The 194756-nt window shown below is 69.7% G+C and carries 190 protein-coding genes, 3 tRNA genes and 3 pseudogenes (1 of these 196 cut by a window edge); 117 read left to right on the top strand and 79 right to left on the bottom strand.

What is annotated here, in order from left to right; all coding sequences use genetic code 11:
- The first annotated feature begins 257 nt into the window (after positions 1 to 257).
- The gene (locus H7I87_RS02680; protein ID WP_033727211.1) at positions 258 to 983 is read left to right on the top strand and encodes a class I SAM-dependent methyltransferase; all 726 of its coding nucleotides are present in this window, start codon (positions 258 to 260) and stop codon (positions 981 to 983) included.
- Between the two features lie 4 nt (positions 984 to 987).
- On the opposite strand, the gene H7I87_RS02675 is transcribed toward H7I87_RS02680, so the two are convergent.
- Genes H7I87_RS02675 through H7I87_RS02665 form a run of 3 tightly spaced genes read right to left on the bottom strand, consistent with a single transcriptional unit; the run spans position 988 to position 3381 of the window.
- Positions 988 to 2154: a glycosyltransferase gene (locus tag H7I87_RS02675; RefSeq protein ID WP_023861021.1), complete on the bottom strand. Its 1167-nt coding sequence runs from the start codon at positions 2152 to 2154 to the stop codon at positions 988 to 990.
- 10 nt (positions 2155 to 2164) lie between these two features.
- The gene (locus tag H7I87_RS02670) at positions 2165 to 2671 is read right to left on the bottom strand and encodes a DUF2505 domain-containing protein (RefSeq protein ID WP_011725800.1); all 507 of its coding nucleotides are present in this window, start codon (positions 2669 to 2671) and stop codon (positions 2165 to 2167) included.
- Positions 2672 to 2697: 26 nt separating this feature from the next.
- Positions 2698 to 3381 (bottom strand): M15 family metallopeptidase, encoded by a 684-nt coding sequence (locus H7I87_RS02665; RefSeq protein ID WP_023861022.1) that lies wholly within the window; start codon positions 3379 to 3381, stop codon positions 2698 to 2700.
- Between the two features lie 19 nt (positions 3382 to 3400).
- Here H7I87_RS02665 and H7I87_RS02660 point away from each other — a divergent pair, with 19 nt between their 5' ends.
- On the top strand, positions 3401 to 4894 hold the full coding sequence (locus H7I87_RS02660) for a serine hydrolase domain-containing protein (protein WP_033727210.1): 1494 nt from the start codon (positions 3401 to 3403) through the stop codon (positions 4892 to 4894).
- A gap of 17 nt (positions 4895 to 4911) precedes the next feature.
- On the opposite strand, the gene H7I87_RS02655 is transcribed toward H7I87_RS02660, so the two are convergent.
- A complete protein-coding gene (locus H7I87_RS02655; protein WP_009978405.1) occupies positions 4912 to 5775 on the bottom strand; it encodes a phytanoyl-CoA dioxygenase family protein in 864 nt (287 codons plus the stop codon).
- A gap of 79 nt (positions 5776 to 5854) precedes the next feature.
- The gene (locus tag H7I87_RS02650) at positions 5855 to 7300 is read right to left on the bottom strand and encodes a phospholipase D-like domain-containing protein (RefSeq protein WP_033727209.1); all 1446 of its coding nucleotides are present in this window, start codon (positions 7298 to 7300) and stop codon (positions 5855 to 5857) included.
- A gap of 69 nt (positions 7301 to 7369) precedes the next feature.
- Here H7I87_RS02650 and H7I87_RS02645 point away from each other — a divergent pair, with 69 nt between their 5' ends.
- A complete protein-coding gene (locus tag H7I87_RS02645) occupies positions 7370 to 7702 on the top strand; it encodes a DUF732 domain-containing protein (protein WP_033715299.1) in 333 nt (110 codons plus the stop codon).
- A gap of 9 nt (positions 7703 to 7711) precedes the next feature.
- On the opposite strand, the gene H7I87_RS02640 is transcribed toward H7I87_RS02645, so the two are convergent.
- Positions 7712 to 8716, bottom strand: coding sequence for an oxygenase MpaB family protein (locus tag H7I87_RS02640; RefSeq protein WP_019684413.1), 1005 nt, complete (start codon positions 8714 to 8716; stop codon positions 7712 to 7714).
- Between the two features lie 97 nt (positions 8717 to 8813).
- Between H7I87_RS02640 and H7I87_RS02635 the strand changes: the two genes are divergently transcribed.
- From H7I87_RS02635 to H7I87_RS02625, 3 genes are read left to right on the top strand one after another with little or no spacing between them, the layout of a single operon-like run.
- Positions 8814 to 9410: a TetR/AcrR family transcriptional regulator gene (locus tag H7I87_RS02635; RefSeq protein WP_009978399.1), complete on the top strand. Its 597-nt coding sequence runs from the start codon at positions 8814 to 8816 to the stop codon at positions 9408 to 9410.
- Positions 9411 to 9424: 14 nt separating this feature from the next.
- Positions 9425 to 9697 (top strand): hypothetical protein, encoded by a 273-nt coding sequence (locus H7I87_RS02630; protein WP_003874869.1) that lies wholly within the window; start codon positions 9425 to 9427, stop codon positions 9695 to 9697.
- Between the two features lie 58 nt (positions 9698 to 9755).
- On the top strand, positions 9756 to 10163 hold the full coding sequence (locus tag H7I87_RS02625; RefSeq protein WP_023881364.1) for a DUF4267 domain-containing protein: 408 nt from the start codon (positions 9756 to 9758) through the stop codon (positions 10161 to 10163).
- A 7-nt stretch (positions 10164 to 10170) separates the two neighbouring features.
- Here the strand turns inward: H7I87_RS02625 and H7I87_RS02620 are convergent, their stop codons facing one another.
- Both H7I87_RS02620 and H7I87_RS02615 read right to left on the bottom strand, forming a co-directional pair.
- Positions 10171 to 11646, bottom strand: a complete 1476-nt coding sequence (locus H7I87_RS02620) for a protein adenylyltransferase SelO (protein WP_011725793.1) — start codon at positions 11644 to 11646, stop codon at positions 10171 to 10173.
- A gap of 35 nt (positions 11647 to 11681) precedes the next feature.
- The gene (locus H7I87_RS02615) at positions 11682 to 12245 is read right to left on the bottom strand and encodes a hemerythrin domain-containing protein (RefSeq protein WP_023881363.1); all 564 of its coding nucleotides are present in this window, start codon (positions 12243 to 12245) and stop codon (positions 11682 to 11684) included.
- 283 nt (positions 12246 to 12528) lie between these two features.
- On the opposite strand from H7I87_RS02615, the gene H7I87_RS02610 reads away from it, so the two are divergent.
- Complete coding sequence (locus H7I87_RS02610) at positions 12529 to 13449, top strand: HpcH/HpaI aldolase/citrate lyase family protein (RefSeq protein WP_063967051.1); 921 nt, start codon at positions 12529 to 12531, stop codon at positions 13447 to 13449.
- Between the two features lie 4 nt (positions 13450 to 13453).
- Here H7I87_RS02610 and H7I87_RS02605 read toward each other — a convergent pair whose 3' ends face one another.
- On the bottom strand, positions 13454 to 14728 hold the full coding sequence (locus tag H7I87_RS02605; RefSeq protein ID WP_063967052.1) for an HNH endonuclease: 1275 nt from the start codon (positions 14726 to 14728) through the stop codon (positions 13454 to 13456).
- A gap of 53 nt (positions 14729 to 14781) precedes the next feature.
- Between H7I87_RS02605 and H7I87_RS02600 the strand changes: the two genes are divergently transcribed.
- Positions 14782 to 15138, top strand: coding sequence for a DUF488 domain-containing protein (locus H7I87_RS02600; RefSeq protein ID WP_009978389.1), 357 nt, complete (start codon positions 14782 to 14784; stop codon positions 15136 to 15138).
- A gap of 21 nt (positions 15139 to 15159) precedes the next feature.
- A complete protein-coding gene (locus tag H7I87_RS02595) occupies positions 15160 to 15786 on the top strand; it encodes a GNAT family N-acetyltransferase (protein WP_011725790.1) in 627 nt (208 codons plus the stop codon).
- 10 nt (positions 15787 to 15796) lie between these two features.
- On the opposite strand, the gene crcB (H7I87_RS02590) is transcribed toward H7I87_RS02595, so the two are convergent.
- Together crcB (H7I87_RS02590) and crcB (H7I87_RS02585) are read right to left on the bottom strand one after the other, a co-directional pair.
- On the bottom strand, positions 15797 to 16165 hold the full coding sequence (gene crcB / locus H7I87_RS02590; protein WP_011725789.1) for a fluoride efflux transporter CrcB: 369 nt from the start codon (positions 16163 to 16165) through the stop codon (positions 15797 to 15799).
- On the bottom strand, positions 16162 to 16560 hold the full coding sequence (crcB, locus tag H7I87_RS02585; protein WP_011725788.1) for a fluoride efflux transporter CrcB: 399 nt from the start codon (positions 16558 to 16560) through the stop codon (positions 16162 to 16164). The genes crcB (H7I87_RS02590) and crcB (H7I87_RS02585) overlap by 4 nt, the downstream gene beginning before the upstream one ends.
- Positions 16561 to 16661: 101 nt before the next feature.
- Here crcB (H7I87_RS02585) and pgm point away from each other — a divergent pair, with 101 nt between their 5' ends.
- From pgm to H7I87_RS02560, 5 genes are all read left to right on the top strand, one after another.
- Positions 16662 to 18305, top strand: coding sequence for a phosphoglucomutase (alpha-D-glucose-1,6-bisphosphate-dependent) (pgm, locus tag H7I87_RS02580; protein ID WP_019732970.1), 1644 nt, complete (start codon positions 16662 to 16664; stop codon positions 18303 to 18305).
- Between the two features lie 92 nt (positions 18306 to 18397).
- A complete protein-coding gene (locus H7I87_RS02575) occupies positions 18398 to 19579 on the top strand; it encodes an MFS transporter (RefSeq protein ID WP_011725787.1) in 1182 nt (393 codons plus the stop codon).
- Positions 19580 to 19622: 43 nt separating this feature from the next.
- Positions 19623 to 19695 (top strand) — tRNA-Ala (locus tag H7I87_RS02570).
- A gap of 91 nt (positions 19696 to 19786) precedes the next feature.
- On the top strand, positions 19787 to 19993 hold the full coding sequence (locus H7I87_RS02565) for a hypothetical protein (RefSeq protein ID WP_009978381.1): 207 nt from the start codon (positions 19787 to 19789) through the stop codon (positions 19991 to 19993).
- A complete protein-coding gene (locus H7I87_RS02560) occupies positions 19990 to 20373 on the top strand; it encodes a type II toxin-antitoxin system death-on-curing family toxin (RefSeq protein ID WP_009978380.1) in 384 nt (127 codons plus the stop codon). The genes H7I87_RS02565 and H7I87_RS02560 overlap by 4 nt, the downstream gene beginning before the upstream one ends.
- A 46-nt stretch (positions 20374 to 20419) precedes the next feature.
- Here H7I87_RS02560 and H7I87_RS02555 read toward each other — a convergent pair whose 3' ends face one another.
- Complete coding sequence (locus H7I87_RS02555) at positions 20420 to 20635, bottom strand: hypothetical protein (protein ID WP_003874885.1); 216 nt, start codon at positions 20633 to 20635, stop codon at positions 20420 to 20422.
- Between the two features lie 227 nt (positions 20636 to 20862).
- Between H7I87_RS02555 and H7I87_RS02550 the strand changes: the two genes are divergently transcribed.
- The gene (locus H7I87_RS02550; protein ID WP_011725785.1) at positions 20863 to 21057 is read left to right on the top strand and encodes a hypothetical protein; all 195 of its coding nucleotides are present in this window, start codon (positions 20863 to 20865) and stop codon (positions 21055 to 21057) included.
- Here the strand turns inward: H7I87_RS02550 and H7I87_RS02545 are convergent.
- Positions 21054 to 22496 (bottom strand): aldehyde dehydrogenase, encoded by a 1443-nt coding sequence (locus tag H7I87_RS02545; protein ID WP_011725784.1) that lies wholly within the window; start codon positions 22494 to 22496, stop codon positions 21054 to 21056. The two genes, H7I87_RS02550 and H7I87_RS02545, sit on opposite strands and share 4 nt — an antisense overlap.
- A gap of 164 nt (positions 22497 to 22660) precedes the next feature.
- Between H7I87_RS02545 and H7I87_RS02540 the strand changes: the two genes are divergently transcribed.
- From H7I87_RS02540 to eno, 11 genes are all read left to right on the top strand, one after another.
- Complete coding sequence (locus tag H7I87_RS02540; RefSeq protein WP_011725783.1) at positions 22661 to 23929, top strand: aromatic ring-hydroxylating oxygenase subunit alpha; 1269 nt, start codon at positions 22661 to 22663, stop codon at positions 23927 to 23929.
- Entirely contained in the window at positions 23926 to 24261 is a 336-nt protein-coding gene (locus tag H7I87_RS02535) for a hypothetical protein (RefSeq protein WP_011725782.1), read from the top strand. Before H7I87_RS02540 ends, H7I87_RS02535 begins: the two co-directional genes overlap by 4 nt.
- Complete coding sequence (locus tag H7I87_RS02530; RefSeq protein WP_019732974.1) at positions 24258 to 25505, top strand: metal-dependent hydrolase family protein; 1248 nt, start codon at positions 24258 to 24260, stop codon at positions 25503 to 25505. Before H7I87_RS02535 ends, H7I87_RS02530 begins: the two co-directional genes overlap by 4 nt.
- A gap of 12 nt (positions 25506 to 25517) precedes the next feature.
- Complete coding sequence (locus tag H7I87_RS02525; protein ID WP_009978373.1) at positions 25518 to 25970, top strand: MarR family winged helix-turn-helix transcriptional regulator; 453 nt, start codon at positions 25518 to 25520, stop codon at positions 25968 to 25970.
- 66 nt (positions 25971 to 26036) lie between these two features.
- Positions 26037 to 26858: a flavin reductase family protein gene (locus H7I87_RS02520; protein ID WP_009978372.1), complete on the top strand. Its 822-nt coding sequence runs from the start codon at positions 26037 to 26039 to the stop codon at positions 26856 to 26858.
- Entirely contained in the window at positions 26855 to 27595 is a 741-nt protein-coding gene (locus H7I87_RS02515; protein ID WP_009978371.1) for an SDR family NAD(P)-dependent oxidoreductase, read from the top strand. Before H7I87_RS02520 ends, H7I87_RS02515 begins: the two co-directional genes overlap by 4 nt.
- 13 nt (positions 27596 to 27608) lie before the next feature.
- Positions 27609 to 28871 (top strand): aromatic ring-hydroxylating oxygenase subunit alpha, encoded by a 1263-nt coding sequence (locus H7I87_RS02510; protein ID WP_009978370.1) that lies wholly within the window; start codon positions 27609 to 27611, stop codon positions 28869 to 28871.
- The gene (locus H7I87_RS02505) at positions 28868 to 29206 is read left to right on the top strand and encodes a hypothetical protein (protein WP_009978369.1); all 339 of its coding nucleotides are present in this window, start codon (positions 28868 to 28870) and stop codon (positions 29204 to 29206) included. The genes H7I87_RS02510 and H7I87_RS02505 overlap by 4 nt, the downstream gene beginning before the upstream one ends.
- A gap of 45 nt (positions 29207 to 29251) precedes the next feature.
- Positions 29252 to 30097 carry a TauD/TfdA dioxygenase family protein gene (locus tag H7I87_RS02500; protein WP_011725780.1) on the top strand — a complete coding sequence of 282 codons (846 nt, stop codon included), beginning with the start codon at positions 29252 to 29254 and terminating at the stop codon, positions 30095 to 30097.
- Between the two features lies 1 nt (position 30098).
- Positions 30099 to 30656, top strand: coding sequence for a carboxymuconolactone decarboxylase family protein (locus H7I87_RS02495; RefSeq protein ID WP_011725779.1), 558 nt, complete (start codon positions 30099 to 30101; stop codon positions 30654 to 30656).
- 81 nt (positions 30657 to 30737) lie between these two features.
- Positions 30738 to 32021 (top strand): phosphopyruvate hydratase, encoded by a 1284-nt coding sequence (eno, locus tag H7I87_RS02490; RefSeq protein WP_023868298.1) that lies wholly within the window; start codon positions 30738 to 30740, stop codon positions 32019 to 32021.
- A gap of 8 nt (positions 32022 to 32029) precedes the next feature.
- Here the strand turns inward: eno and H7I87_RS02480 are convergent, their stop codons facing one another.
- The 7 genes from H7I87_RS02480 to H7I87_RS02450 all read right to left on the bottom strand — a co-directional run bounded on the left by H7I87_RS02480 (position 32030) and on the right by H7I87_RS02450 (position 40850).
- A complete protein-coding gene (locus H7I87_RS02480; protein ID WP_033712601.1) occupies positions 32030 to 34912 on the bottom strand; it encodes an ATP-binding cassette domain-containing protein in 2883 nt (960 codons plus the stop codon).
- Positions 34913 to 34974: 62 nt separating this feature from the next.
- Positions 34975 to 37803, bottom strand: coding sequence for an MMPL/RND family transporter (locus H7I87_RS02475; RefSeq protein ID WP_010949846.1), 2829 nt, complete (start codon positions 37801 to 37803; stop codon positions 34975 to 34977).
- Positions 37800 to 38243, bottom strand: coding sequence for an MmpS family transport accessory protein (locus tag H7I87_RS02470; RefSeq protein ID WP_023861033.1), 444 nt, complete (start codon positions 38241 to 38243; stop codon positions 37800 to 37802). Before H7I87_RS02470 ends, H7I87_RS02475 begins: the two co-directional genes overlap by 4 nt.
- Positions 38244 to 38387: 144 nt before the next feature.
- Positions 38388 to 38813, bottom strand: coding sequence for a hypothetical protein (locus tag H7I87_RS02465; protein ID WP_003878798.1), 426 nt, complete (start codon positions 38811 to 38813; stop codon positions 38388 to 38390).
- The gene (locus tag H7I87_RS02460) at positions 38806 to 38991 is read right to left on the bottom strand and encodes a hypothetical protein (protein WP_003874905.1); all 186 of its coding nucleotides are present in this window, start codon (positions 38989 to 38991) and stop codon (positions 38806 to 38808) included. The genes H7I87_RS02465 and H7I87_RS02460 overlap by 8 nt, the downstream gene beginning before the upstream one ends.
- Before the next feature lie 31 nt (positions 38992 to 39022).
- Positions 39023 to 40432, bottom strand: coding sequence for a hypothetical protein (locus H7I87_RS02455; RefSeq protein WP_031347692.1), 1410 nt, complete (start codon positions 40430 to 40432; stop codon positions 39023 to 39025).
- Positions 40433 to 40526: 94 nt separating this feature from the next.
- Positions 40527 to 40850: a DMT family transporter gene (locus H7I87_RS02450; RefSeq protein ID WP_003874907.1), complete on the bottom strand. Its 324-nt coding sequence runs from the start codon at positions 40848 to 40850 to the stop codon at positions 40527 to 40529.
- 63 nt (positions 40851 to 40913) lie between these two features.
- Between H7I87_RS02450 and H7I87_RS02445 the strand changes: the two genes are divergently transcribed.
- The 3 genes from H7I87_RS02445 to H7I87_RS02435 all read left to right on the top strand — a co-directional run bounded on the left by H7I87_RS02445 (position 40914) and on the right by H7I87_RS02435 (position 43687).
- Positions 40914 to 41831 carry an alpha/beta hydrolase gene (locus H7I87_RS02445; protein ID WP_023861037.1) on the top strand — a complete coding sequence of 306 codons (918 nt, stop codon included), beginning with the start codon at positions 40914 to 40916 and terminating at the stop codon, positions 41829 to 41831.
- 78 nt (positions 41832 to 41909) lie between these two features.
- Positions 41910 to 42716 (top strand): SDR family NAD(P)-dependent oxidoreductase, encoded by an 807-nt coding sequence (locus H7I87_RS02440; RefSeq protein ID WP_023861038.1) that lies wholly within the window; start codon positions 41910 to 41912, stop codon positions 42714 to 42716.
- Positions 42713 to 43687: a phosphotransferase family protein gene (locus H7I87_RS02435; RefSeq protein ID WP_023861039.1), complete on the top strand. Its 975-nt coding sequence runs from the start codon at positions 42713 to 42715 to the stop codon at positions 43685 to 43687. The genes H7I87_RS02440 and H7I87_RS02435 overlap by 4 nt, the downstream gene beginning before the upstream one ends.
- Before the next feature lie 3 nt (positions 43688 to 43690).
- On the opposite strand, the gene H7I87_RS02430 is transcribed toward H7I87_RS02435, so the two are convergent.
- The gene (locus H7I87_RS02430; RefSeq protein WP_003874911.1) at positions 43691 to 43936 is read right to left on the bottom strand and encodes a hypothetical protein; all 246 of its coding nucleotides are present in this window, start codon (positions 43934 to 43936) and stop codon (positions 43691 to 43693) included.
- A gap of 181 nt (positions 43937 to 44117) precedes the next feature.
- Here H7I87_RS02430 and H7I87_RS02425 point away from each other — a divergent pair, with 181 nt between their 5' ends.
- Entirely contained in the window at positions 44118 to 44801 is a 684-nt protein-coding gene (locus tag H7I87_RS02425; protein ID WP_003874912.1) for an MspA family porin, read from the top strand.
- Here the strand turns inward: H7I87_RS02425 and H7I87_RS02420 are convergent.
- Positions 44798 to 46096, bottom strand: a complete 1299-nt coding sequence (locus tag H7I87_RS02420) for an acyl-CoA dehydrogenase family protein (RefSeq protein ID WP_023861040.1) — start codon at positions 46094 to 46096, stop codon at positions 44798 to 44800. The two genes, H7I87_RS02425 and H7I87_RS02420, sit on opposite strands and share 4 nt — an antisense overlap.
- Positions 46097 to 46120: 24 nt before the next feature.
- Positions 46121 to 46903, bottom strand: coding sequence for an enoyl-CoA hydratase/isomerase family protein (locus H7I87_RS02415; protein ID WP_009978349.1), 783 nt, complete (start codon positions 46901 to 46903; stop codon positions 46121 to 46123).
- A 229-nt stretch (positions 46904 to 47132) separates the two neighbouring features.
- Between H7I87_RS02415 and H7I87_RS02410 the strand changes: the two genes are divergently transcribed.
- The gene (locus tag H7I87_RS02410) at positions 47133 to 48089 is read left to right on the top strand and encodes an LLM class F420-dependent oxidoreductase (RefSeq protein WP_003874915.1); all 957 of its coding nucleotides are present in this window, start codon (positions 47133 to 47135) and stop codon (positions 48087 to 48089) included.
- A 10-nt stretch (positions 48090 to 48099) separates the two neighbouring features.
- Here the strand turns inward: H7I87_RS02410 and H7I87_RS02405 are convergent, their stop codons facing one another.
- Genes H7I87_RS02405 through H7I87_RS02395 form a run of 3 tightly spaced genes read right to left on the bottom strand, consistent with a single transcriptional unit; the run spans position 48100 to position 53503 of the window.
- Positions 48100 to 49617, bottom strand: coding sequence for an Hsp70 family protein (locus H7I87_RS02405; protein WP_011725767.1), 1518 nt, complete (start codon positions 49615 to 49617; stop codon positions 48100 to 48102).
- A 9-nt stretch (positions 49618 to 49626) separates the two neighbouring features.
- Complete coding sequence (locus H7I87_RS02400) at positions 49627 to 51903, bottom strand: carbon starvation CstA family protein (protein ID WP_011725766.1); 2277 nt, start codon at positions 51901 to 51903, stop codon at positions 49627 to 49629.
- A 49-nt stretch (positions 51904 to 51952) separates the two neighbouring features.
- Positions 51953 to 53503, bottom strand: a complete 1551-nt coding sequence (locus H7I87_RS02395) for an ATP-dependent DNA ligase (protein ID WP_063967056.1) — start codon at positions 53501 to 53503, stop codon at positions 51953 to 51955.
- Between the two features lie 113 nt (positions 53504 to 53616).
- Between H7I87_RS02395 and H7I87_RS02390 the strand changes: the two genes are divergently transcribed.
- On the top strand, positions 53617 to 54375 hold the full coding sequence (locus H7I87_RS02390; RefSeq protein ID WP_010949839.1) for an SDR family NAD(P)-dependent oxidoreductase: 759 nt from the start codon (positions 53617 to 53619) through the stop codon (positions 54373 to 54375).
- Positions 54376 to 54486: 111 nt separating this feature from the next.
- Complete coding sequence (locus H7I87_RS02385) at positions 54487 to 56652, top strand: acyl-CoA dehydrogenase family protein (protein WP_063967053.1); 2166 nt, start codon at positions 54487 to 54489, stop codon at positions 56650 to 56652.
- Between the two features lie 25 nt (positions 56653 to 56677).
- Here H7I87_RS02385 and H7I87_RS02380 read toward each other — a convergent pair whose 3' ends face one another.
- The gene (locus tag H7I87_RS02380) at positions 56678 to 57013 is read right to left on the bottom strand and encodes a Zn-ribbon domain-containing OB-fold protein (protein ID WP_019732092.1); all 336 of its coding nucleotides are present in this window, start codon (positions 57011 to 57013) and stop codon (positions 56678 to 56680) included.
- Between the two features lie 62 nt (positions 57014 to 57075).
- Between H7I87_RS02380 and H7I87_RS02375 the strand changes: the two genes are divergently transcribed.
- The 3 genes from H7I87_RS02375 to H7I87_RS02365 all read left to right on the top strand — a co-directional run bounded on the left by H7I87_RS02375 (position 57076) and on the right by H7I87_RS02365 (position 60827).
- Positions 57076 to 58272, top strand: coding sequence for a thiolase family protein (locus H7I87_RS02375; RefSeq protein WP_009978336.1), 1197 nt, complete (start codon positions 57076 to 57078; stop codon positions 58270 to 58272).
- A gap of 8 nt (positions 58273 to 58280) precedes the next feature.
- A complete protein-coding gene (locus tag H7I87_RS02370; protein ID WP_003874923.1) occupies positions 58281 to 59738 on the top strand; it encodes a FadR/GntR family transcriptional regulator in 1458 nt (485 codons plus the stop codon).
- Positions 59739 to 59834: 96 nt separating this feature from the next.
- Positions 59835 to 60827, top strand: a complete 993-nt coding sequence (locus H7I87_RS02365) for an anti-sigma factor RsbA family regulatory protein (protein ID WP_009978335.1) — start codon at positions 59835 to 59837, stop codon at positions 60825 to 60827.
- A gap of 52 nt (positions 60828 to 60879) precedes the next feature.
- Here H7I87_RS02365 and H7I87_RS02360 read toward each other — a convergent pair whose 3' ends face one another.
- On the bottom strand, positions 60880 to 61065 hold the full coding sequence (locus H7I87_RS02360) for a hypothetical protein (RefSeq protein ID WP_099459084.1): 186 nt from the start codon (positions 61063 to 61065) through the stop codon (positions 60880 to 60882).
- Between the two features lie 301 nt (positions 61066 to 61366).
- Here H7I87_RS02360 and H7I87_RS02355 point away from each other — a divergent pair, with 301 nt between their 5' ends.
- The gene (locus tag H7I87_RS02355) at positions 61367 to 61891 is read left to right on the top strand and encodes a 2-isopropylmalate synthase (protein ID WP_009978332.1); all 525 of its coding nucleotides are present in this window, start codon (positions 61367 to 61369) and stop codon (positions 61889 to 61891) included.
- 39 nt (positions 61892 to 61930) lie between these two features.
- Here the strand turns inward: H7I87_RS02355 and H7I87_RS02350 are convergent, their stop codons facing one another.
- Complete coding sequence (locus H7I87_RS02350) at positions 61931 to 63409, bottom strand: cytochrome P450 (protein ID WP_009978330.1); 1479 nt, start codon at positions 63407 to 63409, stop codon at positions 61931 to 61933.
- A 116-nt stretch (positions 63410 to 63525) separates the two neighbouring features.
- Between H7I87_RS02350 and H7I87_RS02345 the strand changes: the two genes are divergently transcribed.
- Positions 63526 to 64161, top strand: coding sequence for a TetR/AcrR family transcriptional regulator (locus H7I87_RS02345; protein WP_011725761.1), 636 nt, complete (start codon positions 63526 to 63528; stop codon positions 64159 to 64161).
- A 31-nt stretch (positions 64162 to 64192) separates the two neighbouring features.
- Entirely contained in the window at positions 64193 to 65125 is a 933-nt protein-coding gene (locus tag H7I87_RS02340) for an SDR family oxidoreductase (RefSeq protein ID WP_009978328.1), read from the top strand.
- Here the strand turns inward: H7I87_RS02340 and H7I87_RS02335 are convergent.
- Together H7I87_RS02335 and H7I87_RS02330 are read right to left on the bottom strand one after the other, a co-directional pair.
- Complete coding sequence (locus H7I87_RS02335) at positions 65060 to 66103, bottom strand: DNA polymerase IV (protein WP_019732093.1); 1044 nt, start codon at positions 66101 to 66103, stop codon at positions 65060 to 65062. The genes H7I87_RS02340 and H7I87_RS02335 overlap by 66 nt on opposite strands.
- A complete protein-coding gene (locus tag H7I87_RS02330; protein ID WP_011725759.1) occupies positions 66103 to 66717 on the bottom strand; it encodes a TetR/AcrR family transcriptional regulator in 615 nt (204 codons plus the stop codon). Before H7I87_RS02330 ends, H7I87_RS02335 begins: the two co-directional genes overlap by 1 nt.
- A 93-nt stretch (positions 66718 to 66810) precedes the next feature.
- Between H7I87_RS02330 and H7I87_RS02325 the strand changes: the two genes are divergently transcribed.
- The 6 genes from H7I87_RS02325 to H7I87_RS02300 all read left to right on the top strand — a co-directional run bounded on the left by H7I87_RS02325 (position 66811) and on the right by H7I87_RS02300 (position 73337).
- On the top strand, positions 66811 to 67365 hold the full coding sequence (locus H7I87_RS02325) for an NAD(P)H-dependent oxidoreductase (protein ID WP_033711901.1): 555 nt from the start codon (positions 66811 to 66813) through the stop codon (positions 67363 to 67365).
- 530 nt (positions 67366 to 67895) lie between these two features.
- Complete coding sequence (locus tag H7I87_RS02320) at positions 67896 to 68135, top strand: redoxin NrdH (RefSeq protein ID WP_003874933.1); 240 nt, start codon at positions 67896 to 67898, stop codon at positions 68133 to 68135.
- Positions 68136 to 68177: 42 nt separating this feature from the next.
- Positions 68178 to 68630, top strand: coding sequence for a class Ib ribonucleoside-diphosphate reductase assembly flavoprotein NrdI (gene nrdI / locus H7I87_RS02315; RefSeq protein ID WP_003874934.1), 453 nt, complete (start codon positions 68178 to 68180; stop codon positions 68628 to 68630).
- Positions 68600 to 70765, top strand: coding sequence for a class 1b ribonucleoside-diphosphate reductase subunit alpha (gene nrdE / locus H7I87_RS02310; RefSeq protein WP_024636978.1), 2166 nt, complete (start codon positions 68600 to 68602; stop codon positions 70763 to 70765). The genes nrdI and nrdE overlap by 31 nt, the downstream gene beginning before the upstream one ends.
- Positions 70766 to 70901: 136 nt before the next feature.
- Positions 70902 to 71642 carry a TetR/AcrR family transcriptional regulator gene (locus H7I87_RS02305; RefSeq protein ID WP_003874936.1) on the top strand — a complete coding sequence of 247 codons (741 nt, stop codon included), beginning with the start codon at positions 70902 to 70904 and terminating at the stop codon, positions 71640 to 71642.
- A 156-nt stretch (positions 71643 to 71798) separates the two neighbouring features.
- Entirely contained in the window at positions 71799 to 73337 is a 1539-nt protein-coding gene (locus H7I87_RS02300; protein WP_019732094.1) for a flavin-containing monooxygenase, read from the top strand.
- On the opposite strand, the gene H7I87_RS02295 is transcribed toward H7I87_RS02300, so the two are convergent.
- Together H7I87_RS02295 and H7I87_RS02290 are read right to left on the bottom strand one after the other, a co-directional pair.
- Complete coding sequence (locus tag H7I87_RS02295) at positions 73320 to 73865, bottom strand: TetR/AcrR family transcriptional regulator (RefSeq protein WP_019732095.1); 546 nt, start codon at positions 73863 to 73865, stop codon at positions 73320 to 73322. The two genes, H7I87_RS02300 and H7I87_RS02295, sit on opposite strands and share 18 nt — an antisense overlap.
- Positions 73849 to 74295, bottom strand: coding sequence for an SRPBCC family protein (locus H7I87_RS02290; protein ID WP_009978319.1), 447 nt, complete (start codon positions 74293 to 74295; stop codon positions 73849 to 73851). Before H7I87_RS02290 ends, H7I87_RS02295 begins: the two co-directional genes overlap by 17 nt.
- Before the next feature lie 166 nt (positions 74296 to 74461).
- Between H7I87_RS02290 and nrdF the strand changes: the two genes are divergently transcribed.
- Both nrdF and H7I87_RS02280 read left to right on the top strand, forming a co-directional pair.
- The gene (nrdF, locus tag H7I87_RS02285; RefSeq protein WP_011725752.1) at positions 74462 to 75436 is read left to right on the top strand and encodes a class 1b ribonucleoside-diphosphate reductase subunit beta; all 975 of its coding nucleotides are present in this window, start codon (positions 74462 to 74464) and stop codon (positions 75434 to 75436) included.
- Positions 75437 to 75516: 80 nt separating this feature from the next.
- Positions 75517 to 75930 (top strand): DUF3349 domain-containing protein, encoded by a 414-nt coding sequence (locus tag H7I87_RS02280; RefSeq protein WP_011725751.1) that lies wholly within the window; start codon positions 75517 to 75519, stop codon positions 75928 to 75930.
- A 10-nt stretch (positions 75931 to 75940) separates the two neighbouring features.
- Here the strand turns inward: H7I87_RS02280 and H7I87_RS02275 are convergent, their stop codons facing one another.
- Both H7I87_RS02275 and H7I87_RS02270 read right to left on the bottom strand, forming a co-directional pair.
- Positions 75941 to 76981 (bottom strand): NAD(P)-dependent alcohol dehydrogenase, encoded by a 1041-nt coding sequence (locus tag H7I87_RS02275; protein ID WP_009978314.1) that lies wholly within the window; start codon positions 76979 to 76981, stop codon positions 75941 to 75943.
- A gap of 113 nt (positions 76982 to 77094) precedes the next feature.
- Positions 77095 to 78189, bottom strand: a complete 1095-nt coding sequence (locus H7I87_RS02270) for an iron-siderophore ABC transporter substrate-binding protein (protein ID WP_023861045.1) — start codon at positions 78187 to 78189, stop codon at positions 77095 to 77097.
- 176 nt (positions 78190 to 78365) lie between these two features.
- Here H7I87_RS02270 and ctaD point away from each other — a divergent pair, with 176 nt between their 5' ends.
- The 8 genes from ctaD (at position 78366) to H7I87_RS02230 (ending at position 86781) form a co-directional block, all read left to right on the top strand.
- Positions 78366 to 80111, top strand: coding sequence for an aa3-type cytochrome oxidase subunit I (gene ctaD, locus H7I87_RS02265; protein WP_003878775.1), 1746 nt, complete (start codon positions 78366 to 78368; stop codon positions 80109 to 80111).
- 24 nt (positions 80112 to 80135) lie between these two features.
- Positions 80136 to 81371: a phosphoserine phosphatase SerB gene (gene serB, locus H7I87_RS02260; RefSeq protein ID WP_011725747.1), complete on the top strand. Its 1236-nt coding sequence runs from the start codon at positions 80136 to 80138 to the stop codon at positions 81369 to 81371.
- Between the two features lie 64 nt (positions 81372 to 81435).
- The gene (locus tag H7I87_RS02255) at positions 81436 to 82278 is read left to right on the top strand and encodes an ABC transporter ATP-binding protein (RefSeq protein WP_011725746.1); all 843 of its coding nucleotides are present in this window, start codon (positions 81436 to 81438) and stop codon (positions 82276 to 82278) included.
- The gene (locus tag H7I87_RS02250; protein ID WP_023880959.1) at positions 82275 to 83105 is read left to right on the top strand and encodes an NUDIX hydrolase; all 831 of its coding nucleotides are present in this window, start codon (positions 82275 to 82277) and stop codon (positions 83103 to 83105) included. Before H7I87_RS02255 ends, H7I87_RS02250 begins: the two co-directional genes overlap by 4 nt.
- A complete protein-coding gene (locus tag H7I87_RS02245) occupies positions 83102 to 83866 on the top strand; it encodes an enoyl-CoA hydratase (protein WP_042632829.1) in 765 nt (254 codons plus the stop codon). The genes H7I87_RS02250 and H7I87_RS02245 overlap by 4 nt, the downstream gene beginning before the upstream one ends.
- Positions 83867 to 83877: 11 nt before the next feature.
- Positions 83878 to 84849, top strand: coding sequence for a class I SAM-dependent methyltransferase (locus tag H7I87_RS02240; RefSeq protein WP_003874949.1), 972 nt, complete (start codon positions 83878 to 83880; stop codon positions 84847 to 84849).
- Entirely contained in the window at positions 84850 to 86025 is a 1176-nt protein-coding gene (locus H7I87_RS02235) for a class I SAM-dependent methyltransferase (RefSeq protein ID WP_023861047.1), read from the top strand.
- Positions 86026 to 86097: 72 nt separating this feature from the next.
- The gene (locus tag H7I87_RS02230) at positions 86098 to 86781 is read left to right on the top strand and encodes an esterase (RefSeq protein ID WP_009978305.1); all 684 of its coding nucleotides are present in this window, start codon (positions 86098 to 86100) and stop codon (positions 86779 to 86781) included.
- A gap of 5 nt (positions 86782 to 86786) precedes the next feature.
- Here the strand turns inward: H7I87_RS02230 and H7I87_RS02225 are convergent, their stop codons facing one another.
- On the bottom strand, positions 86787 to 87164 hold the full coding sequence (locus H7I87_RS02225; protein WP_009978304.1) for a DUF6264 family protein: 378 nt from the start codon (positions 87162 to 87164) through the stop codon (positions 86787 to 86789).
- Between the two features lie 18 nt (positions 87165 to 87182).
- Positions 87183 to 88454: an outer membrane protein assembly factor BamB family protein gene (locus tag H7I87_RS02220; RefSeq protein WP_009978303.1), complete on the bottom strand. Its 1272-nt coding sequence runs from the start codon at positions 88452 to 88454 to the stop codon at positions 87183 to 87185.
- 152 nt (positions 88455 to 88606) lie between these two features.
- Here H7I87_RS02220 and H7I87_RS02215 point away from each other — a divergent pair, with 152 nt between their 5' ends.
- Entirely contained in the window at positions 88607 to 89344 is a 738-nt protein-coding gene (locus H7I87_RS02215) for an acyltransferase (RefSeq protein ID WP_003874955.1), read from the top strand.
- A gap of 86 nt (positions 89345 to 89430) precedes the next feature.
- Here the strand turns inward: H7I87_RS02215 and H7I87_RS02210 are convergent, their stop codons facing one another.
- Genes H7I87_RS02210 through H7I87_RS02200 form a run of 3 tightly spaced genes read right to left on the bottom strand, consistent with a single transcriptional unit; the run spans position 89431 to position 93104 of the window.
- Complete coding sequence (locus H7I87_RS02210; protein ID WP_011725740.1) at positions 89431 to 90759, bottom strand: cryptochrome/photolyase family protein; 1329 nt, start codon at positions 90757 to 90759, stop codon at positions 89431 to 89433.
- A 12-nt stretch (positions 90760 to 90771) separates the two neighbouring features.
- Complete coding sequence (locus H7I87_RS02205) at positions 90772 to 91044, bottom strand: tryptophan-rich sensory protein (RefSeq protein WP_011725739.1); 273 nt, start codon at positions 91042 to 91044, stop codon at positions 90772 to 90774.
- Positions 91041 to 93104, bottom strand: coding sequence for an MMPL family transporter (locus H7I87_RS02200; protein ID WP_063967054.1), 2064 nt, complete (start codon positions 93102 to 93104; stop codon positions 91041 to 91043). The genes H7I87_RS02205 and H7I87_RS02200 overlap by 4 nt, the downstream gene beginning before the upstream one ends.
- A gap of 121 nt (positions 93105 to 93225) precedes the next feature.
- On the opposite strand from H7I87_RS02200, the gene fni reads away from it, so the two are divergent.
- Complete coding sequence (gene fni / locus H7I87_RS02195; RefSeq protein WP_011725737.1) at positions 93226 to 94260, top strand: type 2 isopentenyl-diphosphate Delta-isomerase; 1035 nt, start codon at positions 93226 to 93228, stop codon at positions 94258 to 94260.
- 41 nt (positions 94261 to 94301) lie between these two features.
- Here the strand turns inward: fni and H7I87_RS02190 are convergent, their stop codons facing one another.
- From H7I87_RS02190 to H7I87_RS02145, 10 genes are all read right to left on the bottom strand, one after another.
- Positions 94302 to 94868 (bottom strand): MarR family winged helix-turn-helix transcriptional regulator, encoded by a 567-nt coding sequence (locus H7I87_RS02190; RefSeq protein WP_011725736.1) that lies wholly within the window; start codon positions 94866 to 94868, stop codon positions 94302 to 94304.
- 394 nt (positions 94869 to 95262) lie between these two features.
- Positions 95263 to 96273 (bottom strand): DUF5914 domain-containing protein, encoded by a 1011-nt coding sequence (locus H7I87_RS02185; RefSeq protein ID WP_011725734.1) that lies wholly within the window; start codon positions 96271 to 96273, stop codon positions 95263 to 95265.
- Positions 96270 to 97799 (bottom strand): hydroxysqualene dehydroxylase, encoded by a 1530-nt coding sequence (locus tag H7I87_RS02180; protein ID WP_011725733.1) that lies wholly within the window; start codon positions 97797 to 97799, stop codon positions 96270 to 96272. Before H7I87_RS02180 ends, H7I87_RS02185 begins: the two co-directional genes overlap by 4 nt.
- Positions 97796 to 98521 (bottom strand): class I SAM-dependent methyltransferase, encoded by a 726-nt coding sequence (locus H7I87_RS02175; RefSeq protein WP_003874965.1) that lies wholly within the window; start codon positions 98519 to 98521, stop codon positions 97796 to 97798. The genes H7I87_RS02180 and H7I87_RS02175 overlap by 4 nt, the downstream gene beginning before the upstream one ends.
- The gene (locus tag H7I87_RS02170; protein ID WP_011725732.1) at positions 98508 to 98819 is read right to left on the bottom strand and encodes a lycopene cyclase domain-containing protein; all 312 of its coding nucleotides are present in this window, start codon (positions 98817 to 98819) and stop codon (positions 98508 to 98510) included. The genes H7I87_RS02175 and H7I87_RS02170 overlap by 14 nt, the downstream gene beginning before the upstream one ends.
- Positions 98816 to 99139, bottom strand: coding sequence for a lycopene cyclase domain-containing protein (locus tag H7I87_RS02165; RefSeq protein ID WP_023868319.1), 324 nt, complete (start codon positions 99137 to 99139; stop codon positions 98816 to 98818). Before H7I87_RS02165 ends, H7I87_RS02170 begins: the two co-directional genes overlap by 4 nt.
- The gene (locus H7I87_RS02160) at positions 99136 to 100086 is read right to left on the bottom strand and encodes a phytoene/squalene synthase family protein (RefSeq protein ID WP_011725730.1); all 951 of its coding nucleotides are present in this window, start codon (positions 100084 to 100086) and stop codon (positions 99136 to 99138) included. The genes H7I87_RS02165 and H7I87_RS02160 overlap by 4 nt, the downstream gene beginning before the upstream one ends.
- Positions 100083 to 101603: a phytoene desaturase family protein gene (gene crtI / locus H7I87_RS02155; protein WP_009978286.1), complete on the bottom strand. Its 1521-nt coding sequence runs from the start codon at positions 101601 to 101603 to the stop codon at positions 100083 to 100085. The genes H7I87_RS02160 and crtI overlap by 4 nt, the downstream gene beginning before the upstream one ends.
- 28 nt (positions 101604 to 101631) lie before the next feature.
- Entirely contained in the window at positions 101632 to 102810 is a 1179-nt protein-coding gene (locus H7I87_RS02150; protein ID WP_011725728.1) for a polyprenyl synthetase family protein, read from the bottom strand.
- Positions 102811 to 103044: 234 nt separating this feature from the next.
- Positions 103045 to 103476 carry an STAS domain-containing protein gene (locus H7I87_RS02145; protein WP_003874971.1) on the bottom strand — a complete coding sequence of 144 codons (432 nt, stop codon included), beginning with the start codon at positions 103474 to 103476 and terminating at the stop codon, positions 103045 to 103047.
- A 367-nt stretch (positions 103477 to 103843) separates the two neighbouring features.
- Here H7I87_RS02145 and H7I87_RS02140 point away from each other — a divergent pair, with 367 nt between their 5' ends.
- Together H7I87_RS02140 and H7I87_RS02135 are read left to right on the top strand one after the other, a co-directional pair.
- Positions 103844 to 104578: an Rv1815 family serine proteinase gene (locus H7I87_RS02140; RefSeq protein ID WP_023861054.1), complete on the top strand. Its 735-nt coding sequence runs from the start codon at positions 103844 to 103846 to the stop codon at positions 104576 to 104578.
- A gap of 76 nt (positions 104579 to 104654) precedes the next feature.
- Positions 104655 to 105326, top strand: coding sequence for a hypothetical protein (locus tag H7I87_RS02135; RefSeq protein ID WP_011725726.1), 672 nt, complete (start codon positions 104655 to 104657; stop codon positions 105324 to 105326).
- Between the two features lie 51 nt (positions 105327 to 105377).
- Here H7I87_RS02135 and H7I87_RS02130 read toward each other — a convergent pair whose 3' ends face one another.
- From H7I87_RS02130 to H7I87_RS02115, 4 genes are read right to left on the bottom strand one after another with little or no spacing between them, the layout of a single operon-like run.
- On the bottom strand, positions 105378 to 106733 hold the full coding sequence (locus H7I87_RS02130) for a TIGR01777 family oxidoreductase (RefSeq protein WP_023861055.1): 1356 nt from the start codon (positions 106731 to 106733) through the stop codon (positions 105378 to 105380).
- A gap of 20 nt (positions 106734 to 106753) precedes the next feature.
- The gene (locus tag H7I87_RS02125; protein WP_011725724.1) at positions 106754 to 108010 is read right to left on the bottom strand and encodes a glycosyltransferase family 4 protein; all 1257 of its coding nucleotides are present in this window, start codon (positions 108008 to 108010) and stop codon (positions 106754 to 106756) included.
- Between the two features lie 16 nt (positions 108011 to 108026).
- A complete protein-coding gene (locus H7I87_RS02120; RefSeq protein ID WP_011725723.1) occupies positions 108027 to 109631 on the bottom strand; it encodes a 1,4-alpha-glucan branching protein domain-containing protein in 1605 nt (534 codons plus the stop codon).
- Positions 109628 to 110452 carry a class I SAM-dependent methyltransferase gene (locus H7I87_RS02115; RefSeq protein ID WP_011725722.1) on the bottom strand — a complete coding sequence of 275 codons (825 nt, stop codon included), beginning with the start codon at positions 110450 to 110452 and terminating at the stop codon, positions 109628 to 109630. The genes H7I87_RS02120 and H7I87_RS02115 overlap by 4 nt, the downstream gene beginning before the upstream one ends.
- 227 nt (positions 110453 to 110679) lie before the next feature.
- Between H7I87_RS02115 and H7I87_RS02110 the strand changes: the two genes are divergently transcribed.
- From H7I87_RS02110 to mnmA, 6 genes are all read left to right on the top strand, one after another.
- Positions 110680 to 111471 (top strand): electron transfer flavoprotein subunit beta/FixA family protein, encoded by a 792-nt coding sequence (locus H7I87_RS02110; RefSeq protein ID WP_003878760.1) that lies wholly within the window; start codon positions 110680 to 110682, stop codon positions 111469 to 111471.
- Positions 111472 to 111510: 39 nt separating this feature from the next.
- Positions 111511 to 112467 (top strand): electron transfer flavoprotein subunit alpha/FixB family protein, encoded by a 957-nt coding sequence (locus H7I87_RS02105; RefSeq protein ID WP_003874979.1) that lies wholly within the window; start codon positions 111511 to 111513, stop codon positions 112465 to 112467.
- Positions 112468 to 112643: 176 nt separating this feature from the next.
- Positions 112644 to 113489 carry a GNAT family N-acetyltransferase gene (locus H7I87_RS02100; RefSeq protein ID WP_011725720.1) on the top strand — a complete coding sequence of 282 codons (846 nt, stop codon included), beginning with the start codon at positions 112644 to 112646 and terminating at the stop codon, positions 113487 to 113489.
- A complete protein-coding gene (locus tag H7I87_RS02095; protein WP_033724770.1) occupies positions 113489 to 114433 on the top strand; it encodes a lysophospholipid acyltransferase family protein in 945 nt (314 codons plus the stop codon). The genes H7I87_RS02100 and H7I87_RS02095 overlap by 1 nt, the downstream gene beginning before the upstream one ends.
- 33 nt (positions 114434 to 114466) lie before the next feature.
- Complete coding sequence (locus tag H7I87_RS02090; RefSeq protein WP_011725718.1) at positions 114467 to 115645, top strand: cysteine desulfurase family protein; 1179 nt, start codon at positions 114467 to 114469, stop codon at positions 115643 to 115645.
- A complete protein-coding gene (gene mnmA / locus H7I87_RS02085) occupies positions 115646 to 116722 on the top strand; it encodes a tRNA 2-thiouridine(34) synthase MnmA (RefSeq protein WP_023880976.1) in 1077 nt (358 codons plus the stop codon).
- A gap of 7 nt (positions 116723 to 116729) precedes the next feature.
- On the opposite strand, the gene H7I87_RS02080 is transcribed toward mnmA, so the two are convergent.
- Positions 116730 to 117374, bottom strand: coding sequence for a sensor domain-containing protein (locus H7I87_RS02080; protein ID WP_003874984.1), 645 nt, complete (start codon positions 117372 to 117374; stop codon positions 116730 to 116732).
- 98 nt (positions 117375 to 117472) lie between these two features.
- Between H7I87_RS02080 and H7I87_RS02075 the strand changes: the two genes are divergently transcribed.
- The 4 genes from H7I87_RS02075 to H7I87_RS02060 all read left to right on the top strand — a co-directional run bounded on the left by H7I87_RS02075 (position 117473) and on the right by H7I87_RS02060 (position 122430).
- Positions 117473 to 118501, top strand: coding sequence for a uroporphyrinogen decarboxylase/cobalamine-independent methonine synthase family protein (locus tag H7I87_RS02075; RefSeq protein WP_003878753.1), 1029 nt, complete (start codon positions 117473 to 117475; stop codon positions 118499 to 118501).
- A gap of 54 nt (positions 118502 to 118555) precedes the next feature.
- Entirely contained in the window at positions 118556 to 120637 is a 2082-nt protein-coding gene (gene ligA, locus H7I87_RS02070) for an NAD-dependent DNA ligase LigA (RefSeq protein WP_044544043.1), read from the top strand.
- Positions 120638 to 120641: 4 nt separating this feature from the next.
- Positions 120642 to 121754 (top strand): cystathionine gamma-lyase, encoded by a 1113-nt coding sequence (locus H7I87_RS02065; protein ID WP_019733779.1) that lies wholly within the window; start codon positions 120642 to 120644, stop codon positions 121752 to 121754.
- Between the two features lie 73 nt (positions 121755 to 121827).
- Complete coding sequence (locus H7I87_RS02060) at positions 121828 to 122430, top strand: TetR/AcrR family transcriptional regulator (RefSeq protein WP_003874988.1); 603 nt, start codon at positions 121828 to 121830, stop codon at positions 122428 to 122430.
- A 10-nt stretch (positions 122431 to 122440) separates the two neighbouring features.
- Here the strand turns inward: H7I87_RS02060 and H7I87_RS02055 are convergent, their stop codons facing one another.
- Complete coding sequence (locus H7I87_RS02055; RefSeq protein WP_009978260.1) at positions 122441 to 122959, bottom strand: pyridoxamine 5'-phosphate oxidase family protein; 519 nt, start codon at positions 122957 to 122959, stop codon at positions 122441 to 122443.
- A 203-nt stretch (positions 122960 to 123162) separates the two neighbouring features.
- Between H7I87_RS02055 and H7I87_RS02050 the strand changes: the two genes are divergently transcribed.
- The 3 genes from H7I87_RS02050 to H7I87_RS02040 are packed head-to-tail and all read left to right on the top strand — an operon-like array spanning position 123163 to position 127007.
- Positions 123163 to 123609: an MmpS family transport accessory protein gene (locus tag H7I87_RS02050; protein ID WP_011725713.1), complete on the top strand. Its 447-nt coding sequence runs from the start codon at positions 123163 to 123165 to the stop codon at positions 123607 to 123609.
- A complete protein-coding gene (locus tag H7I87_RS02045) occupies positions 123606 to 126524 on the top strand; it encodes an MMPL/RND family transporter (RefSeq protein WP_023861060.1) in 2919 nt (972 codons plus the stop codon). The genes H7I87_RS02050 and H7I87_RS02045 overlap by 4 nt, the downstream gene beginning before the upstream one ends.
- Positions 126525 to 126572: 48 nt before the next feature.
- Positions 126573 to 127007, top strand: a complete 435-nt coding sequence (locus tag H7I87_RS02040) for a hypothetical protein (RefSeq protein WP_003874993.1) — start codon at positions 126573 to 126575, stop codon at positions 127005 to 127007.
- Between the two features lie 32 nt (positions 127008 to 127039).
- Here H7I87_RS02040 and H7I87_RS02035 read toward each other — a convergent pair whose 3' ends face one another.
- Positions 127040 to 127696: an ACT domain-containing protein gene (locus H7I87_RS02035; protein ID WP_085978616.1), complete on the bottom strand. Its 657-nt coding sequence runs from the start codon at positions 127694 to 127696 to the stop codon at positions 127040 to 127042.
- A 126-nt stretch (positions 127697 to 127822) separates the two neighbouring features.
- On the opposite strand from H7I87_RS02035, the gene gatC reads away from it, so the two are divergent.
- From gatC to gatB, 5 genes are all read left to right on the top strand, one after another.
- Complete coding sequence (gene gatC, locus H7I87_RS02030; RefSeq protein WP_003874995.1) at positions 127823 to 128119, top strand: Asp-tRNA(Asn)/Glu-tRNA(Gln) amidotransferase subunit GatC; 297 nt, start codon at positions 127823 to 127825, stop codon at positions 128117 to 128119.
- Positions 128116 to 129597 carry an Asp-tRNA(Asn)/Glu-tRNA(Gln) amidotransferase subunit GatA gene (gene gatA / locus H7I87_RS02025; protein ID WP_019734175.1) on the top strand — a complete coding sequence of 494 codons (1482 nt, stop codon included), beginning with the start codon at positions 128116 to 128118 and terminating at the stop codon, positions 129595 to 129597. Before gatC ends, gatA begins: the two co-directional genes overlap by 4 nt.
- A gap of 41 nt (positions 129598 to 129638) precedes the next feature.
- Positions 129639 to 130670, top strand: a complete 1032-nt coding sequence (locus H7I87_RS02020) for an ATP-dependent 6-phosphofructokinase (protein WP_003874997.1) — start codon at positions 129639 to 129641, stop codon at positions 130668 to 130670.
- A gap of 141 nt (positions 130671 to 130811) precedes the next feature.
- Positions 130812 to 131939, top strand: a complete 1128-nt coding sequence (locus H7I87_RS02015; protein ID WP_196243710.1) for a MinD/ParA family ATP-binding protein — start codon at positions 130812 to 130814, stop codon at positions 131937 to 131939.
- A gap of 10 nt (positions 131940 to 131949) precedes the next feature.
- Positions 131950 to 133461: an Asp-tRNA(Asn)/Glu-tRNA(Gln) amidotransferase subunit GatB gene (gene gatB / locus H7I87_RS02010; RefSeq protein WP_019733034.1), complete on the top strand. Its 1512-nt coding sequence runs from the start codon at positions 131950 to 131952 to the stop codon at positions 133459 to 133461.
- Positions 133462 to 133551: 90 nt separating this feature from the next.
- Here gatB and H7I87_RS02005 read toward each other — a convergent pair whose 3' ends face one another.
- The gene (locus H7I87_RS02005; protein WP_044088370.1) at positions 133552 to 134682 is read right to left on the bottom strand and encodes a PQQ-dependent sugar dehydrogenase; all 1131 of its coding nucleotides are present in this window, start codon (positions 134680 to 134682) and stop codon (positions 133552 to 133554) included.
- A 231-nt stretch (positions 134683 to 134913) separates the two neighbouring features.
- Here H7I87_RS02005 and H7I87_RS02000 point away from each other — a divergent pair, with 231 nt between their 5' ends.
- Complete coding sequence (locus H7I87_RS02000) at positions 134914 to 135774, top strand: DoxX family protein (protein ID WP_003875001.1); 861 nt, start codon at positions 134914 to 134916, stop codon at positions 135772 to 135774.
- Positions 135775 to 135792: 18 nt separating this feature from the next.
- On the opposite strand, the gene H7I87_RS01995 is transcribed toward H7I87_RS02000, so the two are convergent.
- Positions 135793 to 136152: a PH domain-containing protein gene (locus tag H7I87_RS01995; protein WP_081256546.1), complete on the bottom strand. Its 360-nt coding sequence runs from the start codon at positions 136150 to 136152 to the stop codon at positions 135793 to 135795.
- A 314-nt stretch (positions 136153 to 136466) separates the two neighbouring features.
- Between H7I87_RS01995 and H7I87_RS01990 the strand changes: the two genes are divergently transcribed.
- The 3 genes from H7I87_RS01990 to ilvC all read left to right on the top strand — a co-directional run bounded on the left by H7I87_RS01990 (position 136467) and on the right by ilvC (position 139905).
- On the top strand, positions 136467 to 138335 hold the full coding sequence (locus H7I87_RS01990) for an acetolactate synthase large subunit (RefSeq protein WP_009978243.1): 1869 nt from the start codon (positions 136467 to 136469) through the stop codon (positions 138333 to 138335).
- Entirely contained in the window at positions 138335 to 138841 is a 507-nt protein-coding gene (gene ilvN, locus H7I87_RS01985; protein WP_003878744.1) for an acetolactate synthase small subunit, read from the top strand. The genes H7I87_RS01990 and ilvN overlap by 1 nt, the downstream gene beginning before the upstream one ends.
- 62 nt (positions 138842 to 138903) lie before the next feature.
- Positions 138904 to 139905, top strand: coding sequence for a ketol-acid reductoisomerase (gene ilvC, locus H7I87_RS01980; protein WP_019733037.1), 1002 nt, complete (start codon positions 138904 to 138906; stop codon positions 139903 to 139905).
- Between the two features lie 69 nt (positions 139906 to 139974).
- On the opposite strand, the gene wrbA is transcribed toward ilvC, so the two are convergent.
- Positions 139975 to 140574, bottom strand: a complete 600-nt coding sequence (gene wrbA / locus H7I87_RS01975) for an NAD(P)H:quinone oxidoreductase (protein WP_019733038.1) — start codon at positions 140572 to 140574, stop codon at positions 139975 to 139977.
- Positions 140571 to 141998, bottom strand: coding sequence for a phytoene desaturase family protein (locus H7I87_RS01970; RefSeq protein WP_019733039.1), 1428 nt, complete (start codon positions 141996 to 141998; stop codon positions 140571 to 140573). Before H7I87_RS01970 ends, wrbA begins: the two co-directional genes overlap by 4 nt.
- 29 nt (positions 141999 to 142027) lie before the next feature.
- Between H7I87_RS01970 and serA the strand changes: the two genes are divergently transcribed.
- Both serA and H7I87_RS01960 read left to right on the top strand, forming a co-directional pair.
- Positions 142028 to 143614: a phosphoglycerate dehydrogenase gene (gene serA, locus H7I87_RS01965; protein WP_009978240.1), complete on the top strand. Its 1587-nt coding sequence runs from the start codon at positions 142028 to 142030 to the stop codon at positions 143612 to 143614.
- Positions 143615 to 143663: 49 nt separating this feature from the next.
- The gene (locus H7I87_RS01960) at positions 143664 to 144674 is read left to right on the top strand and encodes a 3-isopropylmalate dehydrogenase (RefSeq protein ID WP_019733040.1); all 1011 of its coding nucleotides are present in this window, start codon (positions 143664 to 143666) and stop codon (positions 144672 to 144674) included.
- On the opposite strand, the gene H7I87_RS01955 is transcribed toward H7I87_RS01960, so the two are convergent.
- The gene (locus H7I87_RS01955; RefSeq protein ID WP_050483954.1) at positions 144574 to 145878 is read right to left on the bottom strand and encodes an MFS transporter; all 1305 of its coding nucleotides are present in this window, start codon (positions 145876 to 145878) and stop codon (positions 144574 to 144576) included. The genes H7I87_RS01960 and H7I87_RS01955 overlap by 101 nt on opposite strands.
- Before the next feature lie 186 nt (positions 145879 to 146064).
- Between H7I87_RS01955 and H7I87_RS01950 the strand changes: the two genes are divergently transcribed.
- From H7I87_RS01950 to H7I87_RS01935, 4 genes are all read left to right on the top strand, one after another.
- Entirely contained in the window at positions 146065 to 146871 is an 807-nt protein-coding gene (locus H7I87_RS01950) for a fumarylacetoacetate hydrolase family protein (RefSeq protein WP_003878741.1), read from the top strand.
- A complete protein-coding gene (gene gltX / locus H7I87_RS01945; protein ID WP_076220925.1) occupies positions 146868 to 148346 on the top strand; it encodes a glutamate--tRNA ligase in 1479 nt (492 codons plus the stop codon). The genes H7I87_RS01950 and gltX overlap by 4 nt, the downstream gene beginning before the upstream one ends.
- 151 nt (positions 148347 to 148497) lie before the next feature.
- Positions 148498 to 148569, top strand: a tRNA-Gln gene (locus tag H7I87_RS01940).
- 83 nt (positions 148570 to 148652) lie between these two features.
- Positions 148653 to 148725 (top strand) — tRNA-Glu (locus H7I87_RS01935).
- Positions 148726 to 148742: 17 nt separating this feature from the next.
- On the opposite strand, the gene H7I87_RS01930 is transcribed toward H7I87_RS01935, so the two are convergent.
- Together H7I87_RS01930 and H7I87_RS01925 are read right to left on the bottom strand one after the other, a co-directional pair.
- Complete coding sequence (locus H7I87_RS01930) at positions 148743 to 149255, bottom strand: pyridoxamine 5'-phosphate oxidase family protein (protein WP_033717624.1); 513 nt, start codon at positions 149253 to 149255, stop codon at positions 148743 to 148745.
- A gap of 104 nt (positions 149256 to 149359) precedes the next feature.
- A complete protein-coding gene (locus H7I87_RS01925; RefSeq protein ID WP_003875015.1) occupies positions 149360 to 150061 on the bottom strand; it encodes an IclR family transcriptional regulator in 702 nt (233 codons plus the stop codon).
- A gap of 86 nt (positions 150062 to 150147) precedes the next feature.
- Here H7I87_RS01925 and leuC point away from each other — a divergent pair, with 86 nt between their 5' ends.
- From leuC to H7I87_RS01910, 3 genes are all read left to right on the top strand, one after another.
- Positions 150148 to 151578 carry a 3-isopropylmalate dehydratase large subunit gene (leuC, locus tag H7I87_RS01920; protein ID WP_023868335.1) on the top strand — a complete coding sequence of 477 codons (1431 nt, stop codon included), beginning with the start codon at positions 150148 to 150150 and terminating at the stop codon, positions 151576 to 151578.
- A gap of 25 nt (positions 151579 to 151603) precedes the next feature.
- The gene (gene leuD / locus H7I87_RS01915; protein WP_011725707.1) at positions 151604 to 152200 is read left to right on the top strand and encodes a 3-isopropylmalate dehydratase small subunit; all 597 of its coding nucleotides are present in this window, start codon (positions 151604 to 151606) and stop codon (positions 152198 to 152200) included.
- Between the two features lie 211 nt (positions 152201 to 152411).
- Entirely contained in the window at positions 152412 to 153050 is a 639-nt protein-coding gene (locus H7I87_RS01910; RefSeq protein ID WP_009978231.1) for an HU family DNA-binding protein, read from the top strand.
- A gap of 93 nt (positions 153051 to 153143) precedes the next feature.
- Here H7I87_RS01910 and mutT1 read toward each other — a convergent pair whose 3' ends face one another.
- From mutT1 to cofC, 3 genes are all read right to left on the bottom strand, one after another.
- Complete coding sequence (gene mutT1, locus H7I87_RS01905; protein WP_033717621.1) at positions 153144 to 154091, bottom strand: 8-oxo-(d)GTP phosphatase MutT1; 948 nt, start codon at positions 154089 to 154091, stop codon at positions 153144 to 153146.
- Between the two features lie 84 nt (positions 154092 to 154175).
- Positions 154176 to 156368, bottom strand: a complete 2193-nt coding sequence (locus H7I87_RS01900) for an RNA degradosome polyphosphate kinase (RefSeq protein ID WP_023870804.1) — start codon at positions 156366 to 156368, stop codon at positions 154176 to 154178.
- A gap of 89 nt (positions 156369 to 156457) precedes the next feature.
- On the bottom strand, positions 156458 to 157120 hold the full coding sequence (cofC, locus tag H7I87_RS01895) for a 2-phospho-L-lactate guanylyltransferase (protein ID WP_023861068.1): 663 nt from the start codon (positions 157118 to 157120) through the stop codon (positions 156458 to 156460).
- Positions 157121 to 157244: 124 nt separating this feature from the next.
- Here cofC and H7I87_RS01890 point away from each other — a divergent pair, with 124 nt between their 5' ends.
- Both H7I87_RS01890 and H7I87_RS01885 read left to right on the top strand, forming a co-directional pair.
- Positions 157245 to 158300, top strand: a complete 1056-nt coding sequence (locus H7I87_RS01890) for an NAD(P)H-dependent glycerol-3-phosphate dehydrogenase (RefSeq protein WP_019733496.1) — start codon at positions 157245 to 157247, stop codon at positions 158298 to 158300.
- Between the two features lie 31 nt (positions 158301 to 158331).
- The gene (locus H7I87_RS01885) at positions 158332 to 159441 is read left to right on the top strand and encodes a D-alanine--D-alanine ligase family protein (protein ID WP_011725704.1); all 1110 of its coding nucleotides are present in this window, start codon (positions 158332 to 158334) and stop codon (positions 159439 to 159441) included.
- On the opposite strand, the gene H7I87_RS01880 is transcribed toward H7I87_RS01885, so the two are convergent.
- On the bottom strand, positions 159438 to 159953 hold the full coding sequence (locus H7I87_RS01880; protein ID WP_224111125.1) for a DUF3515 domain-containing protein: 516 nt from the start codon (positions 159951 to 159953) through the stop codon (positions 159438 to 159440). The two genes, H7I87_RS01885 and H7I87_RS01880, sit on opposite strands and share 4 nt — an antisense overlap.
- 141 nt (positions 159954 to 160094) lie before the next feature.
- On the opposite strand from H7I87_RS01880, the gene H7I87_RS01875 reads away from it, so the two are divergent.
- On the top strand, positions 160095 to 161042 hold the full coding sequence (locus H7I87_RS01875) for a thiamine-phosphate kinase (RefSeq protein WP_011725702.1): 948 nt from the start codon (positions 160095 to 160097) through the stop codon (positions 161040 to 161042).
- 52 nt (positions 161043 to 161094) lie between these two features.
- Positions 161095 to 161778: a uracil-DNA glycosylase gene (locus H7I87_RS01870; RefSeq protein WP_011725701.1), complete on the top strand. Its 684-nt coding sequence runs from the start codon at positions 161095 to 161097 to the stop codon at positions 161776 to 161778.
- Between the two features lie 128 nt (positions 161779 to 161906).
- Here H7I87_RS01870 and H7I87_RS01865 read toward each other — a convergent pair whose 3' ends face one another.
- From H7I87_RS01865 to H7I87_RS01850, 4 genes are read right to left on the bottom strand one after another with little or no spacing between them, the layout of a single operon-like run.
- On the bottom strand, positions 161907 to 162737 hold the full coding sequence (locus tag H7I87_RS01865) for an oxidoreductase (RefSeq protein WP_011725700.1): 831 nt from the start codon (positions 162735 to 162737) through the stop codon (positions 161907 to 161909).
- A gap of 2 nt (positions 162738 to 162739) precedes the next feature.
- On the bottom strand, positions 162740 to 163984 hold the full coding sequence (locus H7I87_RS01860) for a DUF1214 domain-containing protein (RefSeq protein ID WP_023880986.1): 1245 nt from the start codon (positions 163982 to 163984) through the stop codon (positions 162740 to 162742).
- Positions 163977 to 164102, bottom strand: a complete 126-nt coding sequence (locus H7I87_RS01855; RefSeq protein WP_023880987.1) for a hypothetical protein — start codon at positions 164100 to 164102, stop codon at positions 163977 to 163979. The genes H7I87_RS01860 and H7I87_RS01855 overlap by 8 nt, the downstream gene beginning before the upstream one ends.
- A gap of 4 nt (positions 164103 to 164106) precedes the next feature.
- On the bottom strand, positions 164107 to 164550 hold the full coding sequence (locus H7I87_RS01850) for a nuclear transport factor 2 family protein (RefSeq protein WP_011725699.1): 444 nt from the start codon (positions 164548 to 164550) through the stop codon (positions 164107 to 164109).
- Positions 164551 to 164634: 84 nt separating this feature from the next.
- Here H7I87_RS01850 and H7I87_RS01845 point away from each other — a divergent pair, with 84 nt between their 5' ends.
- Positions 164635 to 165525, top strand: coding sequence for an SDR family NAD(P)-dependent oxidoreductase (locus H7I87_RS01845; protein WP_011725698.1), 891 nt, complete (start codon positions 164635 to 164637; stop codon positions 165523 to 165525).
- Positions 165526 to 165536: 11 nt separating this feature from the next.
- Positions 165537 to 166358: a mycofactocin-coupled SDR family oxidoreductase gene (locus H7I87_RS01840; protein ID WP_011725697.1), complete on the top strand. Its 822-nt coding sequence runs from the start codon at positions 165537 to 165539 to the stop codon at positions 166356 to 166358.
- Between the two features lie 13 nt (positions 166359 to 166371).
- Here the strand turns inward: H7I87_RS01840 and rpmB are convergent, their stop codons facing one another.
- Entirely contained in the window at positions 166372 to 166566 is a 195-nt protein-coding gene (gene rpmB / locus H7I87_RS01835; protein ID WP_003875033.1) for a 50S ribosomal protein L28, read from the bottom strand.
- Positions 166567 to 167041: 475 nt separating this feature from the next.
- Between rpmB and H7I87_RS01830 the strand changes: the two genes are divergently transcribed.
- The 4 genes from H7I87_RS01830 to H7I87_RS01815 all read left to right on the top strand — a co-directional run bounded on the left by H7I87_RS01830 (position 167042) and on the right by H7I87_RS01815 (position 172451).
- Complete coding sequence (locus tag H7I87_RS01830) at positions 167042 to 167704, top strand: lysozyme family protein (RefSeq protein WP_003875034.1); 663 nt, start codon at positions 167042 to 167044, stop codon at positions 167702 to 167704.
- A gap of 87 nt (positions 167705 to 167791) precedes the next feature.
- A complete protein-coding gene (locus H7I87_RS01825) occupies positions 167792 to 169519 on the top strand; it encodes a DAK2 domain-containing protein (RefSeq protein WP_011725695.1) in 1728 nt (575 codons plus the stop codon).
- A gap of 2 nt (positions 169520 to 169521) precedes the next feature.
- Positions 169522 to 171738 (top strand): ATP-dependent DNA helicase RecG, encoded by a 2217-nt coding sequence (recG, locus tag H7I87_RS01820; protein WP_011725694.1) that lies wholly within the window; start codon positions 169522 to 169524, stop codon positions 171736 to 171738.
- On the top strand, positions 171735 to 172451 hold the full coding sequence (locus H7I87_RS01815; RefSeq protein WP_011725693.1) for an HNH endonuclease family protein: 717 nt from the start codon (positions 171735 to 171737) through the stop codon (positions 172449 to 172451). The genes recG and H7I87_RS01815 overlap by 4 nt, the downstream gene beginning before the upstream one ends.
- 3 nt (positions 172452 to 172454) lie before the next feature.
- Here the strand turns inward: H7I87_RS01815 and H7I87_RS01810 are convergent, their stop codons facing one another.
- Together H7I87_RS01810 and H7I87_RS28915 are read right to left on the bottom strand one after the other, a co-directional pair.
- Complete coding sequence (locus H7I87_RS01810) at positions 172455 to 173300, bottom strand: aldo/keto reductase (protein WP_162096997.1); 846 nt, start codon at positions 173298 to 173300, stop codon at positions 172455 to 172457.
- Between the two features lie 5 nt (positions 173301 to 173305).
- Positions 173306 to 173521: pseudogene (locus H7I87_RS28915) on the bottom strand (aldo/keto reductase); the annotation flags it as partial.
- 111 nt (positions 173522 to 173632) lie between these two features.
- Between H7I87_RS28915 and H7I87_RS01800 the strand changes: the two are divergent.
- The 5 genes from H7I87_RS01800 (at position 173633) to coaD (ending at position 177418) form a co-directional block, all read left to right on the top strand.
- Positions 173633 to 174754: an alpha/beta hydrolase gene (locus tag H7I87_RS01800; RefSeq protein ID WP_011725692.1), complete on the top strand. Its 1122-nt coding sequence runs from the start codon at positions 173633 to 173635 to the stop codon at positions 174752 to 174754.
- 95 nt (positions 174755 to 174849) lie between these two features.
- Entirely contained in the window at positions 174850 to 175617 is a 768-nt protein-coding gene (locus H7I87_RS01795; RefSeq protein WP_003875040.1) for a DsbA family protein, read from the top strand.
- Entirely contained in the window at positions 175614 to 176249 is a 636-nt protein-coding gene (locus tag H7I87_RS01790) for a vitamin K epoxide reductase family protein (protein WP_011725691.1), read from the top strand. Before H7I87_RS01795 ends, H7I87_RS01790 begins: the two co-directional genes overlap by 4 nt.
- Before the next feature lie 10 nt (positions 176250 to 176259).
- Complete coding sequence (gene rsmD / locus H7I87_RS01785; RefSeq protein ID WP_011725690.1) at positions 176260 to 176814, top strand: 16S rRNA (guanine(966)-N(2))-methyltransferase RsmD; 555 nt, start codon at positions 176260 to 176262, stop codon at positions 176812 to 176814.
- Between the two features lie 121 nt (positions 176815 to 176935).
- The gene (gene coaD, locus H7I87_RS01780) at positions 176936 to 177418 is read left to right on the top strand and encodes a pantetheine-phosphate adenylyltransferase (protein WP_003875043.1); all 483 of its coding nucleotides are present in this window, start codon (positions 176936 to 176938) and stop codon (positions 177416 to 177418) included.
- A gap of 60 nt (positions 177419 to 177478) precedes the next feature.
- Here coaD and H7I87_RS01775 read toward each other — a convergent pair.
- Positions 177479 to 177689 (bottom strand): annotated as a pseudogene (locus tag H7I87_RS01775) (hypothetical protein); the annotation flags it as partial.
- 85 nt (positions 177690 to 177774) lie between these two features.
- Between H7I87_RS01775 and H7I87_RS01770 the strand changes: the two are divergent.
- Positions 177775 to 179427: a transposase gene (locus H7I87_RS01770; RefSeq protein ID WP_023863179.1), complete on the top strand. Its 1653-nt coding sequence runs from the start codon at positions 177775 to 177777 to the stop codon at positions 179425 to 179427.
- A 60-nt stretch (positions 179428 to 179487) separates the two neighbouring features.
- On the opposite strand, the pseudogene H7I87_RS01765 reads toward H7I87_RS01770, so the two are convergent.
- A pseudogene (locus H7I87_RS01765) lies at positions 179488 to 180559 on the bottom strand (HNH endonuclease signature motif containing protein); the annotation flags it as partial.
- Between the two features lie 298 nt (positions 180560 to 180857).
- Here H7I87_RS01765 and H7I87_RS01760 point away from each other — a divergent pair.
- Entirely contained in the window at positions 180858 to 182567 is a 1710-nt protein-coding gene (locus tag H7I87_RS01760) for a thiamine pyrophosphate-requiring protein (protein WP_003875044.1), read from the top strand.
- 41 nt (positions 182568 to 182608) lie between these two features.
- Here the strand turns inward: H7I87_RS01760 and H7I87_RS01755 are convergent, their stop codons facing one another.
- Positions 182609 to 183772 (bottom strand): permease, encoded by a 1164-nt coding sequence (locus H7I87_RS01755; protein ID WP_023863363.1) that lies wholly within the window; start codon positions 183770 to 183772, stop codon positions 182609 to 182611.
- A gap of 97 nt (positions 183773 to 183869) precedes the next feature.
- Here H7I87_RS01755 and H7I87_RS29110 point away from each other — a divergent pair, with 97 nt between their 5' ends.
- The 6 genes from H7I87_RS29110 (at position 183870) to mutM (ending at position 188072) form a co-directional block, all read left to right on the top strand.
- Positions 183870 to 183971, top strand: coding sequence for a hypothetical protein (locus H7I87_RS29110; RefSeq protein ID WP_367281618.1), 102 nt, complete (start codon positions 183870 to 183872; stop codon positions 183969 to 183971).
- Positions 183964 to 184944, top strand: a complete 981-nt coding sequence (locus tag H7I87_RS01750; protein WP_230587359.1) for a hypothetical protein — start codon at positions 183964 to 183966, stop codon at positions 184942 to 184944. The genes H7I87_RS29110 and H7I87_RS01750 overlap by 8 nt, the downstream gene beginning before the upstream one ends.
- A gap of 152 nt (positions 184945 to 185096) precedes the next feature.
- A complete protein-coding gene (gene sepIVA / locus H7I87_RS01745) occupies positions 185097 to 185834 on the top strand; it encodes a cell division protein SepIVA (RefSeq protein WP_009978193.1) in 738 nt (245 codons plus the stop codon).
- Positions 185835 to 185896: 62 nt separating this feature from the next.
- Complete coding sequence (locus H7I87_RS01740) at positions 185897 to 186490, top strand: YceD family protein (protein WP_179143985.1); 594 nt, start codon at positions 185897 to 185899, stop codon at positions 186488 to 186490.
- Positions 186487 to 187200 (top strand): ribonuclease III, encoded by a 714-nt coding sequence (gene rnc, locus H7I87_RS01735; protein WP_009978190.1) that lies wholly within the window; start codon positions 186487 to 186489, stop codon positions 187198 to 187200. Before H7I87_RS01740 ends, rnc begins: the two co-directional genes overlap by 4 nt.
- Before the next feature lie 20 nt (positions 187201 to 187220).
- Positions 187221 to 188072, top strand: a complete 852-nt coding sequence (gene mutM, locus H7I87_RS01730; RefSeq protein ID WP_009978189.1) for a DNA-formamidopyrimidine glycosylase — start codon at positions 187221 to 187223, stop codon at positions 188070 to 188072.
- A 6-nt stretch (positions 188073 to 188078) separates the two neighbouring features.
- Here mutM and H7I87_RS01725 read toward each other — a convergent pair whose 3' ends face one another.
- Positions 188079 to 188855 carry a PIG-L deacetylase family protein gene (locus tag H7I87_RS01725; protein ID WP_033718285.1) on the bottom strand — a complete coding sequence of 259 codons (777 nt, stop codon included), beginning with the start codon at positions 188853 to 188855 and terminating at the stop codon, positions 188079 to 188081.
- A gap of 52 nt (positions 188856 to 188907) precedes the next feature.
- On the opposite strand from H7I87_RS01725, the gene H7I87_RS01720 reads away from it, so the two are divergent.
- The 4 genes from H7I87_RS01720 to ftsY form a co-directional block, all read left to right on the top strand.
- On the top strand, positions 188908 to 189333 hold the full coding sequence (locus H7I87_RS01720; protein WP_003878726.1) for an OsmC family protein: 426 nt from the start codon (positions 188908 to 188910) through the stop codon (positions 189331 to 189333).
- The gene (locus H7I87_RS01715; protein WP_033727183.1) at positions 189320 to 189613 is read left to right on the top strand and encodes an acylphosphatase; all 294 of its coding nucleotides are present in this window, start codon (positions 189320 to 189322) and stop codon (positions 189611 to 189613) included. Before H7I87_RS01720 ends, H7I87_RS01715 begins: the two co-directional genes overlap by 14 nt.
- A 199-nt stretch (positions 189614 to 189812) precedes the next feature.
- A complete protein-coding gene (smc, locus tag H7I87_RS01710; protein WP_033718030.1) occupies positions 189813 to 193403 on the top strand; it encodes a chromosome segregation protein SMC in 3591 nt (1196 codons plus the stop codon).
- Between the two features lie 69 nt (positions 193404 to 193472).
- Positions 193473 to 194756, top strand: the 5' portion of a protein-coding gene (ftsY, locus tag H7I87_RS01705; RefSeq protein WP_033718031.1) for a signal recognition particle-docking protein FtsY. It continues 75 nt past the right edge of the window; 1284 of the gene's 1359 nt are visible here — the first part of the coding sequence; its start codon is at positions 193473 to 193475; its stop codon lies off the right edge, out of view.

Genomic DNA, 194756 nt, shown 5'->3' with positions numbered 1-194756 from the left:
ATAGGCCACGCAGGCACCCTACGGCCCACCGGCTAGTGCACAAATCCGCACCAGGCCACAACCGAAGACACAGGTCACAGCCCTACACAACCGTCGGATCGCCGACAGTGATAAAAGTCAGGTCTCATCCGGAAGCTGCTGCGCACCGCACACGGTGTCCTCACGCACCACTTCCAGCCGCGGGTCGCCCGGCAAGTCGATGTCGATATGCTCGGCCTGCCGATCGCCGCGGAGGAGTTCATGCGCAGGAGCGGGTCATGACGGATCCCCTGTGGACCGCCTATGCCGAGAAGGTGGACAAGGTCGACGGCTGGTTCTTCGAGGCCGACGTCGAGCTCTTCAGTCATCTGCTCGCTCGCCAGACGGCCGAGGGGATCAGCGGCGACATGCTGGAAATCGGCACCTACCAAGGCAAGTCGGCCATCCTGATGGGCTACGGTCTCCGCGACGACGAAGAACTGGTGATCTGCGATTTGTTCGAAGCGGTGGTGGACCACACCCACGGGTCGCCGAGCCCACGCGACCAATACTCGGGCTTGGACCAACAGCAGTTCCTGGCCAACTGGGACCGCTTCCACACTCGCCGGCCGATCATCGAGGTCTGCGAATCATCGCAGCTCGACCTGGGAGAGCGCGCCGTGCGCCTGGCCCACATCGACGGCTGCCACGCCTACCCGTGCGTCGCCCATGACATCGAGCTGGCCGTGAGACACACGGCCGACCGGGGCGTGGTCGTGCTGGACGATTACCGGGGCGTCGAAACCCCCGGCGTCGCCGCGGCCGTCTGGCAGGCTGTCGGCAACGGTGTCTTGTTCCCGTTCGCGGCGACGTACATGAAGCTCTACGCCTGCGCGTCGCCGGCCGACCAGCATTACTGGTTGGAACAGGTCCGTGGTCGCGGTGACATCTGCGCCTTCCCCGACTTCGAGTTCCCCTCCTATCGGAGCATCTCCGAGGCGCAGCTTCGCCCCCTCGATCGCTGAGCGGTCAGCCGCAAGAACCTTGGCGCGCTGCGTCTTCCAAGACATCGGCCGCTGCCGACGCGCTTTCGGCGGGTGTTCTCATCCGCGCGGCCACCGCACGGGTACGGGCGACGTAACGGGGATCGAGGACCGACTGCAGATCCGCCACCAGCGAATCCGGGGTCGTCTCCGAGAAATGCCGTCCGATGCCGACTTCCAGCTGATTGATCACCGCGGCCCACAGCGGTTGGTCGACCGAGACGGCGAGCACCAGGCTGGGCACTCCCGCCCGTATCGCCGCGAATGTGGTGCCGGGACCGCCGTGGTGGACGACCGCGCGGCACGCGGGAAACACGGTCGAGTGGTTCACCGCGCTCACCGCCTTGACGTGGTCGCCGGTCGGGATCTGGGTGAGATCGCTGACGCCGCTGCAAATCAGCGCCCGCTCGCCCAGCTCGGCGCACGCGCTGGTGATCATTGCGATCACATCACCCGGCGATGCGACCCGTGCGCTGCTGCCGAAGCCGAAGTAGATCGGCGGCGACCCCGCAGCGATCCAGGACAGCACCTCGTCGTCGGCCTCGGTCGGCAACGCCAGCGTCAGCGCACCGACGAAAGGGCGTCGGACCTCGCAATGCGCCCATTCGGCCGCCAGCCCGGGAAAGAAGAATTCGTCGTAGGCCTGCAGCTCCATCGGCCGTCGCGCCGCCGGTGCGGTCGCCCCCGACAGGCCCAGCGCCCGGCGCTGGGCGGATTCGGCTTCCTGGGTCAACTGCGCGGCCCCACCGCTGGGGTAATAGTGCAGTGTGGCCGCCGGAATGTCGTAGTACTCAGCGACATTGGCGGCCAGGCCGTGCTCGCTCGTGTCGGTCAACAGCAAGTCGGCCCCATCGGCCAGCGACGTCAGCGCGGTGCCCAACGAGGGCCAGAGCCGCTTGAGATCCTCCGAAATCACCCACGCCAGAAACATCGGGTTCGGCGCAGTGCCGTATTTGCGGACGATGTCCTCGTTCTGCTTGACCTGGTCCGGGCCGTGGGGAACCGCGGAAAGCCCCGCCGACTCGACGAAGCGAATGTAGTTGGGCGGCACCGCCATCCGTACCTCGTGACCCCGACGCTGCAGCTCCCGGCCGATCGTGGCGAACGGCTCGACATCCCCGCGGGTTCCCATGGTCGCGAGCGCAAATCTCATTGCCGGGGCGTCACGCGTTCTCGTCGATCCAGGTGGTGGTGAAGCGCAGCATCTCGGGAATACCCTTGGCCAGATCGGCGCCGATGGTCTTCTCGAGTTTGCGGCCCACCAAAGGGATTTTGACCTCGACGCGCACGGCGGAACGCAATCGCGAGCCCCCGTCTTCGGCCGGCTCCAGCCAGCTTTCCGCGCGACCCGACCCCAATCCGCCGGACGCCGAGACGTCGACCTGGCCGCGCACCTGGCCGTCACCGTCTCGTCGCCACGTCTCGGTCTGCACGATCTTGACGTCACCGCGAACGAATTTGGCCACCGCGCCCGGCAACAACTGACGACCGAGGTGCTGGGTGACGCGCACCGTCACCGTGCCGTCGCCGTCGACCACCAGCGAGTCCAACGTGGTAGTGGCGGCGGCGGGAGCGATCCGTGCCAGCCAATAGTCCTCGCGACCGAACGCCGCGTGGATCTGCTCGACGCTGGCGGGCGACTCGGTCGAGACGTCAATGGAGCGCGACATATCGAACCCAGGCTACCGAGGCTGCTTCAGGGCCGCTCGAAATGCTGGTAGTCGACGGGCGCCGTCCACTGTCCACCCCAGCGCCACCCGCTGTCGGTGAAGGCGCGCACGGCCGGGTCGCCGTCGTGGAGCAGGCCCGGGTCGGTGCGGTCGCGGTCCAGAAAGTCCCCGGCGTTCTGCGGTTGGAAGGCGCCGGTGGGGTACAGGCACGGGTTGAGACGCGGGTTGAGGTCGATCGCCCGGCCGTAGGCATGCTGCGACCAGCGGTCGCTGCCCGGAATGCCCCGGCAATTGAACGCCGAGGTGTTGTCGTCCTCCATGGACAGCTCGTCGTCCGCGTCGCGGTAGTGATCGACCGTGCGGATCTTCTCGATGGGAAAGCCCAGCCGGTACAGCCGAGCGAAGATCGTGACGACCTGCGGCGCCAGGTCTTGGTGCACGATCAGCTCGCCCCGGTGGGTTTGGCCGTCGAAACCGATGTGGTCGACGTCGACCCGTCGCAGTTGCCCGGGTTCCACCGGGCAGCCCGGGTGCCAGCTCGCGCCCAGTTCGGCGGCGGTCACCGGCCGGACCGTCGGGTCGGCGGCGGCCGACGAAGCGGTGCACTGCGCCAGCATGACCGCGCCCGCCAGCACCGCCGCCCAGCGTCCGCCGGGCAGCAGCGACGGTGCGCCCGCGCGCTTGTTTCCGCCCTGTGCTGCCGCGCCCACCGCGACCTACGCTTGCCTCATGCCCGGTCACCCATCGGTGCGAAATGTCCTCGTCCTGGCAACCATCTTGCTCACCCTGGTGGCGGCTTCCTCGACCGGCCGTGTGGTGCATACCTCGCCGAGCGAGGCCCCGCCGGCGTCGATGACGCCACATGCGTCGCTGGTTCCCGAATCGACTTCTCCCGCAGAAGATTTCACAACCATCTCCAAGCCGGTGAACGACGCGATCGCCGCGCGCGGGCTGCCGGGCGCCGTGGTGATGGTCGGCCACGGCGGCAAGGTGGTCTTCCACCAGGCGTACGGGTCGCGCAAGCTCGCCGGCGAACCCGGGCTGGACGGGGCGCCCGCACCCGCGGAGCCGATGACCGAGGACACGATCTTCGACCTGGCGTCGCTGACCAAGTGCCTGGCCACCGCGGTGGCGGTGATGCAGCTTTACGAACAGGGCAAGGTCGCGTTCGACGATCCCGTGCAGAAGTATCTGCCCGACTTCAACACCACGAACGATCCCCAGCGCGCGAAGGTCACGATTCGCATGCTGCTGACGAACACCTCGGGAGAGGGCATCGACGTCAGCCTGCGGGATCCGTGGGGGCTGGCTGGACCCGACAAGGCAGAGGGCATCCATCGCGCGCTCACCACGCCGCTACAGTCGGCACCCGCCGGGGAGTTCCGCTACTCCGACATCAATTACCTGCTGCTCGGCGCGCTGCTCGAGAAGATCACCGGCGAGGACGAGGACGACTACGTGCCGCACCACGTGTTCGGGCCGCTCGGCATGCACGACACCCGGTATCTTCCGCCGGCCAAGGCGTGCGGCCCCCACATCATCCGGGGAGCCGCGATCGCCTGGGCGCCGAACGGCGAGCCGACGACGGAGTGCCCCGAATGGACTTGGCGCACAACACTTTTGCCGCGCATCGCGCCGACTGCACGTGACGAGGAAAGCAGGGACGACCCGAGCAAGAACCCGGATTACTATGCCCTGCTGCGGGGTACGGTGCACGACCCGACGGCCCGCCGGATGGGCGGCGTGGCCGGCAACGCCGGCGTGTTCTCCACGGCGCACGACGTCGGCGTCTATGCGCAGGCCCTGCTGGATCGGCTGGCCGGGCGCCCGAGTGACTTTCCACTGCAGCAGGACACTGTCGAGCTGATGACGACCCCGCAGCAACCGGGCCATGACCCCCGACAACTGGAAGCGGCCAACCGTGCCGCCCGGTCAGGCACGCCGAACTATCCGGCGATCAAGGGGCAAAACCTGTTCGGGTTCGGCTGGGACATCGACACCGGCTACTCCAGGCCGCGGGGACGCGTCTTTCCCATCGGCAGCTTCGGCAACACCGGATTCACCGGAACCACGCTGTGGATGGACCCGGGCTCGGACACCTACGTGATCCTGCTGTCCAACTCGATCCACCTGCGGGGCAGCCCGCCGATCTCGAATCTGCGCGGTGACGTGGCCACCGCCGCCGCCCGGGCCCTACACCTTTACGGCGCCGCCCCGCCGTAGCGCTGAAGACCCAAAAGCTATGCGTCCGGCTCCATTTCAAGCAGCCGCAATGGATGCAGGCCGTCGACCGCGCCGACGAACGGCGGGTGGATGCTGTAGCCCAGCATGCGGCGAATGTCGTCGGAGACCGTCCGCGCGATGTCGCGCGGCACCGACAGGGTGAAGGCCTCCATCGGCCGCAGCCACGGTTGGCAGTACTGGGCGGTGACGGCGAGGCGATCGCGGTCGGTGGTGTTGGCGCCGCCGCCGTGCCACAACGTCCCGACGAACAAGACGCACGAACCCGCGGGCATCACGACGGGTATCGCCTCGTCGTCCGGGCCCGGCCGGCGCTTGCCCCAGCGGTGGCTGCCCGGGTAGAGCACGGTGGCGCCGTTGTCGGCGGTGAACTCGTCGATCGCCCAGATGGTGGCCGCCGCCAACGGGGCCCGCGGCCGCGGAACCGGGTAGAAGCCGTCGTCGTGGTGCGCCAGCTGCGCGGCCTCGCCGGGCTGAATGTTGATGGCCTGCAACGCCGAAAGCAGATAGTTGGGCATCAGCAACCGGTCGAGCACCGCGAGCACCCGGGCATGGTCGACCAGCCGATCACACACTCGGGTGCGGCTCAGCACGCTGTAGACGCGCTGGGTGCGCCGGCCCTCGAACGAGTTGCGCCCGGTGTGCCCGAGCCAGGGCCGCACGGTCTCGCGAATCTGCGCGCACTGCTCGGTGCTGAGCAGGTTCTCCCAGATGACGTAGCCGTCGCGGTCGAGTGCGGCCATGTCGGTCCCGACGATCGCGCTGTCCACCGAACTCCCGCCGGTCGGCGTCCGCTTGTACCGTTGCGCCAGATCGCCCCTGAGGTCCTCCAGCGTGGTCACGGATTCGTCGTCGATGCTCATGTTGCTCGTCCTTAGTCCGCCGGCGCTGCTGTCCACAGTAGGCCGGGTTCGGCCCGACCCCCACCCGAATCGCCGCGGGTCAGCCCCGCCGGCCGGTGATGAGCCGCTGCACGCTGCGCGTCAGCGACCGGGGAACGTGGTCGGGGTCCATCAGCTCGCTTTCGGCCAGCGGGCCGGCCTCGTTGGCCACGGTGCGCTCGGTGAACGGCCGCAACGTCTTGCCGTCGCCGCGAAGTTCCTCGACAGCGGCCAGCAGCGACCCGCGATCGGCGATCGCCTCCTGCAGGGTGGCGACCGGTACACCGAGATGCTCGGCCACCAATTCGTTTCGCACCGAGGTGATTTCGCGCCGCACGTCGTCGTGCTGCGAGCCGCGCGCCTCGATGGCCACGTCGCATTCGCTGTCGAACCCCATCGACCGGTTGTTGAAATTCGACGAGCCGATGCGCAACAGCCGATCGTCGACCGCCAGCACCTTCGAGTGGATGTAGATCGGCGCACCGCCGTCGGTCACCGGCCAGTAGACACCGAGGCGATGGTGCTCGTCGGCGTCCCACAGCAGTCGGATCAGGCGGTGGCGTGCGCTGTCCATGGTTCCGCGTTCCAGCGGGTTGTTGCCTTTGCGCGCGAGCACGATGACGATCTGCGGGCCGTGTTCCTCGCGCAGCCGCTGCGCCAGTGCCTGGGCAATGGTTCGCGACGCCAGGTATTGGTTTTCCACATAGATGGTATCGCGGGCTGCCGCGATGGCGGCCAGGTTGAGCGCCTCGACCTGGCGCACCTCGGGCCGATCGTCGAGATCCGGCAGGGTGAGCGCGATTCCGACGTCGACGTTGCGCAGGGTCGGCCGCAGCTTGCTGGGCCACGCGCTGTGTTTGGCGGTGACCGGTGACAGCGATTGCTTGGTGGCGGTCTGCCACCGGGTGCGGGCTTGCTCGCCGAGCGCCCGTGCCGCCGCGCCGTCGACCGCCACCCCGACGTCGTGCCGCGGCCCGTAGCCGCGCCCGGCTGTGCGGCGGCGCCGGCTGGTGTGCTCGTGCGCGCGGGTGTCCCACCGGTCGAGGGTCAGATCGATACCGCCGCAGAACGCCACCGCATCGTCGACGACGACGATCTTCTGATGATGCACCGAGCCGACCGGGTGGGCGCCGTCGATGGCGAAGTGCATTCGCCTGCTGCTGATCTGGTTCAGCAGCGACACCGGGGTGAGCCCGAACCACAGGCCGTCGAGCGCCGGAAGCAGGCGCAGGTTGGACTTCAGCAGGTGGATCTGCAGGGCGGGGCGTTTGCGCACCATCCAGAAAAGGAAGGCGCCCAACTGGTTTGGGCCGGGCAGTGTCTTGTCGCCGCGTTCGAAGGTCACGCGGGAGTCGAAGTCCCAGCCGACCAGCATGATTCGATGGCGGGCGCGCAGCATCGCCGCCTTGACGTGCCGGAAGTAGTCGGCCGCGTCGATGATGGCGGCGAACCGATCGGCGCGCGCCGTGCGCCAGCACGTCTGGCCGGGGGTCAGCAGCGCGGGCATACGACTGTGTACCACACCCCAGCCGGGGGCCGGGATGCGTCGGCGGCCCGTCTGTACGAGGATGAAGCGATGCGAATGCTTGCGCTGCTCGCCGGCTTCGCCGTGCTGGCCGGGATGGCCGCGCCGGCGCACGCCGATCCGGCCGGCACCACGGGATCCGACGCCAGCTTCCTGGCCGCGCTCAACCAGGCCGGCATCACCTACCAGAACCCGGCGACCGCCATTGAAGTGGGCAAACGGGCGTGCGAGCTGATGGACCAGGGCAGCCCTCAGGTCGAGGTCATCAAGAACGTGTCGTCGAGCAATCCGGGGTTCACGGTGGACGGCGCCGCCCAGTTCACCATGATCGCGGCCAGTGCCTACTGTCCGCAGCATCTGGGGCAGCGGGTCGGGCCGGGCTAGCTGCCGGCGCTACACCGATTGGAAGCTGCGCTCGACCTCGGCGCGGCTGCGCACCTGGTCGGTGCCCAGCACGTAGCTCGGCACCGTGTGCGGGACGGTGGTGCCACCCCTGACCCGGGCCTGAGCCTGCCGGAACTCCGGGGCCGGGCCCGACGCGGCATGGATGCCGTTGATGATCGCCCACACCGCACTGCGACGGGCGGTGCGCTCGATGATGTTGCAGTCGCGGTGCTGCAACATCTGCTTGGCCCATTTCGGCATGGTGTCGCGGATGGCCCAGTCGACGGCGGCCTGCGGCATGGCCACGTTGGGGCCCGTGCCCATCGCTTTGCCATGCGTGACAGCCAGTTTCGGCAAGTAGGATTCCAGGCACTCGAGTGTCTCGGCCTTGGTGGCGGGCAGATCGGTGCCTCCCAGCGCGTGCCCGACGCGGACGAACTCGCCGTAATAGCGGTCGAGTGCCTTGCCGCGCAACGGCATTGGGTGATACAGCTCGTGCGCGGTGGCGATGCCCCAGACGACCGTCGCGTAGTTCCAGCGCAGCCATTCGGGATCGTCGGCGTCGTAGCGGGCCCCGTCCGGGCGAGTGCCCTTGATGGTGTGGTGCATCGCCCGCACGGATTTCGCCAGCCGTTCGGCGGTTTCGGTCGACCCGTAGGCGGTGCCGATGAAGAACGCCACCGAGTGGCCCAGCCGGGTCGCCGCACCCTCGGGATCGATGACCGGCACGTGGGACACCGGGTTGCCGTTGCTGTCCCGCTTGATCAGTCGCGAGTGATGCATGCCCATCCAGTAGATCGACGGGTCGAGGGTTTCCATGAAGGCCGCACACTGCAGGCCGAAGATCAAGGCCGGCAGGTGCGAATGCACCCGCCACACGGCGCTGTCCGGACCGAACCAGCCCGGATCGCCAACGGGCGCCGCGAACTCCATGCCGCGGAAGAAATACCGCCGCATGTTGTCGTCCAACTGCTTGTTGATCAGCTGCCCGATGATCTGGTGTGGCAGGAACACAGCGCACTCCCTCAAACTTTGGTCACGGCTGTGACCAGAATATGTTTCTGGCTACGGGTGTGACAAGACCGGGGCGATGTCGACTTAGGCTGTAGGGATGTCCAGCCCCAGCCGGTGGGCCGGTGTACCGCTCAAGGACCGCCGCGCCGAGCGACGTGCGCTGCTGGTCGAGGCCGCGTATCGGCTGTTCGGCAGCGAGGGAGAGGCGGCCGTCTCGGTGCGCTCGGTGTGCCGGGAGTGCGGGTTGAACACCCGGTACTTCTACGAAAGCTTCCGCGATACCGACGACCTGCTCGGCGCGGTCTACGACCGGGTCAGCGAGCAACTCGAAGAAGTGATCGCGGCCGCCATCGAGCAGGCCGGGGATTCGCTGCGCGCCCGGACCCGGGCCGGCATCGCGGCGGTGCTGGGCTTCTCCTCGGCCGATCCGCGCCGCGGCCGGGTGCTGTTCACCGATGCCCGCACCAACCCGGTGCTGGCAGCCCGGCGCCGCGCCACCCAGGACATGTTGCGCCAGGGGGTGCTGAGCGAGGGCTGGCGTCTGAATCCGCGCTCCGATCCGGTGGCCGCCGAGGTGGCCGCGGCCATGTACACCGGCGCCATGGCCGAGCTTGCCCAGCAGTGGCTGGCCGGTCATTTGGGCGGTGATCTCGACGCCGTCGTCGATTACGCTTCGAAGCTGGTGCTGCGGTAGCGGGGAGTGCGGTCATGGCGCGGATCGACAATGCGATGGACCCGGTGCGGCGCGTGCTGCGACACCAGATCAGCGTCGGCGCGCTCATCGAGTTGGCGGTGTGGCTGGCGATCCCCTACCTGTGTATCGGCTTCGCGTGGACCGTTTTTCACGCCGATCAGACCCACCGAATCCAGGCGCGGATCGAGGCGGTGTGGCCCGCCGGCGCCGACGTCGCGGCCTTCGGGGTGGCCACGGCGTTGTGGCCGGCGTCGCTGCAAATCGCCGACGCGTGCCCTACGCCGTAGCCGACTTTCGCTCCGAACACGTGCGCGACGGCACCGTTTGCTCCTAGGCTGACACACCATGTCCATCGACCGATTCGGCCTTCTTGCGGGCACCATCCGGCTGGCCTCCGGCGTCTCCTTCCTCGTCGATCCGCTGCGCGCCAACAAGTTGTGGGGCGATCCCGAGGAGCCGACGCCCACCGCGCGACTGTTGTTGCGGTCCATGGGTTATCGCGACGCGTTGATCGGTGCGCTGCTCGCCTGGTCGGCGCTGCGCGGCAAGAACACCCGCGGCTGGTTCCTGGCCTCCGCCGGCGCGGACGTGTCCGACCTGGTCGGCGGGCTGAGCGTGCACGACCAGCTGCAGGCGTCGCAGAAGATCATCGGCCTGGGCGGGGCCACCGTCGGGATCGCGACCGGGTTGTGGGGCGCGGTACGCCCGGCCAAGCGCCGGCCAGCCCGGGTCGTGGCCGAAGAAACCGGCTAACGTAACCTCAAGTGCCGCAGAAGGTTTGGTACTTCCCGAAGTCCTCGGGGGCGGGGCTGGCGTAGCGCTCGAAGCCCGGGCGTTCGGTGTAGGGCGCCGTCACCGCGGCGAGCAGCTGGTCGAGCGGGTCGAGGTCGCCGTCGGTCGCCGCGGCGAGCGCCTCCTCGACCAGATGGTTGCGCGGAATGTAGATCGGGTTGACGCGATCCATCGCGTCGGCGTCGGGACCCAGCGCCCGCCAGCGCGCCAACCACGCGTCGAAGCCGGGCAGGTCCATGAACATTTCGCGGGCCGGTTCGGCGGCCGACCTGTCGTCGCCGCGCGCCGCCCGGCCGAGCTGGCGGAAGAAGGACGTGTAGTCGACGTGGTTGGCCTTGAGCAGGGCCAGCAGTTCGTCGATCAACGCCGCCGCGAATTCCGCGTCGACCTGCGCGGGCAGGCCGAGTTTGGCCCGCATCCCGGCGGCCCACACCGCGTCATAACGGGTCTGGAAGACGCCGAACGACCGCTCGGCGAGCGCGATCGCCTCCTCGGTGTTCTCCGAGAACAGCGGCAGCAGGGTCTCGGCGAAGCGGGCGAGGTTCCATCCGGCGATGACCGGCTGGTTGCCGTAGGCGTAGCGGCCCCAGAAATCGATGGAGCTGAACACCGTGTCGGGGTCGTAGGCCTCCATGAACGCGCACGGCCCGTAGTCGATCGTTTCCCCGGAGATGGTCATGTTGTCGGTGTTCATCACGCCGTGCACGAACCCGATCAGCATCCACTGGGCGATCAGCGACGCCTGGGCCGCGACGACGGCCTCGAACAGGGCCAGGTAGGGCTGCTCGGCGTCCGCGGCGCCGGGATGGTGGCGGGCGATCGCGTGGTCGGCCAGCCGGCGCAGCAGGTCCCTGTTGCCGGTCGCGGCTGCGTATTGGAAGCTGCCCACCCGCAGGTGACTGCCGGCCACCCGGGCCAGAACCGCGCCCGGCAGCGTGGCCTCCCGGTACACCGGGCGCCCGGTGCCGACCACGGCCAGCGATCGGGTGGTCGGCACGCCCAGCGCGTGCATCGCCTCGCTGACGACGTATTCGCGCAGCATCGGGCCCACCGCGGCCAGTCCGTCGCCACCCCGGGCGAACGGCGTCGCACCGGATCCCTTGAGGTGGATGTCACGCAGCCGACCCTCGTCGTCGACCAGCTCACCGAGCAGCAGGGCGCGCCCGTCGCCGAGCCGGGGGACGAAGCCGCCGAACTGATGCCCGGCGTAGGCCTGGGCGACCGGGGCAGCGCCGGTGGGCACCAGGTTTCCGGTCAGGAACCGCAGCCCGTCGGGACCGCGCAACCAGCCGGTGTCGAGGCCAAGCTGGGTGGCCAGGGGTTCGTTGAGCGCCAGCAGCCGCAGCTCGGGGAAGGTCTCGGCCTGCCAGCGGACCGCCAGTTCCGGTAATTCGCGGAAAAACCGGTCCTGCAGGGCAACGGTGGTCTCCGGTGCGACGCTCATCTCACCGAGGGTACGGAAACTCGGGCCGCCCCGGGCTAACCGCTGGCCCGGCCGATCAGGTCGCGGGCGCGATCGAGCATCGAGGCGAACGGGCCGACCGCGAAATTCAGCGTCGCCGATTCCACACCGGGATGCGGGTGGGTCGGGGCGATCGCCTCTGCGGCGCGCACCGCGGTGCCCATCCGCTTGAGGTCGTCGCTGTCGAGGCGCTGCAGGGCCGGGAATTCCTCGTTTTCCTCCCGGGTGGCGTGCTCGAGCACGGCTTCTCGCAACTTCGTCACCTCGTCGAGGAACTGGTCCGTGGTGCTGTCCAGCTTTTCGATCGCCGACAGCAGTTCCTTGGCGCTGTGCTCTTCGTGCAAGCGGGCGTCGACGACCGCGTCGCCGGCATCGGCCTCCTTGCGTGCCCGCGGATGCACGAGCATTTCCTCGGCGGTTTCGTGCACCGCCAGCAATTGGCGCAGCGTCGCGAACGGCTCTTCGCGCGCTTTGGGATCGGTCGCGTGCAGCACCTGGTCGAACATGTCCTCGATGAGGTTGTGCTGTGCTTTCAGGAACGCGACGACTTCGTCGGGCGATTTGACAATCATGTCGGCCATCGCCGATACCTCCTGTGTCCGGCAGAGTGGGATACGCACGTTCGGGCTGCATGCGGCTGGCCCAGGCATACCCGCCGGCCGAATCGCTAAACGGTGGCGCGTATCGCGTTGGCGCACAGCCGGTTTCATCCTTGGCGGCGGTCTTGGCGGCTCGTGGTGCGCTGCCATAAGTGACCTCGAGTGGCGACTGGGCGGGGTAACTGAAACCACGGGTCCGGGATACTCGCTACGGTTAGGGACAACACGCCCGTCCGGAACACACAGAGACGACAGATCAGCCGAAATGTACGAACAGGTCAACAGCAGCGCCGCCGAGCCCGACGACATCGGCTCCCGCATCGACCCGGTCCTGGCCCGGAGTTGGCTCCTGGTCAACGGCACGCATCCCGACCGGTTCCAGTCCGCGGTGGACTCCCGCGCTGACATCGTGGTCTTCGACATCGAGGACGCCGTCGCGCCCAAGGACAAGAACGCCGCCCGCGACAACGTGGTGAGCTGGCTGCGCGCCGGCAACGTCGACTGCGTGCGCATCAACGGTTTCGGCACCCCCTGGTGGGCGGACGACCTGACCGCCCTGGCCGGCACACCGGTCGGCGGGGTCATGCTGGCGATGGTCGAATCGGTCGACCACGTCACCGAGACGGCGAAGCGGCTGCCCGACGTGCCGATCGTCGCCCTGGTCGAAACGGCCCGGGGCCTGGAGCGCATCACCGAGATCGCCGCCACCAAGGGCACCTTCCGGCTCGCCTTCGGCATCGGTGACTTCCGCCGCGACACCGGTTTCGGGGAGGACCCGGCCACGCTCGCCTACACTCGTTCCCGCTTCACCATCGCCTCCAAGGCCGCCGACCTGCCCAGTGCGATCGACGGGCCGACCATCGGCTCCAATCCGCTGAAGCTGATCGAGGCCACCGCGGTGTCCACCCAATTCGGGATGACCGGCAAGATCTGCCTGACCCCGGACCAATGTTCCGTCGTCAACGAGGGCCTGTCGCCGTCGCAGGACGAAATAGCTTGGGCGAAAGAGTTTTTCGCCGAGTTCGAGCGTGACGGGGGAGAGATCCGCAACGGCTCCGACCTGCCCCGCATCGCCCGGGCCACCAAGATCCTCGAGCTGGCTCGCGCGTACGGCATCGAGGCGCTGGACATCGACGAGGAAGAACGCGACCACTCACCCGCGCCGTCGGACACCTACCACTACTGAGGCGTCAGGCGGCATGTCGTGCGAACGCGACGGCGACGCGGACTTCGACCGTGCTCATCGTGATCGCGGGAGCCCGCGGCGGGGCCGTCGACCGGTAGGTCTGGCCGGTGGGCGTCGTGAAAAGCGCTGTGTGGGTGTGGGTTTCGTCAACGCCGGCGCTCACCGTCCAGCCGGAGGTTTCCTTGACGTAGTTGCAGTGCTCGCACAGCCCCAGGCCGTTGCCGGCGCTGGTCGCGCCACCGTCGGCCCACGGCTGTGCGTGGTCGCGGTGCCGGATCGGCGCGTCGCAGTACGGGGTGCGGCAGCGCTGATCGCGTAGCCCGATGAACCGCGCCAGCCCCTGCGGGAACAGGCGCGCCCGCGACTCCATGGCCACCAGCGCCCCGGCCCGCGGGTGCGCGTAGAGCCGGCGCAGGGTGGCCCGCGACCTCGGGTCGGCGGCCGCGTTGGCGACCATGCGGCGGGCGACCGCCGCGGGAATCGGGCCGTAGCCACTGATCTCGCCCGGCGCATCCGCACCGCCGAGCAGCGTTTCGTCGGACAGCACCAGGTTGACCGCGACCGAGGTGGGCACCGTCGCGCGGCGGCCGGTGACCCTTTCCACCAGGGTGTCGGCCATGACCTGTCCGCGCGGGCGCCCGTCGCCGCGGGTGTCGGCCTCGCGGCGCAGCGCGGCATACACCGAAACCCCTTGGGCCACGGGCAATAACGCGGTCAGGTACGTCATCGTGTCGGGCGCGGGCCGGATGGTGACCGTGCGGTCGTTCTCCGCCTTGGCCGCCCGCTCCACGACGGCATGCGGATCGAGCCGGTAGGCGATCGCCTTGGCGGCCGCGGCCACCCGCGCGTCGCCCATGCCGCTCAGGCCCGCCGGGTCGGCGCACAGCTCCGCATCCAGGGCGCGACGGTCCTCGGCGTCCAGGCAGGCGCTCTCGCGCACGATCAGTGTGGCCCGCCATTCGGAGAGCGCCCCGCACTCCAGCGCCGCCAGCGTGTGCGGCATTTCGTGCACCAGGGCCTTGGCGAAGCCCAGATGCCGACCGCCGCGCGCCGGCGAATCCCGCCGCGCCAGCGCGACCTCGCTGGCCACCCCGCGTCCGCGGCGCGCGGCGGGCACCCCGGCGGCCGCTTCGGCCGCTCGGCGCGCCGCGTCCAGTGCGGCCGCCGCCCGGGCCTGGGCCGCGGCGGCGGCGCACTTGAGCGTCTCCAGCTCGGAGATGCGCTCTATCAGCGCCGATTCGCCGGCCGCCGGGTCGACCGCCATCCGTGATTCGAACACGTGTTCGACCTTAGCAGGTTCCGCTGACGCCCGCCCGTCGCTAGCCTGGATGGATGAGCGCCGGCAGGCGGATCCAGGTGGCGCGGGTCTATGACAAGGTCGGTCCCGACGAGGGACAGCGTGTGCTGGTCGATCGGATCTGGCCGCGTGGCGTGCGCAAGGACGATCCGCGGGTGGGCATCTGGTGCAAGGACGTCGCACCGTCCAAGCAGCTGCGCGAGTGGTACCACCACGAACCGGAGCGGTTCGACGAATTCACGTCGCGATACAAGAGCGAACTGCGGGGCAACCCGGCGCTCGACGAGCTGCGCGCGCTCGCCAAGCGCGGCTCGGTCACCCTGGTCACCGCGACCCGCGACCTGGACATCAGCCAGGCGGCCGTGCTGGCCGAGCTGCTGAAAAGCGGCTGAGCGCGGGCAACGGTCGGGCGGATGAGCGGCGTCGAGCCCATTCTGCCGCGGGAGTTGACCGATCTTCCCGAGGCGATTCGCGGTGTCCCGGCGCCGCCCGTTCCGGCATTGCCGCAGCCCTACGGGTTGCGGGTCGTCGACCCCGATGCCGACGCGGAGACGGTGTGCGAGTGGATGAGCCGCCCGCATCTGGTGCAGGCCTGGGAGTCCAACTGGCCGCTGGCCCGGTGGCGGCGTTATCTGCGGGCCCAGCTGGACGGGGAGTTCTCTCGCCCGCTGATCGCCACGCTGGACGGGGTGGACCGCGCGTATCTCGAATTGTACCGGGCGGCAAAGGATTCCATCGCCACTCGATATGAGCACCACCCGCATGATCTGGGGTTGCACGTCGCGGTGGCGGATCTGGACCACATCGAGCGCGGCCATGTCAGCTATCTGCTGCCGCATCTGGTGGTCAGCCTGTTTTCGCTCGATCCGCGCTGCCGGCGGATCATGTTCGATCCCGACCACCGTAATGTGTTGGCGCGCAAGTTCTGTGAACGCAGCGGGTGCACGTTTCTCGGCGAGCATGACATGGCCAACCGGCGCATGGCGCTCTACGTGCTGCCACGGACCCCCGACGACGTGCCCCGGCGCCGCGACGCCTGACGGCGCGCGCTCACACCAACTGGGCCAGCTGCTGTCCGATGAACGCCGCCGCCCCACCGAGCACGACGCTGACCACGACGTTGGCCAGCGCCGCGCGCAGCTGACGCTCCTCGCCCAGGCGCTGCGTCTCCAGCATCCAGGTCGAAAAGGTGGTGTAGGCGCCGACGAACGCGGTGCCGGCCAACAGCGCCGCCTCCCTGCTCAGCGCCAGGCCGCCCAGGAAGCCGAGAAGCGCTGCGCCGCTGAGGTTCACGACGAGGGTGCCGAGCGGAAACGGCCGCGACACCCGGCGCGCCACCGCACCGTCGACGACGAATCGCAGCACCGATCCGACGCCGCCGATGAGCGCGACGCCGACCCAGACCGCGGCCGTCGTCATCGGCGCACCCGGACCCGGCGCACCAGTTTGGTCGCCAGGTGCACGGCCAACAACCCGGCCGCGATGCTGGTCAGGGTGTAGCCGGCCGCCAGGCCCCAGTAATGGTGTTCGAGCATGGTCAGCGTCTCGACCTGCATCGTGGAGAACGTGGTGAGTCCGCCACAGAATCCGGTGCCCAGCAGCGGGCGCCGGTAGCTCGACGTCGGCAATCGCTCCAGCAACCGGGTGGTGAAGTAACCCACCAGGAAGGCGCCGACGATGTTGACCGTGAACGTCGGCCACGGCCAGCTCGCCGGGTCGCCCGCCGCCAGCGCGCTCAGCGCGGCGCGAGCCAGCGAACCCAGCGCCCCGCCGGCGAACACCGCGGCCAACTCGCGGTAGTCGTGTTGCGCCACTGGCGTGAATTCCCTTCGTTCGCCGCTGCGCTATGCAGCGTATGGGGGCTCGCAACACCGGCGCCGCCGGGGCGACACGGAGACGGGCAGAATTGGAAATCATGGTGGCCAACTCTCGCGCCGGTCAGCCGGCCCAACCCGAAGACCTTGTCGACCTGCCCCACCTGGTGACGGCCTATTACTCGATTCAGCCCGATCCCGGCGACGTCGCCCAGCAGGTGGCGTTCGGCACGTCGGGTCATCGAGGTTCGGCGCTGGCCGGGGCGTTCAACGAGGCGCACATCCTGGCGATCACCCAGGCCATCGTCGAGTACCGCGCCGCGCACGGCATTTCCGGCCCGTTGTTCATCGGCCGGGACACGCACGGCCTGTCGGAGCCGGCCTGGGTATCGGCGCTGGAGGTGCTGGCCGCGAACGACGTCGTCGTCATGATCGACTCCCGCGACCGCTATACGCCCACCCCGGCGGTCAGCCACGCCATCCTGAGCTACAACCGCGGCCGCACCGAGGCGCTGGCCGACGGCATCGTCGTCACGCCCTCGCACAATCCGCCCTCGGATGGCGGCTTCAAATACAACCCGCCCAACGGCGGGCCCGCCGACTCGGACGTCACCAACGCAATTGCCAAGCGCGCCAACGAGATTCTGCGCGACGGCGCCGGCGTCAAGCGGGTGCCGCTGGCCCGGGCCCGGCGGGCCGCGCAACGCCACGACTACCTCGGCAACTACGTGGACGACCTGCCCAACGTGGTCGACATCGACGCCATCCGGTCGGCCGGCGTGCGGATCGGCGCCGACCCGCTGGGCGGGGCGAGCGTGGACTACTGGGGCGAGATCGCCGAGCGGCACAACCTGGACCTGACCGTGGTCAATCCGCTGGTCGACGCGACGTGGCGGTTCATGACGCTCGACCACGACGGCAAGATCCGGATGGACTGCAGCTCGCCGGATGCGATGGCGGGCCTGATCCGGACGGTGACCGCCGACCCCGGCCGCTTCCAGATCGCCACCGGCAACGACGCCGACTCCGACCGGCACGGCATCGTCACCCCCGACGGGGGCCTGCTGAACCCGAACCACTACCTGGCCGTGGCCATCGAATACCTCTACACCCAGCGGCCGTCCTGGCCGGGCGGCATCGCCGTCGGCAAGACCGCGGTGAGCTCGTCGATGATCGACCGGGTGGTGGCCGGCCTCGGCCGCAAGCTGATCGAAGTGCCCGTCGGCTTCAAGTGGTTCGTCGACGGACTGATCGGCGGCACCCTCGGATTCGGCGGCGAGGAGTCGGCCGGGGCGTCGTTCCTGCGGCGCGACGGCTCGGTGTGGACCACCGACAAGGACGGCATCATCCTGGCGTTGCTGGCCTCGGAGATCCTGGCGGTCACCGGATCGACTCCGTCCCAGCGTTATCAGCGGCTCACCGCGCAGTACGGGACGCCGTGCTACGCGCGGGTCGACGCGCCCGCCGACCGCGACCAGAAGGCCCGGTTGTCGAAGCTCTCCGCCGAGCAGGTGACCGCGACCGAGTTGGCCGGGGAGCCGATCACCGCGAAGCTGACCGCGGCGCCGGGCAATGGCGCCCCGCTGGGTGGATTGAAGGTGACGACGGCCAATGCCTGGTTTGCCGCGCGGCCGTCCGGCACCGAGGACGTCTACAAGATTTATGCCGAATCCTTCAACGGGCCGCAGCATTTGGCCGAGGTGCAGGAAACCGCGCGCGAGGTGGTTAATAAAGTCATCGGGTGACTTTTTCCCTCCGTCCTGCGCGCTTGGGGGAGCGTGCGCCGCGTCCCGGTCCGCTGCCGCGCGAAGTCTGGATCCTGAGCTGGGCGAACGTCATGGTCGCCTTGGGCTACGGGGTCATCTCGCCGGCGCTGCCGACCTTTGCGCGCAGCTTCGGGGTGAGCATCAAGGCGGTGACTTTCCTGGTCACCGTCTTTTCGTTGAGCCGGTTGTGTTTTGCGCCGATCAGCGGGCTGCTCACCGAACGATTGGGGGAGCGGCGAATCTATATCGGGGGTTTGCTGATCGTGGCGGTGTCCACCGCCGCGTGCGCCTTTTCCCAGGCGTATTGGCAGTTGATGCTGTGCCGGGTGTTCAGCGGCGTCGGGTCGACGATGTTCTACGTCTCGGCGCTGGGGCTGATGATCCACATCAGCCCTGCCGACGCGCGTGGCCGGATCGCGGGACTGTTCACCACCTCGTTCATGGTGGGCGCGGTCGGCGGTCCGGCGGTCGGCGGCCTGGCGGCGGGGTGGGGGTTGACCGCCCCGTTCGTCGTGTACGGCGTCGCGATGTTGGGTGTGGCGCTGGTGCTGTTCCTCGGCCTGCGCAATTCCGCGCTGGCCGCACCGCCACCCCCGACGCGATCGACGGTCACGATGCGCGAAGCGCTGCGGGTGCGCGCGTACCAGTCAGCGCTGCTGTCCAATTTCGCGACCGGCTGGTCGGCCTTCGGGCTGCGCATGGCACTCGTCCCGCTGTTCGTCTCCGACGTCATGGGTCGGGGTATCGGCACCATCGGCGTGGTGCTCGCCGCGTTCGCCGGCGGCAACGCGCTGGCGGTGGTGCCCAGTGGCTACCTGTCGGATCGGATGGGGCGGCGGACGTTGTTGATCGTCGGGCTGGTGACGTCCGGGGCGGCGACGGTCTGGCTGGGTTTTGTCGCGTCGCTGCCGGTGTTCCTGGTGGCGGCCGGCGTGGTCGGCGTGGTCACCGGGATCTACATGTCGCCGCTGCAGGCCGCCGTCGCCGACATCCTCGGCAACGAGGCGCGCGCCGGCCTGCCGGTGGCCACCGTGCAGATGATGTCGGACCTGGGCGCCATCGTCGGGTCCATGGCGGTGGGCTGGGCGGCCGAGCAGATCGGCTACGGCTGGGGCTTTTTCATCAGCGGGGTGGTCCTGCTGATCGCCGCCGTCGGCTGGGTGATGGCGCCGGAAACGCGGACGGCGACGGAGCTGGAGGCCGATCTGATGGCGGCGAGTCGGACGTCGAGCCGGTGTGAACAGCAACTTTGAAGGACGGTTACCGGTGGTGTAGCTTCGATGGGCACGACTTCTCGGGGCTATGGCGCAGCTGGTAGCGCACCACACTGGCAGTGTGGGGGTCAGGGGTTCGAGTCCCCTTAGCTCCACCCACTTTGATTCCGGCATTAGTTTTTTCGCATTCGTCTGTGCCGATTTTTGCGCGCCCACGGTGGTATCACTCTGGTATCATCGCTCCTCATGGGAATGACCTTGCGCCCCAGCGAGCAGCAGGCAGAAGCGCTGCGCCGGCAGGCCACGGCCGAAGGGCGCTCGATGCAGGCTGTTGCGTTATCGGCCATCGACGAATACATCGCCCGACGAGCGCACAAGACTAAGGTTGCCGCGGCGCTGCAACGGGTCGTCCGCGAGGAGGCCGGGGTTTTGGAGCGTCTTAAGGACGCGTGACCGAGTTCCTGAACCTCGAAGACTTGCTAGACATTGCCCGCGCGGCCGTCGGGACCAATGTCGTGGTCGCGGACTACGGCTTGCTTGAATCGGCTCTGGCACGGCCTCGCGCCTCGGCGTTCGGCCGGGATGCCTACCCGGATCTGCATGTGAAGGCCGCCGCACTGCTGCACTCCCTGGCCCGGAATCACGCGCTGGTGGACGGCAACAAGCGACTCGCTTGGACGGCCTGCCGGACCTTCCTGGCCATCAATGCGCACTGGATTGAAGCGCCGGAGGATGAGCGCTTCGACTTCGTGATCGGAGTCGCTACCGGTGCATTGACCAGTCTGGACGAGATCGCGGAACGACTGCGCAGGTGGAGCTACCAAGAGGACTGAGTCCGACGGCAATCTCGACGACGGCCGCGACGGAGTCAGACGACGGCTAGCAGAGGACTGCGGCCGAGAACCACCCGCCGGCCACCAGCGCGATGAGCAGCGCGGCGGTGGGTTGCCCCATGGCCGCGGCCGCGATGGCGCCCACGATTGCACTGATCAGGACCGTGACGGTCAGGAAGGCGACGAGCACGCGATGTGAATTGACAGCCGCACCGGCACGGGGGGCGATGACGGCCTTACGAGAGCGATCCACGCCAACCATGAAATCTCCTCCGGTGTGACGCCTGTAACAGAGCGCGGGCGATGTGTGACTTACATCACTATACCGCGAGACCGCCGATTAGGTTTTCACCGCGAAGAGCATTACTCTTTCCGGCGGTTCGTCCGCGACTCAGGAAAGCAGCCATGCCTGTTCAGCCCACATTGCTGCGCCGACAAGCACTGCGCAGTGCCCGCCGACAGCGGGTCGCTCCCCGCCTGAAGTGCCCGATGGTCGGCCAGTGCTTCGACATCGAAGTCACTCGTGACGCCGACGGATGGATGATCCGGATCCCCGAGTTGGGCAGGGTCGCCCGCGCCGCCAGCCGGGCCACGGTCGAGGTGGCCGCCCGGGAGTGCATCGCCACCTGGACCGGCATCCCGATCGGTTATGTCGCCGTCCACGTGGCGAGCGAGGCTCGCTAGCCGCTCGGCGCGACCGCGATCGATTTCGTGTCGAGGTAGCCGTCGAGCCCCTCGGGCCCCAGCTCGCGGCCGTAGCCGCTGGCCTTGACACCGCCGAACGGCGCGAACGGGTCCATGGTGTAGCCCTGGTTGACGCCGACGGTGCCGGTGTGAATCCGGGTGGCCAGCGCCAGCGCGCGGTCGGTGTCGTCGCTCCACACCGACCCGGCCAGGCCGTAATCGGAGTCGTTGGCGATCGCCACCGCCTCGTCGTCGTCGCGGTATGGGATGACGGTGATGACCGGACCGAAGATCTCTTCGCGTGCGATGCGCATGGCGTTGCCGGCGGCGGCGAACAGGGTGGGCCGGACATACCAGCCGCGGTCGAGCCCGTCGGGCATATCCGCACCGCCGACCACCAACCGCGCCCCCTCCTGCTGGCCGATCCGGATGTAGTCGCGGACCCGCTGCTGCTGGCGGCGCGACACCAGCGGGCCGAGGTCGGTGTCCGGGTCGGCGGGGTCGCCGACTCGCAGGCCGCCCATGTGGGCGGCGAGCGCGTCGACGTAATCGTCATGGCGCGCTTGGGGAACCAGCACTCGGGTCAGCGCATTGCAGATCTGGCCGCTGTTGGACAGGCTGGCCGCGCGCACCCCGGCGGCCACCTTGTCCGGCGGCGCATCGTCGAGCACCAGGGCGGCGGACTTGCCGCCCAGTTCCAGACTGACCTTGGTGAGGTTGGCCGCGCAGGCCGCGGCGACGGCGCGCCCGGCGGCCGTCGAGCCGGTGAAGGACACCTTGTCCACCCCGCGGTGCCCGGCGAGGTAGGCGCCCAGCGCGGCGTCGCCGGGCAGCACGCTGACCGCGCCGGGCGGCAGGTCGGCCTCGGAGATCATCTCGGCTAAAAGCAGTGCGTCCAAAGGACTTTCGGGTGCCGGCTTGAGCACGACGGTGCAGCCGGCCAGCAGGGCCGGGATGAGTTTGGTGACGATGAGGAACTGCGGCATGTTCCACGGCACGATCGCCGCGACAACGCCGACGGGTTCCCTGCGCACGTACACGTCGCTCCCGAAGAAGCCCGGCCTGGTCTCCTGCCAGGGATGGCGCTCGGCCAGGTCGCAGAACGCGCGGATCATGAAGGCGGGCAGGCCCACCTGGGCACGCCGGGCGAAGCTTATCGGGGCGCCGATCTCGGCGGTGATGGTCTCGGCCATCTCGGCGCGTCGCCGGTCGTAGATGTCGGCCAGCCGGCGGATCGCGGCGATGCGGTGTGACGGCCCGCCGCGGCTCCACGTTCCAGCGTCGAACGCCGCTCGCGCCGCGGCCACCGCCGCGTCGACGTCGGACGGTGTCGCCGCATCGACCTCGGCGACGGGCCGCTCGGTGTGCGGCGAGATGACGCGGATGACGTCGGCGCGCCGGCCGTGTCCGTCGGTTCGCACTGCGGCGTCGTGGTCCATCCGCGCCTCCCGGGCCAATATCAACTACTTGCTAATGACGGGTCGAGGATATACCGTCGCCCGTGACGGAGCTCCGCGGGACCGGTGAAACCGGTGCGCAGCTGGTTGTTTCGCGCGGGCGGCGCCCGGGGTTCCGGTGAGGTCGGACTGCTGAAGGAGCGAGCATGGCGCGATTTCCCAAACCGCCGGAGGGCAGCTGGACACAGCATTACCCCGAGCTGGGCACCGCGCCGGTGTCCTACGAGGACTCGATCAGCCCCGAGGTGTACGAGCTGGAGCGTGAGGCCATCTTCAAACGGGCCTGGCTCAATGTGGCTCGGGTGGAACAACTTCCACGCAAGGGCAGCTACCTCACCCGGGAACTGAAGGTCGTCAACACCTCAATCATCTTGGTCCGCAACGGATCCGGAGAGATCAAGGCGTTCCACAACGTGTGCCGGCACCGGGGCAACAAGCTGGTGTGGAACGACATGCCGCTGGAGGAAACGCGGGGCGTGTGCCGGCAGTTCACCTGCAAATACCATGCCTGGCGCTACGACCTGGACGGCAACCTCACCTTCGTGCAGCAGGAGGAGGAGTTCTTCGACCTGGACAAGAGCCGCTACGGGCTGGTGCCGGTGCACTGTGACGTGTGGGAGGGTTTCGTCTTCGTCAACTTCGCCAAGACACCGGAACAGTCGCTGCGGGAGTTCCTGGGGCCGATGATCACCGCCCTCGAGGGCTACCCGTTCGACAAGATGACGTCGCGCTGGTGTTACCGGTCGGAGGTCAAGGCGAACTGGAAGCTCTACATGGACGCGTTCCAGGAGTTCTATCACGCGCCCGTGCTGCACGCGAACCAGTCGCCGACCGCCTACTCGAAAGCCGCCGCCGAGGCCGGTTTCGAGGCGCCGCACTACCGGCTGGACGGTCCGCACCGGCTGGTCAGCACCTCGGGGGTGCGGGCCTGGGAGATGTCGCCGGAGATGCGCAAGCCGATCGAGGACATCTGCCGCAGCGGACTGTTCGGGCCGTGGGACAAGCCCGATCTGGGGCCGATGCCCGACGGGCTCAACCCCGCGAAATGCGATCCGTGGGGCCTGGATTCGTTCCAGCTGTTCCCCAACTTCGTCATCCTGTTCTGGGGCCAGGGTTGGTACCTGACCTACCACTACTGGCCGACGTCGTATCACAGCCACGTCTTCGAGGGCACGCTGTACTTCCCGGCGCCGCGCACCCCGCGCGAGCGGGTGGCCCAGGAACTGGCGGCGGTGTCGTTCAAGGAATACGGGCTGCAGGACGCCAACACCCTGGAGGCCACCCAGACCATGCTCGAATCGCGGGTGGTCGACAAGTTCGTGCTCAACGACCAGGAGATCCTGCTGCGTCACCTGCACAAGGAGACCGCGGCGTGGATCGACGACTATCGCCGGATGTCCACCGCGGGAGTGTGAACACGATGTCGATGCTGCCCGCCGAGTTCGCCGACCTCGAACCGTTCGCCGACTGGTGCCTGCCCAGCGAGCCCGAACGCTACGCCAAGAGGCTGGCCAGCTCCATGACGGAGATGAAGGCCTTCTACGACGCGATCACCCCGCGGGCCGAGGAGGCGCTGGCGTTCTGCGACAAGTTCTCCCTCGACGACCTGCCCGACGATGTGCTGAACCTGATGCACATGCTCTATTCGATGATCATGGTGTCCTTCCCGGTGGAGTGCTGGAAACAGCCCCGCGTCCCCGATTCGGGCGCCTCGACCCTGGACTGCGTATCCGAGCCCGTGCCATGACCACCGTGCTGCGGGCGGCCCGATGGGCGGACGTGGTGACCGGAAAGATCCACGCACCGGCGGTGATCGTGGTCGACGACGAACGCATCTCGGCGATGAACCCCGAAGGGCCGCTGCCGGATTCGGCCACCACCGTCGACCTCGGGGACACCACGCTGCTGCCCGGCCTGATGGACATGGAACTCAACCTGCTCATCGGCGGGCCGGGTGGGCCGGAGGGTCTGCCGTCGCCGATGCACGGCGTGCAGGACGACCCCGCCTACCGCACCCTGCGCGGGGCGGTCAACGCGCGCACCACCTTGGAGGCCGGGTTCACCACCGTGCGCAACCTCGGGCTGATGGTCAAGACCGGGGGATATCTGCTCGACGTCGCGCTGCAACGCGCCGTCGACGCGGGCTGGCACGCCGGGCCCCGGATCTATCCGGCCGGCCATGCCGTCACCCCGTACGGCGGGCATCTGGACCCGACGGTGTTTCAGCGGCTGGCCCCCGGGATCATGCCGCTGTCGGTGGCCGAGGGCATCGCCAACGGGGTGCCCGACGTAATCGCCTGCGTGCGTTACCAGATCCGGCACGGCGCCAAGCTGATCAAGGTGTCCGCCTCCGGCGGGGTGATGTCGCACAGCACCGCGCCCGGGGCGCAGCAGTACTCCGACGCCGAATTCGCCGCGATCGCCGACGAGGCCCACCGGGCCGGTGTCCGGGTGGCCGCACATGCGGTGGGGGACAGCGCAATCCAGGCCTGCATCCGTGCGGGCATCGACTGCATCGAACATGGCTTTCTGGCCAGCGACGAGACCATCCAGATGATGGTCGATCACGGCACGTTCCTGGTGTCGACCACCTACCTGACCGACGCCATGGCCATCGACCGCATCGCGCCGGAACTGCGCAAGAAGGCGCTCGAGGTTTTCCCGCGGGCAAAGGCCATGCTGCCCAAGGCGATCGAGGCCGGCGTCCGGATCGCCTGCGGCACCGATGCGCCGGCCATCCCGCACGGCCAGAACGCCAAGGAACTGGGCGCGCTGGTGCAGCGGGGCATGACCCCCGCCCAGGCGATCCGGGCGGCGACCGTGGTGGCCGCCGAGCTGATCGAGGCCGACGACGAGCTGGGCAGGCTGGCGCCCGGCTACCTCGCCGACATCATCGCGGTGCCCGGCAACCCGTTCGACGACATCGCCGCCACCCTCGACGTCCGCTTCGTCATGAAGAATGGACAGATCTACAAAACCCCTGCGGCCTAGCAGGAGGCAGGCATGGAACTCACCGACAACATCCTGTGGTTGCTCAAGCAGGCTTTCTACTATTCGCTGACCACCATCAACGAGGCGATGCGGGAACACGGCGTGAGCACCGCCCAGATCGGTGTGCTGCGCCAGCTGGCCAACGAGCCCGGCCTGTCCGGCGCCGAGCTGGCGCGCCGCCTGCTGATCAGCCCGCAGGGTGTCCAGCTCGCGCTCACCGCACTGGAACGCCGCGGGCTGGTGGAAAGAAAACGGGACCCCCAGCACGCGCGCATCCTGCAGGCCCACCTGACCGGAGAGGGCCGCAAGGTCGCCGAAACCGTCGTCAACGACGCGATCGCCGCGCATCAGGAGGTGTTCGGCGTGCTGACCGAGCAGGAGCAGCAGACGCTGCGCGAACTGCTGGGCCGCGTGGTCGAAAAGGGCACCGGCCATGAGTTGTTCACCGATCACGTCGACGGCTGACCGGCCGCCACCAGGGCTGTATCTAGTACTTGAGATCAATCGCAAGTAGTTGATACTCTCACGGGGATGGCCGAGCAGCGCACCGCGACGCACGACGGTCCGGCGACGGTGACCGCCCCCGAATCGGGCGGTACCGACACCGCCGGACCCGGCGGTCGGTTGTACGCCTTGCCACCGCGGGGCCGGTTCGTGCTGACCGACACCGACCGGCAGCTGGTCGCGTTCGCCGGCGGAAGCGGCATCACACCGGTGTTCTCGCTGCTGCGCACGGCACTGACGGCCGGCACCCGCCGCGCGCGGTTGTTCTACGCCAACCGAAGCCGCGACGCGGTGATCTTCGACGAGGACCTGGCGGACCTGCAACGACGACATGCCGAGCGCTTCACGCTGCACCACCATCTCGACGACCAACGCGGGTTCGCCACGCAGGAGGACATTTCGGCGTTCATCGCGACCGCGGGCGACGCCGACTTCTATGTGTGCGGGCCGAATGAGTTCATGGACACGGTGTGCACCGCGCTGCGCGACGCGGGCATCGCGGCCGAGCGGGTGCACGTCGAGCACTTCGACGTCACCGACGTCGGCGCCGCGGCGCCGGCCGAGGGTCAGGTGCAGCCCGGCGAGGTCACCATCGTGTTGGACGGGGCCACCACGACCGCCCCGTACCAAGCGGGCAACACGTTGCTGCAGACCGCCCGCATGGCGGGGCTGCGGGCGCCCTCGTCGTGCGAAATCGGTTCGTGCGGAACGTGTATGGCACGCCTGACGCAGGGGAGTGCCCGGATGATCAACAACGACGCGCTCGATCCGGAGGAGGTCGACGACGGCTGGGTGCTGACCTGTCAGGCGCTGCCCACCAGCCCGACGGTGCGGGTGGTCTACGAATGAGGGTGGCGGTGGTGACCGGCGGCGCGTCGGGCATGGGCGAGGCGACCTGCCACGAGCTGGGTCGGCGCGGCATGAAAATCGCCGTGCTCGACGTCGACGAGCATGCGGCGCAACGCGTCACCGACGACCTGCGCACCGGCGGCGCGACCGCGCTGGGGGTGGGCGCCGACGTCACCGACCGGGCCGCCGTCGAGCAGGCCTTCGCGAAGGTGCGCAGCGAGCTGGGGCCGGTGACCGTCCTGGTGACCAGCGCCGGGATGTTCGGGTTCTCGCCGTTCCTGGACATCACCGCCGAATCCTGGTCGCGGATCATCGATGTCAATCTCACCGGGACGTTTCACTGCTGTCAGGTCGCGCTGCCGGACATGGTGGCGGCGAACTGGGGGCGGATCGTGATGATCTCCTCGTCGAGTGCTCAGCGCGGGTCGCCGTTCGCCGCCCACTATGCGGCGTCCAAGGGGGCGGTGATCACGTTGACGAAATCGCTGGCCCGCGAATACGCGCCGCACGGCATCACGGTCAACAACATTCCGCCGTCGGGCATCGAGACGCCGATGCAGCATCAGGGCCAGGCGGCCGGTTACCTGCCCTCCAACGAGCAGATCGCGGCGAACATCCCGCTGGGCTACCTGGGCACCGGGGCGGATATCGCCGCGGCGGTGGGGTTTTTGACGTCTGACGAGGCGCGGTACATCACCGGCCAGGTCTTGGGTGTCAACGGCGGAGCAGTGATGTGACAGTGAGGATTCGATGACCAGATCAGGTAGACCACCGGAAGGCTCGTGGACCGAGCACTACCCCGAATTGGGAACGGGGCCGGTCTCTTTCAAGGATTCGACGTCACCGGAGTTTTACGAACTCGAGCGGGAGGCCATCTTCAAACGGGCCTGGCTCAACGTCGCCCGGGTGGAGGAGCTGCCCCGGGTGGGCAGCTACCTCACCAAGGAGATCGAGGCGGCCCGCACCTCGGTGATCGTGGTGAAGGGCAGGGACGAGCGCATCCGCGCCTTCTACAACGTGTGCCGCCACCGCGGAAACAAATTGGTGTGGAACGACTTTCCCGGTGAGGAGACCCGCGGCACCTGCCGCCAATTCACCTGCAAGTACCACGGTTGGCGGTACGACCTGACGGGTGCGCTGAAATTCGTCCAGCAGGAATCGGAATTCTTCGACCTCGATCCGGCCGAGTACGGGTTGCGGCCGGTGCACTGCGACGTGTGGAACGGCTTCGTCTTCATCAACTTCGACCCCCAACCTCGCCAGAGCCTGCGCGAGTTCCTCGGCCCGATGATCACCGGGCTGGACGGCTATCCGTTCGACAAGCTGACCGAGCGGTACGACTGGGTGGCACACAACAACAGCAACTGGAAGATCTTCGCCGACGCCTTCCAGGAGTACTACCACGTGCCCGCCCTACACTCCCAACAGGTGCCTCCCGAGGTGCGCGACAGCAACGCCGTATTCACCTGTGGGCACTTCCAACTCGACGGGCCGCACCGGCTGGTTTCCACGGCTGGGCGGCGCCGCTGGCTGATGCCACCGGAATACATGTATCCGATCGAGCGGGCCACCCGCAGCGGCCTGGTGGGGCCGTGGCGGACGCCCGACATCGGCGAGCTGCCGGCCGGGCTCAACCCGGGCCGGATCGAGCAGTGGGGCATCAGCAATTTCCAGATCTTCCCCAACCTGGAGATCCTGATCTACGGCGGCTGGTATCTGCTGTACCGGTACTGGCCCACCTCGCACAACACCCACCGGTTCGAGGCGTATACCTACTTCCACCCGGCGCGCAGCGTGCGGGAGCGCATCGAGCACGAGGTCGCCGCGGTGGTGCTCAAGGAGTTCGCGCTGCAGGACGCCGGCATGCTCGGCGGGACCCAGGCGGCGCTGGAATACGGTGTGGTCGAGGACTTTCCACTCAACGACCAGGAGATCCTGGTGCGCCATCTGCACAAGGTGGTCGTGGACTGGGTCGACGCGTATCGCCGCGAACGCGAAACGGTGGGGGTGTGACCATGGCGTCCATGCTGCCCAGCGCCTTCGCCGAGCTGGAGGGCTATGCCCAAACGTGGTGCCTGCCAACCGAAACCGAGCGGTGGAATGCCAGGGTCAACGCGTCGATGCCGCAGCTGCGCGACTTCTACGACGCGTTCTTCCCCCGCCTCGAGGAGGCGATCGACTACTGCGACAAGTTTCCCCTCGATAACCTGCCCGACGACGTCGTCAACCTGTTGCACATGATCTACTCGCTGATCATGGTGGCCATGGCGGTGGAGATCATGCATCAACCCGCCCCGGTCGACGCCGCCGACGCGGTCATGATCCGGACCGGCGGCCCGGTGCCCTGACCCGGCGGCCAAGACCGTCCAACCCTGCTGCGGAAAGGAGCGGCCATGAGTCTGCTCACCATCACCAAACTCACCGACTCGGTCGGCGCCGAAGTCACCGGCCTGGATCCGGCCGCCCTGGCACACGACGACTCGGTGGGTGAGGCGGTGCTGGATGCCTTGGAAGACAACGGAGTTCTGGTCTTCCGCGGGTTGTATCTCGACCCGGCGGCGCAGGTCGCCTTCTGCGGCCGCCTCGGCGAGGTCGACCACTCCTCCGACGGCCACCACCCGGTGCCCGGCATCTACCCGATCACGCTGGACAAGTCCAAGAACGCCTCCGCGGCCTACCTGAAGGCGACCTTCGACTGGCACATCGACGGCTGCACACCGCTGGGCGACGAGTGTCCGCAGAAGGCCACCGTGCTGTCGGCGGTCCGGGTCGCCGAGCGGGGCGGCGAAACCGAATTCGCGAATTCCTACGGTGCGTACGACGCACTGACCGACGACGAGAAACAGCGGTTCGGCGCATTGCGGGTGGTGCACTCGCTGGAGGCCTCCCAGCGCCGGGTCTATCCCGATCCGTCACCGGAACTCGTGGCGCGCTGGCGGTCTCGGCGCACGCATGAACACCCGCTGGTGTGGACGCATCGCAGCGGGCGCAAATCGCTGGTGCTGGGTGCCTCCGCGGATTACGTCGTGGGCATGGACGTCGACGAAGGACGCGCCCTGCTCGAGGAACTGCTGCAGCGCGCCACGGTGCCCGAACGGGTCTACCGCCACGGCTGGTCGATCGGCGACACCGTCATCTGGGACAACCGCGGGGTGCTGCACCGGGCGGCGCCCTACGACCCGGACTCGTCGCGAGAGATGCTGCGCACCACCGTGCTCGGTGACGAGCCGATCCAATAGCATGGCCGCGTCCGACCGGCATCCGCAGCGCCTGACACCGCTGCCCGCCGACGAGTGGGACGAGGACACCCGCGCGGCGCTGGCCTCGCTGATCCCCGCCGAGCGCGCCAATCCCGTTGGGGCGGGGAATGTTTTGTCGACCCTGGTCCGCCACCCCGACCTCACCGCGGCCTACCTGCCGTTCAACGCGTACTTGCTCACCCGGTCGACGCTGTCGCCCCGGATACGCGAAGTCGCGCTGCTTCGGGTGGTACACCGCAGCAAGTGCGGCTACCTGTGGTCACATCACCTCCCCATCGCGCGGCGCGCCGGCCTGAGCGAATCCGACATCGACGACATCCGGCGGGGCCGCTGCGCCGACCCGACCGATGCGGCCGTGGTCCGGGCCGTCGACGAGCTCACCGGTGAGAGCACCCTGAGCCGGCAGACCTGGGACCGGCTGTGCGAGCTGTTCACGCAGCGGCAGTGCATGGACCTGATCTTCACCATCGGCGGCTACCTGCTGCTGGCGCTGGCGGTCAACACCTTCGGTGTCCAGGAGGAGGAGGAGACCCGCTAGGCGGGGAGTTCTCAGCGAGCTCTCAGCGGATTCGTCTTAGGCTGGCGCTCTCGATAGGCCTCGACAGGGTCCGGGAGGTCGATGGTGCGGATCGCTTCCGTCGTCGCCCGCCAACTGCTGGACTGCAAGGCCCGGCCGCTGGTCGAGGTCGAAATCACCACCGACACCGGCCATGTCGGCCGCGGCGCGGCGCCGACCGGCACCTCGGTCGGGGCGCACGAGGCGTTCGTCCTGCGGGACGGGGAGCCCACCCGATACCGCGGGCGCAGCGTGCACCGCGCCGTCGCCGCGGTCAGAGACGAGATCGCCCCCGTGCTGACCGGCGCCGAACTCGACGACCCGCGGTCGCTGGACCGGGTCATGATCGAACTCGACGGCACGCCCGACAAACACCGGCTGGGCGGCAACGCGATCTACTCCACGTCGATCGCGCTGCTGCGGGCGGCCGCCGCGGCAGCGGGCACACCCACCTACACCTACGTCGGCGCCCTGCTCGGGCTGACACCACCGACCACCGTGCCGATGCCCAGCTTCAACATGATCAACGGCGGCCGCTACGGGGACGTCGAGCAGAGTTTCAGCGAGTTCCTCGTCGTGCCGTATCGGGCGGAGTCGATCCAGGCGGCGGTCGAGAAGGGGGTGAGCCTGTTCGAGGTGCTCGGCGAGGTGCTCGCCGAACATCTGGGCCGCACACCGCTGTTGGCGTCGTCCTACGGCTATATCGCGCCGTCCGGTGACCCGCACGCCGTCCTGGAACTGCTGGCCGAGGCGGTCGAGCGCGCCGGCTGCGCCGACGTCATGGCGTTCGCACTCGACTGCGCGTCCAGCGAGGTGTACGACAACGGTTCCGCCACTTACGCTTTCAACGGCGGCCGGGTGACCGCGGAGGCGTTGATCGACTACGCTCGCGCCCTGTCGCAGGAGTTCCCGATGCTGTTCATCGAGGATCTGCTGGACGGCGACGACTGGGCCGGGTTCACCAAAGCGGTGCAGACGGTCAACCGTTCGATCATCGTCGGGGACGATTTGATCGTGACCAACCGCGACCGGTTGCGGCGCGCCGTCGAGACGTCGGCCGTCGACGGGTTCATCCTCAAGCCCAACCAGGTCGGCACCATCGCCGAGGCGCTAGACTGCTTCGAATATGCCTCGCAGAACGGCCTTCTGGCGATTCCGTCCGGCCGGTCGGGCGGCGTCATCGACGACGTGGTGATGGATCTGGCGGTGGGGCTGGGTGCGCCGTTGCAGAAGAACGGCGCACCGCGCTCGGGCGAACGCATCGAAAAGCTCAACTTCCTGCTGCGCGCGGCCGAGGGCATCCCGGACTGCGCGCTGGCGGATGTGCCGGCGCTGGCCCGGTTCTAAAAGCGGCTCTAGTGGCCGGCCAGCAACGCCAGCTCGGCCGCCACCGCGGCCGCGCACACCGCCGACGCGATCGAAAGCGCTATCCAGTCATTGCGTTTCGGACGCGACGGGGCCGCCGAGATCTGCCCGGTGCCGCCCCGCGCGGTGATCGCGTCGCCCATCTCGTCGGCGCGCCGCAGCGTCACGGTGATGACGGCGACGACCACGTCGATCAGGTCGGTCGCCGGCCGGCGCAGGCGGGCCCAGCGGGTCTGCGCCGGCCGGCGGGGCCGTAACCGCCGAGCGGCGTAGAGCACCCGGAACTCGTCGATGAGCATCGGGAAAGTGCGCAGCGCGAGCGCCAAGGCGACCGACCAGTCGTCGACCGGGATCCGCAGGACTCGCAGCGGCCTGCCCAAAGCCGCTACGGCCGGGGCGATCTGGGCGACGTTGGTGGTCCATGACACCAGTGCGCCCAGGCCGAGCAGCACCACGGTCAGCGCGGTCGCGCGCAGGAAGTCCAGCAGCCCGCCCAGCCCGAGCGACGCCGTGCCCAGGTGAATCGTCGGGGCCCCGCCGGCCAGCGCCGCGGTGACGCCGACGACGCCCAGGAAGATCCACAGCCAGCGCGGCACCGAGGGCAGCACACCGCGCGGGATGTGGGCCAGCCGCAGTCCCGCCGCCGCCAGCGCGGTCGCCAGCCCGATGGCCACCCATCCGGGAAACACCGTGAGCAGCAACGACATGGCGAACACCACCAGCAGTTTGGTTCCGGCCCACAGCTCGTGGATGGGCGAGCTGCCCGGGACGGGGCGCAGCAGCACCACGGGCCGGCGGCGCGCCGCCGGACGTTTAGTCGGAGGGGCAACGGGCACCGGAACAGGCTGGGCTGCAACAGGATTCGCATCCAAAGAGCCGTCGCGCAGGTGCAGGATGCGCGGGCACAGCTGCTCGAGCCCGGCGAAGTCATGCGAGATGACCACCACGGTCAGCCCGGTCTCGCGGCGCCGCTCGGCCAGCAGCTCGACCAGGCCGCGTTGACTGGCGGCGTCCAGCCCCGCCAGCGGTTCGTCGAGAATCAACACCCGGGGTGACCGCGCCAGCAGACCGGCCAGCACCACGCGCCGCATCTGGCCGCCGCTGAGCTGGTCGATGCGCCGCTCGGCCAGCCCGGCATCCAGGCCGACCGTGGCCAGCGCTGCGCTGACCCGGTCGTGGTCGTCGGGCGAAAAGCCCGCTGCCGAGGCCACTTCCAGGTCGACGCGGCTGCGCATCAACTGCAGCCGGGCGGCCTGGAACTGCAGCGCCACCGCTCCGACCTGTTCGGCGGCGGGACGGCCGTCGAGCAGACAGGTCCCGGTGGTCGGCACCGTCAGTCCGGCCATGATCCACGCCAGGGTGGACTTGCCCGAGCCGTTGCCGCCGTGGATCAGCAGCCCGTCGCCCTCGTGCACGGTGAAGCTGACGTCGTGCAGCGCGGTTCGGGACCACGGCGTGCCGCTGGCATATTCGTGCCCGACGCCGGCGAGTTCGAGCACCGGCGCCCGGCCCCCCCGGCCCGCCGGGAACGTCGGCGCGGGCGCGGTCGCCGTTCGGATCAGGGCGGTATCGCCTTGCGTATCACCGAGATTGATGGTGCGGTCGGCGTATTCGGCCTCGTCGTTGTAGTGGGTGATGTGCACCAGGGCGGTGCGGTGCCGCTCGGTCAGTCCGGACAACACGGTCAGCAGCTGCTCCCGGCCCTGCCGGTCCACCATGCTGGTGACCTCGTCGGCGATCAGCAGCGCCGGCTCCCGGGCCAGCGCCGCGGCCACCGCCAGGCGCTGCAGTTCGCCGCCGGACAGGCTGCCGGTGTCGCGGTCGGCCAGGCCCGCCAGCCCGACTTCGCCGAGCAGCCGGCCCACGTCGGTGGTGGTGCCGGGCGGCAGACCCCAGACCACGTCGTCGGCGACCCGGGTGCCCAGCACCTGGCTCTCCGGATGCTGCATGACGACGGCGGTCCCGCCGAGCTCACCCAGGCCCACCGACCCGGGGCGTTCGATCGTGCCCGACGTCGGTTCGCGGCCGGCCAGGACCAGCATCAGGGTGGTTTTCCCCGCGCCGTTGGCGCCGGTCACCGCGACGTGTTCACCCGCTTGCACGTCCAGGCTGACGGCGCGCAGCGCGTCGCGGTCGGCGTGCGGGTAACGCAGCCGCACCCGGTCCAGTCGCACCGGGACGGGCCGGGTCGGGCCGTTGCGTGCCGGCGCGTCCAGCTTGTGCACATCGGGAATCCCGCGCAGCCGCTCCAGCACCCGCGACAACGCCCACCAACCGACCAGCGAGGCGCCCACGATCGCGACGAGCGCGTACCCGAGCACCAGCCACTGCCAGTGCTGCAACGCCGCGGCGAAGAACTCGGCCAACCGCACGGCGGCCGCGTGCAGCGGCGGCACCCGCGCCACCACCGACGCGGCGCCGTCCACCGCCGCGCCGATGGCATGAAAGACCAACTGGCGCAACCGGGTCAACACGGTGAGCGCGATGACCATGCCCGCGCCGACGACGCCGGCCGCCACCAATGACACCGCCAGCACGGTGGGTGTGCCGCGGCGGTGCCGTTTGACGATTCCGGCCAGCCCGCCGGTGTAGGCGCACAACGCGATCGCCGCCAAGCCGCTCAACCCGACGACCAAAAAGCCGATCACGCCGGCGGCGACCGTCGCGGTGATCAGCACCCGGATCCGGTAGCGGTAGGCGAGCAGGCCGGTGGGCACGCTGCCGAGCAGCCCCAGCCCGCCGCCGTGCGGAAGAACGACCGCGATGATGGCGATCGCCGCGCACAGCGCGCCCATCACCGAGGCCTGCGCCAGTTCGCCGGGTCGTAGCGATCCGGCCCGCTTCTGCGGCCTCGCCGCGCCCGGCGCCGTCACGCCACGATTATGCCCGCGGCCGCTGTGGGCCCGGCCGTCTCTCTCATCGGATCTTCAGGTAGCTATCGCTGGGGCAGCGGCCGGGAACGCACCAGGGTGGGCCACCAGAACCACGGCCCGAGGATCCGCAGGATGGACGGCACCACGAACGAGCGCACGATCAGCGTGTCGAGCAGCAGGCCGATACACACGGTGGAGCCGACCTGACCGATCGTTCTGAGCTCGCTGGTGAGCATGGCCAGCATGGTGAAGGCGAACACCAAGCCCGCCGACGTCACCACGCCGCCGGTGCTGCCCAGCGCGCGGATCAGGCCGGTGTGGATGCCGCCGTGCAGCTCCTCCTTGACCCTGTTGATCAGCAGCAGGTTGTAGTCCGAACCGACGGCCACCAGGATGATGAACGTCAACGGTAGCACCAGCCAGTGCAGATGCAGGCCGATGAGGTGCTGCCAGAACAGGATGGACAGGCCGAACGCCCCGGCGTAGGAGAAGGCCACGGTGCCGGGAATCACCAACGCGGCCACCAGACTTCGGGTGATGAACAACATGATCAAGAAGATCAGCACGAACGCCGCGATCGCCGCGATCAGCAGATCCGACATCGCGTACTGCTTGATGTCCTTGTCGTTGGAGCCCGAACCGCCGATGTAGATCCGGGCGCCCGCCAGCGACGTCTCTTTCAGGATCGTCTTGATCGCTTCGGGGAACTGTTCGACGTGTTCCACCCCTTCGGGACCCATCGCGTCGCCCTCGTGGGTGACGATGAAGCGGGCCGCCTTGCCGTCCGGCGACATCATCAGCTTCATGCCGGTCTTCACGTCGTCGTTGTCGAAACCCTCGTGCGGGATGTAGAAGTAGTCGTCGCTGCGGGACCGGTCGAAGTCGTTACCGACGTTGATCAGGTCGTCGTAGGTCTGATCGGTCTGGATGGACTGCAGATCCGCCGACCCGTAGCTGTTGACCAACTTCAACTGCAACGCCTCGGTGTCGTCGGCGGTGGCCTTGAGCTGGGCGATGATCTGCGGGAACGCCTTGTCCACCTCGGTGAGCGAGATCCTGGCCTGGTTGATGTCTTCGGCCAGGTGGTCGATGTGATCGATGGTGTCCCACAGCGATCGGAACGCCCAGCACAGGGGAATGTCGAAACAGTGCTTCTCCCAATAGAAGTAGCTCTTGATGGGACGGAAGAAGTCGTCGAGATTCGAAACTTCCTCGTTCATCTCGTCGCTGACCCGTTGCAGGTCCTCCACGGTGAGCACGGTCTGGTGCAGCTCGTCGGACACCTTCTGGAAAAAGCCGATCTCCTTGCGCAGCACCGCAACAGAGTGCGCCTGGATCTCGGCCTGCGCGTCGGTGTTGGAGTTCTGTTCCCGGTTGAACGGAAGCTGCTGTCCGTTGCCGCTGCCCTGCGTGGTGAACAGGTAGGGGATGCTGGCGTGCTCGAGCGCGCGGCCCAGCGGCCGGGTCATGCCCTGCACCATCGCCACCCCGTGCAGCCGGATCAGAGCCTTGGCGACCCGGTCCAGCGAGATGAAGTCGGCCGAGTTGCGCATGTCGTGATCGGTCTCGATCATCAGCATCTCGGAGAACAGCTTGCTTTTCGGGAAGTGCCGATCGGCGGCCTGAAAACCCAGATTCGCCGGGGCATTTCGCGGCTGGTACTGCCGGTCGTCGTAGTTCTGCCGGTAGGTGGGCACGAAGATCGCCCCGACCATGACGATCGCGGAACTGGCCACCAGGATGGGCACCGGCCAGCGCACCACGCTGGCCCCGATGCGCCGGTACAGACGCCCTTTGCTGTCGGTCCGCGGGTCGAACATCCCGAACAGGCTGCCGACGGTCAGCAGCGCCGGACCCAGCGTCATCGCCGCGGCGATGGTGAACAGCATGGTGATCGCCACCGCGGGCCCCATGGTGTGGAAATAGTTCAGCCGCGCGAACGTCAGGCAGTAACACGCCCCTGCGATCGTCAGCCCCGACCCGATGATGATGGGCGCCACACCCCGGTAGGCGATATAGAAGCTGTCTTCCCTGCTTTCACCGGCTTGCCGCGCCTCGTGGTAGCGGCCCATCAGGAAGATGCCGTAGTCGGTGCCGGCCCCCAGGGTCAACGCGATGACGATGTTCACCGCGAACGACGACAACTCGATGTAGCCCAGATGCCCGAGGGTGGAGGTAATCCCTTTGGCGACAAGCATTTCGATGAGGACACCGAGCAGGGGCACCAGCAGGGTGGACGGCGTGCGGTACACCAGCAGCAGCATCACCACGATGAGGATGATCGTGACGATGGTGACGTTGTTCAGGCTGGCGTTGGCGATGGACAGCGTGTCGGAGGCCAGCGGCGCCGCGCCGCTGACGTAAACCTTGAGACCCGGTGGGGGAGTGTCGTTTTTGATGATGTCGCGGACCGCGTCCACCGACTGGTTGGCCTGGATCTGGCCGATGTCGCCGGCCAGCCGCAGTAGCACGTAGGTGCACCTGCCGTCGACGCTTTGCGCCCCGGCCGCGGTGAACGGTTTGCCCCACAGGTCCATCACGTACTGCACGTGTTTGGTGTCGCGCTGCAGGCGGCGCATCAGGTCGTCGTAGTAGAGGTGGTCGGAGTCTCCCAGCGGCCGGTTGGCCTCGAACACCACCATGGTCAGGTTGGTCGAGTTGGATTCGTGGAACTTCTCGCCGATGTGCAGCAGCGAGCGCTGCGAGGGCGCATAGTGCGGGACCATCGGCCCGGCGAGCTCTTCGGCGACCCGTTCCACTTGCGGCATAAAGGTATTCGTGGTGACGGCGAGCAGTCCCCAGAAGAAGATGATCGGTATCGCGAAGGCGCGGACCATCCTGGGGATGAGGGGACGTTTGACCCGGGAGGCGCCGAGGCGATGCTCGGTCATGCCGACTTCACCCGGCACTGGACGTCGGCGTCCTGGTGGTTGCCCGACTGCTCGTCGCGGACAACGTCATTGACCAGCATCCGGCACCCCACCTGACCACCGTGGACGTGCACCGAGATGCTGCCGGAGGCCACCGACAGCGTGGTGCTCTCGGTGTGGGTCCACGGCAGCGTGGTGATGTCGACCTGGTGCGGATGGCCGTCGATGTCGACGTAGACGAGTTTCCCGCCCTGCCCGACGGAGCCGAACACCTCGTAGGTGATCCGTTTGAGGTTGAACTGCTCGGGTGCCTGCGGACCGTTGACGGTGATGACCGGCTCCGGTTCGGAGAACTGGTGCACCTTGTACATGCAGAGCAGGCCCACGCCCACCGCGACGACGGCCACCAGCGGCATCCAGATCCGCGCCAGCACAGCACGCCCGGTGGAGCGAGGGCTCATGCGATCACCTGCGACCCGGTCCGGCCATCGTGCTGCTGCCCCCCGCTCTCGCCGTCGTGCCCGTCGAATAGTAGACGCTCATGTGCCCAATTGACACATCATCGTGCAAAGGGTCCGAACACCGCAACCCGAACCCGTCCTCGGTCAGGACAGGTGCCGCAGCCGCCGCCTCAGCCGTGCACTGCGGCGAATCTGGATGGCCAGGTTCGTCGAGGTCAACATGGGGATCACGCCGAGGAAGGTGCGCTCCGAGGGAGTCGCCCCGTGCAGGTGGTAGAGGCTGCCGAAGACGAAGAAGCACCCCAGCATGAACAGGGCGCCGGGGATGCACAGGGTCATCAGCGAGCCCCGGTCGGCGACGACCTGCTTGGCGTAGTCAACCTCCGCCGGCGACATGGGTTCGCCCTTGCGGACCTTGTGCAAAACCGCCTTGGCGCTGCCGATTTCCTCGCTGATCGGTGCGGTCGCCCGGCCCTCCAGCCGGTGCACGTGCACCGCGGCGACGAGCGCCAACGTCGACGCCAGCGCCAGGGCGATGACGGTCGCCAGACCGTAGACGGCCTCACTCATCGTTCCCCGCCCGGTCCTTGATGACGTCGCGGACGACCAGCCCGAGTAGGACGATCAGCGCAACCGGCACCAGCAGCTTGAAGAGTGCCGACGCGTGGCCGTACAGCAAGCCGTAGGCGCCCGCCCCGATCGCCACCATGGCGAGCAGGATGCCGCGGTTGATCTTGTCCGTGCTCATCGAAGGAACCTAACGCCTGGGCCGGGAGAGCTCAAAAGCCGATATCGCCGCCGGAGTCGGAGCCACCCGAATCCCACCCGGCTCCCGAGTCCCAGCCGCCGTCGAAGCCGATGTCGCCGCCCGCGTCATAGCCGCCGTCGTAGTTAGCGCCGTCATAGTTAGCGGCTTCGTAGTTGGCGGCTTCGTAGTTGGCGGCAGCATTGTGACTGCCGGCGTCCGCGAAGGCCGCGTCGCGGCCGGCCTCGAAACCGCGCTCGAATCCGCCGCCCCAATGGTCGTCCAGCAGCGCGTCCATCAGCAGCACGTCGCCCAACGCCCAACCCCAGCCCGGGCCCCAGAACGGGTACGGGTAAAAGCCGGGCTGGAAGAAGATCCCGTTGTGGTAGCCGCCGCCGAAGTAGTGCGGGTAGCCGGGCTGCGCGGTGGTGCGGTAGTCGGCGTTGCTGATCGTCACCGTCTGACCGGTCTCGGGGTCGGTGGTGCGCACGCTGGCCTGCTTGCGCTCCGGCGCGGGCACAGACGAATCCGCCGCGGCCCCTTCGGGTTCGCGCTGCCCCGGGTGCAGTTTGCGGTTGGCCTTGGCCACCGTGGACTCCACCACCCGCAGGTGGGCGCGGGCCGCGCCGTAATCGCCCTTCTCGTAGGCTTTTCGGGCGTCGTGCAGGCTGGCATTGGCCTTCAGCGACTCGGCGCTCACATCGGTGTTGCCGTCGGTGAGCACTTCGTTGTCGAGGTCGCCGACGTTCGACGCGGCGGTGATCAGCTCCTGCTTGATCTGCTCGCGGTTCTCGATGTCCTTGCGGTGCTTGCGATTTCGACTCACCGCGAACCAGATCAGGCCGGCCGTCGCCAACGCGATCCCGGCAATGACGAACGCCGCCTTCAGCCAGGCCCAGTCGTCGCGCTGGTGTTGCACCAGCGGGGAGGTGGACACCGGTGCGCGGGTGGGCACGCTGACGCCCGACAGCTTGCCGACGAATTCACTGGCCGCGCCGTACGGATCGTTGCGATGATCTTGCGCCGACTGGTTCATGAATTCGTCGACGTTGTCCGCGACGACCTTGGGCACGTGGTAGGCCCGCACGTGGTAGCCGCGGGAGTCGATGACCAGGATGACCCCGCTGAACTGGGCGTCTCGTCGCAGCATGGCCTCGTGGATGGAATCGGCCGTGGTCACCCCGCTCTGGGCGGGCGCCACCGCCGCCACCCAGATCGGCGGGCCGGAACTCCACCGCCACGGGCCCGCCAGGATCTGCCGGTTCAGCCCGTCCGGGTTCTGCAGCGGTGGCCGTGCCCCCGGGTCGGCCACCACATGCGTCTGGCTGTCGAACCTCGCCACCAGCTGATCGGTGTAGCCGTCGGCCCCGGCGAACGGGGCGAACAGCATGGCCAGCGCGATGGCCACCGGCGCCAGCGCCAGGCCGGCGAATCGTGATGTCACTTCCCTCCCTGCCACGAGTTGTGCTGTCGATCCTTGCGGCGCACCGGCGAATCGTCCACTCGAGACGGCACCTTCGGCCCGGCGCCGGACCCGGTCAGTGCGCCCCGGTCAGGTTCAGCGTCACCACGCCGGCGATGATCAGCCCGACACCGACGACCTTGGTCACCGATATCGGCGAGCCAAGGAACAGCACGGCGATCAGCACGATCAGCGCCGTGCCGATGGCCGACCACAACGCGTAGGCGACGTCGGTCTGCATGCCGCGCGAAATCGACACGGCCAGCAGCGCGAAGGACACGGCGTAGCCGAGCAGACAGATCACGGTGGGCCACAGCCGGGTGAAACCTTGGGTGCTCTTGAGCAGGCTGGTCGCGACCACCTCGGCCAAAATCGCGCAGATCAAGAACAGATAGGTCAAGACGCCTCCTCGCGCACGCATGTACAGGTATGTGTGTACAGGACAGGAAAGGAAGCGCAGGTTATGGCCGCTACCGGGCACCCGGTCCGCTTCGACGTCAGCAGCGCGGTCGGGGAGCGGGCGTCGCTGGCGGCGACCTACTATCCGGCGCGCGGCGGCACGGCGGCCGCGGTGCTGGTCTGCCTGCCGGGCGGCACCTACAGCCGCGAGTACTGGGACCTCGACATCGCCGGCCATGACGGCTACAGCTTCGCCGACTTTGCCACCGGCAACGGCTACGCCGTGCTGACGGTCGATCCGTTGGGCACCGGCGAAAGTTCGCAGCCGGCATCCGATTTCGGTTTCACCGAGATCGGCGCCGCGCTGGACTGTGCGCTGCGCGCGCTGCCCGGAACCACCGGCGTGCAGGCGCCGGCGGTGGCGGTGGCGCATTCGCTGGGCGGCTACCTCGCCCTCACCCAGCAGGCGCTGTTCGGCGGTTACGCCGCCATGGCGATGCTCGGGTGCACCAACCAGCACGTCGCGCCGCTGAACCTGGACCCGGCATTCCGCGCCCGCGCGGCCACCCCGCAGGGCCGCGCCGAGCTGGCCGCCGAGATCCTCGCCGCGCTGGCGCAGCCGTATTTCGCGGGGCCGCGCGAGCACCTGCAAGGCTGGTTCCACCTTGCCGACGTGCCCGCCGACATCGTCGCGGCGGACGCGGTCACCGCGGTGTCGGTGGTGCCGCGGGTGTTCGGCACGGCGATGATCCCCGGCATCGTGGCCGAGCACGCCGCGCGCATCGACGTCCCGGTGCTGCTCGGGTACGGCGTCGTCGACGTCTCCCCGGATCCGCGCGCCGAGGCCGCCCTGTACCGCAGCAGCCCCGACATCACCATCGTGGTGCTGGCCGGCAGCGCGCACTGCCACAACATGGCCTCGAGCCGGCATCGACTGTGGCGGCGGCTGCTGGCCTGGGCGGCGACGGCGATCGACGACTAGCCGCTTTTCCCGCACCGGCGATAATGGCATTCTCTGATGCGGAGAAGCCATTTCCGACGGTCACCGAGGAGGACGACGATGAGCGGGCAGCGGTGCGACGGGATGGTGGCGCTGGTCACCGGGAGCAGCCGGGGGCTGGGCAGGGCGATCGCCGCGCGGCTGGCCGAACGCGGCGCCACCGTGGCGCTGACCGCCCGCACCCTGGACCCCGACCCGAAATATCAGGGGTCGCTGCGCCAGACCCGCGACGAGATCCAGGCCGCCGGCGGGAAAGCCGTTGCGGTGCAGGCGGACCTGTCGCAACCCGACGAACGCGAGCGGTTGTTCGCCGAGGTGGTCGACACAGTCGGCGCGCCGGACATCCTGGTCAACAACGCCGCGGTCACCTTCCTGCGGCCGCTGGACGGGTTCCCGCAACGGCGCGCCCGGCTGATGATGGAGATGCACGTGCTCGGGCCGCTGCACCTGTGCCAGCTGGCGATCCCCGCGATGCGTGAGCGCGGCCGCGGCTGGATCGTGAACCTGACCTCGGTGGGCGGCGACCTGCCGCCCGGCCCGCCGTTCTCCGAATTCGACCGGACCGCCGGCTTCGGCATCTACGGCACGGCCAAGGCCGCCCTGAACCGGTTGACGAAAAGCCTTGCGGCCGAACTGTACGACGACGGGATCGCCGTCAACGCCGCCGCCCCGTCCAACCCCGTCGCCACGCCCGGCGCCGGCACCCTCGATCTGGCCAAGACCGACACCGAGGACATCGCGCTGATCACCGAGACGGTGTTCCGGTTGTGCACCGGTGATCCGAAGACGTTGACCGGTCGCATCGCGCACACCCAACCCTTCCTCGCCGAGGTCGGCTGGCCCGGCACCGGCCCGCCGGCCACATGAGCAGCGCCGAGCCGGACCTGGATGTCCTGCGCGGCCGGCTGGCCGGCGCGGGCATCACCGCCCTCACCCCGCTGTCCGGCGGCGCGTCCGGCCTCACCTTCGCCGGCATTCGCGACGGCCGGCCGGTGGTGATCAAGGTCGCTCCGCCGGGTGTCGCACCGGTTGGGCACCGCGATGTGCTGCGTCAGGCCCGCATCATCAAAGCGCTTGCGCCGACTGATGTTCCGGTTCCCCGGGTGTGCTGGGAGGACGCCGGGCGGCCACCGTACACGCCGCCGCTGTACGTGATGTCGCGCGTCGAAGGCGACTGTGGGGAACCGTTATTCGACGGCTGGCCGGCCATGCCCGGCCTGGCCGACCGGTACCGCAACGCGTGCCGGACCATGGCCGCGCTGCACCGCATCCCACCGACCGAACTGGGGTTGGGCGGCGAACCGGTCACCGATCCGGTGGCCGAAGTCCACCGCTGGTCCGACACGTTGGGGACCGTCGACCGGGCGCTGGCCCCCGGCTGGCCGAAAGTGCGTGACGCGCTGCTGGATTGCGCGCCGCGCGCGATGCCGCCCGCCGTGGTACACGGCGACTTCCGGCTGGGCAACCTGCTGGCCGACGGCCCGCGGATCAACGCGGTCATCGACTGGGAAATCTGGTCGATCGGCGACCCGCGCATCGACGTGGGCTGGTTCCTGATCAACTGCGACCCGGACACCTACCGGCGGGTGACGCCGCCGGACGGTGCGGTTCCCTCGACCGCCGAACTCGCCGACCTCTACCTTCACGAATTGTGTTGCGATGCCGGCGATCTGGATTGGTTCAGCGCGCTGGCGTGTTTCAAGTCGGCGGCCACCTGGTCGCTGATCGTCAAGCACAATCGGCGCCGATCCTCGCCGCGAGCCGAATTAGAGTCCATGGCAACGACTTTGCCGAGGCTGTTGGATCGCGCCGGGGCGCTGCTGGCTCGGCGCCGATGAGTGTTACTGGCAGCGGACCAGCAGATTTTCGCAGATCATCCCGACGTCGCCCGAGTCGTTCACCGGCTGGCCCTCGTTGGACGGGTTGGTCCAGGTGGTCGGGAACGGGCTCCACACGTCGTCGATCCCCGGCGGCTGCGGGCGCGGATCGACGTTGGGGTCGGCATGCGCCGCCCCGGCGGCGCACCCCAGGGCAATCGCCGTCGCCGCCGCGGCGAGCAGTCCGCGACCGCAGCTGCGAAACGTCATCGCCGCCTCCTCGGTTTCCGCCCGGATCGTTGGCCTGGGAAGCTTATCGAAAATCCCAGTCTACATTTGCGTGCACATCGCATAACAGTCACGAACGCACAACGACTTCGACCGGGCGCCCAGCAAATTTCGGTACCGGAATTGCCCGGTGCGTACGGTGTCGCCCGTGAGGCCGATTGCCGTGGTCGTTCGTCGCGCCCTGGTGGCCGCCGTCTGCCTGGCGCTGTCGCTGCCCACGGCGCCCACGACGGGCGCCGACCCCGACGCCGCGCCGCCGCCTCCGGAAGCCGCGCCGGCCGCCGAGGGGGCGCTGCCCTCCAATCCGCCCGCAATCCTCAAGACTCCCGACGGCTGGACGCTCGGACTCGGCGCCCGCGACGAGCAGCAGGTCCCGGTGGCGCCGCTGACCACCGCGCTGTCCTCCCGCGAATACCTGGCCAGCGGGATCTTCGTCGGCTCCCTGTCGGGACCGACCCAGCCGCAGGGCGTGCTCGAGGTGGGCTACGAGATCGGCTGCGGCATCGACATGAGCACGTCGGACGGCGTCACGATCGGCGGTACCGCCGGCATCACCCCGGGCGTGACCGGACCGGTGACCGGGGTGCCCGGGGACGTGCTGCCGCTGGTCGTGGCGCCGATCGCGGGCGTGCTCAACGTGGGCCTCAAACCCGGTCTGGTGATCGTGGTGCCGGTGGTCAAAAAGCAATTCCGCGGCCCCAACCCGTGGGTCATGGTCAGCAATTTCCACGTCAAGATCGACGGCTGCGTGGGCCAGTCCTTCATCCGGTCCTATGCGGTGCTCAACCGGGTGACCGACGAATCCGATGTGGTGCTGTCCTACGTCGGCGTCACCAAAGCCGTCTAGCCACGGGGAATTCCCGCCAGCTTGTCGGCGAATTTCGCCTCCGCAGCCGCGCGCAGCCGCAGCAAATGCTCGGAGGGAAACAGATCCGGCGCGGGCGCACGGTCTTTGAGCAGCAGCCGGGCCAGCGTCACCTTGTGCACCTCGGTCGGGCCGTCGGCCAGGCCGAGCACGAAGGACTCCACCAGGTACTGCACGAACGGCATCTCGTGCGTGGTCCCCAGCGAGCCGTGCAGCTGCAGCGCCCGCGCCGACACGTCGTGCAGCACCCTCTGCATCATCGCCTTCACCGCCGAGATGTCGGCCCGCACCGCCCGGTAGTCGTTGAATTGGTCGATCTTCCAAGCGGTTTGCAGTGTCAGCAGCCGAAACGCCTCGATCTCCATCCAGGAGTCGGCGACCATCTCCTGCACCAGCTGCTTGTTCGCCAGCACCTCGCCCTGGGTGTAGCGCGACACCGCCCGCTCGCAGATCATGTCGAAGATCCGGCGCACCAGGCCGACGGTGCGCATGGCGTGGTGAATCCGCCCGCCGCCCAGCCGGGTTTGCGCGACGACGAACGCGCCGCCGCGCGGGCCCAGCATGTGATCGGCCGGCACCCGGACGTTTTCGTAGCGGACGTATCCTTCCCGTCCGCCGCCGCCGAGGGGCTGATAGCCCAGCCCGACGTCGCGCAGCACGGTGATGCCGGGAGTGTCGCCGGGAACGACGAACATCGAATAGCGTTGATACGGCGGCGCTTCCGGATCGGTCATCGCCATCACGATGATGAACGAAGCCATCGAGGCGAACGACGAGAACCACTTCTCGCCGTTGATCACCCAGTGGTCGCCGTCGGGCACCGCGGTGGTGCGAAACACCTTCGGGTCGGCCCCGCCCTGCGGTTCGGTCATCGAGAAGCACGACACGATGCGGTTGTCCAGCAGCGGCTCGAGGTAGCGGGCCTTGAGTTCAGGTGTGCCGTAGTGCGCCAGGATCTCGCTGTTGCCGGAATCGGGTGCCTGGGAGCCGAAGACGATCGGCGCGCATTCCGAGCGGCCCAGGATCTCGTTGAGCAGCGCGAGTTTCACCTGCCCATAGCCCGGGCCGCCCAGGTGCGGACCCAGGTGGGTGGCCCACAATCCGCGCTCCTTGACGATCTTCTGCAGCGGCGGAATCAGCGCTTGGCGCACCGGGTCATCGAGGTCGTGAGATTCCTTGACGATCAGGTCGATCGGCTCGCACTCCTCGCGCACGAAGTCCTCGACCCATTCGAGTTGCCGCGCCCACTGGGGTTCGGTGGAAAAGTCCCACGACATCTGCCGTCCTCTCCGGGTTGCGGTTCACCGCGACCACTTCTGCCGGCGCGCCGCCGCCTCGTCGGTTGCGTGCGCGATCACCTGGTTGCGGTTCTCCAGCTCCATCGCCGACGCCAGGCTCGCGGCGTCGGTGTTGACCTGCAGGGCGCGCTTGGTCAGCTGCGCGCCGAGCGGCGCGTGCCCGGCGATGAGCCGCGCCAACTCCACCGCCCGCTCGACCAGCCGGTCCGGCTCGACGACCTCGCTCACCAGCCCGCGCCGGTCGGCTTCGGCGGCCGACACGGTACGGCCGGTGAGCATCCAGTCGGCGGCGACGCCGGTCCCGACGATGCGGGGCAGGTGATAGCTCATGCCCATCTCGGCGCCGGACAGCCCGAGCAGGATGGCCGCGTTGGCGAAAGTCGCTGCCGCCGAGCAGATTCGGATGTCGGCGGCCAGACACAGGGCCAGTCCCGCGCCGACGCAGGGGCCGTTGACCGCCGCGATGACGGGTTGCGGCAGTGCCCACACCGCCTCCGCGAGGGCGGCCATCCGCTCCTGAAACCGCATCCGCTCCAGCGCCGGCGCGTCGGCCCCGACCATCGACGGCCCGAAGTCACGCATGTCGATGCCCGCGCAGAAGCCCCGCCCGGCGCCGGTCAGCACCACGGCGCGTACCGCGTGGTCGGCGGCCAAATCGTCGAGCACCAACCGCAATTCGGTCTGCATCGCCTCGTCGATGGCATTGAGCCGGTGCGGGCGATTCAGCCGCAGCACCCGCACCCCGTCGCCCGGCGCGGCCAGCTCCAGCGTGCTCGGCATCGTCACACCCGCTCGATGATGGCGGTGCCCATGCCGCCGCCGGCGATCACGTCGTCGACGGCGTCGAGAATCCAGGCGTCGATGGGGAACTCCGATCGTCAGGGACCGCTCAGGTCACCAGCGATCGTAAATCGTCTCTCGGTTATCGAGAACTATCTTCTCCCGAATTGGCCGGCCTGTTCTCGCGGGTGCTGCCTAATGCTTAAGCGACCGCCGAGCGGGTAGCCGGGGCGCCATGACCAAGATCGGATACTTTCTTTCCTGCGAGCAGTTCGGGCCGAAGGAACTCGTCGACCAGGCCAAGCGGGCGCAGGACGCCGGGTTCGAGGCGCTGTGGATCTCCGACCACTTCCATCCCTGGAACGACGAGCAGGGCCAGAGCCCGTTCGTGTGGTCGGTGATCGGCGCGCTCTCCGAGGCGACGTCGCTGCCGGTCAGCACCGCCGTCACCTGCCCGACCATCCGGATACACCCGGCGATCATCGCGCAGGCGGCGGCCACCGCGGCCGTGCAGCTGCAGGGCCGGTTCGTGCTGGGGGTGGGCAGCGGCGAGGCCCTCAACGAGCACATCCTGGGCGATCCCTGGCCGTCCGCCGGGGTCCGGCTTCAGATGCTCGAGGAGGCCGTCGAGGTCATCCGCAAGCTGCACCAGGGCGGCGAGGTGAGCCACCACGGCAAGCACTACGAGGTGCAGGAAGCCCGGATCTACACCCGGCCCGAGCAGCCGGTGCCCATCTACGTCTCGGCGTTCGGGCCGCAGGCGGTGCGGCTGGCCGCCCGGATCGGCGACGGATACAGCATCTCCATGCCCGACGGCGAGCTGGTCAAACAGTTCCGGGAGGCCGGCGGCGGCGACAAGCCGGTGCAGGGCGGCACCAAGGTGTGCTGGGACGCCGACGCCGACGCCGCGCTGAAAACCGCGCACCGGCTGTGGGGCAACGAGGGGCTGCCCGGCCAGACGTCCCAAATCCTGCCCCGCCCCAAGGATTTCGCCGCGCTGATGCCGCTGGTGCCACCGGACACCGTCGCCCAGAGCGTCGCCTGCGGGCCCGACCCCGATCGGCACATCGCCCAGTTGCGCCGCTACATCGACGCCGACATCGACGAGGTCTACGTGCAGCAGATCGGCCCGGACATGGACGGGTTCTTCGCGGCCTGGGAGCAGGCCGTGCTGCCCGCGGTCCGCAACTAGCGGCCGCGGCTCAGCTCGCCGATGCGCACCGCTCCAGCCGGAAGGTGCGTTCGAAGCCGGCCGGCTGCGTCGTCAACGTCACCTCCACCGCACCGCTGGGCGCGATCACGTAGCGCTCCTCGACGTCGGGTCCGTCCCGCCACCGGCCGACCGGCTGGCGGCCCAGGTCGTCGCGGTCGCGCAGCGCCGGGTCGAACGGAAACAGCACCGGGTCATACGGGGTGATGTCGCCGTCGGGTCGCCCGTCGACCAGCCGGCTGCACTCCACGAACCGGAAGTGCCCGATGTTGTGCGCGGCGCGGTATCGCCGCTTGACCACCAGCGGGGTCTGCCCGTCGGCCGGCAGCGACACGTCCTTGCACACGATCGGGTCGAACACGACCCCGGCGCCGGCCTCCGCCTCCCGGAACACCCCGAAATTCCGCGAAAAGCGTTCGGACAGCGCAAAACCCGATTCCTTGTCCAAGAACACCGCCAGCCCGATGGCGGTCGCGGCGAACGGGTGCGGTGAGCGCTTGACCCGCTTGTCCCCGAACCGGGCGCGCAGCATCCGGGACACCAGCGGGAAGCCGCCGGCCCCGCCGACCACGTAGATGCCGGCCACCTCCGACCAGTCCACGTCCGCGCGGCCGCGGCTCGGGTCGCGCAGCACCCGCTCCAGCAGCCGCATCGTCGGATCGACCAGCGGGGCGCACGCCGCGTACACGTCGTCGACCGGACAGGAGAACGGGGGCCGGTCGAACGGCGACAGGTCCACCAGGAAGCGGCGGGTCTGCGGCCCGACGGCCTCCTTGCGGGCGGCGCATTCCTCGGCCAGCAGCGCGCGGCCGGCGGCGTCGAGGCCGGGCAGGTCCGCACCGGCGCGCACCAGCTCGACGATCGCCCCGTCGAAGTCGTCGCCGCCGAGCCGCTGGATGCCCTCGCTGACCACCACCTCGTTGGAGTGCCCGGTCATCTTCAGCAGCGACGCGTCGAAGGTTCCGCCGCCGAGGTCGTAGACGAGCACGTATTCCCGTTTGGCGGTGATGGTGGAGCGGTACCGGTGCGCGTATTCCAGGCTCGCCGCGGACGGCTCGTTGAGCAGGGCGACGACGTGGAAACCGGCGGCCACGTAGGCGTCCAGGGTCAGCAGCCGCTGGGCGCTGGAGGCGTTGGCCGGCACGCTGATCGCGGCCTCGATGGGCTCCCCGGGGGCCACGGTGGCGTTGGAGCGCTGCTGCAGATCGGTTTTCAGCCGCGCCAGAAAGCCGGTCAGCAGTTCGGCCAGCCGGTAGTCACGGCCGGCCAGCTTGACCCGGGTCTGCGGCCCGGCGTCGTTGAGCAGACGTTTGAACGAGCGCAGCACCGACCACGACGGGTCGTGGCGCACGGCGGCCGCGTCCGCGCCGTAGCGCAGCTCCCCGGCGGCGTTGGCGGCGATGATCGACGGCCACGCGTCTGTGCCGTCGAAGGAGACGACCGGATAGTTGCCGCGGTCGACGGCGGCGACGACGGTGTGGGTTGTGCCGAAGTCGATTCCGACTCTCATCGCGCAAGTTTAGGACCGCGGCGCCGGCTTGGGCACGACCTTTCCGCCGGGCGCGTCCCATCGCCGTTGCACCTCCCGCTCGGCGGCGGTGGCGATCAGACCCGACGGCGCGAACAACGCCGACGGCACCGGCTCGTCCTCGGTCAGCGGCCGGCTCAGCCGGCTGGCCGGCCCGCGAATCGCGCCGAGCGCGGCCAGCACCCCGGCGATCACCACGACGACCACGGCCGCCGCGAACGCGATGGACAGGCTGCCCTGGATGAAGGTGTTGCGGATGACCTGGTCGAGTTGATGCGCGTTACGGGCCGACCCGAACGACGTCCGGCCGGCGCTCTTCGCGGCCAGGTATTGGAAGTGTTGGGTCCAGTAGCCGACGGCGGGGTCGGCGGAGAAGATCTTCTGCCACGACGCGCTCAGCGTCACCACCAGATCCCAGAGCAGCGGCGCCCCGGGAATCCACGCCCACTTCAGCAGCCCCTTCTTGACGACGATCACGGTGATGACGGTCAGCGCGATCGCCGCCAGCAGCTGGTTGGCGATGCCGAACAGCGGGAACAGCGTGTTGATGCCGCCCAGCGGGTCGGTCACCCCCATCAGCAGGATGCCGCCCCAGCCCGCCGCCACCGCGAGGCTGCACAGCCAGACACCGGGCCGCCAACTCGGGTTGCGCAGCCGGGCCAGCGGGCCGCCGATGTTGCCCAGGGTGTCGGAGAGCATGAACCGCGCGACCCGGGTGCCGGCGTCCACGGCGGTGAGGATGAACAGCGCCTCGAACATGATCGCGAAGTGGTACCAGAACGCCTTGAGCCCGGCGCCGCCGAACACCCGGTACAGCACCTCGGCCATGCCGACCGCCAGCGTGGGCGCCCCGCCGGTGCGCGACACGATGGACTTCTCGCCGACCGCGGCGGCGGCCCGGTTCAGCTGGTCGACAGTCGTTGGGGCGCCGGGCAATCCGAGCCCGTTGACGTAGTGCGCGGCGGTGGCCGCGGTGCCGCCGGTCTGCGCGGCCGGGGCGTTGAGGGTGAAGTAGAGATGCTGGTCGAGGACGGCCGCGCTGATCAGCGCCATGACGGCCACGAACGACTCGGTCAGCATGCCGCCGTAGCCGATCAGCCGCATCTGGCTTTCCTTCTCCAGCAGCTTGGGCGTCGTCCCCGACGAGATCAGCGCGTGGAATCCGGACAGCGCCCCGCAGGCGATGGTGATGAACAGGAACGGGAACAGCGCGCCGGAGAACACCGGCCCGTCGCCGCGGGAGGCGAAGTGCGACACCGCGGGCGCCTGCATGACCGGTCGCGCGATGCAGATGCCGACCGCCAGCAAGGCGATGGCGCCGACCTTCATGAAGGTCGACAGGTAATCGCGCGGCGCCAGCAGCAGCCACACCGGCAGCACCGACGCCACGAAGCCGTAGCCGATGATCAACCACGACACCGTCACCGGCGATAGGCTCAACCACGATGCGCCCCAAGGTGTTTCGGCGACCCAGCTGCCGGTGGCCACGGCGATCAGCAGCAGCGCGAAGCCGAGGACCGACACCTCGGCCACCCGGCCCGGCCGCAGGAAGCGCAGGTAGCAGCCCATGAACACCGCAATGGGGATGGTCATGACGATGGAGAACACGCCCCACGGGCTTTGGGCCAGTCCCCGCACCACCACCAGCGCCAGCACCGCGATGATGATCACCATGATGACGAACGCCCCGAGCAGCGCGGCCAGCCCGCCGGTGGCGCCCAGCTCGTCGCGGGCCATCTGGCCCAGCGAACGCCCGCGCCGCCGGGTGGAGATCCACAAGACCAGGTAATCCTGCACCGCCCCGGCGAACACCGCCCCGGCGACGATCCAGATGGTGCACGGCAGGTAGCCCATCTGGGCGGCCAGCACCGGGCCGACCAGCGGCCCGGCCCCGGCGATGGCGGCGAAGTGGTGGCCGAACAGCACCCGGCGGTCGGTCGGCACGTAATCGGCGCCGTCGTCCAGGATTTCGGCCGGCGTGGCGTGGTCGTCGCGCGGGTGCACGATCTTGCGTTCGATCAGCCGGGCATAGAACCGGAATCCGATCAGGTAGCTGCAGATCGCCGCGACGACGAACCACACCGCGTTGACCGGCTCACCCCGGGCGAACGCGATGACCGCCCAGGCGATCGCCCCGAGCACGGCGATGACCGCGAACACGATCCGGTGCCGGGCCGTGATCGGGGAGCGGTCGACGATGGCGACGGGTGGCAGGTTGTGGTCGGTGTGCACGTAGCTGACGCCGTCGTCGCGCTCGGTGATTGCCACGGCGGAAACCCTACGCGCGCAAGAGCACCGGCGCGCGTCGAGCGGGTGATCAGTACAGCGCGCGGACGGCGTCGATGGTGTCGGCCTCGGCGGGTCCCTTGTCGTCGCGGTAGCGCAGCACCCTGGCGAACCGCAGCGCCAGCCCGCCGGGGTAGCGCGAGGATTTCTGCACACCGTCCACCGCCACCTCGACCACCTGCTCGGGTCGCACCCGCACCACGTAGCCGTCCGTGCCGCCGACGGCCAGCTCGGTGAACCGGGCCGTCTGCCAGTCCAGCATCGCGTCGGTCATGCCCTTGAAAGTCTTTCCCACCATGACGAATTCGCCGGTGGCCGGGTCGCGGGCGCCCAGGTGGATGTTGGACAGCTTGCCGCGGCGCCGCCCCGAGCCCCACTCCACGGCGAGCACCACCAGATCCAGCGTGTGCACCGGCTTGACCTTGAGCCAGCCCGCCCCGCGCCGGCCCGCCTGATAGGGCGCGCCCGGCGCCTTGGCCATCACGCCCTCGTGCCCGGCGGCCAGCGTCGCCTCCAGGAACCGGCCCGCCGCGTCGGGGTCGGCGGTGAGCAGCTGGTCGACCCGCTGCGCGGGCGGCACCAGGGCGTCCAGCGCGGCCAGCCGGTCGGTGGTCGGCGCGTCCAGCAGGTCGACGCCGTCGCAGTGCAGGATGTCGAAGAAGAACACCGAAAGTGGTTGCGCCGCAACGGCTGCCGCGACATCTACCGAGCGGCCGAAGCGTGAGGCGGTGACCTGGAAGCGCTGCGGTGAGTTGTCCGGCCGCAGCGCGATCGCCTCACCGTCGGCGATCAGGGCCTCGACCGGCAGCGCCAGCGTCGCGGTCACCACCTCGGGCAGCCGGGCGGTGACGTCGTCGAGGCTTCGGGTGTAGACGGTGACCTGGTCGCCGGCGCGGTGGATCTGCACCCGCGCCCCGTCCAGCTTGGCCTCGAAAATCGCCTGCCCGCCGTGGCGTTCGATCGCCTCGGCCACACCCGCCGCGGTCTGGGCCAGCATCGGCGCGACCGGCCGGCCCACCCGCAGCGTGAAGGCGTCCAGCGCGGACGCCTCACCGGCCAGCGCGGACGCCTCCCCGGACAGCGCGGCCGCCGCCACCGCCGGCAGGTCACCGCCCAGCATCGCGGCGCGCTGCACCGCGGCGGCCGGTATCCCGGCGGCCCTGGCGACGGCGTCGGCCATGATCCCGGCCAGCGCGCCCTGGCGCAGTTCGCCGCCCAGCAGCCGCAGCAGAAACGTCTGCTCGGTCTCGGTGGCCGCGGCGAACAACGCGTTCAGCAGGGCCGCGCGGCGCGCCTGGGCGCCCTTGCCCGCCACGGCGCCGATCTCGGCGAAGGCGGCGTCCACCGCGACGACGGTCAGCGTGGGATGTGCGGCCGCGGGCGGGCGCGAGCGCAACGCCGCCCAGCCGACCCCGATCTGGCGCTGCCGCAACTCACCGGACAGCCACGACACGACGATCGCGACCAGGGCGGCGTTGGGTGCGGCCCGGCGCAGCAGGTCGGCGATGCGGGCGACTTTGGTCAGCCGCGACGGCGTGCCCCCGACGTCGGCCGACGCCGTCGCCACGTCGAAAAGCAGCACGGTCGCCAGCTTGGCATGGCTCGGTGACAAGCGCCTGGAGCGGACACGCTAGCGTGCCTACGTAACGTTACAAATCGCATGGATTCTGACAAGCCTGACAATGGGAGGTCCGGATGGAGATCAACGGGAAGAAAGCCGTCGTCGTCGGCGGTGCATCGGGAATGGGACGCGCCAGCGCCGAGCTGTTCGCGGCGCGCGGCGCCGACGTGGCCATCCTCGACCGCGAGAGTTCCGACGGCAAGGCGGTGGCCGAGGGCATCGGCGCCGCGTTCTACCCCGTCGACGTCACCGACTTCGCCGGCACCGAGGAGACCCTGCAGAGCGCGGTCGACAAGCTGGGCGGCCTGCACGTCATCGTCACCACCGCCGGGGGCGGCATCGCCAAACGGACCCTGACCAAGAACGGCCCGCACGACCTCGAATCCTTCCAGTCGGTGATCGACCTCAACCTCATCGCCACCTTCAACATCAGCCGGCTGGCCGCCGCGCACATGGCCAAGAACGAGCCCGAGGACGAGGAGCGCGGCGTCATCATCAACACCGCCTCCATCGCCGCCTTCGAGGGCCAGATCGGGCAGGTCGCCTACACCGCCGCCAAGGCCGCCATCGCCGGGATGTGCCTGACCATGGCGCGTGACCTCGGCTCGGTGGGGGTGCGGGTGCTGGCGATCGCCCCCAGCCTGTTCGCCACCGGGTTGACCCAGGGCATTCCCGACGAGTTCGCGACGCAGCTGACCAAGGACGCGGCCTTCCCCAAGCGCCTCGGCCGTCCCGAGGAGTACGCGAAGCTGGCCCTGGCCATCGTGGACAACCCGATGCTCAACGGCCAGTGCCTGCGGCTGGACGCCGGTCAGCGGTTCGCGCCCAAGTAGGCGCCCCCCGCCGGAACCCTCCTCGCATTAAGTACACTCTTTAGGCAGCCGCCCCGCTTCCCCTCGAAGCGGGGCAGGCACCCATCCCGGTACGGCGAGGAGGGCTCCCGCATGGGTATCGCACTGACCGACGACCATCGTGAACTCGCCGAGGTGGCCCGCGGGTTTCTGACGTCGCAGAAGGCGCGCTGGGCGGCGCGGTCGCTGCTGGATGCCACCGACGAGCCGCGGCCCGGGTTCTGGCCGAACCTGGTCGAGCTGGGCTGGCTCGGCCTGCACATCGACGAAGAGTACGGCGGCTCCGGCTTCGGGCTGCCCGAGCTGGTCGTGGTCGTCGAGGAGCTCGGCAGCGCGGTGGCGCCCGGCCCGTTCGTGCCGACCGTCATCGCGTCGGCGGTGATTGCCAAAAACGGTACGGCAGAACAGAAGTCGCGGCTGTTGCCCGGCTTGATCGACGGAACCGTCACCGCGGGCATCGGCCTGGACAGCCGGGTGCGGCTGGGCGACGGGGCGGCCGACGGCGAGGCCGGGATCGTGCTGGGCGCCGGGCTGGCCGGGCTGTTGCTGATCGCCGCGGGCGACGACGTGCTGGTGCTCGAGCGGGACCGCGACGGCGTCTCGGTCGACGTGCCGGACAACTTCGACCCGACCCGCCGGTCCGGGCGGGTGCGGCTGGACAACGTGCGGGTGTCCGACGCCGACGTGCTCGCCGGCGCGCGGCCCTCGGCGCTGGCCCGGGCCCGCACCCTGCTGGCCGCCGAGGCGGTGGGCGGGGCCTCGGACTGTGTCGACGCGGCCGTCGCCTACGCCAAGGTGCGCCAGCAGTTCGGCCGCACCATCGCCACCTTCCAGGCGGTCAAGCATCACTGCGCAAACATGTTGGTGGGCGCCGAGTCCGGGATCGCCGCGGTGTGGGACGCCGCCCGCGCGGCGGGCGAGGACGAAGACCAGTTCCACCTGATCGCCGCGGTCGCCGCGGCGCTGGCCTTCCCGGCGTATGTGCGCAACGCCGAACTCAACATCCAGGTGCACGGCGGCATCGGCTTCACCTGGGAACACGACGCGCACCTGCACCTGCGCCGGGCGGTGGTGACCGCGGCCCTGTTCGGCGGGGACGCACCGGCCGCCGACGTCTTCGAACGCACCGCCGCCGGCACCGTCCGGGACAACAGCCTCGACCTGCCGCCGGAGGCCGAGGAGTTGCGCACCAAGATCCGGGCCGACGCCGCCGCGATCGCCGCCCTGGACAAAGACGCCCAGCTCGACAAGCTCATCGAGACCGGTTACGTGATGCCGCACTGGCCCAAACCGTGGGGCCGGGCGGCCGACGCCGTCGAGCAACTGGTCATCGAGGAGGAATTCCGCGCGGCCGGCATCAAGCGGCCCGACTACGGCATCACCGGCTGGGTGATCCTGACCCTCATCCAGCACGGAACCCCTTGGCAAATAGAAAGATTCGTGGAGAAGGCGCTGCGCAAAGACGAAATCTGGTGCCAGCTGTTCTCCGAGCCGGACGCCGGCTCGGACGCGGCGTCGATCAAGACGCGCGCCACCCGGGTGGAGGGCGGCTGGAAGATCAACGGGCAGAAGGTGTGGACCAGCGGGGCGCACTACTGCGCGCGCGGGCTGGCCACCGTGCGCACCGACCCCGACGCACCCAAGCACGCCGGCATCACCACGGTGATCGTCGACATGAAGGCGCCCGAGGTCGAGGTGCGGCCGCTGCGGCAGATCACCGGCGGATCGGACTTCAACGAGGTCTTCTTCAACGACCTGTTCGTGCCCGACGAGGACGTGGTGGGAACGCCCAACTCCGGGTGGACGGTCGCCCGTGCGACGCTGGGCAACGAGCGGGTCAGCATCGGCGGCAGCGGGTCGTTCTACGAAGGCCTGGCCGACCAACTGGTGCAGCTGGCCCAGCAGCGGCCGGATCGGTTGGCAGGCGGGAAGATTCGCGTCGGCTCCTACCTCGCCGAGGAGACCGCGCTGCGGCTGCTGAACCTGCGGCGCGCCGCGCGCAGCGTCGAGGGCACGGGGCCCGGCCCGGAGGGCAACGTCACCAAGCTGAAGCTGGCCGAACACATGGTGGAGGGCGCGGCGATCATGGCGGCGCTGCTGGGCCCCGAGGTCGCGCTGACCGACGGTCCCGGTGCCCTGTCCGGCCGGCTGATGATGGGGGCCCGCGGCATGGCGATCGCCGGCGGCACCTCGGAGGTGACGCGCAATCAGATCGCCGAGCGGATCCTGGGCATGCCGCGCGACCCGCTGATCAACTAGCGACCGGGCCGCGTCGGCCCGCGGCTCAGGCCGGGGCGAACCGCGGGGCGCCGCCGCTGCCGCGCTCCGGCAGCAGCGTCACCGGCATCCCGCAGGTCACCGAATCCGGTTCGCAGTCAACGATATTGCCGGCCACCCGCAGATCGCTCTGCTCGGCGAGCTCGACGATGGCGATCACATACGGGGTAGGGATCTCCGGGTTGTAGGGGTGATGGTTGACGGTGTAGGTGAACACCGTGCCGCGCCCGCAGACCTCGCGGGCCACCAGCGCGCCGCCGCAGTCGCGGCATCGGCCGCTGGCCGGATGCACCCAGCGCGCGCAGCCGTCGCAGTACTCGATGCGCAGCGGCCCGTCCGACACGACGAATACAGTACACTCAATTGGTTCGACGCGGCGACGGTGTGGTCTGACGGGCGGTGTGCATGGCGCATTTCGAGAAGGACGCGATCCTGTCCGGCATCGGGATCTCCCGGATCGGACGCCGCACCGGCATACCGGGCCTGGAGCTGACCATGGAGGCGGTCCGGGCCGCCGTCGCCGACGCCGGCCTGGCCCCGACCGACATCGACGGCATCGCCACCCTGGGCGACACGCCCGCCGCCGACGTCAACGCCCAGCTGGGCATCGACGCCGCCGACTGCGGCTCCGGGTTCGGCACCGGCGGGTTGCTCTCCCCGGTGATGTCGGCCTGCCGCGCCGTGGCCGAACGCCGCGCCCGCCACGTGGTCGTCTACCGGACCATCCAGATGCTCGGCGGCACCGTCCCGGTCAAGCAGGAACCCAACGCGGCGGCCCCCCCGCTGGCCCGGATGTTCGAGACCCCCGAGGGCGAGCCCAAGCCCGCCGTCGGCGCGATGGACGACGTCAACGATCTGGTCGCCGCGCACGCCTACTCCGCCGCCAACTGGCTGGCGCTGAACTGCCGCCGCCACATGCAGCTGTACGGCACCCGCAAGGAACAGCTGGGCTGGGTGGCCCTCAACGGCAGGCGCAACGCCGCACTGAATCCCCTTGCGGTGTACCGCGATCCGATGACCATGGCCGACTACCTGGGTGCTCGGCCGGTGTCCACCCCGCTGGGGCTGCTGGACTGCGACGTCCCGATCGACGGCTCGATCGCCGTGGTGGTCTCGCATCTCGAGTACGCGCCCGACTGCCCGCACCGCGCGGTGCAGGTCGAGGCGATCGGCGGCTCCGACGGCGCCGGCGGCTGGTTCCACCGCGCCGACTACCCGAAGATGGCGATGTCGGACGCGGCGGCGCAGATGTGGTCGCGCACCGACCTGACGGCCGCCGACCTCGACGTCGCCCAGTTGTACGACGGGTTCACCTTTCTCACCCTGGCCTGGCTGGAAGCCCTCGGGGTCTGCGGCGACGGCGAAGCCGGACCGTTCGTGGAGGGCGGGGCGCGCATCGCCCGCGACGGCGAGCTGCCGTTGAACACCTACGGCGGTCAACTCTCCGCGGGGCGCATGCACGGCTATTGGGCGCTGCACGAGGGGTGCCTGCAGTTGCGCGGCGACGCGGGGGAGCGGCAGGTGGCGCGCCGCCCGCAGGTGGGCGTGGTGTCCGTCGGCGGCGGGCCCGTCGCGGGATGCATGCTGCTCACCTGCCGGTAGGGCGATCGATGAACGCGGAGCCCAGAACCGGTCCGGCGAAAACGCTCGCGTCGGCCCTCGCCCGGGACATCGAAGCCGAGATCGTCCGGCGCGGGTGGGCAGTCGGCGAATCGCTGGGCTCCGAACCGGCGCTGCAACAGCGCTTCGGGGTGAGCCGCTCGGTGCTGCGGGAGGCCGTTCGCCTGGTCGAACATCACCAGGTCGCCCGGATGCGCCGCGGCCCCAACGGGGGGCTGTACATCTGCGAGCCCGACGCCGGGCCGGCCACCCGCGCCGTCGTCATCTACCTCGAATACCTGGGCACCACACTGGCCGATCTGCTCAACGCGCGGCTGGTGCTCGAGCCGCTGGCGGCCTCGCTGGCCGCCGAGCGGATCGACGAGGCCGGCATCGCCCGGCTGCGCGCGGTGTTGCACGCCGAGCAGCAGTGGAGGCCCGGCCTGCCGATGCCGCGCGACGAGTTCCACATCGCGCTGGCCGAGCAATCCAAAAACCCGGTGCTGCAACTGTTCATCAAGGTCCTGATGCGGCTCACCACCCGCTACGCCCTGCAATCGCGAACGGACTCCGAGACCGAGGCCCTCGAGGCGGTCGACCACCTGCACACTCACCACTCCCGGATCGTCGCGGCGGTCACGGCCGGCGACCCGGCGCGGGCCAAGACGCTGTCCGAGCGCCACGTCGAGGCGGTGACGGCCTGGCTGCAACGGCATCACGCCGGTGACCGCAACCGCGGGCGGACGCCGCGCCGACCGCTCAATTCCGAAGTGCCGCAAGGAAAATTGGCCGAAATGCTGGCCGCCACCATCGGCGACGACATCGCCGCCGACGGCTGGCGGGTGGGCTCGGTCTTCGGCACCGAGACGGCCCTGCTGCAGCGCTACCGGGTCAGCCGCGCGGTGTTCCGCGAAGCCGTGCGCCTCCTCGAGTACCACTCGATCGCCCACATGCGGCGCGGCCCGGGCGGCGGGCTGGTGATCGCCGAGCCGGCGGCGCAGGCCAGCATCGACACCATCGCCCTGTACCTGCAATACCGCGACCCGAGCCGGGAAGACCTGCGCTGCGTCCGGGACGCCATCGAGATCGACAACGTCGCCAAGGTCGTCAAACGGCTGGCCGAGCCGCAGGTGGCGGCATTTGTGGCCAGCCGCCGCTCCGGGCTGCCCGACGACTCCCGACAAACCCCCGACGACGTGCGGCGGGCGATCGCCGAGGAGTTCGACTTCCACGTCGGGTTGGCACAACTCGCCGGCAACGCCCCGCTGGATTTGTTCCTGCGGATCATCGTCGAGCTGTTCCGCCGGCACTGGTCGAGCACCGGACAGGCGCTACCGACCTGGTCGGACGTGCGCGCCGTGCACCACGCGCACCTGCGGATCGCCGACGCGGTCGCGGCCGGCGACCTGAGCGTCGCCAGCTACCGGCTGCGCCGTCATCTGGACGCGGCCGCCTCCTGGTGGCTGTAGCGCGCAAATGTGATCTGTTGCGCCGCATAGCGCGGGCCGCTCTGGGGTACTGGAACAGGGGGCGGCGTGGGCCGGCCCAGCAGGGGGTTGGCCCAAGTGATCGAAAGCGAGAGCGCGGAAGTGACGGCAGATGACGAAACCAGACAGTACGGTTTCGTTCACGCCGCGCTGATCTACCGCTCTCAGCAGGAGTTTTTGGACGTGGTCGCCGGTTTCGTCGGCGACGGGCTGGCGGGGAACGAGGCCGTGCTGCTGGCCGTGCCGCCCGCCCTGATGGCGTTGCTGCGCGACGAACTGTACGCCGGCGGGGAGCCGCCCGCCGGCGTCCGCATGGCCGACATCACCGAGTCCGCCCGTAATCCCAGCCGGTTCATGGCGATGCAGGGCGCGTTCGTCGACGAACACCCGGACCGGCGGGTGCGCATCGTCAGCCAGCTGGCGTGGCCGGGCCGGAGTCGGGAGGAGTTCGTCGCCTGCATCGAGCACGAGGCGCTGGTCAACGAGGCGATGGACGGCTACCCGGCCACGGCCCTGTGTCTGTACGACGCGAGCACGCTCGACGACGGTGTGCTGGCCGACGCGCGCGCGACGCACCCGCTGCTGTGCAAATCCGGTGCGCTGCAACGCAGTCCGGACTACGCCCCGGGCGAGGTGCTGGAACGCTGCAACCAGCCGTTGCCCGCCAATCCCGGGGCCGTGACCTACCTGGTCCGCAGGTCGGCGGACCTGCGGCCGGCCCGCTCGTTCGCCGTCGACTACGCGGGCTGGGTCGGGCTGTCCCAGGAGAGCATCGAGGATCTGCAGTTGGTGGCCACCGAGCTGGCCACCAACAGCCTGATGTACACCGGGGGCGCCTGCCGGCTGGCGTTCTGGCAGGACGACAGGTATCTGGTGTGCGAGGCGCGCGACACCGGGCGGTTCGACGACCCGCTGGTGGGGCGGCTGGATCCGGGGCCCTGCGGTCCGGCCAGCCGCGGCCTGTACCTGGTGAACGCCATCTCCGATCTGGTGCGCACGCACACCACCTCCACCGGCACGACGATTCAGGCGTATCTGCGTTTCGAGCCGGCGGTCCGGCCGACGGGCTGACGGCAAGCGGCCCGCCGGCAAGGGGATCCGGCGGGCCGCGGGTCTTGGTTGGTCAGAGGGCCCCGAGAAGCGTGCTCACAATCCCGCCGCCGGCAGCGCCGCCGACACCACCGATGAGACCTGGGCCTCCGGCGCCACCGGCAATCGTCGTCGCGCACCCGGGTACTGCCAACACCGCGGCCACCCCGACGGCCGCGACGGCAGCTTTGAGGGTTTTCTTGGTGCTCTTCGCCTTCATGTTCGTGCCTTTCCGGTGAGGGGTAGTTGAACAGCCGTCTAATTGACTGTCGACGGCGACATACCCCCTGTTAGACACGGGTAAACCAAACTTTCAGATTCGTTTTCGATATTTTTTTGTACGGTCCGTCTGTAACCCGGTTGCGGGTGCGGCGCGCGGGCGACTAACCTCGTGTCTCGTGCGTCTTCTTGAGCGTGCCGTAGTAGCCAGCACCCGCAGCGGGGTCTGATCCGGACCGACCCCCCGCTGCGGGTCGGAAGCTACTGCGGTCGGTCGTTCCTGCTGACCGGAGAAGACCGTCATGACCATTCCCGAACGAAACCGGCTGCCGCATCCCGAGTCCGCCACCGCGTGGTTCGGTGATCGCTTCGGCGTCCCGTTGCCCCGCGGCCTGCGCGAACGGGCCGAGGCGATGAGCTGGGACGCCTTCGTCGCGACCTACGGCCGCAGCGGCGGTCCGCTGCGGTTGGGCCCCTGGGAGCGCACCGACTCCGATTGCGCCGCAACGGGACTGGGGTCGCGGGCCGGCAACTACCGGGCCGTGATCGCCGTCGGCGACCAGATCGGCACCGCGACGGCGGCCGCCGCCGGGCCGATCGCCGCCCTGACCGCGATGCTGCACGAGCGCGGGATCAACCTCGAGATCCTGAACTTCCATCAGATGCGATCGGCAACGGCCACAGCCACTTTCATCCGGGGCGGCAACGGCGGGCGCGCCGAGTGGGCGATGGGCTGGTCGCCCGATCCGACACGCTCGGCGCTGCGCGCCGTGATCGCCTGCGCCAACCGGCTTTTCGCGCCCGAGTGGCCGGACGGCTCTCGGTGATCGGTGGTCCCTACCTCGACGGCGAGCCTTCGAGGACGATCACAGCGGACGCAGCACAATCGGCATGCCGTCCATCGGGATCGGCATGCCGCCGTAGTCCCACCGCGGCTGATACCCCGGCCGGGCCAGCTCCAGGCGGTACCGGCGCAACAGCCGGTGCACCACCGTCTTGACCTCCAGCTGACCGAACACCATGCCGATGCACTTGTGCGCACCACCGCCGAACGGGGCGAAAGCATACCGGTGCTTCTTGTGCTCGGCGCGCGGCTCGGCGAACCGTTCAGGGTCGAATTTGTCTGGGTCCGTCCACAATTCGGGCAGCCGGTGATTCATGCCGGGCCAGATGGTGATGTTGGTCCCGGCCGGGATGTAGTGGCCCAGCAGCTCGGTGTCGCGCACCGCCTGGCGCATGTTGAACGGCAACGGCGTCACCATGCGCAGCGACTCGTTCATGATCAGTTCGAGCGTTTCCAGCTTCTCCAGCGCCTCGATGTCCAGCGGCCCGTCGCCGAGCCGGGTCGACTCCTCGCGCGCCCGTTCCTGCCATTCCGGATGCGCGGCCATGTTGTAGACCATCGTGGTGGTGGTCGAGGTCGAGGTGTCGTGGGCGGCCATCATCAAGAAGATCATGTGGTTGACGATGTCGTCGTCGGTGAAGCTGTTGCCGTCGTCGTCCTCGGTGTGGCACAGCACCGTGAGCATGTCGTTGCCGGTGGCGTTGCGGCGCTCCTTGACCCGCTCGCTGAAGTAGTCCTCGAGCAGCTGGCGGGCCCGCAGGCCGCGCCACCACTTGAACGGCGGGATGGGCTGGCGGATGATGGCCCCGCCGGCGCGGGTGGTCGTCGTGAACGCCTGATTGACCTTGGTGACCAGGTCGTGGTCGGTGCCCGGCTCGTGTCCCATGAACACCAGGGACGCGATGTCGAGGGTCAGCTCCTTCATCGCCGGGTGGAACAGGAACCGCGCGTCATTGGTGGGCCAGTCGGCGACGATGTCGGTGGCCACCCGGTCGATGTGCTCGACGTAGCCGGTCAGCCGGCTGCGGGTGAACGCCTCCTGCATGATGCGCCGGTGGTACATGTGCTCGTCGAAGTCGAGCATCATCAGGCCGCGGTTGAAGAACGGCCCGATCACTGGGTGCCAGCCCTTCTGCGAGTAGTCCTTGTTCCGGTTGGAGAACACCGCCTGGGTGGCGTCGGGTCCCAGCGCGGTGACCGCCGGCATGATCGGCGAATCCAGGTAGATCAGCGGGCCGTGGTTGCGGTAGAGGAACAACGCGTAGTCCGGGCCGCCGCGGAACAGCTCGATGATGTGCCCGAGGATCGGCAGCCCGGCATCGCCCAGCACCGGCTTGAGTCCGCTGCCGGCCGGCGGCTCGGCCAGCACCTTGGTCTGCCACTCGTGGGCCAGCAGGCGCTTCTCGATCGCCCCCATCCCCGGGATGGTGTTCAGCGTCGGGGTGAACCGGCGCCGCGCCTGGTCCAGCAGATACTGCGGAGTGCTGATGGTGGCGGTCATTGACGCTCCTTCGCGTGCCCTTCCGGGGTGACAGCGGTCACTGATTCCTAACCTTCTCCGAAAAACTTGACGGCTGTCAAGTTTGCTTTTTGCGTGGCGTGGTGCAAGGTCGGGGAGTGACCAGCCACCCCGCCAATCCGGAGCCGGGCGCGCGACGGCGAGGCGACAAACAACGCCAGGCGATCCTGGCCGCGGTGCGTGAACTGCTGCAGGAAAAGCCGTTCGCCGAGCTGTCGGTCAGCACCATCAGCCTGCGCGCCGGGGTGGCCCGATCCGGCTTCTACTTCTATTTCGACTCCAAGTACGCGGTGCTGGCGCAGCTGATGGCCGAGGCCACCGAGGAGCTCGAGCAGCTCACCCAGTACTTCGCCCCGCGCCAGCCGGGCGAGTCGCCCGAGCAGTTCGCCAAGCGGATGGTCGGCAGCGCCGCGGCCGTCTACGCGCACAACGACCCGGTGATGACCGCCTGCAACGAGGCCCGCCACACCGACGTCGAGATCCGCAACCTGATGGACCAGCAGTTCGAGGTGGTGCTGGCCCAGATCGTCGGCATCGTCGAGGCCGAGATGAAGGCCGGGACGGCCAGGCCGATCAGCGACGACCTGCCGACGCTGATCCGCACCCTGGCCGGCACCACCGCGCTGATGCTGACCGGCGACCCGGTGCTGACCGGGCCGGACAGCGATCGCGACCGCCGGGTGGCGGTGCTCGAGCAGTTGTGGCTGCACGCGCTGTGGGCCGGCCGTCCCTAGCGCGGGTGGTACCGCCGGTATCGTCACCGCCATGGCGCAGAAGGCATCCGGGCGGTATTACGCGGGAAAGCGGTGTTTGGTCACCGGCGCGGCCAGCGGCATCGGCCGCGCCACGGCACTGCGGCTCGCCGCCCACGGCGCCGAGCTCTATCTGACCGACCGGGACGGCGACGGCCTGCGGCTCACGGTCGAGGACGCCCGCGCCCTGGGCGCGTCGGTCCCCGAGCATCGCGCGCTCGACATCGCCGACTACGACCAGGTGGCCTCCTTCGCCGCCGACATTCATGCCGCCCACCCGCCGATGGACGTGGTGCTCAACATCGCCGGCGTGTCGGCCTGGGGCACCGTCGACCGGCTCACCCACGAACAGTGGCGCAAGATGATCGACATCAACCTGATGGGTCCGATCCACGTCATCGAGACATTCGTCCCGCCCATGGTGGCCGCCGGGCGGGGCGGGCATCTGGCCAACGTGTCCTCGGCGGCCGGGTTGGTCGCGCTGCCCTGGCACGCCGCGTACAGCGCCAGCAAGTACGGGCTGCGGGGGCTGTCGGAGGTGCTGCGCTTCGACCTGGCCCGGCACCGCATCGGGGTGTCGGTGGTGGTGCCCGGCGCGGTGAACACCCCGCTGGTGAACACGGTGGAGATCGCCGGCGTGGACCGCGACGACCCCGACGTCGCCCGCTGGGTGCGGCGGTTCGCCGGCCATGCGGTGTCGCCGGAAAAGGCCGCCGACAAGATCCTGGCCGGGGTGGCCCGGAACCGGTACCTGATCTACACCTCGCCCGACATCCGGGCGTTGTACGCGTTCAAGAGACTGGCGTGGTGGCCCTACAGCGTGGCGATGCGCCAGGTGAACGTGATCTTCACCCGCGCGCTGCGGCCCGCCCCGGCGACGCTAGTCCGGCATGACCAGCTCGAGACGCACCCCGAGCAACCGGACCGGCCGGTCGAGCTCGAATAGGTCCAGCACGCGCAGCGCCGCGGCCACGATGACGTCGCGATCGGTGCTGGGCGCGTCGAGCTTGCGAATCTTGGTGCGGGTGTAGAAGGTGGCCGTGCGCACGGTCACCGCAACCCGGGTCACCACCCGGCCCGCCGCCAGCACCTCCGCCACCGCCTGATCGGCCAAATCCGTTACCGCCGTTTCCATTTCGGCGCGATCGGTGAGGTCCCGGGGAAACGTGACGACGTGGCTGCGCGAGCGCGGCACCCACGGTTGCGCGCTGACGTGGTCGTCGCCGCCACCCTTGGCGAGCAGCAGCAGCCACAACCCGGTGCGCGGCCCGAAGGTGGCCGTCAACAGTTCCGCGTCACTGTGGGCCAGTTGCCACACCGTCGTAATCTGAAGATCCGCAAGCTTTTTCGCGGTCTTGGGCCCCACACCCCACAGCGCGTCGACCGGACGGTCGGCCATCAGCGCCATCCAGTTCGCGTCGGTGAGCACGAAGACGCCGTCGGGTTTGGCAAAGCCGGTGGCGATCTTGGCGCGCTGCTTGTTGTCGCTGATGCCGACCGAACAGGACAGGCCGGTTTCCGAGGAGATGACGCCGCGGATCTGTTCGGCGACCTCGATCGGGTCCGTCGCCGTCACCGCGAGGTAGGCCTCGTCCCAGCCCCACACCTCCACCGGATGCCCGAGGTCGCGCAGCAGCCCCATCACCTGGTCGGACGCGGCGTCGTAGGCGGCCGGGTCGGACGGCAGGAACGTCACCCCCGAGTCTGGCGGGCAGCGGCGGGCGGCGGCGCGCAGCGGCATGCCCGCGCGGACGCCGAATTCGCGTGCCTCGTAGGAGGCGCAGGTGACGACCTTGCGCGGTTCGTTCGGGTCGCCGTTGCCGCCGACGATGACGGGCAGGCCGGCCAGTTCGGGACGGCGCCGCAACTCGACCGACGCCAGGAACTGGTCGAGGTCGACGTGCAGCACCCAGCGGGGGCTCATCAGTTACCGCACAGCTTGCGCGCCAGGCTTTCCCACGCGTCGCCCAACGTCTGCAGGGTGTGGCCGTGGTCGTTGAGCTGGTGGTGCACATAGTCGGCGTCGAGCAGCGCCAGCAGCGCGTCGGCCTGGGCGTCGAGGTCGCCGGTGGTGTGCGTCGCGGCCAGCAGCACCCGCACGTGGCGGCGCAGCACGGCGGACGGCGGGCCGTAGCGGGTCCGCGGGTCGCGGTTGGCCGCCGACAACAGCGCGTGGTGGGTGTGGGCGAAGCGCAACCGCTCCCGGCCGAAGGCCACCAGCCGATCCAGCGGCGGCGCGTCGGGCCCCAGCGGCGGCGGACCGAACAGAAACGCCTGCTGGATGGCGCGTTCGTCCTCGTCCAGCAGCACCATCATCAGACCCGCCCGGCTGCCGAACCGGCGGAACAAGGTGCCCTTGCCGACGCCGGCGGCCGCGGCGACGTCGTCCATCGTGACGGCATCGGCCCCGCGCTCGGCGACGAGGCGGCGAGCCGCGTCCAGCAGGAGTGCGCGATTGCGGGCAGCGTCGCCGCGTTCCGGCGCGGGAACCCGCGGATCGCAGAACCGCAGTTGACCCCGCTGCTCGACACCGCTCACTCCTGCACTTTAACGCTGCCGGAATAAAACGGACCATAGTCCGGTTGGCCCGTGCGAGGATGGACACCAACAACCGAAGGGAACTGGCGAATCGTGGCAATCAAAATCTTGGCATTAGTGGGAAGCCTGCGCTCGGCGTCGATCAACCGCCAGATCGCGGAGCTGGCGAGCGCTGTCGCCGGCGAGGACGTCGTCGTCACCGTCTTCGAGGGGCTCGGCGAGCTGCCGTTCTACAACGAGGAGATCGACGACGCGATGACCAGCGACGCGCCGACGCTGGCCCCGGTGGCCGCGCTGCGCGCCGCGGCGGCCGACGCCGACGCCGCGCTGGTGGTCACCCCCGAGTACAACGGCAGCATCCCGGCGGTCATCAAGAATGCGATCGACTGGCTGTCCCGCCCGTTCGGCGACGGCGCACTGAAGGGCAAGCCGCTGGCCGTCATCGGGGGGTCTTTCGGCCAGTACGGGGGAGTGTGGGCGCACGACGAGACCCGCAAGTCTTTCGGGATCGCCGGGGCGCGGGTGGTCGAGTCGATCAAGCTGTCCGTGCCGTTCAAGACGCTGGCCGGCAAGGCGCCCGCCGAGCATGCCGAACTGTCGGCGAACGTGCGCGACGTGGTCGGCAAGCTGGCCGCCGAGGTCGGCTGATTGGCGGAAATCGACAACCCGGTCACCGGGCGACCAGCGAGGTTGTGAGACCGGCATGGCAGAAGCCGCCAGCTTCGGCTGGCGGCTTTGCTGGCTGCGGGTGGGCCCGGCGCGGTTCGCGGCGTGATCCGGGCCTTGTCGGTGCCCGCTGCTATACCGATGGGCAGAGACGGCGTCCCCCCGGCGTGTGATCTGCGACACGCCGGGGCGGGTGTCCGAATTTGTCCGACACAGGCCTTACGACCAGGGAATTTCAAAATTGTTATTCAGAACATCTTGTATCTCGACATCTAGTGAGCCACTAGGTGTAGTGTTTCGAGCACCGGCAGATCCCAGGACCACCGAGCCCCGCGGGCGCGGCGGAACCCCCCGAAATCGGCGGCGAGTTGTCGAAGACAGGTCTTCGGCACCCGACCGCCGCAGGACGGGAATCCGGGGGCCTGCCGGATCGCTGAAGGTAGCAAACAAGCAGTCCAAAAGTAGTTGCCAGTCCGTTGGGTTCCCCCTCTTCCGCGAAGGAGCGGCATGCGATGACCATCACCGTGTACACCAAGCCGGCATGCGTGCAGTGCAGCGCCACCTACAAGGCGCTGGACAAGCACGGCATCGCCTACGAAAAGGTCGACATCACGCTCGACCCCGAGGCGCGTGACTACGTGATGGCGCTGGGATACCTGCAGGCTCCCGTCGTGGTGGCCGGAAGCGACCACTGGTCGGGTTTCCGGCCCGATCGGATCAAGGCGCTGGCCGGGGCGGAACTGAGCGCCTAGGCAACAGAGCGGCAAGACGTCAGGTAAGGAGGTTGCGCTGCCATGGACAGCACGGGACGCAACCTGGTCTATTTCTCCTCGGTCTCGGAGAATACCCACCGCTTCGTGCAGAAGCTGGGCATCCCGGCCATCCGGATACCGCTGCACGGGCGGATCGAGGTGGACCACCCGTACGTCCTGCTGCTGCCCACCTACGGCGGCGGGCGGGCCACGCCCGACCTCAACGCCGGGGGCTATGTCCCCAAACAGGTCATCGCCTTTTTGAACAATGAGCACAACCGTTCGTTGATCCGCGGCGTCATCGCCGCGGGCAACAACAACTTCGGCGCCGAATTCGCCTACGCGGGAAACGTGGTCTCGCGCAAGTGCGGCGTTCCGTACCTCTACCGCTTCGAACTGATGGGAACCCAGGACGACGTGGACGCCGTCCGAGCGGGCTTAGCTGAATTTTGGAAGGAACAGACGTGTCACCAACCGTCGCTGCAGAGCCTGTAACCGCCGGCGCTCATGGCTTGCCCGACGAAACGGACTACCATGCGCTGAACGCGATGCTGAACCTGTACGACGCGGACGGCAAGATCCAGTTCGACAAGGACGTCCTCGCCGCGCGCCAGTACTTTCTGCAGCACGTCAACCAGAACACCGTCTTCTTCCACAATCAGGACGAGAAACTCGACTACCTGATCCGCGAAAACTATTACGAGCGTGAGGTTCTCGACCAGTACTCGCGCAACTTCGTCAAGGCGCTGCTGGACCGCGCCTACGCCAAGAAGTTCCGCTTCCCGACCTTTCTGGGCGCCTTCAAGTACTACACCTCCTACACGCTGAAGACCTTCGACGGCAAGCGCTACCTGGAGCGCTTCGAGGACCGGGTGGTGATGGTCGCGCTCACCCTGGCCGCCGGCGACACCGGGCTGGCCGAGAAGCTGGTCGACGAGATCATCGAGGGCCGTTTCCAGCCGGCCACGCCGACGTTTTTGAACTCCGGCAAGAAGCAGCGCGGCGAGCCGGTGAGCTGCTTTCTGCTGCGCATCGAGGACAACATGGAGTCCATCGGGCGTTCGATCAACTCCGCGCTGCAGCTGTCCAAGCGCGGCGGCGGAGTCGCGTTGCTGCTGACCAACATTCGCGAGCACGGCGCGCCGATCAAGAACATCGAGAACCAGTCCTCGGGCGTCATCCCCATCATGAAGCTGCTGGAGGACTCGTTCTCCTACGCCAACCAGCTCGGGGCGCGCCAGGGGGCCGGCGCGGTGTACCTGCACGCCCATCACCCCGACATCTACCGCTTCCTGGACACCAAGCGCGAGAACGCCGACGAGAAGATCCGGATCAAGACGCTGAGCCTGGGCGTGGTGATCCCCGACATCACCTTCGAGCTGGCGAAGAAGAACGAGGACATGTACCTGTTCTCGCCGTACGACGTGGAACGCGTGTACGGGCTGCCGTTCGCCGACATCTCGGTGACCGAGAAGTACTACGAGATGGTCGACGACGCCCGCATCCGCAAGACCAAGATCAAGGCGCGGGAGTTCTTCCAGACGCTGGCCGAGCTGCAGTTCGAGTCGGGCTACCCGTACATCATGTTCGAGGACACGGTGAACCGGGCCAATCCCATCGACGGCAAGATCACCCACTCCAACCTGTGCTCGGAGATCCTGCAGGTCTCCACGCCGTCGTTGTTCAACGACGACCTGTCGTATGCCAAAGTGGGCAAGGACATTTCGTGCAACCTGGGTTCGCTGAACATCGCCAAGACGATGGACTCGCCCGACTTCGCCCAGACCATCGAGGTGGCCATCCGGGCGCTGACCGCCGTCAGCGACCAGACGCACATCACCTCGGTGCCCTCAATCGAGCAGGGCAACAACGATTCTCACGCGATCGGGCTCGGGCAGATGAACCTGCACGGGTACCTGGCCCGCGAGGGCATCTTCTACGGCTCCGAAGAGGGCATCGACTTCACCAACATCTACTTCTACACGGTGCTCTATCACGCGCTGCGCGCGTCGAACCGCATCGCGATCGAACGCGGCACGCACTTCAAGGGTTTCGAGCGCTCCAAGTACGCGTCGGGGGAGTTCTTCGACAAGTACACCGAGCAGGTGTGGGAGCCCGCGACCGAGAAGGTGCGCCAGCTCTTCGCCGACGCCGGCATCCGCATCCCCACCCAGGACGACTGGAAGCGGCTGAAGGAGTCGGTGCAGGCGCACGGCATCTACAACCAGAACCTGCAGGCGGTGCCGCCGACCGGGTCGATCTCCTACATCAACCACTCGACGAGCTCGATCCACCCGATCGTGTCGAAGGTCGAGATCCGCAAGGAGGGCAAGATCGGGCGGGTCTACTACCCGGCGCCCTACATGACCAACGACAACCTGGAGTACTACCAGGACGCCTACGAGATCGGTTACGAGAAGATCATCGACACCTACGCCGCGGCCACCCAGCACGTCGACCAGGGGCTGAGCCTGACGCTGTTCTTCAAGGACACCGCCACCACCCGCGACGTCAACAAGGCGCAGATCTACGCCTGGCGCAAGGGCATCAAGACGCTCTACTACATCCGGTTGCGCCAGATGGCGCTGGAGGGAACCGAGGTCGAGGGCTGCGTGTCCTGCATGCTGTGATCCCTCCCGCCGAACGTGTAGCTGTTGCGACTTTTCGGCTCGAATTTCGCAACCAGCGCACGTTCGGCGAGGTGCGGACGCGCCGATCTGCCCAGGTCAGAAGCCGCCACCGGGTACAGTGCTTGACGTGGTGAGAATGCCCCGACCTGCCAGGCCCCACTCGGCTACCAAGCCGGGGGCCAAGGTCGACGCGCGCAGCGAACGCTGGCGCGAGCACCGCAAGAAGGTCCGCAACGAGATCGTCGACGCTGCGTTTCGCGCCATCGACCGGCTCGGACCCGAGCTGTCCGTGCGCGAGATCGCCGAAGAGGCCGGCACCGCCAAGCCCAAGATCTACCGGCATTTCCACGACAAGTCCGACCTGTTCCAGGCCATCGGCGAGCGGCTGCGCGACATGCTGTGGACGGCGATCTTCCCGTCCATCGACCTGAAGACCGACTCGGCGCGCGAGGTGATCCGGCGCAGCGTCGAGGAGTACGTCACCCTGGTCGACAAGCATCCCAATGTGCTGCGGGTGTTCATTCAGGGGCGCTCGACGGGCACCCCCCAGTCGACGGTCACCATCCTCAACGAGGGCCGCGAGATCACCCTGGCCATGGCCGACCTGTTCGACAACGAGCTGCGCGAGATGGAGCTGGACCACGCGGCCGTCGAGTTGGCCGCCCATGCCGCCTTCGGGTCGGCGGCCTCGGCCACCGAGTGGTGGCTGGGCCCCGAACCGGACAGCCCGCGGCTGATGTCGCGGGCCCAGTTCGTCGCGCACCTGAGCACCATCATGATGGCGGTGATCATCGGCACCGCGGAGACGCTGGGCATCACCATGAACCCTGACCAGCCGATTCACGACGCCGTGGTGAGAAAGCCCGCGGTGAGCTGAGCCGCCCCCCGGCGTTGACAGCGCCGGGGCATATCGATAAAACTCGTCCAAACCGATACCCTGGGTACCGGGTATCTGCGCCAGCGGGGTGGCTACGGCCGACGATGCCAGCGAGCGCCGACCTGAGACAGGCCTGGATAGAAGGACCGAACGACCGTGACCGACGTCGTGACACACACCGAAACCGCGCCCACCCCGGCGGCCAAGGCCGCCAAGCCGGTGCATACCCGCGCCGTCATCATCGGCACCGGGTTCTCCGGCCTGGGGATGGCGATCGCGCTGCAGAAACAGGGCGTGGGCTTCGTCATCCTGGAAAAGGCCGACGACATCGGCGGCACCTGGCGAGACAACAGCTATCCCGGCTGCGCCTGCGACATCCCGTCGCACCTCTACTCGTTCTCGTTCGAGCCCAAGCCCGACTGGAAGAACCCGTTCTCCTACCAGCCGGAGATCTGGGACTACCTCAAGGGCGTCACCGAGAAGTACGGCCTGCGCCGCTACATCGAGTTCAACTCGCTGGTGGATCGCGCCCACTGGGACGACGACGAGCACCGCTGGCACGTGTTCACCACCGACGGGCGCGAATACGTCGCGCAGTTTTTGATCTCGGGCGCCGGCGCGCTGCACATCCCGTCGCTGCCCGACATCGAGGGGCGCGACGAATTCGCCGGTCCCGCTTTCCATTCCGCCGAGTGGGACCACACCGTCGACCTGACCGGCAAGCGGGTCGCGGTGATCGGCACCGGCGCCAGCGCCATCCAGATCGTGCCGGAGATCGTCGGCCAGGTCGCCGAACTTCAGCTCTACCAACGCACTCCGCCGTGGGTGGTGCCGCGGTCCAACCCGGAGATCCCGCCGGCCGTGCGCGCCGCCATGGAGAACGTGCCCGGGCTGCGCGCGCTGGTGCGCCTGGCCATCTACTGGGGGCAGGAGGCCCTGGCGTTCGGCATGACCAAGCGGCCGAACCTGCTCAAGGTCATCGAGGCCTACGCGAAATACAACATTCGCCGCTCGGTCAAGGACAAGGAGTTGCGGCGCAAGCTGACTCCGCACTACCGGATCGGCTGCAAGCGAATCCTGAACTCCTCCACCTATTACAGCGCGGTCGCCGACCCCAAGACCGAACTGGTCACCGATCACATCGCGCGGATCACGCCCGACGGCATCGTCACCGCCGACGGAACGCACCGCCCGGTCGATGTCATCGTGTACGCCACCGGTTTTCACGTCACCGACTCCTACACCTACGTCCAGATCAAGGGACTGCACGGCGAGGATCTGGTGGACCGCTGGAACCGCGAGGGTATCGGCGCGCACCGCGGCATCACCGTGGCCGACGTGCCCAACCTGTTCTTTCTGCTGGGTCCCAACACCGGGCTGGGGCACAACTCCGTGGTGTTCATGATCGAATCCCAAATCCGTTACGTCGCAGACGCGATCGCCACCTGCGACAAGCTGGGCGCCCAGGCGCTGGCGCCGACCCGGGCCGCGCAGGACAGGTTCAACGACGAGCTGCAGCGCCGGCTGGGCCCGTCGGTGTGGAACAGCGGCGGCTGCAGCAGTTGGTATCTGGACGAGCACGGCAAGAACACCGTGCTCTGGGGCGGCTACACCTGGGAGTACTGGCGGGCGACCCGGGCGGTCAAACCGCAGGAGTACCAGTTCTACGGGATCGGCTCACGCGCCGGCGTTTAACAGGTTGACGAACGCCCGGGCGGCCGCGTCCACGCCGGCCTCGTCGCCGGTGGCCACCAGATCCAGCAGCAGGCCGCGGATGACGGCCAGGCCGAGTCGCGCCGTCGCCGGGTCGAACGGCGCCCCGGCGTGGCTTTCGGCTTGCCGCAGCCAGTCGTCGACGGCGTCGGGAAGCATTCGGGCGAAAGGCTTTTCGCCCTGGGCGGCGCGCGAGTAGCACTCGAAGAAGAGGCGCTCGAATTCGCGCAGCTCGGGTCGGCGCAGATCGGCCCACATCGCGGCGAAGCCCTCGGCCGGCTCGCGGGGCAGTTCGGTCAGCACCCGCATCTGCCGGTGCTCCACCTCCTCGACGATCGCCAGCAGCAGGCCTTCCCGGGATCCGAAGTGGTGCAACAGCATTCGATGACTGGTGCCGACGGCCTCGGCCACCCGGCGCAGCGATCGGTCGCCGATGCCGCCGGCGGCGAACTCGGCGATCAGGCCATCGAGCAGTTCCCGGCGCCGCTGCAGGTCAGGGGTGCGCGCCATCGGCGCGGCTGAGTAGCTCGGCCCGGGCCTTGAGGCCCCGGGCTTCGAGCGCCAGAAAGCGCTTGGTCTTCTTGGCCATCAGCCGGCCCACCAGGGCGCCGAGCGCGCCGCGCTGATCCAGCTGCTGGCGCACCAGGGTACCGCCTCCGGGTCGCGCGCTGACGTGATGGGTGGCGGCGACCCGCGCGCCGGGGGAGCGCTGCACCCAGGTCCACGACGCGCCGGGTATGAGCTCGGTGACCTGCCAGACCAGCTTGGCCATGCCGGGTTGCTTGATGGCGAACCGTCGGCCGACGGCCAGGGCGGGCCCGTCCAGGCCGGTCAGCGACGTCACCGACGCCGTCCACTCCGGCCAGCGCTCGACGTCGGTGAAGACGTCCCAAACCAACCGCGGCGGCGCGTCGATCTCGACGCTGTCCTCGGTAAACATGTACCAGATGGTACATCACGCGCGCCGCATACTGGAGGGGAAACGATCGAACGGCGTCGGCGACACGCAAACACAACTTCTTGTGTTGCACCGCGTTGTCGTACCCCAGGGGTAGTGTTTGGAGCCTGACGTCCTCCGGCACTACGGCGCGTGAAGTGGGGTTCTGGTGAGCGAAAACATGAAGCTGATTGACCGCCTTTCGGCGATCAACTGGAACCGGCTGCAAGACGACAAGGACGCCGAGGTGTGGGACCGCCTGACCGGCAACTTCTGGCTGCCCGAGAAGGTGCCGGTGTCCAACGACCTGCAGTCGTGGGCCACCCTGACCGCCCACGAGAAGCAGATGACCATGCGGGTGTTCACCGGCCTGACGCTGCTGGACACCATCCAGGGCACGGTCGGCGCGGTCAGCCTAATCCCCGATGCGCTGACCCCGCACGAGGAGGCCGTCTACACCAACATCGCCTTCATGGAGTCGGTGCACGCGCGCAGCTACAGCAACATCTTCTCCACACTGTGTTCGACCGCCGAGATCGATGACGCGTTCCGCTGGTCGGAGGAGAACCCCAACCTGCAGCGCAAGGCCGAGATCGTGATGCAGTACTACAAGGGCGACGAGCCGCTCAAGCGCAAGGTCGCCTCCACGCTGCTGGAGAGCTTCCTGTTCTACTCCGGCTTCTACCTGCCGATGTACTGGTCGAGCCGGGCCAAGCTGACCAACACCGCCGACATGATCCGGCTGATCATCCGCGACGAGGCCGTGCACGGCTACTACATCGGCTACAAGTACCAGCGCGGCCTGGCGCTGGTCGACGACGCCAAACGTCAAGAGCTCAAGGACTATACGTACGAATTGCTGTTCGAGCTCTACGACAACGAGGTGGAGTACACGCAGGATCTCTACGACGAGGTGGGGCTGACCGAGGACGTCAAGAAGTTCCTGCGCTACAACGCCAACAAGGCGCTGATGAACCTCGGCTACGAGGCGCTGTTCCCGCGCGACGAGACCGACGTGAACCCGGCGATCCTGTCGGCGCTGTCGCCCAACGCCGACGAGAACCACGACTTCTTCTCCGGCTCGGGCTCGTCCTACGTGATCGGCAAGGCCGTCGTCACCGAGGATGAGGACTGGGACTTCTAGCAGCTGAACGGCGCATGAATTGTGGGTATGGCGGCACGGCCCGCTGGCGTCGGTGACACCGCTGCCCTGACACTGGTGGGGTGACGAATACCGCCGCCTCCCAGACCGTCAACTTCTGCCGCTCAGTGCTGCGCTGGCTGCGGGCCGGCTACCCCGAGGGTGTCCCCGGGCCGGACCGGGTGCCGCTGCTGGCGCTGCTGCGCAGCACGCCGCTGACCGAGGAGCAGATCGCCGAGGTGGTGCGCGAAATCACCAAGGACGGATCCCCGGCGATCGCCGACGGTGTGATCAACCGCGACGAGATCGCCGAATTCATCTCCGGCATGACGCATTACGACGCCGGGCCGGAGAACATCATTCGGGTCGCCGCCAGGCTGGCCGCCGCGGGCTGGCCGCTGGCCGGCATCGACGTCAGCGAGGTGATCCCCGGTGATGACTTCGCCGAGTCCGCCGAGATCGCGGCGCGAGGTCAGGCACCGGGGGTCGCCTCATAGGCTCATAGCCTCACAGCTTCGAGATGTCGATGACGAAGCGGTAGCGCACGTCGCTGGCCAGCACGCGCTCGTAGGCCTCGTTGATGTAGTCGGGCTCGATCAGCTCGATCTCCGGCGTCACGTTGTGCTCGGCGCAGAAGTCCAGCATCTCCTGGGTCTCGGCGATGCCGCCGATGTTCGACCCGGACAGGCTGCGCCGCGCCAGCGCCAGCGGGAACGCGCCCACCTCCATCGGGTGCTCGGGGATGCCCAGCTCGACCAGCGTGCCGTCGACGTCGAGCAGGCTCAGATAGTCGTTGAGCTTGAGGTTCGCCGACACGGTGTTGAGCATCAGGTCGAAGCTGCCGCGCAGCTTCGTGAAGGTGTCGGGGTCGGCGGTGGCGTGGTAGTGCTTGGCGCCCAGCCGCAGCCCGTCCTCCATCTTCTTCAGCGACTGCGACAGCACCGTCACCTCGGCGCCCATCGCCGCACCCAGCTTGACGCCCATGTGCCCCAGGCCGCCCAGGCCGACGATCGCCAACCGGGTGCCGGGCCCGGCCTTCCAGTGCCGCAGCGGCGAGAACAGCGTGATGCCCGCGCACAGCAGCGGGGCCGCCTTGTCCAGCGGCAGCGAGTCGGGGATGCGCACGACGAAGTCCTCGTCGACCACGATCGCCTGGCTGTAGCCGCCCTGGGTGACCGAGCCGTCCCTGTCGATCGAGTTGTAGGTGAAGGTCGCGCCGCGCTTGCAGTACTGCTCCAGCCCGGCCGTACAGCTGCTGCACTGCCGGCAGGAGTTCACCATGCAGCCCACGCCGACGTGGTCGCCCACCTTGTACTTGGTGACCTCTGCGCCCACCTCGGTGACGACGCCGGCGATCTCGTGGCCCACCACCACCGGGTAATTCGTGTGGCCCCATTCACCTTTCGCGGTGTGGATGTCGGAGTGGCAGATGCCGGCGAACTTGATGTCGATGGCCACGTCGCGCGGGCCGGGGTCGCGCCGCTCGATGGTGGTCTTGGTCAATGGTTCGGTCGCCGACGTGGCGGCGTACGCCGAAACGGTGCTCATGAATGTCCCTCTTCCAGCCGTGCTTTCCCAAAAAGTTTAGCTAAGGTAATGGTTCTGGCGCCAACCGGCGCGGCGAAGATCACGTTGTCGCGTGGGGGATACCCGCCGGCGGCTCAGTTGATCGGGGCGTTCACCAGCCGCAGGTCGTCGACGATGCCGCGGGCCGCGATCAGGCCCTGGCCGGTCTGCCAGATCTCGTCGTTGACGACGTAGACGCGGTTGTCGCGATTGGCGGACAGCTTGCGCCACGGGCCGCTGTCCAGGACGGTGGCGGCCCGGTCGGCCGCGGCCGGCGTGGCGCAGGACAGGTAGACGACGTCGGCGTCGGCGACCGAGAGGTCCGGATTCTTGGCCAGGTCCGCGTCGGTGGCGCCGATCTCGAGATAGGGCTTGTCCGTGAACCGCTGGGCGGCCGGCCGGTCCACCCCGACCGCGCCCAGCACGCTGGCCGGGAAGTTGTTGGCGCCGAACACCCGGATGCTGCCGGTCGTCAACTGCACGATCGACGCCTGGAAATGGGAGGCGTCATGGCGTGCGCCCACGTCGCCGGCCCGTTGCGAAAAGCCGCTGAGCAGCCCGTCGACCGCGCCGGCGCGGGCGGTGGCGGCGCCGACGGCGCGCAGGTTGTCCCGCCACGCCGCGCCCGGCGCCGCGGTGAACACCGTGGGGGCGATCGCGGCCAGCTGCGGGTACAACGCGGGCGTCAGCCCCTGCGAGCCCAGGATGAGATCGGGGTGGGCCGCCGCGATGGCCTTCACGTCGGGGTGCGATCGGCTGCCCACGCCGGGCACGCCGCGCACGGCGCCGCCGAGGTAGGCGGGCTGGCCCGAGGCGCCGTCCGGCAGGGCGGCGCCGACCACCCGCGACTGCAGACCCAGCGCGCACAGCGCGTCGAGCTGGTCACCGGCGAGCACCACGATGCGCTGCGGATCGGCGGACACCTGCACGGGCGCCGGGTCGCCGCCGGGCGCGTTGTGGACCTGCCGCTTCGCCGGACCCGGATCGGCCTCGGCGGCGTCGCGGGCGCACGACTCGTCGGGCCGGCGGTCGTTGCCCAGCACCCCGGCGCCGGCGATCTGGGTGGTGGGAGTGACCAGCGAACGCGTCGTCGTCGCGGCGGGCCTGTCGGATCCGCAGCCGCCGCACGCCACCACCAGCGCCGCCGTCACCGCGGCCAGCCGGGCCGGCCTGATCACGCCGAACAACACGGCTCAGACGCTAACATCCGGCCAGCGTGGTCCCGCCGCGCCGACAGACCTGCCGCGCCGGTCAGCCGTTTACGACAGTTTGTAGGACCAGCCCTGACGTCGTCATGATCGACGGCTAAGATTCGTTGGAATAGTGATGTTGGGCCAGTGTCCGATCCGGATGTTTGGAGAAGCTGTTGACAGCCGAAGCGCCCCCCTTGGGAGAACTCGAGGCCGTTCGTCCGTACCCGGACCGCACCGGTCCCAAAGGGAACCTCGTCTACAAACTGATCACGACGACCGATCACAAGATGATCGGCATCATGTACACCGTCACCTGCTTCGCCTTCTTCTTCATCGGCGGGCTGATGGCGTTGCTGATGCGCACCGAGCTGGCCGCGCCCGGGCTGCAGTTCCTGTCGAACGAGCAGTTCAACCAGCTGTTCACCATGCACGGCACGATCATGCTGCTGCTGTACGCCACCCCGGTGGTGTTCGGTTTCGCCAACCTGGTGCTGCCGCTGCAGATCGGCGCGCCCGACGTGGCCTTCCCGCGGCTCAACGCCTTCTCGTTCTGGCTGTTCCTGTTCGGCGGGCTGATCGCGGCGTCCGGCTTCATCGTGCCGGGCGGGGCCGCCGACTTCGGCTGGACCGCCTACACCCCGCTGTCTGACGCCGTGCACTCGCCCGGCGCCGGGGGAGACCTGTGGATCACCGGCCTGATCGTCGCCGGTCTGGGCACCATCCTGGGTGCGGTCAACATGATCACCACCGTGGTCTGCATGCGCGCGCCCGGCATGACGATGTTCCGGATGCCGATCTTCACCTGGAACATCCTGGTGACCTCCATCCTGATCCTGATCGCCTTCCCGATCCTGACCGCGGCGCTGTTCGGGCTGGCCGCCGACCGCCATCTGGGCGCCCATGTCTACGACGCCGCCAACGGCGGAGTTCTGTTGTGGCAGCACCTGTTCTGGTTCTTCGGCCATCCCGAGGTGTACATCATCGCGTTGCCGTTCTTCGGGATCATCACCGAGATCATCCCGGTGTTCGCGCGCAAGCCGGTGTTCGGCTACACCACGCTGGTGTACGCGACGCTGTCGATCGCGGCGCTGTCGGTCGCGGTGTGGGCGCACCACATGTTCGCCACCGGAGCCGTTCTGCTGCCGTTCTTTTCGTTCATGACGTACCTGATCGCGGTGCCGACCGGGATCAAGTTCTTCAACTGGATCGGCACGATGTGGAAGGGGCAGTTGACATTTGAGACGCCGATGCTGTTCTGCGTCGGCTTCCTGCTCACCTTCCTGCTGGGTGGTCTGACCGGCGTGATGCTGGCCAGCCCGCCGCTGGACTTCCACGTCACCGACACCTATTTCGTGGTCGCGCACTTCCACTACGTGCTGTTCGGCACCATCGTGTTCGCCACCTTCGCGGGGGTCTACTTCTGGTTCCCGAAGATGACCGGCCGCCTGCTCGACGAGCGGCTGGGCAAGCTGCACTTCTGGTTGACGTTCATCGGGTTCCACACCACCTTCCTGGTGCAGCACTGGCTGGGCGATTTGGGCATGCCGCGCCGCTACGCCGACTACCTGCCCAGCGACGGCTTCCAGCCCTACAACGTCGCCTCCACCGTCGGGGCGTTCATCCTGGGCGCCTCGATGTTCCCGTTCGTCTGGAACGTCTTCAAGAGCTGGCGCTACGGCGAGGTCGTCACCGTCGACGACCCGTGGGGTTACGGCAACTCGCTGGAGTGGGCGACCAGCTGCCCGCCGCCGCGGCACAACTTCACCGAGCTGCCCCGAATCCGTTCGGAGCGGCCGGCATTCGAGTTGCACTACCCGCACATGGTGGAACGGCTGCGCGCCGAGGCGCACGTGGGTCGCGCGCACGGCCCGGCGGACAAGGACGTCACCCGGCTGGACGACGTCCAGGTTCGCAGCTGATGGCCTGACGGGCGGCTGCCGGGCGTGAACTCACCACCCAAGGTGTCGGTGCTGATCACCGTCACCGGCGTGGACCAGCCGGGCGTGACGGCGACCCTGTTCGAGGTGCTGTCGGGGCACGGGGTCGAGCTGCTCAACGTCGAACAGGTGGTGATCCGGCACCGGCTGACGCTGGGGGTGCTGGTGTGCTGCCCCGCCGACGTCGCCGACGGGCCCGCGCTGCGCCACGACGTGGAGGCGGCCATCCGCAAGGTCGGCCTGGACGTCAGCATCGAACGCAGCGACGATGTGCCGATCATCCGGGAGCCCTCGACGCACACCATCTTCGTGCTGGGCCGGCCCATCACCGCGGCCGCGTTCGGCGCGGTGGCCCGCGAGGTGGCCGCGCTGGGCGTCAACATCGACCTGATCCGCGGCGTGTCCGACTATCCGGTGATCGGGCTGGAGCTGCGGGTCTCGGTGCCGCCGGGGGCCGACGGGGCGCTGCGCACCGCGCTGAACCGGGTGTCCAGCGAGGAGCACGTCGACGTCGCCGTCGAGGACTACACCCTGGAACGGCGGGCCAAGCGGCTCATCGTGTTCGACGTGGACTCGACGCTGGTGCAGGGCGAGGTCATCGAGATGCTGGCGGCCAAGGCGGGCGCCGAGGGCCAGGTCGCCGCGATCACCGACGCCGCGATGCGTGGCGAGCTGGACTTCGCGCAGTCGCTGCAGCAGCGGGTGGCCACGCTCGCCGGCCTGCCCGCCACGGTGATCGACGAGGTGGCCGGCCAGCTGGAGCTGATGCCCGGCGCCCGGACCACGCTGCGCACGCTGCGCCGGCTGGGGTATGCCTGCGGCGTGGTGTCGGGGGGCTTCCGCCGGATCATCGAGCCGCTGGCCGAGGAGCTGATGCTGGACTACGTGGCGGCCAATGAGCTGGAGATCGTGGACGGCACACTCACCGGCCGGGTGGTCGGGCCGATCATCGATCGGGCCGGAAAGGCCACGGCGCTAAGGGAATTCGCGCAGCGGGCCGGGGTGCCCATGGCGCAGACCGTCGCCGTGGGCGACGGCGCCAACGACATCGACATGCTGGCCGCGGCCGGGCTGGGCATCGCGTTCAACGCCAAGCCGGCGCTGCGCGAGGTCGCCGACGCGTCGCTGAGCCACCCGTATCTGGACACGGTGCTGTTCCTGCTCGGGGTGACCCGCGGCGAGATCGAGGCCGCCGACGCGATCGACGGCGAGGTGCGCCGGGTGGAGATCCCGCCGGAGTAAGCGCGGCGAGTAATCGCGGCGACCCGGCAGGTGTGCGGGCGTCGCGGTACGGCACGATGGTCGGGTGCCCGAAAACGACAGTGCGGCAGCCGACCCCGATCTGCTGATCGAGTTGCGCGACGTGTCGCTGCGGCGCGGCGGCAACGTCTTGGTCGGGCCGCTGGACTGGGCGGTCGAACTGGACGAGCGGTGGGTGATCGTCGGGCCCAACGGGGCCGGCAAGACCTCGCTGCTGCGGATCGCCGCGGCGGCCGAACACCCTTCGTCGGGCGTGGCTTTCGTGCTCGGCGAGCGGCTGGGCCGGGTCGACGTGACGGAGTTGCGGTCGCGGATCGGGCTCAGTTCCTCGGCGCTGGCGCAGCGGGTGCCCAGCGACGAGGTGGTGCGCGATCTGGTCGTGTCGGCCGGCTACGCGGTGCTGGGCCGGTGGCGGGAGCGCTACGAGGACGTCGACTACCGCCGGGCCGTCGACATGCTGGAGAGCCTGGGGGCCGAGCACCTGGCCGACCGCAGCTACGGGACGCTGTCCGAAGGCGAGCGCAAGCGGGTGCTGATCGCCCGCGCGCTGATGACCGACCCCGAGCTGCTGCTGCTCGACGAGCCCGCCGCGGGCCTGGACCTGGGCGGCCGTGAGGAGCTGGTGGCGCGGCTGGCCGACCTGGCCGCCGACCCCGACGCACCCGCGCTGGTGCTGGTCACCCATCACGTCGAGGAGATACCGCCGGGTTTCAGTCACTGCATGCTGCTCTCGGAGGGGCGGGTGGTGGCCGCCGGACTGCTGACCGACGTGCTCACCTCGGAGAATCTGTCCACCGCGTTCGGCCAGGCGATCGCGCTCGACGTCGTCGACGGGCGCTACTTCGCGCGGCGCGTCCGCACCCGCGCAGCCCACCGGAGGCAGCTATGACCTCACCCGAGGAAGCCCCGCTCGTCCCGCGGCCTGCGGCCACCGTGATGCTGGTCCGCGAAGCCCCAACCGGCCTGAAGGTGTTCCTGATGCGACGGCACTCCCGGATGGAGTTCGCGGCCGGGGTGATGGTGTTTCCCGGCGGCGGCGTCGACGAGCGCGACCGCAACGCCGACCTGGGCGGGTTGGGGGCGTGGGCCGGACCGCCGCCGCAGTGGTGGGCGCAGCGCTTCGGCATCGAACCCGACCTGGCCGAGGCGCTGGTGTGCGCGGCGGCCCGCGAGACGTTCGAGGAGTCGGGGGTACTGTTCGCCGGGCCGGCCGGTGCGCCGGACAGCATCGTCGGCGACGCCTCGGTGTACCGCGACGCCCGCCGCGCGCTGGCCGACGGGACGCTGTCGTTCGCGGACTTCCTGCGCACCGAAAAGCTGGAGCTGCGTTCGGATCTGTTGCGGCCGTGGGCCAACTGGGTCACCCCGGAGGCCGAGCGCACCCGCCGCTACGACACCTACTTCTTCGTCGGGGCCCTGCCGCAGGGTCAGCGCGCCGACGGGCAGAACACCGAATCCGACCGGGCGGGCTGGACGACGCCGGAGGCCGCGCTCGAGGACTTCTCGGCCGGCCGCAGCTTCCTGCTGCCGCCGACGTGGACACAGCTGGACTCGTTGGCCGGGCGGACCGTCGCGGACGTGCTGGCGGTGCAGCGCCAGATCGCTCCGGTGCAGCCGCATGTGGAGATCCGGGGCGACAACTGGGTGTTCGAGTTCTTCGACTCCGACCGCTACCACCGGGCGCGGGAGGCCGGCGGGCTGGGGTGGCGGCATTGAACGAGTTCGTCAGCGTCGTGGTCAGCGACGGCTCCCGGGACGCCGGGCTGGCGATGTTGTTGGTGTCGCGCCCGCCGACCAACGCGTTGAGCCGCCAGGTGTACCGCGAGGTGATCGCGGCGGCCGACGAGCTCGGGCGGCGCGACGACGTGGCCGCGGTGATCCTGTTCGGCGGCCACGAGATCTTCTCCGCCGGCGACGACATGCCCGAGCTGCGCACGCTGCGCGGCGCCGAGGCCGAGACCGCGGCCCGGGTCCGCCGCGACGCCATCGACGCCGTGGCGGCCATCCCCAAGCCGACCGTGGCCGCGATCACCGGCTACGCGTTGGGCGCCGGGCTCACCCTGGCGCTGGCCGCCGACTGGCGGATCAGCGGCGACAACGTCAAATTCGGCGCGACCGAGATCCTGGCCGGCCTGGTGCCCGGCGGTGACGCGCTGGCCCGCCTGACCCGGGTGGCCGGCGCGAGCAAGGCCAAGGAGCTGGTGTTCAGCGGCCGGTTCTTCGACGCCGAGGAGGCCCTGGCGCTGGGGCTGATCGACGAAATGGTGGCCCCCGACGACGTGTACGACGCCGCCGCGGCGTGGGCGCGCCGGTTTCTGGACGGCCCGCGGCACGCGCTGGCCGCCGCCAAGGCCGGTGTCGACGCCGTGTTCGAGCTGCCCCGCGCCGAGCGGCTCGCCGCCGAACAGCGGCGCTACGTGGAGGTGTTCTCCGCTGGTCAGGGCGGCGACGCGGGGGCGGATCCGCACGGCGGTTAGGCTTGCCCTTCATGACCAGATCGACCGACGCCGTTCCGACGCCGCACGCCACCGCCGAACAGGTGGAAGCCGCCCGGCACGACAGCAAGCTGGCCCAGGTGCTCTACCACGACTGGGAAGCCGAGACCTACGACGAGAAGTGGTCGATCTCCTATGACCAGCGCTGCATCGACTACGCGCGCGGCCGCTTCGACGCCATCGTCCCCGAGCACGTGCTGCGCGAGCTGCCCTACGACCGGGCACTCGAATTGGGTTGTGGCACAGGGTTTTTCCTGCTCAACCTGATCCAGTCCGGGGTGGCGCGGCGCGGGTCGGTGACCGACCTGTCGCCGGGCATGGTCAAGGTCGCCACCCGCAACGGGCAGTCGCTGGGCCTGGACATCGACGGCCGGGTCGCCGACGCCGAGGGCATCCCCTACGAGGACGACACCTTCGACCTGGTCGTCGGCCACGCCGTGCTGCACCACATCCCCGATGTCGAGCTGTCGCTGCGGGAGGTGATCCGGGTGCTGCGCCCGGGCGGCCGGTTCGTCTTCGCCGGCGAGCCGACCAGCGCCGGCGACGTCTACGCCCGCGAGCTGTCCACGCTGACCTGGCGGATCGCCACCAACGTCACCAAGCTTCCCGGGCTGGGCAGCTGGCGGCGCCCGCAGGCCGAACTCGACGAATCCTCCCGGGCCGCCGCGCTGGAGGCCATCGTCGACCTGCACACCTTCACCCCCGGCGACCTGGAGCGGATGGCGGCCAACGCCGGCGCCACCGAGGTGCGCACCGTCAGCGAGGAGTTCACCGCCGCGATGTTCGGCTGGCCGGTGCGCACCTTCGAGGCCTCGGTGCCGCCCGGGCGGCTGGGCTGGGGCTGGGCGAAATTCGCGTTCAACGGCTGGAAGACGTTGAGCTGGGTGGACGCCAACATCTGGCGCCGCGTCGTCCCGAAGGGCTGGTTCTACAACGTGATGGTGACCGGGGTCAAACCCACCTGAGTGTTCAGCCTCCCCGACGTCGCCTACCTGCGGTCCGACGCGGGTGTGGACGCCCTGGCGGCCGTCGCCGAACTCGAGCTGAGCGACGCGACCCGGATCGCTGACATCGCCGCCGCCCGCGCCCGATTCGGCGAGCGGACCCCGCTGCTGGTGGAGACCGTGCTGTTGCGCCGCCGCGCCTCGGAGAAACTGGGCGAGCTAGGCGCGTCGGACTGGCTGTTCACCGACGAGGCGTTGCAGCAGGCCACCGCGGCGCCGGTGGCGGTGCACCGGGCCGGGCGGCTGGCCGGGCCGGGCCTCGTTGTGCACGACGTGACCTGTTCGATCGGCACCGAACTGGCCGCGCTGCGCGCCCGTGGGGTGACGGCGGTGGGCAGCGACATCGATCCGGTGCGGCTGGCGATGGCGCGCCACAACATCGGCTCGGCGGCCTGGCTGTGCCGCGCCGACGCGCTGCACCCGGTCACCCGCGACGCGGTGCTCATCGTCGACCCCGCGCGACGCGTTGACGGTCGGCGGCGGTTGCGCATCGATGACTACCAGCCCGCCCTCAGCCCGCTGCTGGACAGCTACCGCGGCCGGGATTTCGTCGTAAAGTGTGCTCCCGGAATCGATTTCGAACAGGTGCGACGGCTCGGCTTCGCCGGGGAGATCGAGGTGACGTCGTATCGCGGTTCGGTCCGGGAGGCGTGCCTGTGGTCGGCGGGGTTGACCCAGTCCGGGGTGCGGCGGCGGGCGACGGTGCTCGATCGCGGCGAACAGATCACCGACACTGACCCGGACGACTGCCCGGTGCGCCCGGTGGGGCGCTGGATCGTCGACCCGGACGGCGCCGTGGTGCGGGCCGGGCTGGTGCGCCACTACGGCGCCCGGCACGGGCTGTGGCAGCTCGACCCCGACATCGCCTACCTCTCCGGCGATCAGCTGCCCGCGACCGTGCGCGGGTTGCGGGTGCTCGAGCAGCTGGCCTTCGACGAACGACGGCTTCGGCAGGCTTTGACGGCCTCGGACTGCGGGGCGCTGGAGGTATTGGTGCGTGGGGTGCGGGTGGACCCCGACGCGCTGCGCAAACGGATGCGGCTGCGCGGGAGTCGCCCGCTGTCGGTGGTGATCACCCGGATCGGCGCGCGGACCTCCGGGCAGGTGACGGCGTTCGTCTGCCAACCCTCCCGGTAGCGCCCGGGTACGCTGGCGGCGGTCCCATTTCCGCCGCCCCCGCCCTGGCACGTCTGCGAGGACAAATCCACGATGCGTTATCTGCTAGCCGCTGCGTTGCTCGCGCCGGCGGTCTTGTTGGGCTGGCCGGCCGCCGCCGAGCCCCCGTCGTGCGCCGCCCTCGGCGGCAGCCTTGAGGACGGGCAGATGTGCCGGCTGCGCGCCGCCGGGCCCAACTACACCATCAACATGGTGTTTCCCGCCGACTACCCCGACGAGCAGGCCCTGACCGACTACATCACCCAGAACCGGGACGGCTTCGTCAACGTCGCGCAGAGTTCCGGCGGGCGGGATCAGCCCTACCAGTTGGAGGCCACCACCGAGCAGCACAGCGCCGGGCAGCCGCCGCACAACACCCGCAGCGTCGTGCTCAAGTTCTTCCAGGACGTCGGGGGAACCCGGTCGTCGATCTGGTACAAGGCGTTCAACTACAACCTGGGCACCAAGCAGCCGCTGACCTTCGACAATCTGTTTGCGCCCAACACCGCCCCGCTGGACGCGATCTTCCCGATCGTGCAGCGCGACCTGGAACGCCAAACCCCGTTGGGCGCCGCGATTTTGCCCTCCACCGGGCATGACCCGTCGCACTACCAGAACTTCGCCATCACCGACGACCAGCTGATCTTCTACTTCGCCCCCGGCGAGATGCTGCCGGCGTTCGGCGGGCCAGTGCAGGCCCAGGTGCCCCGCAACGCGATCCCACCGCTGGCGATCTAACCGGCTCAGACCGGTCCGGCCCGCAGCTCCATCGCCGCGGCGGCGACCGCCAACGCCACCTGCGCCAGGCAGCCGATGATCGGGACGAAAAACGCCCGCTTGCGGCGCACCAGCAAGACCACCGCGACCGCGATGTCGAGGACCAGCAGGGCGGCGCCGGCCCAGATGTTCAGGTTCATGGCCCGGTCGATCCAGGCGGGGTCGCCGCACTTTTGGTAGCCGCACGGGTCGGTGCTCATCACCAGCAGTCCCAGCAGCACGTAGGTCGCCGCGAACAGGCCGCCGTGCACGACCAGCAACACCAGCGTGGCCACCAGGTCGGCGGTGTTGGTGGTGGCGACGTCACCGGTCCGGGGGCTGGTCGTTGGGTCGTCGATCGGCACGCCAACAGTATGGCCGGCTCAGGCCGGTGCGAAACCGTAAACCTGGCCGTCGCTGATCGCGGCCACCACCCGGCGATCGGTGCCGACCGAAACGCCCAGCGGATAGCCGGTCGCCGCCGGCAGCGGATAGCTGTTCAGCGTGTGACCGTCACCGGGATCGAAGACCAGCACCGACATCCCCGGCGCGCCGTTGGCCGGGGGCCCGCTGACCACCGTGTAGCCGACACCCGCCAGGCTGGACGACGACAGCGGGATCAGGTCGTCGCGGCGCCACACCTGGTCGGCGTGGTCGCCGGCGTCCCGGAACGCCGCCAGCCGGGTGTCCGGGCCGCCGCCCGCCACGATCAGCCCCTGCGGGGTGACCGCCGGCGGCGTCTGCGCCAAAAACCCCAGCGGTGCGGACCACTTCACCTTCGCGTCCGCCGCGCGCAGCGCCCACAGCCGCTGGTCGCGCCCGTTGACGTAGACCGTCGACCCGTCCGCGGACAGCACCGGGCTGGCGATGACACCGGCGCCCACCGCGTCGCTGGTCCACTCCCGGGTCAGCAGCGGGGACTGCCCGGGGTGATACTTCAGCCCCACCAGGCCCGCGCTGGGCGCGCCCGGCTGCCAGACGCCGAGCACCACCATCCCGGTGGCCGCCGAGAAGGCGGGGGCGGCCGGCACCGGGCAATCCGGGCGGGCCGGCGCGCAATCGGCCAGCCCGCGCGTCGCGTCGGTGGGATCGACGCCGTCCACCAGATCCAGCGGGCTGCCGGCCACCTGGCCGCGATGGGAGTCGAAGACCAGCACCTGTCCCAGATGCGTGACCACCAGCAACTGGCCGTGCCCGAGGAACCGCGGGGTGGTGGGCATGCCGATCACCGGCTGGCGCCAGCGGGTCCACTGGGTCACCGGAAACGACAGGAACGCCCCGGGCTGGCCGACGTAGAGGTTGTCGAAGCCGTCGAGCAGCGGGCCGGCGAAGCCGCCGCCCTGGACCAGCCGCACGCACCAGCGCTGCCGGCCGTTGTCGTTGTTCTCCCACTCCATCAGCGAACAGCCGGCCGGGGTCTGGGCGTTGAGGCCCAGGTAACCGCGGGCGCTCAGCGCCGGCCCGGCGGCCAGGCTGCCCTTGACCGAGCGGGTCCACTGCAACGCGAGCTTGCTGGCCCCGCCGGTGCTGGTGTAGCCGCTGTTGGCGGCGTCCGCGTACTGGGCCGGCCAGCCTTGCGCGGCCGACGCTTCCACCCACGAGTCGGTGTTGCCGCACGCGCCGGCCCCCGCCGTGACGACCGCCGCCAGCAGCATCGATGACCATCGCCGAAGACGGCTGAGGAGTTGTCGGGCAAGCACCTCGATTTCCCAAATCCTTCCGCGGCCGTCGGCTTGACTCGCCTCGATGAGCAGCGATCGAGTACAGGTGAGGGTAACCCGTGGCTGCTTCGATAGGCTGTCCGGCCATGACGACCATGTGGGGCGCTCCACTCCATCGCCGTTGGCGTGGATCGAATCTGCGCGACCCGCGCCAGGCCAAATTCCTCACCCTGGCCTCGCTGAAATGGGTGCTGCGCAACCGCGCCTACACCCCCTGGTACCTGGTGCGGTATTGGCGGCTGCTGAAGTTCAAGCTGGCCAACCCGCACATCATTACCCGCGGCATGGTGTTTCTGGGCAAGGGCGTGGAGATCCATGCCACGCCCGAGCTCGCGCAGCTCGAGATCGGCCGCTGGGTGCACATCGGCGACAAGAACACCATCCGCGCGCACGAGGGCTCGCTGCGGTTCGGTGACAAGGTGGTGCTGGGCCGCGACAACGTGATCAACGCCTACCTGGACATCGAGCTCGGCGATTCGGTGTTGATGGCCGACTGGTGCTACGTCTGCGATTTCGACCACCGCATGGACGACATCAACGTCCCGATCAAGGACCAGGGGATCGTCAAGTCCCCGGTCCGCATCGGGCCGGACACCTGGGTGGGGGTGAAGGTGACGGTGCTGCGCGGCACCTCCATCGGGCGCGGCTGCGTGCTCGGCTCGCACGCGGTGGTCCGCGGTGTCATCCCGGACTACTCGATCGCGGTCGGCGCACCGGCCAAGGTGGTCAAGAATCGTCAGCTGTCCTGGGAGAGTTCGGCCGCGCAGCGGGCCGAGCTGGCCGCCGCGCTGGCCGACATCGAACGAAAGAAGGCCTCCCGCTAGCTTTTTGGCTGCGGCTGCTCGTCCACCTTGAAATGGAAGTTGACGTCGCCCGCGTCGACGTCGGTGACGGTCACCAGCACAGCGGTTCACATGCTCCGATAGCGGCGCAGCGCTTCGGCGCGTTCGGTCGCGTGGTCGACGATCGGCGCCGGGTAACCGGGCGGTCGCTCGCCGGTGCGCAGGTGTGGGTCGTCGGCGCACCGCAATTCGGGCACCCAGCGGCGGATGTAGTCGCCGGAGGGATCGAATTTTTCGCCCTGGGCGGCGGGGTTGAATACCCGGAAGTAGGGTGCGGCGTCGGTGCCGCAGCCCGCACACCATTGCCAGCCATGCTGGTTGTTCGCCAGGTCGCCGTCCACCAACTGCTGCAGAAACCAGTGCGCTCCCCACTGCCAGGGCAGGTGAAGGTCCTTCACCAGGAAAGAGGCAACGGTCATGCGCACCCGGTTGTGCATGAATCCGGTCTGGCGCAGCTGGCGCATTCCGGCGTCGACGAACGGAAAACCGGTTTCGCCGGCCTTCCAGGCCTCGAAGCGGCGGCCGGCCTCGTCGCCGGTGTCGGTGCGGATGGCGTCGAAGGCGCTGTTCCAGTTGCGCCACGCGCTGGCCGGCCGGTGATGCAGCACGTCGGCATAGAAGTCGCGAAAGGCCAACTCCCGCAGGTACGCTCGCGCTCCGGCGGTGCGTAGGTCGAGATCGGCGACCAGCGTGCGCGGATGGATGGTGCCGAACTTCAGGTGCGCCGACATCCGGCTGGTGCCCTCGATGTCGGGCCGGTGGCGATCGTCGGCGTAGTTCGCTAACCCGTTGTCCACGAAGGACTTCCACTGGTTTCGCGCCGCCGCCTCACCGGCCGCCAGGTCGAGCGTGGCGCCGGGGTCGGGGATTTCGCAGGCGGTGATGCCCAGCCGCGCCGGATCCAGCCAGCGCGCGGATGCGGCGCCGGTTTTGGCCGGTGGTCGCCAGCCGGTGTCGCGCCACCGCCGCAGAAACGGGGTGAACACCTGGTAGGGCGAGCCGTCCGGCTTGGTGACGCGGCCCGGCGGGACGAGGTACGGCGATCCGGTCGCCACCAGCGGGACCGACGCCAGCGCCGCGCGCACCCGCGCGTCCCGGCGCTTCCCGAACGGCGTGAAGTCCTCCGAGACGTGCACCGACGAGGCGCCGATTGCCTTGGCGATTTCGGGAATTCGGATGTCGGGCCGCCCGCGGGTGACCAGCAGCCGACCGTCCAGCTCGTCGCGCAGCACCCGCAGCGAGTCGCCCAGGAACTGCAGCCGGCGCGGCCCGGACGACCTCTGCAGCCGCGGATCGAGCACGAAGCAGGCGAGCACCTCGTCACTGTCCGCCGCGGCCGACAGCGCCGGATGATCGTGCAGGCGAAGGTCACGGCGGAACCACAACAGCGCGGGCATCGGCGGTGCGGGCTAACCGTTGAGGCGCCAGATGTGGGTGGACAACACGGTGGCGAAGCCGCACCACAACGGATAGGGCGACAACGCCAGGGCGCCGCGCGACGTGGCCGCGATGTCGGCGTACAGCGTGGTCCACGCGAGGGGAAACGCGGCGCCGGGCGGTTGATAGGCGGGCTGGCGCAGCCGCGCATACCACCGCGGGCCGGCCTTGGCGCCGGCCAGGCGTCCGGCGCCGGCGGCCGCGGCGACGGCCAGGCTGGTTGCGCCGAGTATCGACCTGTTCACGGCGTGCTCCGTTCGTGTCGAGAGGGGTTGTTGGGCCACCAGATTCGGTCGCCGACGAGGGTGAACAACGCCGGGATGACCAAAGTGCGCACCACGAAGGTGTCCAGCAGAATGCCGAGGCCGACGATGATGCCCAACTGCGTCAGGACCATCAGCGGCAACACCGCGAGCACGCAGAACACCGCGGCCAAAACGATTCCGGCGCTGGTGATCACGCCACCGGTGGCCGCCACCGCCTCGACCATGCCCTGCCGGGTCCCGTGCCGGGCGGCTTCCTCGCGGGCGCGGGCGACCAGGAAGATGGTGTAGTCCACGCCGAGGGCGGCCAGGAACAGGAATGCGAACAGCGGCGTAGTGTAGTCCAGCGCCGGAAAACCGAACAGGTGCCGGCTGACCCAGCCGCCCAGGCCGAGTGCGCCCAGCGCGCCCAGCATCGTCGCGACCAGCAGGACCGGCGGCGCCATCACCGACCGCAGCAGCACGGCGAGGACGATCAGGATGACGGCCAGGATCGCGGGGATCAACAGCACTCGGTCGTGGGTGGCGGCATCGCGAACATCGAGGGCCGCCGCGTCGGCCCCGCCCACCAGCGCGCCGGAGTCGGCGGCTCGCGTCGAATCCCGCAGCGCGGCAACGATATCGAACGCGCGAACCGACGACGGTGGCGCGTCGATCACCACCGACCACTGCGTCAACCCGGACGCCGAACGGCCGGACTCGGTCGCCGAGACCACACCGGGGGTGGCCGCCATCGCCTGGTGCACGGCCGCAGCATGGCCGGTGTCGGCGACGACCAGCGTCGGGTTGGCCAACCCGGCCGGAAAGTGCTGGGCCAGCACGTGATAACCGGCCACCGAATCCGCCCGGACACGGAACTGTTCGGTCTGTGACAACCCGATCCGGGTCCCCCACAATCCACCACCCAGGGCCGCCAACACCGCGACCGCGGCCACCGCGACCAGCGCGGGACGCCCGGCCACCCATTCCGCGACCCGGCGCCACGCCCCGGACTCGGTCGCCGGCCGGTCCACCGGAATGAACGGCCAGAACAACCGCCGGCCGCACACCGCCAACAGCGGGGGCAGGACCACCAGCACCGAAACCGCGGCGATCACCAGACCGCACGCCGCCAGCGCGCCCAGACTGCGGGTGCTGGGGGTGGCGGCGAGCAGCAGGGTGAGCAGCGCCAGCACCACGGTCGCGTTGCTGGCGACGATGGCCGGTCCCGCCCGGTGCACGGCCCGGCGCAGGGCGTCACGATGGCCGGCATGGCGGCGCAGTTCCTGGCGATAGCGCGAGATCAGCAACAGCGCGTAATTGGTGCCGGCGCCGAAAACCAGCACGCTGGTGATCCCGGAGGTGGCGCCGTCGAAGCTCAACCCGGTCAGCGACGCCACCGCGGTGCCCACCGCCGCGGCCACCCGGTCGGCGAAGGCGACCACCAGCAGCGGGACCAGCCACAGCACGGGGGAGCGGTAGGTGGCGATCAGCAGCAGCGCCACCACCGAGGCGGTCACCGCGAGCAGGGTGACGTTGGCGTGCGTGAACGCGCCGGCGATGTCGGCGCCGAACGCCGGGCCGCCGGTGACGTGCACCTGCAAATCCGCCGCCAGCCCCGTCGCGGCGGCCGTGCGCAGCGCGCTGACCGCATCGTTGAGGGCCAGACCCGACAAGGTGGTGCTCAGCGGCACGACGCCCAGGGCGGCCTTGCCGTCTTGCGAGGGCGTCAGCGGCTGCGCCGGTGCGGCGCCGGGTTGCGCGGCGGCCTGGGCGCGGTCACGGGCCGCCCGGGCCGCGCCGAGATCGGCGGGCCCGAGCACGGCGCCGTCGGCGCGGCTGACCACCACGATCAGCGGGGTCCGGTCGCCGCCGGGGAACTGCCCGGCCAGCGCGGTGATCCGGGCGGACGGCGAGTGCTGCGGCAGTGACTGCGGCGCCTGGCCCGCCGCCGTGTTCGGCCCGACCAGAGCCATCACGCCGACGCCGGCCAGCACCGCGACCGCGGCCAGCAGCCAGGAACGCGGACCGGTCACGGCGGCGGCCACGCGTTCCCACACCACGAAATCAAGCCTTTCAGTTTGTTAAACATTAATCAACTGAAATGACGCGTCGAACGCCGATGCGTTGGCGGCACCCGAAAAGGGGCACTATGGACATTATGGACACCCGGCGGGGGCCCCGATGGACGCGATGACACACCGGAAACGACGGCACATCGACGTGTGTCTGAGCGACCCGGTGGAATTCGACGGCGTCACAACCGGGTTGGACCGCTACCGATTGCCCTACCACGCACTGACACAGACCAGCCTGGGCGACATCGACGTGTCCACCTCGTTCTTCGGGGCGAACCTGCGGGCGCCGATCCTCATCGGCGCCATGACCGGGGGCGCCGAGATGTCGAAGACGATCAACCGGAATCTGGCCGCAGCCGCTCAGCAGCTGGGAATCGGCATGATGCTGGGGTCGCAACGGATCATGCTCGACAGCGCGCTGGGCGAACGCGCCGCGGACAGCTTCGCGGTTCGCGATGTGGCCCCGGATGTCTTGCTGTTCGGCAACATCGGTTTGTCGCAGCTGGCGAAGACGGCGGTTCCTCATCTGGTGAAGGCGCTCGATCGGGTGGGTGCGGACGCCTTGGCCGTGCACACCAATCCGTTGCAGGAGGCGATGCAGCACAACGGGGACACCGACTTCTCCGGCTCGCTGAGCAGGCTGCGCGAAGCCGCCGCCGCGCTCGATTATCCGGTGCTGCTCAAAGAGGTCGGCCACGGCATCGGCGGTGCGGCCGCAGCGGAACTTGTTGGGGGAGAAGGACAACCGCCGGTCGCCGGTATTGACGTGGCGGGTGCCGGAGGCACTTCCTGGTCGCGCGTCGAACAGTTCGTGCGGTACGGCGAGCTACGCTATCCGGACCTGGCGGACTGGGGTGTGCCCACCGCGCGCGCGATCGTCGAGGTGCGCCGGCTGCTGCCGGAGATCCCCTTGGTGGCCTCCGGTGGTATTCGGACGGGCATGGACGCGGCCAAGGCGATCGCGTTGGGTGCCGACGTGGTGGCGGTAGCGCGGCCACTGTTGCCGGCGGCGATCGAATCCTCTGCGGCCGTGGTCGATTGGCTGCGGCCGTTCATCGACGAGTTGCGGGTGTGTCTGCACGGCTGCGGTGTCGCCGACCTGGCGGGCTTGCGTGCTGTCGAGCTGATCCGCCTCGCCTAGGGCCGGCGACGTGGCGGTCGAAGGTGCAGTAGCGACCGTGCTCAGCGTGGCGCGCCGCGACGTCCCGCGGTCGTCGCACGCTTGCGGCCGGGAGCGGCGGGCGGTTTGGAAGTCGATGCGGCCAGCCGGGATTCGAAGGCGGTCATCGCCTCGATCATCGCGGTGAAGACCCGATGTGCTGCCGCCAAGTCGCGGTCGGACAGATGGGCGAGGGCGTCGCGCAGCTCGGCGCCCAGCGGGGTGAAGAACGAATGCGCCAGCGCCATGCCCGGTTTCTCGTAGCGCAGCAGCGTCTTGCGGCGGTCCTGCGGGTCGGGTTCGCGGCGGATGTGCCCGGCATCGATCATGCGATCCACCAGGTAGGTGATGGCCGCCGGCGACACGTCCATCCGCTGGCGCAGCTGGGCCGGCGTCAACGGCGTTCCCGTGGTTTCGGCGACCATGATATGCAGCAACGCGTGGAAGTCGGTGCCGCTGACGTTGTTCTGGCGAGCGAAGTGCCGGCCGATGCGGTCGGACTGCGCAGTGATCGCACGCATGTCGGCCGACATCAACTTCTCGAGTTCGGTCCGATCCAGTCGCCGATCAGCGGCGCCGCCCTTGGTCACTTACCCGCATCCTTCCGGCCCGACACGCTGACCAGCGTATCGGCGACCGCCACCGGCGACCCGCGAACCACGCGGGCGTTTTCGGGCCTCGGGCAAACCCGCAGCGTGGTGGGCCCAGGCGGTGGACATTACCCTACGGCGGTTTCGCTTTTCTCGCGTTAATCGTCCGGGGGCGGCGGTGTGCGCCGGGTGGCCGCCGGTTCGCCGCCGCTCTTTCAACGCCGTCTCGTGACGGTGCCGCTGCCCGTCGGCAAGCCGGCCGCGCACCAGCTGCTCGATCTCTTGGAAACAGTGGTAGTAGCCGTCGTCGTCTTTGGCATGCGGCACGGAATTTCCGCTGAGCAACTACGCACCATGACCCGGCGGCGACGGCGAATACGCCGCTCGACGCGTCCTAATGGTTCTGGCTGCGGACCTCGTAGCGGCGTTCGGCGTAGGCCAGATCGTCCCGCCACAGCCGGCCGGCCGCATAGCGCATCACCGGGGTGAGCAGCGGCGCCGCCCACAAGGCGCGCGCGAACCCGGGCCGGTCCGAATGCGCGATGACCGCTTCCAACACCGCGGTGCGGGGACGGCCGTCCGGGCCGGATCCTATTGGGGTCGCGTGGGTTTCGACGACACTCCCGGTCCCTTCGCCGTCCACGATGCGCATCACGATGGTGCGCGCCTCCGGGCAATCGAACTCCGCGACCACCGGCACACCCAGCCGTCCCATCCGGAAGGTCACCGCCACCAGGAAGCGGTCGGCCTCTTCGGTGGGCGTGGCCAGCACCTCCAGCCGGGTGAACGAGTAGGGGTGAAACCATGCGCCGTGCCAGGGGTCGAGCCGGTTGGCGATGATGTCGGCTGGTTCGCACACGCCCACCAGGTGAGCGACCGAGGCCAGCGTGTGGCCGGCCGGCCTCGGCGGTATCACCGGTCGCGGTGACGGCGTCTCGCCTCCCACCGCATCGAGGCGCACCCAGGCCAGGGTGCCGTCGTCGTGACTGGGCACTGGCGCCCAACCGAATTCGCGTGCGCGGCCGTCCAGGGGCAGCCCGTGCCACCGACAGATCAGCGTGCCCCCACATACGGTCCCGGTGGCCAGGTCGGCCCCCAGGTGGGGGCAACTGCGCGGCCCGACGCACAGCGCACCGCGGGCGTCGCGCCAGGCGACGAGATCGACGCCGGCGACGCGCGCCCCCAACGGCCGCCCGCGCTCGACGTGCGTGCTGGCGGCGAACGCGTACCAGTTCCCGGTGGGTTGCCGGCGGCAGCGCTGCAGCGCGGCGTCGATGACGGCGGGTTGCGCCTCGCGAAAGGTCGGACGCTGATCGGCCCAGGGTGTGCGCGGAATGACCTGCAGCGGCCAGTCTTTGGCGCGGACGGACGGTCGCAAGTGTCGCAGCTGTGCGCGGATGTTCATGATCGGGTGGCCCCTTCGCGGTTGGCCAGCCAGCGCAGTAGGCGTGACCGGCCTTCGGTGGGGACGGTGACCAGCGGGTGCCCGGCCAATCCCCAGCGCTTGAGCAGATGGTTGGCCGCGGACCAGCCCGTGGTCGCGGCGCGCTCCATGAGTGCCACCGGCAGGTCGATCCGTACGGTGTCGCTGGCCAGCAGCAGGCCCGGGGTGGGCGTCACCACCGTGGGCCGGTGCGGGTAGCCGCCCGGGGCGAACAGCGGACAGTCGCTGCGGTGCAACAGCGTCTCGTGCACGATCTGCGCGGCGGCGGTCTCGGGATAGATCCGCCTCAGTTCGCGTAGCGCCGCCGCCCCCGACGGCGCCGAATCCAAGGCGTAGGAATGCAATTCGACGACCGAACCATGATGCGCTCCGGCCCAGGCGCGCGCTTCGCGTTCATACCGGTCCAGCACGCTGATGTTGTCCAGCGGCTTGTGCCCGGCGGTGCCCAGAAACGCCGGGCGCCGCGGCGAGACCGGGCGGTCGAGCCAGAACCGATGGACGGCGAACGGCGGCGCGGTGCGCAACCCCGCGATCCGATCGCGCCACTCCCCGTTGGCCAGGCCGCGCGAGGCGGCGACGATCCGCTGCAGGCCGGCGACGTCTGTGGCCAGCACCACGGCGTCCACCTCCAGCTCCTCATCGGTATCGGTGTGCACGGCAAAGCGATTCGCGGCGTCGATGCTTCCGACGCTGGTGCCAAGCCGGAACCGGACGTGGCGTTGTTCGAGATAGCTGCGCAACGGCTGCCACAGTGCGCTGTCGTAGTTGGCGCTCGGAACGTCGAAGATGAGGCCCTCGGCCGACCCCAGGAAATAGATGTGGAACATGGTCGCCAACTCGGCGGCCGACAGTTTGGCCGGGTCGGCGAAGAAGCTGCGGGAGAACACCTCGAATGCCAGATGCCGTGCGGCCTCGGGGAATCGGATGTCCTCGAGGAACGTCGCGGCATCGATGTGGTCCAGGCGCCGGTAGGTTCCGGGCACCGACACCGCGGCCAGTGGCGCGGCGGCACGAGCGTCGATGCGGGCGAAGTCACGCAGCCGGAAGGTGGGACTGCGCACGGCGAAGGCCATGGCGTTCAGCGGCGGGGTACGCGGCAGGCCGCGGAAGCTGTCTCGTCGTCCCGCCGCGTCGATGAGCGGGTAATCGTTGACCGGCACCAGCATTCGCAGGCGCGGATCGAGGCGCGCGAGCAACGCGCGCAGGTTGTAGTACTGCCGGAAGAACGCGTGGAAGCCGCGGTTCATCGCGAGGTCGGTTCCGTCGTGGTGTTCGGTCCAGCCGCCGACCCGGCCGCCGAGGTAGTGCTCACGTTCGATGACCTCGACGGCGACGCCGCGCTCGGCGAGCCCGGTGGCGGCGGTCAGGCCCGCGATCCCGCCGCCCACCACCGCCACCCGTGGGCGGGACGGCAGCGCACCGGCATCCGGCAATCCGGTTGGCGCGGGCAGTATCCGACGGCGGCGGTCGGTGGCACCCGCGGTCATGAGGGTGCGTCCGCGAGGAAGGTGTGCACGATGCCGGCTTCCCAGCCGGGCATGGTCTCGCTGTGGACGGCGGTGAAGCCGGCGTCGGCCAGTCGGGCCCGGAACCGGGTGGCGCCGTCGAATGCGAGCACGCTGCGCCACAGGTAGCGGTACAGCGCGGTATCCCCGCTGCGCCACCACCCGGCGGGAATGATGATGCCCCAGCAGAGGGCGTGCCAGGCAAGCGTGGCGGCGGCGGAGTCGCGCACCGAATATTCGTGCACCGCAAGGGTTGCGCCGGGCCGCAGCAGGGTGCGGAACCGCCGTAGCTGCTCGTCGCGGTCGGCGACGTTGCGGATCAGGTAGGCGGCCAGCACGCCGTCGAACGGCCCGCTGATCCCGTGTTCTGCCAGTCGTTGGACGGGAGCGTGCACGAACCGGACCGAGGCCGGCCACCGTTTGGCCAGCGCCACCTCCAGCATGCCCCGCGACGCGTCGACGGCGACGATGTCGGCCGCCGGCGCGACGGCGAGCAGCGCGGCCGTCGACGCACCGGTTCCGCAGCCGGCGTCGAGCAGGCGTAAGCCCTTGCCGTCGTGCGGGATTCGCATCCTGCGCGCCGACAGCAGCAGCTGCGCATGGTAGCCCGGGCTGGCGCCGACCAGCCGGTCGTAGGTCGCGGCGCCGGCGTCGAACGCGGCCGCCAGGTTGCCCGGGGCGGGGCGCGTGTCACCGGCGCGCACGTCGTCGTTCCCAGAGCAGCAGCACCGCGGTGACCATCGCGAAGCCGAACAGAAAATCCTCCACCGGGATGTCGAACGGGAAACGCAACCCGCTGATTTGCCGGTCGTCGTAGATCACCATGGGCGAGCTGAGTTTGGTCAGCCAGCCGTCCACCGGCACCTGGAATCCCAGCACGATGAGCATCGACAGCCAGTAGGCCGGCCGGCGAAAGAGCCCGGTCCGCAGCACCGTCAACTCCGCGGCGCACACGATCACCACCGCCAGTGCGGCCGGCAGGGTGTAGCCCAGGCCGGTCATCGGCGGCGCACCTTGTCCAGGATGGTGCTCACCGCGTTGTAGGTCAGCACCGCACACACCGGGATGATGAGAAAGAACAGCAACTCTTCGATCGGCACCCGAACGGGGATGCTCAGCCCGCACAGGTAGGCGTGGTCGTACGTCCACACCCGCGCGGCCACGGCGATCTCATCCCAGAGCAAGAACGCCGCGGCCACCGGCAGCACCGCCGCGGCGAGCCGTCGCCACCTCCGGTAGACGCCCGTACCCGCGATCTCCAGCGGCGCGGTGACCACCAGACAGGCGGCGAGCACCACCAGGTATTGCCACCGATCGCTCATGCGGCCCCCGACCGAATACCCCGACCGCTGTTGCGCGCCCGCCACGAGCGGATCAGCCCCACCGCGCCGACCCGCAGCCGTCGCGCTGTGCCCACGGTGGCCCGGTGGCCGAAGACCGCGAAATCGCTTTTCTCGATGCAGTCCAGGATCTCCGAATACAACGCCGCCGCGGCCGCCACGCACGGCCGTGAGCGGTGCTGCAGGACCGCGATCCCGGCGGTGGCGAATCGGTATGTCTGACGGGCGATGTGGTGCTGTGCGATCAGCGCCCGGCGCACCCGCGGATCGGTGCGGCGGTGCTCGTGGCACCACATCAGCAGCTCCCGGTCGACGCCGTCGGCGGCGAGTTCGTCCGCCGGCAGGTACACCCGACCGCGCGCCAGATCTTCGTCGACGTCGCGCAGGAAGTTGGTGAGCTGGAACGCCCGGCCCAGGGCCGCCGCATAGGGTGCGGCCTCGTCCACCGGCGTCACGGTACCCAGTATCGGGAGCACTTGCAGCCCAATGGCTTCCGCGGATCCGCGCATGTAGCGGTTGAGCGCTTCCCGGTCCGGATAGTCGGTGACGGTCAGGTCCATCCGCATCGAGGCCAAAAAGTCCGCGAACAGTTGGGAGCTGATTCGGTAGCGCCGCGCGGTGTGGGTGACCGCGGCCACCAACGGATCGTCGGTGTGCGCACCGCCGGAGAAGAGACGCTCCGACAGCCGTTGCAGCCGCCGGGCGCGCACCGCGGGGGCCACCCGCGGGTCGAGGTCGTCGAGGATGTCGTCGGCGTAGCGGGCGAAGCCGTACAGTGCGTGCACGGGCGGGCGCTGGTCGGGTGCGAGCAACCGGGTGGCCAGGAAGAAGGTACGGCCGTGCGCGGCGTTGAGCTCGCGGCATCGGCGATACCCCTCGCGCAGCAGCGGATCCTCGATTCCGGCCGCAGCCCATTCGCTGCGCATCATGGCGAACCGGCTTTCATGTCGATGCGCGCGGGCGTTCGCTTGCTGACGCCGGTGATGCGGTCCGCGGCGAGTCGCCCGGAGATCAAGGTGGTCGGCACCCCGACCCCGGGCACCGTGGAGGATCCGGCGAGCACCGCGTTGTCGATGCCGCGCACCATGTTGGCCGGGCGGAACGGGCCGGTTTGTGCGAACGTGTGCGCGAGCGCGAACGGACTGCCCGCGGCCATGCCCCGGCGCGCCCAGTCCGCGGGCGTGACGACATCCAAAACCGTTGCGCTGCCTGGCAAACCGGGAAGAAGCCGCTGACCGACGAGCGCGATGAGGTCGTCGACGTAGCCGCGCCCGACGCTGTCCCAGTCGATGCCGCCCGACTCCAGGTTCGGCGCCGGGGCGAGCACATAGAGCAGGTCGCGTCCTCGCGGAGCCAGCGTCGGGTCGCTGGCCGTCGGCCGGGTGACCAGCAGCGACGGATCCCGCATGAGTTGGCCGGCGCCGATGATGTCGGCGAACGTGTGATCCCAGGCGTCGCCGAACAAGATGGTGTGGTGCGCGGTCTGCGATGCCACCGCGGGACAACCCACATGCGCCACCACCGCCGAGGGGGAGTGCCGCAACCGCAGCGCGCGACGCGGTGTGCGGCCCAGCAGCGCATAGGTTTGCGGCAGCTCGGTGGTCAGCACCACCGCGTCGCAGGAGATGCGTCCGGCCTGTTCGGTGAGTACGGCGCCGACCCGCCCACCGGTCTTCTCGAGCGCGGTAACCGTTGTGCCATAACGGAACTGAACCCCAGCGTCGGAGGCGGCGGCGGCCAGCGCGTCGGGCAGCGCCCGCACGCCGCCGCGCGGAAACACCACGCCCGAGACCGTGTCCATGTAGGCGATCACCGCGTACACCGCCAGGGCGTCGCGCGGGGCCACGCCGGCATACAGCGATTGAAAGGTGAAGATGCGCTGCAGCCGCGGATCACTGAGATAGCGCTTGACCATCCGGTCCCAGTTGCGGAAACCGCCGATCGCGATCAGCTGCGCCAGCCGGGGGGTGAGCAGCGACAGCGGTGAATCGAAATTGGCGGCGATGAATCCGTCGAACTCGGTGCGGTACAGGCGCGTCAGCCATGCCCGCAGCCGCCGGTAGCCCGTCGCCTGCTCGCGGCCGGCGAACTCGGCGACGGCGTCGGCCATCCGGTCCGGATCGCGGTGGACGTCGAGGCTGCTGCCGTCGGCGAACACGGCGCGGTACGCGGGATCCAGCGTGCACAGCTCCAGTCGCCGGGCCAGGCTGTCGCCGACGGCGGCGAAGGTGTCCTCGATGATGTCCGGCATGGTGAGCACCGTGGGGCCGGTGTCGATCCGATATCCGTCGATGTCGCGCCGGCCCGCCCGACCGCCCGGCCATGCCTCGCGCTCCACGACCGTGACCGCCCGCCCTCGACCGGCCAGGTGCAGCGCCGCGGACAGGCCGGCCAGACCGGCCCCGATCACCACGACGTGATCGGCGGAGCCCTCGATGGCCCGCATGCTCACCGAACTCCCGTCCCGGCGACGGTCATTCGGCGCGATCCGTACAGACGGCCGCCATCTCGGCCAGCGCGGCGCGCACCGATTCGTCGACGGGCAGGCCGCACAGCTGCTCGCGTGCCGACGCGACGCGGTCGCTGATCATCCGCTCGATCAGCCGCACCGCTCCGGTCTCGACGATCAGCGCTTTCCACCTCTCGATCGCGGCCGCGTCCAGCACGTCACGAGTGGCGAGCTCGATGAGCTCACGCCGGACCGGCGGATCGGCGAGTTGGTGGGCGCTCACCACCACGGCGGTGGCCTTGCGCTCGAAAAGATCTGCGGCGCAGGGCTTGCCGGTGACCGCCGGCGAGCCGAAGACGCCCAGCACGTCGTCGCGCAGCTGGAAGGCTTCACCCACCGCCGCGCCGTAGCGGCTCAGCCGGGCCACCGTCCGGTCGTCGCACCCGGCCATCGTCGCGCCGATTTCCAGCGGCCGGCGCACCGTGTAGTTACCCGATTTGCGGCGCGCCACCTCCAGCACGGCGTCCAGCCCCGGTGACTGCCGGATGTCGTTGGTCAGGTCGGCGAACTGGCCCACCGCGAGCTCGACGCGCATGGCGTCATAGCGTGGAAACGCGCGTTGCAGGCGGCGCGCTTCGAGTCCGCTGTCGCGCAGCATCTGTTCGGCCCAGATCAGGCAGAGATCGCCCAACAGGATGGCGGCCGATTCACCGAATCGCCGCGGCGAGCCGGACAATCCGCGGTCCTGATGCCAGCGGCCGAACTGCAGATGCGCGGCCGGACGGCCCCGCCGTTCCTGCGCACCGTCCATCACATCGTCTTGCAGCAGTGCGAAGGCGTGCAGCAGCTCGAAACTGGCGGCGGCCCGCAGCGCCGCCCGGTCGCGCGGTGCCCCGCACAGCCAGCCCAGGTAGACGAACGTCGACCGCAGGCACTTGCCGCCGGAGACGAACTGAACCAGGATGTCGCCCGCGGCCCCGATCCCCGCCCGGTCGAGTTCGTCGGCGCGTCGCACTCCGACGAAGTCGGCGACCTCGTCCAACACCATCGCCCGAACGTGTGCCCGCCACCCGCCGAAGTCGTCGATGCGCGTCCAGGCCGGCGCCGCCACCGTGGTGGTGGGCGAAAACGACAAAGCTCCCATGGTGTCCCAGCGCTCCCTCCCGGACGGCACGGCCTGCCCAGTCCCGCCCGGGCCGAACACCGCCGGTCATACCCTCGATGACGCGGACAAAACCACAGCCCTGACGTCAGGCCCGCTCGGCGCGGTCCGCTATCAGATACCATCTAGTTCAGTAACTTAAACATTAACTTAATGAACTTGACTGGTTTGCGCCAGACGAAGCGGTGAATCGGCGCGCGCTTGGCCCGCCACGTGACCGTGTGAGGCCCGTGGCGCGGCGAAAAGCCAACGCCGCTAACGCTTCACGCGCCGCGATCAGGATGCCGCGCTGCTGCCCGCATGGGTGCGGGCCGGCCGGGGCCGGGCCAGGTCGGACAGGAACTCCCGCCGGGCCCGCACGATGTCTTCGATGTTCTGGAACGCCTCCGGCACCGAGTCGGCGAGGGCCAACCCGTTGTCGTGCACGAGGCGCAGCAGGGCCCGGATGGCCGCGCCGGGCACCACGCAGCAGTGCACCCGCGATTTGCGCAGCTCGTCGTTGAGCAGCAGCAGCGCGCGGAAGCCCTCGACGCTGATGAAGCGCAGCCGGCTCAGGTCGAGCACCAACGGAGTCTTGAGCCGGCCGAAGCGGCGGATGGTCGCGGTGAGGTCCCGCGCATTCGACGCGTCGACCTCGCCGTCCACCCGCAACACCGTGCCGAGGCTGCGCGCGTAGACGAACAGGTGGGCCCGGGCGAAGTCGGCCATGTACCGGCAGTCCGCCGGGTCGAATCGGTCCGCGGACCGTGCGGGATGAAGAACAGCCATGAAAGCGCCTATCGATTGGTGATGAGAAAGGGAGTGAACAGTGTCCGAACACCGCTCCCGTTAGACACGTAGCTGTGAACTCAACCTGAGCAGCAGCCTACCGCGGTTGCCGGCTCCCGACGCCGCCCGTGGTGGCCCGGCCGCCCGGCGGGCGGGGAAGTGTTCGTTTGCCGGCCAGTGCGAACAGCGCTTCTTCGCTAAACGGCCAGCGCCGACCAGGAGTTTGCCGGTCCGCCCGCGGGGTATACCCGTGTTCAGTGACGTGCGCGTTCGATCCCCTGAGGAACACGAGGGGTGGTGCGGCCCAATGGAAAAGCTCGGCCGGCGGTGCGGGCGGTTGGCGGGCGCGTCGGCCCTCGCGGTGATACTGCTCTGGGCGGCGCCCGGCCACGCGACCGCCGACCCGGCCGTCACCGCGTCCCCCGGCATGGAAATCCATCAGGGCCACGCCGTCTGCATGGTGGGACTGGTGGAGCCGCGACTGCGGGTTGCCATCACCAGCGGGCAGTGCGACGGCGGGCAGTCGGCGGTGACCGACCGTGACCACCACCCGATCGGCGAGGTGGTGCTCGGCCGTCGCCAGCTCGACACCGACTCCGCCGACGCCTCGACGCTGCCGGTGGAATACGAAGTCATCGCTCTGGCAAGGGATGTGACGGCCTCGGACCTGCTGCCGACGGGCCGCCGGCTGCTGGCCGCGCCCGGGCTGCGCGCCGTGCCGGGGCTGCCGGTGTGTCAGCTGCGCCGATCGACCGGCCAGCACTGTGGTTCCGTCGGCACGGTCATCGGCGGTCGTTTCGCCATCGCCGACATGGTGGTGGACGGTCGCGACGTCGGCGGTCCGGTCTACGCCCTGACCGACGACGGCAACGCCGTCATCGTGGGCCTGTTCGAGGGCATGGTCCGGTCGTCACCCCAGTTCGAGTCATGGCAGGCGGTCATGGCTCAGGTCTACGTCGACGGCCGCTCGCCCGGGGCCCAACAACAGCTGCCCGCTCTACGCATGATCAATTGGCGCACCGGTTCGTTTGCGGCAGCGTAAGTTTCGTGCCTGCGGTCGGCCGAAGGTCGTGCGCGCGGGCGGGTTTCCGTCGACCCAGAACGGGAATCCGCGGCCGGTGAACGTTTTCGAGCTGGCGACGGCGCCGTTTGGCTGGGGCTCCGCGATCCGCGGCAAGCGTTTCTTCCATCCCGACGGGGTGCTTGCCGGAGGCGTCGCCGAACGCGTCGCACCGGCGGGCCGGGGCCTGCCGATCCCGCCGTCGCGCATCGTCGCCAGGTTGTCCAAGGCCACCGGCACACCGGGCGCGCTGCCGGACTTCATCGGCCTGGCCCTGCGGGTGAGCGCACCGCAGCCGGCGGGCACGCCGTGGGACATCCTGCTGGTCTCCGCCGGGTCGGGCGTGCTGTCGCGCGCGGTGGCGCTGCGGCCGGCCACCTCGTGGAACGCCCAGACGCTGACCACCCTGATGCCGTTGCGCTATCAGGACGCCAACTGGTGGCTGCGGGCCCGCACCGCGAGCGACATCGGCGGCGCCGGCCTGGCGCTGGACGACGTCCGCCGCCGTCTGGAACGCGGCGGCATCGAGGTGTCGCTCGACCAAGCCTGCGGCAGAGGCGATTTCACGCCTTTGGCCCGCGTCAGCCTGACCGCAGTGATCGACGACGACGTGTCGTTCGATCCCGTCGTCAACACGGCGCCGGGCGTGTCCCTGCATCCGCGGTGGCTGGCCGATCTGCGCGCCCGCGCCTACCGGCACAGCCGCGACGGCCGAGATGCCGACCAGTAGCCGAACACGGTGAGGAGGTAGTGTTGCGGTCCCGGTCGTTCGTCCAAGCCGTCAGCCGCCGCGGCCCAACAGGTGACGCAGCGCCCGCTCGATGTCGGGGTGGCGAAACCGGTGCCCGGCCGCGGCGAGCTTGGCCGGGGCTACCCGCTGACTCGCGCCCGCGAGTTCGCGGGCGCCCTGACCGCCCAGCAACAGCCGCGGCCCCAGCGACGGCACCGGCAGCACCGCGGGCCGGTGCAACACCGCGGCCAGCGCGGTCGTGTACTCCCTGTTTCGGACCGGTTGCGGCGCAACGGCATTGACCGGACCGTTGAGTCTGCTGTCCCACAACGCCCGGTGGTAGACGTCGATCAGATCGTCGATGCCGATCCAGGACAGCCATTGCCGCCCGTCGCCCAGTCGGCCGCCGAGACCGGCGCTGAACAACGGGCGCATCAGCTTCAGCGTGCCGCCGCGCGGTGACTGCACGATGCCGGTGCGCACCTGCATCACCCGCACGCCCGCATCCAGCGCCGGCGTGGTCGCCTGTTCCCAGTCGGCCACCACATCGGCCAGGAACCCGTCGCCGCGGTCGCTGTCCTCGGTGAGCGTTTCGTCGCCCCGGTCGTACCCGTAGTAGCCGATCGCCGACGCCGAGATCAGCGCGGCGGGCCGGGGCCGGCCGCGGCCCAGCAGTTCGGCCAGCCGCCGGGTGGGCCCGATCCTGCTGTCCCGGACGGCTTCTCGATGCCGGTCGGTGAACCGCCCGGCGATCGAGGCGCCGGCCAGGTGTATCACCGCGTCGACACCGTCGCACAGCCCCGGGTCGGGATCCTCGGGGTCCCACCGCCGCTCGTCGTCCCCGCGCGCGGCGCGCCGCACCAGCCGGATGACCCGGTGCCCGCCGGTCCGCAGGAACGCGGTCAACGCCGAACCGACCAGACCCGACGATCCGGTGACCGCGACCGTCAGTGGCCGCAACCCGTGCTGGGCGGCCAGCCGGTGGGCGGCCAGGTCGCCGGCGAGTTGGCGGTGCCGGTAGTCGAACATGGGTCGCAGCAGCGACGCGGGCACCGGCGTCTCGACCCGGTCGATCACCCGGGTGCGGTCGCCGCCGACGTCCTCGAATTCGTGGATGTGCCGCCAGCGCACCGCGATTCGCGCCGGAAGCGCGGCCAGGCCGTCGCCGCCGATGCTGTCGACGAAACGTCGCGGCGGGTCGTAGCCGTCCGGCCGGTGCACCGCCACCCAACGCAGACCGCCGGGCAGCGCCAGGGTGGCGCGCCCGTCTTTGAGCGAGGCGGCCTCGGTGAGCAGCCGTATCGGCGACCACGGCGGCGAGAGCCGCTCGAACGCGCCCGGCCTGGCGTGCCAGTCGAAGACCTCGGTGATGGCGGCGTCCACGACGCTTGCGTAGTGCAGCCCCATCCCTCGACGGTAGGGACGGGCTACCGGTCGGGCAAGGCGTGTTCGACGATGGGCAGCCGGGCCTGCGGCTGCCGTTCCGCCCGCTTGGCGGACAGGTACACCTGCGCGGTCTTGTCGGCCACCGTGTGCCAGTCGAAGTCCGAGGTGAGCCGTTCCCGGGCGGCGCAGGCGCGCCGCTGCGCGGCCTCCGGATCGTCGAGCACGGTGCGGATCGCCGCGGCCAGCGCGGGCACGTCGCGGGGCGGGCACGAGACGCCGGTCTGGCCGTCGATCACCGCCTCGCCCAGGCCGCCGATGTTCGACGTGACCAGGGGAGTGCCGGCCGCGGCCGCCTCGAGCGCCACGATGCCGAACGGCTCGTAGTGGCTGGGCAGCACCGCGGCGTCGGCGCGGTGCAGCATCGCCAGCAGCTCGGAGTGTTCGAGGTGGCCGACGAATCGGATTGCCTTGAGCACCCGGTGTTTTCGCGCCTGTTCGATCAGCCAGCCCTGCTGCGTGCCCTCGCCGGCGATGGTCAGCGTGGTGCCCGGGTGGGTGCGCCGGATGCGGGGCAGCGCGGCGATGACATCGTGCACGCCCTTCTCGTACTCGAGCCGTCCCAGATACAGCAGCTCGGCCGGCCCGGTGCGCGGCCGGCGCGGCGCGAACGGCCAGCGGGCGGTCTCGATACCGTTGCGGATCACCGTGATCTGGGCCAGCCCGGGGCCGAACAGTTCGGTGATCTCGTCGGCCATCGACGCCGAACAGGTGATCAGCGAATCGGATTCGCGGACCAGCCACGACTCGATCGCGTGCACCTGACGGCTGATCGGCCCGCTGACCCAACCGGAATGCCGACCCGCTTCGGTGGCGTGGATGGTGGAAACCATTGGCACGTCGTAGAATTGGGCGAGCGCGATCGCGGGATGGGCCACCAGCCAGTCGTGCGCGTGCACGACGTCGGGACGCCAGGGGCGGTTGCCGCCCGGCTTCTTGTCGTGCAGTTTGGGGGGCAGCCCGGCGCGGATCATGGCGTGCCCCATCGCCAACGTCCAGGCCATCATGTCGGTGCCGAAGGTGAATTCGTGCGGGTCCTGCGCGGCCGCGATCACCCGGACGCCCTCGCTGATCTGGTCGGTCGACGGGTGGGTGCGCGGGTCGGTCCCGGTGGGGCGGCGGGACAGCACGACGACGTCGTGGCCGGCCGCGGCCAGCGCGGTGGACAGGTGATGCACGTGCCGGCCCAGCCCGCCGATGACCACCGGCGGGTACTCCCACGACACCATCAGGATCTTCATGCGACGGCCCGCCTCCTCATCGCGGCAGCCTGCGCGCATCCAGCGCCCCGAACAGCCCGTCGGCGCGGTTCCACCCGTCGGCCAGCCGCTGCGCGGTGTCGCGCCGGCCGGACGCCAGCGCGCCCGCGATCTCCCTGGTGGCGTGGGCGTGCAGGTGGGCGCGGTAGCGGGCGTAATCGGCGGCCGAGTCCTTGCTCACCATGAACGGCCAGTCGCTGGAGACGGTGAGCAGGGTCTCGCGCAGGATCTGGTCCGCCACGTGGTCGCGGGGGACCGGCCCGTCCAGCGCGGCGGGCTGCGACCCGGCTTGTGAGAGGGCCTTGTCGACGGTGCTCAGCGCGGTGTCGACCACCTCGGAGTTGAGCTGGACCAGGTCGGCGACCTGGTCACCGGCCCACACCTGCCAGTCCTTGCCCGACCCCCAGGAGCTGGGCGGCAGGTCCACCGGGTCGCCGACGAAGCCGCCGGCGATCGCGTCGTGCAGGGTGCCCACCCGGACCCCGGCCTCGGGCAGGGCGCGCAGCACCCGCGCCAACCACCTCGGGCCCTCGTACCACCAGTGCCCGAACAGCTCGGTGTCGAACGCGGCCACCACGTGCGCCGGACGCCCGATCCGCTCCGACTCGCTGGTCAGGCGGTTGCGCACCACGTCGACGAAGTCGGCGACGTGCAGGTCGACCGCGTGGTCGGCGCGGTCCGGATCGTAGGGCGCCTTGCCCTCCGAGGGCACGTTGCGGCCCGTCACCCGGGCCGGCTTGAGACCGGTGAGGTGGTCGTAGGTGTGGAAGTCGCGATACGCCGGGTGGCCGGGATAGCCGGACTTCGGTGACCACACCCGGTAGCTGACCTGCAGGTCGCGCCCGAACGCCACCACGTCGGTGTCGCCGACGGGCCGGCCCAGCGCGGTGTCGCCGTGCAGCGACGGGCCGTCGACCATGAAATGGGTGACGCCGGCCGCGGCGTAGTCGTGCTCGAGGCCGGGCGCGTAGGCGCATTCGGGCGCCCAGATCCCGCCGGGGCCCCGGCCTTTTCGCGCCCCGAGCCGCAACGCCGCGTCGGCCAGCCCCTCGCGCAGCGCGAACTCACGCAGCCGCGGTGCCAGCAGCGGCTGGAACGGGTGGGCCAGCGGGCCGCCCAGCAACTCGACCGTGCCGGCGTCCAGCAGCCGGCGCAGCAGCGGGCTGCCGCCGTGCCGCCACCGCGTGGCGAAATCGTCCAGGGCTCGTTCCGCCTCGGCCGATTCGCGAATACCCAAGGCGCGCAACGCTTCCGGTGTGCACGCCTGGTATCCGGCCGACTTGGACCGGGGCGCCGAGCGCACACTGGCAGCTTCCATCGCGCGCAGCCGCCAGTTGGCCAGCCAATGATGCATGCCGTCAAGGCAATACGGGTCGTCGAGCTGCGCGTTGACCACCGGTGTGACGCCGAGCGTGAGCAGTCCCCGGCGGTCTTCGCCGGCCAGCGTGTCCAGCACCCTCAGCAGCGGCAGGTAGGCCGCCGCCCAGGATTGATACAGCCATTCCTCGCCGACCGGCCAGCGGCCGTGGTGGGCCAGCCACGGCAGGTGGGTGTGCAAAACCAGGGTGAACAGGCCGGGAACCCGGTCGTGCGAGGAATTCACGGTGCTACCGCGATCGCGATCAGGTCCAGGCTGTCGTCGATGTGGTGGCCGGAGGCGGCGTCGGCGCCGCTGGGCACCAGCTCGAAGTCGTCGACGGTGACCGCGGCGACGTCGGCCGCCAGCTGCGGCGGCCACGGTGCGTCGGCGACCGCGCGGGCGATCTGGGCGTCGATGATCGAGCCGCCGTGCCGGGCGTCCATCTCGCGCAGCCGCGGGCCGTGGAACAGGCCGCTGATCGACACGTCGCGGAATCCGCCGCCGACAAGCAGTTCGGTGAGCTCGACGGCGTTGAGTTCGCGGGTGTGGAACGGGTTGATCGGGGTGTCGCGGCCCGGCGAGAAGGTGATCCGGTTGGGCGTGGACATCAAGAGCAGCCCGGACGGGCGCAGCACCCGCGCGCACTCGACGACGAATTGTGTTTGGTCCCACAGATGCTCGATCACCTGGAAGTTGACCACAACATCGACCGACGAGTCCGGCAACGGCAGCTGCGCGAGGTTGGCCTGCATGACGTCCACTCGGGGGTAGCGGCCGCGGACGTGGGCCACGGCGGCCTCGTCGTAGTCCACGGCGATCACGCGGCGGGCGACGCCGGCGATCAGGTCCGCGCCGTATCCCTCGCCGCAGCCGGCCTCGAGCACGTCGCGGCCCGCGCAATGCCGGGCGAGCCGCTGGTAGACCACCTCGTGGCGGCGGAACCAGTAGTTTTCGATGTCCAGGCCCGGGATGGTGCGCTCGCCCGTCAGCATCATCACCGCGTCGCCGGCCGGTGCGGCGCCGGCGGGCGGGTGCGGGGGAAGGTCGGGAACCAGTGCGCTCATTGCATAGGCAGGCTAACGCGAAGTGTCGGATTCGCGAACCGGGGAAAGTCTGGCCCCGCTGCGCAGCGGCGGACGGGCTGCAGGAACCTGCAGTACTACCAGCTATGGTGTGAAGGCATACCGCACGAAGTTACCGGGTAGTAACACCGCTGTGCGTTGCGAAAAACGCGTACCGAGGTCTGGCAGTCGATTGCTGCGGACCCCTTCGAGGAGGACGAACCACACTCATGACGAACATCGTGGTCCTGATAAAGCAGGTCCCAGACACCTGGTCGGAGCGCAAGCTGACAGACGGCGACTGGACGCTCGACCGCGAGGCCGCCGACGCGGTGCTGGACGAGATCAACGAACGCGCGGTGGAAGAGGCCCTGCAGATCCGCGAGCGCGAGGGCGGCGAGGGCTCGGTCACCGTGCTGACCGCGGGCCCCGAGCGGGCCACCGAGGCGATCCGCAAGGCGCTGTCCATGGGTGCCGACAAGGCCGTCCACCTCAAGGACGACGGCATGCACGGCTCCGACGTGGTGCAGACCGGCTGGGCGCTGGCGCGCGCGCTGGGCACCATCGAGGGCACCGAGCTGGTGATCGCCGGTAACGAGTCCACCGACGGCACCGGCGGGGCGGTGCCCGCCATCATCGCCGAGTACCTGGGCCTGCCGCAGCTCACCCACCTGCGTAAGCTGTCCATCGAGAACGGCAAGGTCACCGGCGAGCGGGAGACCGACGACGGCGTCTTCAACCTGGAGGCCACGCTGCCCGCGGTGGTGAGCGTCACCGAGAAGATCAACGAGCCGCGCTTCCCCTCGTTCAAGGGCATCATGGCCGCCAAGAAGAAAGAGGTCACGGTGCTGACGCTGGCCGAGATCGGGGTCGAGCCCGACGAGGTCGGGCTGGCCAACGCCGGTTCCAGCGTGCTGTCCTCGACGCCGAAGCCGCCGAAGACCGCGGGTGAGAAGGTCACCGACGAGGGCGAGGGCGGCAACCAGATCGCCCAGTACCTGGTCGGCCAGAAGATCATCTAAGACGAGCCCACATCCCACAGACGAGAAGAGCGATAAACCATGGCTGAAGTATTGGTGCTCGTGGAGCACGCCGAGGGTGCACTGAAGAAGGTCACCTCCGAACTGATCACCGCCGCCCGGGCGCTGGGCGAGCCGTCGGCCGTCGTGGTCGGCACGCCGGGAACGGCCGCGCCGCTGGTCGACGGGCTGAAGGAGGCCGGCGCCGCCAAGATCTACGTCGCCGAGTCCGACGACGTCGACAAGTACCTGATCACCCCGGTGGTCGACGTGCTGGCATCGCTGGCCGAGTCGAACGCCCCGGCGGCCGTGCTGCTGGCCGCCAACGCCGACGGCAAGGAGATCGCCGGCCGGCTCGCCGCCCGGATCGGCTCCGGGCTGCTGGTCGACGTAGTCGAGGTCAAGGAGGGCGCCAAGGCCGTGCACTCCATCTTCGGTGGCGCGTTCACCGTCGAGGCACAGGCCAACGGCGACACCCCGGTGATCACGCTGCGCGCCGGTGCCGTCGACGCCGAGCCGGCCGCCGGCGCGGGCGAGCAGGTCACCGTCGAGGTCCCGGCCGCCGCCGAGAACGCCACCAAGATCACCGCCCGCGAGCCCGCGGTCGCCGGTGACCGCCCCGAGTTGACCGAGGCCAGCATCGTGGTCTCCGGTGGCCGCGGCGTGGGCAGCGCGGAGAACTTCAAGGTGGTCGAGGAGCTGGCCGACGCGCTCGGCGCGGCCGTCGGCGCCTCGCGTGCCGCCGTCGACTCCGGCTACTACCCGGGCCAGTTCCAGGTGGGCCAGACCGGTAAGACGGTGTCGCCGCAGCTCTACATCGCGCTGGGCATCTCCGGCGCGATCCAGCACCGCGCGGGCATGCAGACGTCCAAGACCATCGTCGCGGTCAACAAGGACGAAGAGGCGCCGATCTTCGAGATCGCCGACTACGGCGTGGTGGGCGACCTGTTCAAGGTCGCCCCGCAGCTGACCGAGGCGATCAAGGCCCGCAAGGGCTGATAGCCGCGCGAGCAGACGCAAAAGCCCCCGACGCCCCGGCGTGTCGGGGGCTTTTGCGTCTGCTGGGCCCGAGGTAACGGCGGTCACGCTTTTCGCCACAGTTCGTCATCTGACGTGCACCGACACGTCATAGCGTCGATGCCGACTCGCTCATCGGCTGCGCCACGTTGGGTGCCATGAGCATTGCTTCGGTCCTCATACCCAGCGACCACCCCAGCGGTCCGGCGACCGGGTCGTCCGCCGCGCCGCGCTACTCCCTGCTGCTGTCGGCCGACCCCGCCATGATCGAGGCGGCGCAGCGGCTCCGCTACGAGGTGTTCACTAGCACGCCGGGCTTCGCCCTGCCGTCGGCCGACGGGTCCGGCCGCGACGTCGACCGGTTCGACGAATTCTGCGACCACCTGCTGGTCCGCGACGACGACACCGGCGAGCTGGTGGGCTGCTACCGGATGCTGGCGCCCGCGGGCGCCATCGCGGCCGGCGGCCTCTACACCGCCACCGAGTTCGACATCCGCGCCTTCGACCCGCTGCGGCCGTCGCTGGTGGAGATGGGCCGCGCCGTGGTGCGCGACGGGCACCGCAACGGCGGCGTGGTGCTGCTGATGTGGGCGGGCATCCTGGCCTACCTGGACCGCTACGGCTACGACTACGTGACCGGATGCGTGTCGGTGCCCATCGGGGACGCCGATGATGCGCCCCCGGGCAGCCGGCTGCGGGGCGTGCGTGACTTCGTCGTCAGCCGGCACGGCGCGCCGGCGCGGTACCGGGTGCGGCCGCACCGGCCGGTGGTCGTCGACGGCACCGCCCTGGACGACATCCCGCCGCCCGCACGGCCGTCGGTTCCGGCGCTGATGCGCGGCTACCTGCGGTTGGGCGCCCAGGTGTGCGGCGAGCCCGCGCACGACCCCGACTTCGGGGTCGGCGACTTCTGCGTGCTGCTGGGCAAGCAGGACGCCGACACCCGGTACCTGAAGCGACTGAGATCGGTGTCGGCGGCCGCGGAACTGGCGGGCGGCCGGTGATGCAGGCCCCCGCGGGCGGCGGGCACTCCTGGCTGCCGCGCGCCTCGTGTGACGCCCGCTGCGTGGCCGCCGGCCGGCCGGCGGCCGAGCGGCGGCTGCGGGTGGTGGTGCGGGTGACGCTGCGGCTGCTGCTGGCGGTGCTGCTGGCACCGGGCTGGCCGCTGCTGGCGGTGCCGCTGCCGGGGCGCACCCGCGTGCAGCGCATCTACTGCCGGCTGGTGCTGCGCTGCTTCGGTGTCCGGATCACGGTGTCGGGCAACCCGATTCGCAATCTGCGCGGGGTGCTGGTGGTGAGCCCGCACACGTCATGGCTGGACGTCTTCGCCATCGGCGCGGTGCTGCCCGGGTCGTTCGTCGCGCGCGCCGACATGTTCAGCGGACCGGCGACCGGGGTGGTGGCCCGGATTCTGAAGATCATCCCGATCGAGCGGTCCAGCTTGCGGCGGCTGCCCGGCGTGGTGGACGCCGTCGCCCACCGGCTACGGGCCGGCCAGACGGTGGTGGCCTTCCCGGAGGGCACCACCTGGTGCGGTCGCGACGGCGACGATGCCGGGGGAGGCGGCGGACCGTCGCACACGTCCGGCGACGATGCCGGCCGGGGAGCGGCCGGAGGAGGAGGCGGACCATCGCACAGGGGCCGCGGCGCCTTCTATCCGGCCATGTTCCAGGCGGCGATCGACGCCGGGCGGCCGGTGCAGCCGCTGCGGCTGACCTACCAGCACGTGGACGGCAGCACCTCGACCGCGCCCGCCTTCGTCGGCGACGAGACGCTGCTGGGCTCGATCCGCCGGCTGCTCACCGTGCGACGCACGCTGGCGCGGGTGCAGGTCGAGTCGCTGCAGCTGCCCGGGACCGACCGGCGCGCCCTGGCCGGGCGCTGCCAGTCCGCGGTGGGCGTGGCGGCGGCCCGGCGCGCTGGTCACGGGCGCGTGCTGGTGGCCTGAGCCCGCCGGCCGGCCGGTATCGTGGGTCGGGTCATGGTCTACCTGGATCACGCCGCCACCACCCCGATGCACCCCGCCGCCGTCGAGGCGATGACGGCTGTGCTCGGCACGGTCGGCAACGCCTCCTCGCTGCACACCAGCGGCCGGGCGGCGCGGCGGCGCATCGAGGAGTCCCGCGAGCTGGTCGCCGACAAGCTGGGCGCGCGCCCCTCGGAGGTGATCTTCACCGCGGGCGGCACCGAGAGCGACAACCTGGCGGTCAAGGGCATCTACTGGGCCCGCCGCGACGCCGAGCCGCGGCAGCGGCGCATCGTGACCAGCGAGGTGGAACACCACGCCGTGCTGGACTCGGTGAACTGGCTCGTCGAACACGAAGGCGCCGAGGTGACCTGGCTGCCGACCGCCGCCGACGGCTCGGTGAGCCCCGCCGCGCTGCGCGAGGTGCTCACCCGTCACGACGACGTCGCCCTGGTCTCGGTGATGTGGGCCAACAACGAGGTCGGCACCGTGCAGCCGGTCGCGGAATTGGCTGCTGTCGCAGCGGAATTCGGTGTCCCGATGCACAGCGATGCGGTCCAGGCGGTGGGCCAGCTGCCGGTCGACTTCACCGCCAGCGGGTTGTCGGCGATGAGCGTGACCGCGCACAAGTTCGGCGGCCCGCCGGCCGTGGGCGCGCTGCTGCTGCGCCGCGACGTCGCGTGCGTGCCGCTGGCGCACGGCGGCGGGCAGGAACGCGACATCCGTTCGGGCACAGCCGATGTCGCCGGGGCGGTCGGAATGGCGGCGGCGGCCCGGATCTCGGTCGACGGGCTGGAAACCAACAGCGCCCGGCTGCGCGCGTTGCGGGATCGGCTGGTCGACGGGGTGCTGGGCGGCATCGAGGACGTCACACTCAACGGCGCCCGGGATCCGTTGCGCCTTCCCGGCAACGCGCACTTCACCTTCCGCGGCTGCGAGGGCGATGCGCTGTTGATGTTGTTGGACGCCAACGGGATCGAGTGTTCAACCGGTTCGGCGTGCACCGCCGGTGTGGCGCAGCCGTCGCACGTGCTGGTGGCGATGGGCGTGGACCCGGCCAGCGCCCGCGGCTCGTTGCGACTGTCGTTGGGGCACACCAGCATCGACGCGGACGTCGACGCCGTGCTGCGGGTGTTGCCCGGGGCGGTGGAACGCGCTCGCCGGGCCGCGCTGGCCGCAGCGGGGGCTTCGTAAGTGAGAGTGCTTGCCGCCATGAGCGGTGGCGTCGACTCGTCGGTCGCCGCCGCCCGGATGGTCGACGCCGGACACGACGTGGTGGGAGTGCACCTGGCGCTGTCCACCGCTCCCGGCACGCTGCGCACCGGTTCGCGGGGGTGCTGCTCGAAGGAGGACGCCTCCGACGCACGCCGGGTCGCCGATGTGCTCGGAATCCCGTTCTACGTCTGGGATTTCGCGGAGAAGTTCCAAGCGGACGTGATCGACGAGTTCGTGTCGGCCTACGCCCGCGGCGAAACACCCAACCCCTGCGTGACGTGCAACCAGAAGATCAAGTTCTCGGCGCTGTCGGCCAAAGCCGTTGCGCTCGGGTTCGACGCGGTGGCCACCGGGCACTATGCCCGGCTGTCCGGTGGACGGCTGCGCCGCGCCGTCGACAAGGACAAGGACCAGTCCTACGTGCTGGCCGTGCTCAGCGCCGAGCAGTTGCGGCACGCGGCGTTCCCCATCGGTGACACCCCCAAGCCGCAGATCCGCGAAGAGGCCGCGCGGCGGGGGCTGGCCGTCGCCGAAAAGCCGGACAGCCACGACATCTGCTTCATCCCCTCCGGCAACACCCGCGCCTTTTTGGGTGAGCGCATCGGGGTCCGACGCGGCGCCGTCGTGAACGCCGACGGCACGGTGCTCGCCGAGCACGACGGCGTGCACGGCTTCACCATCGGGCAGCGCAAAGGGCTCGGCATCGCCGGGCCGGGCCCCGACGGGCGGCCGCGCTACGTGACGGCGATCGACGCCGACACCGCGACCGTGCGGGTGGGGGAGGCGGCCGACCTCGATGTGCGCGAAATGCTCGGGCGCGCAGTGGTATTCACCTCGGGAACGGCTCCGTCCGGGCCGTTCGAGTGCGCGGTTCAGGTGCGCGCCCACGGTGAAACCGCGGACGCGGTGGCCGAACTGGTCGGCGACGAGCTGGTGGTGCGCCTGCGCGCCCCGCTGCGCGGCGTCGCACCGGGCCAGACCCTGGCGCTCTACCGGCACGACCCCGACGGCGACGAGGTGCTCGGCAGCGCGACCATCGCCGGCACGTCGCGCTGAGCCGGGCCTAACGCGGCACGTTCGCGGCGATGTTCGTCATCACGATGTCGGACACCGATTGCGCGAAGCCGCAGAAGGTGACTTCCAGCATGGCCACCGACAGGATCCGGTAGTCGCGCCCGCAGCCGCCGGGCCGCAGGTGCAGAGAGCCGGCGTCGGCGTTCCAGTCGCCGACGTAGAGCTGACCGCCCGAGCCGTTCGCGCAGTCCGTGACCGCACCCACCAGGGAGCCGAAGGCGCGCCGCGCGGTGTCGGCGTCGCGATAGGCCGCCGCGCCCTCGGAGATCAACGCCCCGTCGGGCGGGTCCTGGAAGGTGGTCTTGTGAAACGCCTCGAGATCGCGCCCGAACGTTGCCGTCTCGGCGTAGATGAACCGGCACTCCGGCGGCGCGGTCTGCGCCAGCGCCTCGATGTCCACCGGGCTGGTGCCGTCCATCGAGGGAATGATGCTCAGGTGCTCCCCGGCGCCGGTGATCGCCCGCATCCGCGACTGGTCCAGCAGGATGGCGTCGACGTCGACGCCCTGCACCACCCGGTGGTTGGCGCCGGGTCCCGGCACCGCCGCCCCGTCCACCACCCGGCTGCACGCCGCGGCCAGCAGCACCACCGCGCCCAGCAGCGGCAGCCACCGACCATTCGCCTTCTGCGACACCGTTTCGCACCCCTTCGGCTCGAACCTACCCGCGCCGCGCCCGGGCCCCCAGCCCCCTGCCGGCCGCCGGATCGGCCGACGTCGAATACGGTTGCCCGGTGAGTGCTTTCGCCCGCCCCTTCGCAACGGCCAGCGGCGTCGGATCGTGGCCCGGCACGGTCGCGCGGGAGGCCGCCGAGGTCGTCGTCGGGGAATTGGCGGGCGCGCTGGCCCACATCGTCGAGTTGCCCGCCCGCGGGGTGGGCGCCGACATGCTCGGCCGGGCTGGGGCGCTGCTGGTCGACGTGGCCATCGACACCGTGCCGCGCGGCTACCGCCTGGTGGCCCGGCCGGGCGCGGTCACCCGCCGCGCCATCAGCCTGCTCGACGAGGACATGGACGCGCTGGAGGAGGCCTGGGAGGCCGCCGGCCTGCGCAACGACGGCCGGGTGGTCAAGGTGCAGGCCCCGGGGCCCGTCACGCTGGCCGCCGAGATCGAGCTGGCCAACGGGCACCGGGCGATCACCGACCCCGGGGCGCTGCGCGATCTGGCGGCCTCGCTGGGCGAGGGCGTGGCCGCGCACCGCGCGCGGCTGTCCCGCCGCCTCGAGACGCCGGTGGTGGTCCAGTTCGACGAGCCGTCGCTGCCGGCGGCGTTGGGCGGCGGGCTGCCCGGGGTGACCGCGCTCAGTCCGGTGCCGCCTCTCGATGAGGCCCTGGCGCGCGGCCTGCTCGACGGCTGCGTCCACACCGTCGGCGGTGAGGTGCTGTTGCACTGCTGCGGCCCCGATATGCCATGGAACCTGTTGCAGGACAGCGCGTTCAGCGCGGTGTCGGTGGATGCGAGCGCGTTGGGCGCCGCGGATCTCGACGGGATGGCCGCGTTCGTGGAGTCGGGCCGGGCGGTGGCGTTGGGCGTCGTCGCCGTCGGCGTCCCGCCGCGGCGGCCGTCGGCCGAGCAGGTGGCCGGCGCCGTGGTCGCGGTGACCGATCGGCTCGGCTTCACCCGCTCGGCTCTGCGCGACCGGATCGGCGTCACCCCGGCGTGCGGCCTGGCCGGCGCCACGCCCGAGTGGGCGCGCACCGCGATCGGGCTCGCCCGCCGGGCGGCCGAACTGTTCGCCGAGGACCCCGACGCCATCGAATAGGCAACCCGCAAGGTTGCCGGGTTTTGCGTCGGTCGGCTCGGATAGCCTGCCAAGGTGAGCTCGGCAGAGGCTGATTCGGTACCGCCCGAGGTGCGGCGGCAGTGGCAGGAGCTGGCCGAAACGGTCCGCGAACACCAGTTCCGCTACTACATCAAGGACGCGCCGATCATCTCGGACGCCGAGTTCGACGCGCTGTTCAACGAGCTGCTCGCCCTGGAGGAGCGTCACCCCGAGCTGCGGGTGGCCGATTCGCCCACGCAGCTGGTCGGCGGGGCGGGTTTCGCCACCGACTTCGCCGAGGCGGCGCACCTGGAGCGGATGCTGAGCCTCGACGACGTCTTCGACACCGACGAGCTAATCGCCTGGAGCAATCGCGTCGAGAACGAGATCGGCAAGGACCCGCACTACCTGTGCGAGCTCAAGATCGACGGGGTGGCCCTGTCGCTGGTCTACCGCGACGGCCGGCTGGAACGCGCCGCCACCCGGGGCGACGGCCGGGTCGGCGAGGACGTGACGCTCAACGCCCGCACCATCGACGACGTGCCCGAACGCCTCTCGCCCAGCGACGACTTCCCGGTTCCGGCGCTGCTCGAGGTGCGCGGTGAGGTGTTCTTCCTGCTCGCCGACTTCGAGGCGCTCAACGCCAGCCTGGTCGAAGACGGCAAGGCGCCGTTCGCCAATCCGCGCAACAGCGCGGCCGGGTCGCTGCGCCAGAAGAACCCGGCCGTCACCGCGCGGCGCAAGCTGCGGATGATCTGCCACGGCATCGGCCGCACCGAGGGGTTTTCGCCGAAAACCCAGCACGAGGCCTACACCGCGCTGAGCGTGTGGGGGCTGCCGGTGGCCGAACAGACCGCGCGGGTGCGCGGGCTGGCCGCGGTGCAGGAGCGGATCGGCTACTGGGGCGAGCACCGCTACGAACTGCAACACGAGATCGACGGTGTGGTGGTCAAAGTCGACGACGTCGCGTTGCAGCGCCGGCTCGGCGCCACCTCGCGCGCGCCGCGCTGGGCGGTCGCCTACAAGTACCCGCCCCAGGAGGCGCAGACCAAGCTCCTCGACATCCGCGTCAACGTCGGGCGCACCGGGCGCGTCACCCCGTTTGCGTTCATGACCCCGGTCAAGGTGGCCGGGTCGACGGTGGGGCTGGCCACCCTGCACAACGCCGCCGAGGTCAAGCGCAAGGGCGTGCTGATCGGCGACACCGTGATGATCCGCAAGGCCGGCGACGTGATCCCCGAGGTGCTGGGCCCGGTCGTCGACCTGCGCGACGGCACCGAACGCGAATTCGTCATGCCCACAACGTGTCCCGAGTGCGGCACCCCGCTGGCGCCGGCCAAGGAGGGCGACGCCGACATCCGCTGCCCCAACGCTCGGTCCTGCCCGGCGCAGCTGCGAGAGCGGGTGTTTCACGTCGCCGGCCGCGGCGCACTCGACATCGAGGGGCTGGGCTACGAGGCGGCCACCGCGCTGCTCAAGGCCGGGGTGATCGCCGACGAGGGCGACTTGTTCGCGCTCACCGAGGACGACCTGCTGCGCACCGAGCTGTTCCGGACCAAGGCCGGCACGTTGTCCGCGAACGGCACACGGCTGCTGCAGAACCTGCAGAAGGCGAAAAAGGTTGCGCTGTGGCGTGTTTTGGTGGCGTTGTCGATCCGGCACGTGGGGCCGACGGCGGCGCGCGCCCTGGCGACCGAGTTCGGCGATCTGGACTCGATCATGTCGGCGTCCACCGAGCGGCTCGCCGCGGTGGAGGGGGTCGGCCCGACGATCGCGGCGGCGCTCACCGAATGGTTCACCGTCGACTGGCACCGCGCGATCGTGGACAAGTGGCGGGCCGCCGGCGTGCGGATGGCCGACGAGCGCGACGCCAGCGTGCCGCGCACGCTGGAGGGGCTGACGGTGGTGGTCACCGGGTCGCTGGCCGGTTTCTCCCGCGACGACGCCAAGGAGGCGATCCTGGCGCGCGGCGGCAAGGCCGCCGGTTCGGTGTCGAAGAAGACCGACTACGTGGTGGCCGGCGATTCGCCGGGCTCCAAGTACGACAAGGCGGTCGAGCTCGGCGTGCCCATCCTGGACGAGGACGGCTTCCGCAAGCTGCTGGCCGAGGGCCCGCCGGAAACCCCGGCGGACTGAGCCGATGAGCGGCAACTACGGTGACTCCACCCGTAGCCTCAAAGCTGTTGATCCTCAAGCTGTTTCGGGCCAGCCGGTGGCGCCGCAGCCGGTGCTGGCCGCCACCTATCACCTGTCCGGCGACGAAACCGCGGGCGTGGACAGCTATGGCCGCAACTCCAATCCCACCTGGCGGCAACTGGAGTCGGCGCTCGCCGAGCTCGAGGGTGCCGTCGGCGCGCTGGTGTTCGGTTCCGGCATGGCGGCCATCAGCGCCGTGCTGCGCGCGCTCGCCCCGCCCGGGTCGACCGTGGTGGTGCCGGCCGACGGCTATTACCAGGTGCGCCGCCACGCCGCCGAAGACCTGGCGCCCGCGGGTGTGACGGTCATCGAGGCGTCGAGTGCGCAGATCTATGACGCCGCCGCGACCGCCGACGTGGTGCTGGCCGAGACGCCGACCAATCCGGCGCTGGACGTGGTCGATCTGCACCGGCTGGCCACCGTCTGTCACGGTCGGGGAGCGCGGCTGGTGGTCGACAACACCGCGGCCACGCCGTTGGGTCAGCAGCCGCTGTCGCTGGGCGCCGACGCGGTGGTGGCCAGCGCCACCAAGGCGTTGGCCGGTCACAGCGATCTGCTGGCCGGCTACGTCGCCAGCAGCCGGCCCGAGTTGCTGGCCGCGGTGGAACGCCAACGGCTGCTCGCCGGGGCGATCCTGGGCGGGTTCGAGGCGTGGCTTCTGTTGCGCAGCTTGGGAACCGCCGGACTGCGCTTCGAGCGCCAGTGCCAGAACGCGCGGGCGGTGGCGACGCTGCTGGCCCGCCACCCGGCGGTGCGTGCGGTGCGCTATCCCGGGCTGGCCGAGCACCCGGGGCACGCGGTGGCCAGGGCCCAGATGCGCCGGTTCGGTGGCCTGGTCGCCGTCGAACTGGCCGACGCCGCCGCGGTGCGCGCTCTCCTCGACGGCAGCGAGCTGCTGATCGCCTCCACCAGCTTCGGCGGTTTGCACACCTCGGTGGACCGGCGGGCCCGCTGGGGAGACGCGGTCCCCGACGGGTTCGCGCGCATCTCGTTGGGCATCGAGGACACCGACGACCTGCTCGCCGACATCGAGCGGGCCCTGCTGACCCTGCGCTGACGGACCTTTGCAGCCGTGGCCATCCGGCGAGGTTCGCGGCGCCGAAATTCGTCGGCACCGGCCGAGCGCATCTATGGTGGGCGCTATGACCCAGACGGCCGACCGCTGCGAGCAGGCCTCGCCGTGGTCGCCGCGCGAGGCCGAGATCCTGGCGGTGACCCTGCGGTTGCTGCAGGAACACGGCTATGACCAGTTGACGGTGGACGCGGTGGCCGGCGCCGCCCACGCCAGCAAGGCCACCGTGTACCGGCGCTGGCCCTCCAAGGCCGAACTGGTGCTGGCCGCCTTCATCGAGGGCGTGCGCCAGGTAGCCGTCCCGCCGAACACCGGCACGCTGCGCGGCGACCTGCTGGCCCTGGGGGAGACGGTCTGCGAGCAGGTCGGCCACCACGCCAGCACCATCCGCGCGGTGATGTTCGAGGTGTCGCGGCACCCGGCGCTCAACGACGCGCTGCAGCACCAATTCCTGGACCAGCGCCGGGCTTTGATCGAGCACGTGCTGCATCAGGCCGTCGACCGCGGCGAGATCAGCGCCGACGCCATCTCCGACGAACTCTGGGACCTGCTGCCCGGCTACCTGATCTTCCGGTCGATCGTGCCCACCCGGCCGCCCAGCCGCCGCACCGTGCAGGCGCTGGTCGACGGGTTCCTCATCCCCGGCCTGACCGCGCGCTGACCCGACGCGGCTACGGGGAGAAGGCCCAGCGCGTCGCGCCGTGCGGTTCGGTGAGCGCGACCCCGACCGCGGCGCGCAGCACGAATCGGTACAGGTGCCACGGCGGCGGCCCGGCGCTCTGGGCGCTGTAGGGGGCCACGACGGCGTCGCCGTCGCGCTCGCAGGGCCAGCCGGCGTCGCGGAACAGCGCGGTGACCGCGTCGAGCTCACCGGCGTCGGTGGTGCGGTGCGCGTCGCCCTGCAGGATCAGGTCGACCCCGGGCAGCCGCACCGACAGGGTGCAGGCCGGATTGGCGACCAGGTTGCGGGACTTCAGCGTCGCCGGCCCGCTGGTGAAATAGATGTTGCCGGCATGCTCGATCGAGCCGACGCCGGCCGCGTGCGGACTGCCGTCGGGTCGCACGGTGCCGAGGAACTGCGGCGTCTCGGGGGAGGGCAGGGCCCGCATCGCCTCGAGGACCCGGCTCCATGGCAGCTCCGCGTCGCCGTAGATGTTCAGGTCCGTCGCCGAAATCGGGGTGGGCAGCATCAATACTCCTCGCAGTTGGCCGGGCGGATACAGCTATCGACCCGGGGCGGCACCGGAATTCATCGCCCGCCACTGCCCGCCGCGCCCCTCTTGTACAGTACGGTCCCGTACCGTACTGTGATACCTGTCGATCCCGCTGATGACGTTGGCAGCCGCGCTCGCCCTAGGGCGTGAGCCGTCACCCGAATTCGAAAGGCTAACGGGTGAAAGGCTTTTCGATAGCGTCGCTGGTCAAGCGAGGGTGGATGGTGCTGGTCGTCGTCGTGGTGGTCGGCGTCGCCGGGTTCTGCGTTTACCGGCTGCACGGCATCTTCGGCTCGCACAACAACACGTCGGCCGCCGGCGGCATCTCCGACCAGACCGAGCCGTTCAGCCCCAAGCACATCACCCTCGAGGTGTTCGGCAACCCGGGGGCGGTGGCGACCATCAACTACGTGGACATCAATGTCCAGCCGCGGCAGGTGCTCAACGCGGCCCTGCCATGGTCGTTGACCATGGTGACGACCCAGCCCGGGGCCTTCAGCAACCTGGTGGCGCAGGGCAACAGTGATTCGCTCGGCTGTCGCATCACGGTGGACGGTGACGTCAAGGACGAAAGGATCGTCAACCAGGTGAACGCCTACACCTTCTGTCTGGTGAAGTCCGCATGACCACGGATCAGGCCACCAGATCCGTTGTGGCGCAGACGATTCGTCGTCTCTCGGTACCGATACTGCTGGTGTGGGTGGCGGTGGCCGCCATCTCCAACATCGCCGTGCCGAACCTGGAGGATGTGGCCAAGGCCCACAACGTGTCCCTGAACACCCCGGCCGCGCCGTCGTTTCAGGCGATGCAGCACATCGGCAAGGTGTTCCACGAATACGATTCCGACAGTGCGGCGATGATCGTGTTGGAGGGCGACAAGCCGCTGGGCGACGACGCCCACCGGTTCTACGACGCGTTGGTCGGCAAGCTCGAACGCGACACCAAACACGTCGAGCACGTACAGAACTTCTGGGGCGATCCGCTGACCGCGGCGGGCTCGCAAAGCAAGGACGGCAAGGCCGCCTATGTGCAGGTCTATCTCGCCGGCAACCAGGGCGATGCGTTGGCCAATGAGTCCGTCGACGCCATCCGCAATATCGTGGAGCACACGCCGCCGCCACCGGGGGTCAAGGCGTACGTGACCGGGGCGGCGCCGCTGGTCACCGATCAGTTCGAGGTGGGCAGCAAGGGCATCTTCAAGGTCACCGTGATCACCGTGCTGGTGATCCTGGCCATGCTGCTATGGGTTTACCGTTCCGTCACAGCGGTTTTCGTGTTGGTCACCGTGATCGTCGAAATGGCCGCCGCCCGGGGCATCGTGGCGTTTCTGGGCAGCGTCGGGTTGATCGGGCTGTCGACGTATGCGACGAACCTGCTCACGCTGCTCGTCATCGCCGCCGGCACCGACTACGCGATCTTCTTCGTCGGCCGTTACCACGAGGCACGCCACGAAGGGCAAGATCGCGAAACCGCCTACTACACCATGTATCGCGGAACCACCCATGTCGTGCTGGGGTCGGGGCTGACGGTGGCGGGTGCGGTGTTGTGTCTGCGCTTCACGCGGCTGAATTACTTTCAGAGCCTGGGGATTCCGGCTGCGATAGGAATCGGGGTCGCCCTGGCGGCCGCGCTCAGCCTGACCCCCGCGGTGATCACGGTGGGCAGCCTGTTCGGGCTCTTCGACCCCAAGCGCCAGATGGCGACGCGGGGGTGGCGGCGCATCGGCACCGCGATCGTGCGCTGGCCGGGCCCGATCCTGGTGGTGGCCACCGGGGTTGCCCTCGTCGGCCTGCTCGCCCTGCCCGGCTATCGGACGAACTACGACGCCCGCCCCTACATGCCGGCCAGCGCCCCGGCGAACACCGGCTACACGGCCGCCGAGCGGCACTTCTCGCAGGCCCGGCTCAATCCCGAGCTGTTGATGATCGAGACCGATCACGACATGCGCAATCCGGCCGACATGATCAACTTGGAGCGCGTCGCCAAAGCGATCGCGCACCTTCCCGGCATCGCCCAGGTCCAGTCCATGACCCGGCCCCTGGGTACCCCGATCGAACACACCTCGTTGGCATTCCAGATCAGCGCGGGCAGCATCGGCAGCATCGAAAACCTGCAATACCAGAAGGAGCGCGCCGAGGATCTGCTCAAACAGGCCGACAACCTCAAAGACACGATCGGCATTCTCAACCAGCAGTATGCGCTGCAAAAGCAGCTCGCGGCCTCCACCCACGATGAGACGCAGAGCTTTCACGACACCATCGCCATCATCAACGACCTGCGGGACAAGATCGCGAACTTCGACGATTTCTTCCGGCCGGTGCGCAGCTATTTCTATTGGGAGAAGCACTGTTTCGACATTCCGGCGTGCTTCGCGTTCCGATCCGTCTTCGACGCGCTCGACGGTATCGACGAGCTGAGCGCGCAGTTTGAAAAGCTCACCGCCAGCCTGGACAAGCTGGACGCGGGCCAACAAAAACTGGTGACCCTGTTGCCGCCCCAGATCGCCGATCAGGAGAAGAACCTCGCGCTGACGCTGTCCAACTACGCCACCAACCTCGGGATCAACGCCCAGACCCGGGCGAACACCGACACCGCCACCGCACTGGGCCAGGCGTACGACGCCGCGAAGAACGACGATTCGTTCTATTTGCCGCCGGAGGCCTTCACCAACCCCGAATTCAAACGAGGACTGAAACTGTTCCTCTCGCCGGACGGCAAGGCCGCCCGCATGATCATCTCGCACGAGGGCGATCCGGCCACCCCCGAAGGCATTTCGCACATCGAGCCGATTCGCAACGCCGCCAAACAGGCCGTCAAGAACACGCCGTTGGGGGACTCCAACATCTATCTCGCCGGCACCGCCGCAACGTACAAGGACATCGCCGAGGGCGCCAAATACGACCTGCTGATCGCGGGGATCGCCGCGCTGAGCCTCATCCTGCTGATCATGGTGCTCATCACCCGAAGCCTGGTCGCCGCGATCGTCATCGTCGGCACGGTGGCGCTGTCGTTGGGCGCCTCGTTCGGCCTGTCCGTGCTGGTTTGGCAGGACATCCTCGGCATCAAGCTGTACTGGATCTGCCTGGCACTGTCCGTCATCATCCTGCTGGCGGTGGGATCCGACTACAACCTGCTGCTGATCTCCCGGTTCAGGGAGGAGATCCACGCCGGCTTGAACACGGGCATCATCCGGTCCATGGCGGGCAGCGGGGCGGTGGTGACCTCCGCCGGACTGGTGTTCGCCTTCACCATGGCCTCCTTCGTCTCCGCCTCGCTGTTGGTGCTGGGTCAGATCGGGACGACGATCGCGCTGGGGCTGTTGTTCGACACGTTGATCGTGCGGTCGTTCATGACGCCGTCGGTCGCCGCGCTGCTGGGCCGGTGGTTCTGGTGGCCCCAGCGGGTGCGTCCCCGGCCGGCCAGCACGATGCTGCGGCCGTACGGTCCGCGGCCGGCGGTTCGCCAGCTGCTGCTCTGGGAAGACGGCGACCCCGCCGTCGCGCCCGAGACACCGTCAGCAGCAAGGCATTCCCGCGGCTAGTTCTCCGGCGATGCCACACCGCCTTGTCCGGCAAAGGAGTGAAGGAACTTGGGCCTGTTTGGTTATCTGGCGGTGCTCGCCGGCGTGACCGAATTGGTGCTCGCCGTCTTCGTCTTCGCCTTCGTGAAGCGGCTGCTGGGGCGCCAGCCCACGCCGATCGGTGAGGAGATCGGCGGCACCAGAAGGGCTTTGGACAAATTGCGCAAAGGCGAACCGATGTCGCAGGAGGAATTCGATTGCGCGGCGCAGACCATCGCCGATCGCAGTTCCCCGCTGGCCTTTTCGATCCCGGCCGCCGTGTTCACCATCGGATGCTTCATCGTGTTCAGCACCCTCGAACTGCACGGGGTCAGATCGCTGCGCATCTACATCGGGTTGTTCCCGATACTGGGAGCCACCAACCTGACCGTTCAGCTGCTGCGGGTCGCTGCCCTGAAAAGGCGTCTGCCGAGGGCCAATGTGGTGGCGGCGAGTAAAACCTAAGTGGGACAACATCATTCGGGCGTGCGCGGGAATCAGCGCAGCATGGTGGCCACGATCCCGGCCAGGTAGCCCAGCCGGGCGACCTCCGACGGCCGGAATTCCGGGCCCGGCCGGCCCAGCACCACCGCGGTGTGCGGGTCGCCCAGCGGCGCCGCGACCATCGTCATGTCCATATCGCGCCACGCCTTGGGCACCCAGTCGCCGCTGCTGTCCAGCGTCATCGCCCGCTCCAGCGGCAGCCAGGGAGCCGAGTCCGCCTTGGTCTCCGGAGCGCCCGAACTGCCGGCCAGGCGGTGCAGCTCGCCACCGGCGCTGCGCAACACCGTGCACCAGCTGACCCGCAGCACCTTGGGCGCCTCGTCGACCAGCACCTGTAGCCTGGCCGTCTTGTCGTCGGCCGCGGCGACGTGGTCGAGCAGTTCCAGCTCGCGGTGGGCCTCCAGCAGACCGGTGTGCGGACGCACACTGTCCACCCGTACCCCCGACAGTGACTCGGCGGCGGTGATCAACGTGTCGGGCATGGCCCCGGCCGGCAGCTCGATCACCAGGTCGTCGATCGCATAACCCGAGCTGCGGTCCACCACGTCCAGCGAGAGGATGTCGGCTCCCACCGAACCGAGCGCCACCGCCAGCGATCCCAGGCTGCCCGGACGGTCGAGGAGCTCGATGCGCAACAGATAGGACGGCACGGCCAACACTGTTGCACAGCCCGGGGTGTTCTGCCCGCCGGGCGTAATCGGGCGTAACGCCAGCGTGGCGGTGGCCGCCGAACGTCACGCCAGCGCGGCGGACGCGGCGGGCTAGGCTTTCCGATCGTGTCCCAGATCTCCCGCGATGAGGTGGCGCACCTGGCCCGGCTGTCCCGGCTGGCGCTGACGGACGCCGAGCTCGACAGCTTCGCCGGCCAGCTCGACGCCATCCTCACCCACGTCAGCCAGGTGCAGGCGGTCGACGTCACCGGCGTCGAACCGACCGACAACCCGCTGAAGGACCTCAACGTCACCCGCCCGGACGAGCCGATGCCCTGCCTGACGCAGGCCGAAGCCCTGGCCGAAGCGCCCGAAGCCGTCGACGGCCGGTTCGCCGTCCCGCAGATCCTGGGGGACGAGTGAACGAGATCATCCGGTCGGACGCCGCGACGCTGGCCGCCCGCATCGCCGCCAAGGAGTTGTCTTCGGTCGAGGTCACCCAGGCCTGCCTGGATCAGATCGCGGCGACCGACGAGCGCTACCACGCCTTTTTGCACGTGGCCGCCGACGAGGCGCTGGGCGCGGCCGCGGTCGTCGACGAGGCGGTGGCCGCGGGCGAGCGGCTGCCCTCGCCGCTGGCCGGGGTGCCGCTGGCGCTCAAGGACGTCTTCACCACCGTCGACATGCCCACCACCTGCGGGTCCAAGATTCTGCAGGGCTGGCGTTCGCCGTACGACGCCACCGTCACCACGAAGCTGCGGGCCGCGGGCATCCCGATCCTGGGCAAGACCAACATGGACGAGTTCGCGATGGGCTCCTCGACCGAGAACTCGGCCTACGGCCCGACCCGCAATCCGTGGAATGTCGAGCGGGTGCCCGGCGGTTCCGGCGGCGGCAGCGCGGCCGCGCTGGCGGCGTTCCAGGCGCCGCTGGCGATCGGCTCCGACACCGGCGGCTCGATCCGGCAGCCCGCCGCGCTGACCGCGACCGTCGGGGTCAAGCCCACCTACGGCACGGTGTCCCGGTACGGCCTGGTGGCCTGCGCGTCATCGCTGGATCAGGGCGGCCCGTGCGCGCGCACCGTGCTCGACACCGCGCTGCTGCACCAGGTGATCGCCGGCCACGACATCCGCGACTCCACCTCCGTCGACGCGCCGGTGCCCGACGTCGTCGGCGCCGCCCGGGCCGGCGCGGCCGGTGACCTCAAGGGTGTTCGGGTCGGGGTGGTCAGGCAGCTGCGCGGCGAGGGATATCAGCCCGGCGTGCTGGCCTCCTTCGAGGCCGCCGTCGAGCAGTTGACCGCGCTGGGCGCCGAGGTGAGCGAGGTCGACTGCCCGCACTTCGAGTACGCGCTGGCCGCCTACTACCTGATTTTGCCCTCGGAGGTGTCCAGCAACCTGGCCCGCTTCGACGCGATGCGCTACGGGCTGCGCATCGGCGACGACGGCAGCCACAGCGCCGAGGAGGTGATGGCGCTGACTCGGGCCGCCGGTTTCGGCCCGGAGGTCAAGCGGCGCATCATGATCGGCACCTACGCGCTGTCGGCCGGCTACTACGACGCTTACTACAACCAGGCCCAGAAGGTGCGCACGCTGATCGCCCGCGACCTCGACAGCGCCTACGAGTCCGTCGACGTGGTGGTCTCGCCGGCCACCCCGACCACCGCGTTCGGGCTGGGGGAGAAGGTCGACGACCCGCTGGCCATGTATCTGTTCGACCTGTGCACGCTGCCGCTGAACCTGGCCGGGCACTGCGGCATGTCGGTGCCATCCGGTCTGTCGCCCGACGACGACCTGCCGGTGGGGTTGCAGATCATGGCGCCCGCGCTGGCCGACGACCGGTTGTACCGGGTCGGCGCCGCCTACGAGGCCGCGCGCGGCCCGCTGCGCAGCGCGATCTAAGCCGCTCGCCATGAAGCCGCCGCCCCAGGCAAGATGAGGTCATGCGGATCGGAGTGCTCACCGGAGGCGGCGACTGCCCCGGGCTCAACGCCGTCATCCGGGCGGTGGTGCGGACCTGCGACTCCCGGTACGGCTCGTCGGTGGTCGGATTCCAGGACGGCTGGCGCGGGTTGCTGGAGAACCGGCGCATCCAGTTGCACAACGACGACCGCAACGACCGGCTGCTGGCCAAGGGCGGGACCATGCTGGGCACCGCCCGCGTGCACCCGGACAAGTTGCGGGCCGGGCTGAACCAGATCAAGCAGACCCTCGACGACAACGGGATCGACGTCCTCATCCCGATCGGCGGCGAAGGGACGCTGACGGCCGCGCACTGGCTCTCCGAGGAGAATGTTCCCGTGGTCGGGGTGCCGAAGACCATCGACAACGACATCGATTGCACCGACGTGACTTTCGGCCACGACACCGCCTTGACCGTCGCCACCGACGCGATCGACCGCCTGCACAGCACGGCCGAATCGCATCAACGGGTGATGCTGGTGGAGGTGATGGGCCGGCACGCCGGCTGGATCGCGCTCAACGCCGGACTGGCCTCCGGCGCGCACATGACCCTGATCCCCGAGCAGCCCTTCGACGTCGAAGAAGTCTGCCGGCTCGTCAAACGTCGCTTCCAGCGCGGGGATTCGCATTTCATCTGCGTCGTCGCCGAGGGTGCCAAACCCATCCCCGGTTCGATTTCCTTGCGGGAAGGCGGGATTGACGAATTCGGCCATGAGCGCTTCACCGGGGTGGCCGCGCAGCTGGGTGCCGAGGTGGAGAAGCGGATCAACAAGGAGGTCCGGGTGACGGTGCTGGGCCACGTGCAGCGCGGCGGCACCCCGACCGCCTACGACCGGGTGCTGGCCACCCGGTTCGGTGTGAACGCGGCCGACGCCGCGCACGCCGGGGAGTACGGCCAGATGGTGTCGCTGCGCGGGCAGGACATCGGACGGGTGCCGCTGGCCGACGCGGTGCGTCAGCTCAAGCTGGTGCCCGAAAGCCGCTACGACGACGCCGCCGCGTTCTTCGGTTAGGCGGTCGGGCCCGCGGTCCGGGCAAACAATCGGTGGCGACGAGTCAACCGCGGCCTGAATTCGCCGGCGAACGGTCCAGGTTGACGCATTGACCGCCTATTTGTGGTTTCCGGACCCGGTCATAAGGGTTATACCGGGGGTATGCGCAACCGCGGTGCGATTCGCGGAGCCGTTCAGCAGCCCGCTGCATCGGCGGGGCCGCCGGGCGCGCCGCGTCCGCCCGGATGGCGCCCCGGCAACGACCCCGCGGCCGCCACCGTCCCGCAACCGCACGGCCCGGCCGGTCGCCGGCCGCCCGCGCCGTCCCGGCGGGTTTCGTCGCCCGTTCGGCCGACGCCGACGCTGGGCGCCACCGCGCTGGACCGCTTCGACCAGCGGGAGGACCAGGCGGCCCGGTTCGACTGGCGGGGCCTGGTGCATCGCCTCACCGGAATCGACCTCGGCCCGGGCAAGGAAGCCACCTACGAAAACGAACTCCGGGCCCGCATTCGGGCGGCCGTCGGCGCCGCCTTTCCCATCGCCGTGCTCAACCTCAAGGGCGGAGTGGGCAAGACGGCGGTGGTGGAGGCGCTCGGTTCCACCTTCGCCGCCGTGCGCGACGACCGGGTGCTCGCCCTGGACATCGACGCCGGCGATCTCGCGGAGCGGCACGGCCGGCACAACCCGCACAGCATGGCCGACCTGCTGCGCGGCGGCCCGGCGACCCGGTACGAGGACATCCGGGCGCTGACCTATATGAACGGCTTCGGGCTGGAAGTGCTCGGCTTGCCGGACTATGCGCGCACCGACTGGCGGCTGGAGCGCCAGGACGTCGTCAAGGCGTTTTCGATGCTGCGCAACCACTACTCGGTGGTGTCAGTCGATTGTGTCAAGGCGCTCAATTCCAGTGTGATGGAAGCGGTCCTGCCGGAGTCGCGAGCGCTGGTGGTGGTCACCAGCCCGGCGATCGACGCCATCCGCAAGACCCAGACCACGCTGGAGTGGTTGCGCCACAACGGGTATCAGCGACTGATGCGCTCGACCGTGCTGGCCGTCAACCATGTCGAGCCGGCCAAGGTGGACGCGGTGGCCGTCACCGAACTCGACCGGCTGTCCGCCCGGGTCGGCGCCACCGTGGTGTTGCCGTTCGACCGGCACGTGCACGAGGGCAGAAAGATCGCGCTGGACCGGTTGAGCAAGGAAAGCCGGCGCAGCTACCTCGAGATGGCGGCCGCACTGGCCGATATGTTCCCGGGCAGGGGAGAGCAGCGCGGTCGCGGTCCCCACTAGGATCGACGCCATGAGTGTTGCCGCCAACGCCGAGCTTATGGACTACGACGACGTCATCGCGCGTTTCGATCCGGTGCTCGGGCTCGAGGTGCACGTCGAGCTGTCCACGGTGACCAAGATGTTCTGCGGCTGCACCACCGCGTTCGGCGCCGAACCCAACACCCAGGTGTGCCCCGTGTGCCTGGGGCTGCCCGGCTCGCTGCCGGTGCTCAACCAGGCGGCGGTCGAGTCGGCCATCCGGATCGGGCTGGCACTCAATTGCGAGATCGTGCCCTGGTGCCGGTTCGCCCGGAAGAACTACTTCTACCCGGACATGCCGAAGAACTACCAGATTTCGCAGTACGACGAGCCCATCGCCATCAACGGCTACCTGGAGGCGCCGCTGGACGACGGCACCACCTGGCGGGTGGACATCGAACGCGCGCACATGGAGGAGGACACCGGCAAGCTCACCCACATCGGCAGCGAGACGGGCCGCATTCACGGCGCGACGACGTCGCTGATCGACTACAACCGTGCCGGTGTGCCGTTGATCGAGATCGTCACCAAACCCATCGTCGGCGCGGGAGAGCGGGCACCGCAGATCGCCCGGGCGTATGTGACGGCTTTACGAGACCTGTTGCGCACCTTGGGTGTATCCGACGTCCGGATGGATCAGGGCTCCATGCGCTGCGACGCCAACGTGTCGCTGAAACCGATCGGCACCGCCGAGTTCGGAACCCGCACCGAAACCAAGAACGTCAACTCGCTCAAGAGCGTCGAGGTGGCGGTGCGTTACGAAATGCAGCGCCAGGCCGCGGTTCTGGCCTCGGGCGGCCGGATCACCCAGGAAACCCGCCACTTTCACGAAGCGGGCTACACCAGCCCCGGGCGCGTCAAGGAGACCGCCGAGGACTACCGCTACTTCCCCGAGCCCGACCTGGAGCCCGTTGCGCCCAGCCGCGAACTGGTGGAGCGGCTGCGGCTGACCATCCCCGAGCTACCGTGGTTGAGCCGCAAGCGGATTCAGCAGGAGTGGGGCGTTTCCGACGAGGTGATGCGCGATCTGGTCAACGCCGGGGCGGTGGACCTGGTCATCGAGACCGTCAAGCACGGCGCACCCAGTGAGCAGGCCCGCGCCTGGTGGGGAAACTTCTTGGTGCAAAAGGCCAATGAGGCCAACGTCGGGCTGGACGAACTGAACATCAGCCCCGCCCAGGTGGCCGCGGTGATCGCCCTGGTCGACGAGGGCAAACTCTCCAACAAGCTGGCCCGCCAGGTCGTGGAAGGCGTGCTGGCCGGGGAGGGCGAACCCGATCAGGTGATGAACGCCCGAGGCCTCGAGCTGGTGCGCGACGACTCGGTCACCCAGGCCGCGGTCGACGAGGCGTTGGCCGCCAATCCCGATGTGGCGGAGAAGATCCGCGGCGGCAAGATCGCGGCGGCCGGCGCGATCGTCGGGGCGGTGATGAAGGCCACCCGCGGCCAGGCCGACGCCGCGCGGGTGCGCGAACTGGTACTGGCCGCCTGCGGCCAAGGCTAGGCTGAGCACCCGCAGCTCGCCGAGCGTGTGGGAAAAGACGCACTAATCAACGAATTTCGTACCCAGGGCCCACGCTCGACGCGTCGACAGTTAGGTCTTGTCGTCGTTGTTGCGCGGGAAGCCGCCGCCCTGCGGGAACAGCGGGAACACCACGTCGTCCAGCTTCTCGGCGTCCCCGGCCGTCTTGTTGACCGTTGCGCCCCAGACGTTTCCGTCCGGCGACATGCGCAGCGCCCACGCGTGCGCGTGGGTGTCCTTGCGCACCACGTCGGGTTCGCCGGTGACCGCGCCGGTGTTCGGCGCCAGCCGCACCGCGACCGTCATCTTGGTGTTGATCAGGTTCACCAGTACGGTCCCGTCCATCGCCGCGCACCCGGCCACGCCGGGTTTGTCCGGCCAGGTCCACACCGTGGAGACGTCCGAGGTCTTGGTGATGCGCTGCAACCGGTCCGCCGTCGGGGTGCGGTCGGCGACGTACAGCGAGCCGTCGACCGGGTCCGTGCACAGGCCGCCGCCGGAGCCGACCCCGGACAGCGCGGTGGTCGGCGGCGCCTGCCCGACGGTGGTGGGCTGCTCGATGCGCAGCACCTTGCCGGCCAGCGACTTGGGATCGGCGGCCAGCGCGGGATTGCCCGCATCGCCGGTCAGCACCACCAGCGTGGTGGGGCTGGTGAACATCAGCGCGCCGGTGTTGCCGGTGGCGCCCTTGGGAATCCCGGTCAGGATGTCCTTGGGGATGTCGCCGTCGGCCACCCGGATGACCCGATTGTCGGTCGGCGTGCTGACGTAGGCGTACATCAGGCGGTCCTGCTGATACGTCGGTGAGAGCACGATGTCCATCAACCCGCCGTCCCCGGACGGATCGACCGGGATGACCGTCTTCACCTTCGGCTCCGCGCTGACCGAGATCTCTTTGACCGCGCCGGTGGTGCGCTCGGCGACCAGGGCGGTTTTGCTGTCGGGGCCCATGATCAGGCCGCTGGTGCTCTCCAGGCAGCCCTGCATCACTCCGGGAGCCGGACAGGCCTTGGGGAAGGGGGTGGGCGGCAGCGGCGGCGGCGGGGGAGGCGTCGAGCTCGGCTGCGGCTTGAGCTCGGGGGCCGTGGTGAACGGCTGCGACTGCGCGTCGTTGAAGCGTGCGCACCCGCTCGTCAGCAGCACGAGGCCGCACAGCGCAGCGAGCCCGCGCCGCACCGACCGCCCTGATCGCCCTCCTCGCATGACCGTCAGGCTACGGACATTGCCGACCCCGCCGCCACACGCGTCCCGCATGTCCGGCCCCGAAAGCGGCATTGAGAGCGCGTTCGGCCCGCCCGGCACCGGCCCTCAAAACGGGCCGGCGGGCCGATTTCGGGCCCCGGCGGGCCCATTTGGCGGGCAAACCGCCGATTGCCTGGCGAAAGCGCCGCTCAAATCCCCAATTCGGGGCCAACTGCCCTTACCCTGACACCCGTGACCAGTCAACCGAATGACGCACATTGGCAGCGGCCCGGCGAATCCCCGGAGCCAACCCCGGGACGCCCCGCCTCGGCACGGCTGGTCGATCCCGAAGATGACCTGACCCCGGTCGGATACCCCGGCGACTTCAATCCGTCCACCGGGACCACCACCGTCATCCCCTACGGCGGCGCCGCGGCGGTCGCCGGCTCCGGGGCCGCGGGCTACCACCTGCTCGAACAGCAGGAGCCGTTGCCCTACGTCCAGCCGCATTCGGCGGCCCGGCACGCGGCCCCCGAGCCGACCGACGTCGACGACGACGAGCACCACGACCGGTTGCTCGACGTCGGCCGGCGCGGAACCCAGCACCTGGGTTTGCTGGTGTTGCGGGCCGGGCTGGGCGTGGTGCTGGGCGCCCACGGGCTGCAGAAGCTGTTCGGCTGGTGGGGCGGCTCGGGCGTGACGGGACTCCGGAACTCACTGTCCGACGTCGGCTACCAGCACGCCGACATCCTGGCCTACGTCAGTGCCGGCGGCGAGCTGGTGGCCGGGGTGCTGCTGGTGCTGGGCCTGTTCACCCCGCTGGCCGCGGCGGGCGCGCTGGCGTTCTTGATCAACGGCCTGCTGGCGACGGTCTCGGCGCGGCCGCACGCGCACACCTTCTCGTTCTTCCTGCCCCAGGGGCACGAATACCAGATCACCCTCATCGTGATGGCGACCGCGGTCATCCTGTGCGGACCGGGCCGCTACGGCCTGGACGCGCGGCGCGGCTGGGCGCACCGGCCCTTCATCGGGTCGTTCGTCGCCCTGCTGGCCGGCATCGCCGCCGGTGTCGGGGTGTGGGTGGCGCTCAACGGCGTGAATCCGATCGGCTGAGCGGCGTTTTCACCGGTTTCACTGGTACGGGTTGGGCACCCGGCCGGCGCTGGCCCGGGTCAGCTCCGGCAGCGTCGCGAACGTGACCGCCGGCAGGCGCAGCTCGTCGCCGCTTTTCAGGCGGGCGCGCGCCCAGGAACCACGGTGGAAACGCAGCCCGTCGATGTCGTCCCAGCGCACCGTCCGGCTGTCCAGCAGCGTGCGCACGGTCACGCCGCGATCGTCGGCGACGGTCCGCAACCGCACGATCAGCGCCGAAAGCAGCAGCGGCAGCAGCAGCAACGGCGCCGACGGTGGCCAGAGCATCACCGGTATCAGCAGGCCCAAGGTCAAAAACCCGACGGCCAGGTGCGCGATGGGTGACACCTTGATCACCACCGGGGCCGCAGCGGGCGGTGGGGACGGTGCTGGGGACGACGAACCACGGGCCACCCGACCATCATTTCACCCTGAGCAGCGGGGCGCCCACGGCCACGGATTTGACTGCTGAGCTGTGCGAAGACTACCGTCGAGCGCTATGGATACCGCCGGAAAGCCCGGGATGCTCGTAGTAATTAGGCGCGTTGGTGCCTGAGTTGCCCGTCAGCATGTGAAGCAATCCAGCACCAACGCGCAACCCTCGTGCAGCACAAGCTGTCGGGGGTTTTTTGTTGCCCCGCGAGACTCCCAGAGTGAATAAGGACTGATCGACAGTGAGCGCTCCCACCAGGCGGCCCGCCCCCGACGCACCCGGCGCTGCCGGCATCGCCCCGGCCCCGCCGGCCCCGGCCGCGAAGCCCGCCGCCGGCAAACCGAAACGCATTGGGCCCGAACAAGTTACCGGTGCACAATCGGTGATCCGATCGCTGGAGGAGCTCGGCGTCGAGGTGATCTTCGGCATTCCCGGCGGCGCGGTGCTGCCGGTCTATGACCCGCTGTTCGACTCCAAGAAGCTGCGGCACGTGCTGGTCCGCCACGAGCAGGGCGCCGGTCACGCCGCCAGCGGCTACGCGCACGCCACCGGCAAGGTCGGTGTCTGCATGGCCACCTCCGGTCCGGGCGCCACCAACCTGGTCACGGCGCTGGCCGACGCCCAGATGGACTCGATCCCCGTCGTCGCCGTCACCGGCCAGGTGGGACGCACGCTGATCGGTACCGACGCCTTCCAGGAGGCCGACATCTCCGGCATCACCATGCCGATCACCAAGCACAACTTCCTGGTCCGCTCCGGCAACGAAATCCCGCAGGTGCTTGCCGAGGCGTTCCACATCGCCGCCTCCGGCCGCCCCGGCGCGGTGCTCGTCGACATCCCCAAGGACGTGCTGCAGGGCCAGTGCACGTTCAGCTGGCCGCCGCGCATCCACCTGCCCGGGTACAAGCCGACCACCAAACCGCACAGCCGGCAGATCCGCGAAGCCGCCAAGCTGATCGCGGCCGCGCGCAAACCGGTGCTGTACGTGGGCGGCGGTGTCATCCGCGGGGAGGCCAGCGAGCAGCTGCGCGAACTGGCCGAGCTGACCGGCATCCCGGTGGTGACCACGCTGATGGCCCGCGGCGCGTTCCCGGACAGCCACCGTCAGCACCTGGGCATGCCCGGGATGCACGGCACCGTCGCGGCGGTGGCGGCCCTGCAGCGCAGCGACCTGCTGATCGCGCTGGGTACGCGGTTCGATGACCGGGTGACCGGCAAGCTGGACACCTTCGCCCCGGAAGCCAAGGTCATCCACGCCGACATCGACCCGGCCGAGATCGGCAAGAACCGGCATGCCGACGTGCCGATCGTCGGCGACGTCAAGGCCGTCATCGCCGAACTGGTCGAGATGCTGCGCCACGACGGGGCGCCCGGCAATCTCGACATCGCCGACTGGTGGGCCTACCTCGACGACGTCCAGTCCACCTATCCGCTGAGCTACGGGCCGCAGAGCGACGGCAGCCTCGGCCCGGAGTACGTCATCGAGAAGCTGGGCCAGATCGCCGGGCCGGACGCCCTGTACGTGGCGGGCGTGGGTCAGCATCAGATGTGGGCGGCCCAGTTCATCTCCTACGAGAAGCCGCGCACCTGGCTCAATTCCGGCGGCCTGGGCACCATGGGGTTCGCCATTCCGGCCGCGATGGGCGCCAAGATGGGCCGTCCGGAGGCCGAGGTGTGGGCGATCGACGGCGACGGTTGTTTCCAGATGACCAACCAGGAGCTGGCCACCTGCGCCGTCGAGGGCATCCCGATCAAGGTGGCGCTGATCAACAACGGCAACCTGGGCATGGTGCGCCAGTGGCAGACCCTGTTCTACGAAGAGCGGTATTCGCAAACGGATCTGGCCACCCACTCGCACCGCATCCCGGACTTCGTCAAGCTCGCCGAGGCGCTGGGCTGCGTCGGATTGCGTTGCGAGCGTGAGGAAGACGTCGTCGACGTGATCAACGCTGCCCGGGCGATCAACGACCGGCCGGTGGTGATCGACTTCATCGTCGGCGCCGACGCGCAGGTGTGGCCGATGGTGGCCGCCGGCACCAGCAACGACGAGATCCAGGCCGCCCGCGGGATCCGCCCGCTGTTCGACGACGAGACCGAAGGGCACGCCTGATGAGTCCGCAGACGCACACGCTGTCGGTGCTGGTCGAAGACAAACCGGGTGTGCTCGCCCGGGTGGCGGCGCTGTTCAGCCGGCGCGGTTTCAACATCGAATCGCTTGCGGTCGGTGCCACCGAGCAGAAGGACATGTCGCGGATGACGATCGTGGTGTCCGCCGAGGAGACCCCGCTCGAGCAGATCACCAAGCAGCTCAACAAGCTGATCAACGTCATCAAGATCGTTGAGCTGGAGGACGGCAACTCGGTGTCGCGGGAATTGGCGTTGATCAAGGTGCGCGCCGACGCCGGCACCCGCAGTCAGGTGATCGAGGCGGTGAACCTGTTCCGCGCCAAGGTGATTGACGTTTCGCCGGAGGCGCTGACGATCGAGGCCACCGGTGACCGCGGCAAGATCGAGGCGCTGCTGCGGGTGCTGGAGCCCTTCGGTATCCGTGAGATCGTCCAATCGGGAGTGGTGTCGTTGTCCCGCGGTCCGCGCGGAATCGGCACGGCCAAGTAAGTTTTCAGCTGCAACGAGAAGGAGATAGTGAAGTGGCTAACCCGTCCGGGGAGACATTGCCGATGTTCTACGACGACGATGCGGACCTGACCATCATCCAGGGTCGCAAGGTCGGCGTCATCGGATACGGCAGCCAGGGGCATGCGCACTCGCTGAGCCTGCGCGACTCCGGCGTGCAGGTGAAGGTGGGCCTGAAGGAGGGTTCGAAGTCGCGCGCCAAGGTTTCCGAGCAGGGCCTCGACGTCGACACCCCGGCCGCGGTGGCCAAGTGGGCCGACGTCATCATGCTGCTGGCCCCCGACACCGCGCAGGCCGACATCTTCAAGAACGACATCGAGCCGAACCTGTCGGACGGCGACGCATTGTTTTTCGGTCACGGGCTCAACATCCACTTCGGCCTGATCAAGCCGCCCGCCGAGGTCACCGTCGCGATGGTCGCCCCCAAGGGGCCCGGCCACCTGGTGCGCCGCCAGTTCGTCGACGGCAAGGGTGTGCCCTGCCTGATCGCCGTCGACCAGGACCCGACAGGCAAGGGTGAGGCGCTGGCGCTGTCCTACGCCAAGGCCATCGGCGGCACCCGGGCCGGCGTGATCAAGACCACCTTCAAGGACGAGACCGAGACCGACCTGTTCGGTGAGCAGGCCGTGTTGTGCGGTGGCACAGAGGAATTGGTGAAGGCCGGTTTCGACGTGATGGTCGAGTCGGGCTACCCGCCGGAGATGGCGTACTTCGAGGTGCTGCACGAGCTCAAGCTGATCGTCGACCTGATGTACGAGGGCGGCATCGCGCGGATGAACTACTCGGTGTCCGACACCGCGGAGTTCGGTGGCTATCTGTCTGGGCCCCGCGTCATCGACGCCGGGACCAAGGACCGGATGCGCGAGATCCTGCGCGACATCCAGAACGGCGACTTCGTCAAGAAGCTGGTCGCCAACGTCGAGGGCGGCAACAAGCAACTCGAGCAGCTGCGCAAGGAGAACGCCGAGCACCCGATCGAGGTGGTCGGCAAGCGGCTGCGCGACCTGATGAGCTGGGTCGACCGGCCGATCACCGAGACGGCCTAGCGCTTTCGTCGACCGTCACGCTGGCGTGACACTCGGTCACCGGTGTCACGCTGGCGTGACGTTCGTCAGCTAGGAAGCCAGCCGTCCCGCCGTCTCGACCACCCGGCGGGCCAGATGGTCGAGGGCGTTCGCGGTGGGCTCGTCGAACTCGTGGATGTTGTCGTGGGTGGTGACCAGGCTCGCCCCGTACGGGTTGCCGTCGACGAACTTGGACGGATCGGTGTAGCCCGGCGCCACGATGATGCCCCCGAAATGCATCAGCGTGATGTACAGCGACAGCAGCGTGGTTTCCTGGCCGCCGTGCAGGGTGTTGGACGAGGTGAACCCCGCATACACCTTGTCGGCGAGCTTGCCTTGCGCCCACAGTCCGCCCAGCGAGTCGAGAAACGCGCGCAGTTGCGCGGCGGGCGAGCCGAAGCGGGTCGGGGAGCCGAAGATCACCGCGTCGGCCCAGACGATGTCGTCGCCGGTGGCCGCCGGAAGGTCTTTCGTCGCTTGGTAATTGGCCGTCCAGGCCGGATTGTGGGCGAACGATTCCGGGTCCTGGGTTTCGGCGACGTGCCGCAGCCGGACCTGCGCCCCGGCCGACTCGGCGGCCGCGGCGACGCGTCGCGCCATCGTGGTGCCATGTCCGGTGGCCGAGTAGTAGATGATCGCGAGTTTGGTCATGGAGCCAGCCTAGGCATGTCGAGGCCGAACTCGCGGCGCAACAGCGTGCGGGCGGCGTAGTAGCCGGCCATGCCGTGCACGCCGCCCCCGGGCGGGGTTGCCGCGGAGCACAGATACACCTTGGGAATCGGTGTGCTCCAAGGGTTTACCCGTGGCGTGGGCCCCGCGATCGCCCGCCACGCGGAGTTGCCGCCGATCCCGATGTCGCCGCCCACGTAGTTGGCGTTGTGATCGCACAACCGGGCGGCCGGTATCGCGCGCGCCGCGACCACGACGTCGCGGAAACCGGGCGCGAACCGCTCGACCACCGCGGTGACGGCCTCGGTGGCGTCGAGTGTGGACCCCGCCGGCACGTGGGCGTAGGTCCAGAACGGGCGACGGCCGGCGGCGTCGATGCGCCCGGGGTCGGCGACGTGCGGGGACGCGGCCAGCACCATCGGCCACTGCGCGTGCCGGCCGGCGGCGATGTCGGCTTCGGCGCGGGCCATCTGCTCCCGGGTGCCGCCCAGGTGCAGGGTGGGGGCCTGCCGCAGCCGCGGGTCCGACCACGGGATCTCGTCGGAAAGCACGAAGTCGACCTTGGCGACACCGGGACCAAAGGTGTAGCGCCGCAACGCTTTCGCGTACCGAGGTGGCAGAGCGTCACCGTAGATCCGCAGCAGGGCGGTCGGCGCTGTGTCGTAGGCGACCACACCGCCCGGCGGTTCGGTGACCTCGGCGCCCGCGGTGAGTTTGCCGCCGTGCGCGCGCAGGTCGGCGATCAGCGCGTCGGTGATCGCCTGGCTGCCGCCGACCGGGATCGGCCAGCCGACCGAATGCGCCAGCGTGGCCAGCATCAACCCGGCGCCGGCCGCCGTCAACGACGGCATCCGCGAAATGATATGGGCGGCAACGCCGGTGAACAGCGCGCGGGCGTCCTCGCCGGCCAGCGTCCCCCAGGCGGGCGTGCCCTGGGCGAGCATCCGCAGCCCGAGCCGCAACGCCGACGTCGGCGAGTTCGGCAGCGAACGCTTGTCGCCCAGCAGCAGGGCCACCACGTCCTCGGAGCGGGCGACCAACGGGCCGAGCAACCGCCGGAAGGACGCGCCGTGCTCCAGTTCGGCGCAGGTGCGGTCCAGATCGCGGTAGGCGATCGCCGCCGGGCGGCCCGGCAGCGGGTTGGCGTAGGAGATCTCCGGCACCACCAGTTGCACGCCGCGGGCGGGCAGGTCGAACTCGGCGAAGAACGGCGAGGCCAGTGCCAGCGGATGCACCGCCGAGCAGATGTCGTGCAAAACTCCCGCTGAGTCGGGGTCGGCCGCGGTGCGCGCGCCGCCACCGAAGGTCGGTTGAGCTTCCACGACCTGCACTTTCAGGCCGGCCCGGGCGCAGATGAGCGCAGCGGTCAGCCCGTTGGGTCCGCTGCCGACGATGGTGACGTCCACCCGTCAATTACAGCCGATAGGCTGGCCGGGTGAATCTGCCAGTTGTACTCATTGCCGACAAACTCGCCGAATCAACCGTCGCGGCCCTGGGTGACCAGGTCGAGGTGCGCTGGGTAGACGGGCCCGACCGGGAGAAGCTGCTGGCGGCCGTGCCGGAGGCCGACGCGCTGCTGGTGCGCTCGGCCACCACCGTCGACGCCGAGGTGCTGGCGGCCGCGCCCAAGCTGAAGATCGTCGCGCGCGCCGGGGTGGGCCTGGACAACGTCGACGTGGACGCCGCCACCGAGCGCGGGGTGCTGGTGGTCAACGCGCCGACCTCGAACATCCACAGCGCCGCCGAGCACGCGCTGGCGCTGCTGCTGGCCGCCGCGCGCGAGATCCCGGCGGCCGACGCCTCGCTGCGCGAGCACACCTGGAAGCGGTCGTCCTTCTCGGGCACCGAGATCTTCGGCAAGACGGTCGGCGTCGTCGGGCTGGGCCGGATCGGGCAGCTGGTTGCCCAGCGGCTCAGCGCCTTCGGCACTCACCTCATCGCCTACGACCCGTACGTGTCGCCGGCCCGCGCCGCGCAGCTGGGTATCGAGCTGTTGTCGTTGGACGAGCTGCTGGCCCGCGCCGACTTCATCTCCGTGCACCTGCCCAAGACCCCCGAGACGGCGGGGCTGATCGACAAGGACGCGCTGGCCAAGACCAAGCCGGGCGTCATCATCGTCAACGCCGCCCGCGGTGGCCTGGTCGACGAGGCGGCGCTGGCCGACGCGGTGCGCAGCGGCCACGTGCGCGCGGCCGGCCTGGACGTGTTCTCCAAGGAGCCGTGCACCGACAGCCCGCTGTTCGAGCTGCCGCAGGTGGTGGTCACGCCGCATCTGGGTGCGTCCACCACCGAGGCGCAGGATCGGGCGGGCACCGACGTCGCTGCGAGCGTAAAGCTCGCTCTGGCCGGGGAATTCGTTCCCGACGCGGTCAACGTCGCCGGGGGCACGGTGAACGAGGAGGTGGCGCCCTGGCTGGACCTGGTGCGCAAGCTCGGCCTGCTGGCCGCCACGCTGTCCGACGGCCCGCCGGTGTCGCTGTCGGTGCAGGTGCGCGGCGAGTTGGCGTCGGAAGACGTTGAGGTGCTGAAACTTTCGGCTCTGCGGGGGTTGTTCTCCGCCGTCGTGGAGGGGCCCGTGACGTTCGTGAACGCGCCGGCGCTGGCCGAAGAGCGCGGCGTCACCGCCGAGATCAGCACCGCCTCGGAAAGCCCCAACCACCGCAGCGTGGTCGACGTCCGCGCGGTGTCGCACGACGGCACCGTCGTCAACGTCGCGGGAACGCTGTCCGGGCCGCAGCTGGTGGAGAAGATCGTGCAGATCAACGGCCGCAACTTCGACCTGCGCGCCCGCGGCATCAACCTGGTGATCAACTACGTCGACCAGCCCGGTGCGCTGGGCAAGATCGGCACCCTATTGGGCTCGGCCGGGGTGAACATCCAAGCCGCGCAGCTGTCCGAGGACGCCGAGGGCCCAGGCGCGACGATTCTGCTGCGGCTGGATCAAGACGTGCCGGCCGATGTGCGGTCGGCCATCGGCGCGGCGGTCGGCGCGAACAAGCTTGAGGTGGTTGATCTCTCGTGAACCGCCCCGGCGACGATGCAGAGCGTAGCGATGAGGAGGAGCGGCGCCGATGAAACTCGCGGTGATCGGCGGCGACGGGATCGGCCCGGAGGTGACGGCCGAGGCGCTCAAGGTGCTTGACGCGGTGCTGCCCGGTGTGGACAAGACCGAATACGACCTGGGCGCAAGGCGTTACCACGCCACCGGTGAGCTGCTGCCGGACTCGGTGATCGACGAGTTGCGCGCGCATGACGCGATCCTGCTCGGCGCCATCGGCGATCCGTCGGTGCCCAGCGGCGTGCTGGAGCGAGGTCTGTTGCTGCGCTTGCGTTTTGAGCTGGACCATCACATCAACTTGCGACCCGGCCGGCTGTATCCGGGAGTGAGCAGCCCACTGGCCGGAAACCCCGACATCGATTTCGTGGTGGTGCGCGAGGGCACCGAAGGCCCCTACACGGGGACCGGCGGCGCCATCCGCGTCGGCACGCCCAACGAAGTCGCGACCGAGGTCAGTCAGAACACCGCTTTCGGGGTGCGCCGGGTGGTCGTTGACGCCTTCCAGCGCGCCCGGCGGCGCCGCAAGCATTTGACGCTGGTGCACAAGACGAACGTGCTGACCTTCGCCGGCAAGTTGTGGTCACGCATCGTGGCCGAGGTCGGCCGGGACTACCCCGATGTCGAGGTGGCATATCAGCACATCGACGCCGCCACCATCTTCATGGTCACCGATCCGGGCCGCTTCGACGTGATCGTCACCGACAACCTGTTCGGCGACATCATCACCGACCTGTCGGCCGCGGTGTGCGGCGGAATTGGCTTGGCCGCCAGTGGAAATATCGACGGCACCCGGACCAATCCGTCGATGTTCGAGCCCGTGCACGGCAGCGCGCCCGACATCGCCGGCCAAGGCGTCGCCGATCCCACGGCCGCGATCATGTCGGTGGCGCTGCTGCTCGCCCACCTCGGCGAGGACGCCGCCGCTACCCGGGTTGACCGGGCCGTCGAACGATATCTGGCAACGCGTGGGAACGAACGGCCCGCCACCACCGAAGTCGGCGAACGGATTGCCGCCGCGCTCTAGTTTCCAAGCCGGGCGGCAGCAGCCGCGTCGGCACCAGCGGCATCGCCGCCAAGGGGAACAACGCGCACAACAGCCATGCCGGTGGATATTTCGCGGCCGAAATCAACGCGCCGAACAACGGCGGACCGGCGGCCGCCATCATCCGCTGGGTGGTGTTCTGGATGCCCAGGGCGCGTCCACTCCAATACGGCCCGGCGAATTCGGTGATCGCGGTGGCCTCCAGCCCGTTGTCGAGCACCGCGATCACCGAGATGGCCACCATCAGGCCGGCCTGCCACCGCGAATTGAGGTAGTCGGCCCAGGCCAACAGCAGCAGAACCAGCACCGCCGCGGCCGCGATGTAGCGGACGGGCCGCATCCGCGAGCCGAGCCGGTCCGACCAGCGGCCCACCGCGACCCGGCCGAGCGCACCGAGCAGCTGGGAGAGCGTCACCAATGCGCCGGCGGCCGCGACGGACCAGTGCAGGTTCCGGATCAACCACACCAGCATGAACGTCACCGTCACCGTCTGCGGCATCATCATCAGGCCCGCCACCGCGTGAATTCGCCACAGCGTCAACGACCCTCGATACGGGCTGGCGAGTTCCTGATCGCTGGCGCTGGCGCGGGGCTTGCGCGGCGGGTCGACGATACCGATCACGCTGGCGACCGCGCCGAACACGCATGCCAGCGCGGTGAAGCGCAGTCCCGCCTGCGGACCGTGTTCGGCCAGCTCGGGAATGACCATGGCGCCCAACGCGATTCCCAACGGTTGCGCGGTTTGGCGGATGCCCATCGCCAGCCCGCGCTGGTGCGGGGGGAACCAGGCCGACACCAGTCGGCCGCCGGCCGTGTTGCAGCTGGCCGCCGCCATGCCGCCGAGAAACAGGTACGCCGCGATCAGCACCATGGAGTGTGCCGACGACGCGGCGTAGGCGGCCAGTGCGGTCAGCGCCGAGCCGGTGGTCATCACCACCCGCTCGCCGACCCGGTCCAGCACGTAGCCCCACGCCACCAGCGTGACCACCATTCCCCAGCTGGGCATCGAGGCCAGCAGACCGGCTTCGTCGAGCCGAATCCCGCGCGCGCCTTGCAGCGACGGGATCAAGAATGCGACGCCGTTGATGAACAGAAAGGAACTCGCCGTCGCCAGCAGCGAAACGACCATGATCGACCAGCGGGTGCCGGCGCCGACGTCGGGCGTGGCGACGGGGTCGGTCTGCATTCCCCATGCTTGCATACCGCCGGGATATTTAGGGGTAGGACGTGTGCCGTTGCCGGTCATCGGTGCTTGGGGTCGACGGCCCGCCACGCCCGGCTACGCCGCGCTCGCGGCCGTCACGGGGCTCGATGGTGACGGCCCGCCACGCCCGGCTACGCCGCGCTCGCGGCCCTCACTAGGCTGAGCCAAATGCGCCTTGGTCGAATCGCCAGCCCCGACGGTGTCGCCTTCGTCAGTATCGAGGGCGAACTCGACAACCCCGCCGAGATGATCGCCCGCGAAATCGCCGAGCATCCATTCGGCACCCCCAACTTCACCGGCCGGTCGTGGCCGCTCGCCGACGTCCGGCTGCTCGCCCCGATACTGGCCAGCAAGGTGGTGTGCGTCGGCAAGAACTACGCCGACCACATCGCCGAGATGGGCGAGGCGACCGGCCCCGTGCCGGCCGACCCGGTGATCTTCCTCAAACCCAACACCGCCATCATCGGACCGAACGTGCCGATTCGGTTGCCGGCCAACGCATCACCCGTGCACTTCGAGGGCGAGCTGGCGGTGGTGATCGGCCGGCCCTGCAAGGACGTCTCGGCCGCCCAGGCCGCCGAGAACATCCTCGGCTACACCATCGGCAACGACGTGTCGGCGCGCGACCAACAACGATCCGATGGTCAGTGGACGCGGGCCAAGGGCCATGACACCTTCTGCCCGGTCGGGCCGTGGATCGTCACCGACCTCAATCCGCTGGACCCGGGCGACCTGGAATTGCGCACCGAGGTCAACGGCGAGGTCAAACAACGCAGCCGCACGTCGCTGCTGATCCACGACATCGGCTCCATCGTCGAATGGATCTCGGCCGTGATGACCCTGCTGCCCGGTGATCTCATCCTCACCGGAACACCGGCGGGCGTGGGTCCCATCGAGGACGGCGACACCGTCTCCATCACCATCGAGGGCATCGGTACCCTCACCAATCCCGTGGTCCGCAAAGGAAAATCGTGACTGCACCCGCAAACGTCCGGGTCCGATTCTGCCCGTCGCCCACCGGCGCTCCGCACGTCGGCATGGTCCGCACGGCGCTGTTCAATTGGGCCTATGCCCGACACACCGGCGGCACCTTCGTGTTTCGCATCGAGGACACCGACGCGGCGCGCGACAGCGAGGAAAGCTACCTGGCGCTGCTGGACGCGCTGCGCTGGCTGGGCCTGGACTGGGACGAGGGGCCGGAGGTGGGCGGCCCGTACGGCCCCTACCGGCAGTCACAGCGCGGCGAGATCTACCGCGACGTGGTGGCCAAGCTGGTCGAGGCGGGCGAGGCGTATTACGCCTTCTCCACCCCGGAGGAGGTCGAGGCGCGGCACATCGCCGCCGGCCGTAATCCCAAGCTGGGCTACGACAACTTCGATCGCCACCTCACCGATTCGCAGCGCGCCGCCTTCCTGGCCGAGGGCCGCCAACCGGTGGTGCGGCTGCGGATGCCCGACGAAGATCTCGGCTGGGACGACCTGGTCCGCGGCAGCACCGTCTTCGCCGCCGGCTCCGTGCCCGACTTCGCGTTGACCCGCGCCAACGGAGATCCCTTGTACACGTTGGTCAACCCGTGCGACGACGCGCTGATGAAGATCACCCACGTGCTGCGCGGCGAGGACCTGCTGCCCTCGACACCGCGTCAGCTCGCGCTGTATCAGGCGCTGATCCGAATCGGCGTGGCCGAGCGCATCCCGCAGTTCGCCCACCTGCCAACGGTATTGGGGGAGGGCACCAAAAAGCTCTCCAAGCGCGACCCCCAGTCCAACCTGTTCGCCCACCGCGACCGCGGCTTCATCCCCGAAGGGCTGCTCAATTACCTTGCGCTGCTGGGCTGGGCCATCGCCGACGACCGCGACGTGTTCAGCCTGGACGAGATGGTGGCCGCCTTCGACGTCGTCGACGTCAACTCCAATCCGGCCCGCTTCGACCAGAAGAAGGCCGACGCGCTCAACGCCGAGCACATCCGGATGCTGACCGCCGCGGACTTCGCCGCCAGGCTGCGCGACTACCTCGACGTCCACGGGCATCGCCTCGCGCTCGACGACGCGGCGTTCGCCACCGCCGCCGAGTTGGTGCAGACCCGCATCGTGGTGCTCGGCGACGCGTGGGACCTGTTGAAGTTCCTCAACGACGACGAGTACGCGATCGACCCGAAGGCCGCCGCCAAGGAGCTGGGGCCCGACGGCGCCGCGGTGCTGGACGCGGCGCTGCCCGCGCTGGACGCCGTGACGGACTGGGCGGCGCCGCAGATCGAGGCCGCGCTGAAGACCGCGCTCATCGACGGCCTGGGCCTCAAACCGCGCAAGGCGTTCGGGCCGATCCGGGTGGGCGCCACCGGGACGACGATCAGCCCGCCGCTGTTCGAATCGCTGCAGCTGCTGGGCCGCGACCGCAGCTTGCGGAGGTTGCGCGCGGCGCGGGAGCGGGCCGGTCAGCACAGCGCCTGAGCGACGAGCACCACACGTGCGGATGGCCCCGGCGAGTCTTTGGTAGTCTGCACTGCGGTTCACAAAGGCCGAAGAACGACTGGCGGCGGCGGTCCCCGAAGCGCTAACAAAAGCCCGAGATCGACGCTGACCAGCTGTTTTAGGCAGCCAATGGGGTATGGTGTAATTGGCAACACAGCTGATTCTGGTTCAGCCGTTCTAGGTTCGAGTCCTGGTACCCCAGCAAAACCCCGCCGTTCCAAGCGATTAGGTGGGCTTAGCGGGGTGAGCTATGCTGACACCTCGGATCGTCTGTGGATCGTGTCTGGCCCCGTCGTCTAGCGGCCTAGGACGCCGCCCTCTCACGGCGGTAGCGTGGGTTCGAATCCCATCGGGGCTACAAAACCAAGACCGCGGTCACCGGTCGGTGCCCAGCACCGCCGGCGCCGTCGATCCACCCACCGGCATGGGCGGCAAGCCGAGTTTGCGGTGATCCCAGGAACGCGCCCGGTGGGCCACGATGCGAACACAGACCCGCTTGTTCATCATCTGCTCAACGAACGGCTTCATCTCGTCGGTGTAGGGACCGGTGTAGCGCTCGAAGACGCTGACCCCCACCCGGTGGGCGACGTCGGGATCGTCGACGAGTTCCGCCACCCCTTCGAACGACACGCCGCGCAGGGTGTCGTAGGTGTCGCCGTCCTCGATGAGGAAGCTCACCCGCGGGTCGCGCTTGAGGTTGATGGCCTTCTGCGACTTGGCCTTGGTCTCCAGCCAGATCTCGCCGTCGACGACGGCGTACCACATGGCGGTCAGATGAGGCTGCCCGTCCCGGCCGATGGTGGCCAGCGTGCCGGTGCGGCTCTTGACGACGAAGTCGGCGATCTCATCGTCGGACATGACGATGCTCGCGCGCTGATTGGTTCCCATGCCGGTCAGTCTGTCAGGTCCGCTGTGTCCCCTCGCGAGCAGACGCAAAAGCACCCGAAAGTCGTCCGAAAAGGGGACTTCTGTGTCTGCTCGCGAGAAAGGAACTAGAGGCGGCGGGTGAGCGCTTCGGCGGCGGACACCAGATCGGCGGCCCAGCGCGCTCCGGGGCGCCGGCCGATCCGGTCGATGGGGCCCGACACCGAGATGGCCGCGATGACAGCACCGCGGCTGTCGCGCACCGGCGCCGACACGCTGGCCACCCCCGGCTCGCGTTCGGCCACGCTTTGCGCCCAGCCGCGCCGCCGCACCTCGGCCAGCGTGCGCTCGGTGAATTTCGCGTTCGCCAGCACCGCCTTCTGGGTGGCGGCGTCGCTGTGGGCGAGCAACACCTTGGCGCCCGACCCCGCGGTCATCGGCAGCCGCGCCCCGACCGGAACCGTATCCCTAAGGCCCGCAGCGGGTTCCAGTGCGGCCACACACACCCGGTCGGTGCCCTCGCGCCGGTACAGCTGCACGCTCTCGCCGGTGGTCTCGCGCAACAGCGGCAGCACCGCGCTGCCGGCGGCCAGCAGCGGATCGTTGACGTGTGCCGCCAGTTCGGTGACCGCCGGGCCGAGCCGCCAGCGCCCGTCGTCGCCGCGCGCCAGCAGGCGATGCACCTCGAGCGCGGCCGCCAACCGGTAGGCGGTGGCGCGGGGCAGCTCGGTCCGCTCGCACAGTTCGGCCAACCCACAGGGTGATTGGGCGACGGTGTGCAGCACACCCACCGCTTTGTCCAGGACGCCGATGCCGCTATGCTGTCTCACAAGGAGATACTAGCGTCTCGCATTATGAGATCACCAGCCCGACGGATCGGCGAGCCGCGGACAAAGCGAATTGAGGCGAGTTCGAGATGGGAATCGACGCGGGGACGACGGCCACGCCGCGCACGCTGGCCGAAAAAGTCTGGGACGACCACGTTGTGGTGTCCGGCGGGGCCAACGAGCCGGACCTGATCTACATCGATCTGCACCTGGTGCACGAGGTCACCAGCCCGCAGGCGTTCGACGGCCTGCGGCTGGCCGGCCGGCCGGTGCGGCGGCCCGATCTGACGCTGGCCACCGAGGACCACAACGTGCCCACCGTCGACATCGACAAGCCGATCGCCGACCCGGTGTCGCGCACCCAGGTCGAGACATTGCGCCGAAATTGTGCCGAATTCGGCGTCCGGCTGTACCCGATGGGCGACGCGGAGCAGGGCATCGTGCATGTCGTCGGGCCGCAGCTGGGCCTGACCCAACCGGGAATGACGGTGGTGTGTGGGGATAGTCACACCTCGACGCACGGCGCATTCGGCGCACTGGCCATGGGAATTGGCACCTCGGAGGTCGAGCACGTGCTGGCCACCCAGACGTTGCCGCTGCGGCCGTTCAAGACGATGGCGGTCAACGTCGACGGCGAGTTGCCGGCCGGCGTGACGGCCAAGGACATCATCCTGGCGCTGATCGCCAAGATCGGCACCGGCGGCGGGCAGGGGCACGTCATCGAATACCGCGGCAGCGCCATCGAATCGCTGTCGATGGAAGGCCGGATGACCGTGTGCAACATGAGCATCGAGGCCGGTGCCCGGGCAGGGATGATCGCTCCCGACGACACCACCTACGAGTTCCTGCGGGACCGCCCGCACGCCCCCAAGGGCGCGCAATGGGATGCGGCCATGCGCTATTGGCAGCAGCTGCGCACCGATCCCGGCGCGGTGTTCGACACCGAGGTCTATCTGGATGCCGCGTCGCTGAGCCCGTTCGTGACGTGGGGCACAAACCCGGGGCAGGGTGTGCCGTTGGCCGCCGCGGTACCGGATCCCGAACTGATGACCGACGATGCCGAGCGCCAGGCCGCCGAGAAAGCGTTGGCATACATGGACCTTCGACCGGGCACGCCGATGCGCGACATCGCGGTCGACGCGGTGTTCGTCGGCTCTTGTACCAACGGTCGTATCGAGGATCTGCGGGTCGTCGCCGACGTGCTGCGCGGCCGCAAGGTCGCGCCGGGGGTGCGGATGCTCGTGGTGCCCGGCTCGATGCGGGTGCGCGCGCAGGCCGAAGCCGAAGGGCTGGGCGAGGTTTTCACCGCCGCGGGCGCCGAATGGCGGCAGGCGGGCTGCTCGATGTGTTTGGGAATGAATCCCGATCAGCTGGCGCCGGGGGAGCGGTGCGCGGCGACCTCGAACCGCAACTTCGAAGGGCGCCAGGGCAAAGGCGGCCGCACGCATTTGGTGTCTCCGGCCGTCGCCGCGGCCACGGCGGTGCGCGGCACATTGTCCGCTCCGGCCGATTTGGACTGACGTATTCGACCGTGAAGGGATGAGCATGGAAGCATTTCACACCCACACCGGCATCGGTGTGCCGCTGCGGCGCTCCAATGTCGACACCGACCAGATCATTCCGGCGGTGTATTTGAAGCGCGTAACCCGAACCGGTTTCGAGGACGGCTTGTTCGCCAGCTGGCGGTCGGATCCGTCATTCGTGCTCAACCTCAGCCCCTTTGACCGTGGCTCAGTCCTAGTCGCCGGACCGGATTTCGGGACGGGGTCGTCGCGCGAGCACGCCGTGTGGGCACTGATGGACTACGGGTTCCGGGTGGTCATCTCGTCTCGATTCGGCGACATTTTCCGGGGCAACGCCGGCAAGGCGGGTCTGCTGGCGGCCGAAGTTTCCCAGGACGGGGTGGAGCTGCTCTGGAAGCTCATCGAGCAGAGCCCCGGCTTGGAAATCACTGCCAATCTTCAAGATCGAAATATCACCGCGGGAACGACGGTGCTGCCGTTCAAGATTGACGACCACACCGCGTGGCGACTACTCGAAGGGCTCGACGATATAGCCCTTACGCTGCGGAAACTCGACAGAATCGAATCCTACGAAGCGGCGTATCCCGATTGGAAACCGCGCACTTCGCCCGTCGCGTGAACCGCTGAGCCGGGCCGAATTTCTGCTCGATGGGCTAACTAAACCGGCCCGATTTGCGACGCCCTCCACCGGTCAAGGGCGGCAACCGGATTGCGAAAACGCCGCCCGCCCCGCCGTGAAATTGCGCGTGGCTCTTGGAAATTTGCTGGGTGAGGGTTTACCGTGTCCACTAGTCGGTTCAAATCGAGGACCACTAGTGTCGGAGGGATTGATGAACAAGGCAGAGCTCATTGATGTGCTCACACAGAAATTGAACACGGACCGTCGGCAGGCGACCGCAGCGGTCGAGAATGTCGTCGACACCATTGTGCGTGCGGTACACAAGGGCGACAGCGTCACGATCACCGGGTTCGGTGTATTCGAACAGCGGCGGCGTGCCGCACGGGTGGCCCGCAACCCGCGTACCGGTGAGACGGTGAAGGTGAAGCCGACGTCCGTCCCGGCGTTCCGCCCCGGCGCTCAATTCAAAGCGGTTGTCTCTGGGGCACAGCGTCTCCCGTCCGAGGGCCCGGCCGTCAAGCGCGGCGTGGTCGGCGGCGCGGCCAAGAAGACCGCCGCCAAGAAGGCGCCCGCCAAGAAGGCTGCGGCGAAGAAGGCTCCGGCCAAGAAGGCCGCCGCCAAGAAGGCCCCGGCGAAGAAGGCTGCGGTCAAGAAGGCTCCGGCCCGCAAGGCCGCGACCAAGGCTCCGGTGCGCAAGGCCGCGACCAAGGCTCCGGCCAAGAAGGTTGCGGCGAAGAAGGCTCCGGCCAAGAAGGCCGCGACCAAGGCTCCGGCCAAGAAGGCCGCCAGCAAGGCGCCGGCTCGCAAGGCCGCGGCCAAGAAGACGACCGCGCGTCGCGGCCGCAAGTAGGCAGAGCACGTCCTAGACACGAATACCCTTCGGCCGGCAGCGGTGCCGCCCGGAGGGTATTCGTGTGCTAGCGAGCGGGAACGCCGCCGCGACTCAGGCGCGCACGTTGGCGGCCAGCGCGCCGCCGATGTGATCGGCGGCCACCAGCCGGCCGGCCGACAACGACAGCACCCAGGTGCTGCCCTTGTGATTGCGCGACTTGTCGGGCCGCACCCCGTCGCGATCACACCACCACGCGATCAGGTCCGGAATCACCTTGCCCTGCGTGCAGACAACCGGTGTGCCTGGCTCCCCGGCGATCTCGAGCATCCGGTGCCGAGCGCGCTTGGGATTCTTGGCGTACGCCTCCTCGGTGAGCGTGGTCTCGTTGTGCACCGGCACGTCGAGCTCCTCGGCCAGCGGTTGCACGGTCTGGTGGCAGCGGACCCGGTCGGCCGCGTGCACCTGCGAGGCACCGAACGCCAGCAGCTGCGGGACCAGCGCCTCGGCCTGCGCCCGGCCCCGCTTGTCCAGCGGCCGCTTGGCGTCGTCGCCGGAGAAACGAGATTTGCGCCCGGCCGTGCCGTGCCGCACCACCAGCACGGTTTGCGTGTCCGCAGGCTTTTTGTTGAAGTGCCGCAACACTTTTCGGTCTTGTGTGTAATTGAGCCGCTGCATCGCCTCGGCCACCGGCAACCAGAGCAACTGGTCGACCTCGTCGCCGGGTACGAATTCGCCGCCGGTGGCGCGCGCCGACCAGTAGTAGACCTTCTTGACGCCCTGTTCGATCGGATAGCGCACCGTGTCGAGCCTTCTGCCGAGCACGGCGCACTGGCCCGTCTCCTCACGCACTTCGCGCACCGCCGCCACCGGCGCCGTCTCGCCGGGGTCCACCTTGCCCTTGGGCAGTGACCAGTCGTCATAGCGCGGGCGATGGATGATCGCGACCTCGACGTCACCGCGGTCCGGCTCGGCGTCGCCGGGTCGCCACAGCACCGCGCCGGCGGCGTAGACCACCCGGGTTCCGGCGCGTCGAGCAGTCGACGAATTCTGGGTCGGCACCTCAACTCCTGCAGGTCAATTCGGTCAAGTCGCACGCTGGATCACGCTGCGGCCGGAAAAACAACTCCGAACTCACCCGCAGGGCTAGGGACTGCGATGCCGCTCCATCAACGATACTTGGTGATCACGCACGGTATGGCCCTCTTGCGGCGACGGGGTCCACTGCCCGTCGGGTCCCAATTCCCAGCACCGGGTGGACGGATCCAGCGCGGATTCGAACAACTCGTCCAACTGCGCGGTGAGCTTGGGATCCTTGACCTGCGCCAGCACTTCGACGCGGCGATCGAGATTGCGGTGCATCATATCGGCGCTGCCGATCCAGAATTCGTTGATGTTGCGGAAGTGGATGATCCGCGAGTGCTCCAGGAAACGTCCCAGAATCGAGCGCACGAAGATGTTTTCGGAGTAACCCTGCACGCCCGGGCGCAGCGCGCAGATGCCGCGCACCACGACCTCGACCCGCACCCCCGCCTGCGACGCCCGGTACAGGGAGTCGATCACCTGCTCGTCCACCAACGCGTTCATCTTCAACCGAATTCGGCCCTGCCCGCGTTCGCGGTGCGCGGCGATCTCGCGTTCGACGCGTTCGATGATGCCGGTGCGAATCCCGTGCGGCGCCACCAACAGATTGCGGTAGGAGACCTTACGCGAATAGCCGGTAAGCGAATTGAACAAATCGGTGAGGTCGGCGCCGATGTCCGGCGCCGCCGTCAGCAGACCGACATCCTCGTACAGGCGAGCGGTCTTGCTGTTGTAGTTGCCGGTTCCGATGTGGCAGTACCGGCGGATCGCCGAACCTTCGCGGCGCACCACCAGGCATGTCTTGCAATGCGTCTTGAGGCCGACGAGCCCGTAAACCACGTGCACGCCCGCTTGTTCGAGGGCGCGCGCCCAGCGGATGTTGGCCTGCTCGTCGAAGCGCGCCTTGATCTCGACCAGTGCCACCGCCTGCTTGCCGGCCTCGGCCGCTTCGATCAGCGCCCGAACGATCGGCGAATCACCGGAGGTGCGGTACAGCGTCTGCTTGATCGCCAGCACGTTGGGGTCGGCGGCGGCCTGCTGGATGAAGCGCTGCACGCTGGTGGAGAACGAGTCGTAGGGGTGGTGCACCAGCACGTCGCCCTCGCGCAGCGTCGCGAAGATGCTCTTGGGGGATTCGCGGTCGGCGAAGGCGGGGTGGGTGTCCGGGACGAACGCCGGATCCTTGAGCGCGGGGCGATCCAAATCGTAGATCTGCCACAGCGACGAAAGGTCGAGCAGGCCGGGCACTTCGATGACATCGCCGGGATGCACGTCGAGTTCGCGCAGCAGCAGTTCCAGCATGCCCTCGGTCATGTCGTCGGCGATCTCGAGCCGCACCGGCGGGCCGAAGCGCCGCCGCGCCAACTCCCGTTCCAGCGCCTGCAGCAGATCTTCGTCGCGGTCCTCCTCGACCTCCATGTCGGCGTTGCGGGTGATGCGGAACGCGTGGTGTTCGACGATCTCCATGCCCGGGAACAGCAGCGGCAGGAACGCCGCGATCAGTTCCTCCATCGGCAGAAACCGGACGACGCCGCGGTTTTCGACCTCGGCGCCCGCTCTCGGCGCCGCGAGTTCGACGAAGCGATCGACGTTGTTGGGCACCTTGACGCGGGCGAAGTGCTGGCCGCCGTCCTCGGTCTGGCGCACCATCACCGCCAGGTTCAGGCTCAGCCCGCTGACGAAGGGGAACGGGTGCGCGGGATCGACGGCCAGGGGCGTCAGGACGGGAAAGACCTGTTCGGTGAAATAGGTGGACAATTCGTCGCGCTCGGCCTGATCGAGATCGGCCCACGTGACGATGTGAATGCCCTCCTCGGCCAGCGCCGGGCGCACCGAGTCGAGGAACACCCGCGCGTGCCGGGTCGCGATCCGCTGGGTGTGCTCGCCGATCAGGGCGAGTTGTTTGCGCGGCGTCAACCCGTCGGCCGAGCGCACCGACAAGCCCATCTCGTCGCGCCGCTTCAGCCCGGCGACCCGCACCATGTAGAACTCGTCGAGGTTGGAGGCGAAAATGGCCAGGAACTTGGCCCGTTCCAGCAGCGGCAGCGAGTTGTCGTCGGCCAGCGCCAGCACCCGGGCGTTGAAATCCAGCCAGCTCAGTTCCCGGTTGAGATAACGGTCCTCCGGCAGGTCGGTCATCGCGGCCGGGGTCGCCGCGGGTGGCGCCCCCACGGCCGAGTCGCCCGAATGCCACAGGTTCTCGTCGGGTCGAGTCTCAGCGTCGATTTCAGTCACATTGCGATCATGGCGCATCACGAGCGGCTGCTGCTAGCGCCCGCGGGACATCCATTCGCCGTTGGGCCGCCGTTCACCGGCCGGACAGATTCGGCCGCAGTGAGCGAAAATCAATGGGCGGCGATGGCCCGGGCCGTCGCGGCCCCCACCCCGAGGCGGCGGGCGGCGGCCAGATCGGTGGGGGTGTCGACGTCACAGCGCAGGCCGGGCCAGGCGCCGGTCAGCTCGATCGCGCCCGAACTGCGGTGCCGCGCCGACGAATCGGAGCCGAACCGGGGATCGAGCCGGGTGCCGAACGCGAACAGCGCCGCGGTGCCGGTGGCCAGCCGGTCGGCGACGAAGCTGCGCCGGTGCGCACGCGCGGCGGCCACCGCCTCGGCCAGCTCCTGGGACTGCAGCGCCGGCAGATCTCCTTGCAGCGCAACGATATTGGTAAAGGAACCGCTCACCGCGCGCTCCGCGGTGGCGATGGCGTTGTTGAGCGGATCCGGATGCCGCTCCGGGGTCGGGTCGGCCAGCACGTCGGCGCCCAGCGCGGCGGCCGCCGCCGCGGCGGCCTCGTCGGGCGTGATCACGGTGATCGAACCCAGCGACGGGACCCGTGTGGCGGCGGTCAGGGTGTCGGTCAACATGGCCAGCACCACGCTTTCGCGGGTGCGCGCCGAGAACACCGGGGCCAGCCTGGTCTTGGCCGCGGCCAGCCTCTTGACCGCAATGATCAGGGCGACATCGCCCGCACCGTCGTGCCCGCCGTCGGCTCGTGTGCCGCTCATGAGATGTCATCCTGCCAGCGCCGGCGCGCAGCCGGCTTGCGTGACGCCCGGTCGGCCGCTGATCTAGGGTGTAGCGGCTGCAAGTGCCGCGTGAGCTACATCGACCACGGACAGGGGGTGGTACATGGCCGGCCCAGGGGGCGGTCCGAAGGCCGGTGCGGCCGGCGCCGTCACGGTCATGGGCGCCGGGGCGTGGGGCACCGCGCTGGCCAAGGTGCTCGTCGACGCCGGCGGCCCCGGAACAGAGGTCACGCTGTGGGCCCGCAGGCCCGAGCTCGCCGAACGGATCAACGCGACCCGATCCAACCCCGACTACCTGCCCGGGACGTCGTTGCCGCCGGGCATCCACGCCACCGCGGACGCCGGCGAGGCGCTGCGGGACGCGACGACGGTGCTGCTGGGCGTGCCGGCGCAGGCGATGCGCGCCAACCTCGAGCGCTGGGCGCCGCTGCTGCGGGACGGGGCGACCCTGGTCAGCCTGGCCAAGGGCATCGAGTTGGGCACCCTGATGCGGATGAGCCAGGTCATCGTCTCGGTGACCGGCGTCGACCCGGCTCAGGTCGCGGTGATCTCGGGACCGAACCTGGCCAGCGAGATCGCCGCGTCCCAGCCCGCCGCGACGGTGGTGGCGTGCAGCGACTCCGGCCGCGCCGTCGCCCTGCAGCGCATGCTCAACAGCGGATACTTCCGGCCCTACACCAACAGCGATGTGGTCGGCACCGAGATCGGCGGGGCGTGCAAGAACGTGATCGCGCTGGCCTGCGGGATGGCCGCCGGCGTGGGCCTCGGCGAGAACACCGCGGCGGCCATCATCACCCGGGGGCTGGCCGAGATCATGCGGCTGGGCATCGCGCTCGGCGCCAAGGGCGCGACGCTGGCCGGGCTGGCCGGGGTGGGCGACTTGGTCGCCACCTGCAGCTCGCCGCACTCCCGCAACCGTTCGCTGGGCGAGCGGCTCGGCCGCGGGGCAACCATCGGTTCGGTGCTCGCCGGCAGCCCCGACGGCGGCGACGGGCACGTCGTCGAGGGCGTGACGTCCTGCCAGTCGGTGCTGGCGCTGGCCGCCAGCTACGACGTGGAAATGCCGCTCACCGACGCGGTGCACCGGGTCTGCCACAAGGGGCTGTCCGTCGATGAGGCGATGGCGCTGTTGCTGGGCCGGCGCACCAAGCCCGAATGACCTGGCCGCCACCCGGTAGCCTGTTCAGATTGTGAATGCCAGCCAACGGGTCCGCGTCGCCGTCGTCTTCGGCGGGCGCAGCAACGAGCACGCCATCTCGTGCGTCTCGGCCGGCAGCATCCTGCGCAACCTCGACCCGCGGCGGTTCGAGGTCGTCGCGATCGGCATCACCCCGCAAGGCTCGTGGGTGCTCACCGACGGCGACCCGGCCGCGCTGGCGATCAGCGACCGGCAACTGCCCGAGGTGACGTCCGCGTCGGGGACCGAGCTGGCGCTGCCGGCGGATCCGGGGCGCAGCGGCCAACTGGTTTCCCTTCCCCCCGGCGCCAGTGAGGTGTTGGCCTCCGTCGACGTGGTGTTCCCGGTGCTGCACGGCCCGTACGGGGAGGACGGCACGATCCAGGGGCTGCTCGAACTCGCCGGGGTGCCCTACGTGGGGGCCGGCGTGTTCGCCAGCGCCGCGGGCATGGACAAGGAATTCACCAAGAAGCTGTTCGCCGCCGAGGGATTGCCGATCGGCGACTACGCGGTGCTGCGTCCGTCGCAGTCCACGCTGTCGCTGCAGGACCGCGAGCGGCTGGGCTTGCCGGTGTTCGTCAAACCCGCCCGGGGCGGCTCCTCGATCGGCGTCAGCCGGGTCTCGAGCTGGGACGAGCTGGACGCCGCCGTGGCCGCCGCCCGCGACCACGATCCCAAGGTCATCGTCGAGGCGGCCATCGCCGGCCGGGAGCTGGAGTGCGGGGTGCTCGAAATGCCCGACGGCACAGTGCAAGCCAGCACGGTCGGTGAGATCCGGGTGGCCGGGGTGCGCGGGCGTGAGGACTCGTTCTACGACTTCGCAACCAAATACCTCGACGACACAGCCGAATTGGACGTGCCCGCCAAGGTCGACGACGAAATCGCCGACGCGGTGCGCGAATTGGCGATCCGCGCATTCAAGGCCGTTGACTGCCAAGGGCTGGCCCGGGTGGACTTCTTCCTCACCGAGACCGGGCCGGTGCTCAACGAGATCAACACGATGCCGGGCTTCACCACCATCTCGATGTACCCGCGGATGTGGGCGGCCAGCGGCGTGGACTACCCGAGTCTGCTGGCCACCATGGTGGAGACGGCCCTGACCCGCGGCGTCGGGCTGCGCTAGCCGGCGGGCGGTCCGGGGTTGACCGGCGCCGCCGCGATGCGCTGCTCGATCACGTCGGAGAGCCGCTGGATGGGCGCCGGGCCCGAGCCCGACGGCAGCGTGAGCGCCACATACACCGGGCGGTCCACCGTGTACCAGGTGGATCTGCCGGCGTCCCCGGCGGATTGCGGGTCGGGACGCACCGCGAACCACTGCACCCGGTCGACGACCTGGATGGGGGATCCGGCGACGAACTCGGCCGGGCGGTCCAGGCCGCAGCGCAGCACCACCGGCTCGCTGTCCGGCCCGGTCCGCCAGGCCGCGGCGCCGGCCGGGGCCGGCTGCTCGAGCGGGGCGCGCTGATAGTCGCCGAGCCGCTGCGGCAGCGCGTCCAGCAATGCGCGGCAGGCGGCGTCCCCGGCGTGCGGCGCCGGAAAGGCCGCTACGGCAACGGGTTGCGGCGGCGCCTCGCGGGTCGCCGCGATCGCCAGGATCACCCCGATCGTCGTCACCGCCAGCGCGACCGCGACCATGATCACCGCCCGCGGGGGCCCGCCGTCGGCCTCCGATTCGGTTGCCACCGCCCGCGCACCTCCTTGTCTGTCGGGCCACTGTTACCCGGCTTCCCAGTATTGGCGGTCGGCCCGCCCGGGCGACAGCCCTATGGTGGTGGCGTGCGGGACGAATCGACGCTGCGGCAACTCGGCGAATTCGGCGTCATCGACCGGCTGGTGGCCGGGCGCCGGCAGCCGGCCGCGGTGACCCTCGGGCCCGGCGACGACGCCGCGCTGGTGACGACCGGCGACGGCCGCGTGGTGGTGTCGACCGACATGCTGGTGCAGGACCGGCATTTCCGGCTCGACTGGTCGACGCCGCACGACATCGGCCGCAAGGCGATCGCGCAGAACGCCGCGGACATCGAGGCGATGGGCGCGCGGCCCACGGCGTTCGTGGTGGGCTTCGGCGCTCCCGGCCAGACCGCGGCGGCGCAGGTGGACGCGCTAGTGGACGGCATGTGGGACGAGGCGCAGCGGGTGGGGGCCGGCATCGCCGGCGGCGATCTGGTCAGCTGCCCGCAGTGGGTCATCTCGGTCACCGCGCTCGGCGAGCTGGACGGGCGCTCCCCGGTGTGCCGCGCCGGCGCCGAACCCGGCGCGCTGATCGCCGTGGCCGGCGACCTGGGCCGATCCGCGGCGGGATTTGACCTGTGGCGCAATCAGATTGGCGGGTTCGACGAGCTGCGCCGCCGGCATGCGGTGCCGCAGCCGCCCTACGGCCAGGGTGCGGTGGCCGCGGCCGGGGGAGCGCAGGCGATGATCGACGTCTCCGACGGCCTGATCGCCGACCTGCGGCACGTCGCCGAGGCGTCCGGGGTGGGCATGGACGTGTCCACCGCGGCGCTGGCCGCCGACCGTGACGCGGTGGCGGCCGCGGCGGCCGCGGTGGGCGTCGACGCCTGGCCGTGGGTGCTGACCGGCGGTGAGGACCACGCCCTGGTGGCCTGTTTCCCCGGGCCCGCGCCGGCCGGCTGGCGCATCATCGGGCGGGTTCTCGACGGCCCGGCCCGGGTGCTGGTCGACGAGCGGGAGTGGAGCGGCCCCGCCGGCTGGCAGTCGTACTAGGGTGGCCCGGTGATCTCAAAGTGACCGATCCCGCGGCCGGCGGGGGCCGGCGATGACGGCGCGCCCGCTGAGTGAACTCGTCGAGCCCGGCTGGGCGCGTGCGTTGCAGCCGGTGGCCGAGCAGGTCGCCCGGATGGGGCAGTTTCTGCGGGCCGAGATCGCGGCCGGGCGCCGGTACCTGCCGGCCGGCCCAAACGTGTTGCGCGCGTTCACCTATCCCTTCGACGAGGTCAAGGTGCTCATCGTCGGGCAGGATCCCTATCCGACGCCGGGACACGCTGTGGGGCTGAGCTTTTCGGTGGCACCCGACGTGTCGCCGCTGCCGCGCAGCCTGGCCAACATCTTCCAGGAGTACACCGCGGACCTGGGCCACCCGCCGCCCTCGTGCGGCGACCTGACGCCCTGGGCGCAGCGCGGCGTGCTGCTGCTGAACAGGGTGCTCACCGTGCGCCCCAGCAACCCGGCGTCGCACCGGGGCAAGGGCTGGGAGCCGGTGACCGAGTGCGCCATCCGGGCGCTGACGGCGCGCCAGCAGCCCCTGGTGGCCATCCTGTGGGGCCGTGACGCCTCGACCCTGAAACCGATTCTGGCCCAAGGTAATTGCGTGGCCATCGAGTCGCCGCACCCGTCTCCGCTGTCGGCGTCGCGGGGGTTCTTCGGGTCACGGCCGTTCAGCCGGGCCAACAAGCTGCTGGCCGAGATGGGCGCCGACGAGATCGACTGGCGGCTGCCCTGACGCTCGCGGTTGGGCCGGCGCCCGTCACGCTGGCGTGACGCGCGGCCGTGGCCGTCACGCTGGCGTGACGCTGGGCCGGCGGCCGTCACGCTGGCGTGACGCTCGCGGGCCGCAGCGGCGACAGCGGCCTACGCGCCCGGGAAGTTCACGTCCTTGGTGACGGCCTCCCACTCGTCGATCGACGCCGACATCGCGGCGATCTTGTCCCGCATGGCCTTGAGCACGTCGCGTCCGAGCAGCAGCCGCAGCGGCGGCTCGTCCAGCCCGGTCACCATCAGCACCGCCTCGGCCACCTTGCGCGGGTCGCCGGGCAGGTGGTCGGCGAACTGTTTGATCAGGTCCTTGCGCGCCGCGACGTCGGTGTAGTCGGCGATCGGCGTGCCGGACTCCTTCATCGATCGGGTGGCCCAATCGGTGCGGAAGGCCCCCGGCTCGATCGCGGTCACCTTGATACCCAACGGGCGGACCTCGGCGGCGAGCGCCTCGGTGACGGCCTCCAGCGCGAACTTGGTCGACGAGTAGTAGGCGTTGGGCGGGTTGGCCACCAGGCCGGTCATCGACGAGATGTTGACGATGTGCCCGCAGCCGCGGGCGCGCATGCCCGGAAGCACCGCCTTGATCATGTCGACCGCACCGAAGTAGTTGACGTCGAACAGCTTTCGCACCTCGGCGTCCTCGCCCTCTTCCACCGCCGACAGGTAGCCGTGCCCGGCGTTGTTCACCAGCACGTCGATGCCGCCGAACGCCGCGTCGGCCGCGGCCACCGCGGCGGCGATCTGGTCGCGGTCGGTCACGTCGAGCGCGACCGGCAGCGCCAGCTCGCCGAATTCCTCGGCAAAACCCCGAACGGCGTCGGCCCGTCGTGCCGTCACCACCACGCGGTGGCCGGCTTGCAGTGCCGCACCGGCGATTTCGCGGCCGAGGCCGGTGGAGCATCCCGTGATCAGCCAGCGTGCCATCGCTAGATCGTCCCTTCGGGTAGGCGGCGCAGATAGCCGGCCCGGCGCTGCGCGAGTTCGGCGGCCCGCTGCTGCGGGCTCACCCGCGGCAGGTGCGCCACCTCGGTGTCGAGCCGGTCCAGCTTGACGACGCGGCCGCGGGCGCCGAGGTCTTCGCGGGGGCCGTGCTCGCCGAACTCGGCCATCCGCAGCGTCAGGATGGCCTCGCGCAGGCCGTCGGAGTCGATCCAGTTGGCCACGCCCGGATCGGTGGGCGCGATCACGTAGGTGTAGCTGCCGTCCTCGTTGGCCACCGACTGCGCCTTGTTGAGGCTGCCGGTGCGGTCGACGATGTCCAGGGTGGTGCCCCAGATGTTGCTCAGCGGCACCGTGAAGTATTCCGCGCCGCCATCATTCACCTCGACGACGAACGCCTCGTCCGGTGCGAGGTCGAACCGGCCCATCACGTACACCTGGTTGCGCATCGCGCCGGCCTTCTCCGCCGACCAGGCCAGATCGAAACGGTTGGCCGGCATCTTGTAGACGCCGTGGCTGAGCTTGCCGGTGAAATCGGCGAAGTAGGCCATCATCGCCGCGGTCGCCTCGGCCTGCTCGTCGAGGGTGCGCGGCGGTGTCGCCGGCGGGCCACCGAGTCGTTGCACCTCGAAGTAGTTGGGGTCGTCGCGGTCCCAGTCCAGCAGCACGTCGCGGATGTAGAACTCGTGCGCCGCAGCCGACGTCCGCACATGATTGGGGCGGCCGTTGGCGGGTTGCGCGTCCACGGTGATGGTGAAGCTGCCGTCCGGCTCGACCCGCATGGTGCGGCCGTTGAGCACGTCGATGGTGCCCATCCGGGCGTCCCACAGGGTGAAGTAGTTCTCGGTCATCCGGTGTTCGCCGACCCGCCCGTGGATCTCGTAGCGCTCCTCACCGGAGATCGGGATCACCCGGTACACGCTGTCGGGATTGTCGATGCCCCAACGTGATCCGGGAACCCGGTGGCCGTCCACGGGGTGCGCCAGCCGGGTGATGCAGCTGACCTTCGGCCGCAGCTTGTCCTGATTGGACGACCAGATCGCCGCCGAGAACATCACCTCGGCGAACGCGTCGTCGAACCGTGCGCGCATCGCGTCCGACGCGTTGGCCCGGCCCAGCCAGGTCTGCGCCACCGACCGGTAGGCGGCCCTGACGGTCGGGTGCTCGATCAAATCGAGCGCGGCCAGTTCCTGCTCGTGCTGGGAGCGGGTCGCGACCGGGTGCTCAGGCATCGGCTGCTCCTCCAATGTATTCACCAAAACGCTTGCGGTACAAGGTAAATGGCTCGTCCACCTGCTCGGGCCGCAGCCCGTAGTCGGCCAGCACGGCGTCCGGGTCGAAGGGGTCCACCTGGTCAGAACTTCAGATGGTGGCTGACGTCGCCGACCTGGTCGACGAACATGGTCCGGCTCTCGAAGCACCAGGCGCCGTCCACCCGGTGGAACGTGTCCTGGTAATGCCCGGTGACGATGACCTGCAGCGGCAGCTCGGGCGTGGCCTGGGTGACGCAGTAGTAGGAGGTGCTGCGCGCGGTGCCCCGCTCCTCGTCGATGTCGAGCTGCACGTTGGTGGTGTTGTGTTTGGTCTTCGGGGTGCCGTCCTCGTAGATGCGGGTGGCCACCTCGTACATCTGGCGCACCCGGGCCGAACCGGCGAACACCGTTTCCGGCGGGCCGTCCTGCACGCCGCAGATGCGGCCGTGTTCGAAGAGCCGGGCCACCCCGTCCAGGTCGCCGCCGTCGAGCAGCTGCGCGTAGGTGTAGATGAGGTTGGTGATCTCGGTGGCGCTGTCAGTCATGTCGAACCGCCTCGGGAGTCGTCGGCTCTTATGTTGGCAGAACCGGTCCAACTTACATAGAACCGACCATTACTCTGGTTCGCCGTGACCATACCGTGGACCCCGGACCGGCTGGGCGACCTCACCGGCAAACGCGTGATCGTGACAGGAGCCACCAACGGCGTCGGGCTGGGCACCGCCCGTGCCCTGGCCAAGGCCGGCGCCGAGGTGATCCTGGCCGTGCGCAACACCGAACTCGGGAAGCAACGCGCGGCCCAGATGGGCGGGTCGACCGCCGTGGAAAAACTCGACCTGGCCGACCTGTCGTCGGTGCGCGCCTTCGCCGACCGGATCGAGGCGCCGGTGGACATCCTGATCAACAACGCCGGCGCCCTGACCGACCGGCGCACCGAGACGGTCGACGGCTTCGAGATGACGCTGGGCACCAACCTGCTCGGGCCGTTCGCGCTGACCAACCTGCTGCTGCCCAAGGTGCGCAGCCAGATCATCAACGTCGGCTCCGACGCGCACCGCTCGGCGACGCTGCACCTCGACGACCTGCATCTGCGCCGGCACAAGTGGACCCGGCTGGGCGCCTACGCGCAGTCCAAGCTCGCGGTCATGCTGTGGGGGCTCGAGCTGGACCGCCGGCTGCGCGCGGCGGGGTCGCCGATCGTCACCCAGCTGACCCACCCGGGTTGGGTGGCGTCGAACCTGTCCAACCTGGGCGACGCGCCGCTGAAGGCGGCGGCGCACAAGGCGGTCAAAATGGTGGCCGACCGGCTGGCCAACGACATCGACGAGGGCGCGGCGCCCACCCTGTACTGCATCAGCGAGCCGATCCCGCCCGGCAGCTACGTCGGGGTCAGCGGCAGGTTCGGGCTGCGCGGCGGCCCGGTGCTGATCGGGCGCACCCCGCTGGCCTGCGATTACGACACGGCCGCGCGACTGGTGGCCTTCGCCGAGCGCGAGACCGGCACGGAACTGAGGGTCTAGGGAGGTCGGCCATGGGCGAATTCGACAACACGGTCGCCGTCGTCACCGGCGCCGCGCGCGGGCAGGGCCGCAGCCACGCCGTCGCGCTGGCGCAGCAGGGCGCCGACGTCATCGTCGTCGACATCTGCGCCGACCTGCCGGCCATTCCCTACGCCCTGGGCACCGACGCCGAGCTCGCCGAAACCGTGCGGCTGGTCGAATCCGCAGGCCGCGCAGCGGTTCCGGTGATCGCCGACGTCCGCGACCTGCAGGCGTTGCGGGTCGGGGTGCAGGCGGGCATCGACCGGCTCGGCGACATCGACGTCGTCGTCGCCAACGCCGGGGTGGTGGCCATCGGCGTCACCGAGGCCGAGTCCGAACCGGTGTTCAACACGATCGTCGACACCAACCTCAAGGGCGTGTGGCACACCATGCTGGCGACGGTGCCCTCGATCGTGCGCAAGGGCCGCGGCGGCTCGGTGGTGCTGGTCAGTTCGTCGCAGGGTCTGACCGGGCGCGGCGGCGACGGCAGCGCGGCGATGTTCGCCTACGCCGCGTCCAAACACGGTGTGGTCGGCCTGATGCGCTCGGCGGCGAATGCCTATGCGCCGCAGAAGATTCGGGTGAACTCGGTACACCCGAGCGGGGTCGCGACGCCGATGATCCTCAACGATTTCGTGGTGAACCGGATGCTGGAGAATCCGAACCCGGCGCTGTCGCAGACCCTGCTGCCCGAGGTGCCGCTGGTCGAGTCGCGCGACGTCACCGAGGCGGTGCTGTGGCTGGCCGGGCCGCGGTCACGCTACGTGACGGGGGTGGCCATCCCGGTGGACGCCGGCCACGTCGCCATGTGAGCGACGGGACTGGTCAGCCCCGGACGACCTTGCCGGCCTTGATGCACGAGGTGCACACGTTGAGGCGCTGCTTGTTGCCGCCCGGACGGGCGACCGCGTGCACCGTCTGGACGTTCGGGTTCCACCGGCGGCTGGTGCGGCGGTGGGAGTGCGACACCGACTTGCCGAAGCCGGGGCCTTTCCCGCAGATGTCGCACACAGCGGCCATGGTTCAAGCTCCTCAAATCTCGGGGTCCGGCTCGGCGGTCTGCCTCCGCGGCCGGGACGGCCCGGGTTCGCCCGGGCCCAACCGAGGATACCGACTGTCGGGGCAACCACCAAAACGCTGACGTGCGGTCACTGTGCGCTGGAGCCATGCCCGCCGCCGACATGGAGTCGATCACAATACCGGCTCGCAGCGAGGTTGCCGGCGCGCGCGGTCGTTAGGATGGCGGCGCCGCCGATGGTCGGCGCGGTCGCTGCCTGTACCAGGCGCGGAAGGCGCGCCGGTTGGGCTGAAGTCTTCTTCCCGGCGGTGCCGGCCCGCGCGGAGCTGCGGATGAGGCTGGGAAGCAAATATCGGCAGTTCGAGGGGAGTGCGCGGGGTGGTTGCGCGCGCCGAAAACACCGCCGGTCCAGCCCGCGCCGAAACCCGGCGTGGCTCTCCGGTGGACGTACGACGGTGGGTTTTGAGGCTGCGCCGAATGGCGACGGCCTACGCGGTGGTGGCGGCCCTGGGCAGTCTCGCCATCGGTAGCGAGTCGGTCAATTGCCCGACGGCGGTGGGCGGGCAGTCCGACATCGGCCAGGGCGGCCCCGGCCCGAGAGCATCGCGAGCCCCTCGGGCCGCGCCGACGTGGTGGTGGCCGCCCGCGGAGCCCCGTCCCGCGGTGCACGAGGTGGCCGCCGTGCGTGGCGGTATCCAGCTGCGCCAGGTCGCGTTCGACGGTCGCGGAGCGTGGGCGGACGGCCCCGAGGCGATCCGCGGCTACCTCGAGGAGGCGCTGACGCGGATCGGGGTCACCGACGCGTCGGCCCGTGGCCGCTGGATCGACGGCATGATGACGATCGCCGACCACGAATCCCAGTTTCACTCGGCGGCGATCAACCTGGCCGACAGCAACGCGTATGGGCCGGCCCAGCTCGACGGCGGCCCGCTGCACGCCACGCGGGGCCCGTGGCAGCTGATGCCGGACACGTTCGCGGCCTTCCACCAGCCGGGGACGTCGAATTCGGCGTGGGATCCGGTGGCCGCCGCGTGCGCGTCGATGAACTATCAGATGAGCCGCTACGGCGTCAGCCCCGACGGCAGCAATCAGCGGCTGCTGGTGGGGCAGGCCAATCCCGGTATCCGGCAGGGTTATTAGCCGCGCCCGCGGTACCCGATCTTCCTCACCGGCGGGGAGTAACCGGGCGCAGCGCCCGCGTCGCCGGGCTACGCTGGCGCCCACCGGGTGGCGGCGCAGAGGAGGTGGGTAACCCTGGGCAGTTCGTGGACCTCGCACGATCGTCCGCTGGACGCGGCGGCCCTGCGGGACTGGGCGCACACCGCCGTCAGTGACCTGATCACCCACATCGACGAGATCAACCGGCTCAACGTCTTCCCCGTCGCCGACTCCGACACCGGCGCCAACATGCTGTTCACCATGCGCTCGGCGCTGGCCGAGCTGCAGGCGGCCGGCGGCCCCGGCTGCGTCGCCCGGGCCGCCGCGGCGCTGTCCACCGGCGCGCTGAACGGCGCCCGCGGCAACTCCGGGGTGATCCTGTCGCAGATCCTGCGCGGCGTCGCCGACGTCACCGCGACGGCCGCCGCCCGGGCCGGCGGTCAGCTGGCGCACATCGAGGCGGCCGTGCTGGGTGCGGCGCTGCAGCGCGGCGTGGAGCTGGTCATCGCCTCGATGGGTGGTGAGGAGATCCCGGGGACCATCGTCTCGGTGCTGCGCGCGGCCGCCACCGCCGTGGCGCAGTGCGCACGGGCCGGCGAGGGAGTCACCGCGGCGGTCATCGCCGCCGGCGACGCGGCGGTGATCGCCCTGGAGAAGACGCCCGAGCAGCTCGACGTGCTGGCCGACGCCGGCGCCGTGGACGCAGGCGGGCGGGGGCTGCTGGTGCTGCTGGACGCCCTGCGCACCACCATCACCGGGCAGGCGCCGGCCCGCACCGTCTACCGGCTCGCGCCGCGGACGGCCGCACCGGAGGCCGCCGCGCCCCGCCCGGCGCCGCAGTTCGAGGTGATGTACCGGCTGGACGACTGCGCGCCCGCGGCGGCCGACGCGCTGCGCGACCGGCTCACCGAGCTGGGCGATTCGGTCGGCATCGCCTCGGCGCCGTCGTCGGCCCAGCACACCTATTCGGTGCACGTGCATACCGACGATGCCGGCGCCGCCGTGGAAGCCGGGCTGGCGGCCGGACGGCTCAGCCGCATCGTGATCTCGGCGTTGAGCTCCGGCGGCCCCGGGCTGCCCGCGGGCGGCTGGACGCGGGAACGCGCGGTGCTGGCCGTCGTCGACGGCGACGGCGCGGCCGGCCTGTTCTCCGGCGAGGGCGCCTGCGTGCTGCAGCGTGACCCGGCCGCGGCCGACCCGGTGACCACGATCAGCGCGCACCAGCTGATGCGGGCCGTCGTCGACACCGGCGCCGCGCAGGTGATGGTGCTGCCCAACGGTTATGTGGCCGCCGAGGAGCTGGTCGCCGGCTGCACCGCGGCCATCGGCTGGGGCATCGACGTGGTGCCCATCCCGACCGAGTCGATGGTGCAGGGGCTGGCCGCGCTGGCCGTGCACGACACCGGCCGGCAGGCCGTCGACGACGGCTACACCATGGCCCGCGCCGCCGGGGCGGCGCGGCACGGCTCGGTGCGCATCGCCACCGAGACCGCGTTGACCTGGGCGGGGAGCTGCCGGCCCGGCGACGGCCTGGGCATCGCCGGCGGTGAGGTGCTGATCGTGGCCGCCGACGCGGTCGGGGCGGCGATCGGCCTGCTCGATCTGCTGCTGGCCTCGGGCGGCGACCTGGTGACGGTGTTGCTGGGCGCCGGCCTCGACGCCGACGGCTCGGATGCTCATGCCGGCGCGGTCGTCGACATCCTGGAAGAACACATGCACGACCATCACCCGGGCACCGAGCTGGTCACCTACCGCACCGGCCACCACGGCGACGTGCTGCTGATCGGGGTCGAATAGCGATGGCCTCGCTGACCGACCGGCTGGACTTCGTGGTGGGAGCCAAGGCCGCCGAACAGCTCGAGGAGTTGTTCGGCATCCGCACCGTCGACGACCTGCTGCGCCACTACCCGCGCAGCTACACCGAGGGGGCGAGCCGCTGGGGCGCCGACGACGAGCGGCCGCCGGCCGGCGAGCACATCACCATCATCGACACGATCACCGAAACCAAGACGTGGCCGATGAAGAAAACCCCGAAGAAGGTGTGCCACCGCATCACGCTGGGTGCGGGCCGCAACAAGGTGACCGCCACCTTCTTCAACGCGAACTACCTGAAAAAGGGCCTCACCGAGGGCACCAAGGTGATGCTCTCCGGCGAGGTGGGCTTCTTCAAGAACGTCATGCAGCTCACGCACCCGGCCTTCCTCATCCTCGACTCCCCGGACGGCCGCAACAAGGGCACCCGATCCCTGATGAACATCGCCAACGCCTCCGGCGCCAGCGGCGAAGAGGTGCTGGACGCCTACGAACGCCACTTCTTCCCGATCTATCCGGCCAGCACGAAAATGCAGAGCTGGGACATCTTTTCGTGCGTGCGCCTGGTGCTCGACGTGCTCGACCCGGTGCCCGACCCGCTGCCCGAGCCGCTGCGCGCGAAATTCGACCTGGTGTGCGAGGACCAGGCGCTGCGCGACATCCATCTCGCCGAGAGCGAGGCCCGCCGGCAGCGGGCACGCGAGCGCCTGACCTTCGACGAGGCCGTGGGTTTGCAGTGGGCGCTGGTGGCCCGCCGGCACGGCGAGCTCTCCGAATCCGGGCCGCCGGCCCCGCCCCGCCCGGACGGGCTGGCCGCGGAACTGTTGCGGCGCTTGCCCTTCGAGTTGACCGCCGGACAGCGGGAGGTGCTGGACGTGCTGTCCGACGGGCTCGCGTCGACCCGGCCGCTGAATCGGCTGCTGCAGGGCGAGGTGGGCTCCGGCAAGACCATCGTCTCGGTGCTGGCGATGCTGCAGATGGTCGACGCCGGCTACCAGTGCGCGCTGCTGGCGCCGACGGAAGTGCTTGCTGCGCAACATCTTCGGTCGATCCGCGACGTGCTCGGCCCGTTGGCGATGGCCGGCCAGCTGGGTGGGGCTGACAACGCCACAAGGTTGGCGTTGCTCAGCGGGTCGATGACCGCGGCGCAGAAGAAACAGGTGCGCGACGAGGTGGCCGGCGGCCAGGTGGGGATCGTCGTCGGTACCCACGCGTTGCTGCAGGACGCGGTGGAGTTCCACAACCTGGGCATGGTGGTGGTCGACGAACAGCACCGCTTCGGTGTCGAGCAGCGAGATCGGTTGCGCGCCAAGGCCCGTCCCGGGGTGACGCCGCATCTGCTGGTGATGACGGCGACGCCGATACCGCGCACCGTGGCGCTCACCGTGTACGGAGACCTGGAAACCTCGACGCTGCGCGAACTTCCGCGCGGGCGCCAGCCCATCACCAGCAACGTCATCTTCGTCAAGGACAAGCCCGCCTGGTTGGGTCGGGCGTGGCGGCGCATCGGCGAAGAGGTGGCCGCCGGGCGTCAGGCCTACGTGGTGGCGGCGCGCATCGACGAGAGCGACGACGACGGGGCGGCGGACCAGAACGCCAAGGCGCCCGAAACCGCCGAGGGGCTCTACGCCCGGCTGCGCTCCCAGGAGCTGGCGCAGCTGCGGCTCGGACTGATGCACGGCCGGCTCTCGGCCGAGGAGAAGGACGCCGTGATGGCCGCGTTCCGCGCCGGCGACATCGATGTGCTGGTGTGTACCACCGTGATCGAGGTGGGCGTGGACGTCCCCAACGCCACCGTCATGCTGGTGATGGACGCCGACCGGTTCGGCATCAGCCAGCTGCACCAGCTGCGCGGGCGGATCGGGCGCGGCGAGCATCCCAGCCTGTGCCTGTTCGCCAGCTGGGCCGCGCCGGACTCGCCGGCCGGCCGGCGGCTGACCGCGGTGGCCGAGACGATGGACGGCTTCGCGCTGGCCGACCTCGACCTCAAGGAGCGACGGGAGGGAGATGTGTTGGGCCGCAACCAGTCCGGCAGGGCGGTCACGCTGCGGCTGCTGAGTCTGGCCGACCACCAGGAGTACATCGAGGCCGCCCGCGACTTCTGCGTCCAGGCTTACGCCGGTAACCGCTTCGACCCCGGATTGTCGGTGCTGGCCGCACGATTCACCGACACCGACCGCATCGAATACCTGGACAAGTCATGAACGTCAACCGCAAGGTGCTGCTGTGGCTGGCCGCGGCCGCCGCGCTGGCCGTGCTGGTCGCCTACCAGGCCGTCGGCTCCTCGACCCGGCATGCCGCCGAATACGCTGCGCGCGCGGACGTTCCGACCGTGCAGCCGGGCACCGACGTGCTGGCCGGCATCGCGGTGCTGCCGGTGCGCCAGCATCGCTACGACTACCTGCGCTCGGCGTTCGGCGACGCCTGGGACGACGACAACGATGCGCCCATGGGGCACAACGGATGTGACACCCGCGACGACATCCTCAACCGCGATCTCGTCGACAAGACGTATGTGTCGGTCAAGCGGTGTCCGGACGCGGTGGCCACCGGCACGCTGCACGACCCGTACACCAACAAGACCATCGCCTTCCAGCGCGGCCCCAAGGTCGGCGAGTCCGTCCAGATCGACCACATCGTCCCGCTCGCCTACGCCTGGGACATGGGCGCCTACGCGTGGCCGGGGCCCGAGCGGCTGCGGTTCGCCAACGATCCGGCCAACCTGCTGGCCGTCGACGGGCAGGCCAACCAGGACAAGGGCGATGCGGCGCCCGCGCAGTGGATGCCGCCGAACGCGGCGTTCCACTGCCAGTACGCCATGCAGTTCATCGCGGTGCTGCGCGGCTATGCTCTGCCGGTGGACCAGGCGTCCACCGGTGTGCTGCGTCAGGCCGCGGCCACCTGCCCCGCGGGGTAGCGGTTAGGAGCCCTCGTAGGTGTCGGGGTCCGGGCGCAGCCGGGTGCCGTCGTTGAGCGCGTTGATGGCGTCCATGTGCTCGGCGGCCAGCTCGAAGTCGAACACGTCGAAGTCGCTGGCGATGTGCTCGGCGTTGGCCGACCGGAAGATCACCGCGTTGCCCAACTGCAGGTTCCACCGCAGCAGCACCTGCGACGCGGTCTTGCCGTATTCGGCGGCCACCGAGTTCACCGTCGGGTGGTCGTTCAGCTTGCCCAGCGCCAGCGGCGTGTAGGACTGGGTGACCACGTTGTGCTCGGCGTTGGTCTTGCGCAGCGCTTCCTGGTTGAGCAGCGGGTGCAGCTCGATCTGGTTGACCGCCGGGGTGACGAACGTGAGGTCGATGACCGTCGTCAGGTACTCCTCGGTGAAGTTGGAGACGCCGATCGAGCGGGCGTGGCCGTTGCCGCGGGACTGGATCATGCCGCCGAAGGAGTTCACGTAGGTGCCCAGCGCGGGGGCCGGCCAGTGAATCAGGTACAGGTCGACGTAGTCCAGCCCGAGCCGCTCCAGGCTGGCCTCGCAGGCGTCCATCGCCCCTTTGAAGCCCTGGTCGGAGGTGGCCAGCTTGGTGGTGACGAACAGCTCGGCGCGCGGGATCCCCGAGGCGGCGATGGCGCGCCCGACGGCGGCCTCGTTGCCGTAGGCCGCGGCGGTGTCGATGAGCCGGCAGCCGACCTCCAGCGCCGCCGACACCGCGCGTTCGGTCTCGTCATCCGACAACTCCGCGACACCGAGGCCCAGCACCGGCATCGTGTTTTCGTCGTTGAGAGCAATCGAGGGTGCGGCGGAGCCCGACTCGCCAGTCAATTCATTCACCTGCCTGTGAAGTCAAACGTTCGTGTGCATCGAGCCGGGGGCCGTCATCGCGCGAGGAGGTCAACGCCGTTTCGGCGCCGAAATCGAAATCGAACACGTCGAAGTTGCTCGCAATCCGTGAAGGCTTCACCGACTTTGGGATCACGATCTTACCGAGTGAGCAAATGTCTCCTCACCACGACCTGGGCAGGTGTCCATCCGCGCCCTTCAGCACCGGGCGGGCCACCACGTACAGTTAGCCTCCGTGACGACGGCGACGACGCGGCAGTGAACAACCGTTCGCCGTCGGGCGGTACCACGTTCGTGCGAGGGGGAGTAGCTCCATGACCAAGCCGCTGACCGACACCGCACCCGTCGACCCCGGCGTACAGCGCGGGTCGATGCCGCTGACCAACCGCATCCAGGGCGCAGTCACCAGCGTCGGGGTCAAGGTCATCCCGTGGATCCCGACCGCCGTGCGCCGCGGCCTGGTGCGCGGCCGCTCGGTCATCATCGACGGCAACACGCTCGACCCGACCCTGCAGCTGATGCTGTCCGGTCTGCGCGCCGTCGGCATCGACGGCCTGGTGGTCGACGACGACCCCGAGCTGTCCCGCGCCCAGATGCACGAGTCCACGGTGGGGTTCCCCGGCCCGCAGATCCACGTCGACGTCGCCGAACTGGCGCTGCCCGGCCCGGCCGGCGACATCCCGGCGCGGCACTATCGGCCCGCCGGCGGCGAGACCCAGGCCCCGCTGCTGGTCTTCTACCACGGCGGCGGCTGGTCGATCGGCGACCTGGACACCCACGACTCGCTGTGCCGGCTGACCTGCCGCGACGCCGGCATCCACGTGCTGTCGATCGACTACCGGCTGGCGCCCGAGCATCCCGCGCCGGCCGCCATCGACGACGCGTACGCCGCCTTCACCTGGGCGCATGAGCATGCCGGCGAGCTGGGCGCGATCCCCGGGCGGGTGGCGGTCGGCGGCGACAGCGCCGGCGGCAACCTGGCCGCCGTCGTCAGCCAGCTGGCCCGCGACGCGGGCGGCCCGGCACCGGTGCTGCAGTGGCTGATCTACCCGCGCACCGACTTCACCGCCCGGACCCGGTCGCTGAGCCTGTTCTCCCGCGGCTTCCTGCTGACCAAGCGCGACATCGACTGGTTCGAATCGCAGTACCTGCGGAACTCGGGGCTGGACCGGACGGACCCGCGGGTATCGCCGGCGCTGGCCGAATCGCTCGCCGGCCTGGCCCCGGCGCTGATCGCGGTGGCCGGCTTCGACCCGCTGCGCGACGAGGGCCAGAGCTACGCCGAGGCGCTGCGCGCCGCCGGCACCCCGGTGGACCTGCGGTACCTGGGTTCGCTGACGCACGGCTTCGCCAACCTGTTCCAGCTCGGCGGCGACAGCATGGTGGCCACCAGCGAGTTGATCTCGGCGCTGCGCGCGCACCTGAGCCGGGTCTGATCCGTGCGACGGGCGGCGCCGGTAATCTAGAGGCGCCTTGTCCGATCGCTTTGTCGGCAGACCGACAACTCGAGTGACGAAAGATCAGGGAACCCGTGGCCGACAACCCCAAACGTCCCCCGCGATTCGACATGAAGTCGGCCTCCGGCGGTAAGTCCGGGCGACTCGTCCAGATCGGCGGCACCGCGTTCGTCGTCATCTTCGCCGTCGCCCTGGTCTTCTACATCGTGACCTCGCACCACAAGAAGGCCGGGCCCACCGGCGCCGGCGACACCGTGCGGGTGACGTCGAGCAAGCTGATCACCCAGCCCGGCAGCAGCAACCCCAAGGCCGTCGTGACCCTCTACGAGGACTTCCTGTGCCCGGCCTGCGGCAACTTCGAGCGCACCTTCGGCCCCACGGTGTCCAAGCTGATCGACCTCGGCGCCATCGCGGCCGACTACTCCATGGTGTCGATCCTCGACAGCCCGCGAAACCAGAACTATTCGTCGCGGGCCGGCGCCGCGGCGCTGTGCGTCGCCGACGAGTCCCTGGACGCGTTCCGCCGGTTCCACACCGCTTTGTTCAGCACCGCCATCCAGCCCAGCGAGACCGGCAAGACGTTCCCGGACAACGCGCGGCTGATCGAGCTCGCCCGCGAATCCGGCGTGGTGGGCAAGGTTCCGGACTGCATCAACAGCGGCAAGTACATCGCCAAGGTCACCGGCGAGGCGGCGGCCGCCAAGATCCGCGCCACGCCGACGATCAAGATCAACGGCGAGGACTACGACCCGTCCACGCCCGATGCCCTGGTCGGCAAGATCAAGGAGATCGTGGGCGACATCCCGGGGCTGGACGGCGCGGTCGCGCCGGCCGCCATGTGACCGGTGCGGTGGCGACGGAAGCGACCGGCCTGACCCCGGATTCGCCGGCCGGGCCGGCAGTGCCGGCGCTGAGCGCCTGGTCGGTGCTGGTCGCCGGGGTGATCGGCCTGGTCGCGTCGGTGACGCTGACGCTGGAGAAGATCGACATCCTGCTCGACCCGGCGTATGTGCCGTCCTGCAACATCAACCCGATCCTGTCCTGCGGGTCGGTGATGATCACCCCGCAGGCGTCGCTGCTGGGCTTCCCCAACCCGCTGCTCGGCCTGGTGGCGTTCACCGTGGTGGTGGTCACCGGCCTGCTGGCGGTGACGAAAGTGGTTCTGCCGCAATGGTATTGGATCGGACTGACGGCGGGTCTGGTGGTCGGCGCGGTGTTCGTGCACTGGCTGATCTTCCAGAGCCTGTATCGCATCGGCGCGCTGTGCCCGTACTGCATGGTGGTGTGGGTGGTGACCATCGCGCTGCTGGTGGTGGTCGCCTCGATCGCCTACCGCCCTGCGCTGGGGGACAGCCGGTCCGGCCCGGGCTGGCTGCTGTTCCAGTGGCGGTGGTCGATCGTCGCGCTGTGGTTCACCGCGGTGTTTCTGCTGATCATGGTCCGGTTCTGGGACTATTGGTCGACGCTGCTGTAGGGGCGCGCGGATGACCCGGATCATCGGCGGCGTGGCCGGGGGGCGCCGCCTCGCCGTGCCGCCCCGGGGCACCCGGCCCACCACCGACCGGGTCCGCGAATCGCTGTTCAACATCCTGGCCGCGCGCCGCGAGCTGACCGGCCTGGCGGTGCTGGACCTCTATGCCGGTTCGGGCGCCCTGGGTCTGGAGGCGCTCTCCCGCGGCGCCGCGACCGCGCTGTTCGTCGAGTCCGACCCGCGCGCCGCGGCGGTGATCGCCCGCAACATCGACACCCTGGGGCTGCCCGGTGCGACGCTGCGCCGCGGCGCGGTCGCGGCCGTGCTGGCCGGCGGCACCGCGACCGCGGTCGATCTGGTGCTCGCCGACCCGCCCTACGACGTCGGCGCCGCCGAGATCGACGCCGTGCTGGCGGCGCTGGCCGCGCACGGCTGGGTGCGCGCGGGCAGCGTCGCGGTAATGGAGCGCCCCGCCGGCAGCGCCCCGCTGAGCTGGCCCGCCGGCTGGTCCGGTTGGCCGCATCGGGTATACGGCGACACTCGTTTGGAGCTGGCCGAGCGGCTGTGAGCGGGCGTGTACCGTCGTTCGTCATGGGCGCCGCTCCTCAGCATCGCTTTCGCTCTGCCTCGTCGTCGGCGCGCGTCATGGGCGCCGCTGCGAACTCTCCCGCCAGGCCGGGACGGCCCGCATGACCGGCGCCGTGTGCCCCGGGTCGTTCGACCCGGTGACGCTGGGCCACGTCGACGTCTTCGAGCGCGCGTCGGCCCAATTCGACGAGGTGGTGGTCGCGATCCTGACCAACCCCGCCAAGAAGGGCATGTTCGACCTCGACGAGCGGATCGCGATGATCGAGGAATCGACCACGCATCTGAGCAACCTGCGGGTAGAGGCCGGACAGGGGCTGGTGGTCGACTTCGTCAGGTCGCGCGGCATGACCGCCATCGTCAAGGGCCTGCGCACCGGCACCGACTTCGAATACGAGCTGCAGATGGCGCAGATGAACAAGCACATCGCCGGTGTGGACACGTTTTTCGTCGCGACCGCGCCGCGCTATTCGTTCGTGTCGTCGTCGCTGGCCAAGGAGGTCGCCATGCTCGGCGGTGACGTGTCGGAGCTGCTGCCCGAACCGGTCAACCGCCGCTTGCGCGAAAAGCTTTCCGGGCGTTCCTGAATCGGCTCGGTCGACACGTAAAGCATTGGCCCGCAAGGGTTTCGGTTAGACGCTACGCGCCTAATTCGTCGCCGGTGGTGGTTGGGGTTGGAAGGGGTCGTACCACCACCAGTCGGCGCGTTGGCCGAGGGGTCCGGGACAGGGTGTTGCGGGCCAGTGATCCTGGTTTCAGGTGGCGCCCGGAGCTGTCGGTGACGAGGAGGGTGTCGGCGGGGCCGGTGATGGTGATCTCGCCGCGGTGGTGGGCGCGGTGGTGATAGGGGCAGACCACAGGCTGTCGCACGAATCCATGGTCCGAATTGGTCGGTCTGCGTGTTGCGTCACGTGAAAAGTGCTGCTAGATGCGATAATTGGGGGTGTCTGTCAATGTGCGCGCGGGTGATGTCGATCAGTTGATGATGATGCCGCCGTCGGTGCGGGAGTGGTTGCCCGACGATCATTTGGCGTTCTTCGTGGTTGATGTTGTCGCCGAGCTGGATTTGAGCGCGTTCTATGCGGCGTATCGGGTCGATGGCAAGGGCGGGTCGGTCTATGACCCGGCGATGATGCTGTCGGTATTGCTGTATGCGTACTGCACCGGGGAGCGGTCCTCGCGCCGGATCGAGCGACGGCTGGTCGAGGATGTGGCGGTGCGGGTGGTGGCGGCCAATCAGCAGCCTGATCACGCCACGCTGGCCCGGTTCCGCCGCCGCCATCAGGACGCGATCGCAGAATTGTTCGGCCAGGTTCTGGGGCTGTGCGTGAAGGCCGGTCTGGTCGATGCGGGGATAGTGGCGATCGACGGCACGAAGATCGCCGCGAACGCCTCATTTTTCGCCAATCGCGACCGTGCAGCACTTAGCGCCGAGCTGAGCGAATCCCCGGCGCAGGACTGCGCTGGTGCGGCTCGTCGAGTCGCCGAACAAGTCCTGGCCGAAGCCGAGCAGGTCGATGCGGCCGAGGACGCTCAATGCGAGCACGACCAGGGCCGGTTGCCGGCCGCGTGGGCCGGTGGCCGGGATCGGCGGTCCCGGATCAGGGCTGCTCTCGAGGAGCTCGACTCGCAAAAGGCGCAGGACTTTCAGACCCGGATGGCCGAGCGTGCCCGCAAGGAGATGGAGCTGGGTCGCAAACTGACCGGACCGAAACCGAGTGCGGACACGGCGCGGCGAGCGCGGCCGCGGCGGGCCAACACGACCGATCCGCATTCGCGGATCATCCCGCAGTCTTCCAAAGGCGCGCTGCAGGGCTACAACGCGCAAGCGGCCGCGACCACCGGGCACATCGTGCTCGCCGCCGAGGTCGCCGCCACCACCAACGACCAACCCCACTTCGTGCCGATGGCCACCGCGGTGACCGAGAATCTCGCCGAGGCCGGCCACCGCGGGGGTCCGGGCACGTTCGTGGCCGACGCGGGCTACTGGACCAGCGCGAACGGCACCGCCGACGTCGGTGCCGAAGTATTGATCGCGACACGAAAGTCCGGGTGGCGCAAGGCTGATAAGCCCGACGACGACAAGTTGGCAGTCCTGGCGAGGGTGAACCGCGGTGAGCTGTCCCAACGCCAAGCGGGTGCGATTCTCGGCGTCTCCTACACCTGGGTGCGGGACATGACCAAGCGGTACTTCGGACGCGAGGGACAACGCATCACCCGCAGCGCCGAACCCGAACCCGAAGAGTGGATCCCGGTCGTTGAACGCGTCGCCGCCGGCGAGATCTCCCTGCGCGCCGCCAGCGATCACCTGAGCGTCTCAGTGACGCGCGTCAAAACGATGCTCGCCCATGTCCAGGGCGACATCACCGACCCCACGGTCACCCGAAAAGCCATGGACCACAAGCTCGCCCAACCGGATAACGCCATGCTCTACCGCAAACGCGCCGTCAGCATCGAACCTGTCTTCGGCAACATCAAAGCCAACCTCGGATTCCGCAAATTCACCCTCCGCGGCCATGCCGGAGTGCGCAGCGAGTGGCGCCTGATCTGCACAGTGCACAACCTGCTCAAACTCCAGCACGCAATACCCGCCTGACCGAAGGCGCCCGGACCCGCCCGTCAACGCCAACCATCACCACCGCAACACCATGGATTCGTGCGACACCCTGACCAGGACCAGGTTGGACAGTTCGGTGGGGCCGCCGTCTTCCCAGTGCCGCAGGTGGTGGGCGTGCAGTCCGCGGGTGGCGCCACAGCCGGGGATCGCGCAGCCGCGGTGGCGGTGTTCGAGGGCGCGGCGTAGCCGCCGGTTGATCACCCGGGTCGAGCGGCCCGCACCGATGGGTTGGCCGTCGCGTTCGACCCACACCTCGCAGGTGGCATCACAGGTCAGATAGCGGCGCTCGGCGTCGGACAGCAGCGGGCCCAAATGCAGGCCGGCGACGCGTTGGGCGGCGTCGAGGTGTACCACCACGGTGGTGTGGTGGCCGTGGGGGCGGCGGTGCGCCTCGGCGTCCCAGCCGGTTTCGATCAGGCGGATAAACGCCTCGAGCGTGCCCGGCAACGGCGGCACCGACTCGCCGGCCCGGTGGTTGTGGTCGCGTTTCCATTCGGCGATCAGCGCTTCGCGGTGCGCGGCCAGGGCGGCGTCGAATGTGGCGGCATCGAGGCGGTCGAGCGTGATCCGCCAGCAGCTCAGCGCTTCGCGGTGCGCGGCCAGGGCGGCGTCGAATGTGGCGGCATCGAGGCGGTCGAGCGTGATCCGCCAGCAGCTGAGCTCCTCGTCGGAGGTCTTGGTGAGGCCGGGCTGCGGTGCCGGCTTGGCCTCGGGTTGGGGCCGCGGTTCCAGCTTGACCGCGGTGCGCAGCTGGTTGACCGTGGCCACCGCGGCCAGCTGCGCGTAATGCTCATCGGATCCCTCCCCGGCACGCTGCGCGATGACTCCGAGCTGGTCCAGCGAGAACCGGCCCTCCCGCAGACCGGCCGCGCAGCGGGGAAACGAGTCCAGCCGGCGGGCCACGGTCGCGATCGTCTCGGCATTGCCCGGTGAGCAGCCCGTCTTCCAGGCCACCAGCGCGCCAAGAGACCGCGCCCCGGTGGCTCCCCACCACGATGCGCCCATCAATCGCATTACGCTGCCCGGTCAACTCCGCCAACTCGTCAAACAGCACCGCCAACCGATCGTAAGGACGCACCTCCACCTCAGCTGCCAGCACGCTCGAGGACATGACGACATCATGACAACGGGGTCCGACAAGTTTCGGCCGTCAAACCGCGGCGGTGCCCGACCGCCCCGCGAAAGCCCGCCATCCAACATCGAAACCGTTAAGCGGCAAGCTCTTTGACACGGCAACCACCGTATGGAGTAGCCGGCCGCTGCCGGGGTACCCGTTGGCTTCGACCCCGCACCGCCGAGCCCCGTCGAAAAAGGATCAACAACGCCGACGCGGAACGTATCTTGAAGATCTCATCCGAGACACGAGGGGGATTTGCGAGGTCGGCGACGTCGATAGGAGAACGGCAGCCATGACGCTAGACAATCCACTCGACGGACCCGAGGCGGCGGCGGACCTGATCGCGCTCCTGGCCGACGAGGGAGTCGCGGACTTCTTCATCAACCCCGGAACCGACTCGGCGCCCATCCAGGAAGCGCTCGCGGCGGCGCGCGCCGCCGGTACGCCCAGCCCGCGGGCGGTGCTGTGCGTGCACGAAAGTGTCGCCCTGGCGGCGGCCATCGGCCACCACATGGCCAGCGCCCGGCCGCAGGCGGTCATGGTGCACGTCGACGCCGGGACGCTGAACCTGGGCTGCCAGCTGCACAACGCGCAGCGCAACGGAACCCCGGTGGTGGTATTCGCCGGGCGCACCCCCTACAGCTCGGCGCCCGACGTCCGCGGCCACCGCGACACCCACATCCATTGGCAGCAGGAACAACTCGACCAGCCCGCCGTGATGCGCAATTACGCCAAGTGGCACATGGAGGTTCCGCGCGGGCGTGAGCTGGCCCCCATCGTCCGCCGGGCATTCCAGGTCGCCCAGTCCAGCCCGCCCGGACCGGCCTACGTCATGCTGCCGCGCGAAGCCCTGATGGAGCCCGGCGGCCGGGCGTTGCAGCGACGGCTGCCGCCGGCCGTTCCGCCCGGCCCCGACCCCGCCGCGCTGGGCCGGCTGGCCGGGATCCTGGTCGCCGGGCAGCGGGTGGTCATCGTCACCGCCCGCACCGCCGCCGACCCCGCCGCCGCGACCGTGCTGGCCCGCATCGCCGAGATCCTCGGAGCGCCGGTGATCGACCAGGGCGACCGCGCCAACCTGCCGCCCGGGCATCCGCTGCACGTCACCGGCGACGCGGCCCCGCTGCAGGATGCCGACACGGTGCTGCTGCTGGACAGCGAAGTGCCGTGGGTGCCCGCACAGTTGGCCCCGCCCGCGACGGCCCGGGTGGTGCAGATCGACGCCGACCCGGTCAAGCCGAGCATGCCGCTGTGGTCCTACCCGGTCGAAATCGCGTTGACCGCCGACACCCGGGTCGCGCTGCTGCTGCTCGAGCAGACCCTGCTGCGGCTGGCCAACGACGAGCTGCGCGAAAAGTGGAGCACCCGCCGCGGCGCGGTGGAATCCCAAGTGGCGCAACGCCGCCGGGAAGCGGCGCGCCGGGCCGAGTCCGACAGCGACGCCGATGCCCCCGACGCGATGCTGGCCGCGCTCGGCGGCGCGCTGCCCGACGACGCCGTCGTCGTCCAGGAGGCCGTGACCAACCGGCCCGCGGTGGCCCGCCAGGTGCGGCGGCCGCCCGGGCAGCTCTTCGACACCGGCGCACCGGCTTTGGGCTGGGCGCTGGGCGGCGCCTTCGGGATCAAACTGGCCCGGCCGCACGCACCTGTCGTCGCGATCTGCGGCGACGGGTCGTTCAACTTCGGGGTGCCCACCGCCGCGCTGTGGTCCGCGCATCGCTACGGCGCGCCGTTCGTGACCGTCGTGTTGAACAACCACTCCTACCTGGCCTCCAAGACGCCGGTGACGGAGCTGTACCCGCAGGGAATCTCCGTGCGCGACAATGACTTTCCCGAAACTCGGCTGACCCCGGAGACCGACTACGCCGCGCTGGCCCGGGCCTGCGGGGGCAGCGGACGCGACGTGCACACCCCGGCCCAGATGCGCGAGGCCATCGGGTGGGCGCTGGACGAGGCGGGCCAGGGCCGGTGCGCGGTGCTCGACGTGCGGCTGCCGCAAACCTAGGGACGCCCGGCCCGGGACGCGGCCCGGCACGGCTGAAGCACTCAGTGCCGATGCTCGGCGGGGTCGGGGGAGCCGCCCATCATCCGCACCATCGCCAGCCCGTTCGTGCGGACGAACCGAACGATCAGGACCAGCGCGAGCACCAGGAAGGCCACGTTGAGCCAGGTGGTGTAGTTCCACGAGACGGACGCCTCGGCCACCGTCGCGGCGCGCTGGGCCGGAATGAGACCGCTTGTGCCGAAGATCAATTCGACGAGATACCCGGCGGCGACCATCGCGGCGTAGAACGTGCCCAGCAGGGTCAGCATCATCCGGGTGCCGTAGTACTTGCGGTAGATGTTCAGGATCGGCAGGATCAGCAGGTCGGCGTAGATGAACGCGATCACGCCGCCGAAGCTGATGCCGCCGTTCCACAACACCGCGGCCAGCGGCACATTGCCGATCGAGCACACGAACGACACGATCGCCACCAGCGGGCCCACGATCGGTCCCCACAGCACCGACCAGCCGGGGTGGTCCACCAAAAAGAAGCTCTGCCAAAACTTTTCGGGCACCCACGCCGCGACCGCGCCGGCGATCAGCAAGCCCAGCACCAGGTCGCGCAGGATCGCCAGCCACTCCATCACGAACACGTGCGACACCGCGGTGAAGCCGGCGGGGGAGAGCAGCCGTCGCCAGAACGGGCCGTCGCCGGCCACCGACATGTCCATGGCGGCATGGCCTTCCATCGACCCGGCGATGCCGCGCTGCGCCTGCGCGCGGGCGGCGTCGACCAGCCGCGGGCGCACGAACAGCCGGAACAGCAGCGCCAGCACTACGATCATCAACGGCCCGCCGACGAACTCGGCGGCGGTGAACTGCCATCCCATCAGCAGCGCCAGGATGATGCCCAACTCCACCACCAGGTTGGTGGAACCGATCTCGAAGGCCATCGCGGCGGTGAAGTCGGCGCCCTTGCGGAACAGCGCACGGGCCAACGCCACCGCGGCGTACGAGCACGACGACGAGGCCGCGCCCAGTCCCGCCGACACCGCAAGCGTGCGCGGGCGCGCGTCGCCCATCAGGGCCACGATGGTGGTCCGGCGCACCACCGCCTGCACCACCGCCGACAGGGCGAACCCCAGAATCAGCGCCCACAGGATTTCCCAGGTCATCGACCCGGCGACGGCCAGGGCGTGCCCGACCGCCGACAGTACCGTCGTCATGGCGATTCCTCCTGCGCTGACCCTCCCGGCGTAGTATACCCCGGGAGGGTATAAGTGAGGGGCGGATCGGCGACGCGTTTGTCAGACTCCACCCCGTGTGGATCCGACTTCTCGGGGCGCCGCGGTGGCAGCGGTGGCTGGTGCACTGCTGCGTCGCCGCCGTCACGTTCGGGCTGTTGGCCCCTCTTCTCATGCCTGACCTGATGGCCGGGATAGCCTGGCCGTGGCGGCTGGTCTTCCTGGTGGGCGTCAGCGCCCTGTTCGCCCAGCAGGCGGTAATCGTCGGCCGGCGGGCGTCACACGAGTACGTGGCCGCGACGCGCGGCCTCGACCGCGCCGAGCGGGCGCAGGCGATCGCGGCGAGCGTGCGCGGCGACGTCCCCGCGTCGGCGGCCGTTCTGGTGGCGGCGATCCGCATCGCCCACCTCCGGCTCGGCTTCGGCCGGTCGACTCCGAACCGCATCGCCGTCAGCTACGGCCTGCTGACGGTCAGCTGGCTGGCGCTGACAGCCACCAACGCCGACGGTCCCGGGCGCATGGCGCTGAAAGGCGTGGTCGCCGCGTTCCTCGCGGTTACCGGGGTTCGCGGCTGGCTCGTTGCCCGGCGAGTCGAACGGCGAATCATCCTGTTGCAGGACGCCTCACAGCGCTTGCCGGGCGCGGCGGCAGCCCTGCGCGCGGCGCCGCGCACCGAACCCGCCTCACCGCGCTGGCGCCCGACGGTGGCGTTATTGACCGCCGTGGTGCTGGTGACGACCGGGGCGCTGGCGGCGGTCTACCTGGCTCACCGGCAGTCGCCGGACTGCCGCACCGCCAACGACATGGCGCGCTTCGTTGCCTCGCATCCCGATATGCTCGACCCCGCGTTCATTCCGGCGAACAGCGGCGGACCGACCCTGGCCGACTACCAGTTGTGGAGCGAGCAACTCGACCGTTACGCGGCATTGTCGGGCGGCGACGTCGCTCCGGGCCTCCGCAGCGCCGCCGCCCTGTCGGCTCGGGCTACAGCGGTGGTCCGGGAGGCAAGGGCCGATCCGGCCGACTGGCAGGATCCGCGGCAGCAACGGCGCCGAAACGACTACGCCACCATCGCCGGCCAGCTAGTGACCGAAGTGAGGGCTCTCGAGAGCCACTGCCCGCCGCGGAGTTCACTCCTGACCCGCCGAACATAGAATCGCCGGCAAAGAAGCGGGTGCGTTCCGGCGTTTAACGGGTGCCGAACGGGCAAATCCCCGACACACCGGCGTCGCCACCGCTGTCACAGAGACAACACCAGGCACACTGGTAACAACAGGATCTTTGCAGACGCCAGGAGGGTACGGCCGTGTATCGAGTGTTTGAAGCGCTGGACGAATTGAGCGCGATCGTCGAAGAAGCCCGTGGCGTCCCGATGACGGCCGGTTGCGTGGTGCCCCGCGGCGACGTGCTGGAGCTGATCGACGACATCAAGGACGCCATCCCGGGCGAGCTGGACGACGCCCAGGACGTGCTGGACGCGCGGGACTCGATGCTGTCCGACGCCAAGACGCACGCCGAATCCATGGTGTCCTCGGCGACCACCGAGTCCGAGTCGATGCTCAACCACGCCCGCGCCGAGGCCGACCGGGTGCTCTCCGACGCCAAGGCCCAGGCCGACCGGATGGTCAGCGAAGCGCGTCAGCACAGCGAGCGGATGGTCGCCGAGGCCCGGGAGGAGGCGGTCCGCATCGCCACCGCCGCCAAGCGCGAGTACGAGGCCAGCGTCAGCCGGGCCCAGGCCGAGGCCGACCGGCTGCTGGAGAACGGCAACATCTCCTACGAGAAGGCCGTCCAGGAGGGCATCAAGGAACAGCAACGCCTGGTGTCGCAGAACAGCGTGGTGGAGGCCGCCCACGCCGAGGCCACCCGGCTCATCGACTCGGCGCACGCCGAGGCCGACCGGCTGCGCGGCGAATGCGATATCTACGTCGACAACAAGCTCGCCGAGTTCGAGGAATTCCTCAACGGCACGCTGCGCTCGGTGGGCCGCGGCCGTCACCAGCTGCGGACGGCGGCCGGCACGCACGACTACGCGGTGCGGTAGCACCACCCTGGCGGGGCGGACGCGCCCTGGAATTGTGCGGTCGGCGCCGTAGGATTTCTGATATGACGCGGCAGCACAGCACATCGTCGGTCCGCGGCGCAGCGCCCCGGCCAGCCTCCCCGATGACGTTCGACATCACCCGGCTGGGGCGGCGGCCCGGGGCGATGGTCACCCTGCGCACGACCGTGCCCAGCCCGGCGCGCATCGGGCTGGACATGATCGCGATCGAGGCGGGAGCCCCGCTGGATCTGGACCTGCAGGTCCAGTCGGTGTCCGAGGGCGTCCTGGTGACCGGCTCGGTGACCGGGCCCACCGTCGGCGAATGCGCGCGCTGCCTGACCGCCCTGGACGGCGAGGTGCGGGTGCGGCTGACCGAACTGTTCGCCTACCCGGACAGCACCACCGAAGCGACCACCGAGGAGGACGAGGTCGGCCACATCGTCGACGACACCGTCGACCTCGAGCAGTCCATCATCGACGCGGTGGGCCTCGAGCTGCCCTTCTCGCCCGTGTGCCGGCCGGACTGCCCGGGGCTGTGCCCGGAATGCGGCGTGTCGCTGGCTGCCGAGCCCGGCCATCAGCACGACCGCATCGACCCGCGCTGGGCGAAGCTGGCGGGCATGTTCGCCTCCGACGAAGCCCGGGACGAGCGGTGAGCTCACGGCAGCCGCTGCTCGACGCCCTCGGGGTCGAGCTGCCCGACGAGCTGCTGTCGTTGGCCCTGACGCATCGCAGCTACGCCTACGAACACGGCGGGCTGCCCACCAACGAGCGGCTGGAATTCCTGGGCGACGCCGTGCTGGGCCTGACCATCACCGACGCGCTCTACCACCGCCACCCCGACCGCACCGAGGGAGACCTGGCCAAGCTGCGGGCCAGCGTGGTCAACACCCAGGCGCTGGCCGACGTCGCCCGCAAGCTGTGCGACGGCGGCCTGGGGGCGCATCTGCTGCTGGGGCGCGGGGAGGCCAACACCGGCGGCGCGGACAAGTCGAGCATCCTGGCCGACGGCATGGAGTCGCTGCTGGGCGCGATCTACCTGCAGCACGGCATCGACACCGCGCGCGAGGTGATCCTCCGGTTGTTCGGCGCGCTGCTCGACGCCGCGCCCACGCTGGGGGCCGGGCTGGACTGGAAGACCAGCCTGCAGGAGCTGACCGCGGCGCGCGGCATGGGCGCCCCGTCCTACCTGGTCACCTCCACCGGCCCCGATCACGACAAGGAGTTCACCGCGGTCGTCGTCGTCGCCGACACCGAATACGGGACCGGGGTGGGCCGCTCCAAGAAGGAGGCCGAGCAGAAGGCCGCGGCGGCGACCTGGAAGGCGCTCGACGTGCTCGACCCCGCCGCGCAGACGTCCGCCTAGCCGGCGCCCGCCCCGGATCGATGCCCGAACTGCCCGAAGTCGAGGTGGTGCGCCGCGGCCTGCACTCGCACGTGGTGGGCAAGACGATCGGCGCGGTGCGGGTGCACCACCCCCGCGCGGTGCGCCGCCACGAAGCCGGCCCCGCCGACCTCACCGCCCGGCTGCTGGGCGCGCGGATCACCGGCACCGACCGGCGCGGCAAGTACCTGTGGCTGCTGCTGGACGGCCGCGATACCGCGCTGGTGGTGCACCTGGGCATGAGCGGGCAGATGCTGCTCGGCGCGGTGCCGCGCGCCGAGCACGTCCGCATCTCGGCACTGCTCGACGACGGCACCGTGCTCAGCTTCGCCGACCAACGCACCTTCGGCGGCTGGATGCTCGCCGACCTTCTCGAGGTGGACGGCAGCGTGGTGCCCGAACCCGTCGCGCACCTGGCGCGCGACCCGCTCGATCCCCGCTTCGACGCCGACGCCGTCGTAAAAGTCTTGCGGCGCAAGCACTCCGAAATCAAGCGCCAACTGCTCGATCAGCAGGTGGTGTCGGGCATCGGCAACATCTATGCCGACGAGGCGCTGTGGCGGGCCAAGGTGCACGGGGCGCGGATCGCCGACGCGCTGACCCGCAAGCAGTTGACCGCCGTGCTCGACGCGGCCGCCGACGTGATGCGTGACGCGCTGGCCAAGGGCGGGACCTCGTTCGATTCGCTGTACGTCAACGTCAACGGCGAATCCGGGTACTTCGACCGATCGCTGGACGCCTACGGCCGGGAGGGCGAAAGCTGCCGGCGCTGCGGCGCGGTGATGCGCCGGGAGAAGTTCATGAACCGCTCGTCGTTCTACTGCCCGAAATGCCAACCGCGCCCGCGGCTTTGAGGACGATCAGTCGAAGATGTCGCGGCGCACGGTGCCCGTCGGCAACGCCGGGTCCACGAACCATTCGTGGCTGAACAGCGCGCCGAACACCTGCGGCGGCAGTCGCAGCAGCAGCCCGAACAGCCGGGCGGCCGGGCCGGAACGGCCGATCTGGGATCGGTGCGCGGCGAAGGCATCCCGCTTCTGGCGGGCGAAGCGAAAGACGTTGATGCGATGGGTGATCGTGGCCCGCGGGGCGTACGCGCTGCCGACGATGTCGGCTTCGTACGGCCCGGGAAGCCGCAGCAGGTGCGCCAGATCGCTGATGCGCAACAGCATTTCGCGCGGCATCGTCACCTCGAGCATCCGCGGGACGGCGGCGAGTTCGGCGGCCCGCTTGCCGACGTGATGCACCCGGACGTGATCGCGGTGGCCGTAACCGCCGTTGGCCTGGTAGCTGAGCAGCAGGTCGGCATGTTCGTCGCGGAGGATGCCGGCCAGCTTTCCGGCCGCCTCGTCGAGGTCGGCCCGCCCGAACCGGGTGCGCCCCGGCGGGTCCGGGTAGAACAGCGGGCCGTAGCCGCTGTCGGCGTAGCCGAGGCATTCCACCCGCTGTGCACCGAGAATCCTTGCGCTCGAACGTAATTCGTCGATCCGGTGGTCGGTGTCCCCGTTGTGCACCCGCCCGTCGGTGGCCGTCACCACGACGACGCGGTGTCCGGCCGCCACCGCCCGCGCGATGGTGCCGCCGGTGAGCACGGCCTCGTCGTCCGGGTGGGCGTGGAACGCGACGACGGTGGCCATGCACAGCAGTATGCCCATGCGTGGCCGGGCGGGTGCCCGGTAGAAAAGAGCCATGGCCGAACTTTGGGTGGAGCGCACCGGAACTCGCCGCTACACGGGACACAGCTCGCGCGGAGCCCGGGTGCTGATCGGCTCCGAGGACGTCGACGGCGTGTTCACCCCCGGCGAGCTGCTCAAGATCGCGCTGGCGGCCTGCAGCGGGATGGCCAGCGATGTCCCGCTGGCCCGTCGGTTGGGCGACGACTACCGGGCGGTCATCCGGGTCTCCGGCGCCGCCGACCGCGAGCAGGAGCGCTATCCGCTGCTCGAGGAGACGCTGGAGCTGGACCTGTCGGGGTTGAGCGACGAGGACAGGCAGCGCCTGTTGCTGGTGGTCCACCGGGCCGTCGACCAGGTGTGCACGGTCGGGCGCACGCTCACCTCGGGCACCACGGTCAACTTCGAGATTGCCGCCGGGGCCGGCCATGCCGGAGCCTGACGCCCGGCTCACCGCCTGGGTGCACGGGCAAGTCCAGGGCGTGGGTTTTCGCTGGTGGACGCGGTGCCGGGCGCTGGAATTGGGGCTGACCGGCTACGCGGCCAACCAGCCCGACGGGCGGGTGCTGGTGGTCGCCCAGGGGCCGCGGCCGGCCGGCGAGAAGCTGCTGGAGCTGCTGCGGGGCGGCACGACGTGGCCGTCGCGGCCCGGGCGGGTGGACAAGGTGGTCGCCGACTGGTCGGCGCCGCAGGAGCGGTTCGAGGGATTCGTCGAGCGCTGAGGCTCCGCGCCCGGCCGAGTTCGAAACCCTGCTGGCGCCGGCACCAGCGCGTTTCGGAGGGCGAGCGTGCACCCAAGCGGTGGCTGATGTGACCATTGTGACCAGTGCGTCGAATGTTCGGAACGCGGCCCGATTTCGGGCCGGCCGACACCCCGCGCTGCGGCGGTGCGGGCCGATTTGAGCGGTAGTCTGGCTGGCCGTGTACCTCAAGAGTCTGACGCTGAAGGGCTTCAAGTCCTTTGCCTCGCCGACGACTCTGCGTTTCGAGCCGGGCATCACCGCGGTCGTCGGGCCCAACGGCTCGGGCAAGTCCAACGTCGTCGACGCGCTGGCCTGGGTGATGGGCGAGCAGGGGGCCAAGACGCTGCGCGGCGGCAAGATGGAAGACGTCATCTTCGCCGGGACCAGCTCGCGCGCGCCGCTGGGCCGCGCCGAGGTCACCGTCACCATCGACAACTCCGACAACGCGTTGCCCATCGAGTACTCCGAGGTGTCGATCACCCGGCGGATGTTCCGCGACGGCGCCAGCGAGTACGAAATCAACGGCAGCAGTTGCCGTTTGATGGACGTGCAGGAGCTGCTCAGCGACTCCGGGATCGGCCGGGAGATGCACGTCATCGTCGGGCAGGGCAAGCTCGACGAGATCCTGCAGTCGCGGCCCGAGGACCGTCGCGCGTTCATCGAGGAAGCCGCGGGGGTGCTCAAGCACCGCAAGCGCAAGGAAAAGGCGCTGCGCAAACTCGACGCGATGTCGGCCAACCTGGCCCGGCTCACCGACCTGACCACCGAGCTGCGCCGCCAGCTCAAACCGCTGGGCCGTCAGGCCGAGGTGGCCCGTCGCGCGCAGACCATCCAGGCCGATCTGCGCGACGCCCGGCTGCGGCTGGCCGCCGACGACCTGGTCAACCGGCGGGGCGAGCGCGAGGCCATCTTCGAGGCCGAGGCCGCCATGCGCCGCGAGCACGACGAGGCCTCGGCGCGGCTGGCGGTGGCCTCCGAGGAGCTCGCCGCGCACGAGAAGGCGCTCGGCGAGCTGTCCGGCCGGGCCGAGTCGGTCCAGCAGACCTGGTTCGCGCTGTCCGCCCTGGCCGAACGGGTGGCGGCGACGGTCCGCATCGCCAGCGAGCGGGCCCAGCACCTCGACCTGGAGCCGGTGACTGCCGGCGACACCGACCCCGACGCGCTGGACGCCGAGGCCGAGCGGGTCGCGGCCGCCGAGCAGCAGCTGCTGGCCGAGCTGGCCGCGGCGCGCAGCCGGCTGGAAACCGCGCGCGCCGAACTCGCCGAGCGGGAACGCGAAGCCGCCGAGGCCGATCGGGCGCACATGGCGGCGGTGCGGGCCGAGGCCGACCGGCGCGAGGGACTGGCCCGGCTGGCCGGTCAGGTCGAGACGATGCGCGCCCGCGTCGAGTCGATCGACGACAGCGTGGCGCGGCTGTCCGAGCGCATCGAGGCGGCCGCCGCCCGCGCGCAGCAGGCCAAGGCGGAGTTCGAAACCGTGCAGGGCCGGGTCGGCGAGCTCGACCAGGGCGAGGTGGGCCTCGACGAGCACCACGAGCGCACCGTCGCCGCGCTGCGTCTGGCCGACGAGCGGGTGGCCGAACTGCAGGCCGCCGAGCGTGGCGCCGAACGCAAGGTGGCCTCGCTGCGGGCCCGCATCGACGCGCTGGCGGTGGGGCTCGAGCGCAAGGACGGCACCGCCTGGCTGACCGAAAACCATTCCGGCGCAGGGATTTTGGGACCGATGGCCAAGCTGGTCAAGGTCCGCTCCGGCTACGAAGCCGCGGTGGCTGCGGTGCTGGGCTCGGCGGCCGACGCGCTGGCCGCCGACGGGCTGGGCGCGGCCCGCTCGGCGCTGGGTGCGCTCAAGCAGGCCGACGGTGGACGGGCCGCGCTGGTGCTGGGCGACTGGCCCGCCGATCCGCCCGCACCGCAGCCGGCCCCGGCGGGCGCGCTGTGGGCGCTCGACCTCATCGACGCGCCCGAGCGGCTGCGCGGGGCGATCACGGCCATGCTCTCCGGCGTCGCGGTGGTCGACGACCTGGACCGGGCGCTGGCGCTGGTGGCGGAGCACCCCCGGCTGCGCGCGGTCACGCTCGACGGCGACCTGGTGGGCGCCGGCTGGGTGAGCGGCGGCTCCGACCGCAAACTGTCCACGCTGGAGGTGACCTCGGAGATCGACAAGGCCGGCGCGGAGCTGGCCGCGGCCGAGGCCCAGGTGGCCCAGCTCAGCGCGGCGCTGTCCGGCGCGCTGGCCGAACAGGCCGCCCGGCAGGATTCGGCCGAGCAGGCGCTGGCCGCGCTGAACGAGTCCGACAGCGCGATCTCCGGGATGTACGAGCAGCTGGGCCGGCTGGGGCAGGAAGCCCGGACCTCCGAGGACGAGTGGAGCCGGTTGCTGCGCCAGCGCGAGGAGCTCGAGGCGGGCCGCACCCAGACCGTCGCCGAGGTCACCGAGCTGGAAAACCGGCTGCGCAACGCGCAGGAAACCCCGCAGGAGCCGGCCGCGGAACCGGTGAACCGCCAGCAGATCGCCGCGGCCACCGACGACGCGCGCAGCGCCGAGGTGGAGGCCCGGCTCGCGGTGCGCACCGCCGAGGAGCGGGCCAACGCGGTGCGCGGGCGGGCGGATTCGCTGCGTCGGGCCGCCGCCGCCGAACGGGAGGCCCGGGTGCGCGCCCAGCAGGCCCGCGAGGCGCGGCTGCGCGCCGCGGCGGTCGCGGCGGCGGTGGCCGATTCGGGGCGGTTGCTAGCAACGCGGTTGAACGCGGTGGTGGCCGCCGCGTCGCGGATCCGCGACGCGCTCGCCGCCGAACGCCAGCAGCGCGCCACGGCGATGGCGGCGGTGCGCGACGAGGTGAACGCGCTGAGCGCCCGGGTGGCCGCCCTGACCGACTCGCTGCACCGCGACGAGGTGGCCAACGCCCAGGCGGCGCTGCGCATCGAGCAGCTCGAGCAGATGGTGCTCGAGCAGTTCGGCATGGCGCCGGCCGATCTGATCGCCGAGTACGGCCCGCACATCGCGCTGCCGCCCAGCGAGCTGGAGATGGCCGAATACGAGCAGGCCAAGGAGCGCGGCGAACAGGTCTTCGCGCCCGCACCGATTCCCTTCGACCGGCCCACCCAGGAGCGGCGGGCCAAGCGGGCCGAGCGGGAGCTGGCCGAGCTGGGTCGGGTCAACCCGCTGGCGCTGGAGGAGTTCGCGGCGCTCGAGGAGCGCTACAACTTCCTGTCCACCCAGCTCGAGGACGTCAAGGCCGCCCGCAAGGACCTGCTCGGCGTGGTGGACGAGGTCGACGCACGCATCCTGCAGGTGTTCAGTGAGGCCTACACCGACGTCGAACGGGAATTCTCCGACGTGTTCGGCGTGCTGTTCCCCGGCGGCGAGGGCCGGCTGCGGCTGACCGATCCGAGCAACATGCTGACCACGGGCATCGAGGTGGAGGCCCGCCCGCCGGGCAAGAAGATCACCCGGCTCTCGCTGCTGTCCGGCGGCGAGAAGGCGCTGACCGCGGTGGCCATGCTGGTGGCCATCTTCCGGGCCCGCCCGTCGCCGTTCTACATCATGGACGAGGTCGAGGCCGCCCTCGACGACACCAACCTGCGGCGGCTGATCAGCCTGTTCGAGCTGCTGCGGGCGCGCTCGCAGCTGATTATCATCACGCACCAGAAGCCGACCATGGAGGTCGCCGACGCACTCTACGGCGTCACCATGCAGGGCGACGGCATCACCGCGGTGATCTCGCAGCGGATGCGCGGTCAGCAGGTGGACCAGCTGGTCACCACCTGAGCAGCGCGGATGGCGGGCGGTCGAGGCCCGGTGGCCGGGCGGCACGGGTCCGCTTGAAACAATGTCAGCGTGTCCCAAGGTCTTTGGATCGCCGTCGCGGTCCTCGTCGTCATCGCCGTCCTGGTCGTCATCGCCGCACTGGTCCTGGGCCTGGCGCGGTACCGCCGGCGCCGGATCAGCTTCTCGACCCGCCCCGAACCCGGGGCGATCGACCGGTCCGGCGGATACACCGCGTCCTCGGGCATCACGTTCAGCCAGGCACCGACCGCCCAGCCGGCCGAGCGGCTCGACACCACCGGCTTGCCGGCGGTAGGCGACGACGCCACCGTCCCCCGGGACGCGCCGCGACGCACCATCTCCGAGGTCGAGCTTCCCGAACCCGAGACGCCGGCGGCGCCGGCTGCTGAGGCCCCGGCCCCCGAGGCTCCCGAGGCGCCGGCTCCGGAGGCTCCCGAATCTCGCGAGGCGCCGGCTCCGGAGGCCCCCGCTCCCGAGATCGAGGAGATCGCGCCCACCGAGGGCCGGCTGGAGCGGCTGCGCGGCCGGCTGGCCCGCTCCCAGAACGCGCTCGGCCGCAGCCTGCTGGGCCTGATCGGCGGCGGCGACCTGGACGAAGACGCCTGGCAGGACGTCGAGGACACCCTGCTGGTCGCCGACCTGGGCCCGGTGGTCACCGAATCGGTCATCGCCCAGCTGCGCGGCCGGCTGGCCAGCAGCGACGTGCGCACCGAGGCGGACGCCAAGGCCGTGCTGCGCGACGTGCTGATCAACGAGCTGCGGCCCGACCTGGACCGCTCGATCCGGGCGCTGCCGCACGCCGACCACCCGTCGGTGCTGCTGATCGTCGGCGTCAACGGCACCGGAAAGACCACCACCGTCGGCAAACTGGCCCGGGTGCTGGTCGCCGACGGGCGGCGCGTCGTGCTGGGCGCGGCCGACACCTTCCGCGCCGCCGCGGCCGACCAGCTGCAGACCTGGGCGTCGCGGGTGGGCGCGGAGGTGGTGCGCGGCGCCGAGGGCGCCGACCCGGCCTCGGTGGCGTTCGACGCCGTCGACAAGGGCATCGCCGCCGGCGCCGACGTGGTGCTCATCGACACCGCGGGCCGGCTGCACACCAAGGTCGGGCTGATGGACGAGCTCGACAAGGTCAAGCGGGTGGTCACCCGCCGCGCCGCCGTCGACGAGGTGCTGCTGGTGCTCGACGCCACCATCGGGCAGAACGGGCTGGCCCAGGCCCGGGTGTTCGCCGAGGTCGTCGAGATCACCGGCGCCGTGCTGACCAAACTGGACGGAACGGCCAAGGGCGGCATCGTCTTCCGCGTTCAGCAGGAACTCGGGGTGCCGGTGAAACTG

Source organism: Mycobacterium timonense, assembly GCF_025821985.1.
GTDB lineage: Bacteria > Actinomycetota > Actinomycetes > Mycobacteriales > Mycobacteriaceae > Mycobacterium > Mycobacterium avium.
This window is presented reverse-complemented; position numbering and strand designations above follow the sequence as displayed.

Coding starts and splice junctions, on each gene's coding strand:
- H7I87_RS02180 (WP_011725733.1), bottom strand. CDS start 97,799: ATGACCGCGGGTGCCACCGACCGCCGCCGTCGGATACTGCCCGCGCCA.
- H7I87_RS02320 (WP_003874933.1), top strand. CDS start 67,896: ATGACCATCACCGTGTACACCAAGCCGGCATGCGTGCAGTGCAGCGCC.
- mutM (WP_009978189.1), top strand. CDS start 187,221: ATGCCCGAACTGCCCGAAGTCGAGGTGGTGCGCCGCGGCCTGCACTCG.
- H7I87_RS01865 (WP_011725700.1), bottom strand. CDS start 162,737: ATGGCACGCTGGCTGATCACGGGATGCTCCACCGGCCTCGGCCGCGAA.
- H7I87_RS02435 (WP_023861039.1), top strand. CDS start 42,713: ATGAGCAGCGCCGAGCCGGACCTGGATGTCCTGCGCGGCCGGCTGGCC.
- H7I87_RS02530 (WP_019732974.1), top strand. CDS start 24,258: ATGACCACCGTGCTGCGGGCGGCCCGATGGGCGGACGTGGTGACCGGA.
- H7I87_RS02360 (WP_099459084.1), bottom strand. CDS start 61,065: ATGAAGGCGAAGAGCACCAAGAAAACCCTCAAAGCTGCCGTCGCGGCC.
- H7I87_RS02140 (WP_023861054.1), top strand. CDS start 103,844: ATGGAAAAGCTCGGCCGGCGGTGCGGGCGGTTGGCGGGCGCGTCGGCC.
- H7I87_RS02350 (WP_009978330.1), bottom strand. CDS start 63,409: ATGACCGCCACCATCAGCACTCCGCAGTATCTGCTGGACCAGGCGCGG.
- H7I87_RS02440 (WP_023861038.1), top strand. CDS start 41,910: ATGAGCGGGCAGCGGTGCGACGGGATGGTGGCGCTGGTCACCGGGAGC.
- H7I87_RS02060 (WP_003874988.1), top strand. CDS start 121,828: ATGGTGGGCGCTATGACCCAGACGGCCGACCGCTGCGAGCAGGCCTCG.
- H7I87_RS02115 (WP_011725722.1), bottom strand. CDS start 110,452: ATGAGCGCACTGGTTCCCGACCTTCCCCCGCACCCGCCCGCCGGCGCC.
- wrbA (WP_019733038.1), bottom strand. CDS start 140,574: ATGACCAAACTCGCGATCATCTACTACTCGGCCACCGGACATGGCACC.
- H7I87_RS02230 (WP_009978305.1), top strand. CDS start 86,098: ATGCGTTATCTGCTAGCCGCTGCGTTGCTCGCGCCGGCGGTCTTGTTG.
- H7I87_RS02650 (WP_033727209.1), bottom strand. CDS start 7,300: ATGCCCGCGCTGCTGACCCCCGGCCAGACGTGCTGGCGCACGGCGCGC.
- H7I87_RS01960 (WP_019733040.1), top strand. CDS start 143,664: ATGAAACTCGCGGTGATCGGCGGCGACGGGATCGGCCCGGAGGTGACG.
- H7I87_RS02290 (WP_009978319.1), bottom strand. CDS start 74,295: ATGTTTACCGAGGACAGCGTCGAGATCGACGCGCCGCCGCGGTTGGTT.
- H7I87_RS01880 (WP_224111125.1), bottom strand. CDS start 159,953: ATGGTCGCGGTCGCGCTGGCGGTGACGACGATCGGGGTGATCCTGGCG.
- H7I87_RS02655 (WP_009978405.1), bottom strand. CDS start 5,775: ATGAGCATCGACGACGAATCCGTGACCACGCTGGAGGACCTCAGGGGC.
- H7I87_RS02295 (WP_019732095.1), bottom strand. CDS start 73,865: ATGGCGCGCACCCCTGACCTGCAGCGGCGCCGGGAACTGCTCGATGGC.
- H7I87_RS02680 (WP_033727211.1), top strand. CDS start 258: ATGACGGATCCCCTGTGGACCGCCTATGCCGAGAAGGTGGACAAGGTC.
- gatB (WP_019733034.1), top strand. CDS start 131,950: ATGAGTGTTGCCGCCAACGCCGAGCTTATGGACTACGACGACGTCATC.
- H7I87_RS02055 (WP_009978260.1), bottom strand. CDS start 122,959: ATGCTGCCCACCCCGATTTCGGCGACGGACCTGAACATCTACGGCGAC.
- H7I87_RS02500 (WP_011725780.1), top strand. CDS start 29,252: ATGAGTCTGCTCACCATCACCAAACTCACCGACTCGGTCGGCGCCGAA.
- H7I87_RS02475 (WP_010949846.1), bottom strand. CDS start 37,803: ATGACCGAGCATCGCCTCGGCGCCTCCCGGGTCAAACGTCCCCTCATC.
- H7I87_RS01890 (WP_019733496.1), top strand. CDS start 157,245: ATGGCCGGCCCAGGGGGCGGTCCGAAGGCCGGTGCGGCCGGCGCCGTC.
- H7I87_RS02465 (WP_003878798.1), bottom strand. CDS start 38,813: ATGAGTGAGGCCGTCTACGGTCTGGCGACCGTCATCGCCCTGGCGCTG.
- H7I87_RS02620 (WP_011725793.1), bottom strand. CDS start 11,646: ATGAGCGTCGCACCGGAGACCACCGTTGCCCTGCAGGACCGGTTTTTC.
- ilvN (WP_003878744.1), top strand. CDS start 138,335: ATGAGTCCGCAGACGCACACGCTGTCGGTGCTGGTCGAAGACAAACCG.
- H7I87_RS02305 (WP_003874936.1), top strand. CDS start 70,902: ATGCCCCGACCTGCCAGGCCCCACTCGGCTACCAAGCCGGGGGCCAAG.
- H7I87_RS02460 (WP_003874905.1), bottom strand. CDS start 38,991: ATGAGCACGGACAAGATCAACCGCGGCATCCTGCTCGCCATGGTGGCG.
- H7I87_RS01760 (WP_003875044.1), top strand. CDS start 180,858: ATGACGCTAGACAATCCACTCGACGGACCCGAGGCGGCGGCGGACCTG.
- coaD (WP_003875043.1), top strand. CDS start 176,936: ATGACCGGCGCCGTGTGCCCCGGGTCGTTCGACCCGGTGACGCTGGGC.
- H7I87_RS02550 (WP_011725785.1), top strand. CDS start 20,863: ATGGTCGGCCAGTGCTTCGACATCGAAGTCACTCGTGACGCCGACGGA.
- H7I87_RS02340 (WP_009978328.1), top strand. CDS start 64,193: ATGGCGCAGAAGGCATCCGGGCGGTATTACGCGGGAAAGCGGTGTTTG.
- H7I87_RS02445 (WP_023861037.1), top strand. CDS start 40,914: ATGGCCGCTACCGGGCACCCGGTCCGCTTCGACGTCAGCAGCGCGGTC.
- H7I87_RS02250 (WP_023880959.1), top strand. CDS start 82,275: ATGACCTCACCCGAGGAAGCCCCGCTCGTCCCGCGGCCTGCGGCCACC.
- H7I87_RS02600 (WP_009978389.1), top strand. CDS start 14,782: ATGAGCGCCGGCAGGCGGATCCAGGTGGCGCGGGTCTATGACAAGGTC.
- crtI (WP_009978286.1), bottom strand. CDS start 101,603: ATGCGGGCCATCGAGGGCTCCGCCGATCACGTCGTGGTGATCGGGGCC.
- H7I87_RS02355 (WP_009978332.1), top strand. CDS start 61,367: ATGACCATTCCCGAACGAAACCGGCTGCCGCATCCCGAGTCCGCCACC.
- H7I87_RS01720 (WP_003878726.1), top strand. CDS start 188,908: ATGGCCGAACTTTGGGTGGAGCGCACCGGAACTCGCCGCTACACGGGA.
- cofC (WP_023861068.1), bottom strand. CDS start 157,120: ATGAGCGGCACACGAGCCGACGGCGGGCACGACGGTGCGGGCGATGTC.
- H7I87_RS02575 (WP_011725787.1), top strand. CDS start 18,398: ATGGTCGCCTTGGGCTACGGGGTCATCTCGCCGGCGCTGCCGACCTTT.
- H7I87_RS01860 (WP_023880986.1), bottom strand. CDS start 163,984: ATGCCTGAGCACCCGGTCGCGACCCGCTCCCAGCACGAGCAGGAACTG.
- ilvC (WP_019733037.1), top strand. CDS start 138,904: ATGTTCTACGACGACGATGCGGACCTGACCATCATCCAGGGTCGCAAG.
- leuC (WP_023868335.1), top strand. CDS start 150,148: ATGGGAATCGACGCGGGGACGACGGCCACGCCGCGCACGCTGGCCGAA.
- H7I87_RS02610 (WP_063967051.1), top strand. CDS start 12,529: ATGTACGAACAGGTCAACAGCAGCGCCGCCGAGCCCGACGACATCGGC.
- H7I87_RS01870 (WP_011725701.1), top strand. CDS start 161,095: ATGACGGCGCGCCCGCTGAGTGAACTCGTCGAGCCCGGCTGGGCGCGT.
- H7I87_RS02130 (WP_023861055.1), bottom strand. CDS start 106,733: ATGGGGCTGCACTACGCAAGCGTCGTGGACGCCGCCATCACCGAGGTC.
- H7I87_RS01955 (WP_050483954.1), bottom strand. CDS start 145,878: ATGCAGACCGACCCCGTCGCCACGCCCGACGTCGGCGCCGGCACCCGC.
- H7I87_RS01750 (WP_230587359.1), top strand. CDS start 183,964: ATGCCTGACCTGATGGCCGGGATAGCCTGGCCGTGGCGGCTGGTCTTC.
- H7I87_RS02510 (WP_009978370.1), top strand. CDS start 27,609: ATGACCAGATCAGGTAGACCACCGGAAGGCTCGTGGACCGAGCACTAC.
- fni (WP_011725737.1), top strand. CDS start 93,226: ATGGACGCGATGACACACCGGAAACGACGGCACATCGACGTGTGTCTG.
- crcB (WP_011725789.1), bottom strand. CDS start 16,165: ATGACGACGGCCGCGGTCTGGGTCGGCGTCGCGCTCATCGGCGGCGTC.
- H7I87_RS01755 (WP_023863363.1), bottom strand. CDS start 183,772: ATGACGACGGTACTGTCGGCGGTCGGGCACGCCCTGGCCGTCGCCGGG.
- H7I87_RS02520 (WP_009978372.1), top strand. CDS start 26,037: ATGGCCGAGCAGCGCACCGCGACGCACGACGGTCCGGCGACGGTGACC.
- H7I87_RS02675 (WP_023861021.1), bottom strand. CDS start 2,154: ATGAGATTTGCGCTCGCGACCATGGGAACCCGCGGGGATGTCGAGCCG.
- H7I87_RS02470 (WP_023861033.1), bottom strand. CDS start 38,243: ATGAGCCCTCGCTCCACCGGGCGTGCTGTGCTGGCGCGGATCTGGATG.
- H7I87_RS01725 (WP_033718285.1), bottom strand. CDS start 188,855: ATGGCCACCGTCGTCGCGTTCCACGCCCACCCGGACGACGAGGCCGTG.
- H7I87_RS02430 (WP_003874911.1), bottom strand. CDS start 43,936: ATGACGTTTCGCAGCTGCGGTCGCGGACTGCTCGCCGCGGCGGCGACG.
- H7I87_RS02275 (WP_009978314.1), bottom strand. CDS start 76,981: ATGAGCACCGTTTCGGCGTACGCCGCCACGTCGGCGACCGAACCATTG.
- H7I87_RS02405 (WP_011725767.1), bottom strand. CDS start 49,617: ATGAGAGTCGGAATCGACTTCGGCACAACCCACACCGTCGTCGCCGCC.
- H7I87_RS01850 (WP_011725699.1), bottom strand. CDS start 164,550: ATGACTGACAGCGCCACCGAGATCACCAACCTCATCTACACCTACGCG.
- H7I87_RS02635 (WP_009978399.1), top strand. CDS start 8,814: ATGTCCAGCCCCAGCCGGTGGGCCGGTGTACCGCTCAAGGACCGCCGC.
- H7I87_RS02005 (WP_044088370.1), bottom strand. CDS start 134,682: ATGCGAGGAGGGCGATCAGGGCGGTCGGTGCGGCGCGGGCTCGCTGCG.
- H7I87_RS01840 (WP_011725697.1), top strand. CDS start 165,537: ATGGGCGAATTCGACAACACGGTCGCCGTCGTCACCGGCGCCGCGCGC.
- H7I87_RS01930 (WP_033717624.1), bottom strand. CDS start 149,255: ATGGGAACCAATCAGCGCGCGAGCATCGTCATGTCCGACGATGAGATC.
- H7I87_RS02045 (WP_023861060.1), top strand. CDS start 123,606: ATGACCACGGATCAGGCCACCAGATCCGTTGTGGCGCAGACGATTCGT.
- H7I87_RS02660 (WP_033727210.1), top strand. CDS start 3,401: ATGCCCGGTCACCCATCGGTGCGAAATGTCCTCGTCCTGGCAACCATC.
- H7I87_RS02125 (WP_011725724.1), bottom strand. CDS start 108,010: ATGAAGATCCTGATGGTGTCGTGGGAGTACCCGCCGGTGGTCATCGGC.
- H7I87_RS01910 (WP_009978231.1), top strand. CDS start 152,412: ATGAACAAGGCAGAGCTCATTGATGTGCTCACACAGAAATTGAACACG.
- H7I87_RS02170 (WP_011725732.1), bottom strand. CDS start 98,819: ATGACCGGCCTGGGCTACACCCTGCCGGCCGCACTGGCGGTGGTGATC.
- H7I87_RS02100 (WP_011725720.1), top strand. CDS start 112,644: ATGAGCATTGCTTCGGTCCTCATACCCAGCGACCACCCCAGCGGTCCG.
- H7I87_RS02545 (WP_011725784.1), bottom strand. CDS start 22,496: ATGGACCACGACGCCGCAGTGCGAACCGACGGACACGGCCGGCGCGCC.
- H7I87_RS02420 (WP_023861040.1), bottom strand. CDS start 46,096: ATGTCGTGGGACTTTTCCACCGAACCCCAGTGGGCGCGGCAACTCGAA.
- H7I87_RS02515 (WP_009978371.1), top strand. CDS start 26,855: ATGAGGGTGGCGGTGGTGACCGGCGGCGCGTCGGGCATGGGCGAGGCG.
- H7I87_RS02595 (WP_011725790.1), top strand. CDS start 15,160: ATGAGCGGCGTCGAGCCCATTCTGCCGCGGGAGTTGACCGATCTTCCC.
- eno (WP_023868298.1), top strand. CDS start 30,738: ATGGTGCGGATCGCTTCCGTCGTCGCCCGCCAACTGCTGGACTGCAAG.
- H7I87_RS02020 (WP_003874997.1), top strand. CDS start 129,639: ATGCGGATCGGAGTGCTCACCGGAGGCGGCGACTGCCCCGGGCTCAAC.
- H7I87_RS02555 (WP_003874885.1), bottom strand. CDS start 20,635: ATGGTTGGCGTGGATCGCTCTCGTAAGGCCGTCATCGCCCCCCGTGCC.
- H7I87_RS02615 (WP_023881363.1), bottom strand. CDS start 12,245: ATGGCCGACATGATTGTCAAATCGCCCGACGAAGTCGTCGCGTTCCTG.
- H7I87_RS02090 (WP_011725718.1), top strand. CDS start 114,467: ATGGTCTACCTGGATCACGCCGCCACCACCCCGATGCACCCCGCCGCC.
- H7I87_RS02220 (WP_009978303.1), bottom strand. CDS start 88,454: ATGCTGCTGGCGGCGGTCGTCACGGCGGGGGCCGGCGCGTGCGGCAAC.
- H7I87_RS02390 (WP_010949839.1), top strand. CDS start 53,617: ATGGAGATCAACGGGAAGAAAGCCGTCGTCGTCGGCGGTGCATCGGGA.
- H7I87_RS02240 (WP_003874949.1), top strand. CDS start 83,878: ATGACCAGATCGACCGACGCCGTTCCGACGCCGCACGCCACCGCCGAA.
- H7I87_RS02145 (WP_003874971.1), bottom strand. CDS start 103,476: ATGGCCGACTTCGCCCGGGCCCACCTGTTCGTCTACGCGCGCAGCCTC.
- H7I87_RS02625 (WP_023881364.1), top strand. CDS start 9,756: ATGTCCATCGACCGATTCGGCCTTCTTGCGGGCACCATCCGGCTGGCC.
- H7I87_RS02540 (WP_011725783.1), top strand. CDS start 22,661: ATGGCGCGATTTCCCAAACCGCCGGAGGGCAGCTGGACACAGCATTAC.
- recG (WP_011725694.1), top strand. CDS start 169,522: ATGGCCTCGCTGACCGACCGGCTGGACTTCGTGGTGGGAGCCAAGGCC.
- H7I87_RS02160 (WP_011725730.1), bottom strand. CDS start 100,086: ATGATGCGCAGCGAATGGGCTGCGGCCGGAATCGAGGATCCGCTGCTG.
- H7I87_RS01815 (WP_011725693.1), top strand. CDS start 171,735: ATGAACGTCAACCGCAAGGTGCTGCTGTGGCTGGCCGCGGCCGCCGCG.
- H7I87_RS02565 (WP_009978381.1), top strand. CDS start 19,787: ATGGGAATGACCTTGCGCCCCAGCGAGCAGCAGGCAGAAGCGCTGCGC.
- nrdI (WP_003874934.1), top strand. CDS start 68,178: ATGGACAGCACGGGACGCAACCTGGTCTATTTCTCCTCGGTCTCGGAG.
- H7I87_RS02375 (WP_009978336.1), top strand. CDS start 57,076: ATGGCGCATTTCGAGAAGGACGCGATCCTGTCCGGCATCGGGATCTCC.
- H7I87_RS02185 (WP_011725734.1), bottom strand. CDS start 96,273: ATGAACATCCGCGCACAGCTGCGACACTTGCGACCGTCCGTCCGCGCC.
- H7I87_RS01715 (WP_033727183.1), top strand. CDS start 189,320: ATGCCGGAGCCTGACGCCCGGCTCACCGCCTGGGTGCACGGGCAAGTC.
- H7I87_RS02065 (WP_019733779.1), top strand. CDS start 120,642: ATGAGCGGCAACTACGGTGACTCCACCCGTAGCCTCAAAGCTGTTGAT.
- rsmD (WP_011725690.1), top strand. CDS start 176,260: ATGACCCGGATCATCGGCGGCGTGGCCGGGGGGCGCCGCCTCGCCGTG.
- H7I87_RS02630 (WP_003874869.1), top strand. CDS start 9,425: ATGGCGCGGATCGACAATGCGATGGACCCGGTGCGGCGCGTGCTGCGA.
- H7I87_RS02645 (WP_033715299.1), top strand. CDS start 7,370: ATGCGAATGCTTGCGCTGCTCGCCGGCTTCGCCGTGCTGGCCGGGATG.
- H7I87_RS01740 (WP_179143985.1), top strand. CDS start 185,897: ATGACGCGGCAGCACAGCACATCGTCGGTCCGCGGCGCAGCGCCCCGG.
- H7I87_RS02015 (WP_196243710.1), top strand. CDS start 130,812: ATGCGCAACCGCGGTGCGATTCGCGGAGCCGTTCAGCAGCCCGCTGCA.
- H7I87_RS02385 (WP_063967053.1), top strand. CDS start 54,487: ATGGGTATCGCACTGACCGACGACCATCGTGAACTCGCCGAGGTGGCC.
- H7I87_RS02210 (WP_011725740.1), bottom strand. CDS start 90,759: ATGCCCGCGCTGTTGTGGTTCCGCCGTGACCTTCGCCTGCACGATCAT.
- H7I87_RS02165 (WP_023868319.1), bottom strand. CDS start 99,139: ATGAGCGATCGGTGGCAATACCTGGTGGTGCTCGCCGCCTGTCTGGTG.
- leuD (WP_011725707.1), top strand. CDS start 151,604: ATGGAAGCATTTCACACCCACACCGGCATCGGTGTGCCGCTGCGGCGC.
- H7I87_RS02105 (WP_003874979.1), top strand. CDS start 111,511: ATGGCTGAAGTATTGGTGCTCGTGGAGCACGCCGAGGGTGCACTGAAG.
- H7I87_RS02370 (WP_003874923.1), top strand. CDS start 58,281: ATGAACGCGGAGCCCAGAACCGGTCCGGCGAAAACGCTCGCGTCGGCC.
- H7I87_RS01830 (WP_003875034.1), top strand. CDS start 167,042: ATGGCGACGGCCTACGCGGTGGTGGCGGCCCTGGGCAGTCTCGCCATC.
- H7I87_RS02525 (WP_009978373.1), top strand. CDS start 25,518: ATGGAACTCACCGACAACATCCTGTGGTTGCTCAAGCAGGCTTTCTAC.
- H7I87_RS02095 (WP_033724770.1), top strand. CDS start 113,489: ATGCAGGCCCCCGCGGGCGGCGGGCACTCCTGGCTGCCGCGCGCCTCG.
- rpmB (WP_003875033.1), bottom strand. CDS start 166,566: ATGGCCGCTGTGTGCGACATCTGCGGGAAAGGCCCCGGCTTCGGCAAG.
- H7I87_RS02110 (WP_003878760.1), top strand. CDS start 110,680: ATGACGAACATCGTGGTCCTGATAAAGCAGGTCCCAGACACCTGGTCG.
- H7I87_RS02670 (WP_011725800.1), bottom strand. CDS start 2,671: ATGTCGCGCTCCATTGACGTCTCGACCGAGTCGCCCGCCAGCGTCGAG.
- H7I87_RS02335 (WP_019732093.1), bottom strand. CDS start 66,103: ATGAGCCCCCGCTGGGTGCTGCACGTCGACCTCGACCAGTTCCTGGCG.
- H7I87_RS02215 (WP_003874955.1), top strand. CDS start 88,607: ATGACGACCATGTGGGGCGCTCCACTCCATCGCCGTTGGCGTGGATCG.
- H7I87_RS02495 (WP_011725779.1), top strand. CDS start 30,099: ATGGCCGCGTCCGACCGGCATCCGCAGCGCCTGACACCGCTGCCCGCC.
- H7I87_RS01800 (WP_011725692.1), top strand. CDS start 173,633: ATGACCAAGCCGCTGACCGACACCGCACCCGTCGACCCCGGCGTACAG.
- H7I87_RS02410 (WP_003874915.1), top strand. CDS start 47,133: ATGACCAAGATCGGATACTTTCTTTCCTGCGAGCAGTTCGGGCCGAAG.
- H7I87_RS01950 (WP_003878741.1), top strand. CDS start 146,065: ATGCGCCTTGGTCGAATCGCCAGCCCCGACGGTGTCGCCTTCGTCAGT.
- pgm (WP_019732970.1), top strand. CDS start 16,662: ATGGTGGCCAACTCTCGCGCCGGTCAGCCGGCCCAACCCGAAGACCTT.